We start from the raw sequence: 225,772 nt of genomic DNA, 5'->3' as shown, positions 1-225,772 counted from the left end.
GCGGCGGCCGGTGACGACGCCGAGGAGGCGGCGCGCTGGGCGGGCGAGGCGGCCGTGGCGATGGCGGCGGCCCGCGCGCAGGCCGACCGGGCGGCGAACCGGGTGACCAGCGAGTGGTACGAGCTGGCCGGGGCCTCCGCGGCGCCGCGCTCGCTCAACCTGGACCGCCACTGGCGCAACGCGCGCACGCACACCATCCACGATCCGCGCCGGTTGAAGGTGCACGACGTCGGCGACTTCCACCTGAACGGCATCGCCCCCAGGAGCAATCCACGATGAGCGGCATCATCCACTTCAACCTGTTCGAGATGAACTGCGTCGGCCACATCCAGCACGGGCTGTGGTCGCACCCGGACAACAACCGCCACCGCTACACCGACCTGGAGTACTGGACCGACCTGGCCAAGCTGCTGGAACGGGGGCTGTTCGACGCGGTCTTCCTGGCCGACGTGGTCGGCGCCTACGACCGCTACCGGGGCGGGCCCGAGACCGCGATCCGTGAGGCGGTGCAGATCCCGGCGAACGACCCGCTGCTCGTGGTGCCCGCGATGGCGGCGGTGACGCGGCATCTGGGGTTCGCGGTGACGTTCTCCACCACCTACGAGCCGCCGTTCGCGCACGCCCGGCGGATGTCCACGCTGGACCACCTCACCAAGGGCCGGGTGGCGTGGAACGTGGTGACCTCCTACCTGCGCAGCGCGGCCCGGAACTTCGGCCTCGACGACGAGATCGAGCACGACCTGCGGTACGAGATCGCCGAGGAGTACCTGGAGGTGCTCTACAAGCTGTGGGAGGGCAGCTGGGAGGACGGGGCGGTGATCCGCGACCGGGACCGCCACGTCTACACCGACCCCGCCAAGGTCCATCCCATCGACCACGACGGCAAGCACTTCAGGGTGGCCGGACCGCACCTGTCGGAGCCGTCTCCGCAGCGCACGCCGGTGCTCTACCAGGCGGGCAACTCCGAGCGCGGCAAGGACTTCGCGGCCAGGCACGCCGAGGCGATCTTCGCCGGCGCGCCGTCCCTGGAGGCGCTGCGGGCGGAGATCGCCGACCTCAGACGCCGCGCCGCCGCCCACGGCCGGAACCCCGACCACGTCAAGGTGTTCCCCGGCGCCTCGGTGATCGTCGGCAGGACGCAGGAGGAGGCGGACGCGAAGGTCGCCGACCTCCAGCGGTACATCCGGCCGGAAGGCTTCCTGGCTCAGCGGGGCAGCGGCATCGACCTGGCCGCCTACGACCCCGCGGAGCTGATCGACGACATCGTGGCGCGGGGCGGCGACTTCACCGAGCGCGCCGTGCGCCCCCTGGTGGGCCGGGGGCTGACCGTCGGCGACGTGCTCGGCTCGATCGGCGGGATCGGCCAGGGCGGCCCCTTCTTCGCCGCGGGCACGCCGGAGCACGTGGCCGACGAGATCGAGCGCTGGGCCGACGAGACGGGGGCGGCGGGCTTCAACCTGATGCAGTACCTGTCGCCGGGGACGGTCGCGGACTTCATCGAGCTGGTCGTGCCCGAGCTGCAGCGACGTGGCCGCTACCGCACCGAGTACGGCGACGGCACGCTGCGCGAACGGCTGCTCGGCGAGGGCATCCACCGGCTGCCGGACAACCACCCCGGAGCCGCGTACCGCCGGCTCGGGAGCGGTCTCTAAGCTGCGGGCTCGCGTTAGCCAGGCGCGGGTACGCGAGCCCGCTTCAACCCGGCGTGGGGATGCGCGCCCGCTTCAACCGGGCGTGGCCGCTTCAGCCGAGCGTGGCCGCTTCAGCCGAGCGTGGCCGCTTCAACCAGGCGTGGCCGCTTCAGCCGGGTGTGGTCAGCAGGCCGCGCAGGACGCGCGCGAGCAGGGCCGTGTCGTCCGGCGACAGGCCGGAGGCCAGCCGGGTCAGGTTGGCGGCGTGCTCGGTGAGCGCGGCGTCGATGACCCGCCGCCCCTCCTCGGTGAGCGCGATGCGGAAGCTGCGGCGGTCGGCCGGGTCGAGACTCCGCTCGACCAGCCCCGCCGCCTCCAGCCGGTCGAGGCGGTTGGTCATGCCGGCCCGCGACATCATCAGCGTCGCCGACAGCTCCGACGGAATCAGCGTGTACGGAGACCCGCCCCTGCGCAGCGCGGACAGCACGTCGAACTCACCCTGACGCAGCCCGTGACGCGCGAACACCTGCTCGACCGCCGCCTCCACGACCCGCGACACCATAGCGATCCGGCCGAACACCGCCATGGCCGACAGATCCAGGTCGGGCCGCTCGCGACGCCACTGCTCCACTATCACGTCGATAGCGTCCCGCGACTGGTCGGGGGCCTGCTCCTCCGGCTCGCCGTTCATGAGGCCGATCCTATTCGGCCCGCGATCGTCGCCTCCCGTACTAACCGTGAGGCGCGATCCACAGGACCCCGTCGGTCACCTCCTGGGCGACGTCCAGGAGCTTGCGGTTGCGGGCGCGGGCGTGCTCGCGCAGCACGCCGAAGGCGTCCTCGATGCCGACGCCCAGGCGCTCGGCCAGCATGCCTTTCGCCTGCTCGATGAGGACGCGGCTGTCCAGGGCGTTCTGGAGCTGCTCGGCCACGAGCTCCTGCCGGCGTACGGTCCGCTGCTGGAGGATGCCGATGGCGGCCACCTCCGTCATCGCCTGGCCGAGCTCGGCGAGCGCGGGGTCCAGGTCTCCCGTGGTGGCGCGGAACAGGCTCATCGCACCGAGCCGCTGGTCGCGCAGGCGGATCGGCAGTGTGTGGACCGCGGCGTACCCGGCGGCGCGGGCGGCGGGCGCCCACCGGGGCCAGCCTCCGCTCTCCCCGGTCATGTCGCGGCAGAACACCGGCCAGGCGCCGTGGTAGCAGTCCAGCCCCGGCCCTTCCGCGTAACGGAGCTGCAGGAGCTGGAGCTCGTGCGCCACGTCGTCCGAGGCGGCCGCCAGCTCGGCTCCGGGCCGGTCGAGCAGAAGCACTCCGGCGGCGGTGACCTGGAGCAGTTCCGCGCCGTGCCGGGCCAGTGCGCGCAGGTGGTCCTTGAGATCGAAGCCGGGGCGCAGCGTGTCCGCGAGCTCGAGGAAAGCGCGGCGGACTCGTCGCTCATCCATCCTGGTCCTCTCCTCGTCTGAAGACGTGGAACAGGGAGCCACCAGGGTCTGGAGCGGCGTTCGGTCTCAACTTCGCGGCTCAGTTTAGTGTTGCCTATCCTTCCTGCCACCACCCCGGGGAAGAATCCTTCCCCGGCCCGCCTCCCGGCCGAGAACACCGAGGTCCGCGCCTTCCTCCGGGTGCGATCTTGTGCACCAAACGGCAAGCCGAGATGCGCAACTTTATTTGCGCAAATTTTCTTTCGCTTCTATGGTGGGGGGCATGGCCCAGCATGAGACCCGCCGCATCAGCGATCTCGACGAGCTCAAGGCGTTCACGCACCCGCTGCGCCTGAAGCTCTACCGAGCCGTCCTCGTGGCCGGCACGGCGACCGCCTCCCAGTTGGCCGACCAGGTCGACGAAGCCGTCTCCCTGATCAGCTATCACCTGCGCAAGCTGGCCGCGCTCGGCCTCATCGAGGAGGCCGAGCCGCAGAGCGGCGACGGCAGGGAGCGCTGGTGGCAGGTCGTCTCCCAGCACCTCAGCGTCAAAGCCCAGGGCCCGGACGACCCCCCGGAGGTCGTCGCCGCCCGCACCGCCCTGACCCGCGTGGCCTACCGGGTGCAGGGCGAGCTGTACGAGCGCTTCCTCGACGAGGAGCCCGCCTGGCCGGCGGAGTGGCGCAGCGCGGCGTTCAACTCCGAACACATGACCTCGCTCACCACCGAGGAGCTGCGACAGCTCGGCCAGGAGATCAACGCGGTCGTCGAGCGGTGGTGGGCGCACGGCAGGGCCGCACAGCAGGCGGGCGACACCGAAGGCCGCGAGCAGGTCGCCCTGCAGTTCTACGGATTCCCGTTCCGCGCTTGAGACTTCCAGGAGGTCGGCACATGCACCCCGACATGCACCTCTACACCGAACGACACAGAGCCGCCGAATTACGAGCCGAGGTCACCAGGTGGCGCCTGCACCGAGACTGCCGGCGAGGGCTCCCGCCCCGGTGGGCGGCCGGTGTGACGGCGCTCGGCTGGACGCTGGTGTCAGCCGGCCTGCGCCTGATCAGCCTGCCCCAACGGCCACCCACGCACCGTTCCGCACTCCGGTGATCACCGCTGATAGCCTTATGGCGTAAGGAATTACCCCGTCCGTGAGGAGTCGTCAGGTGGTGGTCTTCGCCGGCCAGGGAGACGCGCGCCGCTCGATGGGCCTGCTGTGGCGCGCGACGGCGCCGGAGGAGCCCCGTACCGGTCCCGGCCCCAAACCGGGGCTGAGCGTGGACATGATCGTGGACGCCGCGATCGCGGTCGCCGACGAGCAGGGCATGGCGGCCCTGTCCATGCGCGCGGTGGGCGAGCGCCTCGGCCGCACGGCGATGGCCCTCTACACGTACGTGCCCAGCAAGAGCGAACTGATCGACCTGATGTACGACCACGCCCTGGCCGAGCTGCCCACCGGCTACGACCTGGAAGGCGGCTGGCGGGCGGCCGTGACGTCGTGGGCCGGGGACGTCTGGGCGTTCTACGTCCGCCACCCATGGGTGTTGCAGGTGTCGCAGGCCCGGCCGGTGCTGGGGCCCAACGAGTTCGCGATGCTGGAGACGCTGGTGGGCCTGCTCCGCGCCACCGGGCTGCGCGGCGGCCGGCTCCGGGGCATCGTCTCGCTGCTGACCGACTTCATCCGGGGCGCGGCCAGGACGGTCGCGGAGTCACATCAGGCGCCGGCGGTGACCGGCGTGTCCGACGAGGAGTGGTGGCACGCCCGATCGGCGCTGCTCGAAGAGGTCGCCCCCGGCTTCGCCGAACGCTTCCCGATGGTCGTCTGGATCGAGACCGACGACCCGCCCCCGCCTCCGCCTCCCCGCTCCAGCCAGGCCACGACCTATCTGGAGGACAAGGCGAGACCGGCCTTCGCGGCTGGGCTCACCGTCGTGCTCGACGGGATCGAGACGGCCATCGACCGCGCGGGCGTCACCCCGGCAGGCCGCGAACCACTCCTGCCGTAGCGGCGGAAAATGCGTTGAACGGCCTCCCCCTCCGTGGCAGCGTCGGCCGGGACGGTTCCCGCGATTCATCAGGAGGTGTGGCACATGGCCACCAAGGTCCTCGGCGAGGTCTCGGCTCACACTTCGACGCGAGAGGTCGCCTGACGCGTACCGGGCTCCTCGCGTTGGAGTGATCTTCCATCACGATCACGAGGAGCAAGAGTGTCTTCCCCATCATCCTTCGAGCCCCTGCTGGGGGCCGAGGGCAATCCCACGCCGGTGGTCCGGCACGGCGACGTCGTGCTGCGCCCGGCCGGGCCGTGGACGGACAGCGTTCACGCGCTGCTGCTGCATCTGGAGAACGTGGGCTTCACCGGAAGCCCGCAGCTCGTCGGCGACGGTTACGACGAGGAGGGACGTGACGCCGTCACCTACATCGACGGCGACTTCGTCCACCCGCACGCCTGGTCCGACGAGGGCGTGTGGCAGGCGGGCCGCCTGCTGCGCGAGCTCCACGACGCGACGGCCGGATTCCGGCCGCCGCCGGACGCGGTGTGGCAGCCGTGGCCGTTCGAGAGTTCCGGGTCCGATGCGATCATCAGCCATCGCGACACGGGACCGTGGCACACCGTGGCCCGCGACGGCCTGCCGGTCGCGTACATCGACTGGACCAGCGCCGGTCCGATCAACCGGCTGGACGACGTGGCGGGTGCCGCGTGGTGGAACGCCCAGTTGCACGACGACGACGTCGCCGAACGGCAGCACCTGCCCGGCGCGGAGGCACGCGCGGGTCAGCTGCGCCGCTTCCTCGACGGTTACGGGCTGCCCGCCGCCGAACGCGACGGCTTCGTCACGCGGATGATCGAGTTCGCGATCCGTGACTGCGCGTCCGTGGCGGTCAGGTCGCGGATCACGCCCGAGTCCAGGGACCCGGGCCCGCTGTGGGCCCTGGCCTGGCAGGCACGGGCGGCGGCCTGGATGCTGCGCCACCGGCCACTCCTGGAGAACGCCCTCGCGGCGTAGCCGGAACAACGGTGGCTGCCGTCTTCGGACGGCAGCCACCCACGCGGCTGGTCAGGGCTTTCGGTTACGCCACGACTTCGTACTCCCGGTTCTGCGAAGGGGTGGGCCGGGGACGGAGCACGCCCGCGATGCACCCCATCGCGAGCGTGGCGCACGTGATCAGCCCGAACGCCGTGGGGAACGACGTGACCCCGGCCACCCACCCGGTGACGGCGGGCGCCACGAGGCCGGCCAGATAGGTGATCGTCGCGACCCCCGCCACCCCCTCGCCCGGCGTGCGCCCCGCGTGACCCGCCGCGGCGAAGACCAGCGGCACGATCACCGCGACCCCCACCCCGAGCAGCGCGAACCCCGCGATGCTCAGCCCCGGAGTACGGCCCGCGACCAGCACGACACCGCCCAGCGTGGCCAGCGCCGAACCGGCCCTGACCGTCGCCACCGGCCCGAGCCGCCGCACGATCAGGTCCCCGCTCAGCCTGGTGACCACCATGAAGGCCGCGAAGATCGCGTACGTGGCCGCGCCCACGCCCTCGCTCGCCCCCGTGACCCTCACGGTGTAGACGGCCGCCCACTGCGCGCCGGACAGCTCACTGAAGGTCGCGCAGAGCCCGACCAGCCCGATCGCGAGGATCGCCCGCGACGGCACGGCGAAGCGGCGCGGCTTCGCCGACCCCGGTTCGGACCTCGACTCCGGCAACCCGCGGCTCAGCAGGCCGCCCGCGACCAGCAACACCACCGCCATCCCGGCCAGATGGACACGGGCATCCAGCTCGACCTGGGCGGCCAGGGCGCCGATCCCGGCTCCGGCCAGGTTCCCCACGCTCCACATGCCGTGCAGGCTCGACATGATGGAGCGCCCGAGCCGCCGTTCGACCACCACGCCCTGGGCGTTCATCACGATGTCCGTGGCGCCCGCCGCCGCCCCGAACAGCAGCAGCGCGACGCACAGCCACGGCAGGCCGGGCGCGAGCGCGGGCAGCGCCAGCGCCGCGCACCACGACGCCAGCAGCAGCCGGGTCACCGCGCGCCCGCCATAGCGGTGGGCCAGCCGCCCGGACACCAGTATCCCGGCGAACGCCCCGGCCGACGGGCAGAGCAGCGCCAGTCCGAGCACACGGGGATCGAGCCCGAGATGGTCCTGCACCCAGGGCATCCGGGTCGCCAGGCTGCCGCCCACGGCGCCGTGGACCGCGAAGACGGCGGCAATCGCACGATGATGGGTATCTCTCACGACTGATAAATTAACAGGCAGGGTTCCTGATGAATAGAGGCGGAATGCGGACCGCGACTCCCAGCACGGCCCGGGCGATCAACGACCGCCTGGTCCTCGACTTGCTGCTCGACCGCGGCCCCCTGACCGCTCCGCAGGTCCGCGAGCTGACCGGGCTGTCGCGCCCCACGGTGTCCGACCTGATCGAGCGGCTGCAGGCCGGTGGTCTGATCCAGGTCACCGGCGAGGCGGGCGGCGATCGGCGTGGGCCGAACGCCCGGCTCTACGGGATCGTGGCGGGCCGGGCCCACGTGGCGGGTGTCGACGTGCGGCGTTCCGTCGTCAACGTGACCGTGGCCGACATCACCGGGCGGATCGCGGGCTCGGCCGTGCGCGAGCTGGACGGCGACCTCGACGTGATCATCGCAGACGCGCTGGCGGAGGCGGCCGGGCCGCTGGCCATGCACGCGGTCGTGGTCGGCGCGCCCGGATTGGTGGATCCGCGCACCGGCGACCTGTCACTGGTGAACGACGTGCCCGGCCGGCATCCTGGCCTGCTGGAGGCGATGCGGGCTCGCATCGCGGCGCCGGTCCTCCTGGAGAACGAGGTGAACCTGGCCGCCATCGCCGAGCACCGCGCGGGTTCGGCGGTGGGCCGGGACGACTTCGCGCTGCTCTGGCTGGACGACGGGGTGGGGGCGGCCGTGGTGCTGGGCGGCAGGCTGCGCCGCGGGGTCTCTGGCGGCGCGGGCGAGATCGGCTTCCTCGACACGCGCAGCGGCCTGCTGTGCGACCTGCTCTCCGGCAACGTCGTAGACGGACTGGGGACGGGCGGGCCCGCGACTGGCGGCCCACAGGCGGCTGGGCCGGTCATGGGCGAGCTGGCCGTGCGCGTCGCGGCGGCGGCGTTCCCCATGGTGGCGGTGGTGGACCCCGGCCTGGTGATCCTCGCCGGGCGCACCGGCCGCGCGGGCGGCGAGAAGCTGGCCCTCCAGGTCGCCGACCGCCTCGCCGCCCTCGCCCCGGTGCTCACGGAGGTACGCGTCACCACGGTCGTGGGCAACCCAGTCCTCATGGGCGCCGTCGACACCGCCCTGTCGATGGCCCGCGACGACATCTTCGGCACGCCCAGCGGCTGACGGCTCAAGCCCCGCCCGGTGCGCCCAACCGGCCCAGGCCGTTGGCCAGCAGGGCGTACGCCTGCTCGGCCTCGCTCACCGCGCCCGCGTAGCGCTCGTCCGCTGCCTCGCCGGCCGCCAGCCGCCTGGCGTTGTCCAGCGTCAGCGTCCAGTGGACCGCCACGATCTGGACGGCCGCCAGGCGCGCGGCGAACTCACCGACGCCCGCCGTCTCGTGCAGCGCATCGGTGAGCTCCTGCTCGGCCCCCGCCTGGAAGCGGTACATCCGGGCCACCAGCGCCGGGGTCTCCAGGACCATCCGGTAGAGCGCCACGATCGCGGGCAGGTCATTGAGACCGGTGACCGGGTCACGCCTGGCCAGCCCGTCGAGGTAGTGCACCCGCAGCGCCTCCAGCGGCGCCATGTCCGCCGGCCGGTCCCGGACCACCCGGCCGGCCTCCGCCTCGTGATCGGCGAACCGGTGCACCACGAGGTCTTCCTTGGCCGGGAAATAGGCGAACAACGTGCGCCTGGACACCTCGGCCGCCTCCGCGACCTGGGACACGGACACCTGGTCGAACCCATGCCGCAGGAACAGCTCGATCGCCGCCTCGGAGATCGCCGTGTGCGTCCGCTGCTTCTTGCGCTCGCGCAGGCCGGGCTCGCTGGTCACGCTCGCCACATTACCAGAAATCTGCACTTGGACTTTTTCTGCACTGGGTATACATTCGCACTCAGGCGACGGAAAGAGGAGGGGTCGTGAGGGACACCGAGGTGGTCATCGCGGGGGCCGGGCCGACCGGCCTGATGCTGGCGTACGAGCTGGCGCTGGCCGGGGTCGGCACGCTGGTGCTGGAGCGGCTGCCCGAGCGCATCGAACAGACGAAGGGCGGCACGATCCAGGCCCGTACGGCTGAGCTGCTGGAGCTGCGCGGGCTGCTGGAGCCGCTGCGGAGCCGGGCCATGACACGAGAGCCGGTGGGCGGCCATTTCGCGGCCCTGCCGGTGCCGCTGGACTGCGAGCCGTGGCGTACGCGGCATCCGTACCCGATCGGGGTCCCGCAGTGGGAGATCGAGGCGGTCCTGGAGGAGGCCGCGACCGCCCGCGGCGCGCGGGTCCTGCGCGACGCCGCGGTCACGGCGGTCGAGCAGGACGACGGCGGGGTGATGGTGACCGCCGCCGGGCAGCGGTTCCGGGCCGATTATCTGGTCGGGTGCGACGGTGGCCGCAGCACCGTTCGCAAGCTGCTCGAGCTGCCGTTCCCCGGCAGGGACGGCACGTTCGTGGCGGTGCTGGCCGATGTCCGGCTGTCCGCCACGTCGGCGTCGGTCCCCCAGGGGCTGGGTCACATGAGCGAGCTGATCGGCGAGGGCGGCGGCTACTGGGCCATGCTGGTTCCGATCGGCGGCGAGCGCTACCGGTTCACCTTCGGCAGCGAGGACCAGAGGGGCGACCGCGACGCGCCGGTCACGGAGGAGGAGATCACCACCGCGCTGCGGGCCGTCTACGGCGAGGAGACCGTGCTGCGCGCGGTGGACAACGCCTCGCGCTTCACCGACGCGACCCGGCAACTGGCGGACTACCGGGTGGGCCGCGTGCTGTTCGCGGGCGACGCGGCGCACATCCACCCGCCGTTCGGCGGCCAGGGCCTGAACATCGGCGTGCAGGACGCGATCAACCTCGGCTGGCGGCTGGCCGCGACCGTCCAGGGCCGGGCGCCCGACGGCCTCCTGGACGGCTATCAGGCCGAACGGCATCCGGTGGCCGCCGGAGTCCTGCACCACACGTCCGCGCAGCGGGTGCTGGCCATGCCGCGGCCGAGCGAGGACGTGGTCGCGCTGCGCGACATCTTCACCGATCTGCTGCGGCTGCCGGACGCCAACCGCCACATGGCGGGCCTGATGTCCGGCCTGTCGCTGGGCTACGACCTCGGCGGCGCGCATCCATTGGCCGGGCAGCGGGTGCCGGACGCCGACCTGCTCGTCGGCACGGAGCCGGTCCGTCTGTCGGCGCTGTTCGGGGCGGGGCACGCGGTCCTGCTCGACCTGGCCGGGATCATCCCGGCCGAGCTCCGGCTCCCCTCCCGGGTGGATCTCGTACGGGCCAAGTGCGCGGCCGACCTGGGCGCGGCGGCCCTGCTCCTGCGCCCCGACGGCTACGTATGCTGGGCCGCCGACGACGCCGCCACCTGCGAGCGGACCCTGGCGGCCGCGATCGCCGAACACATAGCCACGCGTTAGGGAAATCCAGCGGCAGTTGCCGGGCGAATACCTGGCGGGCCGTACACCGGCACGGGAAGGCCGGCATGACCGCTGGCGGCGGTTCGTGCCGAGGCTGATCGTGACGGTGTACGCGGTGCCGGCAGCGGCATCCACTCCGGTCGCCGGAAGCCCGGCGACCGGAACGGATGGAGCGCCGCGCGGCCGGGACGACCGGACCCCTGCCGGCCGTCCCGGCCGATCATCTGGCCGCGAAGAACTCCCGCAGCACCAGCGTGTGGGCCACCGCCTTCAGCCGCGACCAGGCGAGCATGAGCCACATCACGATGGGTGTCACTCCGAGAAGACCCGGTCGAGCCAGGCATGCCAGGCCGGTCCCTGGTCGCCGGTGCCGGTGAAGAGGTGGTGCGCGGCGACCATCGAGCCGCCGAGGCCCTGCAGGAAGCGGTAGATCGCGTCCGGGGTCCGCACGCCCAGCGTCTGGGCGTTGGCGAAGTAGACGACGCCTTCGATCGGGGCGAGCCCGGCGGGCGTGAACCGTACGGGATCGCCTGGCTTGGGGTGGTCCGGGATGTCGAGCTCGCCGTAAAGGACCGCCCAGGCGCGCGGCCAGTCGGCGACGTGCGGCCCGAACTCCGTGACGGGCGTCGCGGTCCGGCCGCTGAAGTGCGTCAGGTAGGCGACCAGGGTGGCGAAGAACATCTCCAGACCCCTGGACATGGCCTCGAACTCGGTCTCCCAGTCGTCACCGGGCAGGAAGCCGCTGGTGACCATGCGCAGCGTGGTGCTGCCCTGCTCGCGGCCCTCGACGAGGAACTCGAAGGCGACGAACCGGCCATCCTCGGCCGTCGGGCTGGTGTGCGCAAAACGGGCGGGCGGCTCCGAGGTGGTCACGGTGGATTCGGGGGTGTACTGGCCGAAGGCGGTGCGTACCACGCCATCGGCCACCTGGTTGCGGCCCATGTACCACGAGTCGATGCCCGGGCCGGTCGCGATGGCCGCCCACACCTCCTCGGGACTCGCCCCGACCGTGGCCTCCTGGGGGAGCTCGAAGGACTTACCCACCTCAGCGCTCCTTCAGCGAAGGGTGCACCGCGACGACCAGCCGGTGGTCGCGACCGCCCTCGGCCGTCTCGTCGTGGTACTTGCTCACCAACGCGGTCACGGCGTCGGCCAGCTCCTCGGCGAAAGCCGCGCGGTCGGCCGCCGAGGCGAACCGCACCTCGCCGTCGATCGCGAACGTCGCCACCCGCTTGCGGGCCTCGGTGGCGCCGGTGATCAGCGCCCCGACGTCGCGGACGAGCTGGGCGGCGACGGCGAGCAGCCAGCGGGCCGACAGCCGGTCGGGTGACTTGCCCGGGTCGGGCTGCACCGCGGCCAGCGCGATCGGGGAGATCACGAAGGACGCGGCCGTGGCCTGCATCACCCGCTCGGTGACGTTGCCCTTCTTGCGCTCCTCCACGAGCTCGACCAGCCCGTGCCGCTCGAGCGTGCGCAGATGGTAGTTGACCTTCTGCCGGGCCAGGCCGACCCTGGCCGCCAGCGACGTGGCCGAGCCTGGCTCGACCAGCTCGGCCAGCAGCTTCGACCGCATCGGGTCGAGCGACGCCTCGGCCGCCGCCGGGTCTTCGATCACCGCCACTTCGTACATGGATAAAACGATCGCACCGAAAAAAGTTATTGTCAAGAAAGGGGGACTGCTCAGCAACTGAGCAGGAAGGTGTCCAGGGCGTCGGCGACCAGCTCGGGACGCTCCAGGGTCTGCATGTGCGGGGTTCCGGGCAGTTCCTGGTAAGTAGCGCCCGGGATGCGCCCGGCGAGGGCGGCCATGATCTCCGGCGTCGTGGAGGCGTCGAGCTCTCCCGCGAGCACCAGGACGGGCGCCTCGAACCCGGCGAGCTTGCCCTGCACGTCCAGCCCCTTGAAGGAGCGCCACGCGGCGGCCCAGTCGACCGGGTCGCCGCGCAGCACGCACTCCCGGGCGTAGCGGACTCCCCACTCGTCGGTGGCGAGCGCGGCGGGGGTGAACCAGCGGGTGAGCGACGGCACGATCTGGGCCCGCATGCCGTCGATCTCGGCCGACCGCGCTCTGTCCTCGAACGCCCCGAACGGGAAGTCCGTGGTGGCCAGCAACGACAGCGAGGCGAACCGCTCCGGGCCGGCGATCGCGGCGGCCTGCGCGATCCCACCGCCGTAGGACAAGCCGACGACGTGCGCGCGGTCGAGCCCGAGAGCGTCGAGCACGCCGACGAGGTCCCGGACCGTGTCGGCCATCGTGAACGGTGACGGCGACCCGGCCGCCGCCCCATGGCCCCTGATGTCGTACGCGTACACGCGGCGTCCCGCCGACAGCCGGGTCATGACCGGCTCCCACATCCGCCAGTCCAGGCCGAGCCCGTGGAGCAGGACCACGGGCGGCCCGCTCTCGCCACGCTGGGCGACCACCGTCTCATGATCGGCCAGCCGCACCTTACGCAGCGCGGCCGGGCGCGGGATGCCGACTTCGGCCAAGACCTTGTCCATGACGGTGAGAGCGTTCAGCGCCCGGGGGAAACCCGCGTACAGGGACACGTGCTGGGCCAGGGCCCGCAGTTCCTCGGGCGCGATGCCGTTGTGCAGGGCCGCGCGGGTGTGCGTGGCGAGCTGCGCCTCCGCCCCGCCGATGGCGGCCAGGATCGCGACGGTCGCCGTCTCACGGGCGGCACGGCCCAGCTCGGGGCGGGCGAGCGTCCCGCCGAACGCCCCCTCGACCAGGGCGTCGTACATGTGCGGCGACATCAGCCCTACCTCACGCAGCGTCTCCTCGGGATCCGACCCCATCAAGCCTTGGAACTCCCTGCGACCCCTCATGCCACACCCCTTCTCGGTAGCTTCTTGTGTTCAAAGCCTGCGGGAGCTGCGGTGATATGTCCAAGACATGTTCAGCCTCGTAGTTATATATCGGATATATCACCACCGAGCGCGGCGAGCTCGGGGTGCTCGGCCACGAAGGCGATGAACGCCGCCAGCGCCGCGCCCGGACTGCGGGCCGTCGACCAGGCCAGGGACGGCGTCCAGGACGGTTCGGGGTCGAGCGGGACGATGACCACCGGCATCCCGGGCTCCTCGGCCACCGAACGCGGCAGGACGGCGGCGGCGAGCCCAACGCTCGCCAGCGCGCGGGCCGTGCGATAGTCGCGGGTCTCGAACCTGACCCTCGCCTTGGCGCCCGCCGCCACCAGCGCGGACAGGACGATCTCGCGCACCATCGACCCCGGCGGGTACAGCACCAGGTCGGCCCCGTCCAGCTCCGCCACCGGCAGGCGTTCCCGCCCGGCGAAGGGCGTACCTTCGCCCGTGATGAGCACCAGCGGCTCGGCGCCGAGCGGATGCCAGGCCAGCCGCGTGTCACCGGAGCCGGGCCGGGTGGCCAGGGTCGCGGCGTCGAGCCGGCCCGTGTCCAGATCGTCGAGCATGTCCTGGGTGGTCTCCTCCTTCAGCTCCACCGTGACCGCCGGGTAGGCGGCGGAGAAGGCCGCCAGCACCCGCGCGACCTGGGTGGCCAGCCCTCGGGCGGTGCCCAGCCGGATCCGACCGCGGGTCCCCTCGGCCCAGCCGAGCATCTCCTCCTCCACCGCCGTCAGGTCCGACAGGATGCGGTCGGCGTGCTCCAGCAGCGCGTGACCGGCCGGGGTGATCCGTACGTGGTGCCGGTTCCGCTCGAACAGGGTCAGGCCGAGTTGGCGTTCGAGCTTACGTATCTGCTGGGACAACGCCGGCTGGGCGATGCGCAACGCCTCCGCGGCCCGGGTGAAATGGAGCTCCCGGGCCACGGCCTGGAAATATTCGAGCTGACGAGAGCTGATCATCGCTCGATTGTCCCAGCGCGCCCACGGCTCGTGCGGGACGCCGTCCGGACTTGCGCCCTTAGGGCGTCACGCGGGTGACAGCCACGCGTGGAGGGCCGCAGTCAGGGTGGTGGTGTCGGCCGGGCCGGGGGTGGATGCCCAGGCGACCGTGCCGTCGGGGCGGATGAAGGCGGCCGACAGGTCGTCACGGTCCTCGACGGTGGCTTCGGCGATGTCCAGCGAGCCCCGCCAGGCCGCCGCCGCCTCCGCCACCTCGGGCCGCGAGGCGGCGTGGACGAGCAGCGGCCGGCCGGACGCGGCGAGGTCCGCGAGGGTCCGCCTGGTGCCGGACGACAGTGTGAGCCGCAGGTCGGGGCAGGGGCGGCCGGCCAGGGGGTGGCTGGCGGGGTAGGGGAGGTCGTAGCGGGTGCCGAGCCCGTTCAGCAGCCGCCCGAAGTAGCGGTTGGCCTCCGGCAGGTCGAGCAGGTCCGACACGATGTCGCGCATGGCCGCCGCGTGCGCGCCGGGCCGCAGCAGCGCCGACTGGGCGCGGGTGTTGTGCAGGACGGCGGCGCCCACGGGGTGGCGTTCGGCGGTGTAGGTGTCGAGCAGGCCGTCCGGCGCGCGCCCGGCGACCGTGGCCGCGAGCTTCCAGCCCAGGTTGACCGCGTCCATCAGCCCCAGGTTCAGCCCCTGGCCGCCGTTGGGAGAGTGGACGTGGGCGGCGTCGCCCGCGAGCAGGACCCGGCCGAGCCGGTAGGTGGCCGCCTGGCGGGCGCCGTCGGTGAAGCGCAGCGTGTCGTGGACCGCCGTCACCTCGACCTCGACGCCCGTCACCCTGAGCAGGCTGTCCCGCATCTCCTCCCCGGTCAGCGGCGCGTCGCGGTCCTCGGGGAAGCCGTCGACCTCGACCGTCGCCACCATGCCGGGCGCGCACATCAGCATCCCCGTCGGCTGCCAGCCGGACTCGGGCAGCCGCTCCATCCCGGAGATGTCGCCCCTCAGCCGCCGGACGACACTCGTGGGGGCGGTGCCAGGAAAGTCGAACCGGGCCAGCTTCCGCACCGTCGATCGGCCGCCGTCGCAGCCGGCCACGTACGCGGCGGAGAGGTGCCGCTCCCCCGCCGGGGTTCGCACGGTCACGGTGACGCCGGAGTCGTCCTGGGTCAGGGCCGTCACCTCGTGTTCGCGCCAGATCGGGACGCCGAGCGAGGCCAGGTGCTCGGCGAGGATCCGTTCCAGGTCCGGCTGCCAGATCAGCGCGCCGGCCCGCTCGGGTTCTTCCTGGAGGTCGGGGTCGATCTTGTGGATCTGGGCGAAGTGCCCCTTCTCGCTCCCGTGGTCGCGTGCTTTGTCGGCGAGCCCCTGTTCGTGGAACTTCGCCACGGCCTCCCCCAGCCCGCGGCGGCGCAGCGCCTCGGCGGCCAGCGGCCCGATCCCGCGCGCCTTCGGCTCGCTCGTCGGCTCGGCGAGCCGGTCCAGGACCAGCGGCGTGGCCCCGGCCAGCCGTAATTCGGCGGCGAGCAGCAAACCCACAGGTCCGGCCCCGACCACCACGACATCGGCGTTCATACGCCCTCCAAACAAGACTAGACGGTCTAGTCTCGTACACTAGTCCCTATTCAGAGAGAGTGGGTACAGACCATGGCCGACCACGGCCCGCGACGCTCACCGGCCAAGCGCCGGGCCATCCTCGACGCCGCCATCCAGGTATTCACCGACCTGGGCTACGCCCGTACGAGCGTCGACGCGATCGCCGCGCAGGCGGGAGTCGGCAAACAGACCGTCTACGGCCACTTCGGCGACAAGGAACAGCTCTTCCTCGCCGCCATCCAGGAGGCCAGGTCGGCGGTCGCAGGCGCGCCAGGCCGTAGCGCGTCGGCGGCAGGAGGCCCGGCGACCCGCGGCACGTCGGCGGGCGGCGGCACCGCGGGTCGGGGCACGTCGGCGGGCGGCGTGCCGACCGGTCGTGATGCGTCAGCGGGCGGCGGGCCGGCGGGGCGCGGGGGGACCGCGGGGGCGGGCGTCGTTTTCACGGGTGATCCGCGCGAGGACCTGACCGCGCTCGGTGAGTGGACGCTGGACATCGCGCTGTCGCCGCGGGTGGCGGCGCTGCATCGGCTGACCATCGCGGAGGTGGGCCACCATCCGGAGCTCCAGCGCACCTGGCGGGCGAGCTCCTCGTCGCTGGGCGGCGGCGTGGCGGACTATCTGCGCGAGTGCGACCGCGACGGCAGGCTGCGGGTGCCGGACCCGGCCAGGGCGGCCCGCCAGTTCTCACACCTGGTGGTCAGCGAGGCGCGCGTCGACACGGCGTACGGCATGCTGCCCTTGCCACCCGAACGGCGGCACGCCATCGCCGCCGACGCCGCCGATCTCATCGTCCGCGCCCACCACGTCTAATGCGGAACGAATCCTTCCGCATTGCCGCCTACGGTGAGTCTCATGATGGAAATGTCGTGGTCCCAGGTCAGCGCCAGGCGTTTGGAGCGGCACGGCCTGACCGCCCCCGCCAAGGACGCCACCCCGGCGGACGTCGTGGCCGCCATGTGCGGCGCCCATGCTCAGGTGATGTCGGCGGCCGAGCTGTCGGTCGGCCTCCGCCTCGACGGCGTCACCCGTACCGGCGTGCGCGAGGCGCTGTGGGGTGAGCGCAGCCTGGTCAAGACGCACGGCCCGCGCGGCACCGTCCACCTGCTGCCCGCCCGCGACCTGCCGATGTGGATCGGCGCCCTGTCGTCGCTGCCGTCCTCGTACGCCGCTCACGCCCCGGGCATACGCCTGACCCCCGCCCAGACCGACCAGGTCGTGGAGGCGATCCGCGAGGTGCTGACCGGAGCCACTCTGACGATCGACGAGCTGAGCGACGCGGTCGTCGCCGTCACGGGATCGTGGGCGGGAGACCTCGTCATGCCGGCCTTCCAGACGATGTGGCCGCGCTGGCGACAGGCCATGGCGACGGCGGCGCATCGGGGCGCGTTCGTGTTCGGCCCGGCGAGGGGGCGCAAGGTCACCTATACCGCCCCGCCCGCGGGTTTCCGGCCGGCCGAGGGGTGCGGCGAGCTGGTGGACGCCTATCTGAGGGCGTACGGTCCCGCCACGCCAGAGCAGTTCGCCAAGTGGATCGGCGCGCCGGTCAAGTGGGCGGCCGCGGCCTTCGCGGCGGCCGAGCTCGAGCAGGTGCTGTTCGACGGCATCCCGGCCTGGGTCGCGGCCGGCGACACCGAGGTGCCGGACGAGCCGCCGAGGGGCGTGCGGCTGCTGCCGTACTTCGATGCCTATGTCGTGGCCGGGCGGCCGCGCGAACTGCTGTACCCGGGCGCGGCCGCCGCGCGGGCACTGGCCGGCGGCCAGGCGGGCAACTTCCCGGTGCTGCTCGTGGACGGGCAGGTGGCGGGCGTATGGCACCAGCGGCGGTCCGGCCGCCGGCTGGCCGTCACGGTGGAGACATTGCGCGAGCTCACCCCCGCCCAGCTCCGCGAACTCGACGAGCAGGTGGCGCTCGCCGGACAGATCCTGGAGGGCGAGCCGCGGCTGACGCTCGGCCCGATCACCGTGGGCGGCCACGCCTGACGTTGACCACCGCGGGATTAGTCAACTAAGGTTGCTAGCGTGCCCGCTGCTGAGATCCTCGTTTCCCAAGAACCCGCCGATCGGCTGGCGGCCGTGGCGGCGTTGCGGCGCCTGGCCGACCAGTTGGAGGACGACGCCGTCGAGCAGGCGATGCGCGCGGGCTGGAGCTGGCCGCAGGTCGCCGAGGCGCTCGGCGTGACGCGCCAGGCCGTTCACAAGAAGCACGCCAAGCGGCTCATCGCCGCCGGCGTCACCCTGAGGAGGCGCTGACGATGGCCGCCATCGACCACTACATCAACACGATCATCGACCAGGGCGGACACGAGGCCCAACAGGACGGCTCGACGAGCGTCGAGGCGCACCACCTCCTGCTGGCGATCGCCGCCGAGCGGGAGACCGGCACCTATCAGGTCCTGACCTCGGTCGGGCTCGATCACCAAGCGATCCGCGACGCGCTGGACAAGGAGTTCGAGCACAGCCTGGGCGCGGCGGGAGTGTCTCTCGCCACCTTCGCCCTGCCGCGGCCGAGCAGCGCCGCCGAACGGCCCACCCAGATGGGGGCATCGGCCAAGCTCGCGCTCGAACGGGGCTTCGCGTCCGTCTCCCGCAAGAAGGACCTGCGGCCGGCGCACCTGCTGCTCGGGATCGTCCGGGCCCAGCTCGGCACCGTGCCGCGCGCGCTCGCCCTGGCCGGCGTCGACCAGGCGGACCTGATGGTACGCATCCTGGATACGCTCCCGGACAACGACGAGTGATCCGCGCTCCGAAGAGGACCAGAACCGAGATCACCCCGTGACGCCGCGACGGCAGGATTTCCTGTCGCACCTATCGGTTTTCAACGGGAGGATCTCGTGAAGCGTCTCGCAGTCGCCGCCGCCCTGGCGGCAGCCGCCGTCTTATCCACCGGAGGCGGCCACGCCCAGGCCGCCTCCGCCACCGCCACCGACCCGGTCAAGAGCATGAAGAAGCAGTTCGTGGTCGGGCGTGGCGTGCTGGTCTCCGAGACGGCCAGGAGCACCGTCAGCGGAGCCAAAGGCGTCGCCGTGGCCAGGACCACCGGCACGATCGGCTTCGTCAAGTCCGGGACGGCGAACCACGACCTCACCACGAGGTGGAAGCCCCACCCCGGCATGGCCCAGCCCGTGGGCACGGCTCCCACCCGAGCGATCAAGGTGGGCCGCTTCACGTACGTGTCCGGCTTCGAATGGAAGGAAATGCCGGCCGGGGCGAAGTGGGTCCGTTTCGGCAAGGACAACAGCTGGTGGGGCAACGTGGGCGAGCGAGGCGATCAGCTCGTCGACGTCTTCAACCCGGCCATACTCAAGAAGCTGCTGGCCAAGGCCACCATCGCGAGGCCGGGTGAATACCGGGGCATCCTGACCGCCAGGGATCTGTACGGGGAATACAGCTTCGCCGATGTGGACAAGGTCTCTTTCAGGCTCTTCGTCAACCGGGACCAGTTGCCCGTCCGCCTCATCACTGAGCATCGGGAGAAGGACACCATCCCCGACAAGGACCACAAGCTGGTGAAGCGCACCGTGCACACCATCGTGGACACCCGCTACACCGGCTGGGGCACGAAGGTGAAGATCGTGGCGCCACCGGCGGACGAAGCCGTCGACTACGCTGACCTGCCAGGACCGTTCGACCAGTGAAGATCACGAAATACACCCACGCATGCGTACGGCTGGAGCACGAGGGCCGGGTCCTGGTCATCGACCCCGGCACCTGGAGCGAGCCGGCCGCGCTGACCGGCGCGGACGCGGTGCTGGTCACGCACGAGCACTCCGACCACGCCGACGTGCTGCGGCTGCTCGGGGCCGGGATCGAGGTGTACGCGCCGGCCGGGGCCGAGCTGGCGTTGCCGTACACCGCCGTGCGGGTCGACGAGGAGTTCGCGGTGGCCGGGTTCCGGGTGCGGGCGTACGGCGGCCGGCATGCGACCATCTACGGCGGCCTGCCTGACTGCGCGAACCTCGGCTATCTCGTGGCGGGCGCGGTCTACCACCCCGGCGACTCCCTGCACGTGCCGGACGAGCCGGTGGAGACCCTGCTGGTTCCGCTGCAGGGGTCGTGGCTGAAGACCGCGGAGATGATCGACTTCGTCCGCGCGGTCGCCCCCGAGCGGGCTTTCGGCATACACGACGCGCAGATCAACGAGCGCGGCCTGGCCAGTGCGAACGGCTGGCTCAGCGAGGAGACCGAGCACGGCTACCGCTGGCTGGCCCCGCTGGAGAGCGCGTGACCGCGCCGTCCTGAACGTCGGCGCTCGGTAGAGCTTCTGGCCGCACTCTGAGATACTCTATCCATCGAAATATTTAAATATTCCTAGGGAGGGAGTTAGAGTGAAGGTGCTGGTGGTGGGCGCGGGAGCACTTGGGCAGGTCTTCGGGATGTGGCTGGCGGCCGGCGGTGCCCAGGTCAGCTACCTGGTCAAGCCCGGCAGAGAGCACTGGGCGGACGGGGACGGCGCGCTGCTGTACCGGCTGCGCCGGCGAGGACGGCCCGTCGAGCGGCGACTGACGCCGCACCAGGTGGTCACTGAGCCGGTGGCCGGAGAGTGGGACATGGTGTGGCTGTGCGTGGACTCCACCGCGCTGCCCGGCTCCTGGACGGGAGAGCTGCACGCCGCGACCGGCGGCGCGACCGTGGTCACCATCAGCCAAGCGCCGCAGGACCACGCGGTCCTCACCCGGACCTGGCCGGGGGAGCAGATCGTCCAGGTGATGCCGACGCTTCTCGCCTACCAGGCGCCGATGCCCGGGCAGGTATGCGAGCCCGGCATCGCCTACTGGGCGCCGCCCGGGGCGGTGCTCGGTGTCTTCGGGGCGGAACCGCGCGCCCGGCAGGTGATCGCCGCGCTCCGGGCGGGCGGCGCGCGCGCCAGACGCACCCGGCGGGCGGGGGCGAGTGACATCACCGCCGCCCGGATGATGCCGTACATCGCCACGCTGGAGAACGCGGGCTGGTCGATCGCGGCCACCCGGTACGCGCGCGCGGCACAGGCGAGCCGTGAGGCCGTCGCGATCGCCGCGGCCGGGCACGGCAGGCGGGCCCCGCTCGTCATCCCGGCCTGGGCCGTGTTCTCGGCCCTGCGCGCGCTGCCGCTGCTCGTGCCCTTCGACCTGCCGCTCTACCTCGAGACGCACTTCACCAAGGTGAGCGCGCAGACGCGCCTGATGCTGGACGGCTGGATCGCCGAAGGCGCGGCCCGTGGCCTCCCCGTCACCCACCTCACGGAGCTGCGTGCCGAGGTGTCCGCATGACCGGCCATGCCGCCGCGCAGGACGTCCTGGCGCTGTTCGCCACGACGCGGCCGCTGTTCACCGCGCTGGGCGACGAACGCAGGCAGGAGATCATCGTGTTCCTGCTCGAATCCGGCGCTGCGCGCAGCGTCGGCGACATCGCCGACCACCTGGGCCTGTCCCAGCCCGCCGTGTCGCACCATCTGAAGATCCTGCGTGACGCGGGGCTGCTCACCGTGCGCCGCAACGGCGCCCAACGCCTGTACGCGCTCAACGCGGCCGACTATCCGCGCCTGCTGACCCCGCTGCGCGATCTGACCTCTTCGATCATCGCCTGCGCCACGGCCCCGGTTTGACCCTGCGCCAGGGGCCGCCCTGATCGCCGTGCTGGACCGGCCGTCTCACCTGGGCACCCGCCACTCTCCCGCACGGCCAGTTCGGCGAAGGCGGTAGCGGCAGGCAGCGGCTCGCCCTCGGCCGGGACCCCCAGCAGGATCGTCCGCAGTTCCTCTGGTTCGAGCGGTACGACGCACACCCCGGTGTGCTCCGTGGGCAGGGACAGTTCCGGCATGACGGAGACGCCCAGGTGCTCCGCGACCAGGGCGAGGATGCTGTTGGTGTCGCGTACCTCGTAGTGGCAGCGCAGCCGGACGCCGGCCCGCCGCGCCAGCTCGGTGATGAGCGGCTCGCACCCGCCCGTCGACATGATGAAGGGATAGCGGGACAGCTCGGCGATGGTGGTGGCGGCCCGGACGCCCAGCGGATGGCCGGCCGGCAGGACGGCGAGCAGCCGGTCGCGGGCGAGTGGGACGGTGACCAGGTCGGGCGCCTCGGCCGTCACGGTGCCGACGTCGACCGCCCCGGTCCGCAGCCATTCGGCGACCTCGGCGTCGGACCCCTCGATCACGGTGAGCCGCACCCGCTCGTGCGCGGCTTCGAACGCCCGCAGGATTCGAGGGAGCAGCCGGGCGTTCGCGCTGGGGATCACGCCGACCCGCAGCCGCGCCATCACCGAACCGCGCGCGGCGGCGGCCTCCTGGTGGAGTGCTTCGAGCTGCGTCAGGATGAGGTCCGCCCGGCTGCTCACGGTACGGCCCGCGGCGGTCAGGGTGACCCCGCCGCTGCCCCTGACGAACAGGACCAGCCCCAGCTCCCGCTCCAGGCTGCCCAGGGCGTGGCTCACGGCGGACTGGGTGGTGCCGAGCTCCTCGGCGGCGCGCGTCATGTTCCCGGTCCTGGCGACGGCGCGCAGCACCCGAAGCTGGCCGAACGTCATGCCCGGCGCCTGGCCCGCAGAGCCGCCCGCAGCAGCCCGGTGACCAGCGGATGCGGCTGTTGCGGCGTCGATCGGGCCTGCGGCACGAACAGGGTCGCCACGTAGAAGGGATGCCCGGGAAGCTCCAGCACGCGCGCCTCCTCCTCGCCGTCGACGCCTGTCACCCGCAGCCCTCCGTCGTGCAGGGTTCGCCGGTGGCCGGGGTTGAGGCCGAAGTCGCAGTAGTACCGCTCCTCGACCTCCGTGACACCGTACAACTCCGCCGCCCGCGACCCCGGCGTGAGGCTGACGGGCATGGTCTTCCCGGCGAGTGAGCAGGTCAGCGCGGAGACGAACAGTTGTGACGCGTACGGGTCGTACTCGGCGTGCTGGGCGTCCTCGAAGCCGAGCACGTGGCGGGCGTACTCGATCACCATGTGCTGGAAGCCGCCGCAGGTCCCCAGCGTCGGCACGCCGTGCTCGCGGCCGTGACGCAGGGCGGCGAGGGCCCCGGCCAGGCTGCGGTACGGGCTGCCGGGCGCGCACCACAACGCGTCGGCGGCGCGTACGGCCGACAGGTCCCGTTCCAGCGGCTCGGTCGCCAGCCACGGGATCTCGATCTCGATCCCCAGCCGTGTCGCGGCGTGCGCCAGCGCGTCGTTGGTGGCCGTGTGCGGGGCGAATGTCCGGTCGAAGTCGCCGACGACGGCGACGAGCAGGGCAGGAGCCATGCCGCCCACTATCGGGCGCGGCGGACCCGAGCGCCAATGCCGGACCGCGCGGCGGGCATGAGCGGACGCTCATGTCGTTCGCACCGTTCGAGCTGCGGAAATGATAAGTGTCGCCACATGAATAAAACGATCATCGGGGGCGGTCTGGTGGGTGCGGCGCTGCTCGCGGCGGCCGCCTGCGGGGCCGACGCCCGTCAGATGTCCGGGCAGGGCGCCGATACTCCCACGCCGTACGTCGCCGCCACCGCGTCACCCTTGGACCCGGAAGCCGGCTCGCAGCAGCGCTCGGGGATGAAGAAGCTGGAGGAGGTGGGGCAGGCCGCGTTGAAGGCCGTGCCCGGCTCGACGCTCGTCTCGATGGAGAGCGAGGAGAACGGCAGCCTGTGGGAGGTGCGGGTGGTCGACGCCAAAGGCACCGAACACCAGATGGACATCAAGTCCGACCCCGCGAAGGTCGTCAGCGGCCCGTCGGCGCAGGACGACGACTCCGACGACCAGGCCGAGTACCTCGGCCAGATCAAGGCCACCAAGCTCGACTACCAGCAGGCCGCGGACAAGATCGCCAAGGCCGTGCCGGGCGGCCGCATCACCGAGCTGAACCTGGACAGCCACCGGGACAAGATCGTCTGGGAGGTGGACGTGGTCACGTCCGACGGGAACAAGCAGAACATGATGGTCGACGCCACCGACGGCACGGTCACCAAGGACAGCGAAAGGGACTGATCGGGGACCGCGAGCGCTGGCCGCACCCCCGACGGTCAGCGCGCCGCAGGCCGCGGTCAGCGATTCGCGGCACCCACCGCGCCCGCCAGCCAGGCGTCCACCCCCGCCCGCATCCCCACCTTGAGCTCCTCCTCGGCGAACGACGCGTCGATCGAGGCCCGGGCGAACCCGGCCAGCTCCGCGTCGCCATACCCGAAGACCTCCCGCGCCCGCGCGTACTCCTCCGCGAGGTCGGTCTCGCCGTCGGTGTTGAGCGTGACCGCCAGCCCCGCCTCGCGCAGCCGCCGCAGCGGATGCTCGGCCAGGCTGGGCACGACACCGAGCAGGACGTTCGAGGTGGGACAGACCTCCAGCGGAACCCCGCGCTCACCCATCTCGGCGACCAGCGCGTCGTCCTCCAGAACACGGACGCCGTGCCCGATCCGCTCGGCGTGCCCGGCCACGAGCGCATCCCGGATGCTCTCCGGCCCGCCGAACTCCCCCGCATGGTGCACCAAGTGCACCCCGGCGTCCCTGGCCGCGTCGAGCACCTCCGCGAACGGCGCCAACGGGTGGCTCTCGTCACCGGCCAGCCCGATGCCGATGACCGCCTCGTAACGGGTGGCGAGCTTCAGCGTCTGCCAGAACCGTTCGACGGAACGCCGCCGCGAGTGGTCCAGCAGCACCCGGCACTCGATCCCGTAGCGGCGCGACCCCTCGGCCAGCCCGTCGAGCACCGCCTCCAGCGGCATCTCCGGCGCGCCGAGCCGCTCGCCGTGCGAGGCCGCGGTGAACGACACCTCCGCATAGCGGGTGCCCTGAGCCGCCTCGTCCTCGCAGAACTCCAGCGCCACCCGCCGGAAGTGCTCGGCCGTGCGCAGCCGCCCGCGCGTCAGCGCCCGATGATCGGCGAACTCGCGGAACGTGGCGAACGGCCCGCCCCGGCCCCCGGGGCCACCGAACTCGCGCGAGGTCTCGGGCCGGACCGTGCTCTCCAGGTGAACGTGCAGGTGGGCTTTGGGCAGCAGCCGTACGTCTCTCACTGTCAGCACCCTAGCCACCAGCCAGGACGGCCCGCACCCCGATTTTACCATTGACTGACTGGTCAGTCATAATGGCCGGATGTCCCCCCGGAAGGTCGACAAGGCCGCGCGACGCAAAGAGATCCTCACCGCGGCGGTGAAGCTGTTCGCCAGCAAGGGCTTTGCCGCCACCCGCATCGACGACATCGCCGCCGAGGCGGGCATCGCCAAGGGCAGCGTCTACCTCTACTACGACAGCAGGGACGCGCTGCTGGAGGCCGCGTTCGAAGCCTACCGAGCCATGTCGGCCGACATCTTCGACCGGGCGGTCAACGGCCCCGGCCCCGCGCTGGAGCGGCTGGCCGGGCTGGTGCACTCGGTGCTCGACGTACTGGCCGCGCGGCGCGAACCGGCCCGGATCATGGTCGATCTGTGGGCGGCGTCCCGGGACGCGGAGAAGTCGCCGGTGGACATGGCGGCCGTCTACGGCGACGCGCGGGCGGCGGTCGCCGAGCTCCTGCGCCAGGCCGACAAGGAAGGCGCGCTGCGTGCGGGCGTGAGCGAGCACCACGCGACCGTCATCGTGGGCGCCCTCGAGGGCTGTCTGCTGCAGTGCCTGGTGGATCCCGGCCTGCCCGCGACGGAGCTGGCCGAGCCGATCATTCAGGTCTGTCTGGAGGGCCTGCGCCGACCGGCCGCTTGACAAGCTCGGGGGGCTGATAGAGCCTCCTTGCAGAGATCTCCGGTTCACCAGCCACTTCGCCTCCCTTACGGGTGAGGAGACGATGCCGGAAGAACACGAGCCGATGCCGTCGCCGGCGCAGCAGCGGTTGTGGTTTCTCCAGCAGCTCGCGCCGGATTCGCCGCAGTACAACGTCTTCCGGGGCTACGAGCTGCGCGGACGGCTGGACGTGGCGGCGCTGCGCCGGGCCCTCGGCGCGCTGGCCGACCGGCACGTCGCGTTACGCATGAGGTTCCCCGCCGACGGCGGGGTCGCCCGCGCGGTGGTGAGCGGCCGCCCCTTCGACGTCGAGCTGCCCACCACCGATCTGGCGGGCGAGCTCGGGTGGGAGGCCGCGGCGACGGAGTTCGCCCGGCTGTGGTCGTCACAGCCGTTCGACCTCGCGCGGGACGACCTGATCCGGGCCCACCTCCTGCGCGTCACTCCCGAGCTGCACGTACTCCTGCTGTGCGTCCATCACATCGTGATCGACGGCTGGTCAGTGCCGATCATCGACGAGGAGCTCGGCCGGCTCTACGAGGGCCGGCCCCTCGTCGAGCAGTCGGCTGACTATCTCGACTACGCCAGGTGGCAGGGGGAGCTGGCCGGCTCCCCCTCGGCCGAGCGGGTGCTCGCCTACTGGCGGCGGCGGCTGGCGGGCGCGCCCGAACTCGTCACGCTGCCCGCCGACCGGCAGCGCCCGAGGATCCAGGACTTCCGCGGCGGGCAGCTCGTCAAGGCCATGCCGGTGGAGCTGATCGCCACGCTGAGGTCCTTCGCCACGGCGCACCGCGTCACGCCGTACACCGTCGCCTACGCCGCCTTCGCCGTGCTGCTCGCCCGCTACGCCCGCGCGACCGATCTGGTGATCGGCGTGGTGGTGGCCGGCCGTTCGCGGCCGGAGTTCGCCGGGACGGTGGGGTTCTTCGTCGGTACGCTGCCGGTCCGCATGGATCTGTCCGGCGATCCGAGCTTCGCGGCGGTGCTCGCCGCGGCCCGCGAGGAGCTGTTCGACGCCTACGACAACGACCTGCTGCCCTTCGACGTCCTGGTCGACCGGCTCGCCCTGCGGCGGGACCCCTCCTACACCCCGCTGGTCCAGGTGATCTTCCAGATGCTGGTCACGCGGGCGTACGGGAGCGAGACGCGCTGGGGCGACCTCGGCGCCCGGCTCTGGGGCAGGGACGTCACGCAGCCCGCCACCCGCTTCGACCTGGAGGTCCACCTGCTGGACCAGGCCGACGACGACATGGTCATGGAGGTCTGCTTCAACGCCGACCTGTTCGACGAGGAGACGGTCGCGGGACTGGCCGGCGACTACGTGCGGCTGCTGCGCGCCCTGTGCGGCGACCCCGATCAGCCCGTGTCGGAGGCGTACACGCTGCTCGGCGGCGGTGAGGGGCAGGTGCGGGTGTCGATCCGCGACGAGCAGGGGGGTTCGGTGCCGTACGGGGTGCCGGGCGAGGTCTGGCTCGACGGGACGCCCACGCGGCTGCTGGGCCGCATGCGGGCCGGCGGCGCGCTCGAGGTCCTGGGCCGTACGGATGCCGAACTCGTAGTCCGCGGCTGCCGGGTGCCGGCTGAGCTGATCGAGAAGGCGCTGCTGGACGAACCGTCGATCGCGGCGGCCGAGGTCTCGGCAGGCGACGAGATCACCGCCCGCCTCACCGCCGTGCCCGGCGAGTCCCGCCCGACCCGGGGCGAACTACGCGCCCGGCTCCGCCGCCGGCTGCCGGGCTTCCTGGTGCCCGGTTCCTTCGTCTGGAACGACGAGCCCTCCCCCGAGGCGCCGACGCTGGTCTTGACCGCATCGGACGTCTCAGACCCGAACGTCCCGGGCCCGACCCAGCCGGACTCGAACGCGTCGGGTCTGGACGAGCCGATGGTCTTCTTCGTGGTCACCGAACCGCCGGGAGACGCTTCGTGAGCACGTCAGCGGCGGAGGCCTGCTTCTGGACGCCGCGCCGCAGGCCCGGGGCGGCGCTGCGCGCGATCTGCTTCCCGCACGCCGGCGGTGACGCGCTGTCGTACGCCTCCCTCGCCCGCGCGCTGCCCGACGACGTCGAGGTGCTGGCCCTGCGGATGCCCCGTCCCGGTGACCGGCGGGCCGAGCCCGCACCTGATCTCGCCACGTTCGCCGGGCGGATCGCGGGCGCGCTCGCGGACCTGGCGCCGCCGTACATGGTGGTGGGTCAGAGCCTGGGCGCCCTGATCGCCTTCGAGGCGGCCAGAGCAGTGCCGGGTACGCCCCCCACGGCGTGCCTGTTCATCTCGTCGGCGCCCCCGCATCGCTGGGCGGAGACGCTCGACCTCTATGCGACGACCGGCGCGGGCCAAGCGCTGCTGTCCTATCTCCGTGACAGCGACGGAACGATGGGCGCGGCGCTGGACGATCCGGCGGTTGGGGCGCTCGTGCTCCGCGACCTGCGGGCAGACCTACGGCTTTTGCAGGGGTACGCCGCCTCCGTGGAGCCGCGGCTCACCTGTCCTGTCCGCGTCCTGCTCGGCGCCGAGGACCCGGCACTGTCGCCGGACGACGTCGCCGGCTGGAGCCGCTACACGAGCGGGCCCTGCTCGATCGCGTCGGTGCCCACCGGCCACTTCGTCGTACGGCAAGGAGAGGCTTTCGTCGTTCAGGAGATCACCCGCGTCGCCACCGCGGGGTTCACAGTCGAGGGAGAAGGATGTTCGACTCGGAGATCGGCCGGCGGGTCGCAGAGCACGCCGCCCAGGCCCCCGACAGCCCCGCCGTCGTGTCCGCCGAGGGCGTCCTGACCTACCGGGACCTGGCCACGCGGGCGGAACGCTACCGTGAGGCGCTCGCGGAGGCGGGACTGCGCGCGGGGGACGTGGTGGCGATGGCGCTGCCCGACGGCGCGGTCGGCATCGCCGCGATGCTGGCCGCGTTCACCGCCGGCACGGCCTTCGTCTGGCTCGACGAGGACCAGCCCGCCGCGCGGCACCGCGCGATCCTGGAGGACTGCGGCCCGACAGGTGTGGTGGCGACGCCGAACAGCGTGGCGCAGGCGGCCAAATCAGCGGGCTGCCCCGCGGTGGTGACCGTCCAAGGCGACGAGGCGACGGTGGTCTCGGCCGCACCGTCCGGGCCGCGCGCGGAGACGGTGCCGCGGGACACGAGCTGCCTGGTCTACACCTCGGGCTCCACCGGCAGGCCCAAAGGCATCGTCCAGCGCAGCGGGAACCTCCTGCACTTCGCCCGCTGGCTCGCCTCGGAGACCGGGCTGCGCCGCGGATCGCACATGCTGCAACTGGCCCGCCTCAGCTACGACGCCGCCTACCTGGAGATCCTCAGCGCCCTGGATTCCGGTGCCGCGATCGTCATCCCGCCGCCCACGGTGAAGCCCGACGGCGCCGCGCTCCTCCCGTGGCTGGCCGGCCGGGAGGTGACGCACGTGTTCTGCGTGCCCACGCTCATCCGCCGTCTCCTGCTGGCCCGGGAGAGCGCGGACGAACCGCCCGACCCGGGAATGCGGGCGGTCAGCCTGTACGGCGAGCCCCTGCACAGCACCACCGTTGAGCAGGTGCGCGCCCACTTCCCGCAGGCGGCGGTCTACAACATGTACGGCCCGGCGGAGACGACCGTCGCGACGTTCCACCTGGTCGAGCCGGACTGCGCCGGGGACATCCCCATCGGCCGGGACATCCCGGGGGTGGAGACCCTGCTGCGCGGCGGCGAGAGCGCGACGGACGACGAGGGCGAGGTCTGGATCAGGACCCGGTTCCTGGCCCGCGGCTACCTGGGCCGGCCCGCGGAGACCGCCGCGGTCTTCTCGGAGAAGGACGAGTCCGGCCTGCGTACGTACCGGACCGGGGACCTGGCGCGCCGGCGGCCCGACGGCGCGCTGGTGTTCCTGGGCCGCCGCGACCACCAGGTCAAGATCCGGGGCGCCCGCGTCGAGCTGGCCGAGATCGAGGCGGTGCTGCGGGCCGAACCGGGAGTGGCGCAGGCCGCCGTCGGCGTCTTCACCGACGAGCAGGGCACCGTGCATCCCGCCGCCTACCTGGAGCCGGTCGCGGCGGCGAAGGTGGATGTGCGGGTGCTGCACCGCCGCCTGGCGGGCGTTCTACCCGCCTACATGGTGCCCGCCGCGTACGTGCTGCTCGACAAGCTGCCCCTCACCGCGACCGGGAAGATCGACCGGAACGGGCTGCCGGATCCGAACACGCTCACATCGGGAACCGGCGCCCAGGGAGCGTTCAAGACCGGGACCGAGCGACGACTGGCCGCGATCTGGCGCGAGGTGCTCGACCGCCAGGAACTGGGCGCCGACGACGACTTCTTCGAGCTGAAGGGGCACTCCCTCATGGCCGTCCGCATCGCGGCGGCGGTGATCGAGGAGTTCGGGGTGGAGATCCCGGTCCGGGCCGTCTTCGAGCATCCCACCGTGCGCGAACTGGCCGGCTACATCGACGAGGAGCTGTCTCACTTGTAGGCGGTCTCCTGCGCGGGGATGCCGCGGATCCGGCAGGGGCGTTCGGCGCGGAGCAGGAAGCGATGCAGCTCGGCCCGGACGCGCCGCACGGCGTCGTCGGTGGCGTCGCGCATGTACAGCTCCAGGACGAACCGCTGCCCATCGTGCTCGACGTGCTCGTCATCGCCGACGTACGTTCCACGCCCGCCGGAGTACGTTCCGCTCCCGCCGGCGTACGTTCCGCTCCCATCGGCGTACGTTCCGCGCCCGTCATCCCCGGAGTACGCGCCCTGGCCACCGGGACACGGGCGGGTGGCCGCGGCGACGACTCCGGGAAGCGCCTCGGCCAGGCGGCGTACCGACGGCAGCGACACCTTGACCCCGTCCACGACGCAGGAGTCCCCCATGCGTCCGGCGAAGTGAAGATAACCGTCCGCGTCGATGCGGAAGAGGTCCCCGGTAGCGATCTGCCCCGGGGCGGTGCGGCCGTCGATGGCGCGGCCGTCGGTGGCGCCGACCCGCCGCACGAGCACGGTGTCGGAGGTCACGAGCAGCTCTCCCACGCCATCGCGCACGTCACGCAGGGACACCCCGACCCCGGGCAGCGGGCGGCCGACCGACCCGTGCCGGTGGACGGGTTCGCGGTGCGCGGCCAGGGTGCTGACCCGCGGCCCCGCCTCCGTCAGGCCGTACGTGATGTACACCTCCAGGTCATCCCGCCCCCGCAGCAGCGCGGTCACCTCCCTGGACGGCAGGGCGTCGCCGCCCACGGTGAGCATGCGCAGGCCCTTGGGCGGCTCGCCGGGCACCAGGCTGCGCAGGAGGAAGGGCGTCAGCGACGAACTCGTCACACCGTGTCGGCGCACGGCGTCGACGTAACCCCGCGGGCTGAACGGCGGGCCGGTGACCACCAGGCGGGCGCCGGTGACCAGGCCCGCCAGCGCTTGGGCCACCAGGGCGTAGGAGAAGTTCAGCGGCAGCGTGATGAGCATGGTGTCGTCGGCCCGCAGCCCGACCGCCCCGGCGTGCCTGGCGGCGTTGCGGAACAGGGACGAGGCCCGATGCAGGCAGCCGCTGAAGATACCGGAGGTCCCGGAGGTCAGGATGACCACGTGACCGGGGCCGTGGTGCTGCCAGGGACCGGGCAACGTCGCGACAGCGGTGCGGTCGAAGCGCCTGACCGCCGTACCGGGGACGATCCTGCCGTACGGGGTGACCAGCATCCGGGCGCCGAGCCGGCGAGCGACCTCCCTGAGACGGCTCGCGGGCATGGCAGGTGGCACGGCGATGGGCACCGCCCCACCGTGAAGCGCGCCGAACAGGTACCGCAGCAGCGCGGTCCCGCTCGGCAGGGCGAGCACCACCACGTTCCCCAACTGATCGGCCAGCCCGGCGAACAGGTCGGCGACGTCCGCGACGGGCACCGCCGAGCCAGGCTCCGCGTCGCCATCGACGTCGACGGCCCGCTCACGAAGGTAGCTCTCCACCTCGCCGACCGACGGGCCGAGGTCCTCAGCGCTCATCTTCCGGACCCGCTGTCCGGCCGTCGGCGGCGTGCCGGCCGGGCGTTGGTTCTGGCATCCGGTCGGTGGCGATGTGGTGGCCGGATATTGAGTCCTGGCCGCCGGCAGCGTGGACGCCGGGGCTCGGGCCCAGGATTCGGCCGAGGACGGTGTGGTGGGCGCCGTTCATGGTGTGCTCGGCGACGGCGACATACCGGCATTGGCCGGTCGCCAGCCAGCCGGCCGCGATCAGCGCCACGACGGGCCGCGCGCGATCCGGTGGCATGCACACCAGCAGGCTGGGGCCGCGGAAGCCGAGTGTGATGCAGAGCAGGCCGGCGAGCGAGCCGGGGTTGGCGCCGGCGAAGCGCAGTGGGGAGACGCGGCCGCGGGCGGCCGAGTCGGCGACCGAGCGCATGGTGTGGCGGCTGCCGTGGTCGCTGACGGCCAGCGCGCCGATCTCGGCAGGCTCCCGTCGCACCGCCTCCGGCGCCTGGGCCAGCGCCGCCTCGACCGCGGACACCACGAGCCAGGCCGCCGGGTCGGCGTAGAAAGAGGCGGTCCGGCGTCCCTCCGCCACAAGGTCGCCGGTCTCACGAAGCCCGCGGGCCAGGGTGGCCAGACCGGCGCGCTCACCGTACATGCCGCACTCCCGGAGTAAAGGCCAGGCTCGTGATGAACCCCCCGAAGCCGAGCGTCAGGCTGAGCCCCGCGCCCGGCCGCAGCCCGCGCGGCCGACCAGCGGGGACCGGAAGGGGGAATCCCGCCAGCACGTCCTCCAGCCCCACGACCGGCGGCACCGTGCCGTAGTGCAGCGCCAGCACGACGGCGATGGCCTCCAGCACCCCGGTGGCGCCGAGGGTGTGCCCCAGCGCGCCCTTGGTGGCGAACACCACCGGCGGCGCACCGCACCCGCCGAACAGCCTGCTCAGGGCGCCCGACTCGGCGGCGTCGTTGACGGGCGTACCGGAGCCGTGGGCGTTGATCACCGCGATGTCGTCCAGGCCGAGCCCGGAGGCGGCCAGGCAGCGTCGCACCGAGAGGTCGACGCCGGTCCCGGCCGGGTCGGGCGCCGTCATGCCCGCCCCGTCGTTGGCCGCCCCCGTTCCGGCCAGCACCGCGTACGGTTCGGCCCCGCGGGCGCGGGCCGACTCCTCGCGTTCGAGCACGATGAACCCCGCGGCCTCGCCCAGGAGCGTGCCGTCGGCCCGGCGGTCGAACGCGCGCAGCCGGGTCGGCGACATCGTCCCCAGTACGGTGTGCGCCAGCCGTTTGGCCGGGGTGACCACGTCGGCCGCGCCGCACACACTCACCTCGGCGGCTCCCGACCGGATCACCTCGGCACCGACCGCGAGCGCGTCGGACCCGGACGAGCACGCGGTGCTGACGACGACGGGCGGCAACCGCAGCCCCGCACCAGCGGCGACGTCGGCCGCCCACTGATACAGGTCCGCGTCCTCGTCGTCCAACTGCGCCCCAAAACTGGTACCCAGCACGGGGTACGGGTCAAGCGCCCCGCCAGAAGCCAGTCCGGACGGCCCGGCCAGCGCGTCGGACGCCCGTCCAGGAGCGAGCCCGGACGACCCGCCATCACCCCAGGACCCGCGCGCACCACCTGAGGCAGGACCAGACGAGCCGCCTTCACCCCAAGATCCGCGCGCCCGTTCGGGGGTGAGCCCGGCGTCGGTGAGGGCGCGTGACAGTACGCCCTCCGCCAGGGCCCGCTGTCGTGCCGACGGTTTCAGCTCCGGCGGCGGGTCGGGCAGGGTCGCGGCGAGTGGGTTGCGCAGGCGATGCTCCGACGGCACCTCCCGGAACCCGTCGTCCCCGTCGAGCAGCCGCCGCCACACGCCGGCCAGGCCGTCGCCCAGCGCCGTGGACCAGGCCATCCCGGTGACCCAGACGTTCACCACAGCCGCCGCCCGAGCTGCTCGACCGGGACTCGGATGAGGGAGCCGCGGAAGGCCGCCGCCCGCTCGCCCTCCACCGTCGCCCGGCAGGAGAAGTGGAAGGTGTTGCCGATGATCCGGTCACTGCGCACATCGAAGATCACCTGGTCACCGACCACCACGATGCGATGGAACCGGCTGTGCGCCGAGCCGATGAGCGTGATCTCGTCGTCGGCCAGCTTCGACGTGCTCATCTGGTAGAGGATGATGCCCGACTGGGCGATGGCCTGGACCAGGTGGCTGCCGGGGAAGATGGCCCGCTCGGGGAAGTGCCCGGCGATGGCGTCCATGGTGCCGGACACCGACAGCATGCTGCGCAGGTACTCTCCCGGCACGTAGTCGAGCACCCGGTCGATGTAGATCATGGGGTGCCGGTGCCGCAGCCACTGCTTGATCTCTGTGAACCCCAGGGTCGACTCACCGGTCTCGGCCATCGTTCCTCTCTTCGCTCAGCTGGGCGCGCAGCGCGGCGCGCAAGGCTGCGGGCAACGGGGCCGGACTGCCGTCGGCCGCGTTGACCAGGCACATCACGAGCGTTCCCGTGGCGAGCAGCGTCCCCGCCCGGGCGTCCGCACGATCGATCCCGCAGCCCGCACGATCGACCCCGACGCCCGCACGCTCGACCCCCGGGCCCGCGCGATCAGGTCCAACGCCTGCGCGATCAGGTCCGACGCCCGCGCGATCGGTTCCGGTGTCCGCATCATCGACCCCGGTGTCCGCGTGATCGGGCAGGCGGCGGACGGTGCCGGAGACCCGCCAGGAAGCGCCGCCCACGTGGTCGATGCCGGCGCGTACCTCGATCCGGTCCGGAAAACGGGCGGCCGCCCCGTACCGCATGCGCAGCTCGGTCACGGCCGGCTGCAGTTTGTGCTCGCTCATCAGCCGGGTGCCCACGCCCATCGCCTCCAGATCCTCCAGGAGCGCGGTCTCGATGAGGGAGGCGTAGCGGGTGAAGTGGACCACCCCCGCGGCGTCGGTGTCCACGTGCTCGACACGGCGGCGCAGCGGCCGCGGCCCGCTCACCGGCCGTCCCCGAGGAACCTCGCGGTCCCCCGCTGGATCGCGGCCACCAGTTCCTCCAGTTCAGCGGGGCTGGTGACGAGGGGCGGGGCCACGCGCATGGTGGGGAAGACGTACGGCAGGCCGTGGGAGCGGCGACCCGCGCCGGCCATGAACTCCACGTAGCAGCCCGCCCTGATGATGGACGACCGCAGGTCGCGCAGCCGGTCCGCGGCGTCCTCTGCGAGTTCCAGCCCCTGGAGCAGTCCCGTGCCGCGCAGCCCGCGATAGGTGCCGGGGAACCGGTCGAGCACCTCCCGGTCGAGGAGCCCGGCCAACTGGGCGCCGAGCTCGGCCGACCGTTCGAGCAGCTCCTCCTCCTCGATCAGCCGCAGGCCGTCGTGGATCACCGCGCAGGTCAGCGGGCGCAGGTCGGAGGTGGCCACGGCCCCGGACGGCCGCACGGCCAGCGACCGTCTGGCGATCACCATCGAGGTGGACAGCACGCCCATGCCGAGGCTCTTGCCGATGACGGTGACGTCCGTGGGGATCGGACCGTACTCGTCCGCCATGGCGAAGAACCGGCCGGTCTTGGCGAACGTGAGAACCTCGTCGGCCACCAGCAGCGCCCCATGCTCGGCGGCGAGCGCGGCCAGTGTCCGCAGGTAGCCGGGTGGGGGGACGAGCAGGCCCGCGTCGCCCTGGATCGGCTCGACGACGACGGCCAGCAGGCGCTCGCCGTCGCGGGCGAAGAACTCCAGCAACGGCTCCAGAACACCGAACGGAAGGTGCTCCACCGCCAGCCCATAGGGACCGTCGGCGGCGATCTGGGGGAGCCCGACGCGGAAGTGGCGCCGGTTGAGCAGCGGCGTGAGCGCGCCCGTCCATCCGTGCCACGCGCCCTGGAAGGCGAGGACGAGATCACGGCCGCCCCGCTCGGGGTCGGGCCGCAGCCGGCGGTGGTCGTACCTGGACTCCAGGACCAGCCGCAAGGCCAGTTCCATGCCCTCGGAGCCGGAGTTGCGGCCGGCCGCGTGGTAGTCGCCCGGCGGGAAGTGGTCGCACCACAGCCCGCCGGAGCCGAGCGTCCCGGCGAGGAGGCGGGTGCGCTCCGCTGACTCGATCTCGTCGGTCGCGTACCCGAGATCCGTCACCGCGCGGGTCAGGGCGCGCAGCACGGCCGGGTGGCCGGCCCCGAGGCAGGCGCTGGCGTAGCCGCCGGAAGCGTCGATGACCTCGAACGGCTCGCCCGCGCCGCCGCGCTCGGCCAGCCGCAGCCGCACGCCCCTGCCGCCGAGCGAGACGAACGGCAGCCTGCCGCCGCCGTAGTGGTCCAGGTGCAGATCTCCGTCGAGGCCGTGAGACGGCGACGCGGCGGTCAGTCCCGCGTGGCTCACGTCCCGCCGCCCTGCAGACGCCGGATGAGCGCGGTCAGGGCGGCGATGGTACGGAAGTTCTCGGGTACGAAGTCCTCGTCGGAGATGCGGACGTCGAAGATGTCCTCACATTGCACCCGTAGTTCGGTGAATCCCAGAGAATCGAGCGCGTAGATGTCGCGCAGGCTCTCGTGGTCGCTGATTTCCTCGGCCGGCGTCTCCACGAACAATTCGGTCGCCAGAATCTTCTTTATGGTGCCCTCGATTTCCATTACACCTCCGGACAAAGCGCATGGTAAAGAGAACAGCACGGCTGGTAGCCGTAGAATAGAGGTGGGCGTGGCATCTTCGTCACGGATCGGTCGGCCGACCGTGAAACCCCGGGACCCAGGGGCCGCCAACAACGACCAGCATGAACCACCCGATGTTGTTCGTCAATTGCACCCGGCGTCACCGGGTTCACTCGAATTCAACGCGGGAAAGCGGAAATGGGAATTACCCCCAGCGCGCCGCCTTTTCGATCTACAGTGACGTTATGAACACGGGCACTGGGCCGGGGGTGTTCACCTCCGACGGTTCACCGGTGGAGTTCTACGCGGCGATCGCCGCCGCCGGCGAACCGGAGATCATCCAGCGGGCGGTGCCGGCCGGAGGGTCGATTCTCGAACTGGGCGCGGGCGCGGGCCGGGTGACGCGCGCCCTCGCCGCGCTCGGCTATGACGTCGTGGCCGTGGACGAGTCGGCCGAGATGCTGGCCAGGGTCGAGGGTGCGGAGCGGGTCCACGCGCGGATCGAGGACCTCGCGCTCGACCGCCGCTTCGACGCCGTGCTGCTGGCCTCGCTGCTGGTTCACGTGCCGGAGGTGTCGACCAGGCAGCGCTTCCTCGACTGCTGCCGCCGCCATGTGCGCGACGACGGCGTGGTGGTGATCCAGTGGATTCCGCTGGACGTGCGTGCCACCTGGTCGGTGGGCACGACCTTCGCGCGGTCCGGGTTCACCACCACGATCACTGAGTTCGCCCCGTCGGGGCCGGATCTGGTGGACCTCACCCTGAGGTACGAGACCGACGGCCGCCGCTGGACGCAGTCGATCGTCGAGCGTCCGCTGAGCGACGACCAGTTCACCGCCGCTCTGGCCGGCGCCGGGCTGGTCGTGGACCGCTTCCTGACCCCCGACCGGACATGGCTGGCCGCCCGTCCCAACCCCCGACTGGACGCGGCCGACCGCCCGTCCTAAGAGATATCCCTTAATACATATCAGAGCGTGTTTTCTCTACCGAGGGACCCCGGTTTCCCGAGGTCATGCGACCAGGCCGAGTTTGAGGCTGTGGAGCGCGGCCACCCCGGCGATGGCATGGCCGACCCCAGCGCCGCGGCGGCGGCATTGACGCAGGATCTGGTGGTCTTTGAGGCGGGCGATGGTGTGCTCGGTGACGGCGCAGCGTTTGCGGAACCGTTTGTCAGCCGCATCTTTGATGATCTTCCCGTCGGGTCCGCGGCGCGGAGTGCGGACCCGGTCGCTGCTCCGATAACCGCCGTCCCCGGACAGCCGGGGATGCGCGGGTAGCGTTTTGCCGACGGTTTCACGAAAGATCACGACGTCGTTCCTGTTGCCGGTCCCGGGCGCGGACCACGATCTGGGTGTTCAGACTGCGCCAGTAGTTGTTGGGCTTGGCGGTGCGGGTCTGTCGTGGACCGGGATCAGTGTCCCGTCGACCACCCACGGTTCGCGTTTGTCGGCCGGCGGCGGGCCGAGCAGGGCGGCCAGGTGCGGGGCGAAGCCGGTGATGACCCGGTGCACGGCCGAGCCGGAGATCCCGAACAGCGCGGCGAGCTGGAGCATGGTCGGGTTGGTGAGCACGATCAAAAGCACCCGGTCGGCATAGGCCAGGTCCCAGGGTCGCCCCCGCCCACCGTCGGGCCGGACCTCCCACAGGCGGGTGATCAGCAGTTGGAATCGTGGGCCGGTCAGGCCGGTCCAGGCCTGCGAATCGGTGGCGGAGTAGGTGGCCAGGCGCAGACGCATTCGAAGATCGAAACGCCCGGGGTGGCCTCTCAATCACCGTTGCGGAGAGCGGAGAGGATCGTTGGAGAATTGTCGGTGGGTTCGGGCATGGTGGTGTCATGGCCGTGACCAGGGAGAACAGTGGGACAGCCGGTGTGGCTGATGTCCGGGTTTCTCCCGATGTTGAGGGTGGCGGCGGTGGTGCTGCTGCTGGGCGGCGGTTTCGGGGGAAGAACAAGAAGCCGGCGTGGCGGCGGGCTGAGGGGGCTCCGGTTTCGGTGGTCCGGCTGCCGGTGGATGTGTCGGATCCGGCGGTCCGGGCCCGGGTGGAGAAGCTGTTCTGCGCGGCCTGGTCGCTGAAGCGAGCGCTGCAACGCGATGCACGGGCCCGGGTGGAGGCCTATGGGGCGGGTTCGCATCGACGGGCGGCGGATGCGAAGGGCTGGCGGTCCGAACTCGGGTTGACCCGTGCGGGGCTGGAGCATGCCGCCTACGCTCACTTGGAGTCCTCCGGGCATTTGACGCATCATCTGTCCAAGGCGCTGGGTATGCATCTGGCCGATGAGGTGTGGGCGGGGGTGGACCGGCACCTGTTTCCGGACGCGGCCGGGAAACGGGCCGGGCGGCCACAGGTGGGGTCGTGGTGGGGGTTCACCCGGATCCCGGGCAGGGCCCGTTCGCACAGCAGGGAGCGCAAGTGGGAGACGTTCCGGCTGGCCGGGACCCTGGCCGGGCATCTGGCCGCCTACGGCTCCCCGGCAATGACCACGGCAATGACCACGGCAATGACCACGCGGACCAGCGCGCGGACCAGCGCGCAGGCCAGCGCGCAGGCCAGCGCGCAGGCCACAGTGGTCGCGGCGGCGGCCTCGGCAGCCGACCTGGAGGGTAGGGCGTCGGAGCTCACCGTCGCCGATGCGCTGGCGATGGGGGTGGGTTCTGCGGTGCTGGCCCAGCCCCGCCGTCTGACCGCCCCTGCCGGCCCGTCCGGTTCCGCGTCGTCGGGGCGGCGGATCTCATGGTGGGAGCACACCGGCCCCCTGTCGGTCGTTTACACCAGCGCGGGCGCCCCGGATCTGGTGCTGGCGGTCCGGCTGCCGCAAGGATCAGGCCGTTGGCCGTATGTGGCGCATTTCCTGAACCGGCCGCACCTGTGGCACAAGATCGATCTGGTGCGGCGGCGGAAGGCCTCGGCTCCGGGCGGGTGGACCTACGAGGCGCATCTGCTGATCCTGGACGCCGGGTACGCCTCCCCGGCCACCCGCGCCCGCCGCACCCGAGCAGCGCAGTTGGAGCGGCGGGCCGGGGCCGACGGCAACGTCTCCAACCTCGCCGTCGTCTCCGCGCCCGCCCACCTGCCCACACCGCCGCCCGGCCCCCCACCACCGGGCAGGCCGGACACCGCAACCGGCGCGGACACCAGTGGGGACAGTGGGACGGACAGTGGGACGCGCGTTGGTGGTGAGCAGGTCGCGGCGACCCTGCTCACCCTCACCGAGCAGGAAACCGCCCGCCTGGCACGGGAACAACGCAAAGCCAAAGGGCGGGCCCGGGCGCTGGAACGGTCCCGCCGGGCCACCAACCCCGGCCGCTACCACCCCTCCGCCCGGCAGGAGGCCCGGGCCAAACGCCGCGCTGGCAAAGGGCTGCCCGCCCGGCAGGTCAACCTGCCCAAAGGCCCGCGGATCGCCACCAAGGCCGGGGTAGCGAAGAACGCCTACCGGACCGACACCCTGTCCCGCGGCTATCACCAGACCCGGGCCCGGCACGCCCAGGCCGCCCGCGGTTTCACCGAAGCCCGCCAGGACCGGGCCCGCCGCGCCGCGGCCCAGCTCATCGAAACCCATGGGGCGAACCTGGTCATCGAGGACTGCGACCTCCGCACCTGGACCCGCCTGTGGGGTGCCGCGGTGGCCCGGTTCACCCCCGGCATGCTCACCGCGGCCCTGGCCCGTGAGGCCACCGCGTGCGGCGGCGCCCTCCTGCGCGCCGCCACCACCCCAACCGCGATGTCCCAGCACTGCCTGTGCGGGTCACGGGTAACCAAAACCCTGTCGGTCCGGGTGCACCACTGCGACCAGTGCGGGCTGAGGGCGCCCCGGGACCTGGTCTCAGCCGCGCTGGCCTCCTGCGTCACCCTGACCGATCCCAGCGACCCCGCCACGGCCCGGGTCGACTACACCCGGGCCGCCCAGCTCATCGAGACCTACACCATTGCAGGGCTGCAAGAAGTCCTGTCCGCGTCAACCGCATCGTGTCCCCCACCCGCCCCACCGGCGGGAACGGACCACGCGGCAGCCACCACCCCGGTGGCCTCTGCGCGGCGAAGTGCCGGAGAGTACGGGACGCCGACCCCGGATGAGACCCCCGACCCGGGGACCACACCGGACAGACGTACCCGCAACCCGGACTATCCCGACTTACGGGATAGCTCTTAGCTGAGGTATTCGCGCAGCGCCAAGGCCCTGGACGGGTGGCGGAGCTTGGACATGGTCTTGGCCTCGATCTGCCGGATCCGCTCGCGCGTCACCCCGTAGATCCTGCCGATCTCGTCGAGGGTCATCGGCTTGCCGTCGGCCAGGCCGTAGCGCATGGTGATGACGCCCGCCTCCCGCTCGGACAGCTCGTCGAGCAGGGACCGCAGTTGCTGCTGGAGCAGGATGAACGAGACCGCGTCGGCCGGCGAGACGGCCTCGGTGTCCTCGATGAGGTCGCCGAACTCGCTGTCGCCCTCCTCGCCGAGCGGCGTGTGCAGGGAGATCGGCTCGCGGCCGTAGCCCTGCACCTCGGAGACCCGGTCGATGGGCAGCTCGGTCTCGGCGGCGATCTCCTCGGGCGTGGGCTCGCGGCCGAGCTCGCCGGCCAGCCGCCGCTGCGTCCGCGCCACCTTGTTGATCATCTCGACCATGTGGACCGGGATGCGGATCGTCCGCGCCTGGTCGGCCATCGCCCGGGTGATGGCCTGCTTGATCCACCACGTGGCGTAGGTGGAGAACTTGAAGCCGAGCCGGTAGTCGAACTTCTCGATCGTCCGGATCAGCCCCAGGTTGCCCTCCTGGATCAGGTCGAGGAAGAGCATGCCGCGGCCGGTGTAGCGCTTGGCGATCGACACCACCAGGCGCAGGTTGGCCTCCAGCATGCGTTCCTTGGCCCGCGTGCCGTCGTCGGCGATCCATTCGAGGTCGGCCCGCAGCTCACCGGGCAGGTTGGTCTCCGTGCTGAGGCGCTCGGTGGCGAACAGGCCCGCCTCGATCCGCTTGGCGAGGTCGATCTCCTGCTCGGCGGTGAGCAGCGGCACCCGCCCGATCTCCTTCAGATATGCCTTGACCGAATCAGCGCCGACGACGGCGGCGCCGTCGGCGATGTTTTCGTCTAGCTCGAGAACCTCTGCTGCTTGGGACAAGACACTCTCCTCGCTCGGGTCGTTCGACTGGCGAATATCGATGTCGGACCAAGAAATCCCTCGGGGGCGAGGGAGCGGGAGAGCGGGCAGGTCGTCGCGGACCACGCTGCCCATCTGCTCCTGATGCGCGGGTCCGGCTGGACGACCGCGGCCCGGGGGGCGAAGACGGCCATCATCGGTTAGTTCCCGCGCGCGGGGGATTCAGCACCCGTCCGTCGTAAGAGGTTCGCGGTGGTGGTGCGGGGCAAGGCGGGATCGTGCTCGCCGCCGTACTGGAAAAGGCGACGACACGCGTGTCCGGCCTGCTCGATCCCGCCATCAATATCCAAGCTACCCGCTGATCGGCCATGCTCGGCCCGGCTCAGCCGTCGGCAGAGGAACGCTGCCATGCGAAGCTCCCCTCGATGCGCAGCACGACGTCCTCAAGCTCCCACATGCCACCGACAGTTCCGCCGACCAGGAAGGCCGGGAAGGCCGGGAAGGCCGGCGCGTCCGGCAGATCGCGCTACTGCGGCAAGTCCCTTTCCGCGTTGAGCAGTTCGTCGAGTGCCGCGCGCAGATCGTCGGCGAGCTCCCAGGCGTCGGGCACCATCTCCCTGTCGGTGACCACCCCGATGTCCAGCGAGCCGTCGTAGGAGAAGGCGGTGATGTTCACCCCGCCGCTCACGTCGGTGATCACCGAGACCGGGTAATGGGTGAGCAGCCGCGCCCCGCACACGTACAGGGGGAACTGCGGGCCCGGCACGTTCGAGATGGCCACGTTGACGGGCGGCGCGGTCTGTCCGACCAGGCCGAACGCCGATCTGGAGGCCAGCCCCATGAGGGCGGCTGGCATCGACTCGCTCAGCTCGCGCAGCCACCGCGCGGGCGCCAGCGAGAACCTGTCCTTGATCCGCTGCATGGCCAGCCGCACCTGCTGCAGCCGCGCGACGGGGTCGTCGAGGTGGACGGCCAGCGGCGCCGTCATGAACGTCACCTGGTTGCCGCTCGCTCCCGGCTCCCGCAGCGAGAACGGCACCCCGGCCACCAGCGGCTGGCGCGGGATGCCGCCGTGCGCGGCCAGCCATCGGCGCAGCGCGCCCGCGCACACGGCCATCACCACGTCGTTCACCGTCACCCCGAACGCCTTGCGTACCTGCTTGATCTCCTCCAGCGGCAGCGAGACGAACGCGAAGCGCCGGTGCTCGGAGACCGGCCCGCTGAACGGCGTCTTGGGCGCGGGCAGCGACGGCAGGTCGGGGGCCTGCCCGGAGCCGGCGACCTTGCGGGCCAGTCCGGACATCATCCGGCTGCCCGGAAGCGATGACACGACGGGGATCTCGTCCAGGTGCGGCATCGCCCGGGCGGCGAACCGTACCGCCTGCGCCGGATTGCCCGCCAGCCGGGCGAGCCCGCGCAGGATCATCTCGGCCGATCCCGGCGGCGGCGAGTCGCGCTCGGGCGCGACCGTGGGCGTCGGCGCGGGTACGGGGCCCAGGTCGAGGAGCGCGGCCAGCACGTCGGCGCCGCCGATGCCGTCCACGGCCGCGTGATGGATCTTGGTGTAGAGCCCCATGCGGCCACCGGACAGGCCGTGGATCAGGTAGATCTCCCACAGGGGCCGGCGGCGGTCCAGGCGGCGGGCGTGCAGCCGGGACACCTGGTCGGCCAGCTGCCTGTCGTCGCCGGGCGGCGGTAACCCGATCTCTCGTACGTGATAGTCGAGGTCGAGGTCGTCCTCCTGCACCCAGTAGGGGTGATCCAGTCCGAGGGGCACGAGCGCCAGCTTGCGGCGCAACGCGGGCACGTACGGCAGCCGTCGTTCCAGCAGAGCCTGGAGGTCGGCGCGGTTGAGGTCGCCGTCCAGGATGGCCAGTCCGGCGATGTTGGCGATGTTCGTGGCCGTCTCGAAATGGAGGAATTGGGCGTCCAGGGCTGTTAGCTGCGGCATGGCTCACACCTCCGCCCCGAACAAACCAGACTCAGCTCATTACTTCAAGTGAGCGCGCCTCCGCGTCGGGTTCGGCGAAGGCCAGCAGGGCCATCCCCTCCTCCTCCAGCACCTCGGGCGAGACTGGGGTGAAAGGCGTGATGAGCAGCTTGGCCTTCCTGCCCGTGCGCTTGATCTGCCAGGTCCCGGCCACGAAGCCGTCGACCAGGTAGGTGGCGCGGACGCGCAGGTTCTTGGTGACGACCTGGCCGCGGTACTCCTCGGGCAGCACGCGGGTGCGGTCGGCGTGGCCGAGCATCAGGTTGTCGAAGTCGGGCAGGAACCTGACCGGCGCCGGCATGTCACCCTCCGGCCTGGGAGCCTCGGGCAAGTCGAACAGCTCCTTGCCGCGCTCGTCCACCAGCACCTCCAGCCGGTCGCGCATGCCGTTCATGACGCTCTTGAGCCCGGTCAGCCCCGACCACGTCTGCATGTCGGCGACGGTGGCCGGCCCGAACGCGGCCAGGTACCGCTCGACGAACGTCCCGAGGTCCGGCTCGGCGGCCGGCTCGATGCCGGGCAGGGCGAAGGCGGACTCGCGCGGGAAGCTCCATTGGTCCTCGGTCGGCACCATGATCAGCGGGACGAGCATGCGCACCGCGTAGCCGAGCGCCCGATCGTAGGCGCCGGGGAACTCGTTCTCCAGACGCGGCCGCAGCTCGTTGAACGTGTGCGGCCCCTCGGCCAGCAGCCGCTCCGCCACCACCGCGACGGCGTCGAAGTCGATCTCGGGGAAGCGGCGCGCCGCGCCGGCGAGCAGGGGGTGCAAGAGGGGACGGAACGCGGCGAAGTCCGCCGCGGTCACCAGATGCAGGGTGGCCCGCATCATGGTGGCGCGCACCAGCGTGCGCGCGCGCAGCGCCGCGTGCAGGTCATCGCGGGCGAACCCGTCCAGCCGGGTCCACATTCCCAGGTACGGGGGGCGGGGCTCCTGCGCCTGCAGGCCGGCGAGGCGATGCACAACGCTGGTCACGCCGCCCTGGTGACGCCGCAAAAGATGCTGCCGGGCCAGGGTTGCCCGGTTGAGTTCCCTCAGGGTGAGCATGAACACATCATGCCCTTTGCTACTAAATTTCCGGTTCAATCGGTACGCGCTGCCTACCCCGCGCTGGACGACGGCCACGCCTACCTCGACGGCGCGGCGGGCACCCAGACACCGCAGTCGGTCATCGACGCCATCGTGGCCGCCTACCGCACGGGCATCGGCAACGTGGGCGGCGCTTTCGAGGCCAGCCACCGCTCCGACGAGATCGTGGCGGCCTGTCGCGCGGCCGTGGCCGACCTGGTCGGGGGGCGTCCGGACGGGGTGATCCTGGGGCCGAACATGACCACGCTCACCTACCGCTTGGCCGAGGCGCTGGCCAAGGGCTGGGGTCCCGGCGACGAGGTCGTGGTGTCGCGGCTCGACCATGACGCCAACGTCCGGCCTTGGGCGCAGGTGGCGGCGCGGGCCGGGGCGACGGTCCGCTGGGCCGAGGTGGACCCGGCGACCGGGGAACTGCCGGTGGAGCAGTACGCGGACCTGATCGGCGCGCGCACCCGGCTGGTGGCGGTGAGCGCCGCCAGCAACGTGCTGGGCACCCGCCCGGACGTGGCCGCGATCGCCGCGCTGGCGCACGAGGCGGGGGCGCTGACCTACGTGGACGGAGTGCACGCCTCCGCGCACGGCCCCGTGGACATGGTGGCGCTGGGCGCCGACTTCTACGCCACCAGCGCCTACAAGTGGGCGGGCCCGCACATCGGCGCGGTCGTCGCCGACCCGGCGCTGCTGGAGACGATCAGACCGGACAAGCTGGCCTCCTCCGCCGACACGGTGCCGGAGCGGTTCGAGAGAGGCACGTCCGCCTTCGCCGATCTGGCCGGGGTGACGGCCGCCGTGAATCATCTGGCCAAGATGGTCCCGGGCACGGGTACCCGCAGGGAGCGGCTGCTGACCTCGTTGTCGGCCGCGGAGTCGTACGAGCTGGAGCTGTTCGGCGTGCTGCTGGAGGGCCTGGAGTCGATGCCGCACGTCACCCTGTACGGCAAGCCCGCCCGGCGCACCGCGACCGCCTACTTCACCGTCGCCGGGCGTACCCCTCGCCAGGTGGCGGAGGCGCTGGCCGCGCGCGGTGTGAACGTGTGGAACGGTCACAACTACGCCTGGGAGCTCACCGGCGCGCTGGGCATCCGCGACTCCGGCGGCGCGGTGCGCGCCGGGCTGGTGCACTACAACGACCCTTCGGACGTCGACCGGCTGCTGCAGGGAGTGGCCCGCCTCCAGGAGTGAGCCCGCGGGCTAAGATCGCCGGGTGAGCCTGCCCGCCGTGCCGGGCCTGCCGACCACGCTCGTCGAGCCGGCCCGTGACCCCTACCACGTCTACCTGGACTCGCTGACCAGCCCCGAGTCGCGCCGTACGATGCGCGGCTGCCTCAACCGGCTGGCCCGGCTGCTCACCGGCGACCAGACGGCCAGCGGCGCGGGACAGCCGTGGCATCTGCTGCGCTACGAGCACACGGTGCGCATCCGCACCCTGCTGACCGATCAGGGCTGGTCGGCGGCCTACGTCAACAAGCACCTGGTCGCGCTGCGCCGGGTGCTGAAGGAGGCGTGGCGGCTCGGGCAGAGCAGCGCTGAGGACTACGCGCGCGCCTCCGACCTGGCCCCGGTACGCCAGAGCCGCCTGCCCACCGGCCACCACGTGCCGCCGGAGGTCGTGGGAGCGGCCCTGTCGGCCTGCGACGACTCGCCCGCCGGGATCCGCGACGCGGCGCTGATCGCGGTGCTCTACTCCACCGGCTGCCGCCGCGCCGAGATCGGCGGGCTGTCGCTGTCCGACTACGACCCGGGCGCCCGCTCGCTCCGGGTCCGCGGCAAGCGCGACAAGGAGCGGATGGTCTACCTGACGACCGACGCGATCGGCCTGGTCGAGCGGTGGCTGGCGGTGCGCGGCGGCGCGGCGGGCGCGCTGTTCAGCCCGATCAGCAGGATGGGCCGGGTACGGCTGCGCGACGGCCGGCCGGTCGGGCTGACCGGGCAGGGCATCGCCGACATCCTGGCCAGGCGGCTGGGTGAGGCCGGAGCGTCCCGGCGGACGGCGCATGACTTCCGCCGCACCTTCATCGGCGAGCTGCTGGACGCGGGCGTCGACCTGGCCACCGCCCAGGCCCTGGTCGGCCACTCGTCTCCGGCCACCACGGCCCGCTATGACCGCCGCCCGGAGAAGACCCGCCGCGAGGCCGTCGACCGCATCCGCCTACCGGCCGCCCGTCCGCTCGCCTGACCTTGCAGTGAAGACGTCGAGCGGCAGCGGCCGGGAGTGCACCACGTCCAGCCGGGAGACCGCGCGGGTGAGCGCGACGTACAAGCGGTTGAGGCCGCGCGCCTCGGCCTCGACGATGGCGGCGGGCTCGGCCAGCACCACATGGTCGTACTCCAGGCCCTTGGCCATCGAGGCGGGCACCACGCTCAGCCGCTCGCCGATGTCGAGGCCGCCGTTCCAGAGGGCATCGGTCAGCGTGCCGGCGTCGGCGTCGGCCGCGATCACGCCGATCGACCCCTCGAAGGTCAGCGCCTCACGGGCGGCCGCGACGACCCCCTTCTCCAGCTCGGTCACCCGGGTGACGAGCAGCCTGCCGTCGGTGCGGTACGACGTGGTGGCGGGCACGTCCACCTCGAGCGCCGCCAGCAGCCGGTTGGCCGGGCCGACCACCACGGCGGGCACCCGGAACCCCGTCGTCAGCGCGATGACCCCGGCCTCCGGCTTGCCAAGCAGTTCCAGGTGCCGCGCCCAGGACTCGGCCGCCCATGGCGTGGTGCCCTGAGCCAGATCGCCGAGCACGGTGATCGAGCCGTGCTCGCTGCGCCTGGCCACCGCCCTGCACTGCATCGGCGACAGGTCCTGCGCCTCGTCCACGATGACGTGGCCGTAGCCGCGCGGGCGTTCCAGCAGCCCGGCGATCTCGTCGAGCAGCACCAGGTCGGCCTCGGACCACTTGGCGCTCTTGTAGCCGCGCGGCGGCCGGGCCCAGGTGATGGCCGCCCGCTCGTCGGCCGTCAGGATCGGGGCGGCCGGTCCCGGGTCGCTCAGCAGGGAGCACAGGAGCTCCTGCGGGCGTACGGCCGGCCAGATCTCGTCCAGGAACGGCGTGAGCGCCTTGCCGATCTTGCGCGTCCAGACGGCGTTGCCCGTGTGGCCGCGCAACTCGGCCTGGCGCCGCATCAGCTCGATGATCCTGGCGCGCACCCGTTCGCGCCCGATCGCGTACGGCATCGCGTCGCGCCGCGTGTCGTCGACGATGCGGCACAGCTCGTCCGCACCGACCCGCCACCGGTAGGAGCCGTCGGCGATGGAGACGGGCTCGACCGGCTCGCCTATGCGCCCGTACAGGGCCTCGCGCAGCACTTCGGCCATCCGCGGGTCGTGCTTGACCCGCGCGGCGGCGGGGCTGTCCGTGGCGGTGACCGCGACCGTGCCCAGCAGCCGCTCCAGCGTGGTCTGCTCGACGTCGACCTCGCCCAGCGCGGGCAGCACGGCCGAGATGTAGCCGAGGAAGGCCCGGTTGGGGCCCAGCACCAGCACCCCCGAGCGCTCCAGCCGCTGCCGGTGCGCGTACAGCAGGAACGCCGCCCGGTGCAGGCCGACGGCCGTCTTGCCGGTGCCGGGGGCGCCCTGCACGCAGATCGACTCCTCCAGCCCGGCGCGGACCAGGTCGTCCTGCTCGGGCTGGATGGTGGCGACGATGTCGCGCATCGGGCCGACGCGGGGCCGTTCGATCTCGGCGGCCAGGATCCGGCTCTCGGTCTCCTGGCCTTGGGCGAGCCGTTCGTCCTCGAAGGAGGTGAGTGTGGTGCCGGCCCAGCCGAATCGGCGGCGCACCTCGACGCCCAGCGGGTCGCGGGCGCTGGCCCGGTAGAACGCCCGCGAGACGGGCGCCCGCCAGTCGATGACGACCGGCGGGCCGCCGTGCTCGCCCGTGATGTGCCGCCGGCCGATGTGGTAGCTGCGCCCCTGGTGTTCGACGGAGTCGCCGCCGAAGTCGAGCCGCCCGAAGAACGGCGGGCCTTCCGGCTCCTCGCTCAGCTCCTTGGCCAGGCTCTTGAGGTGGCGGCCGAGCCGTTCGGCGCTGTAGCGGTCGCCCGCCACGCTCTCGCCGACGATCACATTGTCCCGTGCCGCGTCGAGCATCCTGCGCAGCCCGGCTCCGCACTGTTCGACGTATCGTCTCTCCTCGTCGAGCGTGGTCATCTCACCTCCGGTTAACTCGGTTAATACTTTTACCAGGTTAACACTTTGTTAGAGTGGACTCATGACAGGACTCCGGCAGTTGCACAGGGAACAGGTGCGCGATGCCATCTCCACGGCGGCCATCTCGCTCTTCCTGGCGCGTGGTTTCGACGAGGTTCCCGTCACCGAGATCGCCGCCGCCGCGCGGGTGTCGAAGCCGACGCTGTTCAAGTACTTCCCGGCCAAAGAAGACCTCGTCCTGCACCGCATCAGCGACCACCAGGGCGAGTTCGCGCGGGTGGTACGGCAGCGCACCGCCGGCGAGCACCCGCTGACGGCGCTGCACCGGCACTTTCTCGACGCCCTGGCCCGGCACGACCCGGTCACCGGGCTGAACGACCAGCCGGAGGTGATCGCCTTTCGCCGCCTGGCGTTCGGCACGCCCAGCGTGGCCTCCCGCCTGCTGCACCACATGTCGATGGACGAGGACGCCCTGACCGCCGCGCTCGCGGAGGCTCCGGAGATCCCCGACGCCCTCACCGCCTCGCTGCTGGCGGCGCAGGTGCTGGCCGCTCACCGGGTGCTGGCCAAGCACAACTGGCAGGCGCTTGACGAAGGGCGCACGCTGGCGGAGGTCGAGCCGGCGGCCGTACGCCGCGCCGACCGCGCCTTCGCCCTGCTGCGCCACGATTGAGGAGCGACATGCCAGACCCCGAATCGGCCCCCGAAACGGCTCTCGAAACGGCCCTCGCGACGGCCAGAGCCCGGCTGCTGCACGAGCTGCTGGACGCCGCCTCCGGCACCACCGCCATCGGCGCGGCCTCCGGCCTGGCCGGACCCGGCCCCCTGGCGGACGGCCCCGGCGCCGACGGCACGTGGCCGGACCTCGACTACGCCGACCAGGGCGACGGCCGGAACTGGGCGCCGCTGGAACACCTGTCCAGGACCCTCACCCTGGCGCTCTCCGAGCAGCACCGGCCCACCGCGCTCACCGCCCTCGACGCCTGGCGCCGCCACGACCCGCGCAGCGCCAACTGGTGGTACAACGAGATCGCCGCGCCGCAACTGGCCGGCGACGCCCTCCTGCTGCTCGCCGACCGGCTCGCCCCGGCCGAACGGGCCGCCTGGGGCGCCTGGCTCGCCGGCCACGCGGGCCCCGTCGAGATGACCGGCCAGAACCTCGTCTGGACCCAGGCGGTCGTGCTCCGCCACGGCCTGCTGGTGGGCGACGCCGGCCTGATCTCCTCGGCGGTCGCGCGGATGTCGACGACCCTGCGGGCGACCCGCGGCGAGGGGATCCAGGACGACTTCAGCTTCCACCAGCACGGCGCGCAGCTCTACTCCGGCGGCTACGGCTTCGCGCTGGCCGCTGACCTGGGTCTGTGGATCTACGTGGTGTACGGCACACCGTGGGCGTTCGGTACCGCCGAGGTGGGTTTCTTCACCGATTTCCTGCTGGACGGCCTGCGGTGGGCGATGCACGGAGGCGCCTTCGACTTCACCACCATGGGCCGCAACATCACCCGCGCGGACGCCCACGGGCCCGCCGCCGACCTGCGGACCGCGATCCGCCGCCTGCGCGCGGCCGGTGCGCCCCGGCAGGACGAACTGGCGGCGTTCGAACGGCACCTGGCCGAGGCCGAAGCCGGACGGCCCGCCGCCGGACCTGTCGGCTGTCGCTATTACCCGCGTTCCGACTATCTCGTGCATCGGCGGCCCGGTTGGTCGGTGTCGGTGCGCATGTCGTCGAGCCGTACCGCGCCCACTGAGAGCATGAACGGCGAGAACCTGCGTGGCCGCCACCTCGGCGACGGCGTCGCGCCCATCCGGATCGGCGACGGGCCGGAGGACGGCTACCGGGCGGTCATCCCGCTGTGGGACTGGGCACGGCTGCCGGGCGTGACCGCCGAGCAGCCGCCCGGCCCGGCGGCGCTGCTCCCCCGCCCCAACGACCGGCACGGCGCCTCACCGGACGTCGGCGGCTGGACGGACGGCCGCCACGGCATGGCCGTGATGCGTCTTGCGGGGACCGACCGGATCGTGGACGGGTGGAAGGCGTGGTTCTGCTTCGACGACGTGTTCGTCGCGCTCGGCGCCGGGATCACCGCGCCGTCGGCCGCCTACCCGGTGGTGACGACGATCGACCAGCGCCTGGCGACCGGCCCGGTGACGGCGGGTCGCTATGCGCATCATGGGCGGATCGGTTACGTGCCGCTGTCCGATCGGGAGCCGATGTGGACGCGGGTGGAGCGCCGCACCGGTAGCTGGTCGGACATCACCGCGACCGGGTCCACCGAGACGCTGACCGCCAAGGTGTTCGCCGTCGGCTTCGACCACGGCCCGCGGCCGGCGGGCGCCACGTACGCGTGCCTGGTCCTGCCCGGCGTGGACGCGGCGGCCACGGCCGCGCGCCGGGCGGACCCCGGCGTCACCGTGCTGTCCAACACTCCCATGCTCCAGGCGGTCCGCTGCGACCGCAGCGGTGTCACCCTGACCGCCCGCCACGACGAGCACGGGCTGGTCTTCACCGCCGGGAGCTGATCTTTACTTCGCTATATCGTTCGATATAGCATCCGAGCCATGATGAACGCACGCCGCGCGCCCGGCGGAGGCGGTCTCGGGCCGACCGGGCGGTTCTTCGGGCCCGGTGAGCTGCGCCTGGCCATCCTCGCCCTGCTCGCCGAGCAGCCCGGCCACGGCTACCAGGTGATGAACCGCCTCGCCGACCGGTTCAACGGGACGTACGAGCCCAGCGCGGGCTCCATCTACCCGACGCTGCAGCTGCTGGAGGACGAGGGTCTCGTCCGGATCGAGGCGGCCGAAGGCCGCAAGGTGCACCACATCACCGAGGCGGGCCTGGGTGTGGTCGGCGAGCAGGCCGAGGAGATCGACCGGCTCTGGGCGCGGGCGGCCAGCCGGAGTGAGTGGGGGATGTTCCGCGAGCCCGAGGCGGCCGAGATCATCGGCCCGGCTCTGCGCCTGGTCAAGGCCGCGGTCAAGACACTCGCCCACGCGCACGGCGACCCCCGGGTCGTCGACGAGATCCAGGCGATCTTCATCGAGGCCCGCCGCAGGATCGAGCAGCTGGACCCCCGCCGCCGCTGACCGCCATATCCATGAGGAGTGCTGTTGACGTGAAGACGACCATCACCCAGGCGCTGCGCGACCGGCTGTTCGTCGTCGGGGAGGTCTTGGAGACCGAACAGGTGACGCCGCGCATGCGGAAGATCAGAATCGGCGGCGAGGCCCTGGCCGGGCTGAAATGGACGCCGGGGCAGCACGTCCGGCTGGCGGTCAACGACATCTTCGCGGCGCGTACGTGGCTGCGGGGCGAGATCACCAACTCCCTGCGCACATACTCGATCTGGCACCACGACCCCACCTGGCAGACCATCGAGCTGATCGGCTTCGACCACGGCGGCGACGGCCCCGGCACGACCTGGATCAGGAACGCCCAGCCCGGCCAGGAGATCGCCTTCACCAAGCCGGAAGGCAGCCTCGTCGTACGCCCCGCGCCGTACCACCTGTTCGCCGGGGAGGAGACGGCGTCGGTCGCGTTCGGCGCGATGCTGCGCGCGCTGCCCGAGGACGAGGCGGTGTTCGGGGCCGTGGAGGCCGACGGGCCCGGCGACCACCTGGACCTGCCGCGCGACCTCACCCGGGTCTGCCGCGACGGAGCCTCCGCCGCGAGCTCGGAGCTGCTGGTGGAGGCCGTCAGGAAGCTCGAGCTGCCGGACGAGCCCGGCGTGGCCTACCTGGCCGGGGAGGCCCGGACGATCCAGGCCGTCCGCGCGCATCTGGTGCGCGAGCGGGGCTGGCAGCGCGGGGACGTCCGGACGAAGCCCTTCTGGACACCCGGCAAGCGGGGACTCGACTGATAAAGGCGCATATTGCGGGCGTGAGATCCTGGACTGGTGCTTCCTCCCATCGACGAGCTCCGTGAGCTGGTCACCACCCGCCTGACCGCCTTCGACCGCCGGGAGGTGCCGCCGGCCGAGGGGGTGCGCCGGGCCGCCGTGACGGTGTGCGTGCTCAGGGACACCGCCGGCCTGCCGTACACGATCGTCATCCGGCGGGCCGCGCGCGGGCGCAATCCCGGGCAGTGGGCGCTGCCGGGCGGGCGGCTCGACGACGGCGAGCAGCCGGTCGAGGCGGCGCTGCGGGAGCTGGCCGAGGAGACGGCCGTCACGGGCGTCGTGGTGGCGGGGCTGCTCGACGACTTCGTCACCGACTCGGGGTTCGTCATCACGCCGGTGGTGGCCTTCGGCGACGGGCAGCAGCCGGTCGCCGACGCGCACGAGGTGGCCTCGGTGCACGCGGTGCCGCTGGAGCGGTTCCTGGCGCCGGGGGTGCCGCGTTGGCGGGGCGGGCTGCTGCAGATGCCGCTGGGGCCCTCGATCGTGGTCCACGCGCCGACCGGAGCTATTTTGTGGCAGTTCGCGGAGGTGGCCCTGCGGGGCCGTGAGCTGCGGGTCTTCGATGTAGCACAGCCACACTGGACCAGAACCTGACCGATTCTTTTGGGTCGGTGGAATACGTGCCGCCGGATGTCCGTTAGCATCGAATGGCCGATGTGGTCTGTGTCCCCCGGGCCGCAAATTACCGCCTTCACGGAATACCGTTCGGCTGGAGCCGTGTTGTGCATCTCGCCGAGGAGGCGACCGCCACATCGGCCTTAGGCTTTTCAGGCGCCCCGGTCCCGGCCGGGGCGCCTGCCCTAGGGTGGGATGGCCAGGACCGCCGATCACCCAGGAGAGCCCGTTGCTGTATGAAGTGGTCAAGTTCGCCGCTGCGCCGATCGCCCATGCGATGTGCCGCCCGCACATCTCGGGCGCGGTGCACGTGCCGAGGACGGGACCGGCGATTCTGGCCGCCAACCACTTGTCGGTGCTCGACTCCTACCTGCTGCCCGCGCTGCTGCCGCGGCACGTGACGTTCGCCGCCAAGAAGGAGTACTTCTCCGGCAACCCGGTCTCCAGTTGGTTCATGCGCCTGGGCGGCAGCCTGCCCACCGACCGTGACAGCGCGCACGCCGCGCAGGAGATGCTCGACGCCGCCGCCGACCTGTTGGAGCGCGGTGAGCTGTTCGGCATCCACCCCGAGGGCACCCGCTCCCCCGACGGCCGCCTCTACCGCGGCAAGATCGGCGTGGCCTGGCTGGCGCTCAAGACGGGCGCGCCCGTGCTGCCGGTGGCGCTCAGCGGCACCGAACGCGTGCTGCCGGTCGGCTCCAAAGTGCCGCGCCCGGCCAAGATCGGCATCACGATCGGCGCGCCGATGCGGTTCGAGGGCGACCACACCAAGGCCCGCGACCGCCGCCGGGTGACCGACGAGATCATGGCCGCGATCCGGGAGCTGTCCGGCCAGGAATATGTGCCGACCTATGCGTCGAGCTTCAAAGCTGCCAGCAATATGTCCTGATTTGTCGCTAAGATCGGCAATCCGTTGACGACCAGGGGGCTGACCAGTGGCGCGTGGCCGCACCATCGCGATCGTGTCCTGCGTCACCGTGCTGGCGGTGGGGGCCGCCGCGGGTGGCGCGTACTACGTGCTGCACACCAGAGGCACACCCGCCGAGGCGGCGCGGCTCTTCGCCGCCGCCTGGCAGTCGGGTGACAAGGCGGCCATGAGCGCCGTCCTGGCCGCGCCGCAGCAGTTGACGCCGTACGACCAGATGCGCACCGGCCTGGCGGTCGAGTCCACCTCGGTCAAGCTCGGCGCCGTCACCGAGTCCGGCGACGACCGGGCCAAGGTGCCGTACACCACGACCTTGAAACTGAAGAACATCGGCGACTGGACCTACCAGGGACAGATCGACCTGAAGGTGGCCGATCGCGCCTGGAAGGTCGACTGGACGCCCAAGACGCTGCATCCGTCGCTGACCGCCGGCGCCACGTTCGCCCTGAAGACGCGCTGGCCCGACCGGGCCGAGATCACCGACTCCGACGGCGGCCGCATCGACACCGGCGACGTCGGCGGGTCGGTGCAGCAGCTCGTCGGCTTCCTCGACAAGGCGACCAAGAAGGACGTGGCCAAGCTCGGCTCCTCCTACAAGGTCGGCCAGGCCGTCGGCAGGGGCGGGCTGCAGGAGACGTTCCAAGAGCAACTGGCCGGCACCCCGGCGACCGAGATCAAGGTCGGCGACAAGACGCTGCAGACGATCGACGGCAAGGGGGGCGAGGATCTGAAGACGACGCTCGACCCGCGCGCGCAGGCCGCCGCGGTGGCCGCGGTCAAGGACGTCAAGAAGCCCACCTCGATGGTCGCGATCAAGCCGAGCACGGGCGAGATCCTGGCCGTGGTCAACAACCAGGGCGGCTTCAACCGGGCGCTCGACGGCCGCTACCCGCCGGGCTCGACGTTCAAGGCCGTCACCGCGATCGGGCTGCTGGCGGCCGGGATGACGCCGGAGGACAAGGTGTCCTGCCCGATGTACGCGACCGTGGGCGGGCTGAAGATCCGCAACTCGGAGAAGGAGGAGTTCGGGTCGCTGTCGTTCCTCGACTCCTTCGCCCACTCGTGCAACACCACGTTCGCGCCGCTGGCCGAGAAGCGGCTGGGCGCCGACAAGCTGCTGAAGACGGCCGAGGACGTCGGGTTCAACCAGCCGCTGAACATCGGGCTGCCGGCCACCAAGGCCAGCTTCCCCAGGGCGCAGTCGGACGCCGAGCTGGCCGCCGAGGCGTTCGGGCAGGCCAGAATCACCGCCAGCCCGCTGTCGATGGCCTCGGTCGCCGCGGCCATCGCCGACGGCACCTGGCGGCCGCCCACGCTGGTGCCCGATCTGAAGCAGAAGGCGAGCGAGCAGCCGCTGCCCGAGGGCGTCAAGACCAACCTGCACGCCATGATGGCGGCCGTCGTCACCAAGGGCACCGCCAAGGCGTCCGGGCTGCCCGCGGGCACGCACGGCAAGACCGGCACGGCCGAGTACGGCACCGGAGACAAGCTGCAGACCCATGCCTGGTTCATGGGGTTCAAGGAAGACGTGGCCTTCGCCGTGGTGGTGGAGGGAGGCGGCACCGGGGGCAAGGTCGCGGCCCCGGTGGCGGCCACGTTCCTGCGCCGGCTATGACCCGGTGCCCAGGACGACGGGCTGACCGCTTCCGTGGGAGTCAGCCCGCCAGGCCACCCCGCTCCCCCATGCCGTCGCCGTCGGGGCGGCCTCTCTCCGGCTCATCCGGGTAGCCCCTCGCCGCGCGGTCTCTTGCCATGAGGTCCGCCATGGTCGGCGGGAGCTGGTTCGTCTGGTGGTAGCCCTGCCATTGGTCGAGGCCGGGGAACGTGCCGATCGTCAACTCCGCCAGCAGCGCCCCGGTCCACGCCTCCTCCGCCATGCTCATGGTCAGGGCGTATTCGGACTCGATGAGGAACAACCGCGGTATCTCGCCACGCTCGACCTCGAGGTTGGCGCGCTGGACGGCGATCCGGTCGCGGAGCAGGGCGAGCCGCCGCCGGAGCAACGCGGTGACCTCGTCGGGGTCGAGCCCGGCCATCACCGACAACCCGGCCTCGAACCCCGTGTGCTCCCGCTCGGGCGTCCCCAGGAGCTCGCGCGTCCAGTCCTCGGCCTCCTCGCGGCCGACGGCGGTGATGCGGTAGACGGTCCGCTCGGGCCGGCCCCCTTGGCGGGTGCTCTCCGTGGCCTCGATCAAACCGTGCTTCTCCAGATTGCGTACCACCGTATAGAAGGAACCCCATTTGATGGGCGTCTCCCGATCCTTGCCACGGGCCCGCAGGACGGATGCCATCTCGTACGGATGCATCGGCCGTTCCGCGACCACCGTGAGCACGGAGAGGGCCAACAGGTTGGCCACTCTGCGTCGTTTCGCCACCCACACCGTCCTCGTAGACGAATATTCGTGGACGAGTATACGGGCACGAGTATTACCAAGGCAATACCGTTTGCGTCTCCAGTGGGTGGAAGGTGCAGGTTGGTGCCGTGAGCGATCACGTGGAGCTGTACACGATCGGCGAGCTGGCCGATCGCACCGGGCTGCCGGTGCGGACGATCCGGTTCTGGTCCGACAGCGGCATCCTGCCGCCCACCGGCCGCACGGCGGGCGGCTACCGCCTGTACGACGAGGCCGCGGCGGCCCGCCTCGAACTGGTCCGCATGCTGCGCGACCTCGGCATCGGGCTGGCGGCCGTCAAGGACGTCCTGTCCCGGCAGGTCACGGTGGCCGAGGTGGCGCGGGTGCACCTGCGGGCCGTCGACGCCGAGATCCGGGCGCTGCGGATGCGCCGGGCCGTACTCAGCGTGATCGCCGAACAGGGTGGCACGACCGAGGAGACACTGATGATGCACGAACTGGCCAGACTGTCCGCCGCGCAGCGGCGGCAGATCGTCGACGAGTTCGTCGAGGGCACGTTCGCGGGGCTCGATCTGGACGGCGACGCCGCGATCGTGGCCGAGTGGATGCGAGAACTGCCCAATGAGCCCGCGCCCGCCCAGGTGGGCGCCTGGGTGGAACTCGCCGGGCTGACCACCGGCGTCGGCAGACGCGGTGGCGCCGGAGTCGGCCGAGGGGCTGCGGATCCTCGAGCGGATCGTCGACGGCCCACAGCGGGGGCCCGAGTTGCTCGCCTGGCTGGAGACCGTCGCCGACGCCCGGGTCGAACGCTACTGGGAGTTGATCGCCACGCTCAACGGCCGCGAGAGCGCGCCCTCCGCGGTGCCCGCACTCCAGTGGCTGATCGCCGCCGTGCGCGCCCATGGCCAACCCGCCGAGATGAGGGAACGTGCTTGATCAGGAAGGCTCCTGGGTGAACGGTCCGTCAGATGGCGGCGTGGTCGAGGAAGGCGGCGATGAGAGGGGCGATTTCCGGGAGGTTCTCCTCGAGGGCGAAGTGGCCGGTGTCGAAGAGATGGAGTTCGGCGTTGGGCAGGTCGCGCAGGTAGGCGCGGGCGCCGGGTTCGGGGAAGAACGGGTCGTTGGCGCCCCAGACGATCAGCGTGGGCGGGGTGTGAGCGCGCAGCCAGGCCTGCCAGTCGTCGTAGTGTTCGACGTTGGAGTGGTAGTCGAAGGTGAGGGCGACCTGGGCCTCCTTGCGGCCCGGCAGGTCGAGGAAGTGCTGGTCGAGCGTCCAGCCGTCCGGTGAGACCAGCTCGGGGTCGCCGGTGCCGCTCTCGTACTGGCCGCGGGTGCCGGCCAGGGTGAGCAGCTCGCGGATCCGCTCCTCGGCGCCTTCGGTCTCCGACCGCTGCCCGAGGAGGTCGCGGGCGACCGGTGAGAGCCCTTCCACGTAGGCGTTGCCGTTCTGCACGATCAGCCCGGTGATCCACTCGGGGTGGCGCGTCGCGAGCCGGAACCCGACCGGCGCGCCGTAGTCGAAGACGTACATCACGAAGCGGGTCAGGCCGAGCCCCTCGACGAAGCCCTCGGTGATGTCGGCGAGCCGGTCGAAGGAGTAGGCGAAGTCTTCGGGGGTCTCGGTGTGCCCGAAGCCGGGGTAGTCGGGGGCGATCAGCCGGTAGCGGCCGCCCAGGACGTCGATCAGGCGGCGGAACTGGTGGGAGGCCGAGGGAAAGCCGTGCAGGAGCAGCAGCACGGGCGCGTCGGGCCGATCGGGAAGCGACTCGCGGTAGAAGACCCGGACGCCGTCGACCTCGAGGTAGCGGTGCGCGGTCCGGGCGACCAGGGGAAATGTCATGGCTAATGCCTTTCACATCGATCAGGGATCTCACGCGGGAGTCCGCAGACGCAGCATTAGCAACATAAATGATCTAGTGCCCCTGACCGGGGAGCCGCCGGCCCTGGATTTGGTCAACACCCGCCCGACCCCGGACATCACAGAACGCCGGAGACTTCGGGAGGAGCGTCAGAGCGAGGCGGCCAGCGCGAGGGCCGTCGCGGCCTCGTGGCGCAGGACCATGATCAGCAGCGTGGCGACCAGAGTGGCGATCAGCAGCCAGCTGATCAGGATGATGACCGTCGAACGGCGCGGCTTACGCCGCCCGACGGACCCCCCCTCGGCCTTCTCATCACTGCGCCGGGCCCGCTCGTTGAATGACTCGAGCCGCGCCACAAGTCGCGGATCGTCATCGACGAGGTGCTGCTCGATCTGCGCCAGCATCCGCTCCTCGTCCTGCGACCAGGCCATGGGTGCACCTCCGGAACGCAAGCTCTGTGCCGGGTTTCTGCCCAACCATGAAGATCATTAGCCCCCGCCCAAGCAGGTAATTGCCACCTCTTTCCATTTGCGATCATCGTCGAACTTTTGTTCTAATCATGGGATGCGCTGGGACAACCTGCGTCTGGCCGACTCCGGCCGGGACGATCCGGCCGTGCCGCTGTTCGCCCGCGGCGCGGTCACCCGCACGTTCGACACGCCCGAGTTCAAGGGGATGACCTTCTACGAGATCCACGCCCGTTTGATCATCAACCGGGTGCCGGCGGCCAGCCGGGTCCCGTTCGACTACACCATCAATCCCTATCGGGGCTGCGGCCACCGCTGCGTCTACTGCTTCGCCCGCAAGACGCACGAATATCTCGACCTCGATGCCGGCGCCGACTTCGACTCGAAGATCGTGGTCAAGGTCAACGCCGCCGAGGTGGTCCGCAAGGAGCTGGCCGCGCCGCGCTGGCCGGGCCGCCCCATCGCCATGGGCACGAACGTCGACTGCTACCAGCGCGCCGAGGGCCGTTATCAGCTGATGCGCGGCATCCTGTCCGCCCTGCGCGACGCCGCTAACCCGTTCTCGATCCTCACCAAGGGCACGCTCATCCTGCGCGACCTCGACCTGCTGACCGAGGCGGCCGAGGTCACCCAGGTGAGCGCCAGCGTGTCGACCGGCTTCGTCGACCCTGATCTGTGGCGCTCCGTCGAACCCGGCACCCCCGACCCGCGCCGCCGGCTGGAGACCTGCGCCACGCTCAACGACAACGCCATCCCCTGCGGCGTGCTGATGGCGCCGATCCTCCCCTACCTCACCGACTCCCCCGGCCAGCTCGAACGCACGGTCAAGGAGATCGCCCAATCGGGCGCCACGCACCTCGCCCCCATCGTCCTGCACCTGCGACCCGGGGCGCGCGAGTGGTGGCTGGAGTGGCTGTCCCGCGAGCATCCCCGGCTCGTGCCACGCTATCTGGAGCTGTACGGAAGGGGGGCGTACGCGCCGCAGGCCTACCAGCAGCGCATCACGGACCAGGTCAAGGAGCTGGCCCGCCAGCACGGCGTCGGCCGCGCGACCGCGGCGTCGGCGCGCCGCCTTCCGCCACGCCCCCGGCCCGGTCCGCGGGCCGGGGCCCAGCCCGGCCCGGCGGCGCTGCAGCTCAGCCTCCCCGGCCTGTCCGGGCGTCCGGGCGTCCGGACGAGTGAGCCCCGCTGAATAATCGCTGGCAGCGCAGCCTACGCCGGGGACATTATTGGCCGTCTCTGACGTCTACCAGCAGGAGCATGCGATGCGTTGCCTCCGAGTCTCCCAGCGCCCCATCGGCACGAGAGTTCTCGAGGCTTCGACGACAGATCCACATCCTCAACATCGGTGTCCTCGCGGCGGGTAAGACCAGCGTCTTGAATTCTCTGTGGCTGCCTGAAGGAATCAGGTAACTCGGACGGGCGTGGCCTGCTTTGGGCTGCCCCGGTGCTCGATGAGCGTGAGCACGGGGGTGGCTTTGGCGTGGTGGAAGCCTGTGCGATGGTGGGAGTTCCTGACATGCCCTGTCCGGTACGGCGGGTGCCGTCCCGGCTTGGGTGCATGGCCCGCCGGACGCTGTCCACCGCCGGTGGGCGGTGGGGCGGGCACCGTGCGCCGGTCGGGCACACGGCTGAAAGTCATCGGGTTGTTTCGTGGGTTGGCTGAGGTGCGGGTGGGCCGTTTCGGGGTGGGACGGTTCTTGGCTCTGTCGCGTGCTGCCGGTCGGGGGTGCAGGTCGGTTCGGGTGCGGCGGGCGCGCCGGGCGGCCCGGGTGAGTTTGCGCGTTGGTCGGGCGCGGGCCACATTCCCCTCCACGATGGTGGCGATGGTCCGCGCCCCGGTGGCGCGGCGGGTGCGGGTGGCGTTCTGGCCGAGCAGGCCGCGGGAGACGATCCGCTCGGCCGCTGCCCAGTCCCGGTCACACGACAGGCCGCAGGCCGGGCAGAAGGCCCATCTCCAGCCCCGCTCGGCGAGCCGGTCGGGAGCCGGGCAATGCGTGAGCAGCGACGTGCCGGTCCCGCAGCGGGGGCAGTACCTGGAGGTGCCGCGCGCCGGGACGGTGACCACGGCGATGGCGTGCTTGGCCGCCAGATGCCGGATCGCCTCGACAATCTGCCCGCGCACCTGCCCCGACAGCCGCGCGTTCACGCTCCCTCGGCGTCCTCGCGCCTCCAGGGTGGCCAGGTCCTCCACGTAGATGACCGACGCCCCCGCAGCGGTGGCCTGATCGACCGCCCATCGCGCCGCCGACCAGGTCAGCGCCTTGTTCAAATGCCGGATGCGCGCACGCAGCCGCTCATGCTCAACCCCGAGGGCCTGGCAGGCCGTACTCAACGCGACGTAGCGGGAATCAACAGGCGTGATCCCCGCCAGCAGCCTTTCCAGGTGCCGGTGCTTGGCGGCCAGGTGCTCACGCTCGGCCCGCAACCGGTGCAGCTTGGCCGACACACCGCTGGCGTCGTAGGCGAACGACCGCCCATCGCAGACCACCCGCTCACCGGCCAGACGCCCGGCCACGCCGGTCAGCAGGGTGTTGAGGCCCCAGTCGAAGCCACACCCGACCACATGACCGGTAGCGGGCGCGAAGCCAATCGGGATCCGGAACGGCAGATCGACGCACACCCGACCCTTGGCCACCCGCACCGTGGGGGCGCACAACGCTGCCTCCGGCGGCACCGTCGGCGGCAACGCCACCGGCAGCAAATGCCACGCCCATTCCCTGGCGGAGGCGGGCGATTCAACCAGCGGAAGCCGCACCCGCAAGCGGGCGCTGCGGCTGCCAGCACGCTGCAGGGTGAGCAGTTGCCGGTCGGCCGCCGCCAGCACGACCTGCGCCGCAACCTTCGGCGGCCCCTCCAGCTCGGTCAGACCAGCTGGGAACACCCCATGCTCGTCGCGATAGGCGCGAACCTGCCGGGTCCGGTTACGGATGTCCGCCGCGCTCACCTCGCCCGGCAGCAGCGCGCGCAGCGCCTCCCATTCGGCGCTGGTACGCACACCCGCATTCTGCGGCCAGGTCGCCACGATCGCCGCCACCAGACGGCGCCGGTGCAACGCCAGCCGCAGCAGGCGAGCAGCCTGCTCCTGCGCGCACCGCAGCACCCGATCGCACACATGTACACCCGAGGGCGGCCTCACACCCCAGCCGAGCCGACGCAGGGCCATCCAGCCCTTCGACGGCAACGCACGCCCATCCAGCCCCACCCCGGACGCCAAAGCGTCCAGATCAGCCGCATTCCACCGGACCGCCACCAGGCGGGCGGTCAGGTCGCCCGTCAGGCCGGCCAGCCAGGCCACCCGCCGCACCAGCAGCCCCTGCGCAACGACCTCGCCGCTCGCCTCCACCACCGCCGCATAGGCGGTGCACGAGGCGGTGGCGGTGAGTTCACTCACGCACCCCTCCCGTCTCGGGAGTGGGCCGAAGATGACGAACCGCGCTCAGGTCGGCCGCCATCTGAGCACCGCTCGACGGCCGACGACCACATGCGGGCACGAGAGTGCCGACCGGGCGCCGATCGTGGCAACAGGCGCACCACATGCTCAGCGCATCGCGATCAGACGGGAGCCGGTACGCCCGCACGCCTGCACCCCCGCCCTTCAAGAACAAAACCTCACGATCAGCGATCGAAAGATTACCATCGGTTGGCCCTGGCGGGTAGAACATATGAACGACAACGCTCTGGAGTGTGCCGATGGGGTGCTGCATCCCTCACCGTTCGGGTCGGCGATGACCAGGCTGGGCGTGGGTGATCTGCTCGACGGGTTCCAGCCACTACCGACCACGGCCGCGCCTGGCGGCAGCGCGGGCGAGGCGGTCGGGGCGACGGCGTTCACGATCGAGCGCGCCCCGCCAGCACGGCGGCCGACTTCCGCGGACGGACCGCGATCGTGCTGCGGCGGGCGCTGCGCCGGGCGGGCACGCGGGTGTACGAGCCGTGCCACCGCTTCGAGCTGGAGGTGCCGCCGGAGTCGCTGAGCGCGGTGACCGTACGGCTGGCGGCGCTGGGCGCCGTGGTGGCCGATGCCGTGCAGCGGGAGGTGGTGTGGCTGGTCAGCGGCGAGATCCCGGCCGTGGCGGTGCATGAGTTCGAGCTGGCGCTGCCCGGGCTGTCGCACGGCGAGGGGGTGTGGTGGTCGCAGCCCTCCGGCGACCGCCCTGCTCGCGGGTAACGATATGTCACCATCCCTCCGCCCACAGTGACCGCCATGTCGGATTTCCGCATGAAATGGGTACTAAATGCGTTGGTGCACCAATCCCACATCATCCGTTCGGGGGGAACCATGGCGAACAAGAAACCGGCCGCCAAGTCCGGCAAAACCAAGAAACCGGCGATCAAGTCCAGCCGCCAGATGAAGGAGTCCAAGGGCGCCAAGAAGGAGCCCAAGAAGCCCGACGTGGCTTGACCCGGTGAAATGATCAGGCAGCCGCGGCCGGAGTCCCGGCTGCCTGACCACGGGAGCGACACCATGACGGCCTACCTGCGCTTCCCCGCCGTCTTCCAGGACGTCGTCGTCTTCGCCGCCGAGGACGACCTGTGGATGGTCTCCGCCCTCGGCGGGCGCGCCTTCCGCCTGACCGCCGGGGTCGCCGAGGCCGGATACCCGCGCATCTCCCCGCGCGGCGACCAGCTCGCCTTCGTCGGACGTGAGGAAGGCCAGGAAGAGGTGTACGTCATGCCCGCCGACGGGGGCGCGGCCCGCCGGGTCACCTATCACGGGGCTCGCTGCGCCGTCACCGGCTGGGACCCCGAGGGCCGCATCCTGTACGCCAGCGACGAGTGCCAGCCCTTCGAAGGCCGCAAGTGGCTGCACCGCGTCGCACCGGGCGGCGTGCCGCAACGCCTGCCGTACGGCCCCGCGAACTCCATCGCCCACGGCCCGGACGGCATGATCGTCCTGGGCCGCAACACCGCCGACCCGGCACGCTGGAAGCGCTACCGCGGCGGCACCGTCGGCGACCTGTGGATCGACCCCGAGGGCGAAGGCCACTTCCGCAGGCTCATCCGCCTGCCCGGCAATCTGGCCTCCCCCTGCTGGAGTGGCAACCGCGTCTGTTTCCTGTCCGACCACGAAGGCGTCGGCAACGTGTACTCCTGCACTCCCGACGGCGACGACCTGCGCAAGCACACCCATCACGAGGACTACTACGCCCGCAACCTGTCCGGCGACGGCCACCGCCTCGTCTACCACGCGGGCGCCGACCTCTACCTGCTCGATCCCGGGGACGCGCCCCACCGGATCGACGTGCGGCTGGCCAGCTCCAGGACCCAGCGCAACCGCAGGTTCGTGGACGCCGACGACTACCTCGACAGCGCCACGCTCAGCCCCGACGGCAGCGCCCTGGCCGTCACCGCGCGCGGCAAGGCGTACGCCATGGCCGGTTGGGAGGGGCCGGTCCGGCAGCACGGCGAGCCGGACGGCGTCCGCTACCGCTTCCTGACCTGTCTCAACGACGGCCGCCGGCTCATCGCCGCCGCCAGTGACGACAGTGATGAGGAACAGCTGGTCATCCTCGGCGACGCGACCGCCCGGAGCATCGCCCGGCTCGGGCGGATCACCGCGCTGATGCCCGACCCCGTCCATGACCGCGTCGCCGTCACCAACCACCGCGACGAGCTGTACCTCGTCGACCTGACCACCGGGCACGCCGTACTCGTCGAGGCCAACCCGCACGGGCCGCCCGCGGACCCCGCCTGGTCGCACGACGGCCAGTGGCTCGCGTACGCCAGCCCGCTGAACGCCCACACCACCGCGATCATGCTGCACCACCCCGCGACCGGCCAGACCGTGCCCGCCACCGAACCTCTCCTCGAAGACTCCCGTCCCGCCTTCGACCCGCGCGGCCGCTACCTGTACTTCATCGGCCAGCGTGTCTTCTCCCCCGTCTACGACCAGCTCCAGTTCGACCTCGGCTTCCCCCTCGGCACCCGCCCTTACGCCATCGCGCTGCGCCGGGACGTCCCCGACCCGTTCGTCCCGCAGCCGCGCCCCCTGGGGGCCAAGGACGAAGAGGACGAGGAAGAGGAGAAGGAGGAGCCCGAGCCGCTGCGCGTGGACCTCGACGGGCTGGCCCGCCGGGTCACCGCGTTCCCGCTGCCGGAAGGCCGCTACGAGCGCATCGCCGGGCTGCCCGGCAAGGCCCTCGTCCTCAGCAGCCCGCTGCAGGGTGAGGGCGTCCTGGACCTGTACGACTTCGCCAAGGGGGAGAGCGAGACGTTCGCCCGCGGCGTCACCGACTTCGAGCTGGGCCGCGACCACAAGACGCTCCTGTACCGGGCGGGCGACCGGCTGCGCGTGCTGAAGGCCACCGAGATACCCGACGATGACGACGACACGCCCGGCCGTGAGAGCGGGTGGATCGACCTGTCACGGATCAAGGTGTCGGTCTGCCCGGCCGCGGAGTGGCGGCAGATGTTCCGGGAGGCGTGGCGCCTGCAGCGCGAGAACTTCTGGACCGAGGACATGGCCGGCGTCGACTGGGCCGGCGTGTACGAGCGCTACCTGCCGCTCGTCGAACGCGTCAGCACCCGGGGCGAGTTCTCCGACCTGCTGTGGGAGCTCCACGGCGAGCTGGCCACCAGCCACGCCTTCGAGAGCGGCGGCGAGTACCGGCCGGGCCCCGAATACACGCAGGGCAAGCTCGGCGTCGACTGGGACCACCGCGACGGCGTCTACCACATCGGCGCGATCGTCACCGGCGACCTGTGGGACCCCGATGCCACCTCACCGCTCAACCGGCTCGGCCTCGACGTACGGCCGGGCGACGCGGTCCTGGCCATCAACGGCGCTCCCATCGGGGAGACCGCCACCCCCAACGAACGCCTGGTCAACCTGGCCGACGAGGAGGTCGAGCTCACTCTGCGCCGCGGCGAGCGCCTCTTCACCGCCACGGTCCGGGCCATCGCCGACGAGCGGCCGGCCCGCTACCGCGACTGGGTCAATCTCAACCGCGCCCGGTGCCATCAGCGTTCGGACGGCCGCGTCGGCTACCTGCACGTTCCCGACATGGGCACGGAGGGGTTCGCCGAGTTCCACCGCGGCTTCCTGGCCGAGTACGACCGCGACGCCCTCATCGTCGACGTCCGCTTCAACGGCGGCGGCAACGTCTCGGCGCTGCTGCTGGAGAAGCTGGCCCGCCGCCGCCTCGGCTACGACTACCCCCGCTGGGGCGATCCCGCGCCCTACCCGCCGGAGTCGCCGCGCGGCCCGCTGGTCGCCCTCACCAACGAGTGGACCGGCTCCGACGGCGACATCTTCAGCCACACCTTCAAGCTGCTGGGTCTCGGCCCTCTCATCGGCAAGCGAACCTGGGGCGGCGTCATCGGCATCTGGCCGCGGCACCGATTGGCCGACGGCACCCTTACCACCCAGCCAGAGTTCTCCTTCGCCTTCGACGACGTGGGCTGGCGGGTCGAGAACTACGGCACCGACCCCGACCTGGAGATCGACATCACCCCGCAGGACTACGCGGCGGGCACGGACACCCAGCTCGAGAAGGCCATCGACGTGATACTCGGCCTGCTGGCCGAACGCCCCCCGCACACACCGGATCCAACACACCGGCCACGGATGCAACCTTAAGACGATTTGCAACGTCTATAGATCATGTGTGGGGTTAGTCCACGGGGATGGACGGGACACTCCGCCGAAGCGGGACAATAAGCCGATGGCGAACGGGTACGTATCGCTATCGGCCACTTGTGTAGTGACACTCTCAGTCCAAGGGGGACTTCTCAGGTGCGCGCACTGGCACGCAAGGGCAAGTCGGCGATGGTCCGGCTGTACAAGGGCTACAACCGCCGCAAGGTGCGCAAGGCGCCACCGCCGTCCACGGACAAGGTCAGCATTCTGATCCTGCACGCGTACGGCATGGGCGGCACGATCCGGACGGTGTTCAACCTCGCCAACTATCTGGCCAAGCAACACGACGTCGAGATCGTCAGCATCTTGAAAGAGGCCGAGGAGCCCTTCTTCCCCATCGACCCGCGGGTCAAGTTCCGTTTCCTGGACGACCGGCTGAACCCTGGCCCGGACCCGGTGCGCGCGATGCTGTCGAAGATGCCGAGCAAGATCATCCCGCCGGAGGAGTCGGCCTACCACCGTTTCAACCTCTGGACCGACCTCAAGCTGGCCCGCTACATCCGCTCGCTCGACACCGGGATCCTCATCTCCACCAGGCCCGGCCTCAACCTCGCGATGGCCCAGTTAGCGCTGCCCAGCGTCATCACCATCGGCCAGGAGCACGTCGCCCTGCGCACCCAGCCGGAGGCGATGCAGGAGCTCATCAAGTGGCGCTACCGGCGCTTCGACGCCTTGGCCACCCTCACCAAGGCGGACCTGCGCGACTATCGCGCCACCCTGCCCAAGAAGCCGAAGCGGCTGGTCCGCATCCCCAACGCCGTGCCGCCCATGACCGGCGACGTGGCCAAGCTCGACGCCAAGGTCGTCATCGCCGTCGGCAGGCTGACCCGCCTCAAGGGCTTCCACCGGCTCATCGTCGCCTGGGAAGAGGTCGCCAAGACCCACCCCGACTGGACGCTGCGTATCTTCGGCGCCGGTCCCCAGGAGGAGAACCTGCGCCAGCAGGTGATCGACGCCGGCCTCGAAGGCAAGGTCGAGCTGCCCGGCGCCACCACCGACGTCGGCGCCGAGCTGGAGAAGGCGTCCGTCTTCGTGCTCAGCTCGCGCCACGAGGGCTTCCCGATGACCATCCTGGAGGCCATGGCCAAGGGACTGGCCATCGTCAGCTTCAACAGCCCGCACGGGCCCAAGGAAATGATCACCGACGAGGTCGACGGGTTGCTGGTCAAGCCGCGTACCAACGCCAACCTCGCCACCTCGCTCCTGCGCGTCATCGAGGACGAGCAACTGCGCCGCCATCTGGCGGCCGGGGCGCTGGAGACCGCGCAGACGTACGACGTCGACGCGATCGGCGCCCAGTGGGACGCCCTCTTCGCGGAGCTCCTGGCCCGCCGCAACGGCACCTACGTCCGTCCAACCCCACCCGCGCAGGCACAGGTCGAGCCCGCCCCGCCCGCACAGGCACCGGCGGCCGACCCCGCGCAGGCTCCGCCGCCCGCCTGACGCCCGCGCCCCCGCACGATCCGGGCGGGCGTCACCAAGCCGACGATCAGCACGGTCAGGCAGCACGTCAGGCAGCACGGTCAGGTACGGCTCGTCAGCTCGACCGGCTCCGCGATGACGTCCACCAGCGCCCCGTTGCGGTGCACCGTGATGGGCAGGGGCCGCCCGATCGCGTCGGCGAACATCAACCGCTGCAGGCTCTGCGCGTCGCCCACCGGATGGCGGTCGGCACTCAGCACCACATCCCCTGTCCGCAGGCCGGCCCGGTCCGCGGGCGATCCGGGCATCACCTCCACGACCCGCAGCGCGGTGTCCTGGCCGGTCCGCCGCCGCAGCGGCTCGGCCAGCGGCGCCGGCGAGGTGACCAGCCCCAGGTAGGCCCGTCGTACCCGGCCGTCCTTGATCAGCGTGGCGATGATCGCCCGGGTCGTGCTGTTGACCGGCACGGCCAGCCCCACCCCGACACCGGCCACGGCGGTGTTGACGCCCACCACCTGTCCCCGCGAGTCGGCCAGCGCCCCGCCCGAGTTGCCGGGGTTCAGCGCCGCGTCCGTCTGGATCACGTCCTCGATGAGGCGTACCGCCTGGCCGCTCCGGGCCGGTAACGACCGGCCCAGCCCCGACACCACGCCGGCCGTCACCGAACCGGCCAGCCCCAGCGGGCTGCCGACCGCCACCACGAGCTGCCCCACCACCAGCTCGTCGCTGTCACCCAGGACGACGGGCCCGGGCGTGGGCACCTGCGCCCTGATCACCGCCAGATCCGACAGCGGATCCCGCCCCACCACCAGGAACTCACCCGACGACCCGTCGGCGAACGCCACCGTGCCCGCCCTCGACGAGCCCACCACGTGCGCGTTCGTCAGCAGGAACCCATCGGCCGTGAAGACCACCGCCGACCCGCTGCCCCGGTCCACCCGAACGCTGGCCACCTTCGGCAGCAGCTCGGCCGCCACCGATGAGACGACACGGGAGTAATCATCCATGACGACCCCTCTCAGTTGCTTACATCATTACTCCGCAACTCAGAAAACGGCCACCAACTTTTTTCAGCTCACCGCCTGCGCCAGGGCCGCCCCGCAGTAGGCCGCCCCCAGCCCGGCCACGATGCTCGCCGCCGCGTTGGCCACCGCGTGGAAGCGGGCGCCCTCCTCGGCCAGCCGCACGGTCTCGTACCCCAGGGTCGAGTACGTGGTCAGCGCCCCGCAGAACCCGGTGCCCGCGAACGCCATCACCCCGTCCCCGGCAGGCAGCGCCGCCAGGAACCCCAGCACCGCCGACCCGGCCACGTTCACCGCCAGCGTCCCCCAGGGGAACACCGTGTCGTGCCCGGCCTGCACCGCCCGGTCCGCCAGATACCGCAGCGGGGCGCCCAACGCCGCGCCCACCACGATCAGGACGATCGTCACCGGGCCCACATCCGCGCCAGCCGCCGCGTCACCCGCATCCCGCACCACACCGCCAGCACGGCCGCCACCATCGTCGCCGCCAGATAGACCAGCCCCGCGACCGGCGCGCCCCACGTCACCAACCGCTGTACATCCACCACATAAGTGGAGAACGTCGTGAACCCGCCCAGGATCCCGACCCCGAGGAACGGCCGCACCAGCCGATGCGCCTGCCGTACCTCGGTGATCACCACCATGAGCACTCCGATCAGCAGGCATCCGGAGACGTTCACCCAGAACGTCGCCCACGGGAACCCGGCAGGCGAGGCGGGCAGCGCGCTCTGCGCCGCATATCGGCCCAGCGCCCCCAGCGCGCCCCCGACCGCGATGGCCGCGAGCACACCCCAGGACAGCTCCGCCCGCTGCCCGGGGACGTGGAGATCCACATCCGGATCAACAGCCCCGTCCGTCATAGACCCCTCCCTCTGCCGTCTCAAACCTCTCACCGTGTCAAACACCACAATGTCGGGAATTGATCTCTAGAGAACCTGTGCCCAAGACCTCGGAGGCGTACTTGAGCACAAAAGACACGGTCGCCCTCCTGGCGGGGGGTGTCCTGGTCGTCTCCCTCATCGGCGGCACCAAGAGCAGCCCGGCCACCGCGGCCAGCCCCCTGAGCAACACCAGCGGAACCCTGCCAGGACTCGCCCCCATCACCAAAGATGCCGACAAAGCCAGCGCCCGCGCCCTCATCAAGGGACTCCGGGTGAAGGGCCGCGGCCCCAAGACAGGCTACGAGCGGACCAGATACGGCGACAACTGGGCCGACACCGCCACCGACGTCCCGTACGCCCGCAACGGCTGCCGCACCCGTGACGACCTGCTCGCCCGTGACGGCCACGATGTCAAGTATCGCCAGGGCTCCCGCTGCGAGGTCGTCTCCCTGCGACTGACCGACCCCTACACCGGCAGGACCATCGACTGGCGCAAGGAGCACGCCGACGAGATCCAGGTCGACCACGTCATCCCGCTCGCCTACGGCTGGCGGATGGGCACGCCGCGCTGGTCGATGGCCAAGCGCGTCGACTTCGCCAACGACCCGCTCAACCTGCTGCCCGTCGACGGCGCCGCCAACGAGCAGAAGGACGGCTCGGGGCCGGCCGGCTGGCTGCCGCCGCAACGCCGCATCCGTTGCGCCTACGTCACCCGCTTCGCCCAGGTCGCGCTCAAGTACGACCTGCCCGTCACCCGCGAGGACAAGAACACCATGCTCGCCCAGTGCCGCTGACCGCCGCCGCTCAGCGCACGTCGATCCACTCGAAACCGTTCTTGAACGTCAGCGCTGCCAGGACCCGCTGCCCGTCGGCGTCCGGGTGGAAGTAGTCCCACTTGCTGATGTGGTCGAGCGTGAACGGGTAGGCGAACACCGCGCCCCCGTCCGTACGGCACGCGGGACCCAGCGTCGCGCACGCCTCGGCGGCCTCCTGGTTGTAGGCCATCACCCGCGCCCGCACCCGGGTCCGCCGCGCCACGTCCGCGGCCTTCATCGACGACGGGGAGGCGAGCATCGTGGGGCAGATATGGCCGAGTGTCCAGAACGAGCGCGCCAGCGCGTTGCCCTTGCCGACCTGCCACAACCGGCGCAGGTCCGGAATGCTGGCGATGAGCACCCGGACGCCCGGGATCCCGGCCCGCAGCTCCGCCAGCGCCGCGTCGAGCCGCTGCCGGTAGACCTGCACGGGCGTCATGTCCTTCTCCGCCGGTTTGCATGCGTCCTGGGCGCCGATGAGGATTGTGACGTAACTCGCTTTGGCGTCCACCGCCTGCCTCACCTGCCCCAGCAGGTCCGCGCTGGTGGACCCGGGCACCGCGAAGTTGCGGTTGTGCCCCAAGATCGACCTGCTCAGCCCGGCCAGCCGCAGGTAGTGGCTGGTCACCTGGGTGTTGTCGCCCGCCGACCAGGAGCGGGAGGTGCAGGAGACGTACCAGCCGCACGCGTTGAACCCGGCCGAGACCGAATCGCCCAACGCGGCCATGACCTCCGGGACAGGCTCCGCCGAGGAGGCATGGGCCGTACCGGAACCGAGAAGAACGAGCGCAGCGGCGCAGAGGGGCGCGAGACGAGTGATCATGCGGCCCAAAGTAGGGATGGGCGAGGAGGCCGACTATGTCGTCAAGGCAACATCTGCCATCTCAGGACCGTGTTCATATCGCCGCTTGACAGGCCGGATCCGATGCGGACACTCCGAATATCATGCGAGTTCCCACTTTTTCTGGGTTCGTTGACCGTAACCGGTCATTCACGGGGGTCCCAGTCGAACGTGTTCAGTTCCCGCATAGAGTGTCTTGGGTGAGTGTCGCGCTCGGAACCACCCGCCCGCTACCGGTTCGCACCACCCCCATAGGTGACCCCGGTAACTTGCTGGCCTCCCTGCCCCGGACCCCCGCCCCTTATGCCTGGATCAGGCACGGCGAAGGACTCGTCGGCTGGGGTGAGGCCGCCCGTGTGAATGTTCCCGCAGGTCCCGGCCGGTTCGCCTGGGCCCGGCGGTGGCTCGGCGACCTCTTCGGCGATGCCCGCATGGACGACTACCTCGACGGGCCCGCCGGCACGCCCGGGGTCGGGCCCGTCGCCTTCGGCTCCTTCACCTTCGACGAGAACGCCGCTGGCTCCGTCCTCGTCGTCCCGCAGGCCGTACTCGCCCGGCGCGGCGGCCACGCCTGGCTCACCACCATCGGCGACGCCCGCCTCGAGCCCCTCACCCCGATCCGCGATCCGGGCCGCATCAGCTACGGCGACGGCAGCCTGTCCGCCCCCGAATGGGAGCACGTCGTCGCCCAGGCCGCCCGGCGCATCCGCGACGGCGAGTTGGAGAAGGTCGTCCTGGCCCGGGACCTGCTCGCCACGGCCGAGCATCCCATCGACGTACGCCTGCTGCTCAGCCGCCTGGCGCACCGCTATCCCGACTGCTACACCTTCTCCGTCGCCGGCCTCGTCGGCGCCACCCCCGAGCTGCTCATCCGGCGTACCGGCCAGGAGATCGAGTCGCTCGTCCTGGCCGGCACCACGCCGCGCGGCAGCGGCCCGGCCGACGACGTGGCGCGCGGCGCCGCGCTGTTCGCCTCGGCCAAGGACCGGCACGAGCACGAGTGCGCCATCGCGTCCGTACGCGAGACGCTCGCCCCGCTGTGCTCGTCGCTGCAGACTCCCGACGAACCCGAACTGCTCATGCTGCCCAACGTCCAGCATCTGGCCAGTCACGTCACGGGCCGCCTGGCCGACGGCGCGTCGGTGCTCGACGTGGTCGCCGCCATGCACCCGACCGCGGCGGTGGGCGGCACGCCCACCGACACCGCCATCAAGGTGATCCGGGAACTGGAGGGGATGGATCGCGCGGGGTACGCGGGGCCCGTCGGGTGGATCGACGCTCACGGGGACGGCGAGTGGGGGATCGCGCTGCGATCGGGGATCGTCCGCGGCCGCCGGGCCCGGCTGTTCGCGGGCGGCGGCATCATGGGCGACTCCGACCCGGCGTCCGAACTCGCCGAGGCGCAAGCTAAGTTTCGCGTCATGCAGTACGCCCTTGAGGGATGATTTTTACGTTACGGCAAGCACGGGAGGGCCCAGTCGCCGTACGTGGCTGAGGGCCTCCAGGGACACGGCCGCTGAGCCCGCACGGGGTCGGGCGCCGTTACGGCCGCATTCTTAGCCCGCTACGTGGATTCTGTTGCCCGGAGTCACCTGGGCTCTGCCTGCCGTGAGGGTTGCCAGCCAGTCTGTGAAGGTCGCTGTCTCGTCGTCTGACACCGCTACCGTGAAGACGACCTTGCTGCCGTAGGACACATCTTTTATCGGGTGTTTTGCTGCCCTCAGGTCGTTCTCTATGCGGCCTGCCTGGTCGTGGGCCACTGTTACTTCGATGAGGGTTGCCGGGATCATCCTGGTTGGTTGGGCCTGGTCCAGGGTTTCCGTTACCGCTGAGCTGTATGCGCGCACCAGGCCGCCGGCGCCCAGGAGGGTGCCGCCGAAGTAGCGGGTCACCACCGCTACCACGTCGTTGAACCCTCTGCCTGTCAGAGCTTGGAGCATGGGCGTGCCTGCTGTGCCGCCTGGTTCGCCGTCGTCGTCGCCCTTGCGGTCGTCGCCGATGACGTAGGCCGTGCAGTTGTGGGAGGCGTTCGGGTGCAGGTGGCGGCGTTCGGAGATGAAGGCCGAGGCTTCCGCGGGTGTCCTCGCCGGGGCGACCGCGCAGACGAAGCGGGAGCGGCGGGCCTCCGTCTCGTGCTCGATGGCGGCGCTGAGGGTGAGATAGGAGGACACGTCCACAGATTAGTGCTCGCCGGACCGGCTCTCGGGGCTAGCATCGCCTTCATCCCCCGGCAGGTCCCCGTGGAGGTATCCGTGGACATCGCGGACGACGTCATGCCCTATGTCACTGAGGCGATCGGCGCCTATGGCGGTGCCGTACTCGCCAAGACCAACGAGCTCGCGGCCGGGTCGAACATCGCCCGCGGGACCCGCATCCTGCAGCGGATCTTCGGGCGGGGTGACGCCGGCTCCCGGAGGGCGATCGAGCAGGTGGCGGCCGACTCCGGCGACGATCTGGCGTTACGGCTGGCCATCCTCGAGGCGTTCGCGGCCGATCCGACCCTGGCCCGCGAGATCGCCGCCATGCTGCCCGCCCGCAGCACCACCTGAGCGGTCCGCCCCTGGCTCTACGGCCGTGCCCGCGCCGCGCGACCGGTCCATCTCCCGCCACTCCCGGCGCAGCCCGGTCAGCCCGATGGTGAGGAAGTAGCCCGTCCCGCAGGCGACCAGCACCGGCGACAACCCGGCGGCGGCCACCGCCGCACCGGCGATGAGCCCGCCCAGCGGAATCCCGGCCCATGCCAGCGAGTCCGTCAGCGCGTTGACCCGGCCGAGCAGCCATCGCGGCACCCGCTCGAAGAAGATCGCGCCCAGAATCGGGTTGATGAGCCCTCCGCTGAGCCCGCTCATCGCGAACACGATCACGATCACCCACACCGGCGCGTCCATCGCCAGGACCAGGAACCGCGGCGGGCCCGAAAGCAGAAAGGCCACGAAGAACACCACCCGCCGCCGCATCCGATGCGCCACCGCGGCGGCCACCAGGCTCCCGCCGACCGCCGCCAGCCCCATCACGCTGCTGTTCAGCCCGATCACGGCCGGGCCGTGGCCGGACTCCCTGGCCCACACCGGCACCAGCACCTGGGCGAACGCCGCGTCCAGCAGGTTCGTCACGGCGACCATGAGGGCGAGGGCCAGCAGCATCGGCTCGCCACGCAGAAACCCGACCCCTTCGGCGAAACGCCGCCAGTAGCCCGCCCGCTCCCCCGCGCTGCCCGTTGAATCTCGACCCGGGCCATGATCTCCCGTCGCGAGAGGATCCGCGCCCTCGGCTGACATCTGGAGAGAGTCCGGGCCTTCGGACAACGCCGAGACAGGGACCGCACCCTCGGCCGACGCCCGGAGAGAGTCCGGGCCTTGGGACGATGCCCGGAGGGAGTCCGGGCTCTCGGCCGACGCCCGGACAGGGACCGCGCCCTTGGCTGACGCCTGGGCGGCACGTGGGCCCTCGGTTGACGTCTGGACGGGGACTCGGTCCTCGGCTGACCCCTGGGTGGGGGCCGGGCCGCCCGCGTGTGGCGTACGGGCGCGTGGCAGTGCCCACACGATGACGACGGAGCCGAGCGCGAAGCAGGCCCCGCTGGCCGCCAGGCCCGCCAGTGGGCCGGCCAGTGCCACCAGTGCCCCGCCCATCGCCGGACCCACGGTGGCGGCCAGCCGTTCCGTCACGCCCGACAGTGCCGCGGCCCGCTCCAGCGGGATCCGGCCGCGCTCGGCCGCCTCCGGCACCATGATCTCCTTGGCCAGGTCTCCGGGCCCACGAGCCGCGCCGATCAGCGCCACCAGCCCGAGCAACACCGGGAAGGCCAGCAGACCGAGAGCGTGCAGCAGAGCCACGGCCCCGGCTCCGGCGGCGCTCACCACGTCGGCGACCCACGAGACCCGGCGCGGCCCCAGGTGATCGACCAGCGGCCCCACGAAGAGCTTGACCAGGACATACGGCGCCATCTCGCAGAAAGCCACCAGCCCGGTCATGGTGGCGCTGCCGGTCGTGACGAGCACGAACCACGGCAACGCGATGGCCGACACCCGAGTGCCGGTCAATGACATGGCCAAGGCCGCCAGCACCCCGGCCAGCGAGCGTAAGGACCGCCCGGCCACAGGACGGCCGGTCATGGCAGATCCGATTCCGACACGTCCGATTCCGACAGGCCCGGCTCCGATACGCCCGGCTCCGGCAGCAGGTGCATGACCAACGACACCAGCTCGGCGCCCTCGGCGGCCGCGTCCTCGGGGACGTCGCGCCGGTAGCGGGCGACCACGGCCAGCAGCTCTTCGTGCAGCCGTCCGGCCTCCTCCGGGGTGAGGCGCAGCGCCCAGTGGCTGATGTCGAACTCGTCGTACCAGGGCCGGGGCATGGTCTGCAGTTCGTTCAGCGCGCGCTGTGTCAGCAGGCTGTGCGCCGCCGCCACAGACCGCAGGTAGGTCAGCACGGCCTCGGGCTCCTGCCTGGCCAGTTCGCTGTCGGCGAGCCGGGTCACCTGGTGCACAGAACGCCACCACCGCTCGCGCGCGTTTCCGCGTTCGGTGTCCTCCTCGACGAAGCCCGCCGCCGCCAGCCTGCGCAGGTGGTAGCTGGCCGTACCGGAGTTGACGCCGAGGCGCTCGGCCAGGCGGGTGGCCGTCGAAGGGCCGTACTTACGCAGTAGCTGGACGAGCTCCACCCGCACCGGATGGGCGAGGGCGCGCAGGCCCTTGGCATCGAGGACTACGACTGACGTCATGCCACCACCATAGATTGCCAACATCTCTTCGCAAAGAGTTCTTCGCGAAGAGATGTTGGCAATCTGAGCGCTGCGCCTTTACATTGTAGATTTATTGCCATGGTTAAGTGCGATGGTGAATCCCCCTTCACACCACTCGCCCCTGAGGACCCTCCCGAGATCGGCGGCCACGTACAAGGGCATCGATGTGACCATCTACTACTCGGTCAACTTCACCGACGACCCCACCCACCCGAGGGAGGGCAACGATGAGGACGTCAGTTACGGCGCCATCGGCCTCGAGGCGGACAAGATGGCCGTCCTCGAACCAGGACAGACCGGCACCTACCAGGCGTGCGTCGACAACACCCGGTACATGGGGAGCTACGCCGGCGACCAGGCCAAGGGGCGGCTGGTGTGCGTCCTCGCCGAGAACACGATCGGTCTCGTCAAGGTGACGAAGGTATCCGAGGGGGCCAGTGACTACATCACTATGGACCTGACAGTCTGGCAGCGCTGACGCCTACTCTGTTAGTCATGTCCGTTACGCCCTTGCGGGGCGGGCCGGCGCGCGAGGCCGAGTTACTCGGCGTCGTGCTCGATGTGCTGCGCGAAACCGGCTACGACCGGCTGACCATCGACGCGGTCGCCGCACGCGCGAAGGCGGGCAAGCACACCGTCTACCGGCGCTGGCCGTCCAAGGCGGAGCTGGTGGTGGCGGCGTTCGTCAATGCCGTCTCCGACAAACCGGTCGTCCCCGACACAGGTGAGCTGCGGAGTGATCTGCTCGCGCTGATGGAGTCGCTGGTGGGCGAGCTCGCCCGGCTGGGTGACGTCGTCGCCGGGCTGGTCGGCGAGATCCTGCACAACGCCGACCTGGCCCGCGCGGTGCAGCAGAACTACATCGCGAGCCGCCGCCGGTTGACGTTGGAGGTGTTCGAGCGGGCCTGGGCCAGGGGCGAGCTGTCGCGCAGCGCCGACACCGACCTGCTGTGGCAGGTGGGCCCGGCGGTGCTGTTCTTCCGGGCGCTGGTCAGCGGTGAGCCCGTCGACTACGAACTGGCCCGGCGGCTCGTGGACCACATCGTGCTGCCCCTCGCCCTCGGCCGCCGATAGAGCGCCGCCGTCGCCCTCGGCCGCGGATGGAACACCGCCGAGCTCAGGCCCGCCGCCGGGCACGGTACGCGCTGGCCTTGGCGCGGTTCTGGCACGACAGCCCGCAGAAGCGCCGCGAGGTGTTCCGCGTCACGTCGAAGAAGACCAGCGCGCACCCGTCCGCCTCGCACGACCGGAGCCGAACCCCCTGCCCCACCCCGATCACCATGGCCAGCGCGGTGCCGGCGTCGGCGGCCCAGGCGTCGACCAGCGAGGCGTCCGGCTGGTGGAAGGCCAGGATGGGCGGCTCCCCGTGCAGGTTGGCGACGGCCGCATGCCGTACCAGCAGCGCGTTGAGCGAGGCGACGGGGTCGGGGCCGCCGCCGAACACGGGCCGCAGCTCGGCGGCCACCTCCGCCAGGCGGTCGGCGTCGGCGGCGGTCGGGGAGCCGGCGGGCGGCCGGTCGAGGCGGGCCGTGACACCAAGTACGGCGGCGCGGCGCGAAGCCCCGTCGGCCGGCGGCGCGAGGGCGCGGCCGCGTACCTCGCCCACGGCCAGTTCGTTCACCAGGAGGACGGCGAGCTCCACCCACCGGCCAACATAACTGTCTATTTGGGATTGACCAGTGATACGCCAGGAGTCTATCGTCACTGGCATAGCTTACCTAGACAGTGAGGAATTGGCATGTCCATCGATGGCAGAGTCGCCCGCCGCATGTGGCACCAGTTGGAGCCGATCCACGCGGCGCTGTACTTCTCTCCCCAGGCCTTCGAGGAAGCCGCGGCGATCGGCTATGACGTGGAGTCGCGCTGGCCGAGCTACTTCGCCTACCGCACCGCGCCGCTGGGCCACGCGGGTACGAACCTGGCCTTTTCCACCTACTACAGCTTCAGCCCTCAGACGATCGCCGAACACGTTCCGGCCGTCTGGGACACCGCCACCCCCGAGCAGGTCCTGGAGGCCCGCCACCGGGCCGTCGACCGCACCTATCGGGCGCTGCTCGGTGACAGGACAGGACAGATCGCCGAGGCCGCGGAGCTGGCCAGGCAGGTGGCCGAGGGCGTGACGGTGGCCGGACGGCCGTTCGCCGCCGCCAACCTGGACCTGCCCTGGCCGGACGAGCCGCACCTGGTGCTCTGGCACGCCGCCACCCTGCTGCGCGAGCACCGCGGCGACGGCCATCTGGTGGCGCTCCAGGCGGCGGAGCTGGACCCGTGCGAGTCGCTGGTCTCCTTCGCCGCGATCGGCGCGGCCCCGGCGGCCAACTTCGCCGGGCGCGGCTGGAGCGAGGACGATTGGGCCGCCGCGCAGGATCGGCTGGCCGGGCGCGGTCTGGTCGACGCCGCCGGCCAGGCCACCGACGCGGGCCGGGAGCTGCGCGACCAGGTCGAGCGGATGACCGACGTACTGGCCGCCGAGCCGTGGCGGCAGTTCGGCGAGCAGCGCGCCGACCGGCTGGCCCAGCTCATCCAGCCGGTCCTGGGCGCCGTCTTCGAGGCGGGAATCCTCCCGATGACCAGCACGCTCGGCATCGCCACGGTGAAGGCACCCGACTGATCGACCGGAGCACTCAGTAGCCGGGTGCGGGCTGCCAGATGCTGATCTCCGTACCCTGGTCGTCGGTGCAGGAGCAGCCCCGCCCCGACTTGCTCTCCATGACCTCCCCCGTCGTGCCGCCGAGCTCGTGCACCCGCTTGATCACCGCGTCGACGTCGTCGACGCTGTAGTACATGTTCGGCTGCGACGAGGGGCCGGCGGCGGTGAGGCCCATCGGCACCGCGGCGTTCGCCACGTGCAGGTACGTCTCGTGCTCGCGCCGGAACTCCCACTCGAACAGCGCCCCGTAGAAGGCGGCGGCCCGATCCAGGTCCTCGACCGACAGCGTGTAGTAGCCCAGCTCTACAGCCATGCGCAGACCTCCGTAATAATTAGCGCTATCGTTAAGTATTATCATATAACGGAAGCGAGCAATAATTAACGCGAACAGCAACGATCTGGATGCCACGCTGGCCGCCCTCGCCGACCCCACCCGGCGCAAGGTGATCGACCTGCTGCGCGCCGGCCCACGCCCCGCCGGGGAGCTGGCGCAGGCCGTCCAGATGAGCGCGCCCGCGCTGAGCAGGCATCTGCGAGTGCTGCGGGCCGGCGGGCTGGTCCAGGCGGAGGCGGGCGGCGAGGATGCCCGGCTGCGCCTCTACACGCTGCGCCAGGAGCCGTTCACCGCCCTTCAGGCGTGGCTCGACCAGGTGCAGGCGTTCTGGGCCGAGCAGCTCGGCTCGTTCAAGGACCACGTGGAACGCACTGCCCCATGAACTCCGTCCAGGCCGCCGTCACCGTCCCCGTCGATCAGGCCACCGCGTTCCGCGTCTTCACCGACGAGATCGACAGTTGGTACGTCCGCGGTCCCCACAGCTGGGTCGACCCGTCACGCGCGGTCGGCATCCGGTTCGAGGACGGCTTCCTGCGCGAGCTGTGGTCCGACGGCGGCCACGTCGACACCGGCCGGATCCTCGTCTGGGAGCCGCCACGGCGCCTGGTCTGGGCCGACCTGATCAACGACCAGGGCGAGATGGAGATCGAGGTGGCGTTCTCGCCGGTCGACGGCGGCACCGAGGTGCTGCTGGAGCACCGCGGCCTCGACACGCTCCCGCCGGACGTGGCCGGGCGCATCCGCCGGGGCTACTCCTGGCAGATCGCGCTGAGATGGTTCGCCGAGAGTTTCGCGCGTTTGTGAAGCCCGTAGAATCCCGCGTGTGACTCGTGACGAGGAGGCCGTGCGCCACGCGGTCGAGCGGATGGCGCGGATCTTCTCCGACTGGGGGCTGCCGCCCATGGCCGCGCGCGTGCTGTTCACGATGATGGCGGCCGAGGAGCGGACGCTGACCGCCGCCGAGCTCGGCGAGCGGCTCGGCGTCAGCCCGGCCGCCATCTCCGGCGCGGTGCGCCTGCTCACGCAGATGCGCCTGGTGGTGCGGGAGCCGGTGCCCGGCTCCCGCCGCGACGTCTACCGCCTGCCCGACGACGCCTGGTACGAGCTCACGCTGGCCAAGATGCCGATCTTCCGGCAGATCACCGACGAGGCGTCGGCCGCGGTCGAGGCGGTCGGCGGCGACGACACCGCCGCCGGCGCGAACCTGGCCAGGATGCGCGACTACTTCGCGTTCGTGGAGCGCGGTCTGCCCCGGCTGCTCGCCGAGTGGCGCGAGCGCTGACGACCGAGCGCTCGCTGCGGGTCAGCCCCGGCCGTACTTCTTGTGCACGGCCTGTTTGCTCACCCCGATCGCATGAGCGATCTGCGCCCACGGCAGCCCGGCCACCCTGGCCCGGCGTACCTGGACCGCCTCCATGCGTTCGAGCTCGTGCCGCAACGCGGTGGTCGCCTGCAGGGCTCGCAGCGGATCCTCGTCCTGCGCCTGCCGCATCAGCGTCGCCAGGTCGTTCGTCATCCCCCCAACGTAGTCCAGCCGCCGCTCATCGCGAGTCCAGGACGAGCCTCAGGCCGAGCCCGATGAGGACGACACCGGAGATCTGCTCCAGCCGTCGCTTGACGACCGGCCGGCCGAGGAACGCCTTGGCCTTGGCGACGGTCCAGATGAGCAGGCCGTACCAGAGCAGGTCCACGAGCACCCAGACGACGGCGAGCGTGACGAGGGTGAGCGGGACGTCCTGCCCCTGGGGCACGAACTGCGGCAGGAACGACATCGCGAACACCGCCGCCTTCGGGTTGGCCAGGCAGGTCCCGAACCCGGCCAGGTACGACCTGCGCCGGCCGCTGACCGCGACCCCCTCGACCGGCGGCGAACCCTTGCGGGCCTGCCAGAGCGACTGCGCCCCCATCACGACCAGCAGGACCGCGCCCGCCACGCGCATCACGTCGTAGGCCACCTGTGAGGCCAGCACCAGCGCCGACAGGCCGAACGCGGCGGCCAGCCCCCACATCAGGATGCCGGTCTCGTTGCCCAGGGTGGCGGCCAGGCCGGAGCCGCGCCCGGCCCGCAGCGTCTGTCTGAGGATGATCGCGGTGCTGACTCCGGGAACCATCGCCACCAGGATGCACGCGCCAATGAATGCGATGAGATACATGCGGGGCATCGTGACAGAATCGCCCGGTTTTAGCCGTAGATTTTTCCGAGCTCCGCGACGGCCTCGGCCATCAGCGCGCGCAGTTCGGGCGGTCCCAGCACCTCGACGCTCGCCCCGAGCCGCAGCAGCAGCCACCGGGCGTGCGTGATCGACTCGATCGGAACGGTGAGCGTCCGCCAGCCCTCGGCGTCGGGCTCGACGCCCTCGGCCAGCGCGGCGGCGACGACGTCGTTGCCCATCGTGTAGGCGAGCAGGCTGTCCGTGCCGGGGGCGATCTTGATGACGGCCTCGGCGGTGTACATGCGCTCGCGGAACTCGCGTGAATAGTCGCGCCAGAAGCCGCCGAGGTCGAAGCCCTCGGGCCGGTCGAAGCCGCCCGGCAGGGTCTCCAGCGCCAGGATGCGCGCGACCCGGTACGTACGCGGCGTCGCTCCGGCGGGGGCGGCGACCATGTACCACGAGCCGCCTTTGAGCACGAGCCCGTACGGGTTCACCACCCGCTCGACCTCCTGCTTGCCCCAGCGCCGGTAGGTCATCCGCAGCCGCCGCTGCGTCCACACCGCCTCGGCCACCTCGCTGAGGTGCGGCACGTCGTCGGCGTCGCGGTACCAGCCGGGCACGTCCATCAGGAAGCGCTCACGCATCCGCGAGGCGTGCGAGCGCGGCTCGGGCGGCAGCGCGGCCAGCAGCTTCAGCTCCGCGCTCGCCACCACCTCCGACAGCCCCAGCTCGGCCGCGGGCCCCGGCAGCCCCGCCAGGAACAGCGACGACGCCTCCTCGGCCGTCAGCCCGGTCAGCCGGGTGCGGTAGCCGTCGAGCAACTGGTAGCCGCCCGCCGGGCCACGGTCGGCGTAGACCGGCACTCCGGCGGCCGACAGCGCCTCGACGTCGCGATAGACGGTCCTGACCGACACCTCCAGCTCCGCGGCCAGGTCGGTGGCGGTCATCCGGCCGCGCGCCTGCAGGAGCAGCAGAAGGGAGAGCAGACGGCTGGCGCGCATGCCCCCCATTGTATTGCGCACATGAGTCATGTTTATATGAACACATGGAACGTGTGCTGGCCATCATGAACACCCTTCGCACCCACGACAGCGTCTCGGTCGCCGAGCTGGCCGCCGAGCACGGCGTGTCGGAGATGACCATCCGCCGCGACCTGGACGAACTGGCCCAGCAGGGGGTGGTGCGCAGGGTCCGGGGCGGCGCGCTGTCGCTGCTACTGCGCGGCGAGGAACCGCCGTTCGGGGTACGGGAGCATGAAGCGGTGGACGCCAAGCAGCGGATCGGCGCCGAGGTGGCCGGCCTGATCGCCGACGGCGAGGCGGTGCTGCTCGACGGCGGCACGACCGCCTTCGAGGTGGCGCGCGCACTGCTGGACCGCCGGGTGACCGTCCTCCCGCTGGCGCTCCAGTCCGCGTCGCTGCTGGCCGCGGGGCCGCGCGTACGACTGGTGCTCCCCGGCGGAGAGGTACGGCAGGGCGAGCTGAACTTCATGGGCCCCCTGACCGAGAGCTCGATCAAGGCCCTGCGCTTCGACACGGCGGTGATCGGCTGCTGCGGCCTGTCGTCCGAGCATGGAATGACCGCCCACGACCTGCCGGAGGTGGCCGTCAAGCAGGCCGCCATCGCCGCGGCCAGGCGGGTGATCGTGGTGTGCGACTCGGGCAAGTTCACCAGGACGGCGTTCGGGGCGGTCTGCCCGATCTCACGGCTCGACGTGGTGGTGACCGACGCCGGCATCCCGCGCGAGCAGCACGACGCCCTGCTCGCCGCCGGGGTCACCGTCCGTCTCGTCCAGGAAGCCCGGTGAACCGCGCCCGGGTCGCCGTCTACCTGCTGTTCTTCCTCGCCGGGGCCGCCATCGGCACCTGGACGGCCCGGATACCGGCCATCAAGCAGGACCTCGGACTGAGCGACGGGCGGCTGAGCCTGGCGCTGCTGGCCATCGCCGCCGGGGCGGTGGCGGGCATGCAGGTGGTCGGCCGCCTGGTCGACCGCTACGGCAGCAGCCGCGTCATGATCCCCGCCGCGCTGCTGCAGGGGGTGGTGCTCGTCCTGCCCGCCTACGCCGTGAACCTGGGCACGCTGGCCGCCGCGCTGTTCGGGTTCGGCGTGGTCCACGGGGTGCTGGACGTCTCGATGAACGCCAACGCGGTGGAGGTGGAGCGGGCGTGGGGACGGCCGATCATGTCGTCGTTCCACGCGGTGTTCAGCATCGGCGGGTTCGCGGGCGCCGCCGCCGGAGGGCTGTTCGCGCATCTGGCGCTCTCTCCCGCCGCCACGTTCCTGTCAGTGGGCGTGGTGGTCGCGCTGCTGGCCGTGTGGGCGGCATCCTGGGCGCTGCGCTCCCGGCCCGCGCCGGTGACCTCGGCGGACGGGGTACGGCCGGGGCTGCCCAAGGGGGTCCTCTTCCTCGGCGTGCTGGCCTTCTGCTGCCTGGTGGGCGAGGGGGCGGCGGCCGACTGGAGCTCGGTCTACCTTCGGGAGGACCTGGCCGCGTCGGCGGGGTTCGCGGCGGCGGGCTATGCCGCGTTCTCCATCATGATGACGGCCGGGCGCCTGGCCGGGGACCGGCTGGCGGTCCGCTTCGGGCCGGTGGCGCTGGTGCGCGGATGCGGGTTGCTGGCCGCCGCCGGGCTGGGACTGGCGCTGACGGTCGGGCATCCGGTGGCGGGGGTGGCCGGGTTCGGGTGCTTCGGGGCGGGGTTGTCGTGCATCGTGCCGCAGGTGTTCTCCGCCGCCGGGCATCGTGATCCGGCGTTCGCGGGGCGAGCCCTCGCGCGGGTGGCGAGCATCGGCTATCTGGGATTCCTGTCCGGGCCCGTGCTCATCGGGGGGCTCGCGGAGCTGTCCGGGCTGCCCCGGGCGCTGGGCGTACCGGCGCTGCTGGCCGCCTTCGTGGCGCTGGCCGCCACCGCCCTGCGCCCCCGTACGGCCGAGCCCGTCGGGTCCTAGCCTCGGGCGAGCGGGCGAGCGGGCGAGCGCACGACGCCGGCTCGGCGCATCGGCGCCTAGCCGAACTGCTGCCAGCCCAGCCTGATCACCATGGCCACCACCACGCACAGCAGCACGACCCGGACGAAACCTGTGCCGCGCTTGAGCGCCATGCGGGCGCCCACCTGCGCGCCCGCCACGTTGCAGACGGCCATCCCCAGGCCCAGCCCCCACAGCACATGCCCCTGCCAGGCGAACACGAACAGCGCGCCCAGATTGGTCCCGGTATTGATGATCTTCGCCGAGGCGGAGGCGGACACGAAGTCGAGCCCGAGGATCGTGGTGAACGCGATGATCAGGAACGTCCCCGTGCCCGGTCCCATGATGCCGTCATAGAAGGCGATGCCCACGCCCGCGATCGTCACGGCCGCCACGACGCGGCCGTTCGTCCGCAGATGGGGCTGCGGCACCGAGCCCATAGCCGGACGCAGCGTCACGAAAGCGGCCACGCCGATCAGCACCGCCATCACGGCGGGGCGCAGCACATCGGCCGAGATCGCCGCCGCGGCCAGTGCGCCGAGCCCGGCACTGACCACAGCCAGCCCCACGCCGGGCAACGCGACCGCCCGGTCCACCTTGGTGGTACGCGTGTAGGTCACGGCGGCCGAGGCGGTGCCGAAGACGGAGGAGAGCTTGTTGGTGGCCATCGCCTGCACGGGCGGAATACCCGTCACCATCACCGCGGGCAACTGCACCAACCCGCCCCCACCCACGACAGCATCGACCCAGCCCGCACAAAGGGCAGCCGCCAACACCAGCACCACATGCTCCAGCGGCACGCCACTCCCCCGATTTCCCCCGAGAACCGCCAAGAGCGTATATGTCCCACTTTCACAGCCAAACAGCCGGGATACCCCCCGCCCCCCGAACCGCCAGCCCATCGGGCCGCGCTGCACCGGATCGCCAGACCTCCGGCCACACTGCGCCACACCTCCGGGCCCCAGCCCGCTGGCCGCGCTGCGCGGGCCTGCGGGGGTGGCCGGTCGCCCCCGCAGGCTCTCGTCGGCGCTTGGGGCTAGCGGGCGGTGGTCAGCGTGCGCTTTCGGGAGGCGTAGATGTCGTCGATCAGGTTGTACGAGCGCGCCTGCTCGGCTGTGAAGATCCGGTCCCGCTCGATGTCCTTCCTGATCTCCAGCTCCGTCTTGCCCGTGTGCCTGGCCAGCATGAACTCCTGCTGGTCGCGCATCCGCAGGATCTCCCTGGCGTGGATCTCCATGTCGCTCGACTGGCCCCGGCCGCCCTCGGTGGAGGGCTGGTGCAGCAGGATGCGGGCGTGCGGCAGGGCGGCGCGCTTGCCCGGCGTGCCCGCCGCCAGCAGGACGGCGGCGGCCGAGGACGCCTCGCCGATGCAGACGGTGTGGATCTCCGGCCGGACGAACTGCATCGTGTCGTAGATCGCCGTCATCGAGGTGAACGAGCCGCCCGGCGAGTTGATGTACATGTTGATGTCCTGGTCAGGATCGAGCGACTCCAGCGTCAGCAACTGCGCCATCACGTCGTTGGCGCTCGTGTCGTCGATCGGCGTGCCCAGGAAGATGACCCGGTCCTCGAACAGCTTGTTGTACGGGTTCATCTCCTTCATGCCGTAAGAGGTGCGCTCGGTGAACGAGGGCAGCACGTAACGTCCGCTCATATCAGTTCATCCCCTCGGCCATGTGGTCGACGAATCCGTAGTCGAGCGCCTCCTGCGCGGTGAACCAGCGGTCGCGGTCGGAGTCGGCCTGGATCCGCTCCAGCGGCTGGCCGGTGTGCTGGGCGATGAGCTCGGCCAGCCTGCGCTTGGTGTAGAGCAGATTCTCCGCCTGGATCTGGATGTCGCTGGCCGAGCCGCCGATGCCGCCGAGCGGCTGGTGCATGACGATCCGCGCGTTGGGCAGTGCGTAGCGCTTGCCGGGGGTGCCCGCGCACAGCAGCAGTTGCCCCATGGAGGCGGCGAAGCCCATCGCCACCGTCGCCACGTCGCACGGGACGAACTGCATCATGTCGTACAGAGCCATCCCCGCGGTCACCGACCCGCCCGGCGAATTGATGTAAAGCGTTATGTCGCGGCGCGGATCCTCGGCCGCCAGCAAAAGCAGCTCACCGCACAGCCGATTGCATATCTCGTCGTCGACCTCCTGGCCGAGAACAAGTATGCGCTCCTTCAGCAGGCGCTGGCTGAGCTGGTCAGGCCAGCCGGTACGCAGGGTCTCCGTCATGGAATCGCCTTTCTCTCGAGCTATTCACCGACGCTAGACCCGGGCCGCGCGAATTCCAGCTCCTTTTCGCTGGGGGCGCATTTCTCTAAAGGCGCATTCCACCGAGAGCGAATAACTGTCGACATACAATCACAAATGTGAGATGGAACCTGCCCCGGCGATGGGCGTGCCTGATCCTCGGCGGCGCGCTGCTGATGCCGTACATGATGACCGGGGTTCTGACATCGGGCCTGCTCCAGGGCCAGCCGGCCAATTTCTTGCTGCCCGTCCAGCTCGGGGTGTTCGTGGCGGTGCTGCCGGTGGTGGCGGTGACGGGGCTGTTCCTGCCGGTGCGGGCGCTGGAGGTGAGCGCCGCCCAGGGGCTGCTCGGCGCGCGCGTGGAGACGCCGCCCAGGCAGGCGCGCCGGTCATGGCAGGAACGGTGGCGCACGGCCGCCTGGTACACCCTTCACCTGGGCGTCGGCGGCCTGGTGAGCGGGTGCACGCTGGCCGGGATTCCGTTCACGGTCTTCACGTTCGCGGTGCCGTTCGTCGGCGGGCCCGAGCGCATGCTGGGGATGGCGGTCGAGCCGGGCTGGGCGGCGCTGCGCTGGCCGCCGATCGGGCTGGCCGTGCTGGGGGCGGTGGTGCTGTTCGCGGCTGGCGCGGGCGCGCTGCTGGCCCGGCTCGCCCCCGTGCTGCTCGGCCCCACCCCCGGCGAACGGCTGGCCGCGGCCGAACGTCAGGCCCGTACGCTGGCCGAGCGCAACCGGCTGGCCCGCGAGCTGCACGACTCCGTCGGCCACGCGCTGAGCGTCGTCACCCTGCAGGCCGCCGCGGCCGGGCGGGTGCTCGACCGCGATCCGGAGACGGCCAAAAACGCTCTGGCGGCCATCGAGCAGTCGGCCCGCGCCGCCCTCGACGACCTCGACCACGTCCTCGGCGTCCTGCGTGACGGTGACCCGCCCCCTGAGGCCGGCCCGCCGCAGGCGACGCTGGCCGATCTCGGCGACCTGGCCGCCGCCTCCGGCGCCGAGGTGCGGCGCGAGGTGGGCGACCTGACCGGCGTGCCCGCCGTGGTCTCCAGGGAGGCCTACCGGATCGTGCAGGAGGCACTGACCAACGCGCTCAAGCACGGTCAGGGGCCGGTACGGCTGGCCGTCGCGGTGCAGGACGACGACCTGAGACTGGAGATCACCAACGAGACCGGCGCGAACGGCACAACGCAGCCAGGCATCCGGTCGGACGCACAGGCCGACCGATCGGGCGCACGGAACAACCGGCCGAGCGCGGGGACTGGCAACCGGGTGGGCGCGGGGCCAGGCGACCGGGTGGGCGGGAGGGGAGTGACCGGTATGCGGGAGCGCGTTCGCCTGCTCCGCGGCGAGCTGGAGGCGGGCCCGGTGGAGGATGGCTGGCGCGTGTCCGTCCGGCTGCCGCTCCGGTCGGCCCCGTGACACCGCTACGGTCGGTTCATGACATCCCCTACGGTGACGCTCAAGGTCGTGATCGCCGACGACGAGGGCCTCATCCGGGCCGGGCTGCGTGTCATCATCGACGCCGAGCCCGGGCTGAGCGTGGTCGGTGAGGCCGCCGACGGCGCCGAGGTGGTGCCCGTGGTGCGCCGGGAGCGGCCCGATGTGGTGCTGATGGACGTACGCATGCCCGCCGTCGACGGCATCCAGGCCACCCGGCGGCTGGTGGCCATGGACGAGCCGCCCAAGGTGCTGGTGGTCACCACGTTCGAGAACGACGACTACGTCTACGAGGCGCTGCGGGCGGGCGCCAGCGGGTTCCTGCTCAAGCGGACCAGGCCCGACGAGCTGGTCCACGCGATCAAGCTGGTGGCGGCCGGGGAGTCGCTGCTGTTCCCGGCGGCGATCCGGACGCTGGCCGGGCGCCGGTCGTCCGACGCCCGGCCCTCAGAGGTGCCCGGCATCGGCCGGCTGACGGGCCGCGAGGGCGACGTGCTGCGGCTGATGACCAGAGGGCTGTCCAACGGCGAGATCGCCGCCGAACTGGTCGTCAGCCAGGAGACCGTCAAGACGCACGTCGGCAACGTGCTGACCAAGCTGGGCGCGCGGGACCGCACCCAGGCCGTGATCGCCGCCTACGAGTCGGGCTTCGTCTCACCCCGCTGATAGACCCCGCTGGACGATCTGCGACACCGGCAACGTCGTGCTCTCGGCGACCGTCATGCCGGTGGCGGCCAGATGCTCGTCCACCAGCCGCAGCCCGACCGCATATCCCGCCATGTCGGGAATGCCGCGGGGCTCCTGCCCGTACCGCGCCACGGTGGTGTCCCCCAGCACGTACGCGGACGTGAGGTGCATGCCCTCCAGATCGAAGTCGGCCATGATCTTCGCGTAGGCCCGGTCCAGCTCCGCACCGGTGACCATCGACGACCACGGCCCCATGGCCTCGACCCCCGACAGCTCCCGTACGAACGCCTCCGCCAGCCCCTCGGAGACCACATGCTCCCCCACAACGGGACGCCACGGCACGTTGGTGTAGCGCGCCTGGTGGTGGAACTCGTGGACGGCGCAGTGCGCGATCCTGCCGATCGTCTCCTCCGTCGGCCAGCCGAGCAGGTACAGCACGCCGGGCGAACCTCCCATCCCGTAGTAGCCGCCCGTGACCTTCATCAGGTGCTCGTCGTCGGGATTTCCGAGCACGAACACCACCTGCAGCGAGTCGGGCAGCTCGAGGCCGGCCAGCCGGTCGGCGGCACGGTGCAGCTCCCGCTCGACCTGCCCCAGCACGTCCGCCTCGATCATGGCGCGGATCGCGGGCAGATAACGCGGATCCTCGGCGTCCACCCGGAAGCCGGGCCCCCGGTGGTGGATGTCGACGATGTCGCCCGGCATCGGAATGGCCGAGCGGATGGGCGCGAGCAGCTCGCGCAGCAGGTCGGGACGCCGCTCCAGCGGCTGCTCCAGCAGCTCGGCCATGGACGTGAGCGTGTCGTGAACGATGAACTCCATGTCCACGGACGCTAGAACCTCACGCTACGTGAGACTCAAGCCGAAAAAGCGCACGCCGGAGATTCAGAGCGGCGAGCCCTCTCCCGAGTCGTCACCGGGCGACGGCCCCGGCGTGGCCTGCCCGCTCCTGGTCGGCGACGGCGTCTGGCTGGGCGAGGGCTGCTGCGGCTCCGGCGTGGCCGGCGTCGGGGGCGCGGTCGGCTGGAAGTTCGTCGGCGGCAGCGGCCTGGGCAGCGGCTCCTCGTCCTCCCTGCCCATGATCAGCAGCAGCGCGATCAACGTACCGAGCAGCAACAGCACGGCCAGTGCCATGGCGGCCAGCAGCACCCGCCGGCGCGTCTCGGTGAGCGGCCGGCGTCCGGTCGGCGCGCCCGGCAGGGCGGGCGCGCGGTCGGTCAGCCAGTACGGCACGAAGTCCGGGCCGTGCGCCTGCCCGATGAACGTGCCCCCGACCATCACCGGCTCCAGGAACCACTCGGCCCCCGGCCGGCCCGGCACGTACGGCACGGCCACCCAGGGCGCCGTGCCGGTCTCCATCGACAGCACCTCTGGCACGCCGTCCAGCACGGCGGCGCGCGTTCTGGACGCCCGGCCGAGCCAGCCGCGCGCGGGCGCGGCCTCGCGCACCGCGGTCACGAACCGTTCGCGGGCGGCGGCGTCGAAGGCGGCGCCGCGGGTCAGGAGGCCCAGCGAGACGGCGCGCCCGTCCGGCCCCTGACCGAGGTAGACGAAACCGGCCGGCGCGGAGTGCAGGCGGGCCTGCACCACGAACGGCCCCAGCCGGGGCGGATCTCCGTACTGCAGCGGACTGGCCACGTTTGCCATGAAAGCACAGACCGGCACCGTGCACGTTTGCGGGACGTTTGGTGGAATGGCGTCATGAGCGTCGCCGAAGATGTGCCAGACGAAACCGATGCCGCTGTGCTGCGTCAGACCATTGACGAGGTCCGGCGGGTCATCGTCGGCCAGGATCACATGGTCGAGAGGTTGATCGTCGCCCTGCTGGCCCGCGGTCACTGCCTGCTGGAAGGAGTGCCAGGCGTCGCCAAGACCCTCGCCGCCTCCACCTTGGCCACCGTGGTGGGCGGCACGTTCGCCCGGATCCAGTTCACGCCCGACCTGGTGCCGAGCGACATCGTCGGCACCCGTGTCTTCCATCCGTCCAATGAGAAGTTCGACGTCGAGCTGGGCCCGGTGTTCGTCAACTTCCTGCTCGCCGACGAGATCAACCGCGCCCCCGCCAAGGTCCAGTCGGCACTGCTGGAGGTGATGGCCGAACGCCAGGTCACCCTGGCCGGGATCACGCACCCGCTGCCCAAGCCGTTCATCGTGCTGGCCACCCAGAACCCGATCGAGTCCGAAGGCGTCTATCCGCTGCCCGAGGTGCAGCGCGACCGGTTCCTGTTCCGCGTGCGGGTCCCGCACCCCAGCGCGCACGAGGAGCTGGAGATCCTGCACCGGATGAGCGTCACCCCGCCGGCGCCCGACCGCGTGCTGGACCCCGACCGGCTGATGGCGCTGCAGGAGGCGGCCGAGCAGGTCTCGGTCCACCAGCTCGTCGCCGACTATGTCGTACGGCTGGTCATGTCCACCCGCTCGCCCGCCGAGTACGGGCTCGGCGAGCTGGCCGACACCATCGAGGTCGGCGTCAGCCCGCGCGCCACGCTCGGCCTGGTCGCCGCCGGGCGCGCCCTGGCCCTGCTGCGCGGCCGCGACTACCTGCTGCCCGACGACGTACGCGACGTGGCCGTCGACGTGATGTCGCACCGGCTGATGCTCACCTTCGACGCGCTGGCCGACGGCGTCGATCCCGAACAGGTCGTCAGGCAGATCCTGCAGGCCGTACCGCCGCCCCTCGTCGTCTGGAACCAGAATCGATGAGGCCCACGGTGAGCGGCCCATGAACACAGCCGAGCAGGCGCTGCGGCGCCTGGAGCTGACGGTGACCCGGCGGCTCGACGGGCTGCTGCACGGCGCCCATCTGGGGCTGCTGCCGGGGACGGGCAGCGAGGCCGGCGACAGTCGCGTCTACGTGCCCGGCGAGGACGACGTGCGGCGGATGGACTGGGCGGTCACCGCCCGCACGACCGTGCCGCACGTCCGCGACCTGATCGCGGACCGGGAGCTGGAGACGTGGGCGCTGGCCGACCTGTCGCCCAGCATGGACTTCGGCACCGCCGACACCGACAAGCGCGACCTGGTGGTGGCCGCGGTGGGCGCGATCGGGTTCCTGTCCAGCCGGATGGGCGACCGGTTCGGGGCGCTGGTGCTGCACGACGAGTTCGTGCACCGGATGCCGGCGCGCACCGGGCGCCCCGCTCTGTACGGGCTGCTGCACTCGCTGATGGACGCGCCGCGCGGGCAGGCCGTCCCTGACGCGCCCGACCTGGCGGAGGGCATCGACGTGCTGGCCGCCACCCGCAGGCGGCGCGGCATGCGGCTGATCGTGTCGGACTTCCTCGACGCCCGGCCCGAGCTCGACCCCGAAGCCGAGCGGCCGTGGGAGCGGCCGATCAGGCGGCTGTCGGCCCGCCACCAAGTGCTGGCGGTGGAGGTCATCGACCCGCGCGAGCTCGAACTGCCCGATGTGGGCCGGGTCGCGTTCGCCGACCCCGAGAGCGGGCACGTACGCGAAGTGCACCTTTCCCCCAAAGTACGCCGAAACTACGCCGAAGCGGCGGCGCTGCAACGCGAAGGCACCAAGGCCGCGCTGCGTCGCGCCGGAGTGGCGCACCTGGTGCTGCGGACCGACAGGGACTGGGTGTTCGACGTGGCGCAGTTCGTCCTCCGCCAGCGGCGCATGGCCCACCTCGCCCACCGGAGGGCACGTGCGTAGTCAGGGAGCCATCGAACAGGGCGACAATGGTGCTATGCCGATGAAGGAGGCATGGTGACCTTTCTGTCGCCGGCGTGGTTGTGGTTGTTCGCGGTGGTGGCGCTGGTCGTGGTCGGCTATGTGGCGGCGCAGTTCGCCAGGCGCCGCTACACCGTGCGCTTCACCAACCTCGCGCTGCTCGACCTGGTCGCGCCCGCGGGCCCCGGCTGGCGGCGGCACGTGGCGCCGCTGATGTTCCTCGTCATGATGTCGCTCCTGGTCATCGGCGCGGCCAAACCGGCCGACCAGGTGAAGGTGCCGCGCGACCGCGCCACCATCATGATCGCGCTGGACGTGTCGCTGTCGATGGACGCCGACGACGTCCAGCCCAACAGGATCAGCGCCGCCAAGGCCGCCGCCCAGGCGTTCGCCAGGGAGCTGCCCGACAGGTTCAACGTCGGCGTGGTCTCCTTCGCCCGCTCGGCCAATGTGGTCATCGCCCCCACCACCGACCACCAGGCCGTCGTGACCGCGATCGGCAACCTGACCACCCGGCCGGGCACCGCGATCGGCGAGGCGGTGTTCAACTCGCTCGACTCCGTACGCTCCTTCGACCAGCAGGCCGCCACCGACCCGCCGCCGGCCGCGATCGTGCTGCTGTCCGACGGCGACAACACCTCGGGCAGAGGCGTCAACGAGGCCATCGACGCCGCCCAGCAGGCGCGCGTGCCGGTCTCCACGATCGCGTACGGCACGCAGGAGGGCACGGTCTCCATCGACGGCCGGCCGGTGAACGTGCCGGTCAACAAGCAGACCCTGCAGTCGCTGTCCGACGGCACCAGCGGCCGGGCCTACGCGGCGGAGTCGGGCAGCGAGCTGCGTGACGTGTACGAGCAGATCGGCACCTCACTCGGCTTCAAGCTGGTGGACCAGGAGGTCACCCAGTGGTTCATCGTGGCCGCCATCGTGGCCGGGCTGCTGGTGGCGGGTGCCGCGGTCCTGTTCGGTGCCCGGATCCCGTAACGTTTTGCCACGTGGCCCACTACTTCTCCGAGCAGCCGCAGACCGCGAGCAGGCCGGGCTCCGTCGACCTGGTGCTGCCCGACCTGCACCTGCGGCTGGAGACCGACCGAGGGGTGTTCTCCCCCGAGCGGGTCGATCTCGGCACCCGCGTGTTGCTGGAGAGCGTTCCGCCGCCGCCGCAGGAGGGCGACCTGCTCGACCTGGGCTGCGGCTACGGCCCGATCGCGCTGACCATGGCCTCGCGGGCGCCTGAGGCGACCGTCTGGGCCGTCGACGTGAACCGGCGCAGTGTGGAGCTCACCGCGCGCAACGCGCAGGCCGCCCGCCTTGACAAAGTAAGGTCCGTGCATGTCGACGAGGTACCCGAAGACGTGAAATTTCGGGCTATCTGGTCTAATCCCGCTATCCGTATAGGCAAGCCCGCCCTGCACGAGATGCTCACCCGCTGGCTGTCCCGGCTGACGCCCGACGGCGTCGCCTACCTGGTCGTCCAGAAGCACCTCGGCTCCGACTCCCTGCAGCGCTGGCTCGGCGAGCAGGGCTGGCAGGCCACCCGCGCGGCCTCCCGCGCCGCCTACCGAATCCTGAAGGTAACCCGATGAGAAGGCAGCTGCGCCCCACCGACGTCAAGCGGCTCAACCGCACCTGGCGCAGGAACACCTCGAACCGGCTGTCGCTGATCCTTGAGTCGGTCACCGGCCCGTTCAACGTCGGCTCGATCTTCCGCAGCGCCGCCGCGTTCGGCGTCGACCAGATCTGGCTGGCGGGCAACGCCACCCCGCCGACCAACCCCAAGGCGGGCAAGACGGCGCTCGGCACCGAGCGGCTGGTCACCTGGCACGAGCCGGTGCCCGCCGTCGACGCCGTGAAGGCCGCGCGCGAGGACGGCTACACCGTGCTGGCCATCGAGCTGACCGCGGAGGCCGTGCCCCTGCACCGAGCCGACCTGGCCCGCGACGTGTGCCTGGTGGTCGGCAGCGAGGACCACGGCTGCTCGCCCGCCCTGCTCGACTCCGTCGACGGGGTCTGCTACATCCCGCAGGTCGGGCGGGTCGGCTCGTTCAACGTCTCGGTGGCCGCCGCCATCGCGCTGGCCGAGGCCCGGCGTCAGGAATGGCAGAATCTCGCTGATTCGTAACCTTATTGTTCATTCACGGAAGGCATACTTCAGGACGTGCTCAGCCGTCGCTTCGCGTTTCTGGATCATTCGGGCCCGCTGGCCTTCGCACACCGCGGAGGCGCCGGCGAGGGCGCTGAAAACTCCGCCGCCGCCTTCGAGCAGGCCGTGCGGCTGGGCTATCGCTACCTGGAGACCGACGCGCACGCCACCGCCGACGGAGTGCTGCTCGCCTTCCACGACCACACGCTCGACCGGGTCACCGACCGGCGCGGCCGCATCTCGGAGCTGCCCTACAGCGCGGTCAGGCGGGCGCGCATCAACGGCGTGCACGAGATCCCGCTGCTGGAGGACCTGCTCGGCAGTTGGCCGGAGATCCGCTTCAACATCGACGTGAAGGAGGCCGCCGCGATCGCGCCGCTGGCCGAGGCGGTCCGGCGCACGGCGGCCTACGACCGGATCTGCCTGACCTCCTTCTCCGACGAGCGCCTGGTGCTGGCCAGGGCCGCGCTCGGCGGGGAGGTCTGCTCGGCGCTCGGCCCGCGCGGCGTGGCCGCGCTGCGCGCCGCCGCGGCCACCTCCGGCTACGGCCGGCTGCTGGCCCGGCTGAAGCGCGCGGGCGTGCCCTGCGCGCAGGTGCCGGTGGGCTTCCGCGGCCTGAAGGTCACCACCCACCGCCTCATCCGTACGGCGCACGCCATCGGCATGCAGGTGCACGTGTGGACGATCAACGACCCCGTCCGCATGGAACACCTGCTCGACCTCGGCGTCGACGGCATCATGACCGACAACGTCACCGGCCTTCGCGACGTGCTGGAGCGTCGCGGCCTGTGGCATCCCGGCCGCATGGCCGCATAGGAGCGACACGACACATGCCCGTACCCGCACCCCCCGCGGCTCCCGACGACACCGCCGACTCCCCCGCAGCGCGCAGGCGCGAACAGCGCGGCTGGTACATCTACGACTGGGCCAACTCCGCCTTCTACACCACGATCATCTCGGTCTTCCTCAGCCCGTACCTCATCTCGGTCGCCAAGACCGCGGCCTGCGCCAAGGACTTCCCCTCGGTCGCGGCCGCCACCTGCTCGGCCGACTTCGACAAGCTGGCCGAGGCCCATCCCGGGCTCGGCTACGTCGACGTGCTCGGCGCCGACATCAGGCCGGCCGCGTTCTTCGGGCTGATGCTGACCGTGTCGGTGCTGCTGCAGATCGTCTTCCTGCCGATCGTGGGCGCGCTGGCCGACCACACCGGCCGCAAGAAGGAGATGCTCGCCACCTTCGCCTACCTGGGCGCGCTGGCCACCGCGGGCCTGTACTTCCTCGAGGGCGACCGCTACCTGCTGGGCGGGGTGCTGTTCATCCTGGCCAACCTGGCCTACGGCTCGTCCGTCGTGGTCTACGACTCGTTCCTGCCGCAGATCTCCACCGCCGAGGAGCGCGACCGCGTCTCCTCCCGCGGCTGGGCGATCGGCTACCTGGGCGGCGGCCTGCTGCTGGCGCTCAACCTGGTGCTCTATCTCCAGCACGAGAGCCTCGGGCTGACCGAGGGCATGTCGGTGCGGATCAGCATGACCTCGGCCGGCCTGTGGTGGGCCATCTTCACGATCGTCCCGCTCCTGAGGCTGCGCAACCGTCCGGTCCCGGCCCACGAGAGCACGGCGCTGCGCTCGGTCGGCGGCAGCTTCAAGCAACTCGGCCGGACTCTCAGCGAGCTGCGGCGCTATCCGCTGACGCTGTTGTTCCTGGTGGCCTACCTCGTCTACAACGACGGCGTGCAGACCGTCATCGGCAACAGCTCGGCCTTCGCCTCCGAGGCGCTCAAGCTGAGCAAGGAGACGCAGATCAGCGCCATCCTCATGGTGCAGTTCGTGGCGTTCTTCGGGGCGCTGCTGATGGGCTGGCTGGCCCGCCGGTTCGGCACCAAGAACACGGTGCTGGGCAGCCTGGTCGTGTGGACGGTGATCGTGATCATCGCGTACTTCCTCCAGGAGAAGGCCGCCCTGCAGTTCTACCTGCTGGCCTTCGCCATCTCGATCGTGCTGGGCGGCACCCAGGCGCTGTCGCGCTCGCTGTTCTCGCTGGTGATCCCGAAGGGGCGGGAGGCCGAATACTTCAGCCTGCTGCAGATCAGCGACAAGGGGTCGGCGTTCATCGGCGCGCTGACGGTGACGATCGCGATCCAGCTCACCAACAGCTACCGGATGGCCATCATCTCGATGGTCGTCTTCTTCATCGTGGGGTTCGTCCTGCTGGCCATGGTCAACCTGCCCAAGGCCATCCGCGACGCGGGCAACGAGGTGCCGGCGCGGATCTGACCCCGCAGGATCGTCACGCCTCGGCGGCCTCGGCAGCCTCGGCAGCGAGGACCATCGTGCCCGGGCCCTGGGCGGCGCCGGGGCCGCGCACGGCCAGCACGCTGTCCGCGTCGGCCTCGCCGCCGCAGTGCGGGCACGTCACCACCGGCGTGAACTGCTCGCCGCAGGAGTGCACCAGCAGCGCGGGCGGCCCGCCGGGCGGGGTCGCCCAGCGATCCCCCCAGGCCATCAGCGTGAACAGCGCCGGCACGATGTCACGACCCGCCTCGGTCAGCACGTACTCGAAGCGCACCGGCCGCTCCTGGTAGGGCCGCCGCTCCACCACTCCCGCCGCCACCAGGTGCTCCAGCCGCCGGGTCAGCAGGTTGCGCGAGATGCCCAGATCCTCCGCGAGGTCGTCGAACCTGCGCACCCCCAGGAACAGATCCCGCAAGATCAGCGGCGTCCACGGCTCGGCGACCACACCGACGGCCTGGGCGATGGAGCAGTGCATGTCCCCGAACCTGTTCACGACCCCAGCATAGTGGGTTGATAAAGTGAACTCATGTCAGTTCACATTCAGGACTCACCAGCCCGCGCCTACCGCGAAGCCGGCGAGGCGAAGAACGTCGACGCGATCATGTCCACCCTGGCGCCGGACGTGGTCTTCCACTCCCCCCTCAGCGCCACGGCGGGCTTCCACGGGCACGGGCAGGTGCGCGACCTGTTCACCGCGGCCATGGGCGCCCTGAGCGACCTGCGCTACCACACGGACGTGGGCGACGAGCGGACGCGCATGCTCGCCGCCACCGCCCGCCTCGGCCGCCAGGAGATCGAGGAGTCGGTACTGCTGCACCTCGACGAGCGGGGCCTGATCAAGGAGATCACCATGTGGATCCGGCCGTTGCCGGGCCTGACCGCCATGATGGCCGCCCTCGGTCCCGCCCTGGCCAGAGCGACGGGCAAGCCGGGCCTGCCGCTGCTGGTCGCCGCGGCGACCAAGCCGCTGGTCGCGATGACCCGCCTCGGCGACCGCACCCTGGTTCCCCTGCTCACCAAACGAGAGCACCGCTCTTGACATCATCGCTCCAAAGAGAGAGCATTGCTCACAGAACAGAGCAATGCCCCCTTTCCTCTTGGAGTGGCCATGAACACCCGGCTGACCTCTGCGGCCTTCGCCGCCAGTGGCGTTCTGTTCCTCATCTATCCGGCCGTGCGGCCGTCCGGCGACGACGCGGCCGCCATGGCGTCGGGCGCGTGGGTGGCCGGCCATCTGGCGGCCATGATCGGCTTCATCCTCGCCGGGCTGGCCGTCCTGGGGCTGCATCAGGTGCTGGGCGACCGGCTGTCGCTGCGGGCGGCGGTGGTGACGTGGATCGGCGCGGGCCTCACCCTGCCCTACTACGGGGCCGAGGACTTCGGGCTGAACGTCATCGCCCATCGGTCGCTGCGCGACAACGCGCCGGCGCTGATGGAGCTGGCCCAGGAGTTCCGCTACGGGCCGGTCGCGGTGACCATGTTCGCCGCCGGGCTCGCGCTGCTGGGCGTGGGGGCGGTCATGGCGACGGTCGCCGTGTGGCGGTCCGGGGTGCTGGCCCGGTGGAGCGCGGTGCCGTTCGGGGTGGGGTTCGCGCTGTTCATCCCGCAGTTCTTCGGGCCGTACTCGCTGCGGATCGCGCACGGAGCGCTGATCGCGGTCGGCGGCCTCTGGCTGGCCGCCGAGCTGTGGCGCGCGCGGGGCCGGGCCGGGTCCATGACGCCGGGCAGGCGGCCCGCGACCGCCGGTCAGTGAGCCGCGATCAGCGGGATCCATCCACGCGGTGAGCCGCGCGATCAGCGGGATCCACCCGCGCGCTACGAGGGCAGCAGCAGGGCCGGGTGGCCGATGACGCGTTCGATCACCACCCCGGCCGCGCCGAGCACCGCGGCGTTCCCCGCCAGCTCCGACGCGACCACCGGCGGCACTTCGGTACGCAGCGAGCCGCCCCCCTCCGCCAGGGCGGCCTCGACGGCCGGGCGGATCCAGGGCGCGAGCGGCGAGAAGATGCCGCCGAGCACGATCGCGCCGGGATCGACCAGGTTGACGGCCGAGGCCAGGGTGGCGCCGAGCGCCCGGCCCGCCCCGTCGAGCGCGGCCAGCGCCCGCGGGTCCGAGCGTTCCAGCAGAGCGATGAGCGCCTTGATCGGGCCGTCCGGTTTGGCGGCCGTGGTCGCCGTGACGGCGGGCAGCCCGGCGGCGCGCAAGATGGCGTCCTGACCGGCGCTCTGCTCCAGGCAGCCGCGCCCGCCGCAGGTGCACGGCGCGCCACCCGGCTCCACGATGAGATGGCCGAGCTCGCCGGCGAACCCGTGCGTGCCCCGCAGCACCTGACCGTCCATGACGATGCCGGCCCCGATCCCGATCTCCCCCGAGACGTGGATGAAGCCGCCGTGCCGCGCGCCGTCGCCGAACCACAGCTCGGCCAGCGCGGCCAGGTTGGCCTCGTTGTCGTGGGCCGCGGGGATCGGGAGGTCGGGCAGGGCGTCGCGGAGCAGGGTGCTGACCGGTACGTCGGTCCAGCCGAGGTTCGGGGCGCGGCGGACCAGGCCGTTCTCCCGGTCGAGCAGGCCGGGGACGGCGACCATCGCCCCCGCCACGTTCAGACCCTGCCCGGCGGCCGCGGCGACGGCCTCGGCGGCCAGCCGCCCCAGCGAGGCGATCACCGACTCGGGCGGCCGGCCCCGGTTGTCGAAGGTCACGAGCTGGTGGTAGCGCGTACGCCGGCCCAGGTCCAGCACGCACGCGGCGAGGTAGTCGACGTTGATCTCCAGCCCGAGCGCGGCGGCGCCGTCGCCGTTGACCGAGACGGCGATCCCGGGCCGGCCGCGCTCGCCGCCCTGCACCAGCGCGCCGTCCTGGACCAGCCCGGCGCCTTCGAGCACCGCGAGCAGGTTGGAGACGGTGGTCTTGGTGAACCCGGTGTGCTCGGCGAGCCGGGCGCGGGTGACCGGCTGGCAGCGCACGACCTGCTCCAGCACGACGGCGAGGTTGCGCTCGCGCATGGTGGCGTGCCTGAGCGGCCCTTCCCTGGATTTTGTCACGATCTAAGACTAATGGGTCTTCCTGGCGATTCGCTGGTCTGTTACGCTATTTAATCCATACAGTTTACTAATATGGAGTCCGGGTGACAGAGGCACTGGTGGCCGGGGTCGACTCCTCGACTCAGTCGACCAAGATCGTGCTGTGCCGGGCCGGTGACGGCACGGTGGTCGACGAGTTCGCGGCCCCGCATCCCGACGGCACGGAGTGCCATCCCAGCCATTGGGAGAGCGCGCTCGACAAGGGGCGGCACCTGCTGGAGCGGGCCGCCGCGGTCGCGGTGGCGGCCCAGCAGCACGGCATGGTCGCGCTCGACGGTGACGGCGAGGTCGTACGGCCCGCCCTGCTGTGGAACGACACGCGGTCGGCGCCGCAGGCCACGCGGCTGACCGGCGAGCTGGGCGGTCCCGCCCGGTGGGCCGAGCTGACCGGCAGCGTGCCCGTGGCCTCGTTCACGGTCACCAAGCTCCGCTGGATGGCCGAGCACGAGCCGGAGCTCGCCGCCCGCACCGAGGCCGTGCTGCTCCCCCACGACTGGCTGACCTGGCGGCTGGGCGAGCGCCGCGAGCGGACGACCGACCGGGGAGACGCCTCGGGCACCGGATACTGGTCCCCGGCGACGGGGTCGTACCTGCCCGAGTTCGTGTCGGCCGCGATCGGGCACGCGATCGAGCTGCCGCGCGTGGCCGCGCCGAACGAGATCGTCGGAGAGCTGCCGGGCGGCGCCGCGATCGGGCCGGGCACCGGCGACAACATGGGCGCGGCGCTCGGGCTCGGGCTGCTCCCCGGCGACGTCGCGGTGTCCATCGGGACCTCGGGCACGGTGTTCGCGGTGAGCGAGGTGCCCGCCGCCGACCCGTCGGGCATGGTCGCCGGGTTCGCGGACGCGACCGGCCGGTTCATGCCGCTGCTGGCCACGCTCAACGCCGCCAGGATCCTGTCCTCGGCGGCGTCGATGATCGGCTGCTCGCTGGCGGAGCTGTCGGAGCTCGCGCTGGCCGCCCCATCGGGCGCCGGCGGGCTCACGCTGCTGCCGTATCTGGACGGCGAGCGCACCCCGAACCGGCCGGACGCCTCGGGCACGCTCAGCGGCCTCACCACGCGCAACGCCACACGCGAGAACCTCGCGCGCGCGGCGGTCGAGGCCCTGCTGTCCTCCCTGGCCGACGCCATCGACCACCTGGCCGGGCAGGGGGTGCGGCCGCGCCGCGTGCTGCTCATCGGCGGCGGCGCCAAGTCCGAGGCGGTGCGCCGCATCGCCCCCCAGATCTTCGGCATGCCGGTCGCCGTCCCCGCGCCCGCCGAGTACGTGGCGCTCGGCGCGGCCCGCCAGGCCGCCTGGGCGCTGGCCGGCACGCCCGCACCGCCCGTCTGGTCGGCCCAGCCGGTCCAGGAGTACGACGGGCCGCCCACTCCCCACGTCCGTGACCAGTACGCCGAGCTGCGCGATCGTACGGCCGGCTGGCAGCACCACCGAGAGGAACAGCCATGAGCGAAGACCTGTACACGCCCACCCGCGAGGACCGTTTCTCCTTCGGCCTGTGGACCGTCGGATGGCAGGGCGTCGACGTGTTCGGGCCGGCCACCCGGGCGCCCATGCCCGCCGAGCGGGCCGTGCACAAGCTCGCCGAACTCGGCGCGTACGGGGTGAACTTCCACGACAACGACGTCTTCGACTTCGACGGCCACGACCGGGACGAGCGGGTCGGCGCCTTCCGCAAAGCGCTGGAGGAGACCGGCCTGGTGGTCACCACGGCGACCACCAACCTGTTCTCCCACCCGATCTTCAAGGACGGCGCCTTCACCTCCAACGACCGCGACGTGCGCCGGTTCGCGCTGCGCAAGGTGATGGACAACATCGACCTGGCCGCCGAACTGGGCGCGCAGGTGTACGTGTGCTGGGGCGGCAGGGAGGGCGCGGAGTCCGGCGCGGCCAAGGACGTCAAGGCCGCGCTCGACCGCTACAAGGAAGCCTTCGACGTGCTCGGCGCGTACGTGCTGGACCACGGCTACGACCTCAAGTTCGCGATCGAGCCCAAGCCCAACGAGCCGAGGGGCGACATCCTGCTGCCCACCATCGGCCACGCGCTGGCGTTCATCAACGAGCTGGAGCACGCGGAGCTGGTCGGGCTCAACCCCGAGGTGGGCCACGAGGAGATGGCCGGGCTCAACTACGCGCACGGCATCGCGCAGGCGCTGTGGCACGGGAAGCTGTTCCACATCGACCTGAACGGGCAGAACGGCCCGCGTTACGACCAGGACTTCCGCTTCGGCGCCGGCAACGCCCGGGGCGCCTTCTGGACCGTCGACGTCCTGGAGTCCAACGGCTTCTCCGGCCCGATCCACTTCGACTTCAAGCCGCCGCGGACCGAGGACGACGAGGGCGTGTGGGTGTCGGCGGCCGCGTGCATGCGCAACTACCTGATCCTGCGGGAGAAGGTACGCGCCTTCCGCGCCGACCCCGAGGTCCAGGAGGCGCTGCGGGCCGCGCGGCTCGACGAGCTGTCCGTGCCGACGCTCGCCGCCGGCGAGAGCTGGCGCGACGTGCGCTCGTTCACCCCCGACATCGACACGCTCGCCGCCCGCGGCGCCGCGTTCGAGCACCTCGACCAGCTTGCCATCGAGCACCTGTACGGCGTGCGCTAACTCGCTCTCCCCCGGTGGGCGCTGGGCGTCCGGCGCCCACCGAACCGGTCCGCGAGGTCGTGGGGGCCCGGTGTCGGTCGACGTGTACGACCAGGCTGGGTCTGGTGCCCCATGTGGTGACCGTCGGAGATCATGCGCTCCAGGGGGCGCGCAGCGGCCGTCTTGTGGTCGGGCCGATTCGCGGATCGTTCTGGGAATGACCCTTGCCTTCACGTGGCCCGGAGCTCCGGAACGCCGACGGAAGCCCGGCTGCGGGCAACTCCTCGGGGCGATAGCGATTGGATCACCCCACATGGGGGAATCCCATCACGGTACCAAGCGTTAGACACCGTGGGAGACAGACCCCTCACGATGGGGGCCCTGTAGGAGGCATTTAAACATGGGCGAGCGCGCGCTTCGTGGCACCCGGCTCGGGGCAACCAGCTACGAGAACGACCGTAACACGGATCTGGCCCCGCGCCAGGAGGTGTCCTACACCTGTCCCAAGGGCCATCGCTTCGATGTTCCGCTTGCCGCCGAGGCCGAGATTCCCGCGACCTGGGAGTGCCGCATGTGCGGCGCGACCGCGGTTCGGGTCGACGGCGAGCAGCCGGAGTCGAAGAAGACGAAGCCCCCGCGGACGCACTGGGACATGCTCCTGGAGCGACGGTCCATCGAGGACCTGGAAGAGGTGCTCAACGAGAGGCTGGCCGTACTTCGGGCCCAGCGTCGAAAGAGCGCCTGACACCTTCTCACGGTGAAAGCCCCTGGGCATCTCGCCCGGGGGCTTCGCCATGCCCTGACGCGCCGCGCGCGCCGTCGTGAAGGCTCGGTCAGGAAGGCTCGCGGTCCTCCCTGATCACCTCGCCGTGCACCACACCGCCGCGCCCGCCGATGTGCCCGTCGATGTGCCCGTCGATGTGCCCGTCGAGGTGCCCGTCAACACGGCCGCCGGACGGCGGCGGGAAGAGGTTCGCGTACGGCGAGGCCGCCGCCATCCTCTTGACCCGGCGGTCGAAGAACCACGACACCAGGCGCCGCATCGCCGGCCGAGTGAACGGCAGCACGCACAGGAACCCGAGGACGTCGCTCAGGAACCCCGGCGTCAGCAGCAGCGCGCCGCCCACCAGGATCAGGCCGCCGTCGGCGAGCTCCCTGTCGGGCATCCGGCCGGACTGCAGCGCGTCCTGCAGCGCCCGCCAGGCCCTGCGCCCCTCGCGGCGTACCAGCCACGCGCCCAGCAGGCTGTCGGCGATGAGCAGGGCCACGGTCGTCCAGCCGCCGATCGCCGAGCCCACCTGGATCAGCAGCCAGATCTCCAGCACCGGGACGATCAGGAAGGCCAGGAAAAGCAGGAGCCGCATAGTCTTCCCCATTCCGCGCACGTGACGTCTGTAGGACGCGTATATGACCGCCTACACAAGGACAACGCCAAGCCTGCCCGAACCGTTCCGGCGCCGCCTGAGGGCGATCACAGGTTCTCAGGGGCGCTTGCCGCGCAGCCGGGCGGGCAGGCCGGTCAGGCCCCAGACGGCGATGCGCCAGAACGACTCGGCCATGACCCGGCTGCTCATCTTGCTCGTGCCGACGGTCCGCTCCACGAACGTGATCGGCACCTCGACCACCCGCAGACCGTGCTTGGTCGTCCGCAGGGTGAGGTCGACCTGGAAGCAGTAACCCTGCGACTCGACGTCGGCCAGCCCGATCTTCTCCAGCGTCGCGGCGCGGTAGACGCGGAACCCGGCGGTCGCGTCGCGCACGGACATGCCGAGCATGAGCCGCGTGTAGATGTTGGCGCCCCTGGACAGGAGCTCGCGCGAGGCGGGCCAGTTGACCACCTTGCCGCCGGGCACCCAGCGCGACCCGATCGACAGGTCGGCGCCGTCGGCGACCGCCTCCAGCAGCTTGTGCAGCTCCTCGGGCTGGTGCGAGCCGTCGGCGTCCATCTCCACCAGCACGTTGTAGCCCTCGTCGAGGCCCCAGCGGAACGCGGCGATGTAGGCGGCGCCCAGCCCTTCCTTGCCGACCCGGTGCAGCACGTGGATGTGATCGTCCGTGGCGGCCAGCTCGTCGGCGATCTCACCGGTGCCGTCGGGACTGTTGTCGTCGACCACCAGCACGTGCGCGTCCGGCATCGCGGCCCGCACCCGCTCGGTGATCATCACTACGTTGTCGCGCTCGTTGTACGTCGGTATGACGATGAGTATCCGGCCAAGAATCTCCATGATCAGTCATCCCTCACGCGGTCGCCTTGCGCCTGACCCGCCACGCGGCGACCCCGGCGGCCGCCACTCCCATCAACGCCAGCGCCCACTCCGGCAACGCGCCGACCTGCGTCGCGACCGTCGCCTGGGTGCGCACGGGCACCTTCACCACGTTCATGTCCGCGACGAGCTCGCGGGTCCGCCAGGAGACCTTACCTTCGGGTGTGACGTACGCCGAGATGCCGGTGGTGGCCGCCGTCACGACCGCCCTGTTGTGCTCGACGGCCCGCAGCTTCGACATGGCGAGCTGCTGCGGCGGCAGGTTGGACTCGGCGTAGGTGGCGTTGTTGGTCTGCACCACCAGCGGCGTGGCCCCGGTCTGGACGGTCCCGCGCACGGTGCCGTCGTAGGCGACCTCGTAGCAGTTGACCGCGCCGATCGTCACCGGGCCCATCTTCAGATCGCCCGGCTTGGTGCCCGCGATCGACTGCCTGCCCACCAGGCCGGCCCGCTCCCACAGGGCCAGCACGATCTCCTTGAACGGTGTGTACTCGCCGAACGGCACCAGATGCTGCTTGTCATAGTAGGCGCCGGGCCCGGTGACCGGGTCCCAGACCAGGCTGCGCGTCGCCCGGTTCTCGTCACCGATGGCCACGACCGCGCCGACCAGTGTGGGCACCCCGACGTCCTTGACGGAGTCGTCGATGATCTGGCGGGCGCCCGCGTCCCGGTAGGGGTCGATGTCGGTGGAGTTCTCCGGCAGGATCACCAGGTCAGGCTTAGGGAGTTTCCCATCCCGTACGGCCTGCGCCAGCTTTTTCGTTTCGTTGGCATGATTTTTCAGGACAACGGCGGGTTCGTCGCCCAGGATGTACATGCCCCGGCCCGGCACGTTGCCCTGCACGATGCCGATGTTGACCGAACGCCCCTCGTCTCCCGGCCGCGGCACGGCCAGCGTCAGCAGGGGCACGGCCAGCGCGATCGCCACCGGGACGACCCGCCCGACGACTCGCCGGGCGTCCGGCGGCCGCCGGAGCAGCGCGTACGCGAGCAGGGCCCCGCACAGGGCCACGGCGAACGACACGAGCGGCGCCCCGCCCAGCGCGGCGTACTCGGTGAACAGCGACTCACCCTGGCTGAACGCCAGCCGCGCCCAGGGGAAGCCCCCGACGGGGAACAGCCCGCGCGCCCACTCCATGGCCACCCAGAGCCCGCCGAACCACAACGGCCACAGCGGCAGCCGGAACACCAGCGCGGCCAGGGCGGCCATCACGGCGTAGAACAGGCTCTCGACCCCCACCAGCATCACCCAGACGTCGTCGCCGATCGTCCGTACCCAGGCCAGCGTGGGGAACAGGAACACGGCGGCGGCCAGATAGCCGAGCCAGGCGGCGCGCCGGGGGCGAGTGCCGTAGAGGGCGGCGACGATCAGCCCGACGCCGAGCGGCGCGGCGAGCCACCAGTCGATGGGCGGGAAGGCGAGGAACAGCAGCCCCCCACCGGCCACGGCGGCGGCCACCCGAGCCATGAGCACCCGCCCGGACTCCCGCACGCCCCGCACCGCGGGCGCGGGCGCATCGGAGACGGGAGCGGACTCGCCGGATTCGGGCGTGGGCGGGTCAGGGGTGTGCGGGGTCCCGCCGCCAGTGGGCGGTGGGCCCGTCTTGTCCTGCACCACGCGGGGTTCTCCTCGCCGTTCGCACGCCTGCTTGCGAAAACGCTACCGCCCCCGGGCGGCGATTCGGCCGTCGCGGCCCCTTGTTGCCTCAGAAGTAGGGGTAACCAAACTCAGGACAACCCAGAAGTAGGGGTGAGCGGAGCCGGGCGGGGAGCGGCAGGGTGATCCCGTGACCTGACGGGACCACCCGGCGCTGATGGCGATCCTGCGCACGAGAGGGAAGAGGGCCCGGAAACCCTTCGGACCGGACCCGTCTCGTCGGCGGCGAGCGCGGAATTCCGTTGTCTACTGGGCTCCCGGGCCCGTCCCGGGTCCAACCCCCCGCCCGGCTGGGGTGCCCCGACTCGACGGACCGACGGCCCTGCACCTGGCTGTGTGGACGAAGTCACGCTCCGTCACGGACGCAGGATCCGACGATGTCAGAGACGGCCAACCGGCCAAGTCCCGTGCTGGACTGCGCAGCAAACTACCGACTCCACCTCAGATGTCAACCGTGTCCCGATCAGCAGAAACATCAAGTTTCCGCAGGTAGGACATGCTTGCGTTGTCGCATTAAAGCGATCTAATGCCCATTTGTCGGCCCGGACGCACGGCTTGGCAAGCCGCTCAGCGCCTCCGACAGGAGGGCCGACAGCGGCCGTTCGTGGACGACGCCGAGCCGCTGAGTGGCCCGGGTGAGAGCGACATAAAGGTCGCTCAGGCCGCGCGGCGACTGCGAGGCTATCAGGTCCGGCTCGGCCACGATGACCGAATCGAACTCCAGCCCCTTGGCATCGGCCACGCCGAGCACGGCCACGGGGGCGTCCAGCGCCGCGGTCCCCCGGGTGGCGCCGGAGGAGACCACGGCGGCCCCCTCCACCGTGTCGGAGATCGCCTTGCCGAGCTCGCCGAGCAGCGCGTCGGGGACGACCACGGCCACCTTGCCGCCCTCCCCGACCTCGGACTTGACCAGCTCGGGCAGCGCGGACAGCGGCGCCGACCAGGGCTCGGCGCCGGTGTCGCGGACCGAGGTGGGCGCCTCGAGCGCCGGGTCGATGGTGGCCAGCACGCGGGCGGCGACCTCCATGAGCTCCACCGGCGTGCGGTAGTTGACGGTGAGCCGCTCCTGGCGCCAGCGCCCCGCCACGTAGGGGTCGAGCACCTCGTTCCACGATCGGGCCCCGGCCGTCGAGCCGGTCTGCGCGATGTCGCCGACGATCGTCATCGACCGGGTCGGCACCCGCCGCATGATCACCCGCCAGGCCATGGACGACAGCTCCTGCGCCTCGTCCACGATCACGTGGCCGTAGGCCCAGGCGCGGTCGGCGGCGGCCCGCTCGGCCGTGGTGAGGTAGGGGCCCTCCCCGCGCTGGCGTTCGGCCAGGCGCTCGGCCTCCATGACGTCGGACAGGCCCGTCAGCTCGAGCACCTCGCGGGCGTAGGCGAGCTCCGCCTCGCGCTCGTGCTCGGCCGCCTGCCTGGCCGCGGCCAGTTCCTCCTCGGCCTGCAGGGCGCTGGCGCGCAGCACCTGCTCGTCGATCTCGCCGAGCACCTCGGCCGCCTCGTCGAGCAGCGGCACGTCGGACTCGGTCCACTCCCCTCCGTCACGGCGCAGCAGCGCGCGCTCCTCCGGCGTCAGGGTCGAGGCGGCGTGGTCGAGCCGCTCCGGCGAGGCGTACAGGCCCAGGAGCAGGCGCTGCGGGGTCAGGTACGGCCAGAGCCTGTTGAGCGCGGTCTTGACCGGCTGCTCGGTGCGCAGCTCCTCACGCAGGTCGGCCAGCTCGTCGTCGTCGATGAGGCCCTTGCCGAGCTTCCTGGCCGCCTGCCTGGCCAGGGCGTTGAGTATGGTCCTGACGAACACCGCGCGGGCCTGGTTGTGCGGGCGGCGCGAGCGGGTGGCCTTGTTCTTGGCCGCTTCGAGCATGTTGCGGTCGATGGTGAGCGCGTAGCGGCCCAGGTTCAGCTCGATGGGCTTGCGGGGCACCCGTTGCCTGTCGCGTACGGCCCGCTCGATCACCTCGGCCATGCGGATGTCGCCCTTGATCGCGGCCACGTCGGGCCGCTCCCTGGCGGTGGCCGTCAGACCGGGGTAGAGCTCGCCGACCGTCGACAGCAGCACGTCGGTCTCGCCGAGCGAGGGCAGCACCTGCTCGATGTAGCGCAGGAAGGTGAGGTTGGGGCCGAGGATCAGCACGCCGCGGCGCTCCAGGCGCTCCCTGTGGGTGTAGAGGAGGTACGCGGCGCGGTGCAGGGCCACGACGGTCTTGCCGGTGCCGGGGCCGCCCTGGACGACCAGCACGCCGTTGAGGTCGGCGCGGATGACGCGGTCCTGCTCGGCCTGGATGGTGGCGACGATGTCCCGCATCCGGCCGGTGCGCCGCTCGTCGAGGGCGGCCAGCAGCGCGGCCTCGCCGTTGAGCGTGGCGCGGTCCTCGTCGGTCAGCGTGTCGAAGTCGAGCAGGTCGTCGTCGACGCCGATGACCACGCGCCCCTTCGTCTGCAGGTGCCGCCGCCGGGTGAGGCCCATCGGCGCGGCCGGGGTGGCGCGATAGAACGGCTGGGCCACGGGCGCGCGCCAGTCGATGAGCAGGCGATCCTGCTCATCGTCGGTGAGGCCGAGCTTGCCGATGTAGAGCCTGCCTTCGTCGACGTGGTCGAGACGGCCGAAGACCAGCCCGCGCTCCACCGCCCAGAGCCGGGCCAGCCGGGAGGCGTACATTCCGGCGAACGTGTCGCGCTCCGACCTGTTCTGCAACGTGCCGACGGCGCCGGCGCCGAGCACCTCCTTCAACTGGCTCTGGGTGCGTACACGCAACGCGTCGAGGCGGGCATAGAGGCGGGCGACGTACTCCTGCTCCCTTGCGAGCTCCGTTTGACGAGTTGCCGCCTGACCATTATTGTTCTTAATGGGACACTCCGGGCCATTCTGCTTGTTGTTACGACAAACGACGACATTAGCATGCCTGTTGAGGCACTCCCATCTTCTCGCCCGATGTCCTTCCCCGCATCCGGTCACGGCTTGGTTTCACCCCTTGACCGAAACCGTCCAGACTCTTAGGTTCGCATCAAGTTAGGAAAGTTTCCTAACTTCGAGCCAAGGGGTGAACGTGAGCGGTCCGGTGCCGGGGACTCCCAGTCTGCTACGGGCGATCAATGATCGCGCGGCCTTGCAGGCCCTCCTCGAGCGCGGCCCGCTGACCCGCCCCGAGATCGGCACCCTGACCGGCCTGTCGAAGCCGACGGCCTCGCAACTGCTGTCCCGCCTCCAGGAGGCCGGGCTGGTGGTGCTCGACGGCATCAGGGAAGGGCTGCCCGGCCGTACCGCGGAGGTCTACCGGATCAATCCGGCCGCGGCCTACGTGGGCGCGCTGGACGTCACGCCCGCCCGGATCGAGGCCAGGATCGCCGACATCGCCGGCACGACCGTGGGCTCGTACACGCTGCCCACGCCGCGCCGGCCGGGCGGCGAGCTGGTCGCCCGGCTGCGCGCGGCGCTCGACGGGGCGGGCTCCCCGGGCCCGCTGCGCCGGGTGGTGATCGGCGTGCAGGCGGCCATCGACCCGTCCACCGGCCGGCTCGGCTACGCCACCGCCAAGGACATGCCGGGCTGGCAAATCGGCGACCTGGTGCCGACGCTCGCCGAGGGACTCGGCGTGCCGGTGTCGGTGGAGAACAACGTCAACCTGGTGGCACTGGCCGAAATGGCGCACGGCGCCGCCCGCGGCGACTCCGACTTCGTGCTGCTGTGGGCGGACGAGGGCATCGGCTCGGCCATCGTGCTGGGCGGGCGGATGCACAGGGGCGCCACCGGCGGCGCGGGCGAGGTCGGCTACATGCCGACCCCGGGCGCGCCGACGGCCCGCGAGGCGGGACGGTACGCCAACCACGGCTACCAGGCGCTCACCGGCGGCCCCGCCGTGCTGAAGCTGCTGCGCTCGTACGGCGTGCGCGGCACCGACTTCCGCCAGGCCATCGCGAACGCGGTGCGCGCGGCGGACGACCACCAGGCGGGCCAGAAGGCCGACGACGCGCGGGCCGGGCTGCGCGACATCGCCGCGCGGCTGGCGGTGGGCCTGGCCGCCATCACCGCCGTCATCGATCCCGGGCTCATCGTGCTGACCGGCGGCGTGGTGCTGTCGGGCGGCGAACCCCTGCGCGAGCTGGTCGAGCACGAGCTGCACGCGCTGACCATTCCGCGGCCCCGGCTGCGCCTGTCGTCCGTCGAAGGCAACCCCGTCCTCGCCGGCGCGCTCGACCTGGCCCTGGACCTCGTCCGCGACGAGGTTTTCGGGTCAACGGTCCCGACATCGTGAGACACCCATGAGGAGGCACCCCTGTGCGCTTCGTTCCCCTGGCGGCCGCGGGGCTCGCCGTCCTGAGCCTGGCCGCGTGTACCGCGGGTAAAGAGGGCGGTCCCGCTCTCGGGTCCCAGTCCAAACCCAGTAACACCGCGCCCACGGCGCTGCCCGCCGCCTCCATCGAGCTGTGGCACGGGTTCTCGGCGGACTCGGAGGTGAAGGCGTTCACCGACGCCATCGCCGGGTTCAACAAGAAGTACCCGCAGATCAAGGTCAAGCTGGTCAAGGGCGTGCAGGACGAGCAGATCACGCAGGCCGTACGCGGTGGCCGCCCGCCGGACGTGGCCTCCTCCTTCACCACCGACTCGGTGGCGACCTGGTGCAAGAGCGGGGTGTTCCAGGACCTCAACCCGGTGATCAAGCAGGACGGCGTCGACCTGTCGGGCCTGCCGCCGGTCGTCAACGACTACACCCAGTACGAGGGCAAGCGGTGCGTGATGCCGCTGCTGACCGACGCGTACGGCCTCTACTACAACAAGGCCCTGATGAAGGGCCACCAGCCGCCCAAGACCCTGTCGGAGCTGACCAAGCTGGCCAAGGAGCTCACGGTCAGGAACCCGGACGGCACCATCAAGGTCGCCGGATTCGTGCCGAGCGGCCAGTACTACGAGAACACCGCGGGTCACTGGAGCGCGATGGTCGGCGCCAAGTGGACCAACCCCGACGGCACCTCGGCGATCGGCTCCGACCCCGCCTGGAAGACCCTGCTGAACTGGCAGAAGGAGCTCATCGACTGGTACGGCTACGCGAACCTGGACAAGTTCCGCAAGGGCCTGGGCGATGAGTTCTCCGGCAAGCACCCCTTCTACCAGGGCAAGGTCGCCATGGGCATCGACGGCGAGTGGCGGGTGGCCATGATCGCCAACGAGGCGCCGAAGCTCGACTACGGCACCGCCCCCATGCCGGTCGATGACAGCAAGCCCGACCTGTACGGCAGCGGCTTCACCGCGGGCACCGTGATCGGCGTGCCGAAGGGCGCCAAGAACCCCGAGGCCGCCTGGGCGCTGGTGAAGTACCTGACCACCGACACCGACGCGCTGGTCACGCTGGCCAACGCGATCCGCAACGTGCCGACCACCAAGGCCGCGCTGGAATCGCCCGCGCTGAAGAAGGACGAGCACTTCCAGACCTTCCTCGACATCTTCGCCAACCCGAAGACGAGCACGATCCCGGCGCACGTCGACAGCGTGTTCAACCAGGAGGCGCTGCAAGGGTTCATCACCTCGTGGGAGAAGGGCTCGGTCAAGGACCTGGACGCGGGGCTGAAGGGCGTGGACAAGACCATCGACGACAAGTTCAAGCTGTCGGGCGGCTGACGTGGCGTCCGTACCTCTCAGGCGCCGGGAGGGGTTCCGGGCCCTGCTGTGGCTGTCGCCGTGGCTGGTGGGCTTCGGGGTGTTCTTCGCCTACCCGCTGCTGGCGACCGTCTACTTCTCCTTCTTCAACTACGACCTGTTCTCGTTGAAGTTCAACGGCCTGGCCAACTACCGCTACTTCCTGCAGGACGAGCGGGCCTGGCTCTCGATCCGCAACACGGCGTGGCTGGTGGCCGTCATGGTGCCCGCCCAGGTGCTGTTCGCCCTGGGCGTGGCGCAGCTGATCACCAAGCTGAAGTCCGGGGTGGGGTTCTTCCGCACGCTGTTCTACCTGCCGTCGCTGGTGCCGGTGACGGCGGGGACGGTGGCCTTCGTCTTCCTGCTGAACCCGGCCACCGGGCCGTTCAACCGGATCCTCGCGCTGGTCGGCATCTCCGGGCCCGACTGGTTCGGCGACAAGGACTGGTCGAAGCCGGGGCTGACGCTGCTGGCCATGTGGGGCGTCGGCAACATCATGGTGATCTTCCTGGCGGCGCTGCTGGACGTGCCCCGGCATCTGTACGAGGCGGCGGCCATCGACGGGGCCGGGGCCTGGCGGCAGTTCCGCAGCATCACGCTGCCGACGATCCGTCCCGTGCTGATGTTCTCGGCCGTGACCGGGGTCATCTACACGCTGCAGTACTTCACCCAGGCGATGATCGCCTCGCGGGTCGCGGCGGGCGTCACCGACGCGCCGGGCACCTCGTTCGTGCCCGGGTATCCGGAGATGTCGACGCTGACGCTGCCGCAGTGGCTGTTCCAGACGGGCTTCCGTGACTACACGATGGGTTACGCCTGCGTGCTGGCGCTGGTGCTGTTCGGGGCGTCGATGGTGTTCACGCTGATCCTGCTGCGGCAGTTCCGCGGGTTCGAGGAGGTGGCCTCATGACCGCCACGCTGGTGGCGCCGCCCTCCCAGGCGGCGGGGCGGCGCGTCCGGGTCCGGCGTGGCCGTGGCAGGAAGGTGTTGTACTGGATCGCGACGCACGCGACGGCCGTCGCGCTGGGGATCGCGTTCATCGGACCGCTGGTCTTCGTCCTGCTGACGGCGGTCATGTCCGACACCCAGACGCTGACCGACGAGCTGTGGCCGCACACCTGGAACTGGGGCAACTTCGGCGAGGTGTTCGCCAAGTCGCCGATCCTGCTGTGGCTGCGCAACACGATGATCTACGCGGGGCTCGGCACGCTGTTCACGCTGGTGTCGTCGATCCCGGTGGCCTACGCCCTCGCCCGGTTCCGCTTTCGCGGGCGCAGACTGGCGTTCCTGCTGGTCATCACGATGATGATGCTGCCGCCCCAGGTGGTCGCGGTGCCGATCTACCTGATCTGGGCGCGGCTGAACCTGACCGGGACGCTGCTGCCGCTGATCCTGCCGATGCTGCTCGGCGACGCGTTCTCGATCTTCCTGCTGCGGCAGTTCCTGCTCTCCATCCCGCGCGACTACACCGACGCGGCGCGGGTGGACGGCTGCACCGACTTCAGGACGCTCATCCGGGTGGTCCTGCCGATGGCCAAGCCGGGCATCGCGGCGGTGGCGCTGTTCCAGTTCTTCTACTGCTGGAACGACTACTACGGGCCGCTGCTGTACGCCGCCACCAATGTCGACAGCTGGACCCTGTCGGTGGGGCTGGCCTCGTTCAAGGCGCTGCACAGCGTGCAGTGGAACCTGACCATGGCGGCCACGCTGCTCGTCATGGCGCCGGTGATCATCGTGTTCTTCTTCGCCCAGAAGGTCTTCATCGAGGGCGTGACATTGACAGGAGTGAAGGGTTGAAACTGGCCGTGGTGGGGGGCGGCTCGACGTACACGCCCGAGCTGATCGACGGGTTCGCGCGGCTCCGCGACGAGCTGCCGGTCTCGGAAATCGCACTGATAGACCCCGATTTAACGCGACTTGAGGTTGTTGCCGAGATGGCGCGCCGCATGCTCGCGCATGCCGGGCATCCGGCCCGGGTGCTGGCCACCTCCTCGGTCGAGGAGGGGGTCTCGGGGGCGCGGGCCGTCCTGTTCCAGCTCCGGGTGGGCGGGCAGGCGGCGCGCGACGTGGACGAGACGCTGCCGCTGCGGTGCGGCTGCGTGGGGCAGGAGACGACCGGCGCGGGCGGGCTGGCCAAGGCGCTGCGCACGGTGCCGATCGTGCTGGACATCGCCGAGACGGTCCGTACGCACGCGCCCGAGGCGTGGATCGTCGACTTCACCAACCCTGTCGGCATCGTCACCCGCGCGCTCCTCGACGCCGGGCACCGGGCGATCGGGCTGTGCAACGTGGCGATCGGCTTCCAGCGCCGCTTCGCCGCCGCGCTGGGCGTGCCGCCGTCGCGGATCTCGCTCGGCCACGTCGGGCTCAACCACCTGACCTGGGAACGGGCCGTGTACCTGGACGGCGAGGACGTGCTGCCCGCGCTGCTCGCCGCGCACGCGGAGTCGCTGGCCGACGACCTGGCGCTGCGTCCCGCGCTGCTCCGCCGGCTCGGTGTGGTGCCGTCGTACTATTTGCGCTATTTCTACGATCATGACGCGGTGGTGGAGGAGCAGCGGGCCAAGCCGTCCCGCGCGGCCGAGGTGGCGGCGATGGAGACCCGGCTGCTGGAGATGTACGCCGACCCGTCGGTCGTCGAGAAGCCGGCGCTGCTGGGCGAGCGGGGCGGCGCGTACTACTCCGAGGCGGCGGTCGCGCTGCTCGCCTCACTGCTCGGCGACCGCCCCGGCACCCACGTGGTGAACGTCCGCAACCACGGCACGCTGCCCTTCCTGTCGGACGACACGGTGATCGAGGTGCCCGCGGCCGTCTCCGCCTTGGGGGCCGCGCCGCTGCCGGTGCCGCCGGTCGAGCCTCTGTACGCGGGGCTGATCGCGCACGTGTCCGCCTACGAGACGCTCGCCCTCGAGGCGGCCCGGTACGGCGGTGCGGACCGGGTCCGCGACGCCCTGCTGGCCCATCCCCTGATCGGCCAGGACGCCACCGCGGAGGAGCTGACCGGCCTGCTGCTGGAAGCCAACCGCGCGTACCTGCCGTGGACGGTGAGGTAGTGGAGCACCGCAGGCTCGTCCTCGCGGTCGACGGCGGCAACAGCAAGACCGACGTGGCGCTGGTCACGGAGGACGGCGAGGTGCTGGCCACCGGCCGAGCGGGCGCGTTCGCGCCGCAGAGCGATGGCGTGGCGGCGGCGCTGGACGTGGTGGAGGAGGCGGTACGACAGGCGCTCGCGCGGATGCCGTCGGACGGCGCCCCCGGCCGGGACCGCTCCATCGCCCCGGGCCGGTTCGATCATGTGGCGGCCTATCTGGCGGGGGCCGATCTGCCGGTCGAGGAGGAGGCCCTGGCGCTCGAGTTCGCCCGCCGGGGCTTCGGCCCGGACATCTCTGTCCGCAACGACACCTTCGCCGTGCTCCGGGCGGGCGCGTCGGGCCCCTGGGGCGTGGCCGTGGTGTGCGGGGCGGGCATCAACGCGGTCGGCGTCTCCCCCACCGGCGAGGTGACCCGTTTCCCCGCGCTCGGCCACCTCAGCGGCGACTGGGGCGGCGGCCAGGGCATCGCGGAGGAGGCGCTGTGGCACGCCGCCCGCGCCGAGGACGGTCGCGGGCCCGCGACCGCGCTGACGGAGCTGTGCACGCGGCACTTCGCCGTGCGCACGGTCGAGGAGCTGATCCTGGAGATCCACTTCGGCCGCCTGGAGGAGTCCCGCCTGCACGAGCTCACCCCGGGCGTCTTCGCCACGGCCGCGGCGGGCGACCCGATCGCCAGATCGCTGGTGGAACGCCAGGCGGAGGAGATCACCGTGCTGGCGGAGGTCTGCCTGCGCCGCCTGGACCTGCTGGAGACGCCCACGGAGGTGGTGCTGGGCGGCGGCATCCTGCAGGCCCGCGACCCGCTCCTGACGGCCCTCCTGGACGCCTCGTTCGCCGCCAGGGCGCCCCGGGCCAAGATCCTCGTCGCCGACGTCCCACCCATCGTCGGCGCCGCTCTCAACGGCCTGGAGCACCTGGGCGCGACGGACCTGGCCAAGACCCGCCTGCGCGCCCGCTACGAACGGGCCTGACGGGCCCTGGAAGCGGTCACGGCAGCGCTCATGGCAGCGGCCACGACGGCGGTCACGACGCCGGGACCGGGCCGCCGGTGAGGAGCGTCTCAACGCGGGTGCGAATCTCGGGGGTGTCGAGGCCGCGGACCGTGAGGGTGGTGCGGCGGCGTACGACGTCGTCGACCGTCGCCGCCCACTCGTGGTCGCGCGCGTAGACCGCCTGCGCCCAGATGTCCGGCCCGTCCGGGTGGATGCGCTCGCCGAGCGCGGGCGTGTCGCGGATGAGCCTGGACAGGTCGAAGGCGATCGAGCCGTAGTGCGAGGCGAGGTGGCGCGCCACCAGCGGGTCCATCCGGGCGCCGGGGTCACGGTCGGTCCACAGGCGCATCGCGACCGCGTCGGGGCTGGCCAGGCCGGGCAGCGGCATGGCGGGCAGGATGGCCGCGAGGTCGTCGCCGAGCGGGTGGCCCGGCAGGTGGGCCAGCGTGTCGAGGACGACCTTGCCGATGTGCCGGTAGGTGGTCCACTTGCCGCCGGCCACCGACAGCATGCCGCCCTTGCCCCGGCTGACCACCGTCTCCCGCTTGGCCGACGACACCGCGCCGGGGCCGCCCGGCAGGACGCGCAGCCCGGCGAAGGAGTAGGTGATGTCCTCGCGCCGCAGTTGCGAGTCGCGTACGGCGTGCCCGGCCTCGTCGAGGATCTGGGCCACGTCGGCGTCGGTGGCGCGCACGCCGGCGGGGTCGCCCTCGTAGGCCTCGTCGGTGGTGCCGAGCAGCAGGTGGTCCTCCCACGGGATGGCGAAGGACACGCGGTATTTGTCGATCGGGGTGGTCAGGGCCGCCTTCCACGGCTCGTGGCGGCGCATGACCAGGTGGGCGCCCTTCGACAGGCGGATGCTCGGCGCGGCGCCGGGGTCCTCCATGCGGCGCAGGTGGTCGACCCACGGGCCGGTGGCGTTCAGCACCAGGCGGGCGTCGACGCCGAACTCGGTGCCGTCGAGCCGGTCGCACAGCTCCGCCCCTGAGACCGTGCCACCGCTTTCGCGCAGGCCGACGACCTCGGCGTGGTTGAGCACGACCGCGCCCGCGTCGACGGCGGCGCGCACGGTCATCACCGCGACCCGGCTGTCGTTCATCTGGTGGTCGCCGTAGACGGCGGCGGCGCGCAGCCCCTCAGGCCGGAGCGCGGGCACCCTGGCCAGCGCCTGGTTGGCGGTGATGACCCGGCCGAGCCCATCGCCGAACACCGACAGCGCCGAGTAGAGGAACACGCCCGCGCCCAGCTTGGCGGCGCCGTGCGGGCCGCCCCGGTAGACCGGCACCACGAAGGTGAGCGGCTTGACCAGGTGGGGAGCTATGTCGCCGGCCAGCGCCCGGCGTTCGCGGTGGTTCTCGGCGACCAGCTTGACGTTGCCCGTCTGCAGGTAGCGCAGGCCGCCGTGGACGAGCTTGGAGGAGGCGCTGGAGGTGGCGCCGGCGAAGTCGCCGCCGTCGACCATGGCCACGCGCAGGCCCGCCTGGGCGGCCATCCAGGTGACCGAGGTGCCGAGGATGCCGCCGCCGATGACCAGCAGGTCGTAGGTGCCCCTGGACAGCTCCTCGCGGGTCTCGGCGCGGGAGGCGATCGTGGTCATGGGGTGCTCCAGTCGAGGCTGCGTTCGATGGCCTTGCGCCAGTTGCGGTATTCGCTGTCGCGTACGTCCTGGCCGATCTTCGGCCGCCACTCGGCCGCCTTGTGCCAGTTGGCGCGCAGGCTGTCGGTGTCGGGCCAGTAGCCGGTGGCCAGCCCGGCCGCGTAGGCGGCGCCCAGGCAGGTGGTCTCCGACACCATCGGCCGCACCACCGGCACGGCGAGCACGTCGGCCAGGATCTGCATGAGCAGGTTGTTGGCGGTCATGCCGCCGTCGGCGCGCAGCGAGGTGAGCGCGAGCCCGGCGTCGGCGTTCATCGCGTCGACCACCTCGCGCGTCTGCCAGGCGGTCGCCTCCAGCACGGCCCGCGCGATGTGCCCCTTGGTGACGAACCCGGTCAGCCCGGCGATCACGCCGCGCGCGTCGGAGCGCCAGTGCGGGGCGAACAGGCCGGAGAAGGCGGGGACGAAGTAGCAGCCGCCGTTGTCCTCGACGGTGCCCGCGAGGGTCTCTATCTCGGCGGCGCTGGAGATCAGGCCGAGGTTGTCGCGCAGCCACTGCACGAGCGAGCCGGTGACGGCGATCGAGCCCTCCAGCGCGTACGTGGCGGGGGCCTCGCCGATCTGGTAGCCGACGGTGGTGAGCAGCCCGTGCTTGGAGGCGACCGGCTCGGTGCCGGTGTTCATCAGCAGGAAGCTGCCGGAGCCGTAGGTGCTCTTGGTCTCGCCCGGCCCGAAGCACGTCTGGCCGAACAGGGCCGCCTGCTGGTCGCCCAGCGCCGCCGCCACCGGCACGCCGCCGTCGGCCGTGCCGTAGACCTCGGCGGAGGGGCGGATCTCCGGCAGCATCGCGCGGGGCACACCGAGCGCGGCGAGCAGCTCGTCGTCCCAGCTCAGCGTGCGCAGGTTCATCAGCATGGTGCGGCTGGCGTTGGTGACGTCGGTGACGTGGCGGCCGGTGAGCCGCCAGATCAGCCAGCTGTCGACGGTGCCGAACAGCACGTCGCCGCGCTCGGCCCGCTCCCGCAGCCCGGGGGTCTCGTCGAGCAGCCAGCGGATCTTCGGCCCGGCGAAGTAGGTGGCCAGCGGCAGCCCGGCCCGCTCGCGGAAGAGCTCCTCGTGCTCCGACAGGGACCGGACCAGGGCGTCGGTACGGGTGTCCTGCCAGACGATCGCGTTGGCCACGGGCCGCCCGGTATGGCGGTCCCACAGGACGGTGGTCTCGCGCTGGTTGGTGATGCCGAGGGCGACGAGCTGGGCGAAGTCGATCCCGCTGCCGGTGACGGCGTCGGCCACCACGCCCTGGACGGCCTCCCAGATCTCGGCGGCGTCGTGCTCGACCCAGCCGGGCCTGGGGAAGATCTGCCGGTGCTCCCGCTGCGCCACCGAGACGATCCGGCCGTCCTGGTCGAACACCATGCACCTGCTGGACGTGGTGCCCTGGTCGATGGCGGCTACGTACTGCGGTCGGGGCACGGCTTCCTCACTTCGGTGTGTTCGGCATTGCCGAACGGGTTCGGGGGGTTGCGGGTCAACACGTCACCGGCTCAGGTCGCGGGTGATGGCGCGGGCGGCGTCGCGGACGTAGGAGACGATCGTGATGTGCGGCTCGCCGTCGTCGGCCAGCCGCTCGACCGCGCCTCTGACGCCGATGGCGCCGACGGTGACGCCGCGGCCGTCCCTGATCGGGGCGGCGATGGAGACCTCGCCCTCGACCAGCTCCTCCACGTCGCAGGCCCAGCCCCGGCCGCGGACCAGCTCCAGCTCTTTGGCCAGGTCGTCGGCGCCGGTGATGGTCCTGGGCGTGAAGGCGGGCAGCCCTTCGGCCGCGGGCTCGTCGCCGCGTGTCGCCGTGGCGGTCGCCTGGGGCGTGGTGCCGGACGGCGCGTCGAACGCCGCCCCCGCGTCGCCGTACGGGTCGTAGGCGAGCAGGACCTTGCCGAGCGCGGTCGCGTGCGCGGGCAGCAGCGTGCCGACCTGCAGGACCTGCATGCTGTCGTCGGGCCTGAACACGTGGTGGACCACCAGGACGCCGCCCTCGTGCGCGGTGCCGATCCACACGCTCTCCCTGCTGCGCCCGGCCAGGGCGTCAGCCCAGTTGAGCGAGCGGGTGCGCAGCTCGTTGACGTCGAGGTAGCTGCTGCCCAGGTGCAGCAGCGTGCCGCCGAGCCGGTAGCGGCCCGTGGCGGCGTCCTGCTCGACGAAGCCGACGTGGACCAGCGTGCGCAGGATGCCGTGCAGCGTGCCCTTGGGCAGGCCCATCGCGCGGGCCAGCTCGGCCACGCCCAGCTCGCGCGGGCCGGAGGCGAGCAGCCTCAGGATGCCGGCGGCCCGTTCGACGGACTGGATGGTCTCTCCCACGCCTCACACCGTACCGTGGTTCGGCATTGCCGAACAGATGCAGTGTGGACCGTCGTCAGGAAGGAGGCGCCGGACTGGACATCGGCTCACCGGCGCCGTCGGCCGCCACCTCGGGCGGGCGGTGCTCGTACGGGGTGCTCAGCACGACGGTGGTGCGCGTGGAGACGTTCGCCGACGCGCGGATGTGCTGCAGCAGCTCCTCCAGCGCCAGCGGCGTGGCGACGCGCACCTTGAGGATGTAGCTCTCGTCGCCGGCCACGCTGTGGCACGCCTCGATCGCGGTCAGGTGGGCCAGCCGCTCGGGCGCGTCGTCGGGCGCGGCGGGGTCGATCGGCTTGATGGACACGAACGCCGTCATCGGCAGCGCGATCGCGTCATAGTCGATGATCGCGGCATAGCCGCGAACGACTCCGCGCTTCTCCAGGCGGCGGACCCGCTGGTGCACGGCGGATACCGAGAGCCCGGTCTCCCGGGCCAGATCGGTGAAGCTCATCCGGCCGTCGCGGGCCAGCAGCGTGATGATCTGGCGGTCGATCTCCTCCATCGGTCAAAGGTAGCCGCTCGTGGTCACGACATGGTCCCGACCGGAGTGGCTCCTCTGTTCATGGCGTGTTCGACCAGCGTGATGAGCACTTCCCGGCCGGAATCCCGCCTGCGGGCGTCGCAGCGCACGATCGGGATGTCGGGGTCGAGGCCGAGCGCCTGCCGTACCTCGCCGACCGTGAAGGGGCGCGCGCCTTCGAAGCAGTTGAGCGCCACCACGAACGGCTGCCCGCGCCGCTCGAAGTAGTCGATGGCCGGGAAGCAGTCGGCCAGCCGCCGCGTGTCGGCCAGGACCACCGCCCCGAGCGCGCCCATCGCCAGCTCGTCCCAGACGAACCAGAACCGTTCCTGCCCGGGCGTGCCGAACAGGTACAGCATGTAGTCGTCCCGGATCGTGATCCGGCCGAAGTCCATGGCCACGGTCGTGGTCGGCTTGGCCTCGACGCCCGAGAGGTCGTCGATGTCCGAGCCGATGTGCGTCAGCGCTTCTTCCGTACGCAGCGGGCGGGTCTCGGAGACCGCGCCCACCATCGTCGTCTTGCCCGCGCCGAACCCGCCCGCGATCAGGATCTTGATCGCGGTCGGCAACCTCCATCGATCAGAGCGACCGAAGTCCATCCAGCACCGCCTGTACATCCCTCCGCGGCCGTGCCGCGCATGCACAAATCCGCCCCGAGGAGCCGTGGTCAGTGGAACCTGTCAAGGAGCAGAGAAAAGGTCGAATCACATGCCTGGCATCGAGACACCCTAGCAACGCCACATATTCCACTCAAGCCACAATCATCCTCAGGAATGAATATGTCACGGTTTGTCGTATCTAGACCAGTTATTCGCTCCTGGTGTCCACCGCGGTAAAGGCCCCTGTCATGGCAGGTTGCGAGACCGTAACGGCTTCAGAGGGCCTAACCGGAAATACCGTGCAGCCCCGCGTTGAAGCCGATCTGTCGCCGCAGGTACGCGGCGGTGCGCGGGCTGCGCTCGCGTACCGGCTTGAGCAGCTCCAACGCCTCGCGCGCCAGCTCCGCCATCGCGTCCGTGACCTCGGCACGGCTGACGCCGAGCATGAGCACGTTGAGGTCGCCCCAGCTGACGTCCCTGCGATAGGAGGCGAGGTCGCCCAGCAGGTGCAGGTAGCGCTGCACGTGCGCGCTGACGGTCCGCAGCTCCCCCAGATGATGCCGGGCCCACTCGTCGCCCGCGTAGATCCAGTGCGACAGGTCCACGAAGCAGGATCCCCGGCTGTCGGCGTTGTCCAGGTAACGGGCGAAGGTGGGGATGACCCGGGTGTCGCGCCACACCCACGCCCTGGCCATCGCCTCGAACATGCCGGCCAGCTGATCCCGCCAGAGCACGCGATGGTCCTCGAAGTCCTTGACCGTCGCCAGCTCGTCACGCAGGTCGGCCAGGAACCGGGTGACCGCCGCCCGCGGCACCGCGCCGTCGGCCACGGCCAGGCAGTCACGGGCCAGGGCGGTCACCTGGGAACGCGTCGTCGTCGTGTGGCCCACCAGCCGGTCGACGGCCGACACCCAGAGCGCGGTCCGATTGACGATCTTGAGCGCGTGGGACGTGGCCCACGGCGCGCTGAAGGCGCCGGTCAGCGCCAGAGCGGCGTAGAAGTCCGCGTCGAAAGCCGCCGGCGGGAACAGCCCGCCGTACATCTGGGCGCAACGACGTAGATCCCTGCCGCACTCCGCGGCCAGCGCGCACGCCATGCCGAGCTCGAACGCCTCGTCCAGCTCGTCGTCCGCCATCCTAGAGCCATCCCATGGGCATGCGGATCATGGGCGACGACCCCCCCAAACCGGCATTGCTGCCTCTACTGGCGAATTCTCACATGATCAACCACATACGATCAAGGCAGGGACACCACCGTGTAACCCCGCACTGTCACCTCCACGTCATCCAGCGTGTCAGCGTTCCCCGTGCCAGCATCCACCGAGTCGGGCCGCCTGTCAGCCACTGATATCAGCCACTGTTCTCAGCCCGCTCCGATCGCGATGAACGAGACATCGTCGCCGCGGGCCGCGCAGAGCGCCTCCGCCAGGCTGAGACCGCGCCGCAGCCCGTCGTGCAGGGCCACCATGACGGGCACCGCGGCCTCGTCGTTCACCGGCACGACACTGGCCACGATGCCGGCCGTACCGAGGCGGAGCAGCGCGGTGGCCGGCCCGAGCACCTCATCGGCCCCCACCGCGGCCACCTGCCCGGAGTCGCAGCTCGACAGCACGAGCCGATAGGGGGCGCGCCGCAGCCGTTCGAGGTCGTAGACGGTGAGGGGGCCATCGTCCAGCAGCAGCGAGGAGAACAACGGACTGTCGGCCCGGAACGTCCCGTGCGCCGCCAGATGCGCGAGACGACAACCGTCGATGGCCGCCAGCACACCCTGGGCCGTCGCCGAACCATCGGCCAGCACAGTGGCGGGTCCTGCGGCTTCGGCGTACAGCTCGGCGATGGAGCGCACCTCGCCGTCGGCGTTCGCCACGCCGGGCCCGCGGACGAGCACCACACCACCGTCGGCGGGCGGGACGGCCGTTCTGGCGCGCAGCCAGGCCGCCGCCGACGGCGCCACGCTGAAGGCCCTGCGGCGTAGCGCGGGCAACAACCCCCAGGGCGCCCCATGCAACGTGCTCGGCGGCACCACGACAAGCGGCCCGCCGCTCTGCCGCTCGTTGCCCAGACGAGTCGCGACCGGTCCCAGGAGGGCGCGTTCCAGGCGGGCGCCGAGGCGGGCGAGCTCCTGTGGGGCGGTGCGGTCCTGGTAGGCCAGCCGCCGCAGCCGCGATCTGGCGAACTCGATCTCCGTGACCGCCGCCGCCGCGGGACCGACCGTGAACCGGCGTACCCGGCCGTCACCGCACAGCAGCGCGTACAGCACCCCGTCGACCACCACCAGCTCGACCAGCCGGCCGCCGCCGATCGCCGCCAGGAGCCGCCGGCCGCCGGGGCCCGGGTCGTCGTCGCGGGCACCGGCGCCGCGCACGCGCAGCGTGGCGGCCCGCACCCGGGCCTCCAGCCGGTCCCGGTCGCGTTCCAGCGTGGCCGCCGACGAGCTGCCCTCGGACCGTGCCCGGCCCAGCAGGTGGTCGGTCTCGCGCAGCGCGGCGAGTTGGGCGAGCAGCCAGTGGTCGTCGGGCGGGCGTACGGGAGGCACCTCCAGCGAGGTCGCCCGCCAGCGTTCGGTCCAGGCGAGCAGGTGCCGGGGCCGTCCCGCGCGCAGCCAGTGCCGCTGGGCGAGCGTGACCAGCTCGGCGCCGTGCGCGGTCGCCAGGGCCCGCAGCTCCGACGACCCGAACGCGAGCCGGTGCTCCTCGATCAGCGCCAGTCCCGCCCGGCAGGCGTACAGCAGCCGCCGGGGCCGCCCCGCCGCCGCCGCCCGCAGCGCCTCGGCCAGCCAGCCACCCGCCCTGGCCGTCGCCGGACCACGATGACGGGCCCGCGCCGCCTCCGCCAGGTGATGATCCGCCTCCCGCGCCCTGCCGAGCACCAGCGCCGTACGGCCCGCGAGCAGGTGAGCCTGCCACACCTCAGGCGAGCCGAGCGTGGCCAGCCTGGCCGCCAGCCGCCCGGCCTCGCCCAGCGACCTGGCGGACACCACCCCACCCCCCGACCCCATACCACCGTCGGACTGCCCAGCCGAGGATCCGGAGACCGCCCCACCACCAGCCGTTCGCCCGATCGGTGCCGTGGCTTCGGTGAGGGCGGTCTGGATCAGGATGAGCTGGGCGTGTGCCGCCCACCAGGCGCGGCGCTGGCCGGCGAACAGCGCCCGCGCCTCCCCCGCCCGCGCCCGCGCCGTACCCGGATCCCCGGCCAGCAGCGCCGCCCGGGCGGCGATGAGCAGCAGCTCGGCCCGCATGGTCGCCTGCCCCCGCAGCCGCGCCAGGTGCCCCAGCGCACCGTCGGCCTGCTCCAGCGCGTCACGCGCGAGCCCGGCCGCCAGCAGTACCGCGCACCGGTCCGCGGCCAGGTCGAACATCGGGGTGCCGAGCGCCTGGAAACCCCGGTCGGCCTCGTCGAGCAGGTCCAGCGCGGCCGGCAGGTCACCCGCCCTGAAGGCGACGACGCCGCGGTTCTGGATGGCGACCACCGAGTCGTGTTCCTGGCTGGTGGTGGCGAACATCCGCTGGGCGACCCGGAAGTCCTCATCGGCCAGGGCGACCGAGCCACGCGCGAGCCGGACGTGCCCGCGCAGGGTCAGCGCGCGGGCCGCCCACACGGTGTCGCCCGCGCCGAGCAGCGCCGGAGCGGCGATCTCCAGGTCGTCGAGCGCCTCACCGTGCCGGCCGAGGATCCACCGGGCCCCGGCGCGCCTGAACAGCACCCGCGCCCTGGTGGTGCCGCCGGCGAGGGCGGCCGCCGTGTCGAGCGCGGACAGGCCGGGCCGGGTACGGCCGTGCTGGAGGAGAGCGATGCCGAGCGTGGCCAGCACGTCGGCCTCACGGTCGGGCGAGCCGGAGCGGCGCGCCAGCCGTACCGCCTGCCGCAGTTCGCGGATCGCCGCGTCGAGGTCGCCGAACTCGCGGCGCAGGATGCCGATCGCCTGATGCGCGATCGAGGTCTCGTACGGCCCCCGCCCGTCGGCGAGCATGGCCGTGGCGGCCGTCATGGCCTGGCGCGGACGCGCGAAGACCATGGCCAGCACATCGTGCGGATCAGCCGGAATCCGGGAATCCCTCGCCGTTCCCCCAGACACGGAGTCGATGGTAAATGCGGGCCATCCGGGCGTCCATGCGGCACATGTATCAGGGACGCGGTACGCCGCTCATACATGGCAAGCCCGCAGTCACCCACCGAGGAGGCCCCGAAAGATGAGCACACCACGCTACGGACGCGACATGCGTTTCTGGGAGCAGCTCGAGATCCTCAACGAGGCGCTGCCGGAGGGCAGGCTGGCGGTGGCCGGGCCGCAGGGCGCGACGCCGGAGTCCGATGTCCTCCCGCGGTTCGCCTATCTCGCCGAGCACCTCCTGGTCCGCGCGCCCGATGTGGAACGTGCCATCGACCGCCTCCAGGCCGCCCTTCCGTCGCCGCAGCCGGTTCGCGTGGTCTGGCCCCCGGACCAGGACGCGCGGCGGGTCACGGTACGCAGGTTGTCCATCGGCTCCCGGGACGTCTTCCGCAGTCTTGGCCTGCTCAGGGAGGCCGGGATCCAGAGCACGCTGGTCCACTTCGTCACGGTCTCGGGCGTCAACCTGTGCCCGGGGGACGAGCCGATGCCCAGCGGCGAGCCGCTCAAGCCGCCGATCGCCGGCCGCGACCGGGGCGAGGACGCGCACGTCACGGTGATCGACACCGGGCTCGTGCACGACTACCTCGACCACCAGTGGCTGGCGCAGAGCTCCGGCCAGCCGAACATCCCGATGGTCGACGGCGACGTCACCACCCAGGCCGAAGAGGTGGACGCCGACGGCTTCATCAAGCCGTACGTCGGCCACGGCACGTTCATCGCGGGCGTGCTGCGCTGCGTGGCGCCCAGCACGGACGTACGCGTCCACAACGGCTTCCCGTACGGCGGCGCGGTCGAGGAGGACCAGCTCGGCCTGCTCCTCCTGCAGACGCTCGACACCCACGGCTGGCCCGACATCCTGTCACTGTCGGCGGGCACCAGGACGAACGACGCCCAGGCGCTGCTCGGCCTGACCGACTTCGTCGGCGAACTGGCCGATCACCCCGAGACGCTGCTGGTGGCCGCGGCCGGCAACGACGGTGAGACCGAGCCGTTCTGGCCGGCCGCGTTCGCCGCGGAGGCGGTGAACGCCACCGGTGACGTGATCCTGTCGGTGGGCGCGCTGCGCGAGGACGGGCTCGGCCGGGCGTGCTTCAGTAATTACGGTGACTGGGTGGCGGTGTTCGCGCCGGGAGAGCGACTGGTCAACGCCTACACCTCGGGCGACTACGAGTACGACTATCCGCACAACACGACCTGCCGCTTCCACCCGGTCGTGCCGCTGTATCCGGGCTGCACCTGTGTCGCGCCGCTGTCGGAGGGGGATGTGGTCAAGTTCAGCGGGATCGCGCAGTGGAGCGGTACGTCGTTCGCGACGCCGTTCATCGCCGGTCTCATCGCGGCGCGCATGTCGGAGGCCGGGGCGAGTTCGCGGCAGGCGGCCGGGGAGCTCATCTCGGGACAGCTGGCGATACCTGATCTCAGTGGTTTTCTGCGATGACTCAACCACTCCCTGTTCTGGAGCGTCTCAGGAAATATCATGAGCATCCCGCTCCAGGACAGGGAAGGACCGCCGTGGACGACACCGCAGCCCTCGTCAGAGCAGCCGCGGATGGGGACGCCGGCGCCTGGAAGGAGCTCTACCAGCGCCACAGCGGTCTGGTGTGGGCGGTGGCGCGTGCCTATCTCGTCAACGGGTCCGACGCGCAGGACGTCTGCCAGACGACGTGGTTCCGGCTGGCGGAGCACCTCACCAGGCTCAGGGACCCGGACAAGGTAGGTGCCTGGCTGGCCAGCACGGCCCGGCACGAGGCGCTGCGGGTGATCCGCGCGAGCGGGCGGGCCACGCCCGTCAGCGACATGGGGCTGCTGGGGATGGACATCGACGAGCGCTCCCCCGAGCACCTGATCCTGGAGGCGGAGGAGGCCATCGCCGACGCCGAGCGCGCGCTGGTGATGTGGGGCGCCTTCGAGGAGCTGTCGGACCGCTGCCGCCGCCTGCTGCGGCTGCTGATCGCCTCTCCGCGCCCCACCTATCAGGAGATCGCATCAGGATTGGGCATCGCGGTGGGCAGCATCGGCCCGATCAGGGCCCGCTGCCTCCAGCGGCTGCGCACGCTGGTGTCCGAACGCGGAGTGACCGGAATACGCAGGTGAGGCATATGGACGATGAGGGCTTCGACCTGGAAGACGAGCTGGAGGACGAACTGCGCGAGATCGCCGGCCTGCTCGACCCCGTACCTCCCGCGCTGCTCGACGACGCCATGCAGGCGTTCACGCTGAGAACGCTGGACACCGAACTGGCCGCGCTCACCTTCGACTCCTGGGACGAGGAGCCCTCGACCAGGGTCAGGGGCGCCGGACTGCCGCGGCTGCTCACGTTCGAGGCGGGCGGCGTGGCGGTGGAACTGGAGGTCTTCGCGGCCCGGGTGGTGGGGCGGCTGTCACCGGAGGGACCCGCGGAGATCGATGTCCAGCGGCGCGACGAGGAGCTGCGCGTGCGCTCCGACGAGCTGGGCCGCTTCACCGCCGAGGGCCTGACCCGCGGCCCGCTACGGCTCCGTGTCGCCCCGGACGGAGGCGCGCCGATCGTCACCTCGTGGACGCGTCTCTAAGAGACGCCTCTCTTGGGGACGACGCCGCGCCGGTCCCCTCCTCCGGCGCGGCGTCGTGGTCTCTGTGGGCGGGTCAGGCGCTCTCCTCCAGCGCGGCCAGCTTGGCGGCGAGCGCGACCCGGGAGCCGATGCCGAGCTTGGTGTAGATCTTGCCGATGTGGTACTCGACGGTCTTGACGCTGATCAGCAGCTCCCGGGCGATCTGCCGGTTGGTCAGGCCGCTGGAGACGAGCCTGGCCGTGCTGTACTCCTGAGGCGTCAGCCCCAGCCGTACGGTGCCCGGCGGTTCCAGGCCGCACGCCTCCAGCTCCTGCGCGCAGGCGGCCACGAGCGGGCGGGCGCCCAGCCGGGCGAAGAGGGCCTCGGCGGCCCGCAGCCGGGCGGCGGCGGCCCTGCGCCTTCCGGTACGCCGCTGTAACCGGCCCAGGTCCAGCAGGACACGGGCCTCCTCCAGCGGGCAGCCGGCGCCGTCCAGGAAGCCCAGGGCGGTGGTGAAGCTCTCCTCGGCCCGCGCTGGAACGTTCCTGGCCGCCAAGAGCAGCCCGGTGAGCCTGGCCCGCCGCGCCCGCGCCCGCGCGCCATCGCCGGGCAGCGCGGCCAGCTCGGTCTCGGCCTCTTCCAGGCGTCCCTCCGCGACGAGGGTCTCGATGAGCTGCGGCCGGTGGTCGGGGACGAACGGGTCGTCGGCGCCCGCCGGGGCGGTTCCGGCGCCGAGCAGCGCCAGCGCCAGGTCCGCCTGGGTCTCGCCCATCACGTTGCGCTGGCAGCGGGCGACGGCCCTGGCGGCGGTGGCGTGGGCGAGAGCCCGTTCGTGCTCTCCCATCGCGGCCAGCGGCGCGACGCACGCGACGTGCAGGGTGGGCAGCAGCCAGCGCTGGCCGAGCCCCTCCGCTTCGGCCAGCGCCCGCTCCGCCCCCGTCAGCGCGTCCTCCCAGCGCCCGTCGCCGTGCTCGGCCACGGCGAGCAGCGCGCTGCCGACCAGGCGCTGGTGCGGCAGCCCCGCCCCATCCCGCGCCGTCACGACCCTGCCCAGCACGCCGACCGCCGCACCGGCCTCGCCCTCCCGCAGCATCCCGACGGCCGCCGAGATCCCCTCTTCCGCGGGTTCGCCGCCGAAGACCGCCGCCGCCCGCCCGCCATCGCCGGGCGACGCGGCGAGCTCAGCCTGTTCCCGGTGCCCCTCCGGGCTGAGCTCGGCACGTTCCGGGCGCCTCTCCTCGTCGGGCCCGGCATGTTTCGGGCGTCCCTCGTCATCGGGCCCGGCATGTTCTCCGCGCCCCGCCTCGTCGGGCTCGGCGGGTTCGCGGCGTCTCTCCGCGCCGAGGGTAACCGTGCTCAGGGCCAGCACGTCGTACGGACGGCCGGTCGTGCTCTTGATCGGCTGGCCGGTCGCCAGGCGGGCCCAGGTCGCCGCGGTGGCGGGATCGCCCTTGACCAGGTGCAGCCAGGCGAGCTGCTCGGCCGTGTCGGCGGCGAAGCAGGGTGAACGATCCCGCCACGCCCCCGCGAGCAGTTCGGCGGCCTCGTCGAGCCGCCCGGCGGCCAGCGCGAGCCGTCCCAGGATGTAGCGGCGCACGGGCCGCGGGTCGGTGTTGCGGACGGCGGCCAGCTCGGCCGCGCGGATGACGTCGCCGCCCAGCAGCAGGTGCTTCAACGCGGCGGTACGTAGCTCGTCGCGCCGGGCCGTGGACTCGCAGAGCCCGGCGGCCAGCTCCAGGTGGGCGGCGGCGTCGAGCCAGAGGCCGTGCTGGGCCTCCTTGGCCGCGTACCTGGCCAGCTCCTCGGCCAGCGGCTGTTCGGGCCCGCCCGCCGCGGCGGCGCGGTGGCGCAGTGCCGTACCGGTGGCCTCGACGACCCGGGCGGCGGCCAGGTGCAGCCGCGCGCGGACGCCCGCGCCGAGCGAGCCGTAGACGGTGGCGGCGGCCAGCGGGTCGGGGAAGGCGACGAAGCGTCCGGGGAGCTCGTCGAGCAGCCCGGCGCTGACCGCCTCCTCGAGCGCGGTCAGCGGCTCACCGGCGATCGCGGCCACCGAGGCGACCACGTGCAGCGGGTTGGGCTCACCGAGCACGGCACAGGCGGCGACGAGCGTGCGCGTCTCCGCACCGCACGCGCGGAGGCGGCGGGTGAAGGACCGGGCGTAACCCTCGGGAGCGGGCAGCCGGGCGCCGGGATCGGCCAGCGTGGTCGGCGCGATGGTGGCGAGCAGTTCGCGGGCGTACAGCGGATTGCCCGACGTGTGTTCGCGCAGCCGCCTGGCGGCACGTTCGCTCAACGGGTCCGGGGTCAGCCCGGCCAGGTCCGCGGCGGACAGGCCGCCGAGGATGAGACGGAGCCTGCCCTCGCCGGTCAGCAGCCGCCGCAGCCCCTCCGGCAGCCATGGGTCGGCGATGCTGCGGCAGATGACCACCACGAGCACGCGGCCGGCGCGCAGGCGGCGCAGCAGGTAGCCGAGCGCCCGCAGCGACGCCCTGTCAGCCCACTGGACGTCGTCCACCAGAACGACGACGGGCCCGTCGACCTGTAAGCGGCCGACCGCCTCGCACAGGGTCTCCCCCACGGACCACAGGTCCCGCGCCGCGGCGCTCCTGGTGGCCGCCCCCGCCGGACCGGCGCCCCTCAATCTCGATCCAGAGCCGCCCGCTCCGGTCCTCCCCAGGCCGGCGCCCCCCAGTCCGCCAAACCCCAGCCCGATGCTGTCCAGGACGGTCCTCCGGGGCCCGGCGTCCATCGGTCCGCCGCTTCCCGGTCCGGCGCTGTCCAGGACGAACCGCGCCTGGTCGGCGAGCTGGCGGACGACCCCGTACCGCAGGTGCCGCTCGGCCTCGTCCCCGCTCGCCGCCAGGACCCGTACGTTCGCCTCCCCGTCGAGGACCTGGCGGATCAGCGCCGTCTTCCCGATGCCCTCGGGCCCCTCGATGACCATCCGCCGCACGGCGCCGTTGCCCGCGGCACGCAATTCCCCGCGCACCAGGGCGAGCTCCGTTGCTCTTCCGACGAACATCCCCTCTCCCTCCGTCGCCCCTCGACTTCCCAGAGCGCGCACGGAGGGTCCTGATACACCTCTTTCACCGCAAACGTGCAGCGAAGGGGCGGTAACCGTTTTCCCTTTTCGAGGGATCAGCCGTCAGACGATCACCAGTTCGCGGGAGGTGACGTTCAGCCGCTCGCCGCCCGTCTCCGTGCACACCACGATGTCCTCGATGCGCGCCCCATGCCGTCCGGGCAGGTAGATGCCCGGCTCGACGGAGAAGGCGAAGCCGGGCTCCATCGGCTCGGCGTTGCCGGACACGATGTACGGCTCCTCGTGCGTCTCCACGCCGATCCCGTGCCCGGTGCGGTGGATGAAGTAGTCGCCGTAGCCCGCCGCGGCGATCAGGTCGCGGGCCGCCGCGTCGATCGACTCGCACGGCACGCCCGGCCGTACGGCGGCGCAGGCGGCGTCCTGGGCGCGGCGCAGCACCTCGTAGTACTCGGCGAACTCGGCCGGCGGGGCGCCGACAGAGTACGTACGGGTGGAGTCGGAGCAGTAGCCGTTGTGCAGTTGCCCGCCGATGTCGACCACCACGGGCTCACCCGCCTGGATCACCCGATCCGACACGTCGTGGTGCGGGCTGGCGGCGTTGGGGCCCGAGGCGACGATGACGAAGTCGACCGTCTCGTGCCCGGCGGCCAGGATCGCCTCGGCGATGTCCCGGCCGACCTCGCGCTCGGTGCGCCCGGCCCGCAGGAACTCCGGCACCCGCCGGTGCACCGAGTCGATGGCCTCCCCCGCCTCGCGCAGCGCCGCCACCTCGGCCGGCGACTTGCGCATCCGCAGCTCGCGCAGCACGCTGCCGGCCAGCACCTGCTCGGTCTCCGGCATGACCTCGCGGAAGCGCAGCGACGACATTGCCCACATCCGGTCGGCCAGCCCGACCTTGGCCACCCGGCCGAGCCGCGCGGCCGCGATGCCGTAGGGGTCGTCGGTCTCGTCCCACGCCACGAAGTCCAGGCCGAGCCGCGCGGCGGGCGATGCCTGCGCGGCGGGCAGCTCCAAGCGGGGCACCATCAGGAACGACTCGCCGGCGGCCGGCACCACCAGGCAGGTCAGCCGTTCGAGCGGCTTGGCCTCATAGCCGCTCACATAACGCAGGTCCGGGCCCGGGGTGAGCAGGAGGGCGTCGAGGCCGGATTTCGCGGTGGCCTCCTGGACGGCGGCCAGGCGGGACACGGGATACAAGTCTGAGGACGTCACAGGCACAATCTACTCGGACCGCTCCTCCTAAAATCCGCGAAAAGCTCTCACAACGCGGCAAGCCGTGGCTACACTCCGCAGGTGGGCGGTCACGTATTGTGGTGTCAATTGTCCGGTTCCACCGCGTTTCGAGAGTGAGACCCATGGTCGACGTCTGGGGCAGCCACCAGCGCCGCCCGATGAGTGCGGCCGACCTGGTCCGGCGCCTCGCGCAGCCGCCCGCGGCCGAGCGTGACGCCGAGCTGCTCGCCGCACGGCTGGCGCACGCCGAGCGGCTCGGCAACATGGGCTGGGCCGAATGGAACCTCCACACCGGGACGGCCACCTGGTCCGACCACGTCTACCTGATCTTCGGACGGGACCGGGACGACGGGCCGATCCACCTGCCCGACCTGGCCAAGCACGTCGAGCCCGGCGACCAGGGCGCGCTCGACCAGCTCCTGTGGAGCGTCGTGCAGGGCGAGGAGCCGGTCCAGGCCGAGTTCCGCATCCGGCGGGGCGCCGAGCTGCGTAACCTGCGCGTCGTACTGGAGCCGCTGATGGCTCCGAGCGGGCCGGAGGGCGTGCACGGCGTGGTCCAGGACATCACCGGCCGCCGCCGGGCCGAGCGCATCATGTCGGAGTCGCGCCGCCAGCTCCTGGAGGCGCGGGAGAAGGCGGCCGAGGAGCGCCACGTGATGCTGGCGCTGCGCGAGGCGATCCTGCCCGAGCCGGTCGGCTGCCTCGACCTGCCGTGCACCCGGATCGCGGTCCGCTACGTGCCGGCCGAGAAGACGGCGAACCTGGGCGGCGACTGGTTCGAGGCCGCCGCGCTGCCCGACGGCCGGATGCTGCTGGCGATCGGCGACGTCTCCGGCCACGGCCTGCCCGCCATCGCGCACATGGCGCAGCTCCGCCACGCCCTCATCGGCCTGACGATGACCGGCGAGCCGCCCAACCGGCTACTGGCCTGGCTGAACGAGCTGGTGATGCACCGGCTGCACGAGACCACGGCGACCGCGATCATCGGCCACCTCGACCCCGCGAGCCGGAACTTCACCTGGGGCCAGGCGGGCAACCTGGCGCCGATCCTGGTCCGCGACGGCGTGGCGGGCCCGCTGAGCCAGCCGAAGGGCGTCCTGCTCGGCGCCACCGGCGACCAGCCGTACGGCCTGGCCAGTACGGCGCTGCGCGACGGGGACGTGCTGCTGCTGTTCACGGATGGGCTGGTGGAGCGGCGCACCCGCGACATCGACGAGGGCCTGGCGCTGGCCACGGCGGCCGCCTGCGAGCTGCCGGGCCACGACCTCGACGCCGGGCTGGACCGGCTGCTGACCGGCATCGGCGGCCCCAACCCCGAAGACGACGCCTGCCTGCTGGCCGTGGGGCTGGGAGTGGGCGGCCGACCTGCAGGAGTGCGACCATAGGCGGGTGCTGATGCTTCTCGACACCCCGTCGCTGTACTTCCGCGCCTTCTACGGCATCCCGGAGTCGATCACCGCGCCCGACGGCTCGCCGGTGAACGCGGTACGCGGCCTCATCGACATGATCGCCACCTTGGTGCGCCACCACTCCCCCACCGAGCTGGTCGCCACGATGGACGCCGATTGGCGCCCCGCCTTCCGGGTGGCCGCCATCCCGACGTACAAGGCGCACCGGGTCGCCCACGGCAACACCGAGGAGGTGCCCGCGGCGCTGGTGCCGCAGATCGCGGTCATCGAGCAGGTGCTCGACGCGCTCGGCATCGCCCGGCTGGAGTCGCCCGGCTACGAGGCCGACGACGTGATCGGCACGCTGACCCACCGCGCCGACGGGGCGGTCGACATCGTGACGGGCGACCGCGACCTGTTCCAGTTGGTCGACGACGCCCGCCCGGTGCGCGTGCTCTACACCGTGCGGGGCATCCGCAACCTGCAGACGGTCGACGAGGCGTTCGTGGCGGACAAGTACGGCATCCCCGGCCGCGCCTACGCCGACTTCGCCACCCTGCGCGGCGACCCCAGCGACGGCCTGCCGGGCGTGGCGGGTGTCGGGGAGAAGACGGCGGCCGCGCTCATCACCCGGTTCGGGTCTCTCGGCGCGCTGCTGGAGGCCCTCGACGCGGGCGCCACGGACGGCTTCCCCGCGGGCAGCCGCACCAAGCTGGCCGCCGCCCGCGACTACCTGCGGGTCGCCCCCGCCGTGGTGGAGGTCGCCTCGGACGCGCCGCTGCCCGACGCCGACCTGACGCTGCCGCGCAAGCCCCGCGACCCTGAGGCCCTCGTACGGCTGGCCGACCAGTACGGCCTCGACAGCCCGCTCAACCGCCTGCTGGAGGCGCTCGGCCGGCGGTGACCCCGGCCAGCGCGCCGCGCCGCCCGGGGATCGGTCCGGCGAGCCTGTGGCGATAGGTTGACCCGGTGACGAACATCCGGGTCCCCAGTGACGTCCCCGCCCGCCTCGACGACGGGTTCGAGCGCATCCGGCGGGAGCAGCGGCTGCCCGGCGAGTTCCCGAGAGCCGTGCTGGACGAGGCCGATTGGGTGGCGTCGGTGCCCAGGTTCGGCGGCAAGGATCTGACGGAGCTGCCGTTCGTCACCATCGACCCGCTCGGCTCGATGGACCTCGACCAGGCCCTCCACCTGGAGCGGCTGCGTGGCGGCTACCGCGTCTGGTACGCGATCGCCGACGTCGGCGCGTTCGTGCGCCCGGGCGGCGCGATCGACGCCGAGGCTCGCACCCGGGGCGAGACCGTCTACATGCCCATGGACAAGGTGCCGCTGCACCCGAAGGTGATCTCGGAGGACGCGGCCAGCCTGCTGCCCGGCGTGACCCGCCCGGCCGCGGTGTGGCGGATCGACCTCGACGCGGAGGGCCGCACGGTCGGCGCCGACGTTCAGCGGGGCCTGGTACGCAGCCGCGAGCGGCTCGACTACGCCTATGTGCAGGCGGCGGTCGACACCGGCACCGCCGGCGGCACGCTCGCCCTGCTGGCCGAGGTCGGCCGGCTGCGGCTGGAGCTCGAACGCGAGCGCGGCGGCGTCACCCTGCCCACACCCGAGCAGGAGGTGGTGCCGGACGGCGGCGGCTACCGGCTCGAATACCGGGTGCCGCTGCCCGCCGAGGCGTGGAACGCGCAGATCTCCCTGCTCACCGGCATGGCGGCGGCCTCGATGATGCTCGACGCGGAGATCGGCGTGCTGCGCGTGCTGCCGCCGCCGCGCTCCGGCGACCTGGCCAAGGTGCGCCGGGTGGCCGAGGCGCTGGGCGTCCCGTGGCCCAGTGGCGCCTCCTACGGCGACGTGGTCCACGACCTGGATCCGAAGAACCCGCAGCAGGCGGCGTTCCTGCACGAGTCGAAGGTGCTGCTGCGCGGGGCCGGCTACGTGGCGTTCAACGGGGAGCCGCCGAAGCTGGCCGAGCACGTCGCGGTGGCCGCGCCCTACGCGCACGTCACGGCGCCGCTGCGGCGCCTGGTCGACCGATACGCGACGGAGGTCTGCCTGGCGATCGCCGCGGGCGAGCCGGTGCCGCAGGACGTGGAGGAGGCGCTGGCGGGCCTGCCGGACATCATGTCCGCGACCGGCCGCCGGGCGAGCGCGGTGGAGCGCGCCTGCGTCGACCTGGTGGAGGCGTTCCTGCTGCGCGAGCGCGTCGGCCAGACGTTCGACGCGATGGTGATCGACACCGACGAGCACCGCGAGGGCGGCCAGGTCCAGCTCGCCGACCCGGCGGTGATCGCCCGCTGCGACGGCCCGCTCCCCCTGGGTGAGCAGGTCTCGGTACGCCTGACCCAGGCCGACCCGGCCACCCGGGAAGTACGTTTCACGCTGGCGTGAATGAGCCGCGCACGGAAGGCCCCGCACGCGGCTCCATGAGGCCCCGCTACCGCTTCAGCGGCTTCCAGCCCGCCCCCAGCCCCATCAGGTGCAGCGCGACGCAGAGCAGTCCGGCGGTGGTGAGCGTGCTGGCCGTGAGCACGCCGCCCACGGCCACATTGGCGATCTCGAAGATCAGCGCGAGCAGGAACAGAAGTGCGGCGACGAGAGCGAACATGGCGTCCTCCGGCTCGGGGAAAACCTGCTTCGACCTGGGCATTTCCGCACCGAAACACCCCGAAACTGACCACAGAGTGACGTTACGTATACAGTCGACTACATCCCCTTGACCGGACGGTCAGTCGGCCAGGAAGGCCCGGCCAAGAAGACGCACGTAACGCAGGCCAGCCCCATGAACCGGAGGAGCGTGCCCCTGGACGGGGCCCGGCCACGTATGGCGGATGGCGCCCACCGTGCTTGGCCGTAAAAAATCAAGATAGAGACGAATACGCGACGACTCCCCGCCGCATGGCGTCCATGGCCTTGCCTGCGGTCTGCTTGATCTTGCTGCCCTGCGGGGCGGCGTTGCCCAGCTGGCCGAGCAGGTCCATCAGCTGCTTCACCCAGCGCACGAAGTCGCCGGCCGCCAGCTCGTTGCCGTTGATGCCGTCCATGAGCACCGCGTCGAGGTTGTGCCCCTTGGTCCAGCGGAACGCCGCCCACGCGAACCCCAGGTCGGGCTCGCGGATCGTGGACAGCCCGTGGTCGGACTCGATGCCCTCCAGCTCGCCCCACAGCCGCATCATGGCCGTCAGCGCGTCCTGCGCCTGCCCGGCGGGGATCTTGGGGCGGCGGGCGTCGTCGGCGTTGCGCGACTCGAAGACCAGCGCCGACACGCACGCCGCCAGCTCCGCCGGGTCGAGCTGCTCCCACAGCCCGCTGCGCAGGCACTCGGCGGTGAGCAGGTCGAGCTCGGTGTAGAGGCGGCCCAGGCGGCGGCCCTCGTCGGTGACGGCCTCATCGTGCAGGTAGCCGAGCTGCTCCAGCACCGAGCAGATCCGGTCGAAGGTACGGGAGATGACGTGCGAGCGGCCCTCGACGCGGCGCCGCAGCCCCTCGGTCTCGCGCTGCAGCTTGTGGTAGCGCTCGGCCCAGCGGGCGTGGTCCTCCCGCTCGTCGCAGCCGTGGCACGGGTGCTGGCGGATGCGCCGGCGCAGCTCGTTGATCTCCTCGTCCTCGACGGCGTGGTCGCGGGCCCTGGTGGGCTTGCCCAGATCGCGGTCGCCGAGCTTGGCGAGCAGCGTGGAGACGAGGTTGGCGCGCTCCTTCGGCGAGCGGCCGTTGAAGTTCTTCGGGATGCGCAGCTTCTCGATCGGCTCGACCGGGACGGGGAAGTCGGCCGGGTCGAGCTTCTTGACCTGCTTGCCGATCGTCAGCACCAGCGGGCTGGGGCCGTGACCACGTGGGTTGCGGCCCGGGTCGAGCACGATCGCCAGACCGGCCCGGCGACCGCCCGGCACGCGGATGACGTCGCCGGGCTGCAGCGCCTCCAGCGACTTGACGGCCGCGGCCCGGCGCGCGGCGCCGCGCTGCTTCGACAGCTCGGCCTCGCGGTCGGACAGGCGGCGGCGCAGCTCCGCGTACTCGGGGAAGTCGCCCAGGTGGCAGGTCATCGCCTCCTTGTAGCCCTCCAGCGCCTCCTCGTGCTTACGCAGCTGCTTGGCCAGCCCGACGACCGCCCGGTCGGCCTGGAACTGGGCGAACGACTCCTCCAGCAGCGTGCGGGCGCGCTCGCGGCCGAACTGGCCGACCAGGTTGACGGCCATGTTGTACGACGGCTGAAAGCTGGAGCGCAGCGGATAGGTGCGGGTGCCCGCCAGCCCGGCGACCGACAGGGGATCCATGCCCGGCTGCCAGAGCACCACGGCGTGACCTTCGACGTCGATGCCGCGCCGCCCGGCCCGGCCGGTGAGCTGGGTGTATTCGCCGGGGGTGAGATCGGCGTGCGTCTCACCGTTCCACTTGTCGAGCTTCTCGATGACGACGCTGCGGGCGGGCATGTTGATGCCGAGCGCCAGCGTCTCGGTGGCGAACACCGCCTTGACCAGCCCGCGGGTGAACAGCTCCTCGACGACCTCCTTGAAGGCCGGCAGCATGCCCGCGTGGTGGGCGGCCAGGCCGCGCTCCAGGCAGTCGCGCCACTCCAGGTAGCCCAGCACGGACAGGTCCTCGTCGGGCAGGTGCGCGGTGCGCTCGTCGACGAGCTGCCTGATCTCGTGCCGCTCCCGCTCGTCGGTGAGCCGGATGCCGGCGTGCAGGCACTGCATGACGGCCGCGTCGCAGCCGGCGCGGGAGAAGATGAACGTGATCGCGGGCAGCAGCGCCTCGGAGTCCAGCTTCTCGATCACCTGGGCGCGGTCCGGCGGGCGCGAACGCTGCGGCCGGCCGTAGCCCCGTCTGCCGCGCCCGGCGGTCAGCCGCTCGGTCTCACGGGTGACCCGCATCAGCGTGGGGTTGAGGCGCGGCGTCAGCTCGTCGGTCATGAACAGGTCGTAGATGCGGTTGCCGATCATCAGGTGCTGCCACAGCGGCACCGGCCGATGCTCGTCGACGATGACCGTGGTGTCGCCGCGTACCTCACCCAGCCATTCGCCGAACTCCTCGGCGTTGCTGACCGTCGCCGACAGCGCCGCCAGCCGGACCGACTCCGGCAGGTGAATGATCACCTCTTCCCAGACCGCGCCGCGGAAGCGGTCGGCCAGGTAATGCACCTCGTCCATGACGACATAGCCCAGCCCGGCCAGCGTGGCCGAGCCGGCGTAGAGCATGTTGCGCAGCACCTCGGTGGTCATGACGACGATCGGGGCCTCGCCGTTGACGCTGTTGTCGCCGGTCAGCAGCCCGACCTTGGCCGTGCCGTAGCGCTTGACCAGGTCGTTGTACTTCTGATTGGACAGCGCCTTGATCGGGGTGGTGTAGAAGCACTTGCGCCCCTGCTCCAGGGCCAGGTGGACGGCGAACTCGCCGACGACCGTCTTGCCGGACCCGGTGGGCGCCGCGACCAGCACCCCGTCGCCTGCTTCCAGCGCGCGGCAGCCGTCGATCTGGAAGTCGTCGAGCTCGAAGTCGTAGTGACCCCGGAACGATGAGAGGGCGACTCCGTCGTCCCCGTACTTCTCGCGGAAAGCCGCGTACCGTTCCGCTGGACTCGTCATAACCGTCACCCTACCGAAATCGCTATTCCGGTCCGTCCCGGCTACCCCGCCAGATAGTCGCCGAGGCCCCCACGGAGCAGGTCGAAACCGGTGTTGGCGGCGGCGACCGCGTCGGGGTAGGCCTCGGCGGCGCTCTGCCCGTGGTAGATGCGGCGGCTGTTCTGCACCTGCAGGGTGCGCAGCAGCGCGTAGAGCTGCCCGGCGGCGAACGGCGCGCGCGGGTCGCCGGGCAGCTCCAGCTCGATGGCCTCGGTCATCTTGGCTTCGGCCGCGACGTGGAACAGCAGCAGCCTGGCCGCCAGCGAGGGCGTCTTCCTGAACAGGTGCAACTGCTCGAGGTAGGCCGGGCTGTCGTCGAGCCCGGTCTCCGGGGCGTGCCGGGCCAGCCGCGCCACGAACTCGCGGCGCGCCCCTTCGACCAGCGACTCGCCCGGCCGCCGGCCGCTCACGAGCTGCGCGATGTCGCCCAAGCTCTCGCCCATCACGTCGAGGACGATGTCCTCCTTGGTGGGGAAGTAGTTGAAGACGGTCATCTTGGAGACGCCCGCCCGTTCGGCGATCTCCAGGACCGACACCTCGGCGAATCCGCGCTCGGTGAACAGCTGCATCGCGGTGTCGTGGATCGTCCGCCGGGTCTCCCGCTTCTTGCGCTCACGCAAGCCTTCTTCCACGCGCCCATCCTATCGGAGTTGACTCGGTCGAATTTTTGACTCAGTCTAATAAATATGACCGAAGCGCAGAAACGGATCGCCATGGTGGGCGTGCTGCTCACGCTGATCCTGGCCGTCCTGGACCAGAACATCGTCTCGACCGCGTCCTGGTCGATCGTCCGCGAGCTCGACCCCGTCCACGGCCTGGAGCGGCTGCCGTGGCTGATCACCGCCTACTCCCTGGCCGCCACCGCCGCCCTGCCCCTCTACGGCAAGCTGTGCGACGTCTACGGCGCCAAGCAGGTCTATCTGGGCGCCGTGGGCCTGTTCCTGGCCGGGTCCGCGCTGTGCGGGGCGGCACAGGACATGGGCCAGCTGGTCGCCTTCCGCGCGGTGCAGGGGCTCGGCGGCGGCGGCCTGATGAGCGTCACGATGGTCGTCGCCGCCCACCTCTTCCCGCCCCAGAAGCGGGCCTCGGCGGGCGGCGCGGGCGGCCTCATCGCCGGGCTCGGCCTGGTGGCGGGCCCGCTGCTGGGCGGCGTGTTCACCGACCACGTCACCTGGCGCTGGATCTTCTACCTCAACCTGCCGGTCGGCCTGTTCGTGCTGGTCTCGGCCGCCGCCGTGATCAGGCTCGGCGACGGCGGGCTGCGCCACCGCATCGACTACCTGGGGGCGGGCCTGGTCGCGACGGCGGCCTGCCTGATGCTGCTGGTCGTCGAGTGGGGCGGCAAGACCTACGCCTGGGACTCCGCCACGCTGCTGTCGCTCATCGCCCTGGACGTCGTGCTGTTCGCCGCGTTCGCCTGGCGCCAGCTCACCGCGGCGGAGCCGATCCTGCCCTTCTCCATGTTCCGCGACCCCACGCTCAGGATCGCCCTGCCGCTGCAGTTCCTGACCGCCCTCGGCATGGCGGGCGGCATCTTCTACACGATCGTCTACCTCCAGGCGGCGGCCGGTGTCAAAGCCACCGAATCGGGGCTGTACCTCATCCCGATGGCGATCGGCATGGTCGCGTCGGGCACGATCTCCGGCGTGCTCATCGGGCGCGGGCGCGACACCAAGCCGTTCCTGGTCGCGGGCATGGCCTGCGTGACGGCCTCGATGGTGCTGCTGAGCCGCCTGGAGGCGGACACGTCCGCCTGGACGCTCCGCTTCGACCTGTTCGTGATGGGCGTCGGGTTCGGCATGGTGCTCGGCATCATCGTCCTGCTGGTGCAGAACTCGGCGCCGCCCTCCCAGCTCGGCGTGGCCACCACGTCGATCCGCTTCGCCCAGGTGCTCGGCTCGGCGCTGGGCGCGGCCGTGTTCGGCATCCTGCTGAACCGGGCCACCGCGGCGCACCTGCCGCCGGGCTTCAGAGCCGGGAGCCTGACGGGGGCGCTGCGGCCCGAGGTGCGCGAGCAAGCGGTCGGCGCGCTGGTGTCGGGCGTGCACGTGGTGTTCCAGTCGGCGGCGGGCGTGATGGCCGCCGCCCTGCTGCTCGCCATATTCCTCAAGACCAGCCCCGCGCTGCCCGCCGACCCGCCCGCCCCGCAACGCGTCAAAGTCTGACCCGCCTGTACGGCGCCTCTAACGGCCCGGCACCTCGTACGATCCGGCACCTCGTACGCCCCGCGCGCCTTTACGTTATAGATCTCAAGTGATGACCCGCAGCGCCCCCGGCTGGATCTCGCACGTGACGGGGACCGGCCCGATCCGCTCACCGTCGGCGTAGGCCACCACGTCGGGCGCCTCCAGCCGCACGCGCCGCACCCGCCTGACCGACACGGCCTCGTGCGAGACGTGCACCCCCCGGTAGACGCTCGGGAACACCCGGACGAACTCCGCCTTGGACAAGGCCGAAAGGATCATCACGTCGAGCAGCCCGTCGTCGGGCTGGGCATCGGGGCAGACCCGCATCCCAGCGCCGTAGGAGGAGGTGTTGCCCACCGCGACCAGCATGGCCTCCCGCTCGATCGGCTCATCGTCGTCGAGCGTGATGCGGAAGGGGATGGGCCGGAACCCCCGTAGTTCCTGGAAGGTGGCCAGCAGGTACTTGGCCATCCCCGGCGGCCAGGTGAGCCCGTTGGCCCGCTCGTTCACCCGGGAGTCGAACCCGCAGCACACCACCCCGGCGAACAGCTCCTCGGCCTGACCGGCGCGGATGCGGGCGGCGTCGACCAGGCGGGACCTGCCGCGCAGCACCGCACCGGCCGCCGCGATCGGGTCCTTGCGCGGCACGCCCAGCGCGGTGGCGATGTCGTTGCCGGTCCCTGCGGGGATGATGCCGAGCGGCACGTCCGTCCCGGCGACCGCCTGCACGGCCAGGTGGACCAGGCCATCACCGCCGAAGGCCACCAGCGCGTCGGGGCGCTCGGCCACGGCGGCGCAGGCCCGCTCCAGCGCGTCGGGCGCGCTGTCACCGACGATCACCGACACGTCGGCCCCGCCCGCGCGCAGGCGGCGGGCCACGGGTCCGAGCAGGCGCACCGCACGGCCGCCGCGGGCGGCGGGGTTGACGAGCAGGACGAGTTGTGGGGACACGCCCGGAACTTATCGCCTATCGGTCCGAATCGGAATCCTGTTCCAGGGGTGACGCGTCGGCTTCCAGAGGCGAGGCCTCATCGTCGGGCAGGTAGGAGAAGTCCTCACCGGCGGGCATTCGCCGCTCGCGCACGTACATGAACAGCTCGGCCGCCGCGAACAGGATGATCATCGGCGCGGCCAGGGCCATCATCGCGAACGGATCGCCACCCGGCGTGATGACGGCGCCGAACACGAACATGAGGAAGATGACCATGCGCCGGTGCTTGGCCACCGTCGCGTGCGACAGCACCCCGAGGACGTTGAGGAAGACCAGGAAGAGCGGCAGCTCGAACGAGATCCCGAAGATGGCGATCATGATCAGGACGTAGTCGAGATAGTCGTCGATCCCGATCGTGGGGACCGTGTCGTCGAGCGAGAAGCCCAGCAGGAAGCCCAGGCTGGTGTGCATGATGATGTAGGCCAGCACCGCGCCCAGGGCGAACAGCGGGATCGCCAGGGCCAGGAACACCACCGTGTGGCGCTTCTCGTTGCGGTAGAGCGCGGGCGTGACGAACGCCCAGAGCTGGTAGAGCCAGACCGGCGACGCCAGCACCAGGCCGATCATCGCCGACACCTTCAGCGTGATGAAGAAGGACTGGAAGATGCCGCTGTAGGTCAGGCTGCAATGGCCGGTGAGCTGCCTCGACTGCATGGTGTCGCAGTAGGGGGCCTTCAGGATCGCCCACACCGGGTCGAAGAAGAACCATCCGATGATGATGCCGATGACCACCGCGATCGTGGCGATGAGCAGCCGGTTACGCAACTCCCGCAAGTGGTCCATGAGCGGCATGCGGCCCTCGGGATCGCGGGCCGAACCTTCTCCGCTCGACTTCTTGAGCAGCGCCATCTAGCAGTCCCTGGAGTGCGAGGAGGGTCAGGGTCAGACTTTCTTGTCGGCGCTGGCGCGCAGCTTGGCCGCCTGCTCCTCCAGCTGGCGGGCCTGCTCCTCCACCGAGAGCGCGGGGGCGGCCTGGATGGGCTGCGCGGGCGCGGGCTGCGGCTGGGCGGGCGTCTGCGTCACCGTCTCGACCGTAGCCGGTCGGTCGTCGTAGTCGTCTTCGCGCAGCTTGGCCGTCTCCGACTTGAAGATGCGCATCGACCTGCCGAGGCCCCTGGCCATCTCCGGCAGCTTCTTGGCACCGAACAGCAAGATGAGCACGCCGGCAATGATCAGAAGCTCAGTAGGTCCGAGGTTTCCCATGAAACGTCCTTTTTGAGCGAGTGCTGTTTCAGCCACGATCGTACGCTGCCCGGGGGTCGGTCTCATCCCCCTGGTGCCTCAATCTGGCCTGCCGCGGCTCGAGCTGGGCACGCGCCCCGGCTACTTCCCTGTTCAGATTACGCGCCGCGACGAGCAAGCGCGTACCCGCGACCGCCAGCGCGGCCAGCCCGGCGACACTGAGTCCGGCCGCCAAGAGGATCCAGGTCATGACCGGTGAGCGTAGCGGCTCAGGGCCCGTTCGGCTTCCTCCCGTACCCGGTCGGCCAGCGCGGGCGGCGAGACCACCCGGCCGGTGTCGCCCAGGCGCAGCGCCAGTTTGAGGAGCCAGTCCTCGTCGCGGGCCCGCAGCGCCACCCGCAGCCGCCCCTCGCCCAGTTCGGTGACCTCCTCGCACGGGTAGTACTCGGCCACCCAGCGCCCGGCGGCGGTCACCTCCAGCTCGACCAGCTCATCGGTGGGCGAGGGCCGGAAGACGCCCTGCGCGACGTCGATCGGCTCGGCCTCGGCGGGCGGGTCGGCGGCCACGTCGAGCACGTCCACGCCGAGCATCCGGTCGAGCCGGAACAGCCGCATCGCCTCGGCCCGGTAGCACCAGCACTCCAGGTAGGTGCGGCCGTCGACGACGACCAGCCGCATCGGGTCGACCTCGCGTGGCGTCACCTCGTCGCGGCCCGGCACGTAGTAGCGCAGCGACAGGCGCCGCCGCCTGGTCAGCCCCTCGCGCACGCGCAGCAGCGCGTCGGGGGTGGCGTCGACGTCGACCGCGAACTGGCTGCTGACGGCCGCCGCGCCCTCCCCCGCGGCCCGCTCCAGCTTGGCGACCACCCGGGGCAGCGCGTCGCCGGGCACCTCGGCCAGCTCCGGCATGGCGCCGAGCATGCGCAGCGCGACCAGCAGCGCGCTGGCCTCGTCGATGCCGAGCCGCAGCGGCCGGGCGATGGTGTCGGCGTTGTCGATGAGGATCTCGCCGCCGTCCCACGACACGTCGATCAGGTCACCGGGCGTGTGCCCCGGCAACCCGCACATCCACACCAGCTGCAGGTCGTCGATGAGCTGCTTCTCGCTCAGCCCGAACACCTCGGCCACCTCGCCGAGCTGCGCGCCCGGGTGCGACATCAGGTACGGCACGAGCGCGAGCAGCCTCGGCAGCCGGTCGGCGGATCCACTCACGCCAGTGCTCCCTTCAGGCGGCGGATGACGGCCTCGCGGGCGTCGGGCGGGTCGACCACCTCGACGTCGGCGCCCAGGCTGGCCATCCAGCCGGCCAGTCGTTCGGGGTCGGTGAAGCCCAGCTCGGCCTCGTCCCACCCGTCGGAGCCCGGGCGCACGACCCTGGAAAGCTGCCGCAGCCCCTCGCAGGCGCCCTGCCGTACGCGGATGACGGCCATGCGCTCCTCGACCGGCTCCTCGGGGAAGCCGACCATGGCCCGCAGGTCGACGCCGGGCGGCACCTCGATCGAGCCCGGCCGGCCGATGGTGACGACCTGGCCGGTGATGCGGCTGAGCCGGAAGGCGCGCGGCGCGTCCCGGCCGCGGTCGAACCCGGCGAGGTACCAGCGGCCGCGGCGGCTGACCACGCCCCACGGCTCTACCGTGCGGCTGCGGACGTTCTCGCTGCCGGCGCCGCGGTAGTCGAAGCGCACCAGGCGCCGGTCGCGCACCGCGTCCCACAGCGCGGGGAAGGCCGGGTCGCGGGTGTCGAGGCGCAGCTCCAGCGCTCCGGCGCCGATGGTCTCGTCGGTGGCCACGCCGCCCGCGCGCAGCTTGAGCAGCGCGCCGGAGGCGGCCTCGGCGAGGCTCGCGCGCTGCCACACCTGCGCGGCCAGGCCGAGCACGGCGGCCTCGTCGGCCTCCAGGGTGATCTCCGGCAGCTCGTAGGACTGGCGCTCGATGCGGTAACCGGGCTCGTCCTCCCACGGGTCGCGCACCACGTCGATGGGGATGCCGATCTCGCGCAGCTCGTTCTTGTCGCGCTCGAACATCCGCTGGAACGCCTCGTCACCGTCACGGTCGTAGCCCGGGACGGCCTGGCGGATCTGCTCGGCCGACAGCGGGCGGCGCGTGGCGAGCAGGCAGATCACCAGGTTCAGCAATCGCTCGGTCTTGCGGCGCGACATCTGCCTCACTCCTCCTTCAACGGACGCTACCCTGCCCGAGTGATCAGATGGCGCAAGGGCGAGGTCGTGCGGATCCGGCGCGAGTGGCCGGGAGCGATGGAACTGGATGTCGCCGTCTCCGGAGGGGACCACCAGCCGGGCGTGGAGCCTGGCGGGACATACCGGGCTCTGGCCTATCCGCCCCTGGTGGGCCGTCCGGAACCCGGCGACGAGGTCCTGCTCAACACGACGGCACTCGCGATGGGTCTCGGTACGGGAGGTTACGCCATGGTGGTGGCAGTCCCGAACCGTTTACCGGAAGATCCGCAGGGACCCGGGCACCTGGTGAAGGCCCGTTACACGCCGCTGCAGGCCACCGTGCTCGGCGCCGACGAGCAGGATTCGCCCTTCCACGAGGTCCTGCGCGAGGCCGATTCGATCGACGGCATGCCGGTGGTGGTCGCCGACCTGCACTCGGCCCTGCCGCCGATCCTGTGCGGCCTGTACGAGGCGCGCCCGGGCGTACGGGTCGCCTACGTGATGCAGGACGGCGGCGCGCTGCCCGCCTGGTTCTCCATGGCCGCCGCGAAATTGCGGGAGATCGGCTGGCTGACCGGGGTGGTGACGGTGGGACAGGCCTTCGGCGGCGACGTCGAGGCGGTGACCGTCCACACCGGCCTGCTGGCCGCCAGGCACGTGCTGGAGGCCGACGTGGCGATCGTCGCGCAAGGGCCCGGCAACCTCGGCACGGGCACCCGGTGGGGATTCTCGGGCGTCTCGGCGGGTGAGGCGATCAACGCCGCCTCGGTGCTGCGCGGCCGCCCGGTGGCGGCGCTGCGGGTGAGCGAGGGCGATCTGCGGGAGCGACATCTCGGTGTCTCGCACCACTCGCTGACCGCCTACGGCCGCGTCGCGCTGGCTTCGGCGCGGGTGGCCGTGCCGCTGCTGCCCGGGGAGTTCGGGGAGCGGGTCAGGGACCAGGCCGAGCTGCTCGCCGTCCGGCACGAGCTGGTGCCCGTGCCGGTCGACGGCCTGCACGAGGCGCTGCGCGCCTCGCCGGTCAAGCTCTCCACGATGGGCCGGTCCCTGGAAGAGGACCTGGCCTACTTCGTGGCCTCGGCCGCGGCGGGCAGGTGCGCGGCCTCGCTGCTGTCGTAGGAGTCCTTGAACGTGAACGCCTCAGGGCTGGGTCCCACGGCCCTGAGGCGCTCCAGACGCTCCCAGCCCTCGGCGAGGCTCGGGATGTAGCCCTCCGGGATCCACCACAACACGATGTACGGCTCGGCCATCCGCTGGAACCACTCCTTGCGGCGGCGCAGCATGCCCAGATGGGCGCTGCGGTAGGCGTAGTCCCACAGCGACTCGAGTGACTCCCACACCGAGAAGGTGATCAGCAGGTAGTCGCCGTACTCGTGGGAGATGGTCGCGGTCGGATCCTCTTCGCTCTCCTTCATCCGCCACACGAATCCGGGGTACTCGTCGGCGACGGTGTTGAGGGGCTCCAGCGCGGCGACGAACTCCGCGAGTTCGGGGCTGTCGATCGGGGCGCGCAGGTGGGCGACATTGAGCTGGGCGAGATGCATGACGCTCAGCACACCACCCTTCCCCGTTCTATGTCAATCTTCATTTGTTTTAGAAAGTGCCACGCAGCACTCCCCCGGCCGCGGATCCAGCGCGGCCCGCCCGGGATCGTCGCCGAGTCCTTCTAGCAGCCCCTGACAGAGGGCCAGGTTCATGGAGCACACGAGCAGCGGCTGCTCGTGGCTCAGCACGTGGAAGGGGCAGTTGCGCATGCGCAGCGTGCCGCCTTCGGCGTAGGGCTCGTAGCCCCGCTCACGCAGCACCGCCTCGACGGGCTCGTGCCGCCCCCGCCCCAGCCGTTCCCCCGCCTCACGCGCCGTCTTCTCGGCCAGTTCCTCGGCGCCGAGGGCGTCGACGACCTCGGCCAGCACGGAGGCGAGCGCCACGTAGTCACGCGGCGGCAGGCTCACCGACCGGTCTCGCCCGGCCCTCCGGTAGATCTTCGCGGGCCGCCCGCTGCCGGGCCCCTTCTTGTCCTGCTGCCTGAAGGCGCTCTCCAGCAGCCCGGCTTCGACGAGCTTGTCCAGGTGGTGCCCGGCGAGCGTCCTGGACACCCCGGCGATCTCGGCGGCCTCCGCCCTGCCCAGGTCTCCGCCGCCGGCCGCCACGGCCTCGTACAGGCTGCGCCGCACCGGGTCGTGCAGCAGCGCCAGGGCCTCGAGGTCGTCATCGCTCACAGCGGGAGTCTAGGCGTCCGTCACCACGTCGGGCCGCACCCCCTAGGCTTCTGCGCGTGAGCGACACCTCCCCCCTCCTCGCCGCCTACGACCGCACCCGGCTGCGCATCCCCGAGCACCCCGTAGACGGGCTCGTCTACGAGATGGACGGCCCCGTGCTGCGTGTCACCGGCATGTTCCGCGGCTTCGTCGAGGGGCCGCCCGTGCTCGGCGTCGAAGGCGCCGAGCTGGACGCGCTGATCGCCCGCCAGCGCGAGCACTTCGCGGCCCGCGGCGAGGCCGTCGAGTGGAAGACCCGGGCCCACGACCGGCCCGCCGACCTGGCCGATCGGCTCGTACGCGCGGGCTTCGCGCCGGAGGAGCGGGAGACGGTGCTCGTCGGCGTCGCCAAGGAGATGCGGGACGCACCGCCGCCGGCCGCCGGCGTGACCATCCGCCAGGTCACCGCCGACGCCGACCTGAGGGCGATCGCCGCCATGGAGTCCACCGTCTGGGGCGAGGACTGGAGCTGGCTGGGCGACGACCTGATCCGGCGGGTCACGACCGACCCCGACGGCATCGCCATACTGGCGGCCGAGGCCGGCGGCCGGGTCGTCTCGGCCGCCTGGCTGGTGCACAAGCCGGGCACCGGGTTCGCCGGGCTCTGGGGCGGCTCGACGCTGCCGGAGTGGCGGGGCCGCGGCATCTATCGCGCCCTGGTCGCCCGTCGCGCCCAGCTCGCCGTGGCGGCCGGGGTCGACTATATCCAGGTGGACGCCTCGGACGACAGCAGGCCGATCCTGCGGCGCCTGGGCTTCCACGCGGTGACCACGACCACCCCGTACGTCTGGACGCCCTGACACAGATCAGTAGGCGGCCAGGACGTCCACCACGAAGACCAACGTGTCGGCGGCGCGGATGCCGAAGGCGGGCTGGCCCGTGGGCCCGTAACCGTAGGCAGGCGGGACGATCATCAGCACGCGGCTCCCGACCGGAACGCCCACCAGCGCCCGGTCCCAGCCCTTGATCACGCTGCCGTCGCCGATCTTGAACGCCTTCGGCCGCCCGGTGCTCCAGGTGGCGTCGAAGATCCGGCGCCGCCCCCAGATCGCCCCCTCGTACTGGGTGACCAGCAGTTGCCCCGCCTGCGTCCGGCGGCCCGCCCCCTTGGCCAGCACCTTGGTGGCGAACCTGCGCGGCGGCGCGGTCGCGGGCACCGAGAGCCCCGGCCGGGCGGCGCCGGTGACCCGCACACCCGCCAGCGACCCGCCCCGCCCTTTGATGGAGGCGTCCTTCGGGTGCGTGCCGAGGATGTCGATCACGTAGAACAGGTCGGCACCCGAGGCGACGCCCTGCGGCGGGTTGGCGCCGAAGCCGTCGGCGGGCGGGATGGCGGCGATCACCCTGCTGCCCACCCGGCGGCCCTGCAGCGCCCGGTCCAGGCCGGGGATCAGCCGGCCGACCGGGAAGGCGGCCGGGGCGCCACGGTTGAAGCTGGAGTCAACGAGCCGGTTCTCTCCGCCGTCCCAGACGTGCGCGGTGTACTGGACGATCGCCACGTCGTCCTTGCCCAGCAGCGCGCCCTTGCCCGCCGCGAGCTGGTCCACCTGCAGCCCGGCCGACGGCTTGCCGGCCGGGAAGACGATCGTGGGCTTGGCGCCGAACCGGCCGCCCACCTTCAGCTCCGGATCGCCCGTCTCGGTGCCGGTGCAGGCCGTCAGCAGCGCCAGCGGCAGCAGCAGCGCGACGGTGCGGCGGCGCATCGAACCCCTCCCCAAGCGGGCGGCCCGGCGACGGTGTCGTCGCCGGGCCCCGAGATGCTACCGCTTTATCCGACCACCCATCAGTAGGCCGACAGAACGTCCACCACGAACACCAGCGTGCTGTTGCCCGGGATCCCGTTCTGCTCCTGCGCGCCGTAGCCGAGGTCCGGCGGGATGCTCATCACGACCCGGCTGCCGACCGGAACCCCGGCCAGGCCCTTCTGCCAGCCCTGGATCACGTTCGCGAGCGGGAACGAGGCCGGCTCACCCTTGGTCCAGCTCGAGTCGAACTCCTTGTCGGTGCCCCAGATCTTGCCCGTGTAGTGGGCGACCACCGTCTGGCCCGCCTGCACCTTCGCTCCGGTGCCCTGGATCACGGTCTTGACCACGAGCTCCTTGGACGGCTTGTCCTTGGTCTTGGTGGTCAGCGTGGGCGCCTTGTCGCCGCCCGGGTTGACGACCTTGACACCCTTGATGCTCTCGCCGACCTCCTTGCCGGTGGCCGCCTTCAGCGCGGCGGGCGGCGACCCGACCACGTCGACGACGAACACCTTCGTCGGCTGCGCGGCCTGGCCCTGCTGCTGCTGAGCGGCGTCGGCGGCCATCACGGCCAGCACCCGGCCGCCGTGCTTGACCTTGGTGAAGCCCTCCTGCAGCACCTGCGGCAGTTGCTGGTCGACCGCGATGGTCTCCGGCGCCTTGGAGTCGTAGGAAGAGCCTTGGAAAGCGTTCTGCTTGCCGTCCCAGTTGTAGACGGTCAGGTTGACGATGATCTTGTCGCCGCTCTTCACCTGCGGGCCCGTGCCAGGGGTCAGCACCTCGTAGGAGGACTTGGTGGCAGGCGTGCCGGCGGGGAAGGTCACCGTGGGCTTGGCGCCCACATTGCCGGTGACCTTCACCTTGCCCGGCGCGCTGCTCGCGGTGGCGGCGGCCCCGTTGGCACCCGAGTCGGAGCCGCCGCACGCGGCGGCGAAGAAGATCAAAGGCACGGCGGCCAGAGCGGCCAGAGCGCGGCGCATGGATTTCCCTCGGAAAGACGTCAGATTCGCGTCACCCTATCCGACATCCAAGTAGGGCCGGGGTAAACCAGTCGCTACATTCCGGCGATGAGCTTGTCCACTCGCTCGTCGACGCTGCGGAACGGGTCCTTGCACAGCACGGTGCGCTGCGCCTGGTCGTTCAGCTTGAGATGCACCCAGTCGACGGTGAAGTCGCGCCGCTTCTCCTGCGCCTTCCGGATGAACTCACCCCGCAGCCGCGCCCTGGTCGTCTGCGGCGGCACCGACTTGGCCTCGAAGATCTTCAGGTCGGACGCCACCCGCTCCACCGAGCCGCGCTTCTGCAGCAGGTAGAACAGGCCGCGCTTGCGGTGCACGTCGTGGTAGGCCAGGTCGAGCTGCGCCACCCTCGGCGAGGACAGCGGCAGGTCGTACTTCCTGCGGTAACGCTCGATGAGCTGGTATTTCGTCACCCAGTCGATCTCGCGCGCCACCAGGTCGAGATTGCCGGTCTCGACCGCGTGCAGCGTCCGCTCCCACAGCTCCAGCACCCGGCGCGCGATCGCGTCGCCGCCCCGCCGGTCGACGAAGTCCTTGGCCTTCGACAGGTATTCCATCTGGATCTCCAGGCTGGAGGCCTCGCGGCCGTTGGCCAGCCGCACCCGGCGCCGCCCGGTCATGTCGTGGGAGACCTCGCGGATGGCCCTGATCGGGTTCTCCAGCGACAGGTCGCGCATCACCGTGCCCGCCTCGATCATGCGCAGCACCAGGTCGGTGGCGCCGACCTTGAGCAGCATGGTGGCCTCGCTCATGTTCGAGTCGCCCACGATGACGTGCAGGCGGCGGAACCGCTCGGCGTCGGCGTGCGGCTCGTCGCGCGTGTTGATGATCGGCCTGGACCGGGTCGTCGCCGAGGAGACGCCCTCCCAGATGTGCTCGGCGCGCTGCGACACGCAGTAGACCGCGCCGCGCGGCGTCTGCAGCACCTTGCCCGCGCCGCAGATGATCTGCCGGGTGACCAGGAACGGGATCAGGACATCGGCCAGCCGGCCGAACTCGCCGTGCCTGCCGACCAGATAGTTCTCGTGACAGCCGTAGGAGTTGCCGGCTGAGTCGGTGTTGTTCTTGAAGAGATAGATGTCACCGGCGATGCCCTCTTCGCGCAGCCGCTTCTCGGCGTCGACGAGGAGTCCCTCGAGGATGCGTTCGCCGGCCTTGTCGTGGGTGACGAGTTCGATGACGTTGTCACACTCGGGTGTTGCGTATTCAGGATGGCTGCCCACGTCGAGGTACAGACGTGCGCCGTTGCGGAGGAAGACGTTGCTCGATCGGCCCCAGGACACGACCCGCCGGAACAGGTAGCGCGCGACCTCGTCGGGGGACAGCCTGCGCTGCCCCCTGAACGTGCAGGTCACGCCGTACTCGTTCTCCAGCCCGAAGATGCGACGATCCATCACCTCACACTATGCCCACGGATCGACAAGCGGGAGAGATCTTCCCGGTGTTTCCCGCGCGCCCTCACCAGATGGCCACCCCCCAGATGGCCATTCCCAGGTCCGCACCCCCAGCGGGCGATCCCCGCACCGCCCGCGCTTGTTGTCCCCGCCCCGCCCGAGTGGGCACCTGAACCCTTTTTCTTTTTTGTACGGCAGGCATGGGGCACCCCCATCCACCGCACAGGGCCGGCGTCTGTCCAGGGGAACGCTCCTCCGGTGATACGTGGCCGGGCGCCGTGACGAGACGGCGGCCAAGCCATGAACCGCCGGGGCGTCAGGGGGTGTAGATCTCCTGGACCTTGACGATCTGGCCCTTGTAGACCGTGATCAGCGACGGGTGGGCGGCGCGCTTGTGCCGCTTGAGCAGGATGGACGGCGCGCAGCGCTTGTTGCCGAGAGCGTCCTTCCTGCCGATCGTGAGCTCGCCTTCGGCCACCTTGCAGCCGAACGCCGACAGGAACACCACGTTCTTGGCGATCGGCGACGAGTAGGCCATCACGTCACCCTCGGGCGGGGTGACGAACTGCCCCTCCGTCATGGTGCCCTTCTTCCACTTGACCGGCGTGTACTCAGCGGTGCTGCCGCTGAGGTGCGTGATCAGGCCACGAAGGATGCCGTCGTGGCGGGGGGAGATGTGCTTGGTGAAGTCGTGCTTCGGATCGGCCTGGAAGGTCGTGCCGAAGGTCTTGGGCGCCTTGAACTTGGGGACGGCCGTGGTGGCGGCATTCGCGGCCGTACCGGCGGTCAGGACGACGGCTGCTGCGGCGGCGCCCGCCAGGAGGGTGCGCATGGTGTTTTTCACGCTCTCTTCGATACGCGAGGCCGCCCACCGGTTCGCCCAAATCAGTGTGAACCAGGTCACATTGGACCATGGCTTGACTGCCGTCTCGTCACGGCGCCCGGCCCCGCATCACCGGAGGAGCGTTCCCCTGGACAGACGCCAGCCCTGTGCGGTGGATGGGGGTGCCCCATGCTTGCCGTACAAAAAGAAAAAAGCCCGGGCGGGCGAAGACCGCCTACCCGAGCGGGACGGGAACCAGACAACGGGACCAGCGCCCGAGCGGGCGGCGAACGCCCGCCCGGGCAGTGTCGTGGGTTAAAGGGGCGGCGAGCCGTCGTCGAGGTCGCCCTCGGGGGCGGTTGGGGGTGGTGTGTCGGATGCGGAGTCGTCGGCTTCGAGTGGAGAGCCGGCGGCGGCGCCCGGCCTGGCGGCCAGGAGGCGCTCCAGGCGCGGTCCCACCAGCCGCTGGAACTTGCGGTGCTCGCGGTTGCGGTCCAGCACCGCCACCTCCAGCTGCCCCACCGGCGGGCGCTCCCCACCGGGCTCCGTGAGGGCCGTCAGGGCCACCTCCAGCGCGTCGGCCAGCGGCATGCTCTCCCGGTAGCCCTCCTTCAGCCGCGTCCCCACCGCGTCCGCCTGGCCGCCCATGGCCGCGAAGCCATGTTCGTCGAAGACGGAGCCGTCGAAGGTCAGCCGGTAGATCGCGTCGCCGTCCGGCACGTCGCCCACCTCGGCCACCACGACCTCCACCTCGAGCGACTTGATCGACTCGGTGAAGATGCGGCCCAGGTTGGAGGCGTACAGGTTGGCCAGCCCGCGGCCCGTCACGTCGGAGCGGTCGTAGGTGTAGCCGTTGATGTCGGCGTAGCGGATGCCGCCCAGCCGGAGTTCCTCGAACTCGTTGTAGCGGCCCACCGCCGCGAACCCGATGCGGTCGTAGATCTCGCTGATCTTGTGCAGCGCCCGTGAGGGGTTGGGGGCGACGAACAGGATGCCGTCCTCGTACTGCAGCACGACGACGCTGCGGCCCCGCGCGATGCCTTTGCGCGCGTAGTCGGCCTTGTCCCGCATGATCTGCTCAGGGGACGCATATCCAAAAGGCATGGACACGGATGGGGTCCTTTCTAGCGCAGCGGGGCGATGGGGCCGTCAGGGGAGATGAGGCGCGCTTCGAGCATCTGCTCGACGTAGCCGGTCACCTCTTCCTCCGGCAGCCGTCGGAAGCCGTCGGCGTCGATCACCGAGACGATCGGCCAGATCTTCCGCGTCACATCGGGCCCGCCGGTGGCCGAATCGTCGTCCGCCGCGTCGTACAGCGCCTGGATCAGCGTCATCGCCATGTCGCCCGCCGACGCCCCGTCGCGGTAGAGCTTCTTCAGCGACCCCCGCGCGAAGATCGAACCCGAACCGATCGCGTCGAACCGGTCACGCTCGTACGGCCCGCCCGCCACGTCGTAGCTGAAGATCCGCCCGCCGTCCCGCTCGGCGTCGTAGGCGGCGAACAGCGGCACCACCACCAGCCCCTGCATCGCCATGGCGAGATTGCCGCGGATCATCGCCGCCAGCCGGTTGGCCTTGCCGTTGACCGATAGCGTGCGGCCTTCCAGCTTCTCGTAGTGCTCCAGCTCGACCCGGTAGAGCCTGGCCATCTCGATGCCCGTGCTGGCCGTGCCGGCGATGCCCATGCACGAATAGTCGTCGGTCCTGAACACCTTCTCCACGTCACGCTGAGAAATGATGTTGCCGGACGTCGCCCGCCGGTCGCCCGCCATGACCACGCCGCCCGCGAACGTGGCGGCGACGATCGTCGTCGCGTGCGGAACCTGGTCGCCGATCGGCGTGGCCAGAATCTCACCACGCACCGGAAGCAGCCCCGGCGCGTGCGAACCGACGAACTCCGTGAACGAGGAACTCCCGGTGTTGTGGAAAAGCTGGTCCATCAAGCCGACGGGCAGATCCCTGTGCGATGCCACGCGACTCCCTCCCAAACGTCACTGTCCCTAAAGGGACCCTACTCATGTTGTGTCGCTGTCTGCACTTCCCACGATCAGCCCACGGCGAACCGTTCACCAGATCGTTTCTTTACGCCCGGTAGAGGCCGTGCGATTGTCGGTATGTCTGCACGTCCTGAACAGGAGGCCGACATGCGACTCCCCAGCCGACCTGCGGTGATCGCGGTTCTCACCATCCTGGCGCTCAGCTCCTGCGGATCTGGCGCCCCCACCGGAGGGGAGGACGTCACCCTCGTCATCGCCGCCAACTCCATCTCCGGCGGCAAGAACTCCGAGTCCGCCGACTGGATCAAGCGGTGGGTGATCCCCGGCTTCGAGCAGGCCCACCAGAACGTCAAGGTGCTCTTCCAGCCCAGCGGCGTCGACGACGAGCAGTACAAGACCAAGATCGCGCTCGACCTCAAGTCGAAGGCCGGAGCCGACGTCATCGACCTCGACGGCATCTGGGTCGGCGAATTCGCCCAGGCCGGCTACATCAAGCCGCTCACCGACGTGGGCGGGCCCGCCGTCGACTCCTGGGAGGGCTGGTCGCAGATCCCGCAGGCCGTACAGGGGCTCGGCATTTTCGACGGCAAGAAGTACGGCCTGCCCCAGGGCACCGACGGCCGCGTCCTGTTCTACAACAAGACCCTGTTCAAGAAGGCCGGCCTGCCCGACCCGTGGCAGCCCACCCGCTGGGAGGACATCTTCGCGGCCGGCGCCAGGCTGAAGGCCGCGGGCGTGCCCACCCCCATCCAGATCAACGCCGGCACCGCCATGGGCGAGGCCACCACCATGCAGGGCGTGCTCCCCCTCCTCGCCGCCGCCGGGTCCGAGATCTACACCGACGGCAAGTGGACCGGCGCCTCCCCGGCCATGAAGGACGTGCTCGGCTTCTACCAGCGGCTCTACACCTCCGGGCTCAGCGACCCCAAGCTGCAGCAGGAGGCCAAGGGGCGCGACAAGTCCTTCGCCCAGTTCGCCGCCGGCAAGATCGGCATCCTGGCCGAGAGCGACTACTTCTGGCGATCCGTCATCGAGCCGAAGGCCGGGGTCGCCCCCATGGCCGACCGCGACTCGGCCGTCGGCTTCGCCAAGATCCCGGCCAAGAACCCCGGCGGCGCCATCCGCGGCCAGGACTTCGCCAGCATGTCAGGCGGCGCCGTACGAGTGCTGAACCCGTTCTCCAAGAACCCCAAGCTGGCCTGGGAACTGCTCGCGTTCATGCACTCCGCGGCGGCCACCAAGTCGCAGCTCGCCGGGCAGGCGCGCATCAGCTCCCGCAGCGACGTCAACGGCGAGGTGCTCCACGCCGACCCGATGCTGGAGTATGTCGCCGACGAGGTGCTGCCCATCACCGCCTACCGCCCCGGCCTCGCCGTCTACCCGCAGGTCTCCGTCGCCCTGCAGGAGGCCACCGCGGCGATCGTCAGCGGCAAGAGCGCCGACGAGGCGGCCGCCGCCTACCAGGCCAAACTGGAGGGACTGGTCGGTGGCGCGGACCACGTCGCCAGGTGACTCCAGCGATGAACACTGACGCGGCCGGGCTGGGCAGGGCGAGAGCGGCCGGGTTCGTCCTGCCCGCCCTCGTCCTCATCGGCGTCTTCCTCGTCTTCCCCGCCCTGTGGACGATCTACCTCGGGCTCACCGACTATCGCCTCACCGGCCTGGCCGCCGCCGACCCCCAGGTCGTCGGCCTCGGCAACTACACCCGCGCGCTGACCGACCCGCGCTTCCTCAGCTCGCTGTGGCTCACCGTCGTCTACGTCGGCGGCTCCGCCATCCTCGGCCAGGCCGGGCTCGGCTTCACCCTCGCCTGGCTGCTGCGCACCCGCGCCGGGCCACTGCGACGGGCCGTCGAAGGCGTCGTGCTGCTGTCCTGGATCCTGCCCAGCACGGTCGTCGGCTTCCTCTGGTTCGCCCTGCTCGACCGCGACGACGGCACGCTCAACGCGCTCCTGCACACGCCCGGGCTGGGCTGGCTGCTGGACTATCCGCTGCTGTCCATCGTCGTCTTCAACGTCTGGCGCGGCACCGCCTTCTCGATGATGTTGTACGCCGCAGCGCTGGAGAACGTGCCGCCCTCGCACCTCGAAACCGCCCGCCTGGCCGGCGCCTCGGTGCCGCAGCAACTGCGTGACGTGGTCTTCCCGCTCATCCGGCGGCACGTGCTGACGAACCTGCTGCTGATCAGCCTGTGGACGTTCAACGACTTCACCCCGTTCGTCCTGACCGGCGGCGGCCCGGAAGGACGCTCCGAGATCCTGCCCGTCTACGTCTACAACATCGCCCTCAAAGGCGGCGAACTCGGCGTGGGCGCCGCCGTGTCCTTCCTCATCCTGCTCATCAACCTCGTCTTCGCCCTGGCATACCTGCGGCTGCTGCGCGGCCGGCGCCGCGCGGCGGGCAGGCCACCGGCATGATCCGGCACACCATCGGACGGCTCGCCGCCACCGTGTTCATCGCCGTCGTCCTGGCCTTCTTCACGCTGCCCATGCTCTGGCTGGCCAGCGCCCCCTTCGACGCCACGCCGGCGATCACCACATCCATCCCCGAATTCACGCTGCGCAACTTCGCCGCCATCCTCGACAACCCCTACGCGCTCGGCTCCATCCGCAACTCCCTCATCCAGGGCGGCGGCGCCGCCGCGCTCGTCGTCGTCCTGGCCGCCCTGGCCGCCTACGCCCTGTCCAGGGTCCGAATCCCGGGCCGCGACGTGCTGCTCTACGTGCTCCTGCTGCTGTCGTCCGTCGTCACCGGCACCGCCGCCATGGTGCCCATCTTCGAGCTCGCCACCCGGCTCGACCTCATCGACACCCACCTCGGCGTCATCCTCGTCGTCTCCGGCGGCCTGCTGCCCGCCGCCATCTTCATCCTCAAGGACTTCATGGACGAGACGCCCACCACCTACGAGGAGTCCGCACGCGTCTTCGGCGCCTCGTCGCTGCAGATCCTCCGCCACATCGTGATCCCGCTGGTGCGGCCCGGCCTGGCCACCATCGCCGTGTGGGCCCTGGCCAGTGTCTGGGGCGGCTTCCTGTTCCAGTTCATCCTGCTGCGCGACCCCGACAAAGCCCCCGGCTCCGTCATCCTCTACACCCTCTACACCGAGGGCGGCTCGCCCAGACTCGACCTCATCTCCACCTTCTCCCTGCTCTACTCGCTGCCGGTGGTGGCGATGTACCTGTTCGTCTCCCAGCGGTACGGCTTCCGCTTCCACGGAGGGATCAAACGGTGATCTCGCTGCACGGCCTCACCAAGGTGTTCGCCGGCGGAGTGCGCGCCCTCGACGCCCTCGACCTCACCATCGCCGACGGCGAGTTCTTCGCCCTGCTCGGCCCGTCGGGCTGCGGCAAGACCACGCTCCTGCGCACCATCGCGGGGCTGGAGACCCCCACCTCGGGCAGCGTCCGCATCAACGCCACCGACGTCACCGCACTGCCGCCCGGCCGCCGCGACGTCGCCATGGTCTTCCAGGACTACGCCCTCTTCCCCCACATGACCGTCTCCGAGAACATCGCCTACCCCCTGCGCATCAGGAAGGTCCCCCGCCTGGAACGCGCCGCCAAGGCCGCGGAGGTCGCCCGGCGCCTCAGCCTGCCCGACCTTCTCCACCGCCGCCCCGCCCAGTTGTCCGGCGGCCAGCAGCAACGCGTCGCCCTCGCCCGTGCCATCGCCTGCCACCCCACCGCCTTCCTCTTCGACGAACCGCTGTCCAACCTCGACGCCCGGCTCCGCCTGGAAGCCCGTACCTTCCTCAAACGGCTGCAGCGCGAACTCGCCGTCACCACCGTCTTCGTCACCCACGACCAGGCCGAAGCCCTCGCCCTCGCCGACCGCATCGCCGTCATGTCCCATGGCCGGATGATCCAGATCGGCACCCCCGCGGAGGTGTTCCAGCGCCCCGCCACCACCTTCGTCGCCGCCTTCATCGGCTCCACCCCCATGAACCTGCTGCCCGGCAAGATCACCTCCGGTGCCCTCCACGTCGCCGGCGCCACCCTCCCCGCCCCGGCGGGCGTCCCCGACGGCGACCTCGTGTACGGAGCGCGGCCCGAATACCTGGAACTCCTGCTCGAAGCCCGCCCCGGCGCCTTCCCCGGCACCGTCTCCGTCCTGGAGAACCTCGGCACCAGCACCCTCGTCACCCTCGAAACGGACGCCACCCTCATCCAGGCCGTCGTCCCCGAAGGCGACGAACCCCCCATCGGCACCCCCGCCTGGGCGCTCCCCCGCCGCTCGCTCCTTTACCGCGACGACCGGCTGCTCCACCCCTGACGGCATACTGGACACATGTCCGCCAAGGACTGGATCCTGCACGTCGACCTCGACCAGTTCATCGCCGCCGTCGAGATCCTGCGCCACCCCGAGCTCCGCGGCAAACCCGTCGTCGTCGGCGGCTCCGGCGACCCCACCCAGCCGCGCACCGTCACCGCCACCGCCACCTACGAAGCCCGCGAGCACGGCGTCCACTCCGGTATGCCGCTGCGCACCGCGCTCAGACGCTGCCCCGACGCCGTCTTCCTGCCCAGCGACCCACCCGCCTACGAGGCCGCGTCCGAACGGGTCATGGCCACGCTGCGAGAGTTCCCCGTCCTGGTGGAGGTCTGGGGCTGGGACGAGGCGTTCATCGGAGCCCGCACCGACGACCCCGAGGCACTCGCCGCCGCCCTCCGGCAGGCCGTCCTGGCCAAGACCGCGCTGTCGTGCTCTGTCGGCATCGGCGACAACAAGCACCAGGCCAAACTCGCCTCCGCGTTCGCCAAACCGGCCGGCGTCTACCGCCTCACCGACGACAACTGGGCCGAGGTCATGAACGACCGGCCCACCGACGCGCTCTGGGGCATCGGCGCCAAGATCGCCAAAAAGCTGGCCGGCCTGGGACTCCACACGGTCGCCCAGCTCGCCGCCGCCGACCCCGCCGACCTGGCCCGCCGCTTCGGCCCCACGAACGGTCCCTGGTATCGCTACCTCGCCCTCGGCAAAGGCGAAGCCGAAGTCGTCACCACCCCTTGGATCGCCCGCGGGCACAGCCGGGAGACCACCTTCCCGGAGGACCTCACCGACAGCACCGAAATATCCACCCACGTAGCCGCACTGGCCAGACAGGTCGCCGCAGACGCGACCGCCGCCGGACGGCTGATCGTCCGGGTGTCGGTGAAGGTACGCTTCACCCCGTTCCTCACCCGCAGCCGCCAATCCAAGCTGCCGACACCCACCACCGACGCGGCCGAGCTGTCACGTGCCGCCCTCACCGTGCTCGACCGCTTCGACCTCACCCGGCCGGTCCGCCTCCTCGGCGTGGCCGTGGAATACGCCCCCCTCGATCAGACCCGGACCGCTCTGTCATAGAAGTCGGAGCACATCACCCACGACCTGCCCCCGTTTCGATGGCCGATTTGCCCTACTCTCCGCCCTTTTGGACGTAAGAGCGCACGAACTCCTCTGCGTTCTCTTCGAGAACTTCGTCAATTTCGTCCAGGATCGCGTCGACATCGTCGGTGAGCTTCTCCTGGCGCTCCTGAACGTCCGGCGCCGCCGACGCCTCGGTCTCCTCGACCTCGCTGTCGCGCCGACCAGCCTGCTTCTGGCCCCCGGTGTCCTTGCTTGCCATGTCCTACCTACCTCCGCTTGGGGGACTGCTCTCTAGGCATATCTTCCCCGAACCGGGCGACATTTCGCGCCGAACGTCCCGCGATCTTGCGGACTTGACTAGATAGTAGTCCTATCCAATAATGAGACCCCTGCCCTACAGGAGGTTTCGATGTCCCCCTCATCCCTGAGCACGGCAGGTGTGCTCCTCATCACAGTCCCCGCGGTGGCGTTCGGTGGCGTGTCGCTGCTGACGTTCCTGATGCGGAACGTGCCCGGCTACAACGACAACCCGGTGCGCCGCAGCCTCTGGCGGGCGGGTCACGCTCACGCGGGCGTGTTGGTGCTGTTCAGCCTCGTAGCGATGCTCTACGTGGATCAGGCGGACCTCTCGGACGGCCTGAAGGGCCTGGTGCGCACGCTCATCGTGGCCGCCCCGATCCTGATGCCGCTCGGCTTCTTCCTGTCGGTGATCCGCCCCAGTGACACCAAGCCGAGCAAGCTCATCTGGTTGACGGTGGCGGGCGGCGCGGCGCTGGCGGTGGGCACGCTGACGCTGGGCGTGGGCCTGCTCTGAGACCGGACACCTCCGGGTGCCGGGAGGGAACGTAGCTGGCCGGGAGCGCGACGTGACGGCGCCCGGCCGGAGACGTACGGCGGTCGAGCTTCGCCGGCGGGCGGTTAATCTCCCCCGGTGAGGGCGGCGACCAGGTCGGCGGCGGTGCGGCAGCGGTCGAAGAGTTCGCCCACGTGTGCCTTGGTGCCGCGGAGCGGTTCGAGGGTCGGTACGCGCTGGAGGGACTCGCGGCCGGGGATGTCGAAGATGACCGAGTCCCAGGAGGCGGCCGCGACGGACTCGCTGTACTGGCGCAGGCAGCGACCGCGGAAGTAGGCGCGGGTGTCCGTGGGCGGGTTCTCGACGGCGCGCTGGACGTCGTCCTCGGTGACGAGCCGCTGCATGCGGCCGCGGGCCACGAGGCGGTTGTAGAGGCCGCGGTCGGGGCGGATGTCGGAGTACTGAAGGTCGACGAGCTGCAGCCGGGGGTGGGTCCAGGCGAGCGAGTCGCGGGTGCGGTAGCCCTCGAGGAGTTCGAGCTTGGCGACCCAGTCGAGCTCCCGGGAGAGCTGCATGGGGTCTTCGGCCAGGCGGGTGAGGATGGACTCCCAGCGGTCGAGGATGTCCTTGTTCATCTCTTCCTGGGCGGTGCCGCGTTCCTCGACGTACTTGCGGGCCTGTTCGAGGTATTCCATCTGCAGCTGGATGGCGGTGAGCTTGCGCCCGTCGCGCATGGAGATCTCGTAGCGGCAGGTGGGGTCGTGGGAGACGGCGCGCAGGGCTTGGACGGGGTTCTCGACGGCGAGGTCGCGGCTGAGGAAGCCGTCTTCGATCATGGCGAGGACGAGGGCGGTGGAGCCCAACTTCAGGTATGTCGAAATTTCCGACATGTTGGCGTCGCCGATGATCACATGCAGCCGCCGGTACTTCTCCGGGTCGGCGTGCGGCTCGTCCCTGGTGTTGATGATCGGCCGCTTGAGCGTGGTCTCCAGGCCGACCTCGACCTCGAAGAAGTCGGCCCGCTGACTGATCTGGAAGCCTTCGCCGCGTGAGTCCTGCCCGATGCCGACCTTGCCCGCGCCAACGACGACCTGGCGGGAGACGAAGAACGGGGTGAGATGGCGGACGATGTCGGCGAAGGGGGTGGCGCGCCGCATGAGGTAGTTCTCGTGACAGCCGTAGCTGGCGCCCTTGGCGTCGGTGTTGTTCTTGTAAAGCTGGATGGGCGCGTTGGACGGGATGGCCGAGGCCCGCTGGGCGGCGTCGTACATGACGCGTTCGCCGGCCTTGTCCCAGATGACGGCGGCGCGGGGGTTGGTGCATTCGGGCGTGGAGTATTCGGGGTGGGCGTGGTCGACGTAGAGCCGGGCGCCGTTGGTGAGGATGACGTTGGCCAGGCCAAGGTCCTCATCGGTGAGCTGGCTGGGGTCGGCGACCTCTCTGGCCAGGTCGAAGCCGCGAGCGTCGCGCAGCGGGTTCTCCTCTTCGAAGTCCCACCTCGCCCTTCGCGCTCTGGCGGCGGAGGCCGCCAGGTAGGCGTTCACCACCTGCGAGGACGTGACCATCGCGTTGGCGCCTGGCTGACCTGGTACGGAGATGCCGTACTCGGTCTCGATGCCCATCACCCGACGCACCGTCATGCAACACCCTCTGTTCGTCCGGATCTGTCTATCCGCCGTTTATATGCCCGAGCCTATGCCCTTCACAGTGCCCCAGGGTCACAGAGTTATGGCACCGCAGCCTTTTCCACATTTACGGCGGAAGCTGGTGGGGTTTGTGGACGTCTGCGTGGCTTAAGGAGGCGCTGGATGGGGCGTTCGGCAAGGGAGTAGACGAGATAGGACAGGAGTACGGCCGCGAGTGCGGTGGTGAGGGCGGCGGCCCATGGGGCCATTCTGGCGGCCAGGAGCGGGATGAGAGCGACTCCGACGACGGAGTGGAAGAGGTAGAGCGGGTAGGTGGTCGCGCCGAGCGCAGCGAGCGTTCTGGACGGTCGCAGCCGGAAGGCGCCGAGCGCGACGAGCGACATGACGGCGAAGACGAGCGTGATGGTGATGATCACGCTGAGGTCGCTGACGGGCATGCTCTTGATGCCGGCGAGCTTGATCCGGCCGTGGACGCGTTCGAGCGCCGAGTGGACCGATAAGACATAACCACCGGCGACGTAGAGCCAGGGCAGCACGGCGTTGCGGTTCTTGTGGACGAGGTAGAGGGACATGCCGGCGACGAAGTAGGGGGCGTAGCGGGGCATGACGATCTCGTTGAGCACCTCGTTGCCGAGCAGTTCGGCGCCGAGCGCGGCGGCCAGCCAGAGACCGGCGAAGATCATGACGCGGCCGTAGGTGACGCCGATGATGACGAGGACGGCCATGAGCAGATAGAAGCGGAGTTCGGCCCAGAGCGACCAGTACACGCCGCTGGCGTCCATGACCTTGAACAGGCGCTGGAACATACTGGCGTTCACCAGATACTCCCCTGGCGAAAGCTTGGGGTCGAGCGCCTTGGCGCCGGTGAGGCCGTAGAGAGCCGCGACGGCGGCCAGGCTGAGCCAGTAGGCGGGATAGAGCCGGACGAACCTGCTCCGGGCGAACGCCCCGAGCCCTCTCCCCCACGCGCTCATGAGGATGACGAAGCCGCTGATGACGAAGAACAGCTCGACGCCGAGGATGCCGAGCCCCGCGATCGGGGCGACGGCGGGGAAGAGCTCGGCGGGCCGGTCTCCCCAGACGGAGGCGAACGCGATCAGGTAGTGGAAGGCGAGCACCGCCAGAGCGGCGACGAATCGCAGCAGGTCGAGCTCGGCCAGCCGGCCGTCCCCTCGAACGTGCCTCAGCCGGTTGGGTGGTTGCACGCCCTGTTGGACGGCACAACGATCACTTTGGTTCCGTTGGTCCCAATTCTCACACGGGTCCCTCGGTGCCGATGAGGAGGATCCGAGCGCCGGAGTCCAGGCGGAGGGCCCGGCGAGTGGCGGCGTCGAGCGCCAGCAGGCCGGCGGCTCCGGTGGCGCCGCAGGGCGAGACGGAGACCCCCTCGGCCGCCAGCCGGGCGGCGGCATCGGCGGCCTCGGCGTCGGTGATGGTGACGAAGGCGTCGGCCAGGTGGGACAGAAGCTCGTAGGCGATCAGGGATGGTTCACGGCAGTCGAGGCGGCCGAGCGTCGTGGGCGAGCCTTCGACGTGGACGGGTTCGCCGGCGCGGGCGCTTTCGAGCAGGCAGGGGGCGCCTTCGGGTTCGACGACGACGATGGCGGGCCGTTCGCCCCAGCGGTCGCGGGTGTACGCGGCGGCCGCGGCGGCGAGCCCGCCGACCCCGGCCTGGACGAACACGTGGGTGGGCGCCTCGGCCAGTTCGTCGAACAGGACGGTGTAGCCGCGCATGATGTCGAGGGGGACGGTGGTGTAGCCCTCCCACGAGCTGTCGGAGACGAGCTGCCATCCGTTGTCGTCGGCGGCCTGTTGCGCGGCGAACATGCTCTGGTCGTAGTCGCCGCCCCTCCGCCGTACCTCCGCGCCGAGGGCGCGCAGGCGGTCGGCGAAGGGTTCGGGGACGTCGTGGCCCAGGTAGACGACGAAGGTGCCGCCGATCTCGCGCACCCCGGCGGCGACGGACAGGCCGTGGTTGCCCGCGCTGGCGCAGACGAAGGTGGTGCTCGCGTCGGCCTCGCCGCGCTGGACGAGGCGGTGCACGGCGTACGCGCCGCCGAGCGCCTTGAAGCTGCCGAGCCCGAGCCGCCCGCTCTCGTCCTTGACGCCGACGGTCCCGGCTCCCGCCGCGCGGGCCAGGGCGGGCAGGGAGTGGAGCGGGGTGGGCCGGTAGCGGCGGTGGGTCTCGAAGTGGGCGCGGGCCTGGCGGGCGTGCTCGACGCCGATGAGAGCGCGGTCTCGCGCGGTGTAGGGCGTGCGGGCGGGGTTCGGCCAGCTCGTGCTCATGGACATCATCGTACGAAGCCGAAGGCGCGCGACGAGCCGCCTGGCCCGCACGTGAAAAGAGGCCGCGCGGAGATCCGCGCGGCCCTTCTCAGCAGCCTCTTACAGGTACTGGCCGGTGTTGGCGACGGTGTCGATGGACCGACCCGCCTCCGCGCCCTGCTTGCCCGACACGAGCGTGCGGATGTAGACGATCCGCTCGCCCTTCTTGCCGGAGATGCGGGCCCAGTCGTCCGGGTTGGTGGTGTTGGGCAGGTCCTCGTTCTCGGAGAACTCATCCACGCAGGCCGCGAGCAGGTGCTGCACCCGCAGGCCCTTCTGGCCGCTCTCCAGGAACTGCTTGATGGCCATCTTCTTGCCCCGGTCGACGATGTTCTGGATCATCGCGCCGGAGTTGAAGTCCTTGAAGTAGAGGACTTCCTTGTCGCCGTTGGCGTAGGTCACCTCGAGGAAGCGGTTCTCTTCGCTCTCGGTGTACATGCGCTCCACGACGCTCTGGATCATGCCGTGAATGGTGCCCTCGCGGGAGCCGCTGTGCTCCGAGAGGTCCTCGGGGTGCAGCGGGAGCTCGGCGATGAGGTACTTGGAGAAGATGTCCTTCGCCGCTTCGGCGTCCGGCCGCTCGATCTTGATCTTGACGTCCAGGCGGCCGGGCCGCAGGATCGCCGGGTCGATCATGTCCTCGCGGTTGGAGGCGCCGATGACGATGACGTTTTCCAGGCCCTCGACGCCGTCGATCTCCGACAGCAGCTGAGGAACGATGGTGTTCTCGACGTCTGAGGAGACGCCGGAACCTCGGGTGCGGAAGATCGAGTCCATCTCGTCGAAGAACACGATCACCGGGGTGCCCTCGGAGGCCTTCTCACGAGCCCGCTGGAAGACCAGGCGGATGTGCCGCTCGGTCTCACCGACGTACTTGTTGAGCAGCTCGGGGCCCTTGATGTTGAGGAAGAAGCTCTTGCCTTCCTGGCCGGTCTTCTCCGCGACCTGCTTGGCCAGGGAGTTGGCGACGGCCTTGGCGATGAGCGTCTTACCGCAGCCGGGCGGGCCGTAGAGCAGGACGCCCTTGGGCGGGCGCAGCTTGTGCTCACGGAACAGGTCGGCGTGCAGGTAGGGCAGCTCGATGGCGTCCCTGATCTGCTCGATCTGCCTCATGAGGCCACCGATCTCCTCGTAGGAGATGTCGGGGACCTCTTCGAGCACGAGCTCTTCGACTTCGGACTTGGGGATCCGCTCATAGACGTAGCCCGAGCGGGGTTCGAGCAACAGCGAGTCGCCTGCCCTGATCGGCTGCCCGACCAGTGACTCGGCGAGCCGCACGACGCGCTCCTCGTCCGCGTGCGAGATGACCAGTGCGCGCTGCCCCTGGTCGAGGAGCTCCTTGAGCATCACGATCTCGCCGACCTCTTCGTAGCCGAGGGCTTCGACCACGTTGAGCGCCTCGTTCAGCATGACCTCCTGGCCACGGCTGAGCGATTCGACGTCGACGGCGGGACTGACGTTCACCCGCAGTTTGCGGCCGCCGGTGAACACCTCGATCGTGCCGTCTTCTCTGGCCTCGAGGAAGGTGCCGAACCCGGATGGCGGCTGCGCCAGCCGATCGACTTCTTCCTTGAGGGCAACGATCTGATCCCTGGCCTCCTTGAGTGTGGCGACCAGGCGCTCGTTCTGGCCGGTGACGGCCGCGAGGTTCGCCTGCGCCTCGTGGAGACGCTCTTCAAGGACTCTGGCCTGACGGGGTGACTCGGCCAGCTTCCGCCTCAGCGCGGTGATCTCCTCTTGGAGGAAGGAGACCTGTGTTGAAAGATCAGCGACCTCCCGTTCGCGCTGCGCGGCTCGAGCCTCAGCATCATCGCGAGCTGCCACGCCCCGTCACCTCCTTCCCAGTCGAGGGCGACTACTTAGGACCTTACCTATCTCGGGCCCCTCCGTAACCTGGCCGGGCAGTGTTCGTCGTGTGACAATCTGTATTCGGCGAATAATCCCTAATAGTGCGTTTAACAGTGCCAGCATATGAACACGGCGATCTGTTCCCGTGTCACGCACCAACGCAGCCTCGTAGCCAAATTGTCATAGTTCCTCGGTGGTCCCCTTCGGTCGTCGACGGCGTGGCGGCGGCGCCACGCCGTCCGCCATGCGGCGGGCGCTGACGAGGAACCCGGTGTGGCCGATCATCCGATGATCCGGTCTTACGGCGAGCCCTTCGACATGCCAGTCGCGAACCAGGGTCTCCCACGCATGGGGCTCCGTGAAACTCCCGTGATCCCGAATCGCCTCCACAGTCTTGGACATCTGGGTGGTCGTGGCCACGTAACAGCAGATGACGCCCCCCGGTGTGAGGGCCTTGGCGGCGGCGTCCACGCACTCCCACGGGGCGAGCATGTCGAGGATGACACGGTCGACGTCCACCTCGTCGATCGAGGCGACCAGGTCGCCGACGACGAGCCGCCAGGTGTCGTCCATGGAGCCGCCGTAGAACTTCTCCACGTTCTTGCGCGCGACGTCGGCGAACTCCTCGCGCCGCTCGTAGGAGGTGACGTGGCCCTCAGGGCCGACGGCGCGCAGCAGGAAACAGGTCAGCGCGCCGGAGCCGACGCCGGCCTCGATCACCCGGGCGCCGGGGAAGATGTCGGCCATGCCGACGATCTGCGCGGCGTCCTTGGGGTAGATCACGGCGGCGCCACGCGGCATGGCCAGAGTGTAGTCCTGGAGCAGATGGCGGAACGCGAGGTATTGGGTCCCGCCGGAGGAGCGCACCACGGAGCCTTCGGGCTGCCCGATCAACTCGCTGTGGGGGATGGCGCCCTTGTGCGTGTGGAAGACGCCGTCCTCTTTGAGCGTGATCGTGTGGCGCTTGTTCTTGGGGTCGGTGAGCTGCACCTGATCCCCCGCCTGAAACGGCCCATGCCTGCGGAAACCCATGGCCGCAAGGTTATAGGGCTTTCGAGCACGCCTCGACGCGCGATATCTATGAGGGATGTTTCCGCGTGAAGTGATCTCTACTGGTTCCCTGGTGTTGCGCCGTCCCTCCAATGCCGACGCCGAGGCGATCGTCCGCGCGTGTGACGACCCGGTGACGGCCCGGTTCCTGTACGTGCTGCCGTCGCCGTACACGTTGCAGGACGCGCGTGACTACCTGCGGGCGGCGGAGGCGAAGTGGGCGAACGGCGGCGCCGAGTTCACGATCACCGAGAACGGCCACTACGTCGGCGCCATCGGCGTCCGGCCGCCCGATGCCTGGGGCGTGGCCGAGATCGGCTACCTGGCCGCGCCGTGGGCCCGCGGCAAGGGCGTGGTGACCAAGGCGACGCGGGCGGTGACCGAGTGGCTGTTCGACCACGGTGTCGAGCGTGTGGAGCTGCACGCCGCGGTGGAGAACCTCGCCAGCCTGCGGGTCGCCTTCAAGGCCGGTTTCCAGGAGGAGGGGCGCAGGCGTGATGCCAAGGTCGGGCGTGACGGGCGCCGCACCGACATCATCACGCTCGCCAGGATCCCGCGCGACCCCGGCCTGGCGGCCGAGCCGTACCTGCCGTTCTTCGACGGCGGCGAGCTGAGCGACGGGGTGGTACGGCTGGCGCCGATGGAGGTGGCCGACGCCCCCGACTACCACCGGATGATGCGGGAGCCGAGCGTGGCCGCCTACGGGGTCGGGCCGAGCACCACGTTGGAGGACAACGAGCGGCGCTGCCGCTACACCGGCTACTGGTGGCTGTCGGGGCAGCGGATCGAGCTGGCGATCAAGGACGCCGTGTCCGGGGAGTTCGCCGGGCACCTGCAACTGGTGCATGTGCAGCCGGTGATCGGGCAGGGCATGATCGGCTACTCGCTGCAGCCGGAGTTCCGGGGCAGGGGGTTCATGACGCGGGCCGTGCGGCTGCTGGTGGACTGGGCGTTCGCCAACACCCCGCTGCACCGGATCGTGGCCGGGACCGTGGTGGACAACAAGGCTTCGCAGCGGGTGCTGGAGCGGGCCGGGTTCGTCCGGGAGTCGGCGCATCGGGAGGTGTTCCCCAGGGAGGACGGAACCCGGGCGGACGAGCTGGAGTGGCTCCGCCTGCGTCCCCGGTGACAGAAAATTCCGATTTCCAGTTGGGGGCTGGTCAAGTGACACGCTGACGGCGAGACTCGGGGTCACCGCCCCTGAGATACGCGTGATCGGGCCGCGCGATCTCATTCTCCCCCTCCGCCGAGGGATACAGCGATGCCTTACAACCGTGTCGACGTCGCCATGCGTGAACTCATCGCCTCGTTCTCCTGTCTGGACTCCGCGGGACTGATCGACAGGCTGAGCCGGACCGCCGCCGCGGTCACCGGAACGGCTTACGCGGGATTCGTCCAGGTGGACCCGCTACGGGAGGTCGCCCACGCCGTCAACGTGCACGCGCCACCGGTCGACCCGCTGCGGGTGCGCCCGTGGCTGGAGGAGTCCGGGGTGCTCAAGACGCTCGTCTCGGCGTCCGGCCCGGTGCTGATCGTGCCGGATCCGTCGATGGGCGAGCCGGGTTTCCTGGCCATGCCGCTGCCGCTCGCCACGAGGGACCACGCGTTCCTGTGGGTGGCGGGGCGGCGGTTCGGGGACCCGGACGAGCACCTGCTGAGCCGCTTCGCCACCGCCGCGGGCCGGGCCCTGGAGGCCGCCAACGGGCTGGAGGCCGCGGTACGCCTGTTACGCGGCGTACAGGCTTTCCCTCGCGTTTGATACGGGCCTGATCCCGCGAATACGGATGACCTTACGATATTTCCTTAAAAATGGACAAAAGGGCGCTGGAGCGTGCTTTCGTACGCCCGAGGCAGGCTCTCGGATCCTCGCTGTCCGCGCTGCTCAGCGCCACCCCGGCGATCAGCATTCGCCAGAACCAGGGCACCGCGCCCAGCCGGGCTAATAACGACCGGACTGGCATGGAACGGGCCTATACGGACCGCCTAGTTCGTACATGAACCACCACCAACGGCAACTTCGGCAATGGGCGATACCTGTGGCATCAATAGCGCACCGCCTGCCCAATTCGGCATCAGGAGAATCGGCGCGTCAGCCGCCGGGGCCGAGCATGGCGCGCGTCGCCTCCTCGACGATGTCGCGCATCGCGCGTCGTGCCTCCGCTGCGTCACCGGACTGGATCGCCTGGGCGACCTCCGCGTGCCGGCGGATCGCCGCCGGCTCCGGGAAGGCCGGCATCAGGCGGTGGTGCGTACGGCCCGCCAGCACCTCCGCCACCACCGTGGAGAGGCCGCCGAACATGTCGTTGCCCGAGGCCTCGAGCAGCGTGCGGTGGAACAGGATGTCGGCGGCCAGGTAGGACTCCAGGTCGCCGGCCCTGCCGTGGACGGCCATCCGCATGACCGCCTCGGTCAACCGGCCGCACTGCTCGGGAGTGGCGTGGGCGGCGGCGAGGGCGGCCGCGACGGGTTCGACGCCGAGGCGGAGCTCGCCGAGGGAGCGGAGCAGCGATTCGCGTTCGCCGTTGTCGAGCCGCCAGCGGATGACGCGCGGGTCGAACAGGTTCCAGGAGGCGCGGGGCGACACCGTGACGCCGACGCGCCGGCGGCTGCTGACCAGGCCCATGGACGCAAGGACTCGTACGGCCTCGCGCACGACCGTGCGTGACACCCCGAACCGGGCCTCCAACTGCTCGATCCTGAGCACCTGCCCGGTGGCGTACTCGCCCGCGACCACGAGGGCGCCCAGCTTGTCGAGCACGGCGCCATGCAGGCTCTCGTCCGCGACTCCCACGGGGCCATCCTCACACGGATCGGCATCAAAAGTATGATTTATCAGCCGCTTCCGCTTGATTGATATGACGTTACCTGTCTAGTCTGGCGCGCAGCCGAGCTCGAGAGGTTGCCCCCGTTATGGACGACGCACGCCGCCCGCCGCTCATCGTCGTGATGGGGGTGACGGGATCCGGCAAGTCCACGGTCGGGGCCGCGCTCGCCGAACGCCTCGGGGTGCCGTTCGCCGACGCCGACGACTTCCACAGCCCGGCGAACGTCGCCAAGATGTCCGCCGGAACACCCCTCGACGACACCGACCGGCTGCCGTGGCTGCGCTCGGTGGGCGCCTGGCTCGCCGAGCACGCCGCCACCGGGGCCGTGACGGGCTGCTCCGCGCTGAAGCGCCGCTACCGCGACCTGCTGCGGGAAGCCGCTCCTGAGGTGAGCTTCCTGCACCTCGACGGCGACGTCGACATGATCAGGAAACGGGTGGCCGGCCGGTCCGGGCACTTCATGCCCGAGTCGCTGGTGACCTCCCAGTTCGCGGCCCTCGAACCGCTCGGCCCCGACGAACGCGGCATCGCGCTCAACCTGTCCCTCCCGGTCGACGACCTCGTGACCACCTACCTCACCCGCACAACATCCTGACCGCGCCCCCGACACGCTCCCTCCCGGCCATGAGCGGGACGCCCCCGAAAGTAAGCAGGCCCGAGCGGCCCTCGGCGGCGCGGCCCCAGACAAGTGCGGTCTCGTGCCGCCAGGATGCCCCCGCAGCACGAGACCCCTCACCTGGCCATGAGCGGGGCGCCTCCCGGGAACAAGCAGGCCCGCGCGCCCCTCAGCGGCGCGACCCCCAGGCAAGCACGGGACCGCGCCACCAGGATGCCCCGCAGCACGAGACCGCCACCCGGCCATGAGCGGGGCGCCTCCCGGAAGTAAGCGGCCCGCGCGGCCCTCAGCGGTGCGACGCCCAGGCAAGTGCGGGACCGTGCCACCGCGTCGTGCGCAGGACGCCCCTGCAGCGCGGGGTCGCCACCCGGCCGTGAACGAGACCGCCGTGCCGGCATGAGCAGGATCGGAGGCTGTCCCCTGAAGGCCTCAGCCCTGGTCGGCGGGTGGCCGAGCGCGGGTGCCCAGCGAGCTAGTAACCAGGGAGGCGGGCGGCCCGGGGCGGGTGCCCGATGCCCGGCGTACGAGCAGAGACATCGCCCGCCCCGCACAGCGGCCACTCACGAAAGAACGCCCGCACCCCCAGAGGAGAGCGGGCGTTCCGGACGAGGGCTCACCCCCGGTGGGCCTCGAAACGCATGGTGCGGGAGACGCCGACGCGGACGGTGGTGCCCGGGACGATGGTGACGGGCTCGTTGGGCGGGATGTCGTAGAAGTTCGGGTCGCCGGGCGGCTGGATCTGGGTGCCGTTGACCGAGCCGAGATCCACCAGGTTGACGTCCCAGCCGTCGAGCGCCACCCGCAGGTGCCTGCGGGACACCGAGCCGTCCGGGCTGGTCACCTTGGCGGGCCTGGCCGTGCCGCCCGCCACCTCCGGCGCGCGCTCGGGGTCGCGTCCCAGGAGGTAGTCGCTCTCCAGTGGCAGCGCGGTGCCGTCGTCGAGGATGAGGACGCCGAGCGGGGGCCGTGGTCCCTTGTACGGTACGAGCGTGCGCTGGACGAGCGCGATGCCGCAGACCGCGCAGTAGGGCACGCGAGGGTCGTTGAAGTGGTCGTTCTTACAGTCGACCCCATAGACAAGCTGCCGGTCGCCGTGCTCCTCCTGGGCGGGCGGAGGCGGCGGCGGCTGTTCGAACAACTCGCGGGGCTGCTCGAAGTGCTCGCGTGGTGGCTCGAAGTGCTCGCGGGGCTGGTCGAACTGCTCGCGGGGCTGGTCGAACTGCTCACGCGGCTGGTCGTAGGAGTCGCGTGGCTGGTCGTAGGGGGAGGAGGGCTGCTCGTACTGCTCGGGCATCGTGCCGTTGCCCGAGAGCACCGGCGCGGGCTCGTCGTAGGTCGGAAACCCGCTCGGCTGCTCGACCGGAGCCGGTGGGTCGGGGACCGCCGACAGGAACGGCGGCTGCTCCAGCACGGGCTGCGGCTGAGGCCCGGACGGAGGCTGGGGGCTGAACGAAGGGGACGGCTGCGGTCCCGAGGGTGTGGCGGGCTGGTCGTTGCCCGACAGTGGGTAGGGCGCCATCTGCACCGGAGGCGGCACCACCAGCTCGGGCTCGAAGTGCAGGGCGGTGTTGGGCAGCTCGCTGGTCAGCGGCCTGGACTGCGCCGGGGCCCGCTCGGGGACGTCGCCGAAGTCGCCCACCAGCCCGCCGCCGTGCACCACGCCGCCGTCGAACTGGACCGCGGGGTGCGGCTCGCCACCGCCGGGCAGGCGTAGCGCGACGCGTTGGACCGGCCCGTTGATGAGCCGGTCGGCCCAGGTCAGCGAGTCGCTGCCGGCCAGCCGGGTCTCGCCGGACGCGGTGGTGACCGTGGCCGACGCGGAGCCGCTGACCAGGACGGCCACGCCGCCGCCGACCGGTCCCGCGACCGCGCAGTTGGCGGGGTCGCCGGTCATGTTGGCCGCGAGCACCTGGGCGGCGCGCCTGGCCAGCGCACGGCCGTCGCCCCCGGCGTCGGCCGTCTCGCGCAGTGCCTTGAGCAGTTGGTCGGCCGCGGCCTCGGCCGCGTCGCACACCAGCAACAGCCCGCCCAGATAGGCGACCAGCCCATCTCCGGGAAGCGGACGCACCGCCCCGAAGCCCTGGCCCGTCATGACTCCTCCTTCTTCATGACGACCGCGCTGCGCTCATCGGTGCCCTCGCTGCGCTCGGTCACTCAACTCTCCTCCCCGGAAGCCGGCGGTGTCACGACATCCGCACTGCCGTGACGGCCACCAGCCATACGCATACCCCATACGGCGAGGCGGTGTCGCGGCCGCCCCGTCTCGATTCGGTGAACCGGTGGACCGCAACAAACCTCTCAAGTGTGCAAGTTGGCCAAACAGAACACTATCGGCCAGTCGTCGCATCCTCGAACCGCCAGGTGCGATCCGGAATCGCCTGATCACTGGACACGACACTAGCCGGGGGCTGCCGCATATACGAGTGGGACAAATCAGACGCCGCTGAAGACACGGTTGACGTCGGCCGTGGCGAGCACGCCGTAGATCTCGCCGCCGCGCTCCACGAGCAGGTATTCGCCGGCGGGGGCCTCGCGCATGGCGTCGATGAGCGCCTCCCCCGTCAGGTCGGCGGCCAGCACCATGGACGGCTCCAGGGACTTGGCCATGGAGCCGGCGTTCACCCAGGGGCGGCGGTGCTCGGGGGTGGCCTGAACGGACGCCTCGTGCACGATCGCGACCGGCCGGCCCTCGTGGTCGACGACGACGAGGGCGCCGGCCCGCTTCTCGGCGGCCTGGCGCAGCGCCTCCGACAGCGGGGTTTCAGCGGCGACCGGGATCGCCCTGCGGGCCAGGGTGCGCGCGTTGACCTGCGGGATCCTGGCGCGGATGCGGGCCACGCGCAGCGACTGGGTGGCGCCGAGCCAGATGAACGAGGCCAGCACCAGCGGCCAGAGCAGGTCGCGCGGGTCGACCTCCTGCCCGCTCATCATCGACATGGCGAACGGCGACACGACCAGCAGCACGGCCAGCACCCTGCCGCCCCAGGCGGCGGCGATGGTGCCGGAGCCGGCGTTGCTGGTCAGCTTCCAGACTCCGGCGCGCAGCATCCGGCCTCCGTCGAGCGGCAGCCCGGGCAGCAGGTTGAACACGCCGACGATGAGGTTGGCCACCCAGAGCTGCCAGATCAGCACCTCGCCGATGCCGCCGCCGTTGACCAGGTAGACGTCGGCGGCCAGGCCGATCCCGGCCAGGCCGAGCGAGAGGGCGGGGCCGGCGGCCGCGACCATGAACTCCTTGCCGGGGGTCGGCGGCTCCTTCTCGATCTCCGACACGCCGCCGAGCAGGTAGAGGGTGATCCGGCGGACCGGCAGGCCGTACGACTTGGCCAGCACGCTGTGGGCCAGCTCGTGCAGCAGGACCGAGACGTAGAGGAGGACGGCGAAGACGAACGCGACGGCGTAGGCGGCGGTGGCGTCGAGCTCGGGCAGCATGCCGCGCACCCGGTCACCGAACATCCAGGTGATGAAGGCCGCGACGATGAACCACGTCCACGACACGTAGACCGGGATGCCGAACGGCTTTCCCATCCGAAGACCGGAAAATTCCTGCTGCGGGCTCTGCTCGCTCACCGCGCTCCTTGCCGTCCAATACGTGCTGTCGCTGCCTTGATGCTACGCGCCGGACAGGGTGATCCCCGCTTCGCGGGCCCTATTCTGTCGGGCGCTTGACCTAGAGTGCGGTGCATGACGTTGACCGAACCGGTGATCATCGGAGCCCTCTCCCCTTCCCGTGCGGGCGACTTCATGACCTGTCCCCTGCTCTACCGCTTCCGCGTGATCGACCAGTTGCCGGAGAAGCCCTCACCGGCCGCCGTGCGCGGCACGGTGATCCACGCGGTCCTGGAGCGACTGTACGACCTGCCCGCGCCGCGCCGGTCGGTGGAGGCGGCGCTGGAGCTGCTGGCGCCTCAGTGGGAGCGGCTGCTGGCCGACGACCCCCTCTACGCGGAGATGTTCGCCGACGACGCCGAGCAGGCGACGTGGCTGTCTCAGGCGCGGGCGATGCTGGAGCGTTATTTCACGCTGGAGGACCCGACGCGGCTGGAGCCCGCCGAGCGGGAGCTCTATGTGGAGGCGGTCCTCGACGGCGGCCTCATGCTGCGCGGCTACGTCGACCGGCTCGACGTGGCGCCGACCGGCGAGGTGCGGGTCGTCGACTACAAGACCGGCAGCGCGCCGGGCCCCGACTTCGAGGCCAAGGCGCTGTTCCAGATGAAGTTCTACGCGCTGGTGCTGTGGCGGCTGCGTGGCACGGTGCCCAGGCTGCTGCAGCTGGTCTACCTGGGCGGCGGCGGCGAGGTGCTGCGTTACGCGCCCGACGAGGCCGACCTGCTGGCCACCGAGCGCAAGGTGCGGGCGCTGTGGACGGCGATCGAGCGGTCGCTGGAGTCGGGTGAGTGGCGGGCGCGGCGCAGCCGCCTGTGCGACTGGTGCGACTATCAGGCGCTCTGCCCGGAGTTCGGCGGCACGCCGCCGCCGGTGCCCGACCGGCAGCCAGGCGACACGGTCAGGAGCAGCCGGCGGGCGGCCACGGACGAGCTGTAGGAGACCGGCTCTCCTCCCCTGGGAGGAGGTTCCGGGCTTTCACCTGGGCCTACAGTGAAGCGTGCGCATCGACCGGGCCATGATCCACGACACAGTGCTCGCCGTGGTGCTGACCGCGGCCTCGGTCGGACTCTTCCGCTATTCCGACTCGGCCTGGCTGGAGCCGGGCGGGCTGCCGATCGACGGGATGCGGGGCGCCGACCCGTTCGGCGCCGTGCTGGTGGCGCTGGCGTGCGCGCCGGTCGCGGTGCGCAGGCGCTGGCCGCTGGCGGGTCTGTGTGCCGGGCTGGTGCCCGAGACGCTGCTGACCTCGCTCGGCTACGGCTCCGGCGCGGCGGGGGTGGCGGCGCTGGTGCTGCTCTACTCGGTGGCGTCCTACCGCGGGCTGGCCATGGCGCTGTGCGCGCTGCTGATGTCGTTCCTCGCCTACGCGCTGGCCGGGACGGTGACTCCGATCACGGGCCGCAACTGGAGCGAGCACCTGGTGGTGCTCATCGTGCTCCTGGCGGTCTGGGGGGCCGGGCGGAGCCTGCGGCTGCGCCGCGCCTACCTGGAGGAGCTGAAGGACCGTGCGGCCCGGCTGGAGCGCGCCTCGGCGGCCGACACGCGGGCCGCGCGGGCCGAGGAACGCTCGAGGATCGCCCGCGAGCTGCACGACGTCGTGGCCCATCACGTGAGCGTGATGACGGTGCAGGCGGCGGCCGCGCGCCGGGTGCTCGCCTCCGATCCCGATCTGGCCCGCGAGGCCCTGTCGGCGATCGAGCACACGGGCCGGATGGCGATGACCGAGATGCGCAACATTGTGGGCGTGCTGCGCACCGACGCCCGTGCCGAGCTGGGGCCGCAGCCGGGGATGCAGGACCTGCCCGCGCTGGTGGAGCAGATGCGGGAGGCGGGGCTGGCCACTCGGCTGTCGGTCGAGGGCGATGCCCGGCCGATCCCCGCCGGTGTTGATCTGGCCGCCTACCGGCTGGTTCAGGAAGGTCTGACGAACAGCCTGCGGCACGCGGGTCCGGGCGCCAAGGCCGTGGTGACCGTACGACATGATCCGCGTGAGCTGGACGTGCGGGTGGAGGACGACGGGCGGGGGGCGGCGGGCCTTTCCGGGCAGCCAGGGCACGGTTTGGTGGGCATTCGTGAGCGAGTTGCCCTCTATGGTGGAATCCTCAGCATCGGTCCGCGCCCGGGGGGCGGTTTCGAGGTGCGCGCGAGATTTCCGTTGAAGGACTCACCATGACGATCAGGGTGCTGCTGGTGGACGACCAGCCGCTGCTGCGCACCGGGTTCCGCCTGATACTCGAGGCCGAGCCCGACCTCACGGTGGTGGGGCAGGCCGGTGACGGCAAGGACGCGCAGGAGCAGACACGGGCGCTGCTGCCCGACGTGGTGCTGATGGACATCCGGATGCCCGGGGTCGACGGCATCGAGGCGACGCGCCGGATCGTGCGCGAGGCGGCGCCGACGGCGCACGTGCCGAAGGTGCTGGTGCTGACGACCTTCGACCTGGACGAGTACATCGTGGAGGCGCTGCGGGCCGGCGCGTCCGGGTTCCTGCTGAAGGACGTGCCGCCGGACGAGCTGGTGCAGGCGATCCGGGTGGTGGCGGCGGGCGACGCGATCGTGGCGCCGAGCGTGACCCGCCGGCTGCTGGACCGGTTCGCGAAACGGCTGCCGTCGGCGTACGAGCAGGCGACCCCGGCGCGGCTCGACCGGCTGACCGAGCGGGAGCTGGAGGTGCTGCGGCTGATCGCCAAGGGGATGTCCAACGCGGAGATCGCGAGGAAGCTGGTGGTCAGCGAGACGACCGTCAAGACCCACGTCGGCAATGTGCTCACCAAGCTGGGTCTGCGCGACCGCGTGCAGGCGGTCGTCCTCGCCTATGAGACCGGCCTCGCCACGCCGGGCGCCCTTTCCTGATCTTCACGGTCGGCGGCGGGAAGCCGCCGACCGGTACGCGTCAGGGTGTCGTGGCGGCCGTCTTCGTCGCCGCTTCGGGGGCGTTCTCCGGGAAGTGGCAGGCCACCTGGTGTCCGCTGGCGAGCTCCTCCAGTGGCGGCTCGACCGTCTTGCAGATGTCCTGGGCCTTCCAGCACCTGGTGTGGAAGCGGCAGGCCGGGGGCGGGTTGAGCGGGCTCGGCACGTCGCCCGTCAGCCTGATGCGGTCGCTCTTCGCGCGGGCCTTGGGGTCCGGGATCGGCACCGCCGACAGCAACGCGTTGGTGTAGGGGTGCATGGGGACTCTGTACAGGCTCTTGCGGTCGGCTATTTCCACGATCTTGCCGAGGTACATGACCGCGACCCTGTCGCTGATGTGGCGGACCACCGACAGGTCGTGGGCGATGACCACGTAGGTGAGGTCCAGCTCGTTCTGCAGGTCTTCCAGGAGGTTGACCACCTGGGCCTGGATCGAGACGTCGAGCGCGGAGACCGGCTCGTCGGCGATGATCAGCTTGGGCTTCAGCGCGAGCGTGCGGGCGATGCCGATGCGCTGGCGCTGGCCGCCCGAGAACTCGTGGGGGTAGCGGTTGTAGTGCTCCGGGTTCAGGCCGACCAGTTCGAGGATGTCCTGGACGGCCCTCTTGATCCCGTTCTCCGTCTGCACACCCTGGATACGGTATGGGGCGCCGACGATGGTGCCGACCGTGTGGCGGGGGTTGAGCGACGAGAAGGGATCCTGGAAGATCATCTGCATGTCGCGGCGGAGCGGCCGGAGCTTGCCCTGGCGCATGTGGGTGATGTCACGGCCCTCGAAGACGACCTTGCCCGCGGTCGGCTCCAGCAGCCTGGTCACCAGGCGGCCGGTGGTGGACTTGCCGCAGCCCGACTCCCCCACCAGGCCGAGCGTCTCACCCTTGAACACGTCGAAGCTGATCCCGTCGACCGCCTTGACGGCCCCGACCTGCCGCTTGAACAGGCCCTTGGTCACCGGGAAGTGCTTCTCCAGGCCCTGGACGGAAAGAAGCGGCTCGTTCGTGGTGGTCACTGCGTCTCCAGCACTGGCTTGACTTCGTTCTCCCACAGCGTCCGCCGCTGCGTCCTGCTCAGGTGACAGCGCACCAGGTGGCCCGGGTCGGTCGGAGCCAGGGCCGGCACCTCGGCCTTGGACTGGCCGTCGGTCAGGTCGGAGTAAGGGCAGCGGGGGTGGAAGGCGCAGCCCGACGGCACGTTGATCAGTGACGGCGGGGTGCCCTTGACGGGCAGCAGCCGTTCGGTGGGCTCCCGGTCGAGGCGGGGCATCGAGCCCAGCAGCCCCCAGGTGTAGGGGTGCTCGGGCCGGTAGAAGATGTCCTCGGCCGAGCCGTACTCGATGCACTTGCCCGCGTACATGACCAGGATGTCGTCGGACAGCTCGGCCACCACACCCAGGTCGTGGGTGATGATGATCAGCGCGGAGTTGAACTCGCGCTGCAGGTCACGCATCAGGTCGAGGATCTGCGCCTGCACGGTCACGTCGAGCGCGGTGGTCGGCTCGTCGGCGATGAGCAGCTCGGGGTCGCACGAGAGCGCCATCGCGATCATGGCGCGCTGACGCATGCCGCCCGAGAACTCGTGCGGGTAGGAGTCGACCCGGCTCTTGGGCTCGGGGATGCCGACCCGGCCCAGCATGTCGATGGCGTGCTTGCGGGCCACGCTCTTGGACACCTTGTGGTGGATGCGGTACGCCTCGATGATCTGGTCGCCCACCGTGTAGAAGGGGTGCATCGACGACAGCGGATCCTGGAAGATCATCGCCATCTTCCGGCCGCGCAGCCGGCGCACGTGCTCCTGCGAGGCGGTGACGAGGTCTTCGCCGTCGAGCCAGATCTCGCCGGAGACGTGCGCGTTCTTGCCGCGGTGCAGGCCGAGGATGCCGAGGCTGGTGACCGACTTGCCCGACCCGGACTCGCCGACGATGCCCAGCGTCTTGCCGCGTTCGAGGCTGAAGGACAGCCCGTCGACGGACTTGACCACGCCGTCATCGGTCGAGAAGTGGATCTTCAGGTCCTTGACGTCGAGAAAGGCGCTCTCGTTCACGTCAGCCTCACTCTCGGGTCAACCACCGCGTAGAGCAGGTCGACGATCAGATTGGCCACGATGATGAAGCTCGCCGCGGTCAGCGTGACGCCCATCACCTGGGGAAGGTCGTTGTTGTTGATGGCGTCGACCGCGTACTTGCCGATGCCGGGCAGCGAGAACGTGCTCTCGGTGAGCACGGCGCCGCCGAGCAGCAGGCCCAGGTCGAGGCCGAACATGGTCATCACGGGCGTGAGCGTGGCACGCAGGCCGTGTTTGACCACCACCATGCGTTCGGGCAGTCCTTTGGCCCGTGCCGTGCGGATGTAGTCCTCCGACATGGTCTCCAGCATGCCTGCTCTGGTGAGCCGGGCATAACCGGCGGCGTACAGGAAGGCCAGCGTCACCCAGGGCAGAATGAGGTTGTTCGCCCAGGTGAGCGGGTCTTCCGAGAACGGCACCCAGTCGGCGACGTCACCGACCAGGCCGAGCTGGTCACGGAAGATGGCCAGCGACACGATGCCGGTGAAGAAGATGGGCAGCGACACGCCCGCCAGGGCCACGCCCATCGAGAGGCGGTCGAAGAAGCTGCCGCGCCGCAGCGCCGACAGCACGCCCGTCGAGACACCGAACACCACCCACACCACCGCCGCGCCGAGCGCGAGCGACAGCGTGATCGGCAGCCGGTCGAGCAGGTCGGGCAGCACCGGGTTCTGGGTGACGTAGGAGTAGCCGAAGCACGGGGCGGGGCAGTGCTCGACGCCGGGACCGTAGTTGCGGTCCACGCCGAGGAAGATGCCCTTCACGAACCGCCCGTACTGCACGACCAGCGGGTCGTTGAAGCCCAGCCTGACGGCGGCCTCGTGGATCATCTGATCGTTGGCGGCCTTGCCCACATAGCGGGAAGCAAGGTCGTCAGCGGACATCCCGGCGAGCCGCGGGACGAGAAAGAAGATGGCGAACGTCGCGATGCTCACCACGAAGAGCAGCATGACGGCCGCTATCAACCGTCTGATGATGTATGTGGCCACTGATCTCGGCTATGGCGGCCGGGCCTTGTGGGCCCGGCCGCCGAAGCCTTCACCTGCTTTCGACGAACGTTCCGGAGGTTTTCCCGGACCGGGTTACTGGGTGCTGAGCGTCAGGAACTCGTACATCCCGAAGTTCTGGCTGACGAAGGCGTTCTTCAGCGTCGGCGGCCGGTAGAACAGGCCGTGCGCCCAGACGTAGGGCAGGATGAACGCGTCGTCGCTGACCTTCTTGTCGACCGAGGCCCAGATCGCGTTGCGCTTGGTGGCATCCTGCTCCGCCGCGGCCTGGTCGACCAGCTTGTCGATCTCCGGGTCCTTCACGCCGAGGTTGGTGTTGCCCGCGGCACGGATGACCCGGCTGTCGACGATCTGCTGGAAGAAGCCGAAGCCCTCGGGGTAGTCGGCGCCCCAGCCGTAGACCATGAGGCCCAGGCCGTTCTTCTTGGCGAAGTCGGGCTTGCCGGCGTACAGCTTGAAGTAGTCACCCTGCGGGTAACCCTTGACCTCCAGCTTGATGCCGACGCGGCCGAGCGACTGCTGCAGCGACTCGGCGGTCTGCTTCTCCGCCGCGCGCTCGACGCGGAAGGAGATGGTGGTGCTGAAGCCGTCGGGCTTGCCGCAGGCCGTCAGCTCTTCCTTCGCCTTGGTCACGTCGCCGCCGGGGTTGGCCTCGACGCCGTACAGGTCGTTCTTCTCGTAACCGGTCATCTTCGACGGCATGAGGCTGAGGGCGATCTCGCCGCCGGCGTCGGGACCGCCGTAGGCGCCCTGGATCGCGGAGCGGTCCGCCGCGTACATCACGGCCTTGCGGCAGTGGATGTTGTCCAGCGGCGGCACGTCCGCGTTGAGGTTGGTGAACCAGGTGCGGTCGAGCGGCGCGGAGTCGGCGTACTGCTTGACCTTGGGGTCGGTCAGCAGGGTCTTACGGGCGTTGGCCCCGACACCGGTGCTGTTGATCTTGATGTCGATCTTGCCCGAGAGCAGGCGCTGGTCGAGGTCGTCCTCGTTCTGACCGAGCAGCACCTCGACCGAGTCGTTGAGCTGCTTGCGGTTGGGGTCGGTCGCCGCGTCCCAGTTCGGGTTCTTGACCAGCTCGATGCGCTTGCCGAGCTCGTGGGCCTTGAACATGTACGGACCGGTCGAGACCGGGTGCTCCTTGTACTTGGTGCCCGTGTCCTTGGCCGCCGGCACCGGAGCCGTCGACGGGAGCATGGCGAAGTAGTCGAAGCCGCCGTAGGCCTTCTTCAGATGGAAGACGATGGTCTGGTCGTCGGGCGTTTCGACGCCCTTCCAGGAGTCGAGCTTGTCCTTCATCTTGTACGGGCCGGTGTAGTCACCGTTGTCGAGCCAGTCGTTGAAGTAGGTCGGGCCGCTGGGCAGGATCTCCTTGTCCAGCGAGCGGGCCACGGCGTACTTCACGTCCTTGGACGTCACCGGGGTGCCGTCCTCGAACTTCACCCCCGCGCGCAGCTTGTACGTCCAGGTCTTGCCGCCGTCGCTGGACTTGCCAAGGTCCTCGGCCAGGTCACCGACGAGCTTGAGGCCCTCCTCGCCCGGCACCGGCTTGAACATGGTCAGCGCGCGAGTGTAGAGCCGGGAGAAGTTCCACGAGTAGCCGTAGTACTGGTCGCCGGGGTCAACGGAGTCGAAGTCTCCCGGCATGCCCATGTGCAGCGTGCCACCCGTCTTGGTGGACGGGTTGACGACCTGCGTCACTCCAGCGTTGTACTGGCTGGCGGGGGCCTCGGCGGTGTCACCGCCGTTCTTCTTGGTAGAGCCGCCACCGCCACCACACGCGGAGACGACCAGGGCAAGAGCAGCGGTGATCGCGACCGCCGACGCCGTGGATCTTATCTTCATCGACCTGACACACCCCTTGTATCTAGGAGTACAGAAATTGCGGATAACTCACGAGGTCATCGAGCCTTGGGATCGAAGGCGTCCCTCAGGCCGTCACCGAGCAGGTTGAACGCCAGCACGGTGACGAAGATCGCGAGACCGGGGAAGAGCATGAAGTTGGGCGCCACGTCGTAGTTGTGGACCGCCTCAGCCAACATGCCTCCCCACGTCGGGGTCGGCGGCCGCACACCCACGCCGAGGAAGGACAACGCGGCCTCGAACAGGATGTTCGACGGGATGAGCAGCGTCGAATAGACCAGGATCGGGGCCAGCAGGTTCGGCAGGATCTCCTTGAACAAGATCACATGGTTGCGCGCGCCCAGGCTCCTGGAGGCGTCGACGAACTCCCGCTCACGCAGAGACAGCGTCTGACCTCGAATAATACGCCCTATGTAGGGCCAGTTGAAAAAGCCGATGATGAACACGAGCAGGCTGATCCTCAGCGTGTCACCGGACATCCCGAACGCCTTGTCGGGGATCACCCCGCCGAGCGCCAGCGCGAACACCAGCAGCGGGAAGGCGAGGAAGATGTCCATGAGCCGGCTGATGACCGTGTCGACCCAGCCGCCGAAGAAACCGGCGATCATGCCGAACACGGCGCCGAGCACCACGCAGAGCAGCGTCGCGAAGAACGCGATGAGCAGCGAGATGCGCGCGCCGTAGAGGACCCGGCTGAACAGGTCGCGGCCCGTGGTGGGCTCGACCCCGAACAGGAAGTCCTTGCTGATGCCGCCGAACGTGCCGAGCGGCGCCTGGATGGCCGGGTCGATCTTCTCCCGGTGCCATTCCGCCGGTGGGTGACCGAGCCACGACACCAGCAGCGGCGCGAAGATGGCGACAAGGATCAGCACGACGATGACGATCCCGCCGATCATCGCGATCTTGTCGCGCTTCAGCCGCATCCATGCGATCTGACCAAGGGAACGCCCTCGGATGACTGAGGAGTCCGCGCCCTCCAGAACGGTTTCCGGTCCGGCTTCTATCGCCGAGCCCGGAACATCGAGCGGTGCGGTCATGCCAATAGCCCCCTGGATTCCAGACGACGTCGTCCGTGTGGGCGCGGTCCCGATCAGGTTAGTGCGCCGCGCTGGTGAAGTCGCGAGTCGCGGCCTCAGGAGGCAGAATCTATGGCCTGAGCTGGTATGACCAGTCCCTCAGGGCCCGATGTGGCTTAACTGTGATTGACGCGAAACTCATTCGTATCGATCTTGCAGTGAATGTCTACAGGTAGTCCCGGTTAAGTCTCGGAACTGTGACACACCTCGGACTAGCTGATGCCCCTGCGCTTGAGAATATCCTCGATGTCGGAGAAGTCGTCGTCGTTGTTCTTCTTGGCCGCCGTAACGGCGGGCTTTCCTGCAGGCTGGCCCGCTGCCGGCCCGGCCTTCTGCCCCGTCACGGGACGTTGCTGGGACGCGGCCGGCGCCTCCGCGCCCTTGCCCGGCTTCTCGCCCCGCGCCAACCGCAGCTTCCGGCCGCGCATGAACCCGGACACCACGAACAGCACCACGGCCAGACCTGTCACCGCGACGCCCGACCAGACGACCGGATTGAAGATCAGGCTCGTGACGAAGCCCACCACGGTGGTGCCGATGGTCCACAGCGCCTGCAGCGCACCGGTCAGGTAGGCGGCCACGGGCAGCAGCGCCCAGGCGGCCACTCTCATGCCGGCCGCCGCGCCTCTGCGCCGGAAGGTCAGGAAGCTGAGCACCAATCCCGCGATGGTCACACCGGCGCACAGCGGCAACCACGCGATCTGATCGAAAGTCATTCCGCCGCCCCTCTGTTATTGACTACGCTCCCATCCTGACACGCCCACCCCGCCCCGCCCTCCTCCCCAAGTACCGCCCCCACCCCTAGGGGTGTCCTTAGAGGTCCTTAGAGGTCCTGCTTTCGTGTCGCTGGTTTCTCATGTGCGGCCAGGTGCATTTGTGCCGCTCAGGGTTCTGTTGTGCGTCAAGGTTCCCTTGTGCAGTGAGGTTCCCTTGTTCGTCAGGGTTCTCTTGTTCGTCAGGGTTCCCTTGTGCGGCCAGGTTCCCTTGTGCTGCTCAGGGCTTTTCTTTTTTGTACGGCAAGCACGGGGCACCCGCCACCCGCCGAACGGGGCTGAGGGCCTCCAGGAATACGGCCTCTGACCCCGCACGTGGCCGGGCGCCGTTACGTGCGATTGTTCTGTTTCGCCAGGTCGTCGGCCATGGCAGTCAGTGGATCAACGCGCGCAGCGTGGAGACCGTGACCTCGGTCAGCGAGGGGACCACCAGGCGGCCGGGGGCCGGGTCGATGGGCAGGAGGCTGGGGACCGCCACGACCGCGCAACCCGCTGCCGTGGCGGCGGCGACGCCGTTGGGCGAGTCCTCCAGGACGACGCAGCGCACCGGCTCGACGTCCAGCAGCACGGCGGCCGTCAGGTACGGCTCGGGGTCGGGCTTGGTGCGGGTGACGTCGTCGGCAGTCACGATGGCGTCGAACCGGTCACGGCCGACCGCCTTGAGGACCGCGTCGGCGATCTCCCTGAGCGACGAGGTCACCAGCGCGACCGGGATGCCTTCCTCGCGTACGGCGTCGAGCAGTTCGGAGGCGCCGGGCATCATCCGCACACCGTCCACCAGGCGGGCCACCATGCCGTCGATCATCCACTCGCGCAGGTCCTCCGGCGTGACGGACGAGCCCGAGACGGCGAGCATGTAGTCGACGGTGCGTTCCATGGAGCCGCCGACGAGGTGCACCTGGTGTTCGGGTGTCCACTCGGCGCCGAGGCGCGCCATCACCCCGGTCTCGACCTCCAGCCACACCTTCTCGCTGTCGACCAGCAACCCGTCCATGTCGAAGAAGACGGCTTCCATGCATTCCCCCGATCGGTTCGCGTACGGCACCGCGACGGCACCCCGTCAGGCCATTCTCACCGCCGACGAGAAGATCGCCGACGCCGGGGCACCCGGGCGTGCGCGAACACGAGGCCGAAATCGAGGCCGGACAAACGCCCGACCAGCGCCTAGAGACCTCACCGAGCCGGTACCCCCCACCTCGCCAGGAGTCCTCCACAGCCGCCACGCTCACATGGCCTGAGGCCTGGCGAACGGGCATCCCTGCCACGCCGGCCCCCTCCGCAGCAGGCACCCTCACCACGCCAGGACACCGCCGCGATAAGCGCCCTCGCCACGCCCCGACGCCGCCCACGTATGGCCCGGGGATCTCGTAAACGGGCATCCCTGCCACCACGCCGGGACCGCTGCCCAGCAAGCTCCCTCGCCACGCCGCGGCACCACCCAACGGGCGCCCACGCATGGCCTGGAGGCCTCCCGATCAGGTGTCCGGAGAGTCCGGGAGGCCGTCCCGGCGAAATGGTGCGGGTCCGGTCAGACGTTGAAGTACTTCGCCTCCGGGTGGTGGGCCACCAGGGCCGAGGTGGCCTGCTCCGGGTGGAGCTGGAACTCCTCCGACAGCGTGACCCCGATCCGCTCCGGGTCCAGGAGCTGGAACAGCTGCACCTGGTCCTCGAGGTTGGGGCAGGCCGGGTAGCCGAAGGAGTAGCGGCAGCCCTGGATGTTGACCTTGAGCATGTCGTCGAGCGACTCCCCGCCCCCGATCCCCCACTCGGCGCGGACCCGGGCGTGCCAGTATTCGGCCAGCGCCTCCGTAAGCTGCACCGACAGCCCGTGCAGCTCGAGGTAGTCGCGGTAGGCGTCCTTGGCGAACAGCTCGGCCGTCGCCTCGGAGATCTTGCCGCCCATCGTGGCGATCTGGAAGCCGACCACGTCCACCTCGCCCGACTCGCGCGAGCGGAAGAAGTCGGACAGGCACAGGTGCCGGTCGCGGCGCTGGCGCGGGAAGGTGAAGCGGGTGCGCTCGTCTCCGACCTCGTCGAGGATGATCAGCGAATCGCCGTCGCTGACGCACGGGAAGTAGCCGTAGACGACCGCCGCCTCCAGCAGCCCCTCGGTCTGGATGCGGTCGAGCCACATGCGCAGCCGCGGCCGTCCCTCGGTCTCGACGAGTTCGTCATAGCCGGGCCCGTCGCCGCCGCGCGTGGGCTTGAGGCCCCACTGCCCGAGGAACAACGCCCGCTCGTCGAGGAAGGCGGAGTAGTCGCTCAGCGAGATGCCCTTGACGATGCGGTCACCCTGGAAGGGCGCCACCGGCACCCGGTTGTCGGCGGCCACGTCGGAGCGGGCGGGCAGCTCCTCGACCGGTGTACGGGTCAGGACGGCGCCGGTCTTGACCCGGCGCTCGCGCAGCGGCGGCAGCGTGGCGCCGGCGACACCGCGTTTGACGGCCATGAAGGAGTCCATGAGCCGCAGCCCCTCGAAGGCGTCGCGGGCGTAGCGGACCTCGCCGGCGAACAGCTCGGCCAGGTCCTGCTCGACGTAGGCGCGGGTGAGGGCGGCGCCGCCGAGCAGCACCGGGTAGCGGTCGGAGATGCCCCGGGAGTTCATCTCCTCCAGGTTCTCCTTCATGATGACCGTCGATTTCACCAGAAGTCCGGACATGCCGATGACGTCGGCCTTCTGCTCGTCGGCCGCCTCCAGGATCGCGGAGACCGGCTGCTTGATGCCGAGGTTGACCACCTGGTAGCCGTTGTTGGACAGGATGATGTCGACCAGGTTCTTGCCGATGTCGTGCACGTCGCCCTTGACCGTGGCCAGCACGATGCGGCCCTTGGTCTCGCCTTCGACGCGGTCCATGTGTGGTTCGAGGTAGGCGACGGCGGTCTTCATCACCTCGGCCGACTGCAGCACGAACGGCAGCTGCATCTGTCCAGAGCCGAACAGCTCGCCGACCGTCTTCATGCCGTCGAGCAGCACGTTGTTGATGATCTCGAGGGCGGGCCGCTCCGCCAGACCGGCTTCGAGGTCGGCCTCCAGCCCCTTCTTCTCGCCGTCGATGATGCGCCGCTTGAGCCGCTCCCACAGCGGCAGCGCGGCCAGCTCCTCGGCCCTGCCCTGGCGCATGGCCGTGGCGTCGACGCCCTCGAACATGTCGATGAAGCGCTGCAACGGGTCGTAGCCCTCGCGGCGGCGGTCGTAGACCATGTCGAGCGCCACCTGGCGCTGCTCGTCGGGGATGCGCGACATCGGCAGGATCTTGGAGGCGTGCACGATGGCCGAGTCGAGCCCGGCGTTGACGCACTCGTTGAGGAACACCGAGTTGAGCACCATGCGCGAGGCCGGGTTGATGCCGAAGGAGATGTTGGACAGGCCCAGCGTGGTCTGCACGTCGGGATAGCGGCGCTTGAGCTCGCGGATGCCCTCGATGGTCTCCAGGCCGTCGCGGCGGCTCTCCTCCATGCCGGTGGCGATGGTGAAGGTGAGGCAGTCGACGATGATGTCGGACACCTGCATGCCCCAGTTGGCGACCAGGTCGTCGATGGTCTCGCTCGCGATGCGCACCTTCTCGGCGGCGGTGCGGGCCTGGCCCTTCTCGTCGATGCACATGACCACGACGGCGGCGCCGTGCTCGCGTACGGCCGTCATCGTCTTGTGGAAGCGAGAGTCGGGGCCGCGCCCGTCCTCGTAGTTGACCGAGTTGACCACCGCGCGCCCGCCGAGCATCTCCAGCCCGGCGCGCAGCACCTCGGACTCGGTCGAGTCGAGCATGATCGGCAGCGTGGAGGCGGTGGCCAGGCGGAAGGCCAGCTCCTTCATGTCGGCCACGCCGTCGCGGCCCACGTAGTCGACGCACAGGTCGAGCAGGTGGGCGCCGCCGCGAGCCTGCTCGCGCGCCATCTCCACGCAGTCGTCCCAGCGGCCTTCGAGCATGGCCTCGCGGAACGCCTTGGAGCCGTTGGTGTTGCATCGCTCGCCGATCGCCAGGTAGGAGGTGTCCTGGCGGAACGGGATGGTCTGGTAGAGCGAGGACGCGCCCGGCTCGGGGTGCGGGCGGCGGGCGGGCGTCTGCCTGCCGCGCACGCGGTCGACGACCTGGCGCAGGTGCTCGGGAGTGGTGCCGCAGCAACCGCCGACCAGCGACAGGCCGTAGTCGCGGGTGAAGGTGTCGTGCGCGTCGGCGAGCTCCCCGGCGCTGAGCGGATAGTACGCGCCGTCGGAGGTCAGCACCGGCAGCCCGGCGTTGGGCATGCACGAGAGCTTCAGCCGGGAGTGCCGGGCCAGGTAGCGCAGGTGCTCGCTCATCTCGGCCGGGCCGGTGGCGCAGTTGAGGCCGATCATGTCGACGCCGAGCGGCTCGATCGCGGTCAGCGCGGCGCCGATCTCCGAGCCGAGCAGCATGGCGCCGTTGGTCTCGATCGTCACCTGGGCGATGATCGGCACGTCGCGGCCCGACTCCTCCGCGGCCCGCCTGGCGCCGACGACGGCGGCCTTGACCTGGAGCAGGTCCTGGCAGGTCTCGATGATCAGCGCGTCGGCGCCGCCCGCGATCAGGCCCGCCGCATTCTGCCGGTAGGACTCGCGCAGGTTGTGGTAGGGCAGGTGGCCCAGCGTGGGCAGCTTGGTGCCGGGGCCCATCGAGCCGAGCACGAAACGCGGCTGCTCGGGCGTGGACCAGTGGTCGGCCCGCTCGCGCGCGATCCTGGCGCCCGCCTCGGAGTATTCGAAGACCCGCTCGGAGATGTCGTACTCGCCCAGGGCCGCCAGGTTGGCGCCGAAGGTGTTGGTCTCGACGCAGTCGACGCCCACGGCGAAATAGGCGTCGTGGACGCCTTGCACGATGTCGGGACGGGTGACGTTCAGCACCTCGTTGCAACCCTCGTGACCTTCGAAGTCGTCGAGGGTGGGGTCCTGGGCCTGCAACATCGTCCCCATCGCCCCGTCGGCGACGATCACTCGCTGGGACAAGACTTCGCGGAAGGACGGGGAGCTGCTCATGGCGTAGAGCTTATCGGCTGCCGCAGGACGCGTTCATCGGACGCCATCCTGCCGGGGAGACCGGTGCCACCCTCGTCCTGGCCTGCGCGTACGTACGCATGCGGGCGAGTGAGCAGGCCGCCGCCGCGGACCGGCTCGGCGACCGCTCCTGACCCTTCGCTCCGCCGCCTCCGCTCACTCCGCGTCAGGACCTGACGGGAGAGCGCCTGACCCGGCGGTGGCGGCCCGAACAGGCGATCTGACAGTGCCCGGCCCGTTACCGCGTGACAGCGTCTGACCGGTCACTCCGTGACGATGCCTGATCGTCGTTACTCCGTGACATGACCGCCTCCTCACCGCATAGGCTTAGCTGGATAGCGGAGAGAGGAGGCGACACGTGATCGAGTTCGAAAGGCTCCCCGAGCTCGTCGACCCGGTGCTCATAGCCGCGTTCGAAGGGTGGAACGACGCCGGCGAGGCATCCAGCGGTGTGATCGCCCACCTCGAGTCCGCCTGGAAGGCGGAGCCGCTCGTCGAGCTGGATCCGGACGACTACTACGACTTCCAGGTCACCCGGCCCGTCGTGGAGATGGGCGACGGGCTGACCCGATCGATCATCTGGCCGACGACGCGGCTGCTGCACGCCCGCCCGCCGGGCGTCGAGCGCGACGTGGTGCTGCTGCGCGGCATCGAGCCCAACATGCGGTGGCGATCGTTCTGCGCCGACATCATCGAGGTCTGCCGCGAGCTCGGCGTCGAGCTGGCCGTGATGCTGGGCGCGCTGCTCAACGACTCGCCGCACACCCGTCCCGTGCCGATCCTGGGCAGCGCCACGGACGAGGACCTGGCCCGCTCGACCCACCTGGAGCTGAGCCGCTACGAGGGCCCCACGGGCATCGTGGGCGTGCTGCAGCAGTCGTTCGGCGAGGCCGGCCTCAACGCCGTCTCGCTGTGGGCGTCGGTGCCGCACTACGTGGCCCAGCCGCCCAATCCCAAGGCCACGCTGGCACTGCTGCGCCGCCTTGAAGACCTGCTGGAGATCCCGATGCCGCTCGGCGAGCTGGACGAGGAGGCCCGCGCCTGGGAGAACGGCGTGGACGAGCTCGCCTCCCAGGACAGCGAGGTGGCCGAATACGTCAAGGAGCTCGAGGAGCGCAAGGACGCCGCCGAGCTGCCCGAGGCCAGCGGAGACGCGATCGCCGCCGAGTTCGAGCGCTACCTGCGGCGCCGGGACCGCGACACTGACAGCTGACTCGAAGCCTTTTTGCCGAATTTTCTGGAAGTTTCGAGTAATAATCAGGAACCGTACAAGTTTGCATCAAGTTGGAACCCCAGGACCGGTTGGTCGAGAGGCTCCGGTCGCGAATGCCACGTTGAACCTACCCATGTGACCGCGCACGTTAGGCCAACCATGGCGACTTCCCACGTAGACCCGCACCAGAGGAGTCAGGACACCCGGCGACGCATCCTGGAGATGGCCCTCTCCCTCAGGGAGGACCGCCCCGGCGGCTCCGTGGACCATTTCCTCGCCCTGTTGCAGGACCGGCTCCCGCTGTGGCTCAGCATCCTGCACGAACTCTCCCACCGCATCGGCAGAGGCAGCGTCGGCGACAACCTGCTGCCCATCGTGCGAGCGGGCATCGACTACTACACGGATGTGCAGGGCGCGGCGATGCCCGCGTTCACCTCGCCATCGGTCACGGTCCGCTTCCGGCAGGCCATACGCGATCACGGGCTCGGCCCGATGGGAGAGATCCTCCCGCTGGCCACCTACCTGGAGGGCGAGCAGCGTCTCGGACGGGTGGCCGCCTCCGTCGACCCGGAGGCCACCGCCCGGCTGCTGCTGGCGGGGTGCTTCCACCACGCCTACATCGAGATGTTCATCGGCGCCGACGCGGGACCGTCCCGGGACGCGAGCGCCCAGGAGATCGTCCGCGAGCTCCGCCTCGAACCCGTGCCCGCCTGACGACCGCCCGGCGGCGATGACCGCCACCGGGTCAGCGCGTCCGGTGGCGCCTCCTAGACCTTCCTGAGCACCACCATCTCGCTGCGATGGTCCGCGCCGATCGGCTCCCACGCGGCGGGCCGGATGCCACTGGCCATGAGCGTGGCGCCGTACCAGCGGGAGCCGTCCGCCTCCAGTTCGTACAGCGCCTCCGGGTCCAGGCCGGTCAGCCGCAGCCGGCGCGGCCCGCGCTTGGCGTTGCCGAGCGGGTTGTAGACGAACACCACGACCTGCTCACCCAGCACGTACTGCACCGCCGAGCGCTCCTGCCCCGGCGTGCCGGCCAGGCGGTACTGCAGCCCGTGCTGCACGGTCGGGCGCACCCGCTTGTACTGGGCGATCAGCTCGGCCGCCGCCTCCAGCTCGCCGGAGGTCCACTCCGGCAGGTTCCCCCCGATGCCCAGCACGCCGGCCATGGCCACATGGAAGCGGTAGCGCAGCGGCATCGCGCGCCCGGTGGTCAGGTTGGGCGAGTCGGTGACCCAGGCCGACATGGCGCTGGCCGGGTAGAGCTGGGAGAACCCGTGCTGTACGGTCTGCCGGTCGTGAGCGTCGGTGTTGTCCGACGGCCAGACCTCGTCGGTGTAGCGCATGATCCCGAAGTCGATCCGCCCACCGCCGCCCGAGCAGGACTCGATCCGCAGCCCGGGATGCCGCTCGCGCAGCAGCCCCATCACCCCGTAGACGCCGCGCGTGTGCTCGATCCAGACCCGGTCCTGGTCCGTCTCCCGCTCCGGCCAGCCGGCCTGGGTGAACGGGCGGTTCATGTCCCACTTGAGGTAGTCGAGGCCGAGCTCCGTGACCAGCCGGTCGAGCCAGCCGAGCGCCCACGCGCGTACGTCGTCGCGGGCGAAGTTGAGCACGAGTTGCTGGCGTTTCTCGTCCCGGCGCCGGTGCTCCATGTGCAGGGCCCACTCCGGGTGCGCCCGATAGAGCTCGCTCTCCTTGCTGAGACCCTCCGGCTCCACCCACAGTCCGGCGCGCATCCCCAGGTCGCGGATCCCGTCGAACATGCCGCGCAGCCCCTCGGGGAAGCGCTCACGGTGGGGATGCCAGTCACCCAGCGAGGTGGTGTCGTCATCGCGCCCGCCGAACCAGCCGTCGTCGACCACGAACAGCTCGACGCCGAGGTCGGCGGCGGTCTTGGCCAGCTCCAACTGGTGCGCCTCGGTGACGGCGAACGCGGTCGCCTCCCACGAGTTGTACAGCACCGGCTGCTCCTCCAGAGGGGTGGGCAGCACGTGCCCGCGGGCGTACTCGTGCCAGGACCGGCTGGCCGCGCCGAACCCGCCGCCGGAGTAGAGCCCCAGCACGGGCGGCGCCACGAGCTCCTCTCCCGGCGCGAGCGTCCAGCGCACCCCGTCGTGGCCGAAGCCTCCCGAGACGCAGACCCCGCCCTCGGGCCGGTGCGTGGTGGTCAGCCGCCAGCTCCCGCTCCAGGCCAGGGCGACGCCCCAGACCTCGCCGTGCTCCTCGGTCGCCGCACCCGCGTCGATCATCACCCACGGGTTCGCCGTGTGGCTGGTGACGCCCTGACGGCTGGTGAAGACCAGCTCACCGACCGGCAGCGGCCCACGCTGGAGCTGCAGCTCCTCGGCCCACGCGCCGAAGACGCCGCTGTGGCGGTAAGCCGCCGCGTCGGGGATGAACCAGTTGCCCGAGTCCAGCCGGGTGATCGCGACCTCGGCGCCGGAGGAGCCGCATCGGACGGTGGTCCAGCGCTCGATGACGTCGGTGTCGTCGCGTACGCGGACCGACAGCACGATTTCGAACGGGTGGTAGGCGTCGGCCAGCACGACGTCCAGCCGCTCGGCCCCGCCGCCCTCGTCGTGGACGCCCGCCTCGACGAACTGCGGCTCCAGCGAGCGCGCGTGGCCGAACGTGACCTGCAGGGAGGGCGAGCCCCACCGGCCGCCGCCGTCCACCGGCAGCAGTTCCTCGATCTCTGTGGGCGCGGAGAAGCTGCTGACGTGCCTCTTGGGCAGGCAGGTGACCTGGCGGGCGGCCTCCGGGGTGAGTCTCGGACCCCAGTACGTCTGCCGTGGCGCGGCCTCCCCGGTGAGCGGGTCGACCTCCACGCCGATGACGTAGGTGGAGGCGGGTGTGGTGATCGCCCAGTGGTGATCGTCGAGCGGAATTACGGGCATCGGCGTCCCCCGAGCGGCTGGATCAATCAGGCGGCTGGAGACTAACCCGACTTAGTGCACACGGTCAACGAAAGAACCCGGGGCATACCTCGTTTCTGTGATTCGTGCCACTCATTTACTTGACAACATGAACAAACGGGACCAACCATGGGCCCCGTGTTCTCACAGACCTCCAGCGATCCTGTGCGGCTCACCGACGCCATGCGATCCGTGTTCGTCGAGCTGCTCGTGCATGGCCCCTTATCCAGAGCGGAGGTGGCCAGGCGGCTCGCCCTGTCACCGTCCGCGCTGACCAAGCTGACCAAGCCGTTCATCGAGGCGGGCTACCTGCTGGAGGCCAGTGGTGAGGGCCCGGCCACCGTCGGGCGGCCGTCGCAGCCGCTGCAGGTGGACGCCTCGCGCATGTCGTTCGTCGGCATCAAGCTCACCGCCGACGAGCTGTTCGCCGTCCGTACCGACCTTTCGGCCACCGTGCGGATGGAGACCTCCAGGCCGCTGGCGGACCACGAGATCGACCACGTGCTCGGCCAGATCGTCGAGGTGGTCGAGGAGCTGACCGTCCCGGGGCCCCTGTCGGCCGTGGGCATCAGCCTGGCCGGCACCGCCACGCCGGCCGACCCCGTCGTGCACACCTCACCGTTCCTCGGCTGGAGCCAGCTACCGCTGGCGACGCTGGTGGAGGAGGCCGTGTCCGTGCCCACGGTGCTGGACAACGACGTGCGGGCGCTGACGGCCGTACAGCAGTGGTTCGGCGAGGGCGTGGGCCACTCGTCGTTCGCGCTGGTCACGGTCGGGGCGGGCCTCGGCTGCGGGCTCGTCGTCGGCGACCGCCTGGTCACCGGGCAGTCGGGCGCCACGGGGTTGATCGGCCACCTGCAGATCGACGACCGCGGCCCCATGTGCGAGCGGGGCCACCACGGCTGCGCCCGCGCGTACGCCACCTCCCCCGCCATCCGCCGCTCGATCGCCACCACGCTCGACCGGCCCGAGCTCACCTTCGACGACTGCCTGGCCATGGCGGCCGACGGCCACCCCGTCGCGCGCCGCGTGCTGGACGAGGCCGGGGCCGCCCTGGGCCAGGTGGTCGCCACCATCGCCAACATCGCCGGACCCGAGCTCGTCGTCCTGTCCGGCGAGTCGGTCCACATGTACGACGTGTGCGCGGAGGCCTTCCACACCGCGCTCGCCCGTCACACGCACTGGACGTCCACCCCCGTACGGGTGGTCGTCAAGCCCTTCGCCTTCAACGAGTGGGCCAGGGGAGCGGCAGTCACCGCTCTCCAGCATCTGTTGTTGCACCGCTGATCAACCGCCGGCGGGCACTAGGAGGTCTGATGACCAGTGATACCGTCCGCGCCGCCCCCCGCCTCACGCCCGGGACAGTGCCCAAGATCCCTCCTTCACGCCGACGCCGCCTGGGCGACCTGCCCGTCGCGGCCCTTTTCATCCTCCCTGCGGCCGTCGGTTTCGCCGTCTTCTACCTCTGGCCCGCCGTCCGCGGCGTGTACCTGAGCCTGACCAAGTACAACGTCCTGACCCCACCGCGCTTCATTGGACTGGACAACTACGAGCGGCTGCTCGGCGACCACCTGTTCTGGAACGCTCTGAAGGTCACCGGCGAGTACGTGCTGATCAACATCGGCACACAGACCGTGATCTCCATGCTGCTGGCCGTCCTGCTGTACCGGCTGACCAAGTCGATGCTGGTACGCGGGATCGTGCTGCTGCCCTACCTCGTCGCCAACGTGGTCGTGGCCCTTGTGTGGTTCTGGATGCTCGACTTCCAGCTCGGCGTGGTCAACAACGTGATCGAGTGGCTGGGCTTCGACCGGGTGGCGTTCTTCGGCTCGGACTGGGCCATCCCGACCATCGCCGGGATCAACACCTGGCGGCACATGGGTTACACCGCGCTGCTCATCTTCGCCGGCCTGCAAATGATCCCGCCGAGCGTGTACGAGGCCGCCGCCATCGACGGCGCCTCGGAGTGGCGGACGTTCTGGCGGGTCACGCTCCCGCTGCTGCGCCCCGTCATGGCGCTGGTCATGGTGCTGAGCGTCATCGGATCGTTCCAGGTCTTCGACACCGTCGCCGTCACCACGGGGGGCGGGCCGATCAACGCCACCCGGGTCATCTACTTCTACATCTACGACCAGGCGTTCAACCGGTTCAACTTCGGCTACGCCGCCGCGCTGTCGTCCGTGCTGTTCGTCCTGCTCGCCGGGATCGCGTATCTGCAGATGCGCCTCTCGCGGGCGGCCGAGTCCGATCTGAGGGGGTCATGATGGCCTCGATCCGCTGGGGCCGGGTGGCGGGCTGGGCCGTGCTCGTCGTGGTCATGGCGGTGACGCTGTTCCCGTTCTACTGGATGCTGCGTACGTCCTTCTCCAGCACCCGCGCGCTGGCCGGAGGCGCCGCGGACCTGCTGCCCGTCGACTTCACGCTGGGCGCCTACCGCCGGGTGCTGGGCCTGTCGAGCACCGCGGAGGCGGTGGCCGAGGGCGGGTCGAGCGGCACGGTCAGCTTCTGGCTCTACCTGCGCAACTCGATCGTCGTCTCGACCACGATCACGCTCGGGCAGGTCTTCTTCAGCTCGATGGCCGCCTACGCCTTCGCGCGGCTGCGCTGGCCGGGCCGGAACGCCGTCTTCACGGTCTTCGTCACCGCCCTCATGGTGCCGCCGATCTTCACCACGCTGCCCAACTTCGTGCTGGTCAAGGAGCTGGGGCTGCTCAACACCTATCTCGGCATCGTCCTGCCGCAGCTGCTCATGACGCCGTTCGCGGTGTTCTTCCTGCGGCAGTTCTTCCTCGGGATCAACGGCAGCGTGGAGGAGGCCGCGCGCATCGACGGGGCCGGTCACGTGCGGACGTACTTCCGCATCATCCTGCCCATGAGCCGGGGGCCCATCGCCACGCTGGCCATCCTCACCTACATCACCAGCTGGAACGACTACTTCTGGCCGCTGCTGGTGGGCAAGGCGGAGAACGTCCGGGTGCTCACGGTCGCGCTCGGCATCTTCCGCTCCCAGACCCCGCAGGGCAGCCCCGACTGGGCCGGGCTCATGGCCGCCACCCTCTTCGCCGCGTTGCCGATCATGGTGCTGTTCGCCGTGCTCGGCCGCCGCGTCATCGACTCCATCGGCTACACCGGCGTCAAGTGAACGCCGTCCCCCCAACCACGGAAGGTTGATGTTGTTGTGAAGCGTTCTCTTGCCGTCGCCTGCGCGGCTGCGCTGCTGCTGACCGGATGCGGCACCTCCCAGGAGGGCGACAAGCCCGCCGCCGCCGGTCCCGCCACGATCGACTACTGGCTCTGGGACACCGCCCAGCAGCCCCAATACCAGGCCTGCGCGGACGCCTTCCACAAGGCGAACCCCAATTACACCGTCAAGATCACCCAGTACGGCTGGGACGACTACTGGAACACGCTGACGACCGGCTTCGTCTCCGGCACCGCCCCGGACGTCTTCGTCAGCCACCTGTCGCAGTACCCGCAGTTCGCCTCCCAGGGCCAGCTCCTGCCGATCACCGACCAGGTCAAGCGGGACAAGGTGGACCTGTCGATCTACCAGGACGGCCTGGCCGACCTGTGGGTGACCAAGGACGGACAGCGCTACGGGCTGCCCAAGGACTTCGACACCGTGGCGGTGATCTACAACACCGAGAAGCTCAAGGAAGCCGGCCTCAAGCCGGCGGAGATGGCCGAGCTGAGCTGGAACCCTCAGGACGGCGGCACGTACGAGAAGGCCATCGCCCACCTCACCGTGGACAAGAACGGCAAGCGCGGCGACGAGCCCGGCTTCGACAAGAAGCACGTGGCCACCTACGGCCTCGGCCTGAACGGCAGCGGCGACGCCTTCGGGCAGACCGAGTGGAGCGAGTACGCGATGGGCAACGGCTGGAACTACGCCGACCAGAACCCGTGGCCCACCCGGTTCAACTACGCCGACCCGAAGTTCAAGGAGACCATCAAGTGGTTCACCTCGCTCATCGACAAGGGCTACATGCCGAACCTGGACATCGTCTCCTCGGGGGTCGGCCAGATCGACGCGTACGGGGCGGGCAAGTACGCGATGGTCACCGAGGGAAGCTGGAACACCAAGACCTACTGGGCGCTCAAGGGCGTGAAGTCGGCCCTCGCTCCGACCCCGATCGGGCCGACGGGTAAGCGGGCGAGCGTGTTCAACGGCCTGGCCGACAACATCTCGGCGAACACCGACAACCCCGACGCGGCGTGGGCGTGGGTCAAGTTCCTCGGCTCGCCGGCCTGCCAGGAGGAGATCGTGGCCAAGCAGGCCATCATATTCCCGGCCATCAAGACGGCGACGGTCAAGGCGGAGCAGGCCTTCGCCGACGCCGGCATCGACGTCAAGCCGTTCACCACGCACGTGCAGAACGGCACGACCCACCTGGCGCCCATCGCCGAGCACTGGGCCGAGATCAAGGCCACCATGACCGAGACCATGGAGTCGATCTTCGCGTTCAAGAGCGACGTCAACGCACTCGACCAGGCCAACGCCACCATCAACGGCCTGTTCGGCTAGAAAGGCGACGCCGGCGCGAGCTGGGCGGGCGTGATCGGCGGTCGTCCCTTGACGGCGTCGTCGTACATGCTCACCGGCTCGCCCTGAAAGCGTCTCATGACGCGGAATGACCGACGCTCTAGGCGGTCCGTACGGCGGTCCGGGTGTTCGGTACGGCGGTCCGGGTGGTCGCCTGGTCGAAGCGGTGCCAGATCAGCTCCACCACGGCGGGATCGGCTCCCAGGGGTTCGCTGACCAGGTCCGCGCCCGCCTCCGTCAGGCGGCCGTGGAAGAAGCCGGGCGCCAGCAGGTACGAGGCGACCGCCAGGCGGGGCGCCGGGCTCGATCTGACGCGTTCGACGGCCTCGCCGAGCGACGGGCTGCCCGCCGAGGTGAAGGCGGCCGTGACCGGGCGGCCCAGCCGTACCGCCAGAAGGTGGGCGGCGGCACGGACGTCGGCGAGCCCGGCCGGGTCAGAGGAGCCGGCCGCGCCCAGGATGACCGTGTCGGCGGGACGGAGTCCCGCGCGGGCCAGCTTGCGGGCGAGCCCGGTGGTGAGCAGCCGGTGCGGTCCGAGCGGCGGCGCGACGAGCGCGTCGGGGCGGTGCTCGGCGACGACGTTCGGCAGGTCGATGTGCACGTGGTAGCCGCCCGCGAGCAGCAGCGGCACCACGACCACGGGTCCGGGGACCGCGGACAGTACGTCGGCCAGCAAAGGCGAGCTGATCTCCAGGTAGCTCAGCTCGACGCGATGCCGGGGCCGCGTCCGCCGGACCGCCGCGGCCAGCGCGGCCAGGGATCGCTCCCCCGCCGCGCTCCGCGTCCCATGCGCGGCCAGGACCAGCGTCGGCGCGGTAGCTCCGGCCCGCACAGACGCGACCGGCATCGGCGCCACAGAAACGGGAGCGACCCGCCTGGGCGAGGGTGACGTCACAGGGACGCCGCCTCGTGGGTGCAGGCGAGCCGGTAGCCCCGTTTGACCACCGTCTCGACGATCCCGCTGGGTCCGAGCGCGCGCCGCAGCCGCGTGATCGCCATCTCCACCGCGTGCTCCGCCGAGTCGCGCGACAGGCTGCCCGGCAGCACGGTACGCAGGTCGGTGCGGGAGACCACATGGCCGGGCTTGTCGGCCAGGCGCTTGAGCACGGCCATCGGCGCGGGTGGCAGCGGCCTGAGTTCGCCGTCGACGACGACCGCGTGCCCGCGGATCTCCAGCCGGTGCCCGCCGGCCTCCAGCCGGGTGACGCCGTGTTCCGGCAGGTGCCTGGCCAGCACTCTGGCCAGCGCGCCGAGACGCGCCCGGTCGGGCTGCAGCGTGCGTACCCCCCGCGTGACCAGGGGCCCGGCGGTGACCGGACCGACGCAGGCGGCCACGACGCGGTCGCCGAACGCCGCCAGCAACTGCTCCTCCAGCCCTTCGGCCCGGGCGGCGCCGAGCATGGCGTGTACGGCGGGCGCGCTGGTGAAGGCCACGGCGTCCACGGCGCCGGACAGCGTCTGGGTGATGAGGCGGCGCAGCGGCGAGGGGTCGCGGTACGGCAACCACCGGTACACCGGGATCTCGATCACCTCGGCCCCGGCCTCCCGCAGCACGGCGACGAACTCCGTCAGCGGCTCGCCGTGCTGCTGCACCGCGATGCGGCGTCCGTGCAGGTCCTGGGCCAGGAGGTACTGCTTGACCTCCTCGCAGGACTCGGTGGCGGGGGTCCAGTGGTCGTTCAGCCCGGCGGCGCGCACCGCTCCCCTGGCCTTGGGGCCGCGGGTGAGCAGGCGGGCCTTGGTCAGGTGGTCGGCCAGGTCGGCGGACAGGCCCCAGCCCTCGGCCGCGGCCATCCAGCCGCGGAAGCCGACGCCGGTGGTGATGACCACGTCGTCCACCGGCCCGGCCAGGCTGAGCCGGGTGGCGGCCAGCAGGTCGGAGTCCTCGGAGAGCGGCACCAGCCTGATGGCGGGCGCGCTCACCACCCGCGCGCCGCGCCGTTCGAGCAGCGCGCCGAACTCCTCGCGCCGCCGGGTGGCGGTCACGCCGACGGTGAAGCCGGACAGCGCGTCCGGCGCCGTCTCCAGCGCTCGCGCCGGTTCGTCGAGGGGAAGCGCGCTCACGCGAACACCTCCTGTAGTGGTGGGCTTGGCCGGGCCCCGAGCACCCGGCCAAGCATCACAGGCCCATGAGCCGGAAGTGAGATCACAGAATAGATAGTGCTTTCGGGCGGTTTCGCCCCTGGGTCTCCCTTGTTACCGCTGTGCTACAACCCAGAATCCCGACGGTTGATCCTGAAGGCGCGCGGGAAGCCTCTCCCCAGACGACGCGACCAATCGGGGAGTTGCGGTGACAGTCCGCCCTATCCGTGTGTTCAGCGATCCGGTGCTCCGTTCGGTGGCGGCGCCGGTTCACGACTTCGACCGGGAGCTCCGGGGGCTGGTCAAGTCCCTGACAGCGACGATGCGCGCGGGAGCCGGCCGCGCCGGCCTGGCCGCACCCCAGATCGGGGTGCCGCTGCGTGTCGTCGTCTACTCCTACGACGGCAAGTCAGGGTGCCTGGTCAATCCGCGGCTGGAGCTGTCCGAGCGGCGTATCACGGCGGACGAGGCGTGCCTGTCGGCGCCGGGCCTGTGGTGGCCGCTGGAACGTTCGTACATGGTCATGGCTCGTGGCCGCGACGCGTTCGGCAAGCCCGTCACCGTGCGGGCGCTGGGTGTGCTCGCCAGGGTGCTGCAGCACGAGGTCGATCACCTCGACGGCGTGCTGTTCAGCGACCGTCTCGAGGACGGCGAGCGCCAACGCTTTCTCGCTGAGGTGATGTCAGGATGAGTTCTCGCCGCTGTGACGGGTCGGTGCCGCCCCAGACTCCGTAGGTCTGTCCGGTGCTGAGCGCGTAGTCGAGGCAGGGCTCGCGTACCGGGCAGCCGCGGCAGACGACCTTGGCCCGCTCGACTTGCGCGTGGCCCGGCCCTTCGGGCGAGATCGGGAAGAACAATTCCGGGTCTACGACCAGGCAGGACGCCTTACGCGACCAATCCATCATCATCATGTTGGAGGCCCCTACCCCTCCTTTTTCCGGTCATACCTCCGCAAAAAGTAGATCCCAATCGGCCAGGAATCCTGGTCAGCCCGTAACGCGCCGCTGCCGCGGCGGTGAGCTCCGGGTGGTTGACGAAGTTTTTACGCGGTCAACCCCGGCCGGCCTCGATCGTCTTCCTCACCAGCGGCTCCAGCCCACCACCGGTGACCAGACCGCGGAGCGCACCCTCCCGGAAGCCACCCCGCCGGCCTCGGCGACGGCGCTCAGCACGCGGTCCGCGAGGTCGGACAGGTCCTCGGCCACCTCGGCGGCCTGCTGGATCTCCTCCGCGCGGGTCTGGCCGCTCGGCACCAGGATGCCTCTGGCCCCCGCGGCCCTGGCCGCCTCCATGTCCCTGCCGATGTCGCCCACCACGACGCAGTCGCGCGGGCTGACGTCGAGGACGGCCGCCGCCCTGATCACCAGCCCCGGCGCGGGCTTGCGGCAGGTACAGCCGTCGGTGTCGTCGTGCACGCAGATGGCCCACGCGTCGAACGGGCCGAGGAGCTCCTCGACCCTGGCGTTCACCTGATCCATCTCGTCCGGCGTGAGCAGGCCCTTGGCCACGCCCGACTGGTTGGTGACCACCGCCACCTGCACGTCGGCCCGGCGCAGGCGCACCAGCGCCTCCCTCGCGCCCGGCATCGGCTCGACCCGCGCCGGGTCACCGTTGTAGGGGACGTCTTTGATCAGGGTTCCGTCCCGGTCGAAGAGCACAGCCCCGGGACGTCGTGGTTCGAACACCTTTCACCTCCGTCGCGCTGCCGCCCAGCTACCCGGGAGCCCCCTCCACAAACAACTACTCAGCGTGACCAACCGCAGAGCCCTCGGCCTGTTCCCCCGCCGCGTCAGGGCGTCCCAGGTTTGAGATCCACTTCTCTCGGTAGCCAAAGTCGATGAGATTTCTCGGCAGCAATGCGATCTTTCCTGGCCCCTGGCTCCGAGTTCGGCCCGCGGGCGCTGGGCCGCCGGGTTCGAATTACCGCCCGATGATCAGGGAAAACTCGCTGTCCGCCCACCACTTCCGGATATTGGGAACGTTATCGGGAACCTTATAGATACCGGCACAGGCGCCGGTGAAGGCGCGTACGTAGTGATCCACCCGGGGACGTCAGCACCCGCCAGGACCTGGCCTGCCGAGCGGCATCGGCAAGCGGTCCGGGAGCTGGCCGAAGACGGGCACCGGGTCGTCGTGACAGGCAAGGAGCGCGAGCTCACCGCCTATGTCGCCCACGATGTTGCGGTCGACCTCGGCGGTAGAACGACGCTCTCACAGCTGGCAGCCCTCATCGAGCGGGCCGGCGCGCTCGTGGCCGGAAACACCGGCCCCGCGCACCTGGCAGCCGCAGTCGGTACGCCTGCCGTGAGCCTGTTCGCCCCCCGGTTGTCCTGTCTCTGCCCCCGGGCACCCAGGTCTGTCACAGGTGACAAGCGAGCAGGTGGTCAAAGCAGTGAGGGAGCTGACCAGTGAATGTCGATCTGATCTCTGAACACGCGGACCCCCTGGCCGCGATCGGCAGCGTCGACTCCGGCGGCCAGAACGTCTACGTCGCCGCGCTGGCCGTCGCGCTGGGGGAGCGCGGGCACACGGTCGTCGTCCACACCCGCCGCTCCGATCCGGCCCAGCCGGACTCGGTGCCCCTGGCACCCGGCGTCACGGTCGAGTACGTCACGGCCGGCCCCGCGGTTCCGATCCCGAAGGACGAGCTCCCGCGGTACATGCCGGAGTTCACCGACCGTCTCGCCGATCGCTGGGCCGTGCGCCGGCCCGACGTCGCGCACGCGCACTTCTGGATGAGCGGCCAGGCGGCCCTGCAGGCCTCCGAGGACGTACCGGTGGTGCAGACGTTCCACGCGCTGGGCACGGTCAAGCGGCGCTGGCAGGGTCCGGCCGACACCAGCCCCGCGCACCGACTCGCGACCGAGCGCGAGATCGGCGCCCGCGCCGACGCGGTGCTCGCCACCTGCGGCGACGAAGTGAACGAACTGCGCGCGATGGGCGTGCCCGAGCAGCGCATCGCGGTGGTGCCGTGCGGCGTGGACCTGACCGAGTTCTGCCCCCAGGGCCCGGTCGCGCCGCGCGCCGGAGCGGGTACCCGGCGTCCGATGGTGCTCAGCATCGGCCGCCAGGTGCCGCGCAAGGGCGTCGACACGGTGATCCAGGCCATGCGCCGGCTTCCCGAGGCCGACCTGGTCATCGCCGGCGGGCACCAGGACGGCGAGGAGTCGGTACGGCTGCGCGAACTGGCCGCCGGATGCGGCGTCGGGGACCGGGTGCACGTGATCGGCAGCGTCCCCCGCGCCCACGTCCCGGCGCTCATGCGCTCGGCGGACGTGGTGGTCTGCGTGCCCTGGTACGAGCCGTTCGGCATGGTGGCGATCGAGGCGATGGCGTGCGGCGTGCCGGTCGTGGCCTCCGGGGTCGGCGGGCACCTCGACACGGTCGCCGGCTGCGGCGTGCTGGTGCCGCCGCGCCGCCCGCGAGCACTGGCCAGGGCCCTGCGCGACCTGCTCACCGACGAGGACCGGCGCAAGGCGATCGGCGCGGCGGGGGCACGCCGCGCTCAGGAGAGGTACGGCTGGGCGCGCGTCGCCGAACAGACCGAGGCCGTGTACGGGCAGGTGATCGACGGCAAGGTATGCCGCCTCGCCGCACTTGGGGGGTGAGCACAAGGGTCGATGACCACGCGGCCACGGTGCGCGAACGCCGGGCTGTCCTCTCTAGAGCGCGACGCCCAGCAGGGCGTCGGTCAGGTCGCGGACCAGGGCCGGTGCCGTCGGGTCCGAGCCGTCGCCCGACAGGGCCCGTTCGGCCCAGGCGTCGACGGCGGCCAGCGCGCCCGGCGTGTCCAGGTCGTCGGCGAGCCGTTCGCGTACCTGCGCCAGCAGCCCGGCCGCGTCGGGCGCCGCGGCCATCCCGACGGCCGAGCGCCAGACGGCCAGCCGGGCCTCGGCCGCGGCGAGCTGGGCCGGGACGTACTCCCAGTCCTCGCGGTAGTGGTGGGCGAGCAGCACGAGCCGGATCCCCATCGGGTCGTGCACGCCTCGCAGCTTGGAGACGAAGACCAGGTTGCCCTTGGACTTCGACATCTTCTCGCCGTCGAGCGCCACCATCCCGGCGTGCGTGTAGAACTTGGCGAACGGCCACTCCCCGGTGGCCGCGTGCCCCTCGGAGGCGCCGCACTCGTGGTGCGGGAAGATCAGGTCGGTGCCGCCACCCGCCACGTCGTAGCCGGCGCCCAGGTTGTCGAGGGCGATGGCGGTGCACTCGATGTGCCAGCCGGGCCGGCCGCGGCCGAGCGTCGACTCCCAGGCCGGCTCGCCGGGCCGCTCGGCCCGCCAGAGCAGCCAGTCGAGCGGGTGACGCTTGCCGGTCCTGCCGGGGTCGCCGCCGCGCTCGGCGAACAGCTCGATCATCCGCTCCTCGCTGTAGCCGGACACCTGCCCGAACTTGGGCGCGTCGGCCACGCTGAAGTAGACGTCGCCGTCGAGCTCGTACGTGACGCCCTTGGCCGCCAGCTTGGCGATCAGCTCGGCCACCCCGCCGACGACCTCGGTCACGCCGACGTACTCGCGCGGCGGCACGATGCGCAGCGCCTCCATGTCGGTGCGGAACAGCTCGATCTCCCGCTCGGCCAGATGCTGCCAGGTGATGCCGGTCTGCGCGGCGCGTTCCAGGAGCGGGTCGTCGACGTCCGTGGCGTTCTGGGTGTAGTGCACCTCGTGGCCCGCGTCGCGCCAGAGCCTGCCGACCATGTCGAAGGCCAGGTAGGTGTTGGCGTGGCCCAGGTGGGTGGCGTCGTAGGGGGTGATGCCGCACACGTACATGCGGGCGGTCGGACCCGGATCGGTCTGCCGGACCTGCCCGGCCGCCGTGTCGTAGAGCCGCAGTGGGACGCTCTCACCGGGAAGAGCGGGAATGGTGGGGGCAGACCACGATCTCATGCCTTTGAGCCTATCCGTCCCGATCAGCGGTCAGGTCCGTGAACTCGTGCGTCACACCCTCCGGCGCCAGCGTGACCAGGGTGACGGACAGCGAGGCGAAGACGCGGCCATCGGGCAGCTCGTGCCGGAGGATCAGGGCCGACGGGTCGGCTGAGGGGGCGGCGGCGATGAGCTCGCGCCAGTCGGCGGAGCTCTCGAAGCGCGAGCGGTAGGCGGCCACCCGTTCGTGTTCCGGGTTGAGGCCGGTGTTGACGATCATGCTGGTGCCGTCGGGCACCTCGGAGGTGCTGAGCCGTTCCCCGTCCCAGCTGAACAGGCGCGCCCGCGTCGGGTCGGCGAGCAGCAGGTGGAAGGGGTCATAGCGGGTCAGGTCGACGTCGGGCAGGTCGTCGGCCTCGACGGCGAGGAGCGGCAGGTCGCCGCGGGAGGTCCTGGTGGTCTCGGGAGCGGGCCGGCCGTGCCCGTTGAGGAGGGCGGCCGCGCGGCGCCTGGCGGAGTCGACGGCCAGCCAGGTGCCGCCCGCCTTGAGGTCGCGCCCGCCCAGCACGCCGGGGTGTTCGGGCCAGTGCTCTCCCGGCCCCTCCCAGGGCCGGTCGGCGAACTCGTCTCGCACGCCCATCAGCGTCAGGGGCCGGCCCGTCTTCACGATCACCGTGCACATAAGGCAAAGCGTAGTAAACGGATTTACCACGGCCGCCAGGGGATGGCCGTTTACATCGGCGGCCAGGGAATGGCCGGCCAGTCGCGGGAGGGGTAGGGGTGCAGGCCGGTTTCGAGCAGCCGTCTGATCCGGGTCCAGGTCGCCTCGACCTCGGCGAGCGTGAGCAGGTCGCGCAGCCTGCGGCCGAGCTGACCCGACTCGATGTCGCGCTCCAGTTTGGTGAGCGTGGCCACGGCCTCGCGGGCCAGCGGCTTGCCCCGCCACTGCCAGAGCACGGTGCGTAGTTTGTCCTCGGCGGAGAAGCAGACGCCGTGGTCGACCCCGTAGACGTGGCCGGTGGGCAGCGGCAGCAGGTGGCCGCCCTTGCGGTCGGCGTTGTTGATCACCGCGTCGAACACCGCCATCCGGCGCACCACCGGGTTGCGGCTGCGTACCAGGCGCATCAGGTCGACCTCGCGTTCGGTGTCGATCCAGAGCTGGCACATGCCGGGGCCGAACGGGCCCTCCCGGTAGACGGTCGGCGGCACGATCTGCCAGCCGGTCGCCTGGGAGACCTCGAACGCCGCGACCTCACGGGCGGCCAGCGTGCCGTCCGGGAAGTCCCAGAGCGGGCGCTCGCCGCGTACCGGCTTGTAGACACACGCGGCGGTGCGCCCGCCGAGCGTGATCGAGCAGTAGAGCGTCATGTTGGTCGCCTCGACGAGGCGGCCCGCGACCTCCAGGCGGCCGTCGCGGAGCAGCTTGAGCGCCCCCTCGTCCTCCAGGGGCGACGGGTGCGAAGGCTTGGTAGCCGGTTCGCTCTCCGGAGCGCTCATGACGTCGCCTCACCCCCGCGATAGCCGTTGAGACGGACGCAGACGTGTCCCTCGGGGTCGAGTGGCTGTCCGCAAAGGGGACACGCCGGTCGGCCCGCAGCGACGAGCTGGAGCGCCCGCTGAGTGAACGCACGGGCGACCCCGGCACTGATCCGCACCCGCAGCATGGCGGGCTCGGGTGCCTCGACGGCTTCCTCGTCGATGATCTCCTGCGCTTCGATCACCACCTGTGACGTGTCGGGATCCCAGGCCAGTGCCATGGTGCCGACCCTGAAGTCCTCGCTGACAGGCACCTCGAGGGGCTTGTCGTCGGTCAGGTCGGCGGGCGCCATGGCAGGCACGTGCGCGGTGCCCCCACTGCGGCGCAGCACCTCGTCGAGCAGCTCGTCCAGCCTGCCCGCGAGTGCGGCCACCTGCAGTTTCTCCAGCGCTACCGTGGTCAGTCTGCCCTCGGCTCTGGCCTGCAGAAAGAAGGCTCGTGCGCCCGGTTGCCCCAAGGCACCGGCCACGAACCTCTCTGGTGGGTCGTAGTCGAAGACCGGCATAGCCTGACCTTACGTGGTTCCGGGTCCACCGCCGACGGCGGCATCGCTCCCGGTGAGTTTTTCTCCCCCGTCTTTCTCCTCCGAATCCTCGGGAAGCTGCAATTCCCCCATATCGTTAAGCCTGAGCACAAAGGGACGCAGGGGGGCATAGCGAATGACGGTGAGAGCTGCAGGATCAGCTGTTATCCGTTGAAAGTGATCCAGATGGAGTCCCAGCGCATCGGCGACGATCGCCTTGATCACGTCTCCGTGACTGCAGGCCAGGTAGACTCCCTTCCCCCCGAGGCGTTGGTTCCACTCCCGTACGGCGGCCACGGCCCGGTGTTGCATTTCGGTCAGTGCCTCCCCTTCCGGAAATGTCACCGCACTCGGGTGAGCCTGCACGACCTGCCACAACGGCTCCTTCGCCAGCTCCGCCAGCGGCCGTCCGGTCCACGCTCCGTAACCGCACTCCACGAACCGCTCGTCGGTCTGTACGTCCATGCCGCGCCCTTCGGCGACGGCCAGGGCCGTCTCCTGGCAGCGTTCGAGCGGGCTGGAGACGATGGCGTCGAGCCGGACCCCCGCGATGCGCCCGGCCAGCGCCGCGGCCTGTGCCCGGCCCGCGTCGCTCAGATGCACTCCGGGAGTACGGCCGGCGAGCACCGGCCCGGTGAGGGCGGTAAGCCCATGGCGAACGAGAAGGAGGGTGGTCACCGACCAAGTGTCGCAGGCGTGGATCACGGCGTTTCACGCACCCGGGCGGTAACCTGGCGGGATCATGGAGCAGCGCTATGTCGGCCGGAGCGGCCTGTCGGTGTCCCGCCTGGGGCTCGGCACGATGACCTGGGGGCGTGACACCAGCGCCGACGAGGCGGCGGCGCAGCTGCGCACATTCATGAGCGCGGGCGGCACCCTGGTCGACACGGCCGACGTCTACACCGGCGGCGACGCCGAGCGCCTGCTCGGCCGGATGCTGCGCGACTCGGTGCCGCGCTCCGAGCTGGTGATCTCGACCAAGGCGGTGGTGACGCCGTCGGGCCGGCGGCCGCGGGACGCCTCCAGGCGCCACCTGATCGCCGCGGTCGACGACTCCCTGAACCGGCTGGGCCTCGATTACATCGACCTCTGGCAGCTGCACACCTATGACGCCGAGGTGCCGCTGGAGGAGACGATGGCGGCGCTCGACGCGATCGTCTCCTCGGGCCGGGCGGTCTACGCGGGCGTCTGCGACTACGCGGGCTGGCAACTGGCCGCCGCCGCGGTCATGCAGCGGGTGATCCCCGGCCGCATCCCGATCACCTCCGCCCAGGCCGAATACTCCCTGCTGGCCCGCGAGCCGGAGCGCGAGCTGCTGCCCGCCGCCGAGCACGTCGGCGCGGGCGTGCTGGCCTGGTCACCGCTCGGCAGGGGCGTTCTGACGGGCAAGTACCGGACGGGAATCCCGGCCGATTCGCGGGCCGCTACGCCGCATTTCGCCGATTTTGTCCGCCCTTATCTCGACGAGCGCAGCCGTCGTGTGGTCGAATCCGTGATGACCGCGGCCGACGGGCTCGGGGTCTCGCCGTTGGCGGTGGCGCTCTCATGGGTACGCGACCAACCGGGCGTGGCCTCCGCTATCGTCGGTGCCCGTACGCACGCTCAGCTCGCCGGCGCACTGACCGCCGAGGACGTGGTGTTGCCGCGAGAGATACGTGAGGCCCTGGATGACGTGTCGTCGCTCGACTGAGAGCGAACGAGAGTCATGCTCGCGTGTCACGCGTCGATACCGAATCGCAACTTTAGCCGGAAAACACCTGCGTCGCACCGCCGAAGTCCATCAAGATTTCCTCCGTAAGCAACCCAGGAGGGGACGGATGGGGAGCAGGACCGCGATCTCGGCTGGAGCTCTCGCATTGGCGCTGGTCGCGATCCCGGTCGTCGGGTCGCCCGCGCTGGCCGAGGCCACCGACTGCACGCGCGGCGACGGACTGCTCTCCGGAGTGACGAACGGCCTGTGCGACGTCGTGGAGGCGGTCACCGGCACGGTCGACACCCTCACGGGCGACACGCTCAATCCCGTGACGAAGAAGGTCGGCAAGACCGCGGACGACGTCCTCGGCACGGTGGGCGACGCGGTCCCGACGACGATCCCCAGCGCAACGGGGCAGCCCCAGCCGACACCGTCGGGCGACCACCTGCTGCCCAACACCCTCAGCGAGGTCTGTATCCCGGCGCTGGCCTGCGAGAACCAGGACGTCCAGACACAACACAAGGACCCTGAGAACCCGCAGGGCCCCGAGGACTCCGCCAAGCCCACGCCCACCGCGAAGCCCAACAAACGCGACAAGAAGGACTCAACGACGACGACAACCCTCCCGACGGGGGGCCCGACGCCGCCGCAGACCGAGCCCTACGAGCTGGGCACGACCGAACACCCGGTCAAGGACATCCAGACCGCCGACACGGACGAGCCCCGAATAGACCTCCTGTGGCCCAACCCCTTCGCCAGGGACCTCACCGATCCCATGCGCGACCAGCCCATCATCCGCCCGTCGAAACCGGCCTCGGACGTCCTGGGCACCTCGCTGACGATCGCCCTCCTGACGTCGGCGATCCTGGCCACCCGCATCGTCCAGCAGCGCCGCCAGCGTACGGAGCAGCCGGACTCGATCCCCTTCGAACCGGCCAGAGCGGCCAACAGCCGCCACCGCCTGGCTTAGACAGCCGGCGGCGACGGCCGCGGATCGGGGTCAGAACAGGTCAGGCACCGATCGCGTGGGCGCCGCCGTCCACGTGGACGATCTCGCCGGTGGTGGCGGGGAACCAGTCGGACATCAGCGCCACGCACGCCTTGGCGGCGGGGACCGTGTCGGACAGATCCCAGCCCAGCGGGGCCCGCTCCGGCCAGCTGTCCTCGAACTCCTTGAAGCCCGGGATCGACTTGGCCGCCATCGTGCGCAGCGGCCCGGCGGCGACGAGGTTGACGCGGATGTTCTGCTTGGCCAGGTCACGGGCGAGATAGCGGTTGCACGACTCCAGGCCCGCCTTGGCGACGCCCATCCAGTCGTAGACCGGCCACGCCTTGCTCGCGTCGAAGTCGAGGCCGACGACCGCGCCGCCCTCCTTCATCAGCGGCAGGCAGGCGACGGCCAGCGACTTGTAGGAGTAGGTCGAGATGTGCATGGCCGTGGCGACGTCCTCCCAGGTGGTGTTGAGGAAGTTGCCACCGAGGGCGCTCTGCGGGGCGAAGGCGATGGAGTGGACGACGCCGTCGAGGCCGTCGACGTGCTCGCCGATCCGGGCGGCCAGCGTGTCGAGGTGCTCAATGTTCTGGACGTCGAGCTCGAGCACCGGCGGCGTCTCGGGCAGCCGCTTGGCGATGCGCTCGACCAGGCTCATCCGGCCGAACCCGGTGAGCACCACGGTGGCGCCCTCCTCCTGGGCCAGCTTGGCCACCGAGAACGCGATCGACGCGTCGGTGAGCACGCCGCTCACGAGGATCCGCTTGCCTTGGAGAATTCCCACGTCAGTGCCCCATTCCGAGTCCGCCGTCGACCGGGATCACGGCCCCGGTGATGTAAGAGGCGTCGTCGCTCGCCAGGAAGCGGACGACGCGCGCGATCTCGCCCGGCGCCGCCTGGCGCCCGAGCGGGATGTTCTTGATGATGGCCTCCACGTCGAGATCGGCCGTCATGTCGGTGGCCACGAAGCCGGGCGCGACCACGTTGACGGTGATGCCGCGCGAGCCGTACTCGCGCGCCATGGAGCGGCCGAAGCCGATCAGGCCCGCCTTGGAGGCGGCGTAGTTGGTCTGGCCGGCCGAGCCGGACAGGCCGACGACGGAGGAGATGAGGATGACGCGGCCGCGCTTGAGCTTCATCATGGGCCTGATGGCCCGCTTGGCCACGCGGTAGGCGCCGGTCAGGTTGGCGTCGATGACGTCGGTGAAGGTCTCTTCCTTCATCATCGCCAGCAGCGTGTCCTTGGTGACGCCCGCGTTGGCGACCAGCACCTCGACCGGGCCCTGCTCGGCCTCGATCTTGTCGAAGGCGGCCTCGACGTCGGACATGCTGGTCACGTCACACTTGACGCCGAACAGCCCCTCCGGCGGCTCCCCCGATCGGTAGGTGACCGCGACGGCGTCGCCGGCCGCGGCTAGTTCACGGGCGATCGCGAGGCCGATGCCGCGATTGCCTCCGGTGACGAGTACTGAGCGTGCCATGGCACCAGACGCTATCTCTTACCGGCCGGTATGCCCTTGTCCGGGAGGTACAAGATCACGGGGTTAGGATCGTGGACATGCGCCAGATCGATTCCGATTTCCTGGAGCTGCCGATGCGGCAGCTGGCGGACGCCGCCCTGCAACGTGCTCGTGACCTGGGCGCCGAGCATGCCGACTTCCGGTTGGAACGCGTCAGAGCCGAGACACTCAGCCTCTACGACGCCCGGCTCGAAGGAGCCATGGACGCCGACGACCTCGGCTACGCGGTCCGTGTCGTCAAGGGCGGCACGTGGGGCTTCGCCGCCGGCATCCATCTCACGCCCGAGGCGGCGGCCACGGTGGCCGAGCAGGCGGTGCGGGTGGCCGAGGTGAGCGCCCCCATCAACCGGGAGCCCATCGAGCTGGCCCCCGAGCCGGTCCACGCCGAAACGGTGTGGGTCTCCGCCTACGACGTCGACCCGTTCGAGGTGTCGTCGGCGGAGAAGGTGGCGCTGCTGGCCGACTGGTCGGCCGGGCTGCTCAAGGGCGCCGACCACGTCTCGGCCCGGCTGCTCCAGGTCAAGGAGCAGAAGTTCTACGCCGACACGGCGGGCACGGTGACCACGCAGCAGCGGGTGCGGGTGCATCCGAAGCTCAACGCGATGAAGGCGGCCAATGGCGGGTTCGACGACATGTCGACGATCGCGCCTCCGGTGGGCCGCGGCTACGAATACCTGACGGGCACCGGCTGGGACTGGGCCGACGAGCTGGCCCGGCTTCCCGGGCTGCTGGCGGAGAAGCTGGCCGCGCCCTCGGTGGAGGCGGGCGACCACGACCTGGTGATCGACCCGTCCAACCTGTGGCTGACCATCCACGAGTCCATCGGGCACGCCACCGAGCTCGACCGGGCGCTCGGCTACGAGGCGGCCTACGCGGGCACCAGCTTCGCCACGTTCGACCAGCTCAACGAGCTCGTGTACGGCTCGCCGGTGATGAACGTGACCGGCGACAGGACGGTCACGCACGGCCTGGCCACGATCGGCTTCGACGACGAGGGCGTGCAGGGGCAGAGCTTCGACATCGTCAGGGACGGCATCCTGGTCGGCTACCAGCTCGACCGGCGGATGGCGCTGATGAAGGGGTTCGGGCGGTCCAACGGGTGCGCGTTCGCCGACTCGCCGGGACACACGCCGATCCAGCGGATGGCCAACGTCTCGCTCGCCGCCGCGCCCGACGGACCCTCGACCGAGGAGCTCATCTCGCGGGTCGAGCGGGGCCTCTACATCGTCGGCGACAAGAGCTGGTCGATCGACATGCAGCGCTACAACTTCCAGTTCACCGGGCAGCGGGCCTACCGGATCTCCCACGGCAAGCTGGCCGGGCAGGTGCGCGACTTCGCCTACCAGGCGACCACGACGGACTTCTGGCAGTCGATGGAGGCCGTCGGCGGCCCGCAGACGTACGTGCTGGGCGGCGCCTTCAACTGCGGCAAGGGTCAGCCGGGCCAGGTCGCGCCGGTCAGCCACGGCTGTCCGTCCGGGCTGTTCAGGGGCGTACGGATCCTCAACACCGTGCAGGAGGGTGGAAAGTGAGCGAGCGGCGATCCTCGGCGGGCCATACCGGCTCGCCCGTCCTGATCTCTCCGCAGGACATGGTGGAGAAGGCTCTGGAGCTGTCCACCACCGACGGGTGCGTCGTGCTCGTGGACGAGGGGTCCACGGCCAACCTGCGCTTCGCGGGCAACACGCTGACGACCAACGGCGTGGCCCGCTCCGCCCGGCTGACCGTGATCTCGATCGCGGGCCAGGGCGTGGGCGTGGTCTCCCGGGCCGCCGTACGACCGGATCAGCTCGCCGGTGTGGTGGCCGCGGCCGACCGGGCGGCGCGCGAGGCGCGACCCGCCGAGGACGCGCGGCCGCTGGTCGAAGGCGTCCCGGCGAGCCCCTCGTGGGCGGAGCCGGTGACCCCGACCGACATCGGGGTGTTCGAGCGGTTCGCGCCCGCGCTCGGCGACGCGTTCGCCGCCGCCGAGGCCGGTGGCCGGAGGCTGTACGGCTTCGCGGAGCACTCGCTGACCTCGACGTTCCTCGGCACGTCCACCGGGCTGCGCCTGCGCCACGACCAGCCGTCCGGGCGGCTGGAGCTCAACGCCAAGTCGGCCGACCTGAAGCGCTCGGCCTGGACGGGCGTGGGCACCCGCGACTTCTCCGACGTGGACGTGGCGGCGCTGGACGCGTCGCTGGCGCAGCGGCTGGAGTGGGCCAAGACCCGGGTGGACCTGCCCGCGGGGCGCTACGAGACCGTACTGCCGCCGAGCGCGGTGGCCGACCTGATGATCTACGCGTACTGGTCCGCGGGCGCCAGGGACGCGCTGGACGGCCGCTCGGTGTTCTCCAAGCCCGGCGGCGGCACCCGCGTGGGCGAGCAACTGGCCACGCTGCCGGTGACGCTCGCCAGCGATCCGGCCGCCTCCGGCATCGAGTGCGCGCCGTTCGTGATCGCCCACGCCTCCAGCCGCGAGAGCTCGGTGTTCGACAACGGCCTGCCGCTGTCGGCGACCGACTGGGTGCAGGAGGGGCGGCTCGGCGCGCTGCAGCAGACGCGCTACTCGGCCGAGCTCAGCGGGCTGCCCGTCACGCCCGCGATCGACAACCTGATCATGCGGGCGCCCGGCGACGGGCGTTCACTGGCGGAGATGATCGCCGGCACCGAGCGCGGCCTGCTGCTCACCTGCCTGTGGTACATCCGCGAGGTCGATCCGCAGACGCTGCTGGTGACCGGGCTCACCCGTGACGGGGTCTACCTGGTCGAGCACGGTGAGGTCGTGGGCGAGGTGAACAACTTCCGGTTCAACGAGAGCCCGGTCGACCTGCTGGGGCGGCTGTCCGAGGTGGGTTCCAGCGAGCAGACGCTGCCGCGCGAGTGGAACGACTACTTCAGCCGTACCGTGATGCCCGCCGTCAGGGTGCCGGACTTCAACATGTCGACGGTCAGCCAGGCGAGCTGACCGTGCCGCTCCGGTAGCGCGCGCCCGGGTCGCCCGGGCGCCCGCGTGGCCGGGGGGGCAATAAAGGCGGGCCCCCCGGCCGGGCCCGCGCGGCCGCGGGGCGGCGGCGCCGGGCGCCCGCCCGCCCCCCCGCTTCGCGGGGCTGTCATTCACGGCGTCGTCATTCACGGCGTCGCCGTTCGCGGGGCCGCCGTTCGCCGGGTCGTCAGGAGTCCTCCAGGCGGAAGCCCACCTTCATGCCGACCTGGAAGTGCGCGACCTCGCCCGCGTCGATGTGCCCGCGAACCTCCGTCACCTCGAACCAGTCGAGGTGCCGCAGCGTCTCCGACGCGCGCCTGATCCCGTTGCGGATGGCCTGGTCGACGCTCTCCCCCGACGTGCCGACGATCTCGGTCACCCGGTACGTACGATCCGTCATCTCCACATCCTCCTTACTCGAAGGCCATGATCGCATGACCGCTGTCGCCGGCCCCGGCCCCTGTCGCATGCGACCCCTACGGGGTCTACCGTGGAAGTCATGAAGGGGTGGCGCAAGAAGCAGAACGTCCACCAGGTCACGGACGCGAAACCGTCGCTGAGCTCGGACATCCATCGGCGAGAGATCAGCTACCTCATCAAGATGGGCATCCGCACGATGTGCCTGATCCTGGCCGTGGTGGTGCCGGTGCCGGTGCCGTACCGGCTGCTGTTCATCGCCGCTGCCGTTTTTTTGCCATACATAGCCGTAATCGGGGCCAATGAGAGAGGTCGGGATGCCCCTCCCCCTACCTTTCACACACCTGGAGCTAACCAAAGCGAGATACCAAGGCATCGACGCGAGATCGGGTCGTGACTAAGTCTTGACGCATCCCATGGGTTGTAGGTGTACGCTTTAGACAAGCGCTCCGGTCCCCCGTCGGAGTGCTGGTGCCGGCGTTCCGGGCCCCCGTCGGAACGCCGATGAAGCGACGCCGGGTGGTTTGCCCCCGTAACCACCCGGCGTCGCCCCTTTCCTGGGGAAACTCTCTCTCGGACGATCAGTCCAATAGCCCTGGAACCCACTTGGGTAGGGCCTCTTTCCCGAAATCGTTTACGCTCTGCGGCGCTCACTATTCGCATGAAATCCGCAACTTTGAGCATGGCTTGACATCAACAGTTCGTTGGAGTGTCAACTGTCGGTCAGCGTCTCGGCCGTGGCCTCACTCCAGTTCCTGGCGAGCGCGGTAATCCGGGCCACCGCGTCGGCGGGCGCGGTGCCGGCGCCCTCGGCGAGCCCCAGCAGATAGGCGGTCAGCGGCGCGGCGGGCCTGGCGACGCCGTGCGCCACCTCCTTGGTCAGCTCCAGGATCAGGTCCCGGTCGACGCGGGCGGGGTCGACGCCCAGTTCCTTGCAGGCCAGGGCGGTCCATTCGTTCAGCACGTTCATGCGAGCCTCCTCTAGATCGTCCATTGTGTCGCAGTCGAACCACGGCCGGCCGGGCAACGCCACACGAGCGCGGACGAGCGGGCCGAGCAGCCCTCGCAGGGAGCGCCCCGTATAGCCATCCAGCGCCCGGCGCAGCGTCTCGGCAGACCAGAGGCTCAGCAGCCACTGCTCCCGCCCGCCATCATCGACCACCACGACCCCACCGCCAGCATCCCCACCGCCCACCTGGCCGCCGCCCACGCTCTCGTGGCCGCCGCTCTCGTATGCGCCGCCCGCGTGCCCGCTGCTCACGTGGCCGCCGCCCGCGTGCCCGCCGCCCGCGTGCCCGCCGCTCTCGTGGCCGCTGCTCACATCGCCAGCGCCTACGTACCCGGCGCTCACGTCGCCGCTGCCCATGCCGACAGCCACGTCCTCGCTCACATCGGCGCTCACGTTTCCGCCGCCGCGCCCGGCGGGCGCCGCCTGGGACGAGGCGTGGAGCAGTTCGGCGACGTGCCCGGCTCTGAGGTACGGCAGGTCTCCGGCGAGCAACACCACGCGTGGCGCCGTGACCTCGCGCATCCCGGCCCGCAACGCCGGCACCGGCCCGCTGCCAGGCGGGTCCTCACGCGCGAAGACTATCCGCGGACGCTCCTCCAGCCGGGGCTCCTCCCCCTTCCGCGTCTCGCGCAGGAACTCCGCCCCTTGCCGCCTCTCGCGCGGGGACTCCACCCCTTGCCGCGTCTCGCGCAGAGACTCCGCCCCATACCGCGTCTCCTGCGGGGACTCCGCTCCATGCCGGTCCTCGCGCGAGGGCCCCAGCTTGCCGTGGTTCTCGCGCGCCCCCGGGAGCGGGCGTTCGGGGCCAACCACGATCACCGTGCGGGCTCCCGACGCCGCCAGCACGACGCTCTCGATCATCGCCCGGGCGCCGACGCTCAGGCCGGGCTTGTCCAGGCCGCCCAGCCGCCGCGCCTGTCCCCCGGCCAGGATCACCGCGTCGTACTCTCCGCCGATCGTCACGCCCCCACGGTACGCACCACGGCCGGGAGCCAACCGGCCACCCCGTCCCGGCACACAACTCTCGCCGAGCGGTGACTCCTTCCCGCACATCGTATGGAGAAGGCCCAGCCGTTCCGTACAACGTACGAGAAAAGAGGCTAGCCGCCGATCGCCGACATCGGCCGGGACGGCTGGAGGAACGACGGGTCGTCGATGCCATGCCCGGCGCGCTTGCGCGAGACGGCGGCGATCCAGCGGGCGGCGAGTTCCTCGTCGGAGGCGCCGTCCCGCAGAGGCGTCTTCAGATCGGACTCCTCGGTGGCGAACAGGCAGTTGCGGATCTGCCCGTCGGCGGTCAGCCGTACGCGGTCGCACGCGCCGCAGAACGGGCGCGTCACCGACCCGATCACGCCCACCCGCGCGGGCCCACCGTCGACCAGGAACCGCTCGGCGGGAGCGCTGCCGCGCTCCTCGAGGTCGTCGGGCGTGAGGTCGAACGAGACCGACAGCAGCGCGAGGATCTCGTCGGCGGTCACCATGCCCTCACGGGTCCAGCCGTGCTGGGCGTCGAGCGGCATCTGCTCGATGAAGCGCAGTTCGTAGCCCTGCTCGAGGCAGTAGCGCAGCAGCGGCACGGCCTCGTGGTCGTTGACGTCGCGCATCAGTACGGTGTTGACCTTGACAGGACGCAGACCCGCGTCATGGGCGGCGCTCAGCCCGGCGATGACGTCCTCGAACCTGTCGCGGTGCGCGAGCCGCTTGAACGTGTCGCGGTCGAGCGTGTCCAGCGAGACGTTCACCCGGTCGAGACCCGCCTCGACGAGCGTCCCGGCCAGCCGGGCCAGCCCGATGCCGTTGGTCGTCAGGGACACCTGCGGCCTGGGGCTGAGCGCGGCGGTACGGCCGACGATGTCGGGCAGCTCGCGGCGCAACAGCGGCTCGCCCCCGGTGTAGCGGACCTCGGTGACACCCAGCTGTTCGACGCCGATCGTGACCAGCCTGACGATCTCGTCGGCCGTGAGGAGCTGGGCGTTGGGCAGCCAGTCGAGCCCTTCGGGTGGCATGCAGTAGGTGCAGCGCAGGTTGCACTTGTCCGTGAGGGACACCCGCAGATCCGTCGCCACCCGTCCGAACGAGTCTCGCAACATGGCGTCACCTCCTGTCTATCGCTAGAACGCCAGCCTATGTCGGCCTTCCGGCCGCCCCCAAAACCGACAAGTCACCCGACGACAACGCGGCTCGTGATCAGGTGATTCCTGGCTAGGGGTGCCGGAACGTGGTGGCGTGGCGGGTGATGTGTTCGATGTCCGTCCGGTAGAGGTCGGCGTGCCCGGCGGCCAGGTGGGCGGCGAACGCCTCGTTCCCGGCTGCGGCCTGCTGCCGCATGTGGTCGACCATCGCCCGCAGCCGTTCCGCCGCCATCTCGGGCAGCGCCGTCCGCTCGTCGTCGGAAAGGCCGTAGGCGTCGCCGAGCAGTCGTAGCCGCCTGGCCTGCTCGGTCACCGGCAGTACGGCCTCGCCGTTGCCGACGGCCGACAGCGGGACGAACCGGTAGGCGGCGTAGGCGACGTCCCACAGGCGCGGCCCGGGATGGGCGGTGTCGAAGTCGATGAGCGCCACCGGCAGGCCGTCGCGGTAGACGCAGTTGTAGGGCGCGATGTCACCGTGGCAGACGACCTCGGCCGGCTCGCGCGCCGGGAAGTACCACTCGGCGTCCTGTTCCGTGAAGTCCGCGGTGGCGTCGTGATAGGCCCGCATGAGTACGGCCAGCGCCTCCAGCGCGGCGTCGCTCCAGGCGTAGGCGGGCACCGGGTAGTGCGCAACGTCACCCGGGACGAAGTCGAGGACCTCCCGACCGGCCTCGTCCAGCCCGTGAGCGCGGGGCGCCCCCTTGAACCCGGCCGCGGCGAGGTGCTCCAGCAGACGGTGCACGGCCGGCGTCCACGGACCGGTCGGCCGCCGGACGGTGTCACCGACCCGGACGACCGAGTTGACCCCACCCCCGGCTAAAGGTTCTTCGATCACCCGCGGGACTCTACGCCATCACCGCGAACCTCGGCTGAGAGCCACATGGCTTGGGCCTCAGGACCGCGGTCTCACGGACGCGATATCACGAACGCGCCCTCAGGATCGCGGCTTCGAGACCGTCTCCTCCGGAGGCCGCCGCATCAGGGATGCCGCCGCCCGGACGCCGACGCGCCCTCAAGCCCGCCCCACGAGCCGCTGTCTAGGGCCCCCGCCTCGAGATCGCGGCCTTGGAAGCGCGCGGTCCGTCGGCGACGGTCAGGAGATGCGCGATGTCCGGGAGCTGGCCGGCCTGCGCGGACATCAGCACCACGATCGCCCGACACACGGCCATCAGCGGTACGGGTGCGGCAGGTCTCAAGGATGCGGCACTAGCCGAAGCGAAGCCGCGGGACGTACAAAAACGGCGGCTGCCTGGGGGTCGCGCACCCAGGAAAAGCTCAGCCTGTCACCGGCTTCCGGCCGACGGGAGACTGACCCCGGAACAGACAACCGACGAGGGGGATGCGATGTCCAGCGAGGCAGCCGACGTGAACGTGGTCGGCATGTGGGTGACGGCCGACGGCTACATCCGGCAGGAACTGCTGGCGAACGGCCGCTACGACGAAGCTCGCGGCGATCGGCGCAGCGCCTACACCGGCCGCTACACGGTGACGGGCGCCCATCTGGATTACGTGGACGACACCGGGTTCACCGCGACGGGCGACATCCGCGACGGCGTCCTCTACCACGAGCACCTGGTGCTCTACCGGGAGGAACCGCACCCCGGAGCATGAACCAGCCGCTTCCGGCCGGGACCCGGCCCTGCGGCCACAAGCGCTTCCGAGTCGGGCCCCGAAGCCGGTCGGCCCTTGCCGGTACAGAAGCGAAAACGCCCGGCCCCATTTCGGGGACCGGGCGTTCGCGAGCCGGGTGTGTGGTCAGTGGCGGCGGCCGACGACCTTCACCCAGTCGGTGGCCTGCGCGCCGTCGAGCCACTTGGCTCCCTCGAAGACCGCCTTCCAGGTGCCCGAGGTGTACGCGGGGACGCGGGTGGAGAAGTAGCCGTCACCGCTGGTCTTGACCGACTCCACGTACTCCCAGCGGCCGCTGCCGTCCGCCTGGAAGAGGATCGCGATCCGCTTCCAGCCCAGGCGGTGCCACGACTCCGACTCCTTGCAGTAGTCGGCGTTGTGGACAGACACGAAACCGCTGATGTAGTCCTCTTCGCACTCCACCGACAGCTTGCCTTCGAGCGTCAGCGGCTTGCCGCGCCAGGCCGGTTCGGGGTTGGCGTCGAGCGTCAGGCGGGTGTGACCACCGTCGAACCCGGGATCGGCCAGCGCCGGCGTGGCGGCGGTCGCCACGACCGTGGCGCCCAGAGCAGCCACCGCCAGTCCGGCGGCGAGACGTCGCATCATGAATGAACTTCCTTCCCCGTAGGAGAACGCGCCCCAAGGACAGAACACGTCAACGCCAATGACGCCTAAAGGCAAGGAAAAGTTGCGAAGTTCTCGATCACAATCGTGCAACGACAATTCATCCGATGGGCTTTATCGCACGATTTTTATCCTTTTATCCGATTATTCAGAGCTTTCGTGGATTCGGGAGATCTTGGAGGCGTAGTGGGCGGTTCCCAGGTAGCGGGCCCGCCAGTAGCCGCCGGCGCGTCCCTGGACCGTCTTGGCGAAGTCGCCCGTCTCGCCGGTGGTCGTGACCGCCACCCGCTCCCACTCGTCGTCGGCCTCCGCGCGCCACAAGATCTCCACCCGCTGGTCCGCGAACGGCGCGTATTCCGCGTATCCGCGCGGGTCCACCCTGGTCAGGGAGCCGTGCAGCCGTACGGAATCGGGGGCGCCCGCCCTTTCCGCCCGTACGGACGACATTTTGGTCTCGCGCTTGAGCTGGAATGTCTGATGCCGCGTCACGCTCGTACCGTCGTCGCCGGTCGCGGTGGCGGTGATCGTCCACGTTCCCGACGGGTAGAAGCGGGTGAGTACCTTGTCGGGGAGGAACCGCCAGGTCTGCCAGTTGTCCCTCATCCGCATCCCGCCCGGCGTCGTACGCCACACCGGCATGAGTGCCGGCGCGGGTTCCACGTTGACGGGGCGGGGCTGCGGCTCCCTGGCCGCCGCCCAGACGCCCGGCCCGAACCAGCCCGGCCACCCAGCGCGGCCGGGCTCCGTAGTAGCCGTGCCGACGCCCCCGGCAGGGTCCACGGTGGCCTCTCCGCCCGGGGCGAGGTTGATGGCCGTCTTGACGTCTGAGTCGGGGTGGACGGCCGCGTTCGCGCCCTGCGCGGGGGCCGTGTTCGCGCCCTGCGCGGGGGCCGTGGAGGGTCGCACGCCATCCGTGGGCCGCCCGTCGTAAGCCGGTCGCGTGTCCCAGTCGGTCCGTACGGCCAGACGGGCGTGCCCACTGGGCTGCCGGAGAGCGGCGGGAAGCTCCTGGACGCGAGAGGCGCCACCAGGCCCGCCGACCGCTACCCGCAAGGCGCCATCGGGCCTGGCGACCGCGGTGCGCAAGGCGCCACGGTGCCCGCCGACGGCGGCGCGCGAGGCCGAGGCCGGAGCCGCTGTGGCGGACCGGCCTGTCGCGGCAGACCCGGTGGGACCGGGCGCGAGCACCCCGGTGCTGGGCGAGGAGGGCTTGGAGGTGACAAGGGATCCGCCGGTGACAGAGTCCGTGGCATCGGGCGTGGACCCGGGCTCCACCTGGATGGTCACCCCGTCTCTCCCCCTCACCCCCTTGGCGATCACGTCGATCACCAGCCGGACGGAGTTCCCGGCCCCGACCACAGGGCTTGCCGGTCGTACGTTGATCTCACGAATCGCGAGCTCGGTCGCGGCAGAGGACGCCGGTATGGGCACCGTGAGCGCCCCCGCCGCGAGCGAGACGAGAAGAAGACTTCTGATCATGACCGAGACGGTAGGAACCACCCGGTAATGACCACGACCACGACTCACGCCCTCAACGGCAAAGGATCAGCCGGAGTACAGCCCCTCGATGACGTCGGCGTACTTGGCGTGGATGACCCGCCTCTTGAGCTTCAGGCTGGGCGTCAGTTCCTCGGTCTCGGCCGTCCACTCGGTGCCGAGCAGCGCCCACCGCTTGACCTGCTGCACCCTGGCCAGCTTGGCGTTGGCCACCACGACGGCGGCCTCCACCTCCTTGAGCACGTCGGAGTGCTCCGCCAGTTCGGCGAGCGAGCCGAACGTGATGCCGCGCGCCTGCGCCCAGCCGGGCGCCACCTCGGCGTCGAGCGTCAGCACGGCCACCGGGTAGGCGCGGTTGTCGCCGTAGGCGAGGGCCTGGCCGATGAGGGGGTGTTCCTTGAGGTGGTTCTCGATCTCGGCCGGGGAGATGTTCTCGCCGCCGGCGGTGATGATCAGCTCCTTCTTGCGGTCGACGACGCGGTAGAAGCCGTCGTCGTCGACCGTGCCGATGTCGCCGGTGTGCAGCCATCCCTCGTCGTCGATGAGCTGGGCGGTCTCCTCGGGGCGGTTGAGGTAGCCGCGGGTGTTCAGCGGGCTGCGGGTGAGAAGCTCGCCGTCGGCGGCGATGCGGACCTCGACACCCGCCTCGGCCCGGCCGACGGTGCCGAGGCGGTAGCAGGCGGGACCGTTGCCGGTGAAGGCGCCGGTCGTCTCCGTCATGCCGTACACGTCGATGACCTTCAGCCCGAGACCGGCGTAGAAGCGCTGCACCTCGCCGGGGAGCGGCGCGGCGCCGGTGGCGGTCCACTCGGCGCGGTCGAAGCCGATCATGCCGCGGATGATGGACAGCAGCGAGGAGTCGGCCTGCTCGTAGGCGGCCCTGATCTCGGGGGTGATCGTGCCGCCGTACTGCCCGGCCTCGACGTAGGCGACGCCGGCCGCCATGGCCTGGCGTACGGCGGCCTGCTGCTCTTCCGGCTGGGTGGCCAGGACCGCCAGCAGGCGGGCCATCATCTTCTCCCACACGCGCGGCACGCCGAAGAACATCATCGGCTTGACCTGCCCGAGCGTGGCGCCGAGGTTGGCCAGGTCGGTGCAGAAGTGCACGTGGGAGACCTTCACCAGCGGCAGGTAGAGGCTCAGGACCCGCTCGGCGATGTGGGCGTAGGTGAGGTAGGAGATCTGCGTGCCCTGGACGGGCAGCGCGGTGATGCGGTCGGTCGATTCGACCTCGTAGAAGACGTTCGTGTGGGTGAGGGGGACGCCCTTAGGCCTGCCGGTGGTGCCCGAGGTGTAGAGCACGGTGGCCACGTCGGCCGCCGTCACGGCGCGCCAGCGGGCCTCGACCTCTTCCGGGTGCGCGGCCAGCGCGGAGCGCCCCAGCTCCAATAAGTCCGGCCAGGACATGAACCGGTCGTCGTCGTCGGGCACGCCCTCCAGCATGATGATCTTGCGTAGTCCCGTCAGCTCGCCGAGCACCGGCCGCCAGCGGGCCAGTTCGGCGGGGCCGCCGAGCACCACGATCCGGGCGCCCACGTCGGCGGCGACGAACGCGATCTGGTCGGGCGCGAACGTCGAGTAGACGGTGCAGCCGACGCCGCCCGCGTGCACGGCGCCGAGGTCGGCCAGCACGTGCTCGCTCCTGTTGACCATCATCAGGGCGACCGACTCGCCGGGTTCCAGGCCGAGTGCGGCGAATCCGGCCGCTATCTCCAACACCTGCTGCCTGGCCTGACCGTAACTCAGCGTGCTCCAGCCGCCGTCGACGGGATCGGAGTAGGCGGGCGCGTCCGGATAGCGCTCGGCGAGCTCGCTGAGCTGCCCGCATACGGTACGACCGGCGATTGACCGCTCGATCTCCGCCCGGACCTCGAGGACATCCGCCATGGCACCCGCCTCCAGTCAGTGGTCACTTGCTGAGCTGGCATGCATCGCACCACACCACCGGGGTAGCGGCAAGGCCTGGGCATCACCGTCACGTAGAGTAATGAATCGCACACAGAAGGGGCGGGCGCATGAGCAAGGAAGAACGGACGTTCTTCGGGCATCCGTGGGGCCTTGCGACGCTGTTCGGCACCGAGATGTGGGAGCGATTCAGCTGGTACGGCCTGCGCGCCATCCTCGCCACCTTCATGGCGGCCTCACCCGCCCAGCACGGCCTCGGCATGACCGAGCAGACCGCGCAGGCGGTCGTCGGCGTCTACGGCGCGCTGATCTACCTGGTGGCGCTGCCCGGCGGCTGGATCGCCGACCGGATGCTGGGCCCGCGCAGGTCGGTCTTCTGGGGCGGCTTCATCATCATGTGCGGCCACATCAGCATGGCCCTCCCGGTCGGCGGGGCGTCCTTCATCTGGCTCGGCCTGCTGCTGATCATCTCGGGCACCGGCCTGCTCAAGCCGAACATCTCGGTCATGGTCGGCCGGCTCTACCGCGACGAGGACGACGGGCGCAGGGACGCCGGGTTCTCGCTGTTCTACCTGGGCATCAACCTCGGCGCCTTCATCGCGCCGATCGTGGTGGGCGGGCTGGCCGCGGGCGGTCGCTGGCATCTCGGCTTCGGCGCGGCGGCGGTCGGCATGGCACTCGGCCTGCTGCAGTACACCCTGGGCAGGAAGAGCCTCAGAGGCGTCGGCGACCAGCCCGGTCTGCCACTGACGCCGCCCGAGCGGGCGCGGGTCATCAAGATCGTCTCGTTCGCGGTGGCCTTGACCGTGGTGGCCATGGCGATCTGGGTGGCGACGGGCACGTTCACGCTGTCCAGGTTCACCGTGGTGGTGACGGTCGTGGTGCTGACGGTGCCGGTGCTCTACTTCGGCTACATCATGCTCGGCAGCCACGATCTGACCGAGGACGAGCAGTTGCGGATGAAGGCGTACATCTGGCTCTTCGTGGCGGCCGCGATCTTCTGGATGATCTTCGATCTGGCGCCGAGCAAGCTGCTGTTCTTCGCCCAGAACAACACCGCCCTGTCGCTGTTCGGCCTCCCGATCCAGGCGGCGACCACGCAGTCGTTCAACTCGCTGTTCATCCTGATCCTGGTGCCGGTGTTCGCGGCGCTCTGGACCAAGCTGGGGACCCGGGTGAGCACACCGCAGAAGTTCGCGTTCGCACTGTTCATGGCGGGTCTGAGCTTCGTGGTCATGGCGGTGGCGGCCAGGCTGGCCGAGGCGGGCAAGGTCTCGGTCTGGTGGCTGGTGCTGGTGTACCTGATCCAGGTGTTCGGCGAGCTGTCGCTCAGCCCGGTGGGGCTCTCGGTCACCACCAAGCTGGCGCCGCGGGCGTTCAAGGGGCAGATGCTCGGCATCTGGTTCATCGCGGTGTCGGTGGGCGACGCGGTCGGCGGGCAGACCGGACGGCTCACCTCCGTGCTGTCCGAGCCCGCGTACTACCTGTTCCTGGCCGCGATGGCGATCGTGGGCGGAGCGGTGCTGCTGGTGTTCACGCGGCGGCTGCGGGCGCTGATGGCTGAGCACCATCCGACCACTTTCAGGTAGAAATCAGTCTTGTGTCGGAAATTCTCGATCTCGTAGGCATCTTCGTCTTCGCCCTGTCGGGTGCGCTGATGGGCGTACGCAAGCGGCTCGACATGGTGGGCATGGCGGTGATCGCCGAGATGACCGCCCTGGGCGGCGGCGTCGTGCGGGATCTGATCCTGAACGTCCGGCCCACCGCCTTCCAGAGCAACGGCTACGTGCTCGTGCCGGTGGTGGCCACGGCCATTGTGTTCTTCTGGCATCCGCACGTGGCCAAGGTGATGCCCGCCATCCTGGTGCTCGACGCGGCGGGCCTCGGCCTGTTCTGCGCGGTGGGCACCGAGAAGGCGCTCGACTACGGGCTCAACCCCCTGCACGCGGCCCTGCTCGGCGTCACGACGGCCGTCGGCGGCGGCATGCTGCGCGACGTGCTGGCCGGGGAGATCCCGACGCTGCTGTACGACCGCCAGCTCTACGCGGTGCCCGCGATGCTCGGCTCGGCGGCCATGGCGGCGCTCTACACGATCGACCTGCACGGCTGGCCCGCCACGCTGGCCGCCGCCGTACTGGCCTTCGTCCTGCGCATCGCCGCGATGCGCTACAACTGGCGCGCGCCGCTGGCCAGGGGCGTCAAGCCGCCGGAGTGAGCCGGGGCCGGTCA

General features: G+C 70.8%; 220 protein-coding genes and 3 pseudogenes (1 of these 223 only partly in view). 107 read left to right on the top strand and 116 right to left on the bottom strand.

From position 1 onward, the window contains the following. Both KLK06_RS17335 and KLK06_RS17330 read left to right on the top strand, forming a co-directional pair. Positions 1-279 carry the final stretch of an SfnB family sulfur acquisition oxidoreductase gene (locus KLK06_RS17335; protein ID WP_214636496.1) on the top strand. The gene continues 921 nt to the left of window position 1, outside the view, so the window shows 279 of its 1,200 coding nt (coding positions 922-1,200); its start codon lies off the left edge, out of view; it ends in the stop codon at positions 277-279. Then, entirely contained in the window at positions 276-1,652 is a 1,377-nt protein-coding gene (locus KLK06_RS17330; protein ID WP_214636495.1) for an LLM class flavin-dependent oxidoreductase, read from the top strand. The genes KLK06_RS17335 and KLK06_RS17330 overlap by 4 nt, the downstream gene beginning before the upstream one ends. A 148-nt stretch (positions 1,653-1,800) precedes the next feature. On the opposite strand, the gene KLK06_RS17325 is transcribed toward KLK06_RS17330, so the two are convergent. Together KLK06_RS17325 and KLK06_RS17320 are read right to left on the bottom strand one after the other, a co-directional pair. After that, positions 1,801-2,322, bottom strand: coding sequence for a MarR family winged helix-turn-helix transcriptional regulator (locus KLK06_RS17325; protein ID WP_214636494.1), 522 nt, complete (start codon positions 2,320-2,322; stop codon positions 1,801-1,803). Positions 2,323-2,362: 40 nt separating this feature from the next. Next, positions 2,363-3,073, bottom strand: a complete 711-nt coding sequence (locus KLK06_RS17320; protein WP_214636493.1) for a GAF and ANTAR domain-containing protein — start codon at positions 3,071-3,073, stop codon at positions 2,363-2,365. Between the two features lie 262 nt (positions 3,074-3,335). On the opposite strand from KLK06_RS17320, the gene KLK06_RS17315 reads away from it, so the two are divergent. The 4 genes from KLK06_RS17315 (at position 3,336) to KLK06_RS17300 (ending at position 6,057) form a co-directional block, all read left to right on the top strand. Continuing rightward, on the top strand, positions 3,336-3,923 hold the full coding sequence (locus tag KLK06_RS17315) for a helix-turn-helix domain-containing protein (protein WP_214636492.1): 588 nt from the start codon (positions 3,336-3,338) through the stop codon (positions 3,921-3,923). A gap of 20 nt (positions 3,924-3,943) precedes the next feature. Continuing rightward, complete coding sequence (locus KLK06_RS17310; protein WP_214636491.1) at positions 3,944-4,159, top strand: hypothetical protein; 216 nt, start codon at positions 3,944-3,946, stop codon at positions 4,157-4,159. A 56-nt stretch (positions 4,160-4,215) separates the two neighbouring features. Further along, positions 4,216-5,055 (top strand): TetR/AcrR family transcriptional regulator, encoded by an 840-nt coding sequence (locus KLK06_RS17305; protein ID WP_214636846.1) that lies wholly within the window; start codon positions 4,216-4,218, stop codon positions 5,053-5,055. 201 nt (positions 5,056-5,256) lie between these two features. Further along, positions 5,257-6,057, top strand: coding sequence for an aminoglycoside phosphotransferase family protein (locus KLK06_RS17300; protein WP_214636490.1), 801 nt, complete (start codon positions 5,257-5,259; stop codon positions 6,055-6,057). A gap of 64 nt (positions 6,058-6,121) precedes the next feature. Here the strand turns inward: KLK06_RS17300 and KLK06_RS17295 are convergent, their stop codons facing one another. Next, entirely contained in the window at positions 6,122-7,288 is a 1,167-nt protein-coding gene (locus KLK06_RS17295) for an MFS transporter (protein ID WP_214636489.1), read from the bottom strand. 44 nt (positions 7,289-7,332) lie between these two features. On the opposite strand from KLK06_RS17295, the gene KLK06_RS17290 reads away from it, so the two are divergent. Beyond that, positions 7,333-8,406: an ROK family transcriptional regulator gene (locus tag KLK06_RS17290; RefSeq protein WP_214636488.1), complete on the top strand. Its 1,074-nt coding sequence runs from the start codon at positions 7,333-7,335 to the stop codon at positions 8,404-8,406. A gap of 4 nt (positions 8,407-8,410) precedes the next feature. Here KLK06_RS17290 and KLK06_RS17285 read toward each other — a convergent pair whose 3' ends face one another. Then, entirely contained in the window at positions 8,411-9,058 is a 648-nt protein-coding gene (locus KLK06_RS17285) for a TetR family transcriptional regulator (RefSeq protein WP_214636487.1), read from the bottom strand. 86 nt (positions 9,059-9,144) lie between these two features. Between KLK06_RS17285 and KLK06_RS17280 the strand changes: the two genes are divergently transcribed. After that, entirely contained in the window at positions 9,145-10,626 is a 1,482-nt protein-coding gene (locus tag KLK06_RS17280) for an FAD-dependent monooxygenase (RefSeq protein WP_214636486.1), read from the top strand. A 312-nt stretch (positions 10,627-10,938) separates the two neighbouring features. Here KLK06_RS17280 and KLK06_RS17275 read toward each other — a convergent pair whose 3' ends face one another. From KLK06_RS17275 to KLK06_RS17255, 5 genes are all read right to left on the bottom strand, one after another. Then, a complete protein-coding gene (locus KLK06_RS17275; protein ID WP_214636485.1) occupies positions 10,939-11,670 on the bottom strand; it encodes an SRPBCC domain-containing protein in 732 nt (243 codons plus the stop codon). Position 11,671: 1 nt separating this feature from the next. After that, entirely contained in the window at positions 11,672-12,256 is a 585-nt protein-coding gene (locus tag KLK06_RS17270; protein ID WP_214636484.1) for a helix-turn-helix domain-containing protein, read from the bottom strand. A gap of 50 nt (positions 12,257-12,306) precedes the next feature. Further along, a complete protein-coding gene (locus tag KLK06_RS17265) occupies positions 12,307-13,455 on the bottom strand; it encodes an alpha/beta fold hydrolase (protein WP_214636483.1) in 1,149 nt (382 codons plus the stop codon). An 83-nt stretch (positions 13,456-13,538) separates the two neighbouring features. After that, entirely contained in the window at positions 13,539-14,453 is a 915-nt protein-coding gene (locus KLK06_RS17260) for a LysR family transcriptional regulator (RefSeq protein ID WP_214636482.1), read from the bottom strand. A 66-nt stretch (positions 14,454-14,519) separates the two neighbouring features. Then, a complete protein-coding gene (locus KLK06_RS17255) occupies positions 14,520-16,004 on the bottom strand; it encodes an FAD-dependent monooxygenase (RefSeq protein ID WP_214636481.1) in 1,485 nt (494 codons plus the stop codon). Between the two features lie 72 nt (positions 16,005-16,076). On the opposite strand from KLK06_RS17255, the gene KLK06_RS61465 reads away from it, so the two are divergent. The 8 genes from KLK06_RS61465 (at position 16,077) to KLK06_RS17215 (ending at position 21,606) form a co-directional block, all read left to right on the top strand. After that, positions 16,077-16,835, top strand: coding sequence for a TetR/AcrR family transcriptional regulator (locus tag KLK06_RS61465; RefSeq protein WP_214636480.1), 759 nt, complete (start codon positions 16,077-16,079; stop codon positions 16,833-16,835). 42 nt (positions 16,836-16,877) lie between these two features. Continuing rightward, entirely contained in the window at positions 16,878-18,005 is a 1,128-nt protein-coding gene (locus KLK06_RS17245; protein WP_214636479.1) for a winged helix DNA-binding domain-containing protein, read from the top strand. A 39-nt stretch (positions 18,006-18,044) separates the two neighbouring features. After that, on the top strand, positions 18,045-18,275 hold the full coding sequence (locus KLK06_RS17240) for a hypothetical protein (protein ID WP_214636478.1): 231 nt from the start codon (positions 18,045-18,047) through the stop codon (positions 18,273-18,275). A 2-nt stretch (positions 18,276-18,277) separates the two neighbouring features. Next, positions 18,278-18,760: a Clp protease N-terminal domain-containing protein gene (locus KLK06_RS17235; RefSeq protein WP_214636477.1), complete on the top strand. Its 483-nt coding sequence runs from the start codon at positions 18,278-18,280 to the stop codon at positions 18,758-18,760. A gap of 96 nt (positions 18,761-18,856) precedes the next feature. After that, positions 18,857-19,660, top strand: coding sequence for a hypothetical protein (locus KLK06_RS17230; protein ID WP_214636476.1), 804 nt, complete (start codon positions 18,857-18,859; stop codon positions 19,658-19,660). Then, positions 19,657-20,250: an MBL fold metallo-hydrolase gene (locus KLK06_RS17225; protein WP_214636475.1), complete on the top strand. Its 594-nt coding sequence runs from the start codon at positions 19,657-19,659 to the stop codon at positions 20,248-20,250. Before KLK06_RS17230 ends, KLK06_RS17225 begins: the two co-directional genes overlap by 4 nt. 100 nt (positions 20,251-20,350) lie before the next feature. Continuing rightward, entirely contained in the window at positions 20,351-21,271 is a 921-nt protein-coding gene (locus KLK06_RS17220) for a 2-dehydropantoate 2-reductase N-terminal domain-containing protein (RefSeq protein WP_214636474.1), read from the top strand. Further along, positions 21,268-21,606: a helix-turn-helix transcriptional regulator gene (locus KLK06_RS17215; protein WP_214636473.1), complete on the top strand. Its 339-nt coding sequence runs from the start codon at positions 21,268-21,270 to the stop codon at positions 21,604-21,606. Before KLK06_RS17220 ends, KLK06_RS17215 begins: the two co-directional genes overlap by 4 nt. Here KLK06_RS17215 and KLK06_RS17210 read toward each other — a convergent pair. Beyond that, the gene (locus KLK06_RS17210; protein ID WP_214636472.1) at positions 21,534-22,526 is read right to left on the bottom strand and encodes a LysR family transcriptional regulator; all 993 of its coding nucleotides are present in this window, start codon (positions 22,524-22,526) and stop codon (positions 21,534-21,536) included. The two genes, KLK06_RS17215 and KLK06_RS17210, sit on opposite strands and share 73 nt — an antisense overlap. Beyond that, entirely contained in the window at positions 22,523-23,236 is a 714-nt protein-coding gene (locus KLK06_RS17205) for a hypothetical protein (RefSeq protein WP_214636471.1), read from the bottom strand. Before KLK06_RS17205 ends, KLK06_RS17210 begins: the two co-directional genes overlap by 4 nt. A gap of 117 nt (positions 23,237-23,353) precedes the next feature. Here KLK06_RS17205 and KLK06_RS17200 point away from each other — a divergent pair, with 117 nt between their 5' ends. Next, positions 23,354-23,959 carry a PepSY domain-containing protein gene (locus tag KLK06_RS17200; RefSeq protein WP_214636470.1) on the top strand — a complete coding sequence of 202 codons (606 nt, stop codon included), beginning with the start codon at positions 23,354-23,356 and terminating at the stop codon, positions 23,957-23,959. A 56-nt stretch (positions 23,960-24,015) separates the two neighbouring features. Here the strand turns inward: KLK06_RS17200 and add are convergent, their stop codons facing one another. Next, positions 24,016-24,990 carry an adenosine deaminase gene (gene add / locus KLK06_RS17195; RefSeq protein ID WP_308168299.1) on the bottom strand — a complete coding sequence of 325 codons (975 nt, stop codon included), beginning with the start codon at positions 24,988-24,990 and terminating at the stop codon, positions 24,016-24,018. A 70-nt stretch (positions 24,991-25,060) separates the two neighbouring features. On the opposite strand from add, the gene KLK06_RS17190 reads away from it, so the two are divergent. The 4 genes from KLK06_RS17190 to KLK06_RS17175 all read left to right on the top strand — a co-directional run bounded on the left by KLK06_RS17190 (position 25,061) and on the right by KLK06_RS17175 (position 30,135). Further along, positions 25,061-25,663, top strand: coding sequence for a TetR/AcrR family transcriptional regulator (locus tag KLK06_RS17190; protein WP_214636469.1), 603 nt, complete (start codon positions 25,061-25,063; stop codon positions 25,661-25,663). An 82-nt stretch (positions 25,664-25,745) separates the two neighbouring features. Next, positions 25,746-27,608, top strand: a complete 1,863-nt coding sequence (locus KLK06_RS17185) for a condensation domain-containing protein (protein ID WP_214636468.1) — start codon at positions 25,746-25,748, stop codon at positions 27,606-27,608. Beyond that, on the top strand, positions 27,605-28,456 hold the full coding sequence (locus KLK06_RS17180; protein ID WP_214636467.1) for a thioesterase II family protein: 852 nt from the start codon (positions 27,605-27,607) through the stop codon (positions 28,454-28,456). Before KLK06_RS17185 ends, KLK06_RS17180 begins: the two co-directional genes overlap by 4 nt. Continuing rightward, the gene (locus tag KLK06_RS17175; protein ID WP_214636466.1) at positions 28,366-30,135 is read left to right on the top strand and encodes a non-ribosomal peptide synthetase; all 1,770 of its coding nucleotides are present in this window, start codon (positions 28,366-28,368) and stop codon (positions 30,133-30,135) included. Before KLK06_RS17180 ends, KLK06_RS17175 begins: the two co-directional genes overlap by 91 nt. Here KLK06_RS17175 and KLK06_RS17170 read toward each other — a convergent pair. From KLK06_RS17170 to KLK06_RS17140, 7 genes are read right to left on the bottom strand one after another with little or no spacing between them, the layout of a single operon-like run. Next, positions 30,126-31,637 carry a class I adenylate-forming enzyme family protein gene (locus KLK06_RS17170; RefSeq protein ID WP_214636465.1) on the bottom strand — a complete coding sequence of 504 codons (1,512 nt, stop codon included), beginning with the start codon at positions 31,635-31,637 and terminating at the stop codon, positions 30,126-30,128. The two genes, KLK06_RS17175 and KLK06_RS17170, sit on opposite strands and share 10 nt — an antisense overlap. Continuing rightward, positions 31,627-32,259, bottom strand: coding sequence for a hypothetical protein (locus tag KLK06_RS17165; protein WP_214636464.1), 633 nt, complete (start codon positions 32,257-32,259; stop codon positions 31,627-31,629). Before KLK06_RS17165 ends, KLK06_RS17170 begins: the two co-directional genes overlap by 11 nt. Next, complete coding sequence (locus tag KLK06_RS17160; protein WP_214636463.1) at positions 32,249-33,526, bottom strand: beta-ketoacyl synthase N-terminal-like domain-containing protein; 1,278 nt, start codon at positions 33,524-33,526, stop codon at positions 32,249-32,251. The genes KLK06_RS17165 and KLK06_RS17160 overlap by 11 nt, the downstream gene beginning before the upstream one ends. Then, positions 33,523-33,999: a 3-hydroxyacyl-ACP dehydratase FabZ family protein gene (locus KLK06_RS17155; RefSeq protein WP_214636462.1), complete on the bottom strand. Its 477-nt coding sequence runs from the start codon at positions 33,997-33,999 to the stop codon at positions 33,523-33,525. Before KLK06_RS17155 ends, KLK06_RS17160 begins: the two co-directional genes overlap by 4 nt. Beyond that, the gene (locus KLK06_RS17150; RefSeq protein WP_214636461.1) at positions 33,983-34,588 is read right to left on the bottom strand and encodes a thioesterase family protein; all 606 of its coding nucleotides are present in this window, start codon (positions 34,586-34,588) and stop codon (positions 33,983-33,985) included. Before KLK06_RS17150 ends, KLK06_RS17155 begins: the two co-directional genes overlap by 17 nt. Beyond that, a complete protein-coding gene (locus tag KLK06_RS17145; RefSeq protein ID WP_214636460.1) occupies positions 34,585-35,961 on the bottom strand; it encodes an aminotransferase class III-fold pyridoxal phosphate-dependent enzyme in 1,377 nt (458 codons plus the stop codon). Before KLK06_RS17145 ends, KLK06_RS17150 begins: the two co-directional genes overlap by 4 nt. Continuing rightward, on the bottom strand, positions 35,958-36,212 hold the full coding sequence (locus tag KLK06_RS17140; RefSeq protein ID WP_214636459.1) for an acyl carrier protein: 255 nt from the start codon (positions 36,210-36,212) through the stop codon (positions 35,958-35,960). The genes KLK06_RS17145 and KLK06_RS17140 overlap by 4 nt, the downstream gene beginning before the upstream one ends. Before the next feature lie 263 nt (positions 36,213-36,475). Here KLK06_RS17140 and KLK06_RS17135 point away from each other — a divergent pair, with 263 nt between their 5' ends. Beyond that, complete coding sequence (locus tag KLK06_RS17135) at positions 36,476-37,177, top strand: bifunctional 2-polyprenyl-6-hydroxyphenol methylase/3-demethylubiquinol 3-O-methyltransferase UbiG (RefSeq protein WP_214636458.1); 702 nt, start codon at positions 36,476-36,478, stop codon at positions 37,175-37,177. A gap of 63 nt (positions 37,178-37,240) precedes the next feature. Here KLK06_RS17135 and KLK06_RS17130 read toward each other — a convergent pair whose 3' ends face one another. Both KLK06_RS17130 and KLK06_RS17125 read right to left on the bottom strand, forming a co-directional pair. Continuing rightward, positions 37,241-37,537: a hypothetical protein gene (locus KLK06_RS17130; protein WP_214636457.1), complete on the bottom strand. Its 297-nt coding sequence runs from the start codon at positions 37,535-37,537 to the stop codon at positions 37,241-37,243. A 48-nt stretch (positions 37,538-37,585) separates the two neighbouring features. Further along, on the bottom strand, positions 37,586-37,966 hold the full coding sequence (locus KLK06_RS17125) for a transposase family protein (RefSeq protein WP_214636456.1): 381 nt from the start codon (positions 37,964-37,966) through the stop codon (positions 37,586-37,588). A 98-nt stretch (positions 37,967-38,064) separates the two neighbouring features. On the opposite strand from KLK06_RS17125, the gene KLK06_RS17120 reads away from it, so the two are divergent. Then, a complete protein-coding gene (locus KLK06_RS17120) occupies positions 38,065-40,383 on the top strand; it encodes a transposase (RefSeq protein WP_214636455.1) in 2,319 nt (772 codons plus the stop codon). Here KLK06_RS17120 and KLK06_RS17115 read toward each other — a convergent pair. The 3 genes from KLK06_RS17115 to KLK06_RS17105 form a co-directional block, all read right to left on the bottom strand. After that, positions 40,380-41,462, bottom strand: a complete 1,083-nt coding sequence (locus KLK06_RS17115; protein ID WP_250905544.1) for an RNA polymerase sigma factor — start codon at positions 41,460-41,462, stop codon at positions 40,380-40,382. The two genes, KLK06_RS17120 and KLK06_RS17115, sit on opposite strands and share 4 nt — an antisense overlap. 391 nt (positions 41,463-41,853) lie before the next feature. Continuing rightward, positions 41,854-43,278, bottom strand: coding sequence for a wax ester/triacylglycerol synthase family O-acyltransferase (locus KLK06_RS17110; protein ID WP_214636453.1), 1,425 nt, complete (start codon positions 43,276-43,278; stop codon positions 41,854-41,856). A 31-nt stretch (positions 43,279-43,309) separates the two neighbouring features. After that, positions 43,310-44,362, bottom strand: coding sequence for a winged helix DNA-binding domain-containing protein (locus KLK06_RS17105; protein ID WP_214636452.1), 1,053 nt, complete (start codon positions 44,360-44,362; stop codon positions 43,310-43,312). A gap of 9 nt (positions 44,363-44,371) precedes the next feature. Between KLK06_RS17105 and KLK06_RS17100 the strand changes: the two genes are divergently transcribed. After that, positions 44,372-45,586 (top strand): cysteine desulfurase-like protein, encoded by a 1,215-nt coding sequence (locus KLK06_RS17100; protein WP_214636451.1) that lies wholly within the window; start codon positions 44,372-44,374, stop codon positions 45,584-45,586. Between the two features lie 22 nt (positions 45,587-45,608). Continuing rightward, positions 45,609-46,580, top strand: a complete 972-nt coding sequence (locus tag KLK06_RS17095) for a tyrosine-type recombinase/integrase (RefSeq protein ID WP_214636450.1) — start codon at positions 45,609-45,611, stop codon at positions 46,578-46,580. Here KLK06_RS17095 and KLK06_RS17090 read toward each other — a convergent pair. Then, entirely contained in the window at positions 46,554-48,545 is a 1,992-nt protein-coding gene (locus KLK06_RS17090) for an AAA family ATPase (protein ID WP_214636449.1), read from the bottom strand. The genes KLK06_RS17095 and KLK06_RS17090 overlap by 27 nt on opposite strands. A 61-nt stretch (positions 48,546-48,606) precedes the next feature. Between KLK06_RS17090 and KLK06_RS17085 the strand changes: the two genes are divergently transcribed. From KLK06_RS17085 to KLK06_RS17055, 7 genes are all read left to right on the top strand, one after another. After that, positions 48,607-49,218, top strand: a complete 612-nt coding sequence (locus KLK06_RS17085) for a TetR family transcriptional regulator (RefSeq protein WP_214636448.1) — start codon at positions 48,607-48,609, stop codon at positions 49,216-49,218. Positions 49,219-49,226: 8 nt separating this feature from the next. Then, positions 49,227-51,065 (top strand): polysaccharide lyase family 8 super-sandwich domain-containing protein, encoded by a 1,839-nt coding sequence (locus KLK06_RS17080; RefSeq protein ID WP_214636447.1) that lies wholly within the window; start codon positions 49,227-49,229, stop codon positions 51,063-51,065. Positions 51,066-51,104: 39 nt separating this feature from the next. After that, positions 51,105-51,629 carry a PadR family transcriptional regulator gene (locus tag KLK06_RS17075; RefSeq protein ID WP_214636446.1) on the top strand — a complete coding sequence of 175 codons (525 nt, stop codon included), beginning with the start codon at positions 51,105-51,107 and terminating at the stop codon, positions 51,627-51,629. Between the two features lie 29 nt (positions 51,630-51,658). Then, positions 51,659-52,402 (top strand): siderophore-interacting protein, encoded by a 744-nt coding sequence (locus KLK06_RS17070; protein WP_214636445.1) that lies wholly within the window; start codon positions 51,659-51,661, stop codon positions 52,400-52,402. 36 nt (positions 52,403-52,438) lie between these two features. Next, positions 52,439-53,035, top strand: coding sequence for a CoA pyrophosphatase (locus KLK06_RS17065; protein WP_214636444.1), 597 nt, complete (start codon positions 52,439-52,441; stop codon positions 53,033-53,035). A gap of 250 nt (positions 53,036-53,285) precedes the next feature. Next, positions 53,286-53,945: a 1-acyl-sn-glycerol-3-phosphate acyltransferase gene (locus KLK06_RS17060; RefSeq protein WP_250905543.1), complete on the top strand. Its 660-nt coding sequence runs from the start codon at positions 53,286-53,288 to the stop codon at positions 53,943-53,945. 73 nt (positions 53,946-54,018) lie between these two features. Then, entirely contained in the window at positions 54,019-55,596 is a 1,578-nt protein-coding gene (locus KLK06_RS17055; protein WP_308168298.1) for a penicillin-binding transpeptidase domain-containing protein, read from the top strand. A gap of 40 nt (positions 55,597-55,636) precedes the next feature. On the opposite strand, the gene KLK06_RS17050 is transcribed toward KLK06_RS17055, so the two are convergent. Then, the gene (locus tag KLK06_RS17050) at positions 55,637-56,356 is read right to left on the bottom strand and encodes a PadR family transcriptional regulator (RefSeq protein ID WP_214636442.1); all 720 of its coding nucleotides are present in this window, start codon (positions 56,354-56,356) and stop codon (positions 55,637-55,639) included. A 107-nt stretch (positions 56,357-56,463) separates the two neighbouring features. On the opposite strand from KLK06_RS17050, the gene KLK06_RS17045 reads away from it, so the two are divergent. Next, entirely contained in the window at positions 56,464-57,291 is an 828-nt protein-coding gene (locus KLK06_RS17045; RefSeq protein WP_308168297.1) for a MerR family transcriptional regulator, read from the top strand. 8 nt (positions 57,292-57,299) lie between these two features. On the opposite strand, the gene KLK06_RS17040 is transcribed toward KLK06_RS17045, so the two are convergent. Continuing rightward, positions 57,300-58,175, bottom strand: a complete 876-nt coding sequence (locus KLK06_RS17040) for an alpha/beta fold hydrolase (RefSeq protein WP_214636441.1) — start codon at positions 58,173-58,175, stop codon at positions 57,300-57,302. 168 nt (positions 58,176-58,343) lie between these two features. Then, entirely contained in the window at positions 58,344-58,625 is a 282-nt protein-coding gene (locus tag KLK06_RS17035; RefSeq protein WP_214636440.1) for a DUF3040 domain-containing protein, read from the bottom strand. A 133-nt stretch (positions 58,626-58,758) separates the two neighbouring features. Here KLK06_RS17035 and KLK06_RS17030 point away from each other — a divergent pair, with 133 nt between their 5' ends. Then, a complete protein-coding gene (locus KLK06_RS17030) occupies positions 58,759-59,853 on the top strand; it encodes an Rv2578c family radical SAM protein (protein WP_214636439.1) in 1,095 nt (364 codons plus the stop codon). A gap of 213 nt (positions 59,854-60,066) precedes the next feature. Here KLK06_RS17030 and KLK06_RS17025 read toward each other — a convergent pair whose 3' ends face one another. After that, positions 60,067-62,055: a zinc ribbon domain-containing protein gene (locus KLK06_RS17025; RefSeq protein WP_214636438.1), complete on the bottom strand. Its 1,989-nt coding sequence runs from the start codon at positions 62,053-62,055 to the stop codon at positions 60,067-60,069. A gap of 495 nt (positions 62,056-62,550) precedes the next feature. Here KLK06_RS17025 and KLK06_RS17020 point away from each other — a divergent pair, with 495 nt between their 5' ends. From KLK06_RS17020 to KLK06_RS17005, 4 genes are all read left to right on the top strand, one after another. Continuing rightward, entirely contained in the window at positions 62,551-62,832 is a 282-nt protein-coding gene (locus KLK06_RS17020) for a hypothetical protein (protein ID WP_308168296.1), read from the top strand. A gap of 36 nt (positions 62,833-62,868) precedes the next feature. Further along, positions 62,869-63,066 (top strand): hypothetical protein, encoded by a 198-nt coding sequence (locus tag KLK06_RS17015; protein ID WP_214636437.1) that lies wholly within the window; start codon positions 62,869-62,871, stop codon positions 63,064-63,066. Positions 63,067-63,129: 63 nt separating this feature from the next. Further along, positions 63,130-66,243 carry a S41 family peptidase gene (locus KLK06_RS17010; RefSeq protein WP_214636436.1) on the top strand — a complete coding sequence of 1,038 codons (3,114 nt, stop codon included), beginning with the start codon at positions 63,130-63,132 and terminating at the stop codon, positions 66,241-66,243. Positions 66,244-66,399: 156 nt separating this feature from the next. Continuing rightward, entirely contained in the window at positions 66,400-67,746 is a 1,347-nt protein-coding gene (locus tag KLK06_RS17005) for a glycosyltransferase family 4 protein (protein WP_214636435.1), read from the top strand. An 80-nt stretch (positions 67,747-67,826) separates the two neighbouring features. On the opposite strand, the gene KLK06_RS17000 is transcribed toward KLK06_RS17005, so the two are convergent. The 3 genes from KLK06_RS17000 to crcB (KLK06_RS16990) all read right to left on the bottom strand — a co-directional run bounded on the left by KLK06_RS17000 (position 67,827) and on the right by crcB (KLK06_RS16990) (position 69,607). Next, entirely contained in the window at positions 67,827-68,732 is a 906-nt protein-coding gene (locus KLK06_RS17000; RefSeq protein ID WP_214636434.1) for a S1C family serine protease, read from the bottom strand. Positions 68,733-68,795: 63 nt separating this feature from the next. Further along, complete coding sequence (gene crcB, locus KLK06_RS16995) at positions 68,796-69,155, bottom strand: fluoride efflux transporter CrcB (protein WP_214636433.1); 360 nt, start codon at positions 69,153-69,155, stop codon at positions 68,796-68,798. Further along, entirely contained in the window at positions 69,152-69,607 is a 456-nt protein-coding gene (gene crcB / locus KLK06_RS16990) for a fluoride efflux transporter CrcB (protein ID WP_214636432.1), read from the bottom strand. Before crcB (KLK06_RS16990) ends, crcB (KLK06_RS16995) begins: the two co-directional genes overlap by 4 nt. A gap of 101 nt (positions 69,608-69,708) precedes the next feature. Between crcB (KLK06_RS16990) and KLK06_RS16985 the strand changes: the two genes are divergently transcribed. Beyond that, positions 69,709-70,422: an HNH endonuclease family protein gene (locus KLK06_RS16985; RefSeq protein ID WP_214636431.1), complete on the top strand. Its 714-nt coding sequence runs from the start codon at positions 69,709-69,711 to the stop codon at positions 70,420-70,422. A gap of 10 nt (positions 70,423-70,432) precedes the next feature. On the opposite strand, the gene KLK06_RS16980 is transcribed toward KLK06_RS16985, so the two are convergent. After that, positions 70,433-71,266: an SGNH/GDSL hydrolase family protein gene (locus KLK06_RS16980; protein ID WP_214636430.1), complete on the bottom strand. Its 834-nt coding sequence runs from the start codon at positions 71,264-71,266 to the stop codon at positions 70,433-70,435. A 218-nt stretch (positions 71,267-71,484) separates the two neighbouring features. Between KLK06_RS16980 and KLK06_RS16975 the strand changes: the two genes are divergently transcribed. Continuing rightward, positions 71,485-72,729: an isochorismate synthase MenF gene (locus KLK06_RS16975; RefSeq protein WP_214636429.1), complete on the top strand. Its 1,245-nt coding sequence runs from the start codon at positions 71,485-71,487 to the stop codon at positions 72,727-72,729. Positions 72,730-72,840: 111 nt separating this feature from the next. Here KLK06_RS16975 and KLK06_RS16970 read toward each other — a convergent pair whose 3' ends face one another. Beyond that, a complete protein-coding gene (locus KLK06_RS16970) occupies positions 72,841-73,455 on the bottom strand; it encodes a YigZ family protein (protein WP_214636428.1) in 615 nt (204 codons plus the stop codon). Positions 73,456-73,536: 81 nt separating this feature from the next. Between KLK06_RS16970 and KLK06_RS16965 the strand changes: the two genes are divergently transcribed. Further along, positions 73,537-73,833, top strand: coding sequence for a hypothetical protein (locus tag KLK06_RS16965; RefSeq protein ID WP_214636427.1), 297 nt, complete (start codon positions 73,537-73,539; stop codon positions 73,831-73,833). Here KLK06_RS16965 and KLK06_RS16960 read toward each other — a convergent pair. Together KLK06_RS16960 and KLK06_RS16955 are read right to left on the bottom strand one after the other, a co-directional pair. Further along, positions 73,744-75,399: an MFS transporter gene (locus tag KLK06_RS16960; protein WP_214636426.1), complete on the bottom strand. Its 1,656-nt coding sequence runs from the start codon at positions 75,397-75,399 to the stop codon at positions 73,744-73,746. The two genes, KLK06_RS16965 and KLK06_RS16960, sit on opposite strands and share 90 nt — an antisense overlap. Next, on the bottom strand, positions 75,396-76,007 hold the full coding sequence (locus tag KLK06_RS16955; RefSeq protein ID WP_214636425.1) for a transcriptional regulator: 612 nt from the start codon (positions 76,005-76,007) through the stop codon (positions 75,396-75,398). Before KLK06_RS16955 ends, KLK06_RS16960 begins: the two co-directional genes overlap by 4 nt. A gap of 187 nt (positions 76,008-76,194) precedes the next feature. On the opposite strand from KLK06_RS16955, the gene KLK06_RS16950 reads away from it, so the two are divergent. Together KLK06_RS16950 and KLK06_RS16945 are read left to right on the top strand one after the other, a co-directional pair. Next, positions 76,195-76,506 carry a hypothetical protein gene (locus KLK06_RS16950; RefSeq protein WP_214636424.1) on the top strand — a complete coding sequence of 104 codons (312 nt, stop codon included), beginning with the start codon at positions 76,195-76,197 and terminating at the stop codon, positions 76,504-76,506. A 17-nt stretch (positions 76,507-76,523) separates the two neighbouring features. Next, positions 76,524-77,102 (top strand): TetR/AcrR family transcriptional regulator, encoded by a 579-nt coding sequence (locus KLK06_RS16945; protein ID WP_214636423.1) that lies wholly within the window; start codon positions 76,524-76,526, stop codon positions 77,100-77,102. A 43-nt stretch (positions 77,103-77,145) separates the two neighbouring features. Here KLK06_RS16945 and KLK06_RS16940 read toward each other — a convergent pair whose 3' ends face one another. Then, positions 77,146-77,670, bottom strand: coding sequence for a CGNR zinc finger domain-containing protein (locus tag KLK06_RS16940; protein ID WP_308168295.1), 525 nt, complete (start codon positions 77,668-77,670; stop codon positions 77,146-77,148). 96 nt (positions 77,671-77,766) lie between these two features. Here KLK06_RS16940 and KLK06_RS16935 point away from each other — a divergent pair, with 96 nt between their 5' ends. After that, entirely contained in the window at positions 77,767-78,639 is an 873-nt protein-coding gene (locus tag KLK06_RS16935; RefSeq protein WP_214636422.1) for a hypothetical protein, read from the top strand. A 13-nt stretch (positions 78,640-78,652) separates the two neighbouring features. On the opposite strand, the gene KLK06_RS16930 is transcribed toward KLK06_RS16935, so the two are convergent. Next, positions 78,653-78,991: a VOC family protein gene (locus tag KLK06_RS16930; RefSeq protein ID WP_214636421.1), complete on the bottom strand. Its 339-nt coding sequence runs from the start codon at positions 78,989-78,991 to the stop codon at positions 78,653-78,655. A gap of 61 nt (positions 78,992-79,052) precedes the next feature. Between KLK06_RS16930 and KLK06_RS16925 the strand changes: the two genes are divergently transcribed. Genes KLK06_RS16925 through KLK06_RS16915 form a run of 3 tightly spaced genes read left to right on the top strand, consistent with a single transcriptional unit; the run spans position 79,053 to position 80,294 of the window. Further along, positions 79,053-79,394: a metalloregulator ArsR/SmtB family transcription factor gene (locus KLK06_RS16925; protein WP_308168328.1), complete on the top strand. Its 342-nt coding sequence runs from the start codon at positions 79,053-79,055 to the stop codon at positions 79,392-79,394. Beyond that, positions 79,391-79,816, top strand: a complete 426-nt coding sequence (locus KLK06_RS16920) for an SRPBCC domain-containing protein (protein WP_214636420.1) — start codon at positions 79,391-79,393, stop codon at positions 79,814-79,816. The genes KLK06_RS16925 and KLK06_RS16920 overlap by 4 nt, the downstream gene beginning before the upstream one ends. A gap of 19 nt (positions 79,817-79,835) precedes the next feature. Beyond that, positions 79,836-80,294: a GbsR/MarR family transcriptional regulator gene (locus KLK06_RS16915; RefSeq protein ID WP_214636419.1), complete on the top strand. Its 459-nt coding sequence runs from the start codon at positions 79,836-79,838 to the stop codon at positions 80,292-80,294. 21 nt (positions 80,295-80,315) lie between these two features. On the opposite strand, the gene KLK06_RS16910 is transcribed toward KLK06_RS16915, so the two are convergent. The 3 genes from KLK06_RS16910 to KLK06_RS16900 are packed head-to-tail and all read right to left on the bottom strand — an operon-like array spanning position 80,316 to position 82,166. Next, complete coding sequence (locus KLK06_RS16910) at positions 80,316-80,528, bottom strand: hypothetical protein (RefSeq protein ID WP_214636418.1); 213 nt, start codon at positions 80,526-80,528, stop codon at positions 80,316-80,318. 25 nt (positions 80,529-80,553) lie between these two features. Continuing rightward, entirely contained in the window at positions 80,554-81,165 is a 612-nt protein-coding gene (locus KLK06_RS16905) for a LysE family translocator (RefSeq protein ID WP_214636417.1), read from the bottom strand. A gap of 29 nt (positions 81,166-81,194) precedes the next feature. Beyond that, positions 81,195-82,166 (bottom strand): YafY family protein, encoded by a 972-nt coding sequence (locus KLK06_RS16900; RefSeq protein WP_214636416.1) that lies wholly within the window; start codon positions 82,164-82,166, stop codon positions 81,195-81,197. 44 nt (positions 82,167-82,210) lie between these two features. Between KLK06_RS16900 and KLK06_RS16895 the strand changes: the two genes are divergently transcribed. Further along, positions 82,211-82,972 carry a DeoR/GlpR family DNA-binding transcription regulator gene (locus KLK06_RS16895; RefSeq protein WP_250905542.1) on the top strand — a complete coding sequence of 254 codons (762 nt, stop codon included), beginning with the start codon at positions 82,211-82,213 and terminating at the stop codon, positions 82,970-82,972. Next, positions 82,969-84,117: an MFS transporter gene (locus KLK06_RS16890; protein WP_214636415.1), complete on the top strand. Its 1,149-nt coding sequence runs from the start codon at positions 82,969-82,971 to the stop codon at positions 84,115-84,117. The genes KLK06_RS16895 and KLK06_RS16890 overlap by 4 nt, the downstream gene beginning before the upstream one ends. Positions 84,118-84,173: 56 nt before the next feature. On the opposite strand, the gene KLK06_RS16885 is transcribed toward KLK06_RS16890, so the two are convergent. The 3 genes from KLK06_RS16885 to KLK06_RS16875 all read right to left on the bottom strand — a co-directional run bounded on the left by KLK06_RS16885 (position 84,174) and on the right by KLK06_RS16875 (position 86,354). Continuing rightward, positions 84,174-84,935, bottom strand: a complete 762-nt coding sequence (locus KLK06_RS16885) for a TSUP family transporter (protein WP_214636414.1) — start codon at positions 84,933-84,935, stop codon at positions 84,174-84,176. 236 nt (positions 84,936-85,171) lie between these two features. After that, complete coding sequence (locus KLK06_RS16880) at positions 85,172-85,789, bottom strand: ATP-dependent Clp protease proteolytic subunit (protein WP_214636413.1); 618 nt, start codon at positions 85,787-85,789, stop codon at positions 85,172-85,174. Position 85,790: 1 nt separating this feature from the next. Then, entirely contained in the window at positions 85,791-86,354 is a 564-nt protein-coding gene (locus tag KLK06_RS16875; protein WP_214636412.1) for a ClpP family protease, read from the bottom strand. Positions 86,355-86,491: 137 nt separating this feature from the next. On the opposite strand from KLK06_RS16875, the gene KLK06_RS16870 reads away from it, so the two are divergent. Next, positions 86,492-87,790, top strand: coding sequence for a histidine kinase (locus tag KLK06_RS16870; RefSeq protein WP_308168294.1), 1,299 nt, complete (start codon positions 86,492-86,494; stop codon positions 87,788-87,790). An 18-nt stretch (positions 87,791-87,808) separates the two neighbouring features. After that, entirely contained in the window at positions 87,809-88,474 is a 666-nt protein-coding gene (locus tag KLK06_RS16865; protein ID WP_214636411.1) for a response regulator transcription factor, read from the top strand. On the opposite strand, the gene KLK06_RS16860 is transcribed toward KLK06_RS16865, so the two are convergent. After that, positions 88,463-89,317, bottom strand: a complete 855-nt coding sequence (locus KLK06_RS16860) for a DUF2268 domain-containing protein (RefSeq protein ID WP_214636410.1) — start codon at positions 89,315-89,317, stop codon at positions 88,463-88,465. The genes KLK06_RS16865 and KLK06_RS16860 overlap by 12 nt on opposite strands. 63 nt (positions 89,318-89,380) lie before the next feature. Next, positions 89,381-90,142: a hypothetical protein gene (locus tag KLK06_RS16855; protein ID WP_214636409.1), complete on the bottom strand. Its 762-nt coding sequence runs from the start codon at positions 90,140-90,142 to the stop codon at positions 89,381-89,383. Between the two features lie 54 nt (positions 90,143-90,196). Here KLK06_RS16855 and KLK06_RS16850 point away from each other — a divergent pair, with 54 nt between their 5' ends. From KLK06_RS16850 to KLK06_RS16820, 7 genes are read left to right on the top strand one after another with little or no spacing between them, the layout of a single operon-like run. Beyond that, positions 90,197-91,198, top strand: a complete 1,002-nt coding sequence (locus KLK06_RS16850; RefSeq protein ID WP_214636408.1) for a MoxR family ATPase — start codon at positions 90,197-90,199, stop codon at positions 91,196-91,198. Positions 91,199-91,217: 19 nt separating this feature from the next. Beyond that, positions 91,218-92,153 (top strand): DUF58 domain-containing protein, encoded by a 936-nt coding sequence (locus tag KLK06_RS16845; RefSeq protein WP_214636407.1) that lies wholly within the window; start codon positions 91,218-91,220, stop codon positions 92,151-92,153. A gap of 54 nt (positions 92,154-92,207) precedes the next feature. After that, on the top strand, positions 92,208-93,155 hold the full coding sequence (locus tag KLK06_RS16840) for a VWA domain-containing protein (RefSeq protein ID WP_214636838.1): 948 nt from the start codon (positions 92,208-92,210) through the stop codon (positions 93,153-93,155). 11 nt (positions 93,156-93,166) lie between these two features. Then, positions 93,167-93,757 carry a class I SAM-dependent methyltransferase gene (locus KLK06_RS16835; protein ID WP_214636406.1) on the top strand — a complete coding sequence of 197 codons (591 nt, stop codon included), beginning with the start codon at positions 93,167-93,169 and terminating at the stop codon, positions 93,755-93,757. Then, a complete protein-coding gene (locus tag KLK06_RS16830; RefSeq protein ID WP_214636405.1) occupies positions 93,754-94,293 on the top strand; it encodes a TrmH family RNA methyltransferase in 540 nt (179 codons plus the stop codon). Before KLK06_RS16835 ends, KLK06_RS16830 begins: the two co-directional genes overlap by 4 nt. A 36-nt stretch (positions 94,294-94,329) precedes the next feature. Beyond that, on the top strand, positions 94,330-95,130 hold the full coding sequence (locus KLK06_RS16825) for a glycerophosphodiester phosphodiesterase family protein (RefSeq protein ID WP_214636404.1): 801 nt from the start codon (positions 94,330-94,332) through the stop codon (positions 95,128-95,130). Between the two features lie 14 nt (positions 95,131-95,144). After that, positions 95,145-96,587, top strand: coding sequence for an MFS transporter (locus KLK06_RS16820; RefSeq protein WP_214636403.1), 1,443 nt, complete (start codon positions 95,145-95,147; stop codon positions 96,585-96,587). Between the two features lie 13 nt (positions 96,588-96,600). Here KLK06_RS16820 and KLK06_RS16815 read toward each other — a convergent pair whose 3' ends face one another. Further along, the gene (locus tag KLK06_RS16815; RefSeq protein ID WP_308168293.1) at positions 96,601-97,098 is read right to left on the bottom strand and encodes a helix-turn-helix domain-containing protein; all 498 of its coding nucleotides are present in this window, start codon (positions 97,096-97,098) and stop codon (positions 96,601-96,603) included. 33 nt (positions 97,099-97,131) lie between these two features. Between KLK06_RS16815 and KLK06_RS16810 the strand changes: the two genes are divergently transcribed. Further along, positions 97,132-97,644 (top strand): nuclear transport factor 2 family protein, encoded by a 513-nt coding sequence (locus tag KLK06_RS16810; RefSeq protein WP_214636402.1) that lies wholly within the window; start codon positions 97,132-97,134, stop codon positions 97,642-97,644. Positions 97,645-97,713: 69 nt separating this feature from the next. Then, positions 97,714-98,358, top strand: coding sequence for a hypothetical protein (locus KLK06_RS16805; RefSeq protein ID WP_214636401.1), 645 nt, complete (start codon positions 97,714-97,716; stop codon positions 98,356-98,358). Positions 98,359-98,420: 62 nt separating this feature from the next. Here the strand turns inward: KLK06_RS16805 and KLK06_RS16800 are convergent, their stop codons facing one another. After that, positions 98,421-99,647: an ROK family transcriptional regulator gene (locus KLK06_RS16800; protein WP_308168292.1), complete on the bottom strand. Its 1,227-nt coding sequence runs from the start codon at positions 99,645-99,647 to the stop codon at positions 98,421-98,423. Between the two features lie 83 nt (positions 99,648-99,730). Here KLK06_RS16800 and xylB point away from each other — a divergent pair, with 83 nt between their 5' ends. The 3 genes from xylB (at position 99,731) to KLK06_RS16785 (ending at position 103,015) form a co-directional block, all read left to right on the top strand. Then, positions 99,731-101,137, top strand: a complete 1,407-nt coding sequence (gene xylB, locus KLK06_RS16795; protein WP_308168291.1) for a xylulokinase — start codon at positions 99,731-99,733, stop codon at positions 101,135-101,137. Beyond that, positions 101,134-102,291: a xylose isomerase gene (gene xylA / locus KLK06_RS16790; protein ID WP_214636400.1), complete on the top strand. Its 1,158-nt coding sequence runs from the start codon at positions 101,134-101,136 to the stop codon at positions 102,289-102,291. The genes xylB and xylA overlap by 4 nt, the downstream gene beginning before the upstream one ends. 379 nt (positions 102,292-102,670) lie before the next feature. After that, positions 102,671-103,015 carry an RNA polymerase-binding protein RbpA gene (locus tag KLK06_RS16785; protein WP_214636399.1) on the top strand — a complete coding sequence of 115 codons (345 nt, stop codon included), beginning with the start codon at positions 102,671-102,673 and terminating at the stop codon, positions 103,013-103,015. An 88-nt stretch (positions 103,016-103,103) separates the two neighbouring features. Here the strand turns inward: KLK06_RS16785 and KLK06_RS16780 are convergent, their stop codons facing one another. The 4 genes from KLK06_RS16780 to KLK06_RS16765 form a co-directional block, all read right to left on the bottom strand. Then, positions 103,104-103,634, bottom strand: a complete 531-nt coding sequence (locus KLK06_RS16780) for an FxsA family protein (RefSeq protein WP_214636398.1) — start codon at positions 103,632-103,634, stop codon at positions 103,104-103,106. 117 nt (positions 103,635-103,751) lie between these two features. Further along, positions 103,752-104,495: a polyprenol monophosphomannose synthase gene (locus tag KLK06_RS16775; protein ID WP_214636397.1), complete on the bottom strand. Its 744-nt coding sequence runs from the start codon at positions 104,493-104,495 to the stop codon at positions 103,752-103,754. 13 nt (positions 104,496-104,508) lie between these two features. After that, positions 104,509-106,152: an apolipoprotein N-acyltransferase gene (lnt, locus tag KLK06_RS16770; RefSeq protein WP_308168290.1), complete on the bottom strand. Its 1,644-nt coding sequence runs from the start codon at positions 106,150-106,152 to the stop codon at positions 104,509-104,511. Between the two features lie 562 nt (positions 106,153-106,714). Continuing rightward, positions 106,715-108,946, bottom strand: a complete 2,232-nt coding sequence (locus tag KLK06_RS16765) for an ATP-binding domain-containing protein (protein ID WP_250905540.1) — start codon at positions 108,944-108,946, stop codon at positions 106,715-106,717. Positions 108,947-109,238: 292 nt separating this feature from the next. Here KLK06_RS16765 and KLK06_RS16760 point away from each other — a divergent pair, with 292 nt between their 5' ends. The 6 genes from KLK06_RS16760 to KLK06_RS16735 are packed head-to-tail and all read left to right on the top strand — an operon-like array spanning position 109,239 to position 115,886. After that, complete coding sequence (locus tag KLK06_RS16760) at positions 109,239-110,444, top strand: ROK family transcriptional regulator (RefSeq protein ID WP_214636396.1); 1,206 nt, start codon at positions 109,239-109,241, stop codon at positions 110,442-110,444. 23 nt (positions 110,445-110,467) lie between these two features. Further along, on the top strand, positions 110,468-111,805 hold the full coding sequence (locus KLK06_RS16755) for an ABC transporter substrate-binding protein (protein WP_214636395.1): 1,338 nt from the start codon (positions 110,468-110,470) through the stop codon (positions 111,803-111,805). Position 111,806: 1 nt separating this feature from the next. Further along, entirely contained in the window at positions 111,807-112,733 is a 927-nt protein-coding gene (locus KLK06_RS16750) for a carbohydrate ABC transporter permease (protein ID WP_214636394.1), read from the top strand. Then, complete coding sequence (locus KLK06_RS16745) at positions 112,730-113,620, top strand: carbohydrate ABC transporter permease (RefSeq protein WP_214636393.1); 891 nt, start codon at positions 112,730-112,732, stop codon at positions 113,618-113,620. The genes KLK06_RS16750 and KLK06_RS16745 overlap by 4 nt, the downstream gene beginning before the upstream one ends. After that, positions 113,617-114,876: a 6-phospho-beta-glucosidase gene (locus KLK06_RS16740; protein ID WP_214636392.1), complete on the top strand. Its 1,260-nt coding sequence runs from the start codon at positions 113,617-113,619 to the stop codon at positions 114,874-114,876. The genes KLK06_RS16745 and KLK06_RS16740 overlap by 4 nt, the downstream gene beginning before the upstream one ends. Beyond that, positions 114,861-115,886 carry a BadF/BadG/BcrA/BcrD ATPase family protein gene (locus KLK06_RS16735; RefSeq protein WP_214636391.1) on the top strand — a complete coding sequence of 342 codons (1,026 nt, stop codon included), beginning with the start codon at positions 114,861-114,863 and terminating at the stop codon, positions 115,884-115,886. Before KLK06_RS16740 ends, KLK06_RS16735 begins: the two co-directional genes overlap by 16 nt. A gap of 52 nt (positions 115,887-115,938) precedes the next feature. Here the strand turns inward: KLK06_RS16735 and KLK06_RS16730 are convergent, their stop codons facing one another. The 7 genes from KLK06_RS16730 to KLK06_RS62340 all read right to left on the bottom strand — a co-directional run bounded on the left by KLK06_RS16730 (position 115,939) and on the right by KLK06_RS62340 (position 125,100). Next, positions 115,939-117,504 (bottom strand): glycerol-3-phosphate dehydrogenase/oxidase, encoded by a 1,566-nt coding sequence (locus KLK06_RS16730; RefSeq protein WP_214636390.1) that lies wholly within the window; start codon positions 117,502-117,504, stop codon positions 115,939-115,941. After that, positions 117,501-118,976 carry a glycerol kinase GlpK gene (glpK, locus tag KLK06_RS16725; RefSeq protein WP_214636389.1) on the bottom strand — a complete coding sequence of 492 codons (1,476 nt, stop codon included), beginning with the start codon at positions 118,974-118,976 and terminating at the stop codon, positions 117,501-117,503. Before glpK ends, KLK06_RS16730 begins: the two co-directional genes overlap by 4 nt. A gap of 63 nt (positions 118,977-119,039) precedes the next feature. Continuing rightward, the gene (locus tag KLK06_RS16720) at positions 119,040-119,861 is read right to left on the bottom strand and encodes an IclR family transcriptional regulator (RefSeq protein WP_214636388.1); all 822 of its coding nucleotides are present in this window, start codon (positions 119,859-119,861) and stop codon (positions 119,040-119,042) included. Between the two features lie 55 nt (positions 119,862-119,916). After that, positions 119,917-120,405, bottom strand: coding sequence for an Lrp/AsnC family transcriptional regulator (locus KLK06_RS16715; protein ID WP_214636387.1), 489 nt, complete (start codon positions 120,403-120,405; stop codon positions 119,917-119,919). A 23-nt stretch (positions 120,406-120,428) separates the two neighbouring features. Next, positions 120,429-121,022, bottom strand: a complete 594-nt coding sequence (locus tag KLK06_RS16710) for an ATP/GTP-binding protein (RefSeq protein ID WP_214636386.1) — start codon at positions 121,020-121,022, stop codon at positions 120,429-120,431. 284 nt (positions 121,023-121,306) lie between these two features. Then, positions 121,307-122,158, bottom strand: coding sequence for a terpene synthase family protein (locus tag KLK06_RS16705; RefSeq protein WP_214636385.1), 852 nt, complete (start codon positions 122,156-122,158; stop codon positions 121,307-121,309). A 227-nt stretch (positions 122,159-122,385) separates the two neighbouring features. Further along, positions 122,386-125,100 carry a CHAT domain-containing protein gene (locus tag KLK06_RS62340; RefSeq protein ID WP_214636384.1) on the bottom strand — a complete coding sequence of 905 codons (2,715 nt, stop codon included), beginning with the start codon at positions 125,098-125,100 and terminating at the stop codon, positions 122,386-122,388. A gap of 115 nt (positions 125,101-125,215) precedes the next feature. On the opposite strand from KLK06_RS62340, the gene KLK06_RS16695 reads away from it, so the two are divergent. The 3 genes from KLK06_RS16695 (at position 125,216) to KLK06_RS16685 (ending at position 127,688) form a co-directional block, all read left to right on the top strand. Continuing rightward, on the top strand, positions 125,216-126,574 hold the full coding sequence (locus KLK06_RS16695) for a S8/S53 family peptidase (RefSeq protein WP_214636383.1): 1,359 nt from the start codon (positions 125,216-125,218) through the stop codon (positions 126,572-126,574). Between the two features lie 74 nt (positions 126,575-126,648). Further along, complete coding sequence (locus KLK06_RS16690; protein WP_214636382.1) at positions 126,649-127,230, top strand: RNA polymerase sigma factor; 582 nt, start codon at positions 126,649-126,651, stop codon at positions 127,228-127,230. 5 nt (positions 127,231-127,235) lie between these two features. After that, positions 127,236-127,688 (top strand): hypothetical protein, encoded by a 453-nt coding sequence (locus tag KLK06_RS16685; protein ID WP_214636381.1) that lies wholly within the window; start codon positions 127,236-127,238, stop codon positions 127,686-127,688. Between the two features lie 73 nt (positions 127,689-127,761). Here the strand turns inward: KLK06_RS16685 and KLK06_RS16680 are convergent, their stop codons facing one another. Continuing rightward, positions 127,762-130,689, bottom strand: a complete 2,928-nt coding sequence (locus KLK06_RS16680; RefSeq protein WP_214636380.1) for a LuxR family transcriptional regulator — start codon at positions 130,687-130,689, stop codon at positions 127,762-127,764. 123 nt (positions 130,690-130,812) lie between these two features. Then, positions 130,813-131,922 carry a Xaa-Pro peptidase family protein gene (locus tag KLK06_RS16675; RefSeq protein ID WP_308168289.1) on the bottom strand — a complete coding sequence of 370 codons (1,110 nt, stop codon included), beginning with the start codon at positions 131,920-131,922 and terminating at the stop codon, positions 130,813-130,815. A gap of 143 nt (positions 131,923-132,065) precedes the next feature. Between KLK06_RS16675 and KLK06_RS16670 the strand changes: the two genes are divergently transcribed. From KLK06_RS16670 to KLK06_RS16660, 3 genes are all read left to right on the top strand, one after another. Continuing rightward, positions 132,066-133,328 (top strand): PP2C family protein-serine/threonine phosphatase, encoded by a 1,263-nt coding sequence (locus KLK06_RS16670; RefSeq protein WP_214636379.1) that lies wholly within the window; start codon positions 132,066-132,068, stop codon positions 133,326-133,328. A 10-nt stretch (positions 133,329-133,338) separates the two neighbouring features. After that, positions 133,339-134,235, top strand: coding sequence for a 5'-3' exonuclease (locus KLK06_RS16665; protein ID WP_214636831.1), 897 nt, complete (start codon positions 133,339-133,341; stop codon positions 134,233-134,235). A gap of 65 nt (positions 134,236-134,300) precedes the next feature. After that, positions 134,301-135,719, top strand: coding sequence for an RNB domain-containing ribonuclease (locus KLK06_RS16660; protein WP_214636378.1), 1,419 nt, complete (start codon positions 134,301-134,303; stop codon positions 135,717-135,719). Between the two features lie 46 nt (positions 135,720-135,765). On the opposite strand, the gene KLK06_RS16655 is transcribed toward KLK06_RS16660, so the two are convergent. The 3 genes from KLK06_RS16655 to KLK06_RS16645 all read right to left on the bottom strand — a co-directional run bounded on the left by KLK06_RS16655 (position 135,766) and on the right by KLK06_RS16645 (position 139,584). Continuing rightward, the gene (locus KLK06_RS16655; RefSeq protein ID WP_214636876.1) at positions 135,766-135,978 is read right to left on the bottom strand and encodes a hypothetical protein; all 213 of its coding nucleotides are present in this window, start codon (positions 135,976-135,978) and stop codon (positions 135,766-135,768) included. A gap of 211 nt (positions 135,979-136,189) precedes the next feature. Beyond that, complete coding sequence (locus KLK06_RS16650; RefSeq protein WP_214636377.1) at positions 136,190-138,913, bottom strand: RNA helicase; 2,724 nt, start codon at positions 138,911-138,913, stop codon at positions 136,190-136,192. Positions 138,914-138,954: 41 nt separating this feature from the next. Further along, positions 138,955-139,584: a TetR/AcrR family transcriptional regulator gene (locus KLK06_RS16645; protein ID WP_214636376.1), complete on the bottom strand. Its 630-nt coding sequence runs from the start codon at positions 139,582-139,584 to the stop codon at positions 138,955-138,957. A gap of 54 nt (positions 139,585-139,638) precedes the next feature. On the opposite strand from KLK06_RS16645, the gene KLK06_RS16640 reads away from it, so the two are divergent. Further along, a complete protein-coding gene (locus KLK06_RS16640) occupies positions 139,639-141,117 on the top strand; it encodes an MDR family MFS transporter (protein ID WP_214636375.1) in 1,479 nt (492 codons plus the stop codon). An 84-nt stretch (positions 141,118-141,201) separates the two neighbouring features. On the opposite strand, the gene KLK06_RS16635 is transcribed toward KLK06_RS16640, so the two are convergent. The 5 genes from KLK06_RS16635 to KLK06_RS16615 form a co-directional block, all read right to left on the bottom strand. Beyond that, the gene (locus KLK06_RS16635; protein WP_214636374.1) at positions 141,202-142,089 is read right to left on the bottom strand and encodes a YegS/Rv2252/BmrU family lipid kinase; all 888 of its coding nucleotides are present in this window, start codon (positions 142,087-142,089) and stop codon (positions 141,202-141,204) included. Between the two features lie 16 nt (positions 142,090-142,105). After that, complete coding sequence (gene tatC, locus KLK06_RS16630; RefSeq protein WP_214636373.1) at positions 142,106-142,978, bottom strand: twin-arginine translocase subunit TatC; 873 nt, start codon at positions 142,976-142,978, stop codon at positions 142,106-142,108. A 33-nt stretch (positions 142,979-143,011) separates the two neighbouring features. Beyond that, positions 143,012-143,332: a Sec-independent protein translocase subunit TatA gene (gene tatA, locus KLK06_RS16625; RefSeq protein WP_214636372.1), complete on the bottom strand. Its 321-nt coding sequence runs from the start codon at positions 143,330-143,332 to the stop codon at positions 143,012-143,014. 225 nt (positions 143,333-143,557) lie between these two features. Beyond that, positions 143,558-144,523: a WYL domain-containing protein gene (locus tag KLK06_RS16620; RefSeq protein WP_308168288.1), complete on the bottom strand. Its 966-nt coding sequence runs from the start codon at positions 144,521-144,523 to the stop codon at positions 143,558-143,560. Next, positions 144,520-145,470: a YafY family protein gene (locus tag KLK06_RS16615; protein WP_214636371.1), complete on the bottom strand. Its 951-nt coding sequence runs from the start codon at positions 145,468-145,470 to the stop codon at positions 144,520-144,522. The genes KLK06_RS16620 and KLK06_RS16615 overlap by 4 nt, the downstream gene beginning before the upstream one ends. A gap of 96 nt (positions 145,471-145,566) precedes the next feature. On the opposite strand from KLK06_RS16615, the gene KLK06_RS16610 reads away from it, so the two are divergent. Continuing rightward, positions 145,567-146,607, top strand: a complete 1,041-nt coding sequence (locus KLK06_RS16610) for a DUF3866 family protein (protein WP_250905611.1) — start codon at positions 145,567-145,569, stop codon at positions 146,605-146,607. Here the strand turns inward: KLK06_RS16610 and KLK06_RS16605 are convergent. Together KLK06_RS16605 and KLK06_RS16600 are read right to left on the bottom strand one after the other, a co-directional pair. Then, complete coding sequence (locus KLK06_RS16605) at positions 146,553-147,044, bottom strand: DUF3291 domain-containing protein (protein ID WP_374197119.1); 492 nt, start codon at positions 147,042-147,044, stop codon at positions 146,553-146,555. The two genes, KLK06_RS16610 and KLK06_RS16605, sit on opposite strands and share 55 nt — an antisense overlap. A 21-nt stretch (positions 147,045-147,065) precedes the next feature. Further along, on the bottom strand, positions 147,066-147,707 hold the full coding sequence (locus KLK06_RS16600; protein WP_214636369.1) for a metalloregulator ArsR/SmtB family transcription factor: 642 nt from the start codon (positions 147,705-147,707) through the stop codon (positions 147,066-147,068). A 56-nt stretch (positions 147,708-147,763) separates the two neighbouring features. Between KLK06_RS16600 and KLK06_RS16595 the strand changes: the two genes are divergently transcribed. Next, on the top strand, positions 147,764-148,546 hold the full coding sequence (locus KLK06_RS16595) for a GNAT family N-acetyltransferase (RefSeq protein ID WP_308168287.1): 783 nt from the start codon (positions 147,764-147,766) through the stop codon (positions 148,544-148,546). A gap of 6 nt (positions 148,547-148,552) precedes the next feature. On the opposite strand, the gene KLK06_RS16590 is transcribed toward KLK06_RS16595, so the two are convergent. The 6 genes from KLK06_RS16590 to prcB form a co-directional block, all read right to left on the bottom strand. Continuing rightward, entirely contained in the window at positions 148,553-149,449 is an 897-nt protein-coding gene (locus KLK06_RS16590) for an FKBP-type peptidyl-prolyl cis-trans isomerase (RefSeq protein WP_214636368.1), read from the bottom strand. 80 nt (positions 149,450-149,529) lie between these two features. Beyond that, positions 149,530-150,468, bottom strand: coding sequence for an FKBP-type peptidyl-prolyl cis-trans isomerase (locus tag KLK06_RS16585; protein ID WP_214636367.1), 939 nt, complete (start codon positions 150,466-150,468; stop codon positions 149,530-149,532). Between the two features lie 74 nt (positions 150,469-150,542). Beyond that, complete coding sequence (pafA, locus tag KLK06_RS16580) at positions 150,543-151,901, bottom strand: Pup--protein ligase (protein WP_214636366.1); 1,359 nt, start codon at positions 151,899-151,901, stop codon at positions 150,543-150,545. A gap of 316 nt (positions 151,902-152,217) precedes the next feature. Beyond that, positions 152,218-152,745 carry a hypothetical protein gene (locus KLK06_RS16575; RefSeq protein ID WP_308168286.1) on the bottom strand — a complete coding sequence of 176 codons (528 nt, stop codon included), beginning with the start codon at positions 152,743-152,745 and terminating at the stop codon, positions 152,218-152,220. 294 nt (positions 152,746-153,039) lie between these two features. Next, on the bottom strand, positions 153,040-153,828 hold the full coding sequence (gene prcA, locus KLK06_RS16570) for a proteasome subunit alpha (RefSeq protein ID WP_214636826.1): 789 nt from the start codon (positions 153,826-153,828) through the stop codon (positions 153,040-153,042). 20 nt (positions 153,829-153,848) lie between these two features. Beyond that, positions 153,849-154,697, bottom strand: a complete 849-nt coding sequence (gene prcB, locus KLK06_RS16565; protein WP_374197118.1) for a proteasome subunit beta — start codon at positions 154,695-154,697, stop codon at positions 153,849-153,851. Between the two features lie 171 nt (positions 154,698-154,868). Here prcB and KLK06_RS16560 point away from each other — a divergent pair, with 171 nt between their 5' ends. From KLK06_RS16560 to KLK06_RS16540, 5 genes are read left to right on the top strand one after another with little or no spacing between them, the layout of a single operon-like run. Next, a complete protein-coding gene (locus KLK06_RS16560) occupies positions 154,869-156,233 on the top strand; it encodes an extracellular solute-binding protein (protein ID WP_214636365.1) in 1,365 nt (454 codons plus the stop codon). Positions 156,234-156,241: 8 nt separating this feature from the next. Next, positions 156,242-157,138, top strand: a complete 897-nt coding sequence (locus KLK06_RS16555) for a carbohydrate ABC transporter permease (RefSeq protein ID WP_214636364.1) — start codon at positions 156,242-156,244, stop codon at positions 157,136-157,138. Then, positions 157,135-157,953: a carbohydrate ABC transporter permease gene (locus tag KLK06_RS16550; protein WP_214636363.1), complete on the top strand. Its 819-nt coding sequence runs from the start codon at positions 157,135-157,137 to the stop codon at positions 157,951-157,953. Before KLK06_RS16555 ends, KLK06_RS16550 begins: the two co-directional genes overlap by 4 nt. Continuing rightward, a complete protein-coding gene (locus KLK06_RS16545; protein ID WP_214636362.1) occupies positions 157,950-158,993 on the top strand; it encodes an ABC transporter ATP-binding protein in 1,044 nt (347 codons plus the stop codon). Before KLK06_RS16550 ends, KLK06_RS16545 begins: the two co-directional genes overlap by 4 nt. A 15-nt stretch (positions 158,994-159,008) precedes the next feature. Beyond that, positions 159,009-160,067: a DNA polymerase IV gene (locus KLK06_RS16540; RefSeq protein WP_214636361.1), complete on the top strand. Its 1,059-nt coding sequence runs from the start codon at positions 159,009-159,011 to the stop codon at positions 160,065-160,067. 52 nt (positions 160,068-160,119) lie between these two features. Here the strand turns inward: KLK06_RS16540 and KLK06_RS16535 are convergent, their stop codons facing one another. Further along, complete coding sequence (locus tag KLK06_RS16535; RefSeq protein WP_214636360.1) at positions 160,120-160,329, bottom strand: ubiquitin-like protein Pup; 210 nt, start codon at positions 160,327-160,329, stop codon at positions 160,120-160,122. A 150-nt stretch (positions 160,330-160,479) separates the two neighbouring features. Between KLK06_RS16535 and KLK06_RS16530 the strand changes: the two genes are divergently transcribed. Then, a complete protein-coding gene (locus tag KLK06_RS16530; protein WP_214636359.1) occupies positions 160,480-160,884 on the top strand; it encodes a hypothetical protein in 405 nt (134 codons plus the stop codon). A 104-nt stretch (positions 160,885-160,988) separates the two neighbouring features. Here KLK06_RS16530 and dop read toward each other — a convergent pair whose 3' ends face one another. The 5 genes from dop to KLK06_RS16505 form a co-directional block, all read right to left on the bottom strand. Continuing rightward, positions 160,989-162,503, bottom strand: coding sequence for a depupylase/deamidase Dop (dop, locus tag KLK06_RS16525; RefSeq protein ID WP_250905538.1), 1,515 nt, complete (start codon positions 162,501-162,503; stop codon positions 160,989-160,991). Positions 162,504-162,589: 86 nt separating this feature from the next. After that, positions 162,590-163,714: an acyltransferase gene (locus KLK06_RS16520; RefSeq protein ID WP_214636358.1), complete on the bottom strand. Its 1,125-nt coding sequence runs from the start codon at positions 163,712-163,714 to the stop codon at positions 162,590-162,592. A gap of 49 nt (positions 163,715-163,763) precedes the next feature. Next, a complete protein-coding gene (locus KLK06_RS16515) occupies positions 163,764-164,795 on the bottom strand; it encodes a pyridoxal-phosphate dependent enzyme (protein WP_214636357.1) in 1,032 nt (343 codons plus the stop codon). A gap of 99 nt (positions 164,796-164,894) precedes the next feature. Beyond that, the gene (gene arc / locus KLK06_RS16510) at positions 164,895-166,658 is read right to left on the bottom strand and encodes a proteasome ATPase (RefSeq protein WP_214636356.1); all 1,764 of its coding nucleotides are present in this window, start codon (positions 166,656-166,658) and stop codon (positions 164,895-164,897) included. 204 nt (positions 166,659-166,862) lie between these two features. Further along, complete coding sequence (locus KLK06_RS16505; protein ID WP_214636355.1) at positions 166,863-167,714, bottom strand: tRNA (adenine-N1)-methyltransferase; 852 nt, start codon at positions 167,712-167,714, stop codon at positions 166,863-166,865. A gap of 91 nt (positions 167,715-167,805) precedes the next feature. Here KLK06_RS16505 and KLK06_RS16500 point away from each other — a divergent pair, with 91 nt between their 5' ends. Beyond that, positions 167,806-168,861, top strand: coding sequence for a GNAT family N-acetyltransferase (locus KLK06_RS16500; protein WP_308168285.1), 1,056 nt, complete (start codon positions 167,806-167,808; stop codon positions 168,859-168,861). Between the two features lie 132 nt (positions 168,862-168,993). Further along, positions 168,994-169,491, top strand: a complete 498-nt coding sequence (locus KLK06_RS16495; RefSeq protein ID WP_214636353.1) for a hypothetical protein — start codon at positions 168,994-168,996, stop codon at positions 169,489-169,491. Positions 169,492-169,821: 330 nt separating this feature from the next. Here the strand turns inward: KLK06_RS16495 and KLK06_RS16490 are convergent, their stop codons facing one another. Beyond that, entirely contained in the window at positions 169,822-170,523 is a 702-nt protein-coding gene (locus tag KLK06_RS16490; RefSeq protein WP_214636352.1) for a FadR/GntR family transcriptional regulator, read from the bottom strand. A gap of 119 nt (positions 170,524-170,642) precedes the next feature. On the opposite strand from KLK06_RS16490, the gene KLK06_RS16485 reads away from it, so the two are divergent. Further along, positions 170,643-171,152 (top strand): gluconokinase, encoded by a 510-nt coding sequence (locus tag KLK06_RS16485; protein WP_214636351.1) that lies wholly within the window; start codon positions 170,643-170,645, stop codon positions 171,150-171,152. Positions 171,153-171,786: 634 nt separating this feature from the next. On the opposite strand, the gene KLK06_RS16480 is transcribed toward KLK06_RS16485, so the two are convergent. Further along, positions 171,787-173,265, bottom strand: a complete 1,479-nt coding sequence (locus KLK06_RS16480) for an FHA domain-containing protein (RefSeq protein WP_214636350.1) — start codon at positions 173,263-173,265, stop codon at positions 171,787-171,789. 341 nt (positions 173,266-173,606) lie between these two features. Then, complete coding sequence (locus KLK06_RS16475) at positions 173,607-174,701, bottom strand: site-2 protease family protein (protein ID WP_214636349.1); 1,095 nt, start codon at positions 174,699-174,701, stop codon at positions 173,607-173,609. Positions 174,702-174,857: 156 nt separating this feature from the next. On the opposite strand from KLK06_RS16475, the gene KLK06_RS16470 reads away from it, so the two are divergent. The 3 genes from KLK06_RS16470 (at position 174,858) to KLK06_RS16460 (ending at position 177,635) form a co-directional block, all read left to right on the top strand. Further along, positions 174,858-175,718 (top strand): RecB family exonuclease, encoded by an 861-nt coding sequence (locus tag KLK06_RS16470; protein WP_214636348.1) that lies wholly within the window; start codon positions 174,858-174,860, stop codon positions 175,716-175,718. Between the two features lie 61 nt (positions 175,719-175,779). Beyond that, positions 175,780-176,955 carry a sensor histidine kinase gene (locus tag KLK06_RS16465; RefSeq protein ID WP_308168284.1) on the top strand — a complete coding sequence of 392 codons (1,176 nt, stop codon included), beginning with the start codon at positions 175,780-175,782 and terminating at the stop codon, positions 176,953-176,955. Further along, positions 176,952-177,635, top strand: a complete 684-nt coding sequence (locus KLK06_RS16460; protein ID WP_214636347.1) for a response regulator transcription factor — start codon at positions 176,952-176,954, stop codon at positions 177,633-177,635. Before KLK06_RS16465 ends, KLK06_RS16460 begins: the two co-directional genes overlap by 4 nt. 40 nt (positions 177,636-177,675) lie before the next feature. Here the strand turns inward: KLK06_RS16460 and KLK06_RS16455 are convergent, their stop codons facing one another. From KLK06_RS16455 to metH, 8 genes are all read right to left on the bottom strand, one after another. Then, complete coding sequence (locus KLK06_RS16455; protein ID WP_214636346.1) at positions 177,676-178,701, bottom strand: ABC transporter ATP-binding protein; 1,026 nt, start codon at positions 178,699-178,701, stop codon at positions 177,676-177,678. Then, positions 178,698-179,732 (bottom strand): ABC transporter ATP-binding protein, encoded by a 1,035-nt coding sequence (locus KLK06_RS16450; protein WP_214636345.1) that lies wholly within the window; start codon positions 179,730-179,732, stop codon positions 178,698-178,700. The genes KLK06_RS16455 and KLK06_RS16450 overlap by 4 nt, the downstream gene beginning before the upstream one ends. Then, on the bottom strand, positions 179,729-180,742 hold the full coding sequence (locus KLK06_RS16445; protein ID WP_214636344.1) for an ABC transporter permease: 1,014 nt from the start codon (positions 180,740-180,742) through the stop codon (positions 179,729-179,731). Before KLK06_RS16445 ends, KLK06_RS16450 begins: the two co-directional genes overlap by 4 nt. A 93-nt stretch (positions 180,743-180,835) precedes the next feature. Further along, positions 180,836-182,602 carry an ABC transporter substrate-binding protein gene (locus KLK06_RS16440; protein ID WP_214636343.1) on the bottom strand — a complete coding sequence of 589 codons (1,767 nt, stop codon included), beginning with the start codon at positions 182,600-182,602 and terminating at the stop codon, positions 180,836-180,838. Positions 182,603-182,658: 56 nt separating this feature from the next. Then, complete coding sequence (locus KLK06_RS16435) at positions 182,659-183,657, bottom strand: ABC transporter permease (protein WP_214636342.1); 999 nt, start codon at positions 183,655-183,657, stop codon at positions 182,659-182,661. Between the two features lie 251 nt (positions 183,658-183,908). After that, positions 183,909-184,412 carry a cellulose synthase gene (locus KLK06_RS16430; protein WP_214636341.1) on the bottom strand — a complete coding sequence of 168 codons (504 nt, stop codon included), beginning with the start codon at positions 184,410-184,412 and terminating at the stop codon, positions 183,909-183,911. A gap of 430 nt (positions 184,413-184,842) precedes the next feature. Then, the gene (locus KLK06_RS16425) at positions 184,843-185,484 is read right to left on the bottom strand and encodes an HAD family phosphatase (protein WP_214636340.1); all 642 of its coding nucleotides are present in this window, start codon (positions 185,482-185,484) and stop codon (positions 184,843-184,845) included. 513 nt (positions 185,485-185,997) lie between these two features. Then, the gene (gene metH / locus KLK06_RS16420; protein WP_214636339.1) at positions 185,998-189,462 is read right to left on the bottom strand and encodes a methionine synthase; all 3,465 of its coding nucleotides are present in this window, start codon (positions 189,460-189,462) and stop codon (positions 185,998-186,000) included. Positions 189,463-189,838: 376 nt separating this feature from the next. On the opposite strand from metH, the gene KLK06_RS16415 reads away from it, so the two are divergent. After that, a complete protein-coding gene (locus KLK06_RS16415; RefSeq protein ID WP_214636338.1) occupies positions 189,839-190,693 on the top strand; it encodes a PAC2 family protein in 855 nt (284 codons plus the stop codon). Positions 190,694-190,915: 222 nt separating this feature from the next. After that, complete coding sequence (locus KLK06_RS16410; protein WP_214636337.1) at positions 190,916-191,407, top strand: hypothetical protein; 492 nt, start codon at positions 190,916-190,918, stop codon at positions 191,405-191,407. Between the two features lie 53 nt (positions 191,408-191,460). Here the strand turns inward: KLK06_RS16410 and KLK06_RS16405 are convergent, their stop codons facing one another. After that, a complete protein-coding gene (locus KLK06_RS16405) occupies positions 191,461-193,593 on the bottom strand; it encodes an alpha-galactosidase (RefSeq protein ID WP_214636336.1) in 2,133 nt (710 codons plus the stop codon). 156 nt (positions 193,594-193,749) lie between these two features. Here KLK06_RS16405 and KLK06_RS16400 point away from each other — a divergent pair, with 156 nt between their 5' ends. Genes KLK06_RS16400 through KLK06_RS16385 form a run of 4 tightly spaced genes read left to right on the top strand, consistent with a single transcriptional unit; the run spans position 193,750 to position 198,136 of the window. Further along, positions 193,750-194,898, top strand: coding sequence for an ROK family transcriptional regulator (locus KLK06_RS16400; RefSeq protein WP_214636335.1), 1,149 nt, complete (start codon positions 193,750-193,752; stop codon positions 194,896-194,898). Between the two features lie 29 nt (positions 194,899-194,927). Next, positions 194,928-195,875: a carbohydrate ABC transporter permease gene (locus tag KLK06_RS16395; RefSeq protein WP_214636334.1), complete on the top strand. Its 948-nt coding sequence runs from the start codon at positions 194,928-194,930 to the stop codon at positions 195,873-195,875. Further along, entirely contained in the window at positions 195,872-196,753 is an 882-nt protein-coding gene (locus KLK06_RS16390) for a carbohydrate ABC transporter permease (RefSeq protein ID WP_214636333.1), read from the top strand. Before KLK06_RS16395 ends, KLK06_RS16390 begins: the two co-directional genes overlap by 4 nt. A 36-nt stretch (positions 196,754-196,789) precedes the next feature. Beyond that, positions 196,790-198,136 carry a sugar ABC transporter substrate-binding protein gene (locus KLK06_RS16385; protein ID WP_214636332.1) on the top strand — a complete coding sequence of 449 codons (1,347 nt, stop codon included), beginning with the start codon at positions 196,790-196,792 and terminating at the stop codon, positions 198,134-198,136. A gap of 118 nt (positions 198,137-198,254) precedes the next feature. On the opposite strand, the gene KLK06_RS16380 is transcribed toward KLK06_RS16385, so the two are convergent. Together KLK06_RS16380 and KLK06_RS16375 are read right to left on the bottom strand one after the other, a co-directional pair. Further along, a complete protein-coding gene (locus KLK06_RS16380) occupies positions 198,255-199,001 on the bottom strand; it encodes a sirohydrochlorin chelatase (RefSeq protein ID WP_214636331.1) in 747 nt (248 codons plus the stop codon). A gap of 44 nt (positions 199,002-199,045) precedes the next feature. Continuing rightward, positions 199,046-200,218, bottom strand: a complete 1,173-nt coding sequence (locus KLK06_RS16375) for a uroporphyrinogen-III synthase (RefSeq protein ID WP_214636330.1) — start codon at positions 200,216-200,218, stop codon at positions 199,046-199,048. A 226-nt stretch (positions 200,219-200,444) separates the two neighbouring features. Between KLK06_RS16375 and KLK06_RS16370 the strand changes: the two genes are divergently transcribed. Then, entirely contained in the window at positions 200,445-200,927 is a 483-nt protein-coding gene (locus tag KLK06_RS16370) for a peptide deformylase (protein ID WP_214636329.1), read from the top strand. Here KLK06_RS16370 and KLK06_RS16365 read toward each other — a convergent pair. Both KLK06_RS16365 and KLK06_RS16360 read right to left on the bottom strand, forming a co-directional pair. After that, positions 200,866-201,138, bottom strand: coding sequence for a WhiB family transcriptional regulator (locus tag KLK06_RS16365; RefSeq protein ID WP_214636822.1), 273 nt, complete (start codon positions 201,136-201,138; stop codon positions 200,866-200,868). The two genes, KLK06_RS16370 and KLK06_RS16365, sit on opposite strands and share 62 nt — an antisense overlap. Positions 201,139-201,315: 177 nt before the next feature. Beyond that, positions 201,316-201,921 (bottom strand): HAD family hydrolase, encoded by a 606-nt coding sequence (locus KLK06_RS16360; RefSeq protein WP_308168283.1) that lies wholly within the window; start codon positions 201,919-201,921, stop codon positions 201,316-201,318. A gap of 349 nt (positions 201,922-202,270) precedes the next feature. On the opposite strand from KLK06_RS16360, the gene KLK06_RS16355 reads away from it, so the two are divergent. Then, on the top strand, positions 202,271-202,648 hold the full coding sequence (locus KLK06_RS16355) for a glycosyltransferase family 9 protein (RefSeq protein WP_308168282.1): 378 nt from the start codon (positions 202,271-202,273) through the stop codon (positions 202,646-202,648). Beyond that, on the top strand, positions 202,645-203,844 hold the full coding sequence (locus KLK06_RS16350; RefSeq protein ID WP_214636328.1) for a glycosyltransferase: 1,200 nt from the start codon (positions 202,645-202,647) through the stop codon (positions 203,842-203,844). Before KLK06_RS16355 ends, KLK06_RS16350 begins: the two co-directional genes overlap by 4 nt. A gap of 54 nt (positions 203,845-203,898) precedes the next feature. On the opposite strand, the gene mshC is transcribed toward KLK06_RS16350, so the two are convergent. The 5 genes from mshC to KLK06_RS16325 are packed head-to-tail and all read right to left on the bottom strand — an operon-like array spanning position 203,899 to position 207,839. Then, positions 203,899-205,122, bottom strand: coding sequence for a cysteine--1-D-myo-inosityl 2-amino-2-deoxy-alpha-D-glucopyranoside ligase (mshC, locus tag KLK06_RS16345; RefSeq protein WP_214636327.1), 1,224 nt, complete (start codon positions 205,120-205,122; stop codon positions 203,899-203,901). Positions 205,123-205,132: 10 nt separating this feature from the next. Then, positions 205,133-205,783, bottom strand: a complete 651-nt coding sequence (locus KLK06_RS16340; protein WP_214636326.1) for an NRDE family protein — start codon at positions 205,781-205,783, stop codon at positions 205,133-205,135. 50 nt (positions 205,784-205,833) lie between these two features. Further along, on the bottom strand, positions 205,834-206,598 hold the full coding sequence (locus KLK06_RS16335; RefSeq protein ID WP_214636325.1) for an SCO1664 family protein: 765 nt from the start codon (positions 206,596-206,598) through the stop codon (positions 205,834-205,836). Next, a complete protein-coding gene (locus KLK06_RS16330; protein ID WP_214636324.1) occupies positions 206,595-207,143 on the bottom strand; it encodes a DUF3090 domain-containing protein in 549 nt (182 codons plus the stop codon). The genes KLK06_RS16335 and KLK06_RS16330 overlap by 4 nt, the downstream gene beginning before the upstream one ends. A 9-nt stretch (positions 207,144-207,152) precedes the next feature. Beyond that, positions 207,153-207,839, bottom strand: coding sequence for an MSMEG_4193 family putative phosphomutase (locus KLK06_RS16325; RefSeq protein ID WP_214636323.1), 687 nt, complete (start codon positions 207,837-207,839; stop codon positions 207,153-207,155). A 64-nt stretch (positions 207,840-207,903) separates the two neighbouring features. Between KLK06_RS16325 and KLK06_RS16320 the strand changes: the two genes are divergently transcribed. Continuing rightward, positions 207,904-208,851 (top strand): aldo/keto reductase, encoded by a 948-nt coding sequence (locus KLK06_RS16320; RefSeq protein WP_214636322.1) that lies wholly within the window; start codon positions 207,904-207,906, stop codon positions 208,849-208,851. 127 nt (positions 208,852-208,978) lie between these two features. Then, the gene (locus tag KLK06_RS16315) at positions 208,979-209,824 is read left to right on the top strand and encodes a hypothetical protein (protein ID WP_214636321.1); all 846 of its coding nucleotides are present in this window, start codon (positions 208,979-208,981) and stop codon (positions 209,822-209,824) included. 40 nt (positions 209,825-209,864) lie between these two features. Here the strand turns inward: KLK06_RS16315 and fabI are convergent, their stop codons facing one another. Continuing rightward, positions 209,865-210,629: an enoyl-ACP reductase FabI gene (gene fabI / locus KLK06_RS16310; protein WP_214636320.1), complete on the bottom strand. Its 765-nt coding sequence runs from the start codon at positions 210,627-210,629 to the stop codon at positions 209,865-209,867. A gap of 1 nt (position 210,630) precedes the next feature. After that, on the bottom strand, positions 210,631-211,326 hold the full coding sequence (gene fabG, locus KLK06_RS16305) for a 3-oxoacyl-ACP reductase FabG (RefSeq protein WP_214636319.1): 696 nt from the start codon (positions 211,324-211,326) through the stop codon (positions 210,631-210,633). 77 nt (positions 211,327-211,403) lie between these two features. Here fabG and KLK06_RS16300 point away from each other — a divergent pair, with 77 nt between their 5' ends. Together KLK06_RS16300 and KLK06_RS16295 are read left to right on the top strand one after the other, a co-directional pair. Further along, positions 211,404-212,897, top strand: a complete 1,494-nt coding sequence (locus KLK06_RS16300; protein ID WP_214636318.1) for a TldD/PmbA family protein — start codon at positions 211,404-211,406, stop codon at positions 212,895-212,897. Between the two features lie 59 nt (positions 212,898-212,956). Then, positions 212,957-214,312, top strand: coding sequence for a metallopeptidase TldD-related protein (locus tag KLK06_RS16295; protein ID WP_214636821.1), 1,356 nt, complete (start codon positions 212,957-212,959; stop codon positions 214,310-214,312). A gap of 205 nt (positions 214,313-214,517) precedes the next feature. Here KLK06_RS16295 and KLK06_RS16290 read toward each other — a convergent pair whose 3' ends face one another. Continuing rightward, on the bottom strand, positions 214,518-214,730 hold the full coding sequence (locus KLK06_RS16290) for a dodecin (protein ID WP_189126916.1): 213 nt from the start codon (positions 214,728-214,730) through the stop codon (positions 214,518-214,520). A gap of 99 nt (positions 214,731-214,829) precedes the next feature. Between KLK06_RS16290 and KLK06_RS16285 the strand changes: the two genes are divergently transcribed. Next, positions 214,830-215,144: a DUF3099 domain-containing protein gene (locus KLK06_RS16285; protein WP_214636820.1), complete on the top strand. Its 315-nt coding sequence runs from the start codon at positions 214,830-214,832 to the stop codon at positions 215,142-215,144. Between the two features lie 315 nt (positions 215,145-215,459). Here the strand turns inward: KLK06_RS16285 and KLK06_RS59910 are convergent. From KLK06_RS59910 to KLK06_RS61460, 6 genes and pseudogenes are all read right to left on the bottom strand, one after another. Then, positions 215,460-215,705, bottom strand: a pseudogene (locus KLK06_RS59910) (DUF6457 domain-containing protein); the annotation flags it as partial. 456 nt (positions 215,706-216,161) lie between these two features. Then, positions 216,162-216,350 (bottom strand): annotated as a pseudogene (locus KLK06_RS63065) (NTP transferase domain-containing protein); the annotation flags it as partial. Between the two features lie 198 nt (positions 216,351-216,548). Further along, positions 216,549-216,713: pseudogene (locus KLK06_RS63060) on the bottom strand (NTP transferase domain-containing protein); the annotation flags it as partial. 143 nt (positions 216,714-216,856) lie between these two features. Continuing rightward, on the bottom strand, positions 216,857-217,846 hold the full coding sequence (gene moaA, locus KLK06_RS16275; protein ID WP_214636316.1) for a GTP 3',8-cyclase MoaA: 990 nt from the start codon (positions 217,844-217,846) through the stop codon (positions 216,857-216,859). Positions 217,847-217,958: 112 nt separating this feature from the next. Continuing rightward, positions 217,959-218,723 (bottom strand): aminoglycoside phosphotransferase family protein, encoded by a 765-nt coding sequence (locus KLK06_RS16270; protein WP_308168281.1) that lies wholly within the window; start codon positions 218,721-218,723, stop codon positions 217,959-217,961. A 202-nt stretch (positions 218,724-218,925) separates the two neighbouring features. After that, complete coding sequence (locus tag KLK06_RS61460; protein ID WP_284735018.1) at positions 218,926-219,057, bottom strand: hypothetical protein; 132 nt, start codon at positions 219,055-219,057, stop codon at positions 218,926-218,928. A 175-nt stretch (positions 219,058-219,232) separates the two neighbouring features. Here KLK06_RS61460 and KLK06_RS16265 point away from each other — a divergent pair, with 175 nt between their 5' ends. Further along, entirely contained in the window at positions 219,233-219,499 is a 267-nt protein-coding gene (locus KLK06_RS16265) for an Atu4866 domain-containing protein (RefSeq protein ID WP_214636315.1), read from the top strand. Positions 219,500-219,643: 144 nt separating this feature from the next. On the opposite strand, the gene KLK06_RS16260 is transcribed toward KLK06_RS16265, so the two are convergent. The 3 genes from KLK06_RS16260 to KLK06_RS16250 form a co-directional block, all read right to left on the bottom strand. Then, positions 219,644-220,123, bottom strand: coding sequence for a hypothetical protein (locus tag KLK06_RS16260; protein WP_214636314.1), 480 nt, complete (start codon positions 220,121-220,123; stop codon positions 219,644-219,646). 162 nt (positions 220,124-220,285) lie between these two features. Then, positions 220,286-221,620, bottom strand: a complete 1,335-nt coding sequence (locus tag KLK06_RS16255; RefSeq protein WP_214636313.1) for a hypothetical protein — start codon at positions 221,618-221,620, stop codon at positions 220,286-220,288. A 66-nt stretch (positions 221,621-221,686) separates the two neighbouring features. Then, on the bottom strand, positions 221,687-223,525 hold the full coding sequence (locus KLK06_RS16250; RefSeq protein ID WP_214636312.1) for a long-chain fatty acid--CoA ligase: 1,839 nt from the start codon (positions 223,523-223,525) through the stop codon (positions 221,687-221,689). Positions 223,526-223,653: 128 nt separating this feature from the next. On the opposite strand from KLK06_RS16250, the gene KLK06_RS16245 reads away from it, so the two are divergent. After that, positions 223,654-225,132, top strand: coding sequence for a peptide MFS transporter (locus KLK06_RS16245; RefSeq protein WP_214636311.1), 1,479 nt, complete (start codon positions 223,654-223,656; stop codon positions 225,130-225,132). Positions 225,133-225,143: 11 nt separating this feature from the next. Next, positions 225,144-225,758 carry a trimeric intracellular cation channel family protein gene (locus tag KLK06_RS62335; protein ID WP_214636310.1) on the top strand — a complete coding sequence of 205 codons (615 nt, stop codon included), beginning with the start codon at positions 225,144-225,146 and terminating at the stop codon, positions 225,756-225,758. Positions 225,759-225,772 lie beyond the last annotated feature (14 nt).

It is taken from the genome of Nonomuraea sp. NEAU-A123, assembly GCF_018603905.1.
GTDB lineage: Bacteria > Actinomycetota > Actinomycetes > Streptosporangiales > Streptosporangiaceae > Nonomuraea.
Note: the sequence above shows the minus strand (reverse complement) of the source record. Positions and strands in the feature narration are given on the sequence as shown.

Bases quoted from the DNA above. Each gene is read 5' to 3' on its own strand.
- KLK06_RS17255 (WP_214636481.1), bottom strand. From the start codon at position 16,004: ATGAACGCCGATGTCGTGGTGGTCGGGGCCGGACCTGTGGGTTTGCTG.
- KLK06_RS17080 (WP_214636447.1), top strand. From the start codon at position 49,227: ATGCCAGACCCCGAATCGGCCCCCGAAACGGCTCTCGAAACGGCCCTC.
- KLK06_RS16290 (WP_189126916.1), bottom strand. From the start codon at position 214,730: ATGACGGATCGTACGTACCGGGTGACCGAGATCGTCGGCACGTCGGGG.
- KLK06_RS16610 (WP_250905611.1), top strand. From the start codon at position 145,567: ATGGAACTGGATGTCGCCGTCTCCGGAGGGGACCACCAGCCGGGCGTG.
- KLK06_RS17075 (WP_214636446.1), top strand. From the start codon at position 51,105: ATGATGAACGCACGCCGCGCGCCCGGCGGAGGCGGTCTCGGGCCGACC.
- KLK06_RS16475 (WP_214636349.1), bottom strand. From the start codon at position 174,701: ATGGGAAAGCCGTTCGGCATCCCGGTCTACGTGTCGTGGACGTGGTTC.
- metH (WP_214636339.1), bottom strand. From the start codon at position 189,462: ATGAGCAGCTCCCCGTCCTTCCGCGAAGTCTTGTCCCAGCGAGTGATC.
- KLK06_RS16850 (WP_214636408.1), top strand. From the start codon at position 90,197: ATGAGCGTCGCCGAAGATGTGCCAGACGAAACCGATGCCGCTGTGCTG.
- KLK06_RS16875 (WP_214636412.1), bottom strand. From the start codon at position 86,354: ATGACGGAGACCCTGCGTACCGGCTGGCCTGACCAGCTCAGCCAGCGC.
- KLK06_RS17040 (WP_214636441.1), bottom strand. From the start codon at position 58,175: ATGACATTTCCCCTGGTCGCCCGGACCGCGCACCGCTACCTCGAGGTC.
- pafA (WP_214636366.1), bottom strand. From the start codon at position 151,901: ATGGATCGTCGCATCTTCGGGCTGGAGAACGAGTACGGCGTGACCTGC.
- KLK06_RS17175 (WP_214636466.1), top strand. From the start codon at position 28,366: ATGTTCGACTCGGAGATCGGCCGGCGGGTCGCAGAGCACGCCGCCCAG.
- KLK06_RS17190 (WP_214636469.1), top strand. From the start codon at position 25,061: ATGTCCCCCCGGAAGGTCGACAAGGCCGCGCGACGCAAAGAGATCCTC.
- KLK06_RS16710 (WP_214636386.1), bottom strand. From the start codon at position 121,022: ATGGACTTCGGTCGCTCTGATCGATGGAGGTTGCCGACCGCGATCAAG.
- moaA (WP_214636316.1), bottom strand. From the start codon at position 217,846: ATGTTGCGAGACTCGTTCGGACGGGTGGCGACGGATCTGCGGGTGTCC.
- KLK06_RS16745 (WP_214636393.1), top strand. From the start codon at position 112,730: ATGACCGCCACGCTGGTGGCGCCGCCCTCCCAGGCGGCGGGGCGGCGC.
- KLK06_RS17205 (WP_214636471.1), bottom strand. From the start codon at position 23,236: ATGGCTCCTGCCCTGCTCGTCGCCGTCGTCGGCGACTTCGACCGGACA.
- tatC (WP_214636373.1), bottom strand. From the start codon at position 142,978: ATGGCGCTGCTCAAGAAGTCGAGCGGAGAAGGTTCGGCCCGCGATCCC.
- KLK06_RS16295 (WP_214636821.1), top strand. From the start codon at position 212,957: ATGGTGGAGAAGGCTCTGGAGCTGTCCACCACCGACGGGTGCGTCGTG.
- KLK06_RS16935 (WP_214636422.1), top strand. From the start codon at position 77,767: ATGTCCATCGATGGCAGAGTCGCCCGCCGCATGTGGCACCAGTTGGAG.
- KLK06_RS17270 (WP_214636484.1), bottom strand. From the start codon at position 12,256: ATGTACGAAGTGGCGGTGATCGAAGACCCGGCGGCGGCCGAGGCGTCG.
- KLK06_RS17120 (WP_214636455.1), top strand. From the start codon at position 38,065: ATGGCCGTGACCAGGGAGAACAGTGGGACAGCCGGTGTGGCTGATGTC.
- KLK06_RS17165 (WP_214636464.1), bottom strand. From the start codon at position 32,259: ATGTACGGTGAGCGCGCCGGTCTGGCCACCCTGGCCCGCGGGCTTCGT.
- KLK06_RS16515 (WP_214636357.1), bottom strand. From the start codon at position 164,795: ATGAGCACGAGCTGGCCGAACCCCGCCCGCACGCCCTACACCGCGCGA.
- KLK06_RS17135 (WP_214636458.1), top strand. From the start codon at position 36,476: ATGAACACGGGCACTGGGCCGGGGGTGTTCACCTCCGACGGTTCACCG.
- KLK06_RS17115 (WP_250905544.1), bottom strand. From the start codon at position 41,462: ATGGGCAGCGTGGTCCGCGACGACCTGCCCGCTCTCCCGCTCCCTCGC.
- KLK06_RS16730 (WP_214636390.1), bottom strand. From the start codon at position 117,504: ATGACCACGATCGCCTCCCGCGCCGAGACCCGCGAGGAGCTGTCCAGG.
- KLK06_RS17215 (WP_214636473.1), top strand. From the start codon at position 21,268: ATGACCGGCCATGCCGCCGCGCAGGACGTCCTGGCGCTGTTCGCCACG.
- KLK06_RS17155 (WP_214636462.1), bottom strand. From the start codon at position 33,999: ATGGCCGAGACCGGTGAGTCGACCCTGGGGTTCACAGAGATCAAGCAG.
- mshC (WP_214636327.1), bottom strand. From the start codon at position 205,122: ATGAGATCGTGGTCTGCCCCCACCATTCCCGCTCTTCCCGGTGAGAGC.
- KLK06_RS16860 (WP_214636410.1), bottom strand. From the start codon at position 89,317: ATGGAGTTCATCGTTCACGACACGCTCACGTCCATGGCCGAGCTGCTG.
- KLK06_RS61460 (WP_284735018.1), bottom strand. From the start codon at position 219,057: ATGGCCGTGTGTCGGGCGATCGTGGTGCTGATGTCCGCGCAGGCCGGC.
- KLK06_RS17035 (WP_214636440.1), bottom strand. From the start codon at position 58,625: ATGGCCTGGTCGCAGGACGAGGAGCGGATGCTGGCGCAGATCGAGCAG.
- KLK06_RS16780 (WP_214636398.1), bottom strand. From the start codon at position 103,634: ATGCGGCTCCTGCTTTTCCTGGCCTTCCTGATCGTCCCGGTGCTGGAG.
- KLK06_RS16285 (WP_214636820.1), top strand. From the start codon at position 214,830: ATGAAGGGGTGGCGCAAGAAGCAGAACGTCCACCAGGTCACGGACGCG.
- KLK06_RS17140 (WP_214636459.1), bottom strand. From the start codon at position 36,212: ATGGAAATCGAGGGCACCATAAAGAAGATTCTGGCGACCGAATTGTTC.
- KLK06_RS16785 (WP_214636399.1), top strand. From the start codon at position 102,671: ATGGGCGAGCGCGCGCTTCGTGGCACCCGGCTCGGGGCAACCAGCTAC.
- KLK06_RS16945 (WP_214636423.1), top strand. From the start codon at position 76,524: ATGTCCGTTACGCCCTTGCGGGGCGGGCCGGCGCGCGAGGCCGAGTTA.
- KLK06_RS16655 (WP_214636876.1), bottom strand. From the start codon at position 135,978: ATGCCCAGGTCGAAGCAGGTTTTCCCCGAGCCGGAGGACGCCATGTTC.
- KLK06_RS17110 (WP_214636453.1), bottom strand. From the start codon at position 43,278: ATGCCGCAGCTAACAGCCCTGGACGCCCAATTCCTCCATTTCGAGACG.
- KLK06_RS16435 (WP_214636342.1), bottom strand. From the start codon at position 183,657: ATGACCGCACCGCTCGATGTTCCGGGCTCGGCGATAGAAGCCGGACCG.
- KLK06_RS16540 (WP_214636361.1), top strand. From the start codon at position 159,009: ATGTCCGCCAAGGACTGGATCCTGCACGTCGACCTCGACCAGTTCATC.
- KLK06_RS16405 (WP_214636336.1), bottom strand. From the start codon at position 193,593: ATGCCCGTAATTCCGCTCGACGATCACCACTGGGCGATCACCACACCC.
- KLK06_RS17100 (WP_214636451.1), top strand. From the start codon at position 44,372: ATGCCCTTTGCTACTAAATTTCCGGTTCAATCGGTACGCGCTGCCTAC.
- KLK06_RS16585 (WP_214636367.1), bottom strand. From the start codon at position 150,468: ATGCGCCGCGCTCTGGCCGCTCTGGCCGCCGTGCCTTTGATCTTCTTC.
- KLK06_RS16390 (WP_214636333.1), top strand. From the start codon at position 195,872: ATGATGGCCTCGATCCGCTGGGGCCGGGTGGCGGGCTGGGCCGTGCTC.
- KLK06_RS16460 (WP_214636347.1), top strand. From the start codon at position 176,952: ATGACGATCAGGGTGCTGCTGGTGGACGACCAGCCGCTGCTGCGCACC.
- KLK06_RS16365 (WP_214636822.1), bottom strand. From the start codon at position 201,138: ATGGATTGGTCGCGTAAGGCGTCCTGCCTGGTCGTAGACCCGGAATTG.
- KLK06_RS16495 (WP_214636353.1), top strand. From the start codon at position 168,994: ATGCCTTACAACCGTGTCGACGTCGCCATGCGTGAACTCATCGCCTCG.
- KLK06_RS17325 (WP_214636494.1), bottom strand. From the start codon at position 2,322: ATGAACGGCGAGCCGGAGGAGCAGGCCCCCGACCAGTCGCGGGACGCT.
- prcA (WP_214636826.1), bottom strand. From the start codon at position 153,828: ATGCCTTTTGGATATGCGTCCCCTGAGCAGATCATGCGGGACAAGGCC.
- KLK06_RS16590 (WP_214636368.1), bottom strand. From the start codon at position 149,449: ATGCGCCGCCGCACCGTCGCGCTGCTGCTGCCGCTGGCGCTGCTGACG.
- KLK06_RS16670 (WP_214636379.1), top strand. From the start codon at position 132,066: ATGGTCGACGTCTGGGGCAGCCACCAGCGCCGCCCGATGAGTGCGGCC.
- KLK06_RS16650 (WP_214636377.1), bottom strand. From the start codon at position 138,913: ATGACGAGTCCAGCGGAACGGTACGCGGCTTTCCGCGAGAAGTACGGG.
- KLK06_RS16265 (WP_214636315.1), top strand. From the start codon at position 219,233: ATGTCCAGCGAGGCAGCCGACGTGAACGTGGTCGGCATGTGGGTGACG.
- KLK06_RS16470 (WP_214636348.1), top strand. From the start codon at position 174,858: ATGACGTTGACCGAACCGGTGATCATCGGAGCCCTCTCCCCTTCCCGT.
- KLK06_RS16555 (WP_214636364.1), top strand. From the start codon at position 156,242: ATGAACACTGACGCGGCCGGGCTGGGCAGGGCGAGAGCGGCCGGGTTC.
- KLK06_RS16865 (WP_214636411.1), top strand. From the start codon at position 87,809: ATGACATCCCCTACGGTGACGCTCAAGGTCGTGATCGCCGACGACGAG.
- KLK06_RS16480 (WP_214636350.1), bottom strand. From the start codon at position 173,265: ATGACGGGCCAGGGCTTCGGGGCGGTGCGTCCGCTTCCCGGAGATGGG.
- KLK06_RS16930 (WP_214636421.1), bottom strand. From the start codon at position 78,991: ATGGCTGTAGAGCTGGGCTACTACACGCTGTCGGTCGAGGACCTGGAT.
- KLK06_RS16430 (WP_214636341.1), bottom strand. From the start codon at position 184,412: ATGACTTTCGATCAGATCGCGTGGTTGCCGCTGTGCGCCGGTGTGACC.
- KLK06_RS17310 (WP_214636491.1), top strand. From the start codon at position 3,944: ATGCACCCCGACATGCACCTCTACACCGAACGACACAGAGCCGCCGAA.
- KLK06_RS16685 (WP_214636381.1), top strand. From the start codon at position 127,236: ATGGACGATGAGGGCTTCGACCTGGAAGACGAGCTGGAGGACGAACTG.
- KLK06_RS16640 (WP_214636375.1), top strand. From the start codon at position 139,639: ATGACCGAAGCGCAGAAACGGATCGCCATGGTGGGCGTGCTGCTCACG.
- KLK06_RS17000 (WP_214636434.1), bottom strand. From the start codon at position 68,732: ATGGATGATTACTCCCGTGTCGTCTCATCGGTGGCGGCCGAGCTGCTG.
- KLK06_RS17320 (WP_214636493.1), bottom strand. From the start codon at position 3,073: ATGGATGAGCGACGAGTCCGCCGCGCTTTCCTCGAGCTCGCGGACACG.
- KLK06_RS17170 (WP_214636465.1), bottom strand. From the start codon at position 31,637: ATGAGCGCTGAGGACCTCGGCCCGTCGGTCGGCGAGGTGGAGAGCTAC.
- KLK06_RS16715 (WP_214636387.1), bottom strand. From the start codon at position 120,405: ATGGAGGAGATCGACCGCCAGATCATCACGCTGCTGGCCCGCGACGGC.
- KLK06_RS16550 (WP_214636363.1), top strand. From the start codon at position 157,135: ATGATCCGGCACACCATCGGACGGCTCGCCGCCACCGTGTTCATCGCC.
- KLK06_RS16615 (WP_214636371.1), bottom strand. From the start codon at position 145,470: ATGTCGCGCCGCAAGACCGAGCGATTGCTGAACCTGGTGATCTGCCTG.
- KLK06_RS16440 (WP_214636343.1), bottom strand. From the start codon at position 182,602: ATGAAGATAAGATCCACGGCGTCGGCGGTCGCGATCACCGCTGCTCTT.
- KLK06_RS16340 (WP_214636326.1), bottom strand. From the start codon at position 205,783: ATGTGCACGGTGATCGTGAAGACGGGCCGGCCCCTGACGCTGATGGGC.
- KLK06_RS16255 (WP_214636313.1), bottom strand. From the start codon at position 221,620: ATGATCAGAAGTCTTCTTCTCGTCTCGCTCGCGGCGGGGGCGCTCACG.
- KLK06_RS17210 (WP_214636472.1), bottom strand. From the start codon at position 22,526: ATGACGTTCGGCCAGCTTCGGGTGCTGCGCGCCGTCGCCAGGACCGGG.
- KLK06_RS16980 (WP_214636430.1), bottom strand. From the start codon at position 71,266: ATGATCACTCGTCTCGCGCCCCTCTGCGCCGCTGCGCTCGTTCTTCTC.
- KLK06_RS16665 (WP_214636831.1), top strand. From the start codon at position 133,339: ATGCTTCTCGACACCCCGTCGCTGTACTTCCGCGCCTTCTACGGCATC.
- KLK06_RS16395 (WP_214636334.1), top strand. From the start codon at position 194,928: ATGACCAGTGATACCGTCCGCGCCGCCCCCCGCCTCACGCCCGGGACA.
- KLK06_RS17015 (WP_214636437.1), top strand. From the start codon at position 62,869: ATGTCGGATTTCCGCATGAAATGGGTACTAAATGCGTTGGTGCACCAA.
- KLK06_RS17030 (WP_214636439.1), top strand. From the start codon at position 58,759: ATGCGCTGGGACAACCTGCGTCTGGCCGACTCCGGCCGGGACGATCCG.
- KLK06_RS17260 (WP_214636482.1), bottom strand. From the start codon at position 14,453: ATGATCAGCTCTCGTCAGCTCGAATATTTCCAGGCCGTGGCCCGGGAG.
- KLK06_RS17200 (WP_214636470.1), top strand. From the start codon at position 23,354: ATGAATAAAACGATCATCGGGGGCGGTCTGGTGGGTGCGGCGCTGCTC.
- KLK06_RS17235 (WP_214636477.1), top strand. From the start codon at position 18,278: ATGGCCGCCATCGACCACTACATCAACACGATCATCGACCAGGGCGGA.
- KLK06_RS16250 (WP_214636312.1), bottom strand. From the start codon at position 223,525: ATGGCGGATGTCCTCGAGGTCCGGGCGGAGATCGAGCGGTCAATCGCC.
- KLK06_RS16505 (WP_214636355.1), bottom strand. From the start codon at position 167,714: ATGGGTTTCCGCAGGCATGGGCCGTTTCAGGCGGGGGATCAGGTGCAG.
- KLK06_RS16820 (WP_214636403.1), top strand. From the start codon at position 95,145: ATGCCCGTACCCGCACCCCCCGCGGCTCCCGACGACACCGCCGACTCC.
- KLK06_RS17315 (WP_214636492.1), top strand. From the start codon at position 3,336: ATGGCCCAGCATGAGACCCGCCGCATCAGCGATCTCGACGAGCTCAAG.
- KLK06_RS16315 (WP_214636321.1), top strand. From the start codon at position 208,979: ATGGGGAGCAGGACCGCGATCTCGGCTGGAGCTCTCGCATTGGCGCTG.
- KLK06_RS16695 (WP_214636383.1), top strand. From the start codon at position 125,216: ATGAGCACACCACGCTACGGACGCGACATGCGTTTCTGGGAGCAGCTC.
- KLK06_RS17105 (WP_214636452.1), bottom strand. From the start codon at position 44,362: ATGCTCACCCTGAGGGAACTCAACCGGGCAACCCTGGCCCGGCAGCAT.
- KLK06_RS16855 (WP_214636409.1), bottom strand. From the start codon at position 90,142: ATGGCAAACGTGGCCAGTCCGCTGCAGTACGGAGATCCGCCCCGGCTG.
- KLK06_RS16895 (WP_250905542.1), top strand. From the start codon at position 82,211: ATGGAACGTGTGCTGGCCATCATGAACACCCTTCGCACCCACGACAGC.
- KLK06_RS16955 (WP_214636425.1), bottom strand. From the start codon at position 76,007: ATGACGTCAGTCGTAGTCCTCGATGCCAAGGGCCTGCGCGCCCTCGCC.
- KLK06_RS16535 (WP_214636360.1), bottom strand. From the start codon at position 160,329: ATGGCAAGCAAGGACACCGGGGGCCAGAAGCAGGCTGGTCGGCGCGAC.
- KLK06_RS61465 (WP_214636480.1), top strand. From the start codon at position 16,077: ATGGCCGACCACGGCCCGCGACGCTCACCGGCCAAGCGCCGGGCCATC.
- KLK06_RS17290 (WP_214636488.1), top strand. From the start codon at position 7,333: ATGCGGACCGCGACTCCCAGCACGGCCCGGGCGATCAACGACCGCCTG.
- KLK06_RS16330 (WP_214636324.1), bottom strand. From the start codon at position 207,143: ATGCCGGTCTTCGACTACGACCCACCAGAGAGGTTCGTGGCCGGTGCC.
- tatA (WP_214636372.1), bottom strand. From the start codon at position 143,332: ATGGGAAACCTCGGACCTACTGAGCTTCTGATCATTGCCGGCGTGCTC.
- KLK06_RS17185 (WP_214636468.1), top strand. From the start codon at position 25,746: ATGCCGGAAGAACACGAGCCGATGCCGTCGCCGGCGCAGCAGCGGTTG.
- KLK06_RS16960 (WP_214636426.1), bottom strand. From the start codon at position 75,399: ATGACCGGCCGTCCTGTGGCCGGGCGGTCCTTACGCTCGCTGGCCGGG.
- KLK06_RS17010 (WP_214636436.1), top strand. From the start codon at position 63,130: ATGACGGCCTACCTGCGCTTCCCCGCCGTCTTCCAGGACGTCGTCGTC.
- KLK06_RS16705 (WP_214636385.1), bottom strand. From the start codon at position 122,158: ATGGCGGACGACGAGCTGGACGAGGCGTTCGAGCTCGGCATGGCGTGC.
- KLK06_RS16810 (WP_214636402.1), top strand. From the start codon at position 97,132: ATGTCAGTTCACATTCAGGACTCACCAGCCCGCGCCTACCGCGAAGCC.
- KLK06_RS16425 (WP_214636340.1), bottom strand. From the start codon at position 185,484: ATGGAAGCCGTCTTCTTCGACATGGACGGGTTGCTGGTCGACAGCGAG.
- KLK06_RS17085 (WP_214636448.1), top strand. From the start codon at position 48,607: ATGACAGGACTCCGGCAGTTGCACAGGGAACAGGTGCGCGATGCCATC.
- KLK06_RS16530 (WP_214636359.1), top strand. From the start codon at position 160,480: ATGTCCCCCTCATCCCTGAGCACGGCAGGTGTGCTCCTCATCACAGTC.
- KLK06_RS16410 (WP_214636337.1), top strand. From the start codon at position 190,916: ATGGCCCTCTCCCTCAGGGAGGACCGCCCCGGCGGCTCCGTGGACCAT.
- KLK06_RS16245 (WP_214636311.1), top strand. From the start codon at position 223,654: ATGAGCAAGGAAGAACGGACGTTCTTCGGGCATCCGTGGGGCCTTGCG.
- KLK06_RS16775 (WP_214636397.1), bottom strand. From the start codon at position 104,495: ATGGAGATTCTTGGCCGGATACTCATCGTCATACCGACGTACAACGAG.
- KLK06_RS17090 (WP_214636449.1), bottom strand. From the start codon at position 48,545: ATGACCACGCTCGACGAGGAGAGACGATACGTCGAACAGTGCGGAGCC.
- KLK06_RS16805 (WP_214636401.1), top strand. From the start codon at position 97,714: ATGAACACCCGGCTGACCTCTGCGGCCTTCGCCGCCAGTGGCGTTCTG.
- KLK06_RS16300 (WP_214636318.1), top strand. From the start codon at position 211,404: ATGCGCCAGATCGATTCCGATTTCCTGGAGCTGCCGATGCGGCAGCTG.
- xylA (WP_214636400.1), top strand. From the start codon at position 101,134: ATGAGCGAAGACCTGTACACGCCCACCCGCGAGGACCGTTTCTCCTTC.
- KLK06_RS16560 (WP_214636365.1), top strand. From the start codon at position 154,869: ATGCGACTCCCCAGCCGACCTGCGGTGATCGCGGTTCTCACCATCCTG.
- KLK06_RS16845 (WP_214636407.1), top strand. From the start codon at position 91,218: ATGAACACAGCCGAGCAGGCGCTGCGGCGCCTGGAGCTGACGGTGACC.
- KLK06_RS16335 (WP_214636325.1), bottom strand. From the start codon at position 206,598: ATGAGCGCTCCGGAGAGCGAACCGGCTACCAAGCCTTCGCACCCGTCG.
- KLK06_RS17330 (WP_214636495.1), top strand. From the start codon at position 276: ATGAGCGGCATCATCCACTTCAACCTGTTCGAGATGAACTGCGTCGGC.
- dop (WP_250905538.1), bottom strand. From the start codon at position 162,503: ATGACGGTGCGTCGGGTGATGGGCATCGAGACCGAGTACGGCATCTCC.
- KLK06_RS17245 (WP_214636479.1), top strand. From the start codon at position 16,878: ATGATGGAAATGTCGTGGTCCCAGGTCAGCGCCAGGCGTTTGGAGCGG.
- KLK06_RS17125 (WP_214636456.1), bottom strand. From the start codon at position 37,966: ATGCGTCTGCGCCTGGCCACCTACTCCGCCACCGATTCGCAGGCCTGG.
- KLK06_RS16920 (WP_214636420.1), top strand. From the start codon at position 79,391: ATGAACTCCGTCCAGGCCGCCGTCACCGTCCCCGTCGATCAGGCCACC.
- KLK06_RS16905 (WP_214636417.1), bottom strand. From the start codon at position 81,165: ATGTATCTCATCGCATTCATTGGCGCGTGCATCCTGGTGGCGATGGTT.
- crcB (WP_214636432.1), bottom strand. From the start codon at position 69,607: ATGACGGACGGGGCTGTTGATCCGGATGTGGATCTCCACGTCCCCGGG.
- KLK06_RS17265 (WP_214636483.1), bottom strand. From the start codon at position 13,455: ATGAGGGGTCGCAGGGAGTTCCAAGGCTTGATGGGGTCGGATCCCGAG.
- KLK06_RS16900 (WP_214636416.1), bottom strand. From the start codon at position 82,166: ATGCGCGCCAGCCGTCTGCTCTCCCTTCTGCTGCTCCTGCAGGCGCGC.
- KLK06_RS16910 (WP_214636418.1), bottom strand. From the start codon at position 80,528: ATGACGAACGACCTGGCGACGCTGATGCGGCAGGCGCAGGACGAGGAT.
- KLK06_RS16320 (WP_214636322.1), top strand. From the start codon at position 207,904: ATGGAGCAGCGCTATGTCGGCCGGAGCGGCCTGTCGGTGTCCCGCCTG.
- KLK06_RS16680 (WP_214636380.1), bottom strand. From the start codon at position 130,689: ATGTTCGTCGGAAGAGCAACGGAGCTCGCCCTGGTGCGCGGGGAATTG.
- KLK06_RS16880 (WP_214636413.1), bottom strand. From the start codon at position 85,789: ATGAGCGGACGTTACGTGCTGCCCTCGTTCACCGAGCGCACCTCTTAC.
- KLK06_RS16485 (WP_214636351.1), top strand. From the start codon at position 170,643: ATGGACGACGCACGCCGCCCGCCGCTCATCGTCGTGATGGGGGTGACG.
- fabG (WP_214636319.1), bottom strand. From the start codon at position 211,326: ATGGCACGCTCAGTACTCGTCACCGGAGGCAATCGCGGCATCGGCCTC.
- KLK06_RS16830 (WP_214636405.1), top strand. From the start codon at position 93,754: ATGAGAAGGCAGCTGCGCCCCACCGACGTCAAGCGGCTCAACCGCACC.
- KLK06_RS16260 (WP_214636314.1), bottom strand. From the start codon at position 220,123: ATGATGCGACGTCTCGCCGCCGGACTGGCGGTGGCTGCTCTGGGCGCC.
- KLK06_RS16380 (WP_214636331.1), bottom strand. From the start codon at position 199,001: ATGCCGGTCGCGTCTGTGCGGGCCGGAGCTACCGCGCCGACGCTGGTC.